The organism is Streptomyces sp. NPDC034086, from assembly GCF_055575515.1.
In genome coordinates this window covers 465,891-693,252 of record NZ_JBVISM010000001.1, presented here as the reverse complement: position 1 = coordinate 693,252, position 227,362 = coordinate 465,891, and the positions used below count along the sequence as shown (strand labels likewise).

The 227,362-nt window shown below is 73.3% G+C and carries 198 protein-coding genes and 6 pseudogenes (1 of these 204 running past the window's edge); 97 read left to right on the top strand and 107 right to left on the bottom strand.

The genetic code is table 11. The features are described from left to right. Window positions 1-229, bottom strand: partial view of an ATP-grasp domain-containing protein gene (locus tag ACZ514_RS03145; RefSeq protein WP_469123957.1) — the start only. The gene continues 1,046 nt to the left of window position 1, outside the view; only the first 229 of its 1,275 coding nucleotides appear in the window; the start codon lies at window positions 227-229; its stop codon lies off the left edge, out of view. A 122-nt stretch (window positions 230-351) separates the two neighbouring features. Between ACZ514_RS03145 and ACZ514_RS03140 the strand changes: the two genes are divergently transcribed. Further along, window positions 352-981: a GNAT family N-acetyltransferase gene (locus ACZ514_RS03140; protein ID WP_468694907.1), complete on the top strand. Its 630-nt coding sequence runs from the start codon at window positions 352-354 to the stop codon at window positions 979-981. On the opposite strand, the gene rpsR is transcribed toward ACZ514_RS03140, so the two are convergent. The 3 genes from rpsR to ACZ514_RS03125 form a co-directional block, all read right to left on the bottom strand. Beyond that, entirely contained in the window at window positions 966-1,202 is a 237-nt protein-coding gene (gene rpsR, locus ACZ514_RS03135) for a 30S ribosomal protein S18 (RefSeq protein WP_468162748.1), read from the bottom strand. The two genes, ACZ514_RS03140 and rpsR, sit on opposite strands and share 16 nt — an antisense overlap. Window positions 1,203-1,268: 66 nt before the next feature. Continuing rightward, window positions 1,269-2,420: a CobW family GTP-binding protein gene (locus ACZ514_RS03130; protein ID WP_468162750.1), complete on the bottom strand. Its 1,152-nt coding sequence runs from the start codon at window positions 2,418-2,420 to the stop codon at window positions 1,269-1,271. Beyond that, on the bottom strand, window positions 2,420-2,665 hold the full coding sequence (locus tag ACZ514_RS03125; RefSeq protein WP_384532069.1) for a type B 50S ribosomal protein L31: 246 nt from the start codon (window positions 2,663-2,665) through the stop codon (window positions 2,420-2,422). The genes ACZ514_RS03130 and ACZ514_RS03125 overlap by 1 nt, the downstream gene beginning before the upstream one ends. A 217-nt stretch (window positions 2,666-2,882) precedes the next feature. On the opposite strand from ACZ514_RS03125, the gene rpmB reads away from it, so the two are divergent. From rpmB to ACZ514_RS03105, 4 genes are all read left to right on the top strand, one after another. After that, window positions 2,883-3,119 (top strand): 50S ribosomal protein L28, encoded by a 237-nt coding sequence (gene rpmB / locus ACZ514_RS03120; protein WP_469123956.1) that lies wholly within the window; start codon window positions 2,883-2,885, stop codon window positions 3,117-3,119. Further along, window positions 3,119-3,424, top strand: a complete 306-nt coding sequence (gene rpsN, locus ACZ514_RS03115) for a 30S ribosomal protein S14 (RefSeq protein ID WP_469123955.1) — start codon at window positions 3,119-3,121, stop codon at window positions 3,422-3,424. Before rpmB ends, rpsN begins: the two co-directional genes overlap by 1 nt. A gap of 146 nt (window positions 3,425-3,570) precedes the next feature. Then, complete coding sequence (gene rpmF / locus ACZ514_RS03110; protein WP_468694916.1) at window positions 3,571-3,741, top strand: 50S ribosomal protein L32; 171 nt, start codon at window positions 3,571-3,573, stop codon at window positions 3,739-3,741. A 4-nt stretch (window positions 3,742-3,745) separates the two neighbouring features. Continuing rightward, window positions 3,746-4,927 (top strand): GTP-binding protein, encoded by a 1,182-nt coding sequence (locus ACZ514_RS03105; protein WP_469123954.1) that lies wholly within the window; start codon window positions 3,746-3,748, stop codon window positions 4,925-4,927. A gap of 70 nt (window positions 4,928-4,997) precedes the next feature. On the opposite strand, the gene araD is transcribed toward ACZ514_RS03105, so the two are convergent. Next, window positions 4,998-5,735 carry an L-ribulose-5-phosphate 4-epimerase AraD gene (gene araD, locus ACZ514_RS03100; RefSeq protein WP_469123953.1) on the bottom strand — a complete coding sequence of 246 codons (738 nt, stop codon included), beginning with the start codon at window positions 5,733-5,735 and terminating at the stop codon, window positions 4,998-5,000. A gap of 373 nt (window positions 5,736-6,108) precedes the next feature. On the opposite strand from araD, the gene ACZ514_RS03095 reads away from it, so the two are divergent. Beyond that, window positions 6,109-7,131 carry a LacI family DNA-binding transcriptional regulator gene (locus ACZ514_RS03095; protein WP_468163333.1) on the top strand — a complete coding sequence of 341 codons (1,023 nt, stop codon included), beginning with the start codon at window positions 6,109-6,111 and terminating at the stop codon, window positions 7,129-7,131. 85 nt (window positions 7,132-7,216) lie between these two features. Here ACZ514_RS03095 and ACZ514_RS03090 read toward each other — a convergent pair whose 3' ends face one another. The 5 genes from ACZ514_RS03090 to ACZ514_RS03070 all read right to left on the bottom strand — a co-directional run bounded on the left by ACZ514_RS03090 (window position 7,217) and on the right by ACZ514_RS03070 (window position 13,214). After that, window positions 7,217-8,341, bottom strand: coding sequence for an aldose epimerase family protein (locus ACZ514_RS03090; protein WP_469123952.1), 1,125 nt, complete (start codon window positions 8,339-8,341; stop codon window positions 7,217-7,219). A gap of 106 nt (window positions 8,342-8,447) precedes the next feature. Continuing rightward, on the bottom strand, window positions 8,448-9,470 hold the full coding sequence (yjfF, locus tag ACZ514_RS03085; protein ID WP_469123951.1) for a galactofuranose ABC transporter, permease protein YjfF: 1,023 nt from the start codon (window positions 9,468-9,470) through the stop codon (window positions 8,448-8,450). Continuing rightward, entirely contained in the window at window positions 9,467-10,567 is a 1,101-nt protein-coding gene (locus ACZ514_RS03080) for an ABC transporter permease (RefSeq protein WP_468694923.1), read from the bottom strand. Before ACZ514_RS03080 ends, yjfF begins: the two co-directional genes overlap by 4 nt. Beyond that, a complete protein-coding gene (locus ACZ514_RS03075; RefSeq protein WP_468162771.1) occupies window positions 10,564-12,123 on the bottom strand; it encodes a sugar ABC transporter ATP-binding protein in 1,560 nt (519 codons plus the stop codon). The genes ACZ514_RS03080 and ACZ514_RS03075 overlap by 4 nt, the downstream gene beginning before the upstream one ends. Window positions 12,124-12,215: 92 nt before the next feature. Further along, window positions 12,216-13,214 (bottom strand): ABC transporter substrate-binding protein, encoded by a 999-nt coding sequence (locus tag ACZ514_RS03070; protein WP_468694928.1) that lies wholly within the window; start codon window positions 13,212-13,214, stop codon window positions 12,216-12,218. 429 nt (window positions 13,215-13,643) lie between these two features. On the opposite strand from ACZ514_RS03070, the gene ACZ514_RS03065 reads away from it, so the two are divergent. Then, the gene (locus tag ACZ514_RS03065) at window positions 13,644-15,338 is read left to right on the top strand and encodes a ribulokinase (protein ID WP_469123950.1); all 1,695 of its coding nucleotides are present in this window, start codon (window positions 13,644-13,646) and stop codon (window positions 15,336-15,338) included. 81 nt (window positions 15,339-15,419) lie between these two features. Further along, entirely contained in the window at window positions 15,420-16,931 is a 1,512-nt protein-coding gene (gene araA / locus ACZ514_RS03060) for an L-arabinose isomerase (RefSeq protein ID WP_468694932.1), read from the top strand. A gap of 99 nt (window positions 16,932-17,030) precedes the next feature. Here the strand turns inward: araA and ACZ514_RS03055 are convergent, their stop codons facing one another. Then, complete coding sequence (locus tag ACZ514_RS03055; protein ID WP_468162779.1) at window positions 17,031-18,242, bottom strand: ROK family protein; 1,212 nt, start codon at window positions 18,240-18,242, stop codon at window positions 17,031-17,033. Window positions 18,243-18,257: 15 nt separating this feature from the next. Continuing rightward, on the bottom strand, window positions 18,258-19,688 hold the full coding sequence (gene xylB / locus ACZ514_RS03050; RefSeq protein ID WP_469123949.1) for a xylulokinase: 1,431 nt from the start codon (window positions 19,686-19,688) through the stop codon (window positions 18,258-18,260). A gap of 94 nt (window positions 19,689-19,782) precedes the next feature. Here xylB and xylA point away from each other — a divergent pair, with 94 nt between their 5' ends. Further along, a complete protein-coding gene (xylA, locus tag ACZ514_RS03045) occupies window positions 19,783-20,955 on the top strand; it encodes a xylose isomerase (RefSeq protein WP_468162783.1) in 1,173 nt (390 codons plus the stop codon). 439 nt (window positions 20,956-21,394) lie between these two features. Here xylA and ACZ514_RS03040 read toward each other — a convergent pair whose 3' ends face one another. Further along, window positions 21,395-22,384 (bottom strand): LacI family DNA-binding transcriptional regulator, encoded by a 990-nt coding sequence (locus tag ACZ514_RS03040; protein WP_469124186.1) that lies wholly within the window; start codon window positions 22,382-22,384, stop codon window positions 21,395-21,397. Window positions 22,385-22,748: 364 nt separating this feature from the next. On the opposite strand from ACZ514_RS03040, the gene chvE reads away from it, so the two are divergent. The 3 genes from chvE (at window position 22,749) to mmsB (ending at window position 26,738) form a co-directional block, all read left to right on the top strand. After that, window positions 22,749-23,843, top strand: coding sequence for a multiple monosaccharide ABC transporter substrate-binding protein (gene chvE, locus ACZ514_RS03035; RefSeq protein ID WP_469123948.1), 1,095 nt, complete (start codon window positions 22,749-22,751; stop codon window positions 23,841-23,843). Between the two features lie 108 nt (window positions 23,844-23,951). After that, window positions 23,952-25,499 carry a multiple monosaccharide ABC transporter ATP-binding protein gene (gene mmsA / locus ACZ514_RS03030; protein WP_469123947.1) on the top strand — a complete coding sequence of 516 codons (1,548 nt, stop codon included), beginning with the start codon at window positions 23,952-23,954 and terminating at the stop codon, window positions 25,497-25,499. Window positions 25,500-25,502: 3 nt separating this feature from the next. Further along, window positions 25,503-26,738, top strand: a complete 1,236-nt coding sequence (gene mmsB / locus ACZ514_RS03025; protein ID WP_468162789.1) for a multiple monosaccharide ABC transporter permease — start codon at window positions 25,503-25,505, stop codon at window positions 26,736-26,738. Window positions 26,739-26,786: 48 nt separating this feature from the next. Here mmsB and ACZ514_RS03020 read toward each other — a convergent pair whose 3' ends face one another. The 3 genes from ACZ514_RS03020 to ACZ514_RS03010 all read right to left on the bottom strand — a co-directional run bounded on the left by ACZ514_RS03020 (window position 26,787) and on the right by ACZ514_RS03010 (window position 31,844). Next, window positions 26,787-28,331 (bottom strand): FAD-dependent oxidoreductase, encoded by a 1,545-nt coding sequence (locus tag ACZ514_RS03020; protein ID WP_469123946.1) that lies wholly within the window; start codon window positions 28,329-28,331, stop codon window positions 26,787-26,789. A 109-nt stretch (window positions 28,332-28,440) separates the two neighbouring features. Further along, entirely contained in the window at window positions 28,441-29,514 is a 1,074-nt protein-coding gene (locus tag ACZ514_RS03015; RefSeq protein WP_468162793.1) for a glycosyltransferase family 4 protein, read from the bottom strand. Next, on the bottom strand, window positions 29,511-31,844 hold the full coding sequence (locus ACZ514_RS03010) for an amylo-alpha-1,6-glucosidase (protein WP_468162795.1): 2,334 nt from the start codon (window positions 31,842-31,844) through the stop codon (window positions 29,511-29,513). Before ACZ514_RS03010 ends, ACZ514_RS03015 begins: the two co-directional genes overlap by 4 nt. A gap of 303 nt (window positions 31,845-32,147) precedes the next feature. Here ACZ514_RS03010 and ACZ514_RS03005 point away from each other — a divergent pair, with 303 nt between their 5' ends. Beyond that, window positions 32,148-33,575 carry a lipase maturation factor family protein gene (locus ACZ514_RS03005; RefSeq protein WP_469123945.1) on the top strand — a complete coding sequence of 476 codons (1,428 nt, stop codon included), beginning with the start codon at window positions 32,148-32,150 and terminating at the stop codon, window positions 33,573-33,575. Window positions 33,576-33,621: 46 nt separating this feature from the next. Here the strand turns inward: ACZ514_RS03005 and ACZ514_RS03000 are convergent, their stop codons facing one another. The 4 genes from ACZ514_RS03000 to ACZ514_RS02985 all read right to left on the bottom strand — a co-directional run bounded on the left by ACZ514_RS03000 (window position 33,622) and on the right by ACZ514_RS02985 (window position 38,151). Then, complete coding sequence (locus tag ACZ514_RS03000) at window positions 33,622-34,968, bottom strand: nucleotide sugar dehydrogenase (protein WP_468694952.1); 1,347 nt, start codon at window positions 34,966-34,968, stop codon at window positions 33,622-33,624. A 67-nt stretch (window positions 34,969-35,035) separates the two neighbouring features. Continuing rightward, entirely contained in the window at window positions 35,036-35,239 is a 204-nt protein-coding gene (locus ACZ514_RS02995; RefSeq protein WP_388931989.1) for a hypothetical protein, read from the bottom strand. A gap of 213 nt (window positions 35,240-35,452) precedes the next feature. Beyond that, window positions 35,453-36,304, bottom strand: a complete 852-nt coding sequence (locus ACZ514_RS02990; RefSeq protein WP_469123944.1) for an MBL fold metallo-hydrolase — start codon at window positions 36,302-36,304, stop codon at window positions 35,453-35,455. A 275-nt stretch (window positions 36,305-36,579) separates the two neighbouring features. Then, window positions 36,580-38,151: an alpha/beta hydrolase gene (locus ACZ514_RS02985; protein WP_469123943.1), complete on the bottom strand. Its 1,572-nt coding sequence runs from the start codon at window positions 38,149-38,151 to the stop codon at window positions 36,580-36,582. Window positions 38,152-38,331: 180 nt separating this feature from the next. On the opposite strand from ACZ514_RS02985, the pseudogene ACZ514_RS02980 reads away from it, so the two are divergent. Beyond that, a pseudogene (locus tag ACZ514_RS02980) lies at window positions 38,332-39,109 on the top strand (IS5 family transposase). Here ACZ514_RS02980 and ACZ514_RS02975 read toward each other — a convergent pair. Beyond that, a complete protein-coding gene (locus tag ACZ514_RS02975) occupies window positions 39,106-39,840 on the bottom strand; it encodes a hypothetical protein (protein ID WP_468162805.1) in 735 nt (244 codons plus the stop codon). The pseudogene ACZ514_RS02980 and the gene ACZ514_RS02975 overlap by 4 nt on opposite strands. Before the next feature lie 92 nt (window positions 39,841-39,932). Then, window positions 39,933-40,682, bottom strand: a complete 750-nt coding sequence (locus ACZ514_RS02970) for a ZIP family metal transporter (RefSeq protein WP_468162807.1) — start codon at window positions 40,680-40,682, stop codon at window positions 39,933-39,935. A gap of 234 nt (window positions 40,683-40,916) precedes the next feature. Between ACZ514_RS02970 and ACZ514_RS02965 the strand changes: the two genes are divergently transcribed. Beyond that, window positions 40,917-42,041 (top strand): CinY protein, encoded by a 1,125-nt coding sequence (locus ACZ514_RS02965; RefSeq protein WP_469123942.1) that lies wholly within the window; start codon window positions 40,917-40,919, stop codon window positions 42,039-42,041. 94 nt (window positions 42,042-42,135) lie between these two features. Here the strand turns inward: ACZ514_RS02965 and ACZ514_RS02960 are convergent, their stop codons facing one another. Both ACZ514_RS02960 and ACZ514_RS02955 read right to left on the bottom strand, forming a co-directional pair. Beyond that, the gene (locus tag ACZ514_RS02960; protein ID WP_469123941.1) at window positions 42,136-43,029 is read right to left on the bottom strand and encodes an SDR family oxidoreductase; all 894 of its coding nucleotides are present in this window, start codon (window positions 43,027-43,029) and stop codon (window positions 42,136-42,138) included. A gap of 228 nt (window positions 43,030-43,257) precedes the next feature. Then, window positions 43,258-43,983 (bottom strand): restriction endonuclease, encoded by a 726-nt coding sequence (locus tag ACZ514_RS02955; RefSeq protein WP_469123940.1) that lies wholly within the window; start codon window positions 43,981-43,983, stop codon window positions 43,258-43,260. Between the two features lie 192 nt (window positions 43,984-44,175). On the opposite strand from ACZ514_RS02955, the gene ACZ514_RS02950 reads away from it, so the two are divergent. From ACZ514_RS02950 to ACZ514_RS02940, 3 genes are read left to right on the top strand one after another with little or no spacing between them, the layout of a single operon-like run. Further along, window positions 44,176-44,979 (top strand): alpha/beta fold hydrolase, encoded by an 804-nt coding sequence (locus ACZ514_RS02950; protein ID WP_468162813.1) that lies wholly within the window; start codon window positions 44,176-44,178, stop codon window positions 44,977-44,979. Then, a complete protein-coding gene (locus tag ACZ514_RS02945) occupies window positions 44,979-46,265 on the top strand; it encodes a PP2C family protein-serine/threonine phosphatase (RefSeq protein ID WP_468162815.1) in 1,287 nt (428 codons plus the stop codon). Before ACZ514_RS02950 ends, ACZ514_RS02945 begins: the two co-directional genes overlap by 1 nt. Further along, window positions 46,262-46,600, top strand: coding sequence for an STAS domain-containing protein (locus ACZ514_RS02940; protein WP_469123939.1), 339 nt, complete (start codon window positions 46,262-46,264; stop codon window positions 46,598-46,600). Before ACZ514_RS02945 ends, ACZ514_RS02940 begins: the two co-directional genes overlap by 4 nt. 61 nt (window positions 46,601-46,661) lie before the next feature. Here the strand turns inward: ACZ514_RS02940 and ACZ514_RS02935 are convergent, their stop codons facing one another. Further along, window positions 46,662-47,399 carry a VOC family protein gene (locus ACZ514_RS02935; RefSeq protein WP_468162820.1) on the bottom strand — a complete coding sequence of 246 codons (738 nt, stop codon included), beginning with the start codon at window positions 47,397-47,399 and terminating at the stop codon, window positions 46,662-46,664. A 126-nt stretch (window positions 47,400-47,525) separates the two neighbouring features. Further along, a complete protein-coding gene (locus ACZ514_RS02930; RefSeq protein WP_468162822.1) occupies window positions 47,526-48,257 on the bottom strand; it encodes a DUF4839 domain-containing protein in 732 nt (243 codons plus the stop codon). A 255-nt stretch (window positions 48,258-48,512) separates the two neighbouring features. On the opposite strand from ACZ514_RS02930, the gene ACZ514_RS02925 reads away from it, so the two are divergent. Next, window positions 48,513-48,899: a hypothetical protein gene (locus ACZ514_RS02925; RefSeq protein ID WP_469123938.1), complete on the top strand. Its 387-nt coding sequence runs from the start codon at window positions 48,513-48,515 to the stop codon at window positions 48,897-48,899. 490 nt (window positions 48,900-49,389) lie between these two features. Here ACZ514_RS02925 and ACZ514_RS02920 read toward each other — a convergent pair whose 3' ends face one another. Beyond that, a complete protein-coding gene (locus ACZ514_RS02920; protein ID WP_469123937.1) occupies window positions 49,390-49,896 on the bottom strand; it encodes a hypothetical protein in 507 nt (168 codons plus the stop codon). A gap of 253 nt (window positions 49,897-50,149) precedes the next feature. Here ACZ514_RS02920 and ACZ514_RS02915 point away from each other — a divergent pair, with 253 nt between their 5' ends. Then, the gene (locus ACZ514_RS02915; protein WP_469123936.1) at window positions 50,150-50,395 is read left to right on the top strand and encodes a tectonin domain-containing protein; all 246 of its coding nucleotides are present in this window, start codon (window positions 50,150-50,152) and stop codon (window positions 50,393-50,395) included. A 124-nt stretch (window positions 50,396-50,519) separates the two neighbouring features. Here the strand turns inward: ACZ514_RS02915 and ACZ514_RS02910 are convergent, their stop codons facing one another. Continuing rightward, a complete protein-coding gene (locus tag ACZ514_RS02910) occupies window positions 50,520-51,833 on the bottom strand; it encodes a preATP grasp domain-containing protein (RefSeq protein ID WP_469123935.1) in 1,314 nt (437 codons plus the stop codon). 269 nt (window positions 51,834-52,102) lie between these two features. Here ACZ514_RS02910 and ACZ514_RS02905 point away from each other — a divergent pair, with 269 nt between their 5' ends. The 8 genes from ACZ514_RS02905 (at window position 52,103) to ACZ514_RS02870 (ending at window position 61,354) form a co-directional block, all read left to right on the top strand. Next, complete coding sequence (locus ACZ514_RS02905) at window positions 52,103-52,216, top strand: pheganomycin family RiPP precursor (protein ID WP_388931947.1); 114 nt, start codon at window positions 52,103-52,105, stop codon at window positions 52,214-52,216. Window positions 52,217-52,310: 94 nt separating this feature from the next. Then, window positions 52,311-54,299: a RiPP maturation radical SAM C-methyltransferase gene (locus tag ACZ514_RS02900; RefSeq protein WP_469123934.1), complete on the top strand. Its 1,989-nt coding sequence runs from the start codon at window positions 52,311-52,313 to the stop codon at window positions 54,297-54,299. Beyond that, window positions 54,296-55,474, top strand: a complete 1,179-nt coding sequence (locus ACZ514_RS02895) for a glycine amidinotransferase (RefSeq protein ID WP_468162832.1) — start codon at window positions 54,296-54,298, stop codon at window positions 55,472-55,474. The genes ACZ514_RS02900 and ACZ514_RS02895 overlap by 4 nt, the downstream gene beginning before the upstream one ends. Then, window positions 55,471-56,559 (top strand): 3,5-dihydroxyphenylacetyl-CoA synthase DpgA, encoded by a 1,089-nt coding sequence (gene dpgA, locus ACZ514_RS02890; protein ID WP_468162834.1) that lies wholly within the window; start codon window positions 55,471-55,473, stop codon window positions 56,557-56,559. The genes ACZ514_RS02895 and dpgA overlap by 4 nt, the downstream gene beginning before the upstream one ends. 53 nt (window positions 56,560-56,612) lie before the next feature. Beyond that, entirely contained in the window at window positions 56,613-57,407 is a 795-nt protein-coding gene (gene dpgB, locus ACZ514_RS02885; RefSeq protein WP_468162836.1) for an enoyl-CoA-hydratase DpgB, read from the top strand. Next, a complete protein-coding gene (dpgC, locus tag ACZ514_RS02880) occupies window positions 57,400-58,824 on the top strand; it encodes a (3,5-dihydroxyphenyl)acetyl-CoA 1,2-dioxygenase DpgC (RefSeq protein WP_469123933.1) in 1,425 nt (474 codons plus the stop codon). Before dpgB ends, dpgC begins: the two co-directional genes overlap by 8 nt. Further along, window positions 58,821-60,152 carry an aminotransferase-like domain-containing protein gene (locus tag ACZ514_RS02875; RefSeq protein WP_468694988.1) on the top strand — a complete coding sequence of 444 codons (1,332 nt, stop codon included), beginning with the start codon at window positions 58,821-58,823 and terminating at the stop codon, window positions 60,150-60,152. Before dpgC ends, ACZ514_RS02875 begins: the two co-directional genes overlap by 4 nt. Continuing rightward, on the top strand, window positions 60,149-61,354 hold the full coding sequence (locus tag ACZ514_RS02870) for a cytochrome P450 (protein WP_468694991.1): 1,206 nt from the start codon (window positions 60,149-60,151) through the stop codon (window positions 61,352-61,354). Before ACZ514_RS02875 ends, ACZ514_RS02870 begins: the two co-directional genes overlap by 4 nt. A gap of 30 nt (window positions 61,355-61,384) precedes the next feature. Here the strand turns inward: ACZ514_RS02870 and ACZ514_RS02865 are convergent, their stop codons facing one another. The 8 genes from ACZ514_RS02865 to ACZ514_RS02830 form a co-directional block, all read right to left on the bottom strand. Next, complete coding sequence (locus tag ACZ514_RS02865) at window positions 61,385-63,217, bottom strand: ABC transporter ATP-binding protein (RefSeq protein ID WP_469123932.1); 1,833 nt, start codon at window positions 63,215-63,217, stop codon at window positions 61,385-61,387. After that, complete coding sequence (locus ACZ514_RS02860) at window positions 63,214-64,926, bottom strand: ABC transporter ATP-binding protein (RefSeq protein WP_469123931.1); 1,713 nt, start codon at window positions 64,924-64,926, stop codon at window positions 63,214-63,216. The genes ACZ514_RS02865 and ACZ514_RS02860 overlap by 4 nt, the downstream gene beginning before the upstream one ends. Next, complete coding sequence (locus tag ACZ514_RS02855) at window positions 64,923-66,023, bottom strand: methyltransferase (RefSeq protein WP_469123930.1); 1,101 nt, start codon at window positions 66,021-66,023, stop codon at window positions 64,923-64,925. Before ACZ514_RS02855 ends, ACZ514_RS02860 begins: the two co-directional genes overlap by 4 nt. Window positions 66,024-66,656: 633 nt before the next feature. Further along, the gene (locus ACZ514_RS02850; protein ID WP_469123929.1) at window positions 66,657-68,117 is read right to left on the bottom strand and encodes a serine/threonine-protein kinase; all 1,461 of its coding nucleotides are present in this window, start codon (window positions 68,115-68,117) and stop codon (window positions 66,657-66,659) included. Further along, window positions 68,114-68,920, bottom strand: coding sequence for a serine/threonine protein kinase (locus ACZ514_RS02845; RefSeq protein WP_469123928.1), 807 nt, complete (start codon window positions 68,918-68,920; stop codon window positions 68,114-68,116). Before ACZ514_RS02845 ends, ACZ514_RS02850 begins: the two co-directional genes overlap by 4 nt. Window positions 68,921-69,222: 302 nt before the next feature. After that, the gene (locus tag ACZ514_RS02840) at window positions 69,223-71,253 is read right to left on the bottom strand and encodes a DUF8189 domain-containing protein (RefSeq protein ID WP_469123927.1); all 2,031 of its coding nucleotides are present in this window, start codon (window positions 71,251-71,253) and stop codon (window positions 69,223-69,225) included. Between the two features lie 90 nt (window positions 71,254-71,343). Further along, window positions 71,344-72,855 carry a DUF8189 domain-containing protein gene (locus ACZ514_RS02835; protein ID WP_469123926.1) on the bottom strand — a complete coding sequence of 504 codons (1,512 nt, stop codon included), beginning with the start codon at window positions 72,853-72,855 and terminating at the stop codon, window positions 71,344-71,346. 307 nt (window positions 72,856-73,162) lie between these two features. Continuing rightward, window positions 73,163-74,824 (bottom strand): PLL family lectin, encoded by a 1,662-nt coding sequence (locus tag ACZ514_RS02830; protein WP_469123925.1) that lies wholly within the window; start codon window positions 74,822-74,824, stop codon window positions 73,163-73,165. A gap of 353 nt (window positions 74,825-75,177) precedes the next feature. Here ACZ514_RS02830 and ACZ514_RS02825 point away from each other — a divergent pair, with 353 nt between their 5' ends. Then, entirely contained in the window at window positions 75,178-75,831 is a 654-nt protein-coding gene (locus ACZ514_RS02825) for a cutinase family protein (RefSeq protein ID WP_468162862.1), read from the top strand. A 48-nt stretch (window positions 75,832-75,879) separates the two neighbouring features. Here ACZ514_RS02825 and ACZ514_RS02820 read toward each other — a convergent pair whose 3' ends face one another. After that, on the bottom strand, window positions 75,880-76,968 hold the full coding sequence (locus tag ACZ514_RS02820) for a BTAD domain-containing putative transcriptional regulator (RefSeq protein WP_469123924.1): 1,089 nt from the start codon (window positions 76,966-76,968) through the stop codon (window positions 75,880-75,882). A gap of 267 nt (window positions 76,969-77,235) precedes the next feature. Between ACZ514_RS02820 and ACZ514_RS02815 the strand changes: the two genes are divergently transcribed. Further along, window positions 77,236-78,306, top strand: a complete 1,071-nt coding sequence (locus tag ACZ514_RS02815) for a polyprenyl synthetase family protein (protein ID WP_469123923.1) — start codon at window positions 77,236-77,238, stop codon at window positions 78,304-78,306. Window positions 78,307-78,343: 37 nt separating this feature from the next. Here ACZ514_RS02815 and ACZ514_RS02810 read toward each other — a convergent pair whose 3' ends face one another. After that, window positions 78,344-79,072, bottom strand: coding sequence for a hypothetical protein (locus tag ACZ514_RS02810; RefSeq protein ID WP_469123922.1), 729 nt, complete (start codon window positions 79,070-79,072; stop codon window positions 78,344-78,346). A 504-nt stretch (window positions 79,073-79,576) separates the two neighbouring features. On the opposite strand from ACZ514_RS02810, the gene ACZ514_RS02805 reads away from it, so the two are divergent. After that, window positions 79,577-80,098 (top strand): cupin domain-containing protein, encoded by a 522-nt coding sequence (locus tag ACZ514_RS02805; protein WP_468162870.1) that lies wholly within the window; start codon window positions 79,577-79,579, stop codon window positions 80,096-80,098. Continuing rightward, window positions 80,095-80,493: a VOC family protein gene (locus tag ACZ514_RS02800; RefSeq protein WP_469123921.1), complete on the top strand. Its 399-nt coding sequence runs from the start codon at window positions 80,095-80,097 to the stop codon at window positions 80,491-80,493. The genes ACZ514_RS02805 and ACZ514_RS02800 overlap by 4 nt, the downstream gene beginning before the upstream one ends. 102 nt (window positions 80,494-80,595) lie before the next feature. Here the strand turns inward: ACZ514_RS02800 and ACZ514_RS02795 are convergent, their stop codons facing one another. Beyond that, window positions 80,596-81,930, bottom strand: a complete 1,335-nt coding sequence (locus tag ACZ514_RS02795; protein WP_469123920.1) for an alpha/beta hydrolase — start codon at window positions 81,928-81,930, stop codon at window positions 80,596-80,598. A gap of 92 nt (window positions 81,931-82,022) precedes the next feature. Between ACZ514_RS02795 and ACZ514_RS02790 the strand changes: the two genes are divergently transcribed. From ACZ514_RS02790 to ACZ514_RS02775, 4 genes are all read left to right on the top strand, one after another. Next, the gene (locus ACZ514_RS02790) at window positions 82,023-82,634 is read left to right on the top strand and encodes a TetR/AcrR family transcriptional regulator (protein WP_469123919.1); all 612 of its coding nucleotides are present in this window, start codon (window positions 82,023-82,025) and stop codon (window positions 82,632-82,634) included. Window positions 82,635-82,674: 40 nt separating this feature from the next. Then, entirely contained in the window at window positions 82,675-82,974 is a 300-nt protein-coding gene (locus ACZ514_RS02785) for an SIS domain-containing protein (protein WP_469123918.1), read from the top strand. Window positions 82,975-83,204: 230 nt separating this feature from the next. Next, a complete protein-coding gene (locus ACZ514_RS02780; protein ID WP_469123917.1) occupies window positions 83,205-83,657 on the top strand; it encodes an ATP-binding protein in 453 nt (150 codons plus the stop codon). Between the two features lie 422 nt (window positions 83,658-84,079). Continuing rightward, the gene (locus tag ACZ514_RS02775) at window positions 84,080-85,252 is read left to right on the top strand and encodes a PP2C family protein-serine/threonine phosphatase (RefSeq protein WP_469123916.1); all 1,173 of its coding nucleotides are present in this window, start codon (window positions 84,080-84,082) and stop codon (window positions 85,250-85,252) included. Window positions 85,253-85,304: 52 nt separating this feature from the next. Here the strand turns inward: ACZ514_RS02775 and ACZ514_RS02770 are convergent, their stop codons facing one another. The 3 genes from ACZ514_RS02770 to ACZ514_RS02760 all read right to left on the bottom strand — a co-directional run bounded on the left by ACZ514_RS02770 (window position 85,305) and on the right by ACZ514_RS02760 (window position 88,185). Next, window positions 85,305-85,808 carry a MarR family transcriptional regulator gene (locus tag ACZ514_RS02770; RefSeq protein ID WP_468162882.1) on the bottom strand — a complete coding sequence of 168 codons (504 nt, stop codon included), beginning with the start codon at window positions 85,806-85,808 and terminating at the stop codon, window positions 85,305-85,307. A gap of 98 nt (window positions 85,809-85,906) precedes the next feature. Next, complete coding sequence (locus ACZ514_RS02765) at window positions 85,907-87,178, bottom strand: PP2C family protein-serine/threonine phosphatase (protein ID WP_469123915.1); 1,272 nt, start codon at window positions 87,176-87,178, stop codon at window positions 85,907-85,909. Continuing rightward, window positions 87,175-88,185, bottom strand: coding sequence for a SpoIIE family protein phosphatase (locus tag ACZ514_RS02760; protein ID WP_469123914.1), 1,011 nt, complete (start codon window positions 88,183-88,185; stop codon window positions 87,175-87,177). The genes ACZ514_RS02765 and ACZ514_RS02760 overlap by 4 nt, the downstream gene beginning before the upstream one ends. Window positions 88,186-88,866: 681 nt before the next feature. Between ACZ514_RS02760 and ACZ514_RS02755 the strand changes: the two genes are divergently transcribed. Next, the gene (locus ACZ514_RS02755) at window positions 88,867-89,352 is read left to right on the top strand and encodes a MarR family winged helix-turn-helix transcriptional regulator (protein WP_469123913.1); all 486 of its coding nucleotides are present in this window, start codon (window positions 88,867-88,869) and stop codon (window positions 89,350-89,352) included. A 94-nt stretch (window positions 89,353-89,446) separates the two neighbouring features. On the opposite strand, the gene ACZ514_RS02750 is transcribed toward ACZ514_RS02755, so the two are convergent. The 6 genes from ACZ514_RS02750 to ACZ514_RS02725 all read right to left on the bottom strand — a co-directional run bounded on the left by ACZ514_RS02750 (window position 89,447) and on the right by ACZ514_RS02725 (window position 95,281). After that, a complete protein-coding gene (locus ACZ514_RS02750) occupies window positions 89,447-90,727 on the bottom strand; it encodes a PP2C family protein-serine/threonine phosphatase (RefSeq protein WP_469123912.1) in 1,281 nt (426 codons plus the stop codon). Window positions 90,728-90,920: 193 nt separating this feature from the next. Then, window positions 90,921-91,394, bottom strand: a complete 474-nt coding sequence (locus tag ACZ514_RS02745) for an anti-sigma regulatory factor (RefSeq protein ID WP_468162892.1) — start codon at window positions 91,392-91,394, stop codon at window positions 90,921-90,923. Further along, window positions 91,378-91,764, bottom strand: coding sequence for an STAS domain-containing protein (locus ACZ514_RS02740; protein ID WP_468162894.1), 387 nt, complete (start codon window positions 91,762-91,764; stop codon window positions 91,378-91,380). Before ACZ514_RS02740 ends, ACZ514_RS02745 begins: the two co-directional genes overlap by 17 nt. 17 nt (window positions 91,765-91,781) lie before the next feature. Beyond that, on the bottom strand, window positions 91,782-92,669 hold the full coding sequence (locus tag ACZ514_RS02735) for an STAS domain-containing protein (protein WP_468162896.1): 888 nt from the start codon (window positions 92,667-92,669) through the stop codon (window positions 91,782-91,784). Between the two features lie 209 nt (window positions 92,670-92,878). After that, window positions 92,879-93,106: a hypothetical protein gene (locus ACZ514_RS02730; protein WP_469123911.1), complete on the bottom strand. Its 228-nt coding sequence runs from the start codon at window positions 93,104-93,106 to the stop codon at window positions 92,879-92,881. Window positions 93,107-93,322: 216 nt separating this feature from the next. After that, on the bottom strand, window positions 93,323-95,281 hold the full coding sequence (locus ACZ514_RS02725) for an APC family permease (protein WP_468163339.1): 1,959 nt from the start codon (window positions 95,279-95,281) through the stop codon (window positions 93,323-93,325). A gap of 452 nt (window positions 95,282-95,733) precedes the next feature. Between ACZ514_RS02725 and ACZ514_RS02720 the strand changes: the two genes are divergently transcribed. The 4 genes from ACZ514_RS02720 (at window position 95,734) to ACZ514_RS02705 (ending at window position 98,821) form a co-directional block, all read left to right on the top strand. After that, window positions 95,734-96,366 carry a hypothetical protein gene (locus ACZ514_RS02720; RefSeq protein WP_469123910.1) on the top strand — a complete coding sequence of 211 codons (633 nt, stop codon included), beginning with the start codon at window positions 95,734-95,736 and terminating at the stop codon, window positions 96,364-96,366. A 318-nt stretch (window positions 96,367-96,684) separates the two neighbouring features. Next, entirely contained in the window at window positions 96,685-97,791 is a 1,107-nt protein-coding gene (locus tag ACZ514_RS02715) for a glutamate--cysteine ligase (RefSeq protein WP_469123909.1), read from the top strand. Between the two features lie 259 nt (window positions 97,792-98,050). Next, the gene (locus ACZ514_RS02710; RefSeq protein WP_469123908.1) at window positions 98,051-98,473 is read left to right on the top strand and encodes a hypothetical protein; all 423 of its coding nucleotides are present in this window, start codon (window positions 98,051-98,053) and stop codon (window positions 98,471-98,473) included. 30 nt (window positions 98,474-98,503) lie between these two features. Further along, window positions 98,504-98,821, top strand: coding sequence for a hypothetical protein (locus ACZ514_RS02705; protein ID WP_469123907.1), 318 nt, complete (start codon window positions 98,504-98,506; stop codon window positions 98,819-98,821). A 36-nt stretch (window positions 98,822-98,857) separates the two neighbouring features. On the opposite strand, the gene ACZ514_RS02700 is transcribed toward ACZ514_RS02705, so the two are convergent. Both ACZ514_RS02700 and ACZ514_RS02695 read right to left on the bottom strand, forming a co-directional pair. Further along, a complete protein-coding gene (locus tag ACZ514_RS02700) occupies window positions 98,858-99,742 on the bottom strand; it encodes a PaaX family transcriptional regulator C-terminal domain-containing protein (RefSeq protein WP_468162906.1) in 885 nt (294 codons plus the stop codon). Window positions 99,743-99,749: 7 nt separating this feature from the next. Further along, window positions 99,750-100,388, bottom strand: coding sequence for a GNAT family N-acetyltransferase (locus ACZ514_RS02695; protein WP_468162908.1), 639 nt, complete (start codon window positions 100,386-100,388; stop codon window positions 99,750-99,752). Window positions 100,389-100,522: 134 nt separating this feature from the next. On the opposite strand from ACZ514_RS02695, the gene ACZ514_RS02690 reads away from it, so the two are divergent. The 4 genes and pseudogenes from ACZ514_RS02690 to ACZ514_RS02675 all read left to right on the top strand — a co-directional run bounded on the left by ACZ514_RS02690 (window position 100,523) and on the right by ACZ514_RS02675 (window position 105,415). Continuing rightward, window positions 100,523-101,572: an alpha/beta hydrolase family protein gene (locus ACZ514_RS02690; RefSeq protein WP_469123906.1), complete on the top strand. Its 1,050-nt coding sequence runs from the start codon at window positions 100,523-100,525 to the stop codon at window positions 101,570-101,572. Window positions 101,573-101,770: 198 nt separating this feature from the next. Next, window positions 101,771-103,276: pseudogene (locus ACZ514_RS02685) on the top strand (alpha/beta hydrolase family protein). 70 nt (window positions 103,277-103,346) lie between these two features. Further along, a complete protein-coding gene (locus ACZ514_RS02680; RefSeq protein WP_468162914.1) occupies window positions 103,347-103,982 on the top strand; it encodes a VOC family protein in 636 nt (211 codons plus the stop codon). 98 nt (window positions 103,983-104,080) lie between these two features. After that, the gene (locus tag ACZ514_RS02675; protein WP_469123905.1) at window positions 104,081-105,415 is read left to right on the top strand and encodes a cytochrome P450; all 1,335 of its coding nucleotides are present in this window, start codon (window positions 104,081-104,083) and stop codon (window positions 105,413-105,415) included. A 250-nt stretch (window positions 105,416-105,665) separates the two neighbouring features. Here the strand turns inward: ACZ514_RS02675 and ACZ514_RS02670 are convergent, their stop codons facing one another. Next, window positions 105,666-107,210 (bottom strand): hypothetical protein, encoded by a 1,545-nt coding sequence (locus ACZ514_RS02670; protein ID WP_469123904.1) that lies wholly within the window; start codon window positions 107,208-107,210, stop codon window positions 105,666-105,668. Window positions 107,211-107,427: 217 nt separating this feature from the next. Beyond that, window positions 107,428-107,964 carry an SMI1/KNR4 family protein gene (locus ACZ514_RS02665; protein WP_469123903.1) on the bottom strand — a complete coding sequence of 179 codons (537 nt, stop codon included), beginning with the start codon at window positions 107,962-107,964 and terminating at the stop codon, window positions 107,428-107,430. A 496-nt stretch (window positions 107,965-108,460) separates the two neighbouring features. Here ACZ514_RS02665 and ACZ514_RS02660 point away from each other — a divergent pair, with 496 nt between their 5' ends. Both ACZ514_RS02660 and uppS read left to right on the top strand, forming a co-directional pair. After that, on the top strand, window positions 108,461-108,796 hold the full coding sequence (locus ACZ514_RS02660) for a hypothetical protein (RefSeq protein WP_469123902.1): 336 nt from the start codon (window positions 108,461-108,463) through the stop codon (window positions 108,794-108,796). A gap of 168 nt (window positions 108,797-108,964) precedes the next feature. After that, on the top strand, window positions 108,965-110,644 hold the full coding sequence (gene uppS, locus ACZ514_RS02655; protein ID WP_469123901.1) for a polyprenyl diphosphate synthase: 1,680 nt from the start codon (window positions 108,965-108,967) through the stop codon (window positions 110,642-110,644). Window positions 110,645-110,829: 185 nt separating this feature from the next. On the opposite strand, the gene ACZ514_RS02650 is transcribed toward uppS, so the two are convergent. The 7 genes from ACZ514_RS02650 to ACZ514_RS02620 form a co-directional block, all read right to left on the bottom strand. Further along, entirely contained in the window at window positions 110,830-110,976 is a 147-nt protein-coding gene (locus tag ACZ514_RS02650; protein ID WP_469123900.1) for a hypothetical protein, read from the bottom strand. A 111-nt stretch (window positions 110,977-111,087) separates the two neighbouring features. Beyond that, complete coding sequence (locus tag ACZ514_RS02645; RefSeq protein ID WP_469123899.1) at window positions 111,088-112,338, bottom strand: cation:proton antiporter; 1,251 nt, start codon at window positions 112,336-112,338, stop codon at window positions 111,088-111,090. Between the two features lie 5 nt (window positions 112,339-112,343). After that, window positions 112,344-112,829, bottom strand: a complete 486-nt coding sequence (locus ACZ514_RS02640) for a cation:proton antiporter regulatory subunit (protein ID WP_469124185.1) — start codon at window positions 112,827-112,829, stop codon at window positions 112,344-112,346. Window positions 112,830-113,040: 211 nt separating this feature from the next. Beyond that, on the bottom strand, window positions 113,041-115,185 hold the full coding sequence (locus tag ACZ514_RS02635; RefSeq protein ID WP_469123898.1) for a SpoIIE family protein phosphatase: 2,145 nt from the start codon (window positions 115,183-115,185) through the stop codon (window positions 113,041-113,043). A 4-nt stretch (window positions 115,186-115,189) separates the two neighbouring features. Next, the gene (locus ACZ514_RS02630) at window positions 115,190-116,107 is read right to left on the bottom strand and encodes a hypothetical protein (protein ID WP_469123897.1); all 918 of its coding nucleotides are present in this window, start codon (window positions 116,105-116,107) and stop codon (window positions 115,190-115,192) included. Between the two features lie 485 nt (window positions 116,108-116,592). Continuing rightward, entirely contained in the window at window positions 116,593-117,708 is a 1,116-nt protein-coding gene (gene tal / locus ACZ514_RS02625) for a transaldolase (protein WP_469123896.1), read from the bottom strand. A 196-nt stretch (window positions 117,709-117,904) separates the two neighbouring features. Then, window positions 117,905-118,342, bottom strand: coding sequence for a hypothetical protein (locus tag ACZ514_RS02620; protein ID WP_469123895.1), 438 nt, complete (start codon window positions 118,340-118,342; stop codon window positions 117,905-117,907). Window positions 118,343-118,426: 84 nt separating this feature from the next. Here ACZ514_RS02620 and ACZ514_RS02615 point away from each other — a divergent pair, with 84 nt between their 5' ends. Further along, entirely contained in the window at window positions 118,427-119,140 is a 714-nt protein-coding gene (locus ACZ514_RS02615) for a helix-turn-helix transcriptional regulator (RefSeq protein ID WP_469124184.1), read from the top strand. Window positions 119,141-119,270: 130 nt separating this feature from the next. Continuing rightward, window positions 119,271-119,609, top strand: a pseudogene (gene folE, locus ACZ514_RS02610) (GTP cyclohydrolase I); the annotation flags it as partial. A 146-nt stretch (window positions 119,610-119,755) separates the two neighbouring features. Here the strand turns inward: folE and ACZ514_RS02605 are convergent. The 4 genes from ACZ514_RS02605 to ACZ514_RS02590 form a co-directional block, all read right to left on the bottom strand. Further along, a complete protein-coding gene (locus ACZ514_RS02605; protein ID WP_468162922.1) occupies window positions 119,756-120,070 on the bottom strand; it encodes a nuclear transport factor 2 family protein in 315 nt (104 codons plus the stop codon). An 89-nt stretch (window positions 120,071-120,159) separates the two neighbouring features. Further along, on the bottom strand, window positions 120,160-120,924 hold the full coding sequence (locus ACZ514_RS02600) for an SDR family oxidoreductase (protein ID WP_468162924.1): 765 nt from the start codon (window positions 120,922-120,924) through the stop codon (window positions 120,160-120,162). A 156-nt stretch (window positions 120,925-121,080) separates the two neighbouring features. Next, on the bottom strand, window positions 121,081-121,956 hold the full coding sequence (locus ACZ514_RS02595) for a helix-turn-helix domain-containing protein (protein WP_469123894.1): 876 nt from the start codon (window positions 121,954-121,956) through the stop codon (window positions 121,081-121,083). Between the two features lie 420 nt (window positions 121,957-122,376). Beyond that, window positions 122,377-123,342, bottom strand: a complete 966-nt coding sequence (locus tag ACZ514_RS02590) for a pirin family protein (protein ID WP_469123893.1) — start codon at window positions 123,340-123,342, stop codon at window positions 122,377-122,379. A gap of 125 nt (window positions 123,343-123,467) precedes the next feature. On the opposite strand from ACZ514_RS02590, the gene ACZ514_RS02585 reads away from it, so the two are divergent. From ACZ514_RS02585 to ACZ514_RS02560, 6 genes are all read left to right on the top strand, one after another. Beyond that, window positions 123,468-124,661 carry a methyltransferase gene (locus ACZ514_RS02585; RefSeq protein WP_469124183.1) on the top strand — a complete coding sequence of 398 codons (1,194 nt, stop codon included), beginning with the start codon at window positions 123,468-123,470 and terminating at the stop codon, window positions 124,659-124,661. Window positions 124,662-124,701: 40 nt separating this feature from the next. Next, on the top strand, window positions 124,702-125,496 hold the full coding sequence (locus ACZ514_RS02580) for a MerR family transcriptional regulator (RefSeq protein WP_469123892.1): 795 nt from the start codon (window positions 124,702-124,704) through the stop codon (window positions 125,494-125,496). A 106-nt stretch (window positions 125,497-125,602) separates the two neighbouring features. Continuing rightward, window positions 125,603-126,277, top strand: coding sequence for a DUF6230 family protein (locus tag ACZ514_RS02575; protein ID WP_469123891.1), 675 nt, complete (start codon window positions 125,603-125,605; stop codon window positions 126,275-126,277). Continuing rightward, window positions 126,268-126,705: a DUF6114 domain-containing protein gene (locus ACZ514_RS02570; RefSeq protein WP_468162934.1), complete on the top strand. Its 438-nt coding sequence runs from the start codon at window positions 126,268-126,270 to the stop codon at window positions 126,703-126,705. The genes ACZ514_RS02575 and ACZ514_RS02570 overlap by 10 nt, the downstream gene beginning before the upstream one ends. After that, window positions 126,702-127,358, top strand: a complete 657-nt coding sequence (locus tag ACZ514_RS02565) for a hypothetical protein (protein ID WP_469123890.1) — start codon at window positions 126,702-126,704, stop codon at window positions 127,356-127,358. The genes ACZ514_RS02570 and ACZ514_RS02565 overlap by 4 nt, the downstream gene beginning before the upstream one ends. A 104-nt stretch (window positions 127,359-127,462) precedes the next feature. Then, entirely contained in the window at window positions 127,463-127,795 is a 333-nt protein-coding gene (locus tag ACZ514_RS02560) for a DUF2087 domain-containing protein (protein ID WP_468162938.1), read from the top strand. Here ACZ514_RS02560 and ACZ514_RS02555 read toward each other — a convergent pair. Then, window positions 127,768-128,532: a metallophosphoesterase gene (locus tag ACZ514_RS02555; RefSeq protein WP_469123889.1), complete on the bottom strand. Its 765-nt coding sequence runs from the start codon at window positions 128,530-128,532 to the stop codon at window positions 127,768-127,770. The genes ACZ514_RS02560 and ACZ514_RS02555 overlap by 28 nt on opposite strands. Before the next feature lie 209 nt (window positions 128,533-128,741). On the opposite strand from ACZ514_RS02555, the pseudogene ACZ514_RS02550 reads away from it, so the two are divergent. Next, window positions 128,742-129,374 (top strand): annotated as a pseudogene (locus ACZ514_RS02550) (phosphoribosyltransferase); the annotation flags it as partial. A gap of 625 nt (window positions 129,375-129,999) precedes the next feature. On the opposite strand, the gene ACZ514_RS02545 reads toward ACZ514_RS02550, so the two are convergent. The 5 genes from ACZ514_RS02545 to ACZ514_RS02525 form a co-directional block, all read right to left on the bottom strand. After that, complete coding sequence (locus ACZ514_RS02545; RefSeq protein ID WP_469123888.1) at window positions 130,000-131,436, bottom strand: dihydrolipoyl dehydrogenase family protein; 1,437 nt, start codon at window positions 131,434-131,436, stop codon at window positions 130,000-130,002. 72 nt (window positions 131,437-131,508) lie between these two features. Beyond that, window positions 131,509-131,889: a thioredoxin family protein gene (locus ACZ514_RS02540; protein ID WP_468162944.1), complete on the bottom strand. Its 381-nt coding sequence runs from the start codon at window positions 131,887-131,889 to the stop codon at window positions 131,509-131,511. 127 nt (window positions 131,890-132,016) lie between these two features. Next, window positions 132,017-133,456 (bottom strand): aldehyde dehydrogenase family protein, encoded by a 1,440-nt coding sequence (locus ACZ514_RS02535; RefSeq protein WP_469123887.1) that lies wholly within the window; start codon window positions 133,454-133,456, stop codon window positions 132,017-132,019. A 155-nt stretch (window positions 133,457-133,611) separates the two neighbouring features. Continuing rightward, complete coding sequence (locus ACZ514_RS02530; RefSeq protein WP_468162949.1) at window positions 133,612-134,811, bottom strand: thiolase family protein; 1,200 nt, start codon at window positions 134,809-134,811, stop codon at window positions 133,612-133,614. A 499-nt stretch (window positions 134,812-135,310) separates the two neighbouring features. Next, window positions 135,311-135,973: a GOLPH3/VPS74 family protein gene (locus ACZ514_RS02525; protein ID WP_469123886.1), complete on the bottom strand. Its 663-nt coding sequence runs from the start codon at window positions 135,971-135,973 to the stop codon at window positions 135,311-135,313. 236 nt (window positions 135,974-136,209) lie between these two features. On the opposite strand from ACZ514_RS02525, the gene ACZ514_RS02520 reads away from it, so the two are divergent. Then, window positions 136,210-136,674 (top strand): type II toxin-antitoxin system PemK/MazF family toxin, encoded by a 465-nt coding sequence (locus ACZ514_RS02520; RefSeq protein WP_469123885.1) that lies wholly within the window; start codon window positions 136,210-136,212, stop codon window positions 136,672-136,674. 149 nt (window positions 136,675-136,823) lie between these two features. On the opposite strand, the gene ACZ514_RS02515 is transcribed toward ACZ514_RS02520, so the two are convergent. Further along, on the bottom strand, window positions 136,824-137,639 hold the full coding sequence (locus tag ACZ514_RS02515; RefSeq protein WP_469123884.1) for a TIGR02452 family protein: 816 nt from the start codon (window positions 137,637-137,639) through the stop codon (window positions 136,824-136,826). A 107-nt stretch (window positions 137,640-137,746) separates the two neighbouring features. On the opposite strand from ACZ514_RS02515, the gene egtA reads away from it, so the two are divergent. The 4 genes from egtA to egtD are packed head-to-tail and all read left to right on the top strand — an operon-like array spanning window position 137,747 to window position 142,177. Continuing rightward, window positions 137,747-139,138, top strand: a complete 1,392-nt coding sequence (gene egtA, locus ACZ514_RS02510) for an ergothioneine biosynthesis glutamate--cysteine ligase EgtA (RefSeq protein WP_469123883.1) — start codon at window positions 137,747-137,749, stop codon at window positions 139,136-139,138. Continuing rightward, on the top strand, window positions 139,135-140,457 hold the full coding sequence (egtB, locus tag ACZ514_RS02505; RefSeq protein ID WP_469123882.1) for an ergothioneine biosynthesis protein EgtB: 1,323 nt from the start codon (window positions 139,135-139,137) through the stop codon (window positions 140,455-140,457). The genes egtA and egtB overlap by 4 nt, the downstream gene beginning before the upstream one ends. After that, window positions 140,457-141,215, top strand: coding sequence for an ergothioneine biosynthesis protein EgtC (gene egtC / locus ACZ514_RS02500; protein WP_468162962.1), 759 nt, complete (start codon window positions 140,457-140,459; stop codon window positions 141,213-141,215). Before egtB ends, egtC begins: the two co-directional genes overlap by 1 nt. Beyond that, entirely contained in the window at window positions 141,212-142,177 is a 966-nt protein-coding gene (gene egtD / locus ACZ514_RS02495; protein WP_468162964.1) for an L-histidine N(alpha)-methyltransferase, read from the top strand. Before egtC ends, egtD begins: the two co-directional genes overlap by 4 nt. Here egtD and ACZ514_RS02490 read toward each other — a convergent pair. From ACZ514_RS02490 to ACZ514_RS02480, 3 genes are all read right to left on the bottom strand, one after another. Further along, window positions 142,069-143,040, bottom strand: a complete 972-nt coding sequence (locus ACZ514_RS02490) for a lysophospholipid acyltransferase family protein (protein ID WP_469123881.1) — start codon at window positions 143,038-143,040, stop codon at window positions 142,069-142,071. The genes egtD and ACZ514_RS02490 overlap by 109 nt on opposite strands. After that, window positions 143,037-143,840 (bottom strand): GNAT family N-acetyltransferase, encoded by an 804-nt coding sequence (locus ACZ514_RS02485; RefSeq protein WP_469123880.1) that lies wholly within the window; start codon window positions 143,838-143,840, stop codon window positions 143,037-143,039. The genes ACZ514_RS02490 and ACZ514_RS02485 overlap by 4 nt, the downstream gene beginning before the upstream one ends. 220 nt (window positions 143,841-144,060) lie before the next feature. Then, on the bottom strand, window positions 144,061-145,323 hold the full coding sequence (locus ACZ514_RS02480; protein WP_468162970.1) for an extracellular solute-binding protein: 1,263 nt from the start codon (window positions 145,321-145,323) through the stop codon (window positions 144,061-144,063). A 162-nt stretch (window positions 145,324-145,485) separates the two neighbouring features. Here ACZ514_RS02480 and ACZ514_RS02475 point away from each other — a divergent pair, with 162 nt between their 5' ends. Then, on the top strand, window positions 145,486-145,701 hold the full coding sequence (locus ACZ514_RS02475) for a dodecin (RefSeq protein ID WP_468162972.1): 216 nt from the start codon (window positions 145,486-145,488) through the stop codon (window positions 145,699-145,701). Between the two features lie 32 nt (window positions 145,702-145,733). Here the strand turns inward: ACZ514_RS02475 and ACZ514_RS02470 are convergent, their stop codons facing one another. Continuing rightward, entirely contained in the window at window positions 145,734-146,228 is a 495-nt protein-coding gene (locus tag ACZ514_RS02470) for a phosphatase domain-containing protein (RefSeq protein WP_468162974.1), read from the bottom strand. Between the two features lie 109 nt (window positions 146,229-146,337). On the opposite strand from ACZ514_RS02470, the gene ACZ514_RS02465 reads away from it, so the two are divergent. The 3 genes and pseudogenes from ACZ514_RS02465 (at window position 146,338) to ACZ514_RS02455 (ending at window position 148,865) form a co-directional block, all read left to right on the top strand. Next, window positions 146,338-147,330, top strand: a complete 993-nt coding sequence (locus tag ACZ514_RS02465; RefSeq protein ID WP_469123879.1) for an LLM class flavin-dependent oxidoreductase — start codon at window positions 146,338-146,340, stop codon at window positions 147,328-147,330. Between the two features lie 32 nt (window positions 147,331-147,362). After that, window positions 147,363-147,718: pseudogene (locus ACZ514_RS02460) on the top strand (IS5/IS1182 family transposase); the annotation flags it as partial. Window positions 147,719-147,791: 73 nt separating this feature from the next. Continuing rightward, window positions 147,792-148,865: an AraC family transcriptional regulator gene (locus ACZ514_RS02455; RefSeq protein WP_469123878.1), complete on the top strand. Its 1,074-nt coding sequence runs from the start codon at window positions 147,792-147,794 to the stop codon at window positions 148,863-148,865. 187 nt (window positions 148,866-149,052) lie between these two features. Here ACZ514_RS02455 and ACZ514_RS02450 read toward each other — a convergent pair whose 3' ends face one another. Further along, window positions 149,053-150,699: a trypsin-like serine protease gene (locus tag ACZ514_RS02450; protein ID WP_469123877.1), complete on the bottom strand. Its 1,647-nt coding sequence runs from the start codon at window positions 150,697-150,699 to the stop codon at window positions 149,053-149,055. 115 nt (window positions 150,700-150,814) lie between these two features. Continuing rightward, window positions 150,815-151,339: a hypothetical protein gene (locus ACZ514_RS02445; RefSeq protein ID WP_468695126.1), complete on the bottom strand. Its 525-nt coding sequence runs from the start codon at window positions 151,337-151,339 to the stop codon at window positions 150,815-150,817. 840 nt (window positions 151,340-152,179) lie between these two features. Between ACZ514_RS02445 and ACZ514_RS02440 the strand changes: the two genes are divergently transcribed. After that, a complete protein-coding gene (locus tag ACZ514_RS02440) occupies window positions 152,180-155,548 on the top strand; it encodes an ALF repeat-containing protein (RefSeq protein ID WP_469123876.1) in 3,369 nt (1,122 codons plus the stop codon). 374 nt (window positions 155,549-155,922) lie between these two features. On the opposite strand, the gene ACZ514_RS02435 is transcribed toward ACZ514_RS02440, so the two are convergent. From ACZ514_RS02435 to ACZ514_RS02425, 3 genes are all read right to left on the bottom strand, one after another. Continuing rightward, window positions 155,923-156,138 (bottom strand): hypothetical protein, encoded by a 216-nt coding sequence (locus tag ACZ514_RS02435; RefSeq protein WP_469123875.1) that lies wholly within the window; start codon window positions 156,136-156,138, stop codon window positions 155,923-155,925. 344 nt (window positions 156,139-156,482) lie between these two features. Beyond that, window positions 156,483-156,686, bottom strand: coding sequence for a hypothetical protein (locus ACZ514_RS02430; RefSeq protein ID WP_468162988.1), 204 nt, complete (start codon window positions 156,684-156,686; stop codon window positions 156,483-156,485). 158 nt (window positions 156,687-156,844) lie between these two features. Beyond that, a complete protein-coding gene (locus tag ACZ514_RS02425; protein ID WP_468162990.1) occupies window positions 156,845-158,644 on the bottom strand; it encodes a cellulase family glycosylhydrolase in 1,800 nt (599 codons plus the stop codon). Window positions 158,645-159,069: 425 nt separating this feature from the next. Here ACZ514_RS02425 and ACZ514_RS02420 point away from each other — a divergent pair, with 425 nt between their 5' ends. Beyond that, window positions 159,070-161,484, top strand: coding sequence for an excinuclease ABC subunit UvrA (locus ACZ514_RS02420; RefSeq protein WP_469123874.1), 2,415 nt, complete (start codon window positions 159,070-159,072; stop codon window positions 161,482-161,484). Between the two features lie 13 nt (window positions 161,485-161,497). On the opposite strand, the gene ACZ514_RS02415 is transcribed toward ACZ514_RS02420, so the two are convergent. The 4 genes from ACZ514_RS02415 to ACZ514_RS02400 form a co-directional block, all read right to left on the bottom strand. Then, window positions 161,498-162,163 (bottom strand): hypothetical protein, encoded by a 666-nt coding sequence (locus ACZ514_RS02415; protein WP_468162994.1) that lies wholly within the window; start codon window positions 162,161-162,163, stop codon window positions 161,498-161,500. Between the two features lie 216 nt (window positions 162,164-162,379). Continuing rightward, window positions 162,380-163,120: a succinate dehydrogenase/fumarate reductase iron-sulfur subunit gene (locus ACZ514_RS02410; RefSeq protein ID WP_469123873.1), complete on the bottom strand. Its 741-nt coding sequence runs from the start codon at window positions 163,118-163,120 to the stop codon at window positions 162,380-162,382. Further along, window positions 163,117-165,078, bottom strand: a complete 1,962-nt coding sequence (locus tag ACZ514_RS02405; RefSeq protein WP_468162996.1) for a fumarate reductase/succinate dehydrogenase flavoprotein subunit — start codon at window positions 165,076-165,078, stop codon at window positions 163,117-163,119. Before ACZ514_RS02405 ends, ACZ514_RS02410 begins: the two co-directional genes overlap by 4 nt. 2 nt (window positions 165,079-165,080) lie before the next feature. Then, complete coding sequence (locus ACZ514_RS02400; protein ID WP_469123872.1) at window positions 165,081-165,785, bottom strand: succinate dehydrogenase; 705 nt, start codon at window positions 165,783-165,785, stop codon at window positions 165,081-165,083. A 94-nt stretch (window positions 165,786-165,879) separates the two neighbouring features. On the opposite strand from ACZ514_RS02400, the gene ACZ514_RS02395 reads away from it, so the two are divergent. Together ACZ514_RS02395 and ACZ514_RS02390 are read left to right on the top strand one after the other, a co-directional pair. Beyond that, entirely contained in the window at window positions 165,880-166,758 is an 879-nt protein-coding gene (locus ACZ514_RS02395) for a LysR family transcriptional regulator (protein ID WP_468163000.1), read from the top strand. 207 nt (window positions 166,759-166,965) lie between these two features. After that, on the top strand, window positions 166,966-167,508 hold the full coding sequence (locus ACZ514_RS02390; protein WP_468163002.1) for a GNAT family N-acetyltransferase: 543 nt from the start codon (window positions 166,966-166,968) through the stop codon (window positions 167,506-167,508). A 42-nt stretch (window positions 167,509-167,550) separates the two neighbouring features. Here the strand turns inward: ACZ514_RS02390 and ACZ514_RS02385 are convergent, their stop codons facing one another. Next, window positions 167,551-169,059: a class I adenylate-forming enzyme family protein gene (locus ACZ514_RS02385; RefSeq protein ID WP_469123871.1), complete on the bottom strand. Its 1,509-nt coding sequence runs from the start codon at window positions 169,057-169,059 to the stop codon at window positions 167,551-167,553. 50 nt (window positions 169,060-169,109) lie between these two features. Beyond that, window positions 169,110-169,769 (bottom strand): TetR/AcrR family transcriptional regulator, encoded by a 660-nt coding sequence (locus tag ACZ514_RS02380; protein WP_468695156.1) that lies wholly within the window; start codon window positions 169,767-169,769, stop codon window positions 169,110-169,112. A gap of 123 nt (window positions 169,770-169,892) precedes the next feature. Here ACZ514_RS02380 and ACZ514_RS02375 point away from each other — a divergent pair, with 123 nt between their 5' ends. Beyond that, window positions 169,893-170,960: an FAD-dependent monooxygenase gene (locus tag ACZ514_RS02375; RefSeq protein WP_469123870.1), complete on the top strand. Its 1,068-nt coding sequence runs from the start codon at window positions 169,893-169,895 to the stop codon at window positions 170,958-170,960. A gap of 420 nt (window positions 170,961-171,380) precedes the next feature. Here the strand turns inward: ACZ514_RS02375 and ACZ514_RS02370 are convergent, their stop codons facing one another. Beyond that, on the bottom strand, window positions 171,381-173,549 hold the full coding sequence (locus tag ACZ514_RS02370) for a putative bifunctional diguanylate cyclase/phosphodiesterase (protein ID WP_469124182.1): 2,169 nt from the start codon (window positions 173,547-173,549) through the stop codon (window positions 171,381-171,383). 209 nt (window positions 173,550-173,758) lie between these two features. Further along, entirely contained in the window at window positions 173,759-174,589 is an 831-nt protein-coding gene (locus tag ACZ514_RS02365) for an SAM-dependent methyltransferase (RefSeq protein ID WP_469123869.1), read from the bottom strand. A 956-nt stretch (window positions 174,590-175,545) separates the two neighbouring features. Between ACZ514_RS02365 and ACZ514_RS02360 the strand changes: the two genes are divergently transcribed. The 3 genes from ACZ514_RS02360 to ACZ514_RS02350 all read left to right on the top strand — a co-directional run bounded on the left by ACZ514_RS02360 (window position 175,546) and on the right by ACZ514_RS02350 (window position 177,407). Further along, window positions 175,546-175,671 (top strand): hypothetical protein, encoded by a 126-nt coding sequence (locus ACZ514_RS02360; protein ID WP_468163012.1) that lies wholly within the window; start codon window positions 175,546-175,548, stop codon window positions 175,669-175,671. Window positions 175,672-175,754: 83 nt separating this feature from the next. Then, window positions 175,755-176,525 carry a bestrophin-like domain gene (locus ACZ514_RS02355; protein ID WP_468695160.1) on the top strand — a complete coding sequence of 257 codons (771 nt, stop codon included), beginning with the start codon at window positions 175,755-175,757 and terminating at the stop codon, window positions 176,523-176,525. 189 nt (window positions 176,526-176,714) lie between these two features. Continuing rightward, window positions 176,715-177,407 carry a hypothetical protein gene (locus ACZ514_RS02350; RefSeq protein WP_468163016.1) on the top strand — a complete coding sequence of 231 codons (693 nt, stop codon included), beginning with the start codon at window positions 176,715-176,717 and terminating at the stop codon, window positions 177,405-177,407. Window positions 177,408-177,518: 111 nt separating this feature from the next. Here ACZ514_RS02350 and ACZ514_RS02345 read toward each other — a convergent pair whose 3' ends face one another. Continuing rightward, a complete protein-coding gene (locus tag ACZ514_RS02345; protein WP_468163018.1) occupies window positions 177,519-178,019 on the bottom strand; it encodes a hypothetical protein in 501 nt (166 codons plus the stop codon). A gap of 353 nt (window positions 178,020-178,372) precedes the next feature. Here ACZ514_RS02345 and ACZ514_RS02340 point away from each other — a divergent pair, with 353 nt between their 5' ends. Next, window positions 178,373-179,038 (top strand): class F sortase, encoded by a 666-nt coding sequence (locus ACZ514_RS02340; RefSeq protein WP_468163020.1) that lies wholly within the window; start codon window positions 178,373-178,375, stop codon window positions 179,036-179,038. Between the two features lie 97 nt (window positions 179,039-179,135). Here the strand turns inward: ACZ514_RS02340 and ACZ514_RS02335 are convergent, their stop codons facing one another. Both ACZ514_RS02335 and lysX read right to left on the bottom strand, forming a co-directional pair. After that, on the bottom strand, window positions 179,136-180,008 hold the full coding sequence (locus tag ACZ514_RS02335; RefSeq protein ID WP_469123868.1) for a polysaccharide deacetylase family protein: 873 nt from the start codon (window positions 180,006-180,008) through the stop codon (window positions 179,136-179,138). 91 nt (window positions 180,009-180,099) lie between these two features. Next, window positions 180,100-183,402 (bottom strand): bifunctional lysylphosphatidylglycerol synthetase/lysine--tRNA ligase LysX, encoded by a 3,303-nt coding sequence (gene lysX, locus ACZ514_RS02330; protein WP_469123867.1) that lies wholly within the window; start codon window positions 183,400-183,402, stop codon window positions 180,100-180,102. A gap of 60 nt (window positions 183,403-183,462) precedes the next feature. Here lysX and ACZ514_RS02325 point away from each other — a divergent pair, with 60 nt between their 5' ends. Further along, complete coding sequence (locus tag ACZ514_RS02325) at window positions 183,463-183,936, top strand: universal stress protein (protein WP_468163026.1); 474 nt, start codon at window positions 183,463-183,465, stop codon at window positions 183,934-183,936. Window positions 183,937-183,978: 42 nt separating this feature from the next. On the opposite strand, the gene ACZ514_RS02320 is transcribed toward ACZ514_RS02325, so the two are convergent. Next, window positions 183,979-185,157 carry a CapA family protein gene (locus ACZ514_RS02320; RefSeq protein WP_469123866.1) on the bottom strand — a complete coding sequence of 393 codons (1,179 nt, stop codon included), beginning with the start codon at window positions 185,155-185,157 and terminating at the stop codon, window positions 183,979-183,981. 381 nt (window positions 185,158-185,538) lie between these two features. On the opposite strand from ACZ514_RS02320, the gene ACZ514_RS02315 reads away from it, so the two are divergent. Together ACZ514_RS02315 and ACZ514_RS02310 are read left to right on the top strand one after the other, a co-directional pair. Further along, a complete protein-coding gene (locus ACZ514_RS02315; protein WP_469123865.1) occupies window positions 185,539-186,072 on the top strand; it encodes a sigma-70 family RNA polymerase sigma factor in 534 nt (177 codons plus the stop codon). A gap of 254 nt (window positions 186,073-186,326) precedes the next feature. Continuing rightward, window positions 186,327-186,788 carry a hypothetical protein gene (locus tag ACZ514_RS02310; protein ID WP_468163345.1) on the top strand — a complete coding sequence of 154 codons (462 nt, stop codon included), beginning with the start codon at window positions 186,327-186,329 and terminating at the stop codon, window positions 186,786-186,788. Window positions 186,789-186,893: 105 nt separating this feature from the next. Here ACZ514_RS02310 and ACZ514_RS02305 read toward each other — a convergent pair whose 3' ends face one another. The 4 genes from ACZ514_RS02305 to ACZ514_RS02290 are packed head-to-tail and all read right to left on the bottom strand — an operon-like array spanning window position 186,894 to window position 191,617. After that, entirely contained in the window at window positions 186,894-187,277 is a 384-nt protein-coding gene (locus ACZ514_RS02305) for a hypothetical protein (protein WP_469123864.1), read from the bottom strand. A gap of 27 nt (window positions 187,278-187,304) precedes the next feature. Further along, on the bottom strand, window positions 187,305-188,165 hold the full coding sequence (locus tag ACZ514_RS02300) for an Fpg/Nei family DNA glycosylase (protein ID WP_468695174.1): 861 nt from the start codon (window positions 188,163-188,165) through the stop codon (window positions 187,305-187,307). 52 nt (window positions 188,166-188,217) lie between these two features. Next, the gene (locus tag ACZ514_RS02295) at window positions 188,218-190,281 is read right to left on the bottom strand and encodes a SpoIIE family protein phosphatase (RefSeq protein ID WP_468163347.1); all 2,064 of its coding nucleotides are present in this window, start codon (window positions 190,279-190,281) and stop codon (window positions 188,218-188,220) included. A 7-nt stretch (window positions 190,282-190,288) separates the two neighbouring features. After that, complete coding sequence (locus tag ACZ514_RS02290; RefSeq protein WP_469123863.1) at window positions 190,289-191,617, bottom strand: DUF6777 domain-containing protein; 1,329 nt, start codon at window positions 191,615-191,617, stop codon at window positions 190,289-190,291. Between the two features lie 284 nt (window positions 191,618-191,901). On the opposite strand from ACZ514_RS02290, the gene ACZ514_RS02285 reads away from it, so the two are divergent. Further along, the gene (locus ACZ514_RS02285; protein WP_469123862.1) at window positions 191,902-193,341 is read left to right on the top strand and encodes a lipase maturation factor family protein; all 1,440 of its coding nucleotides are present in this window, start codon (window positions 191,902-191,904) and stop codon (window positions 193,339-193,341) included. Here the strand turns inward: ACZ514_RS02285 and ACZ514_RS02280 are convergent. From ACZ514_RS02280 to ACZ514_RS02270, 3 genes are all read right to left on the bottom strand, one after another. Next, window positions 193,327-194,310 (bottom strand): NAD-dependent epimerase/dehydratase family protein, encoded by a 984-nt coding sequence (locus ACZ514_RS02280; RefSeq protein WP_469123861.1) that lies wholly within the window; start codon window positions 194,308-194,310, stop codon window positions 193,327-193,329. The genes ACZ514_RS02285 and ACZ514_RS02280 overlap by 15 nt on opposite strands. 188 nt (window positions 194,311-194,498) lie before the next feature. Next, a complete protein-coding gene (locus ACZ514_RS02275) occupies window positions 194,499-194,675 on the bottom strand; it encodes a hypothetical protein (protein WP_467884491.1) in 177 nt (58 codons plus the stop codon). Between the two features lie 545 nt (window positions 194,676-195,220). Then, a complete protein-coding gene (locus tag ACZ514_RS02270; protein ID WP_468163043.1) occupies window positions 195,221-196,696 on the bottom strand; it encodes an SDR family NAD(P)-dependent oxidoreductase in 1,476 nt (491 codons plus the stop codon). Here ACZ514_RS02270 and ACZ514_RS02265 point away from each other — a divergent pair. Continuing rightward, window positions 196,578-197,711, top strand: a pseudogene (locus ACZ514_RS02265) (DMT family transporter); the annotation flags it as partial. The gene ACZ514_RS02270 and the pseudogene ACZ514_RS02265 sit on opposite strands and share 119 nt — an antisense overlap. A gap of 102 nt (window positions 197,712-197,813) precedes the next feature. On the opposite strand, the gene ACZ514_RS02260 reads toward ACZ514_RS02265, so the two are convergent. The 4 genes from ACZ514_RS02260 to panD form a co-directional block, all read right to left on the bottom strand. Next, on the bottom strand, window positions 197,814-199,145 hold the full coding sequence (locus ACZ514_RS02260) for a transglycosylase family protein (RefSeq protein ID WP_469123860.1): 1,332 nt from the start codon (window positions 199,143-199,145) through the stop codon (window positions 197,814-197,816). A 755-nt stretch (window positions 199,146-199,900) separates the two neighbouring features. Continuing rightward, the gene (locus ACZ514_RS02255; protein WP_469123859.1) at window positions 199,901-200,521 is read right to left on the bottom strand and encodes an arylsulfatase; all 621 of its coding nucleotides are present in this window, start codon (window positions 200,519-200,521) and stop codon (window positions 199,901-199,903) included. After that, the gene (locus ACZ514_RS02250) at window positions 200,515-200,856 is read right to left on the bottom strand and encodes a GNAT family N-acetyltransferase (RefSeq protein WP_468163049.1); all 342 of its coding nucleotides are present in this window, start codon (window positions 200,854-200,856) and stop codon (window positions 200,515-200,517) included. Before ACZ514_RS02250 ends, ACZ514_RS02255 begins: the two co-directional genes overlap by 7 nt. Window positions 200,857-200,873: 17 nt before the next feature. Next, entirely contained in the window at window positions 200,874-201,293 is a 420-nt protein-coding gene (panD, locus tag ACZ514_RS02245; RefSeq protein WP_469123858.1) for an aspartate 1-decarboxylase, read from the bottom strand. Window positions 201,294-202,029: 736 nt separating this feature from the next. Here panD and ACZ514_RS02240 point away from each other — a divergent pair. The 5 genes from ACZ514_RS02240 to ACZ514_RS02220 are packed head-to-tail and all read left to right on the top strand — an operon-like array spanning window position 202,030 to window position 206,236. Next, window positions 202,030-203,427 carry an ATP-binding protein gene (locus ACZ514_RS02240; protein ID WP_468163053.1) on the top strand — a complete coding sequence of 466 codons (1,398 nt, stop codon included), beginning with the start codon at window positions 202,030-202,032 and terminating at the stop codon, window positions 203,425-203,427. Between the two features lie 20 nt (window positions 203,428-203,447). Then, window positions 203,448-203,837 carry a roadblock/LC7 domain-containing protein gene (locus ACZ514_RS02235; RefSeq protein WP_468163349.1) on the top strand — a complete coding sequence of 130 codons (390 nt, stop codon included), beginning with the start codon at window positions 203,448-203,450 and terminating at the stop codon, window positions 203,835-203,837. Next, on the top strand, window positions 203,834-204,190 hold the full coding sequence (locus tag ACZ514_RS02230) for a DUF742 domain-containing protein (protein ID WP_468695233.1): 357 nt from the start codon (window positions 203,834-203,836) through the stop codon (window positions 204,188-204,190). Before ACZ514_RS02235 ends, ACZ514_RS02230 begins: the two co-directional genes overlap by 4 nt. Beyond that, window positions 204,171-204,794 carry a GTP-binding protein gene (locus ACZ514_RS02225; RefSeq protein WP_468163057.1) on the top strand — a complete coding sequence of 208 codons (624 nt, stop codon included), beginning with the start codon at window positions 204,171-204,173 and terminating at the stop codon, window positions 204,792-204,794. Before ACZ514_RS02230 ends, ACZ514_RS02225 begins: the two co-directional genes overlap by 20 nt. Next, a complete protein-coding gene (locus tag ACZ514_RS02220) occupies window positions 204,791-206,236 on the top strand; it encodes a cytochrome P450 (RefSeq protein ID WP_469123857.1) in 1,446 nt (481 codons plus the stop codon). The genes ACZ514_RS02225 and ACZ514_RS02220 overlap by 4 nt, the downstream gene beginning before the upstream one ends. Before the next feature lie 107 nt (window positions 206,237-206,343). Here ACZ514_RS02220 and ACZ514_RS02215 read toward each other — a convergent pair whose 3' ends face one another. After that, complete coding sequence (locus ACZ514_RS02215; RefSeq protein WP_469123856.1) at window positions 206,344-207,399, bottom strand: terpene synthase family protein; 1,056 nt, start codon at window positions 207,397-207,399, stop codon at window positions 206,344-206,346. A 396-nt stretch (window positions 207,400-207,795) separates the two neighbouring features. On the opposite strand from ACZ514_RS02215, the gene ACZ514_RS02210 reads away from it, so the two are divergent. The 9 genes from ACZ514_RS02210 (at window position 207,796) to ACZ514_RS02170 (ending at window position 218,855) form a co-directional block, all read left to right on the top strand. Beyond that, window positions 207,796-209,259 (top strand): NAD(P)/FAD-dependent oxidoreductase, encoded by a 1,464-nt coding sequence (locus ACZ514_RS02210; protein WP_469123855.1) that lies wholly within the window; start codon window positions 207,796-207,798, stop codon window positions 209,257-209,259. A gap of 173 nt (window positions 209,260-209,432) precedes the next feature. Continuing rightward, window positions 209,433-210,695 (top strand): ATP-grasp domain-containing protein, encoded by a 1,263-nt coding sequence (locus tag ACZ514_RS02205; protein WP_468163065.1) that lies wholly within the window; start codon window positions 209,433-209,435, stop codon window positions 210,693-210,695. Between the two features lie 16 nt (window positions 210,696-210,711). Then, window positions 210,712-211,941 (top strand): lysine N(6)-hydroxylase/L-ornithine N(5)-oxygenase family protein, encoded by a 1,230-nt coding sequence (locus ACZ514_RS02200; RefSeq protein ID WP_469123854.1) that lies wholly within the window; start codon window positions 210,712-210,714, stop codon window positions 211,939-211,941. Beyond that, a complete protein-coding gene (locus ACZ514_RS02195; protein WP_468163069.1) occupies window positions 211,938-212,315 on the top strand; it encodes a cupin domain-containing protein in 378 nt (125 codons plus the stop codon). Before ACZ514_RS02200 ends, ACZ514_RS02195 begins: the two co-directional genes overlap by 4 nt. After that, window positions 212,308-213,417 (top strand): FAD-dependent oxidoreductase, encoded by a 1,110-nt coding sequence (locus ACZ514_RS02190; protein ID WP_468163071.1) that lies wholly within the window; start codon window positions 212,308-212,310, stop codon window positions 213,415-213,417. Before ACZ514_RS02195 ends, ACZ514_RS02190 begins: the two co-directional genes overlap by 8 nt. Continuing rightward, window positions 213,414-215,045, top strand: coding sequence for a class I tRNA ligase family protein (locus tag ACZ514_RS02185; RefSeq protein ID WP_469123853.1), 1,632 nt, complete (start codon window positions 213,414-213,416; stop codon window positions 215,043-215,045). Before ACZ514_RS02190 ends, ACZ514_RS02185 begins: the two co-directional genes overlap by 4 nt. Then, window positions 215,042-216,289, top strand: coding sequence for an ATP-grasp domain-containing protein (locus ACZ514_RS02180; protein WP_468163075.1), 1,248 nt, complete (start codon window positions 215,042-215,044; stop codon window positions 216,287-216,289). The genes ACZ514_RS02185 and ACZ514_RS02180 overlap by 4 nt, the downstream gene beginning before the upstream one ends. Then, window positions 216,282-217,577, top strand: a complete 1,296-nt coding sequence (locus tag ACZ514_RS02175; RefSeq protein ID WP_468695251.1) for an MFS transporter — start codon at window positions 216,282-216,284, stop codon at window positions 217,575-217,577. The genes ACZ514_RS02180 and ACZ514_RS02175 overlap by 8 nt, the downstream gene beginning before the upstream one ends. Window positions 217,578-217,661: 84 nt before the next feature. Further along, entirely contained in the window at window positions 217,662-218,855 is a 1,194-nt protein-coding gene (locus tag ACZ514_RS02170; protein WP_468163079.1) for a threonine aldolase family protein, read from the top strand. 201 nt (window positions 218,856-219,056) lie between these two features. Here ACZ514_RS02170 and ACZ514_RS02165 read toward each other — a convergent pair whose 3' ends face one another. From ACZ514_RS02165 to ACZ514_RS02150, 4 genes are all read right to left on the bottom strand, one after another. Continuing rightward, the gene (locus tag ACZ514_RS02165; protein WP_468163081.1) at window positions 219,057-219,512 is read right to left on the bottom strand and encodes a MarR family winged helix-turn-helix transcriptional regulator; all 456 of its coding nucleotides are present in this window, start codon (window positions 219,510-219,512) and stop codon (window positions 219,057-219,059) included. 128 nt (window positions 219,513-219,640) lie between these two features. Beyond that, entirely contained in the window at window positions 219,641-220,216 is a 576-nt protein-coding gene (locus tag ACZ514_RS02160) for a DUF6098 family protein (protein WP_469123852.1), read from the bottom strand. A gap of 116 nt (window positions 220,217-220,332) precedes the next feature. Continuing rightward, entirely contained in the window at window positions 220,333-220,881 is a 549-nt protein-coding gene (locus tag ACZ514_RS02155) for a DM13 domain-containing protein (protein ID WP_468163085.1), read from the bottom strand. A gap of 167 nt (window positions 220,882-221,048) precedes the next feature. Continuing rightward, window positions 221,049-223,607 carry a DUF6185 family protein gene (locus tag ACZ514_RS02150; protein ID WP_469123851.1) on the bottom strand — a complete coding sequence of 853 codons (2,559 nt, stop codon included), beginning with the start codon at window positions 223,605-223,607 and terminating at the stop codon, window positions 221,049-221,051. 223 nt (window positions 223,608-223,830) lie between these two features. Here ACZ514_RS02150 and ACZ514_RS02145 point away from each other — a divergent pair, with 223 nt between their 5' ends. The 4 genes from ACZ514_RS02145 to ACZ514_RS02130 all read left to right on the top strand — a co-directional run bounded on the left by ACZ514_RS02145 (window position 223,831) and on the right by ACZ514_RS02130 (window position 227,239). Continuing rightward, window positions 223,831-224,214, top strand: a complete 384-nt coding sequence (locus ACZ514_RS02145) for a hypothetical protein (protein ID WP_469123850.1) — start codon at window positions 223,831-223,833, stop codon at window positions 224,212-224,214. 72 nt (window positions 224,215-224,286) lie between these two features. Then, complete coding sequence (locus tag ACZ514_RS02140; RefSeq protein ID WP_469123849.1) at window positions 224,287-224,913, top strand: HalD/BesD family halogenase; 627 nt, start codon at window positions 224,287-224,289, stop codon at window positions 224,911-224,913. A gap of 213 nt (window positions 224,914-225,126) precedes the next feature. Beyond that, a complete protein-coding gene (locus ACZ514_RS02135) occupies window positions 225,127-225,843 on the top strand; it encodes a DUF4142 domain-containing protein (RefSeq protein WP_468163093.1) in 717 nt (238 codons plus the stop codon). Between the two features lie 4 nt (window positions 225,844-225,847). Then, window positions 225,848-227,239 carry a DUF1996 domain-containing protein gene (locus ACZ514_RS02130; RefSeq protein ID WP_469123848.1) on the top strand — a complete coding sequence of 464 codons (1,392 nt, stop codon included), beginning with the start codon at window positions 225,848-225,850 and terminating at the stop codon, window positions 227,237-227,239. Window positions 227,240-227,362 lie beyond the last annotated feature (123 nt).

The following is a 227,362-nucleotide window of genomic DNA, read 5'->3' as shown; positions in this document are numbered from 1 at the left end:
GCAGCCCCGCCACCCGCTCCAGGAGCGCGGCCGTGCCGTTGGTGTCCGCCGTGATGACGTTGCGGGCCGTGAGCAGCGGATGCGGCCCGTCCCCGGCGGGGTGCGCGCGCAGGTAGTGGTGCAGGTCGCGGGTCACGAACGTGAACTCGTGCCCGTCCTCCCGGATGGCCCTGGGCAGCAGCCTGCTCATCGACCCCACCCAGCTTTCGATCACCAGCAGATGTCCCACAGGACGTCCTCCCTGACTGCGTCGGCTCTGAGGACGCCGACGTTATAAGAAATCGTTTTCATTTCCAATAGCTTGGTTTTCCGATAGCCTGCGACCCCCCGGAACACGAGAGGCGGAGTGCGATGAAGGTGCTGACGCGGGATCAGAGGGTCGGTCCGTACACGGTGCGGCAGGCGAGGGCCGAGGACCTGCCGGGCGCCCGGAGCGTCATGCTGGACACCTTCTACCGGGAGTTCGGCTACGGGTACGTGCCGGACTGGCACTCCGACGTCGTCGACCTGGACGGCACCTACCTGCGGCATCCCCGCCACACCCTCGTCGTGGCCGTGTGCGAGGACGGCGAGGTGGCCGGCACCACCGCGCTCCATTCACGGGGCCCCGCCCATCCGCCGCACCCGCGCGCCCTCGCCGAGCGCTACCCCTCGGGGCGGACCGCGCAGTTGCTGCGCGTGTACGTGCGTCCCGGCCACCGGCGGCACGGGCTCGCCCGCGCGATGGTGCGCACCGCCTGCGCGTTCGCCGCGGCCGTACCCGGCTACGAACGCGTCTACCTGCACACCAACGTCGACGTCCCCGGCGCGGAACACTTCTGGCGCGAGATGGCCACCGAGGTCTTCGACGCCCGCACCACCGGGGAACACGGAGGCTTCGGCACCGTCCACTTCGAGATCCCCCTCCCCGTGGCGGGGGCCGCGCCGTCGCCCGCCTTCGCCCCCTCCCCGGCGGGCGCGGCGGTTCAGCGGCCGGCGTAGGGCAGCAGCGCCATCTCCCGCGCGTTCTTGACGGCGACGGCGAGGGCCCGCTGCTGCTGGGCCGTGACCCGGGTGACGCGCCGGCTGCGGATCTTGCCCCGGTCGGAGATGAACGTGCGCAGCAGGTCGGTGTCCTTGTAGTCGACGAAGGTGATCCCGGCCGCGTCGAGCGGGTTGGGGCGGGACCTCACGGGCGTGCGGGGGCGGGGGGTTCGGGCCATGGCGGTGTCTCCTTGTTCTGGACGTATCGGCTGCGGCCCCGGGCGGCCGCGGTCAGGCCGCAGGGCTCAGGCGGCGTCGAGGAGGGCGTCGAAGGCGGCCGGCAGGCGCTTCCAGCCCTCTCGCCCGGCCCCGTACTCCGCGTCCGTCAGGAGGCAGGAGTCCAGGAGCCGTTCGAGGCCGTCGCGGTCGAGGCCGGGCGAGGTGAAGACGAGGTGCTGGCAGCGGTCGCCGTGGTCGGGGTGCCAGTCGAGCGCGGCCGCCGCCCGGCGCACGGGCGGGACCATCTCCCAGGCCGCGTCGGGCAGTGACGCCAGCCACGGACCGGCGCTCTCCACGCACAGCGCTCCGCCGGCCGCGTCCCACGCGAGCAGGGTGTCCGGGCGGTCGGCGAGCCAGAACCGGCCGCGGCTTCGGGCGGCGGCACAGCACAGGTCCTCCAGCGCCCGGTAGAGGCGTTCCGGATGGAAGGGCCTGCGGCGGTGCCAGACGAACGTGGTGACACCGGCCTCGTCGGCGTCCTGGGGCAGGAGCGCACAGGCGGGGTGCTGCGCGGCCGCCGCGGCCTCGACGTCGAAACCGGCGAACGCGGCCCGGGCGAGATCGGCCGACGCGGCCCCCACACGGCGGGCGGTGGGGTGCAGTTGCGCGAGCAGGGCGTGGTCCTCGTCATCGGCCTCGTCACTGTCGACGACGGCGAGGACGGACGCGTACTCCAGCTGGCGGGCCCAGGTGTCGCCGACGGTCCGCTGATCGGTGGGGGCCGCGGCGAGTCCGGCCTCGGCGAGGTCGTCGCCGTTGGTGAGGCAGGGCAGGACCAGCGCGGGGTCCACCGCGGTGATCACGCCCGTCACGGCCATCCGTTCGCCGCCGTGCCCGGCGATGACCTCCGCCATGGCCTTCGGCTCGACCGAGTCCCACAGTTCGACCACGGCGAGCCGGGTCAGGCCGTCGTCCGCGATGCGCTCAAGCTCGGGCACCAGGTCCTCGCGCAGCGCGCAGCAGGCGCAGTCGTTGACCAGGGGCGTCCGCGCCCGGGACAGGACGCCGGAGGCGTCCCGCACCAGGCGGAGCACGGTGCCGTCCGGTGCCGCGGCGAGGTCGTGGTGGAGCGCCACGCTGCCCGGGACGGCCCGCAGCAGGCGTCCGACGACTTCCGTGCGGGCCTCGGCGTGGAGACCCGCGACGAGTACGACGGGCAGCTGGTGACCGCGGGCCATCAGCGGGCCCCGTAACGGCGCTCGAACCGTTCGACGCGGCCGGCGGTGTCGAGCACACGCGCGGTGCCGGTGTAGAAGGGGTGGCTCGCGGAGGAGATCTCCACGTCCACGACGGGGTAGGTGTGGCCGTCCTCCCAGTCGACGGTCTTGTCGCTGGTCATCGTGGAGCGGGTGAGGAAAGCGGTGCCGGAGGCGGAGTCGCGGAAGACGACGGGCCCGTAGGCGGGGTGGATCCCGGGCTTCATGGCAGGAGGCCTTTCGGTGGTGGGGCGGGGGGCGCGGAGTCGGCGCCCTTCGCGGAAGGCGGCGCGGCGGCCGGGTCTCGCGGTGACGCGGGTGAACGCGCCGTCCGTGAAGGGGCGGAGCCCGGTGACCGGGCGGATCCCGCCGCGTTCGTGCCGCTAGTATATGACAATGGTTTCCATTATCAACAAGGGGACCACCCGGAGAAGGAGCAGAACCATGTCCGCGCACTGCCAGCTGACCGGCGCCGAGCCCGGTTTCGGCAACACCGTTTCCCACTCGCACCGGCGCTCCTCGCGCCGCTTCGACCCGAACGTCCAGCGCAAGCGGTACTGGCTCGCCGGCGAGGGGCGCCACGTCCGCCTGACCCTCAGCGCCAAGGCGATCAAGACCGTGGACGCGATCGGCATCGAGGCCGCCGTGGCCCGGATCCGCGCCCGGGGAGGCAAGGTCTGATGGCGAAGAAGAGCAAGATCGCACGGAACGAGCAGCGCAAGGAGACCGTCGAGCGGTACGCCGCCCGGCGCGCGGAGCTCAAGGAGGTCATCCGCCGCGCGTCCTCCACCCCGGCCGAACGCGAGGCCGCCCTCGCGGAGCTGCGCCGCCAGCCGCGCGACGCCAGCGCCACGCGCGTCCGCAACCGCGACAGCGTGGACGGCCGCCCCCGCGGCCACCTGCGCAGGTTCGGACTCTCCCGCATGCGGGTCCGGCAGCAGGCGCACGCCGGATTCCTGCCCGGAGTGACCAAGTCCTCCTGGTAGCGGCGTTCCACGCCCGTACGCGTGCGGCACACCGACGCGGGGCGCGCAGCCCCGGCGGCCGCCGCACGCGTACGGGTCGCCAGATTTGATAATGGGATCCGTTTTCATATAACTTTCCCGTCCCACCGAGAACGAGGAGCCCCACCATGGCCGTCCCCAAGCGGAAGACGTCCCGCAGCAACACCCGTCACCGTCGCGCCCAGTGGAAGGCGACCACGCCCCAGCTCGTGCCGGTCACCGTCGACGGCGTCGTCCACCAGGTCCCGCAGCGCCTGGTGAAGGCGTACGAGCGCGGCCTCATCCACCCCGGGGGCTGACCTCGTGGCCCCCTACGCGCGCCTGCCGGTGACGGTCCTGTCCGGCTTCCTCGGCGCCGGGAAGACCACCCTGCTCAATCACGTCCTCGGCAACCGCGAAGGCCTGCGGGTCGCGGTCATCGTCAACGACATGAGCGAGGTGAACATCGACGCCGCACTGGTGCGCGGCGGCGAGGCGGCGCTCTCGCGCACCGAGGAGCGGCTGGTCGAGATGACCAACGGGTGCATCTGCTGCACCCTGCGCGACGACCTGCTCGAGGAGGTCGACCGGCTGGCGCGCGAAGGCCGGTTCGACTACCTGCTCATCGAGTCCAGCGGCATCTCCGAACCCATGCCGGTGGCCGCCGCCTTCTCCTTCCCCCGGGACGACGGCGCCACCCTCGGCGACCTCGCCCGCCTCGACACCATGGTCACCGTCGTCGACGCCGCCGGCTTCCTGCGGGAACTCGCCGGCGGGGACGAACTGGCGGCGCGCGGCCTCGACCAGTACGAGGACGACGAGCGGACGGTCAGCGATCTGCTCATGGACCAGGTCGAGTTCGCGGACGTCATCGTCCTCAACAAGCTCGACCTGGTCGGACCGGACGACGCCGCCCGGCTGCGCGCCATCCTCGCCCGGCTCAATCCCGAGGCCCGCCTGGTGCCGGCCGTACGCGGCCGGGTGGCGCTCGAACAGATCCTGGGCACAGGGCTGTTCGACGTGGAACGGGCTCAGCAGGCCCCGGGGTGGGTCAAGGAGCTCAACGGGGACCACGTACCGGAGACCGAGGAGTACGGCATCTCCTCGCTGGTGTTCCGCGCCGGCACGGCCTTCCACCCCGGCAGGCTCTGGACGTTCGTCACCAAGGGCCTGGACAGCGGGACCTTCGGCCGGATCCTGCGCTCCAAGGGGTTCTTCCGGCTCGCCGGCCGCCCCCGGGTGACCGGACTGTGGTCCCAGGCCGGCGCGGTGGCCCGGTTCGAGCCCGCGGGAGCCCGCGGCCCGGACTGCGCCCAGGGCCAGGAGCTGGTCTTCATCGGCACCGGTCTGCGCGTCGACGCGCTGCGGGCGGCGCTCGAGGCCTGCCTGCTCGGCCCGGACGAACCGGTCCCGGCCGAGGACGAGTTCCCGGCGTGGGAGACGTACGGCATCGACGACGCCTGCGAGCACGAGCCCGCCGCCGCGTCCGTGGCGGCGGCCGTCTGAGACTCCGGGCCGGGTGGTGCCGCGGCCACGGCACCACCCGGCCCGGCCGGCCCGCCCCGGCCGGCACTCCTCAGGCGTCCGGCGCGGTACGGGGGTTGCCGTAGTAGGCGTCCGGTCCGTGCTTGCGGGTGAAGTGCCGCGCCAGCAGGTGCGCCGGCGGCTCGGAGGTGTGCCCGAGGCGGGACCCCAGGGCCAGGGTGTGCAGCGCCATCTCCGCCACCGCCTCGCAGACGATGGCGTTCTCCAGCGCGGCCTTGGCGCTGGCGCCCCAGGTGAAGGGGCCGTGCCGCGAGACGAGCGCTCCGGGGACCTCGTCGGCCCGGCGGGGGTCGCCGTCGAGCCGGGCGACGATCACCTGTCCGGTGTTGTACTCGTAGTCCTTCGCGCACTGCTCGGCGGTGAGGTCCGCCGTGACGGGAACGGGCCCGTTGAAGGTGTCGGCGTGCGTCGTGCCGAGCACGGGGATCGGGCGGCGCGCCTGGGCGAAGGCGACGGCGTGCGCCGAGTGCGTGTGGGTGACGCCGCCGATGGAGGGAAAGGCCCGGTAGAGGCACCGGTGGGTCTCGGTGTCGGTGGACGGCCTGAGGTGCCCGTCGACGACCCGGCCGTCCTCCAGCGCCACCACCACCAGGTCCTCCTCGGTGAGGTCGGCGTACGAGACCCCGGACGGCTTGATGACGAAGACGCCGGCGTCGCGGTCCACTCCGCTGACGTTCCCCCACGTGAGGGTGGCGAGTCCGGCTTCGGGGATGCGCAGGTTGGCCGCGAGGACCTCGCGACGGAGGTCCTTGAGGAGGGTCTCGCTCACTACGCTCTCACCGTCTCTCCGGCATGCGCGCCGGTTCCCGTGCCGGCGTCCGGCAGGTCGCGCGGGCCGCGCACGGATGGGCTGGACCGATCAGGGCGGCGCGCCAGGCGCGCCGCTGCGCGGGCGCAGCTGCCCCGATGGAATTGTGAGCGCTAACACGCCGAAATCTCAAGAGGAGGAGAGAAGATTCCTGCCCGGACGGCCCTTTTCTCGCTGCATAATGTGAGCGCCAACATCGCTGCCGTGCCGCTCCGCTCCCGATCGGTCCGGGACGTGTGCGGGCCGCGGCCGGTTCGGTACCGTGAGGGAAGGCCGCTCGACGAGGAAAGGAAGAGGGTTGACCCAGCTCCCAGACGTCCCGCGAGCGCCCACGATGACGGACGTCGCGCGCGTCGCCGGCGTGTCACACCAGACCGTTTCCCGGGTGCTCAGCGACCACCCGAACGTCAGCGCCAAGACCCGGGCCGCGGTGACGCGGGTCATCGAGCAGCTGGGGTACCGCCGCAACTCGGCGGCCCGGGCCCTGGCCACGCGCCGGACCCACACGCTGGGCGTCATCGCGGTGAACACCACGCTGCACGGGCCCGCCAGCACGGTGGCCGGAGTGCAGGAGGCGGCCCGGGAGCGGGGTTACCTGACCTCCGCCGTCACGCTCCGGACCGCCACGCGGACGGCCCTCGCCGAAGCCATGCAGCACCTCGCCGGGTGGGGGGTGGAGGGGATCGTCGCCGTCACTCCCCAGCGCGACGCGGTCCGGGCCCTGGCGGCACTGGAGGCACCGTGTCCGGTGGTCACCGTGGAAGGCGGCCACACCCTGGACCTGCCGGGCGTGTCGCTGGACCAGAACCTCGGCGCCCGCCTGATCACGGAGCACCTCCTCGCCTCGGGCCACGCCACCGTGTGGCACGTCGCGGGGCCGCCCGACTGGCTGGAGAGCGAGGCCCGCACTCAGGGGTGGGAGGACGCGCTGCGCGAGGCCGGCGCCGAGGTGCCGCCCCTGCTGCGCGGCGACTGGAGTCCGCTGTCGGGGTACCAGGCCGGCCAGCAGCTCGCGGGCCGGGTACGGGCGTCACGGGGACGGGGGCCGGCCCTCACCGCGGTGTTCGTCGCCAACGACCAGATGGCCCTCGGCGTCCTGCGGGCGTTGCGGGAAGCGGGCCTGCGCACGCCGGAGGACGTGGCGGTCGCCGGCTTCGACGACATCCCGGAGGCGGAGTTCTTCCCGCCCCCGCTGACGACGATCCGTCAGGACTTCGCCTCCCTCGGCCGCGACAGCATCGGACTGCTCCTGGACCACATCGAGGGCCGGACGGACGAGCCGGCGCACCTGGTCGTGGCGCCCGAGCTCATCGTGCGCGCCAGTACGGCGCGCAGGATCCCGCCCGCCGGGGAATGACCTTGGCCGCCACCGCGCGGGGACCGCTCCCCCGCGGGCGGTGGGGCGGGGCGCCCCCCGCGCCGCGACCGCGTACGGCGCCCCGTCAGGCGGCAACGGTGGTGAAGGCGTACACCGTGGTGGACCGGTACGGCCGGCCCGGGCGCAGCAGGACCGCCGGGTAATCGGGGCGGTTCGGGGAGTCGGGGAAGTGCTGGGTCTCCAGCGCGACGCCCGCGTAGGCGCGGTACGGCCTGCCCCCCTTGCCCGTGATGTCACCGGTCAGGCCCTGGGCGGTGTGGACCTGGAGGCCCGGTTCCGTGGTGCGCACTTCCATGCGGCGGCCGGACGCGGGCGCGTACAGCACGGCGGCCTTCCCGGGGCGGGCCCGCGGAGCGCCGTCGAGGACCCAGTTGTGGTCGAAGCCACCGCCGGTGAGGGCCAGTTGCGGGTCCGCACGGGTCAGGGCGTCGGAGAGCCGCCGGGGCCGGCGGAGGTCGAACGGGGTTCCGTTGACCGGGCGGTGGGGGCCGTCGGGGATCAGCTCGGCGTCCACGGGGGTGTAGAGGGGCGCCTCCACCTGGAGGTGGTGGGAGAGGACGTTGCCGCGCCCCTCTCCTTCGAGGTTCCAGTACGTGTGGTTGGTGAGGTTGACGATCGTCGGCGCGTCGGCGACCGCCCGGTAGGACACGGTCAGGTGGTCCCGCCGGTCCAGCGCGTAGGTCACGCGGACGTCCAGGGCGCCGGGGAACCCCTGGTCGCCGTCGGGGCTGCGCAGGAACAGCCGGACGCCGGTGCGGTGCGCGGAGTGGAGGGGTTCGCAGCGCCACACGCGCTGGTCGAACCCGTCGGGGCCGCCGTGCAGGGTGTGCCCGTTCTCCTGGGTGGCGAGCCGGTGGGTGACGCCGTCGACGACGAGCCGGCCGCCCGCGATGCGGTTGGCGTAACGGCCCACCGTCGCACCGAAGTAGCGTGCGGGACCCTCGAGGGCCGCGGGGTCGAGGGCGGCGAGCACCACGTCGGCCGGGTGGCCCCAGCGGTCCGGCACGGTGAGGGAGTGGAGGCGGGCGCCGCGCGTGTGGACCTCCGCGCGGGCCCGGCCCGGGAAGCCGAACCGCCATCTCTCCCCCCTCCTCCCGCCGTCCGTGCGCAGGGGGCGGCCCGTCTGCGGACCGGGGGCGGTCCGCGGGGACCCGGTGGTCCGGCCGGCGGGTTCGGATGCGTGGGTCACGGCGGTGTTCCCTGGAAGTCGGTCCCTCGCGGGGGGGGCGGGCTGTGGTCGCGGCGGCACCCGAGCGCGTCGGCACGGGAGGTACGGGCGGCAGGGGGTGGCCGGATCAGTCGGCGGCGGGGCGGCGTCCGCTCATCAGCCGTTGCAGCACGATGAACACGAGCAGCAGGGCGCCGATGACGATCCGGGTCCACCAGGAGCTGAGCGTCCCCTGGAAGTTGACGGTCGTCTGGATCATGCCGAGGACGAGCACGCCCAGGGCGGTGCCCAGGACGAAGCCGGAGCCGCCGGTCAGGAGCGTGCCGCCGATCACGGTGGCGGCGATCGCGTCGAGTTCCATGCCCATGGCGTGGAGGGCGTAGCCGGAGAGCATGTAGAAGGTCAGCAGCAGGCCGCCGAGCGCCGAGCACAGGCCGCTGACCGCGTACACGCCGATCTTGGTGGAGCCCACCGGAAGACCCATCAGGCGCGCCGAGGACTCGTTGCCGCCCAGCGCGTACACGTTGCGGCCGAAGCGGGTGTGGTGCAGTACGACGAAGGCGGTCACCAGCACGGCCAGGGCGATGACGACCGGGATGGAGACGAAGAGTCCTCCGGGGCCGTACAGCCGGGTCTGCGCGACGGCCGCCGTGGCGGGGTCGCTGATCGTGATCGATTCGGTGCTGATGGTGTAGCAGAGCCCGCGGGCGAGGAACATGCCGGCCAGGGTCACGATGAACGGCTGGATCTCGAAGGTGTGGATGATCCAGCCCATGAGCGTCCCGCTCGCGGCGCCGACCAGCAGGACCAGGGGAATGACGGCGGCGAGGGGCCAGCCGTGCGATTCGACCAGCCACGCGGTGAGCATGGTCGACAGGGCCACCATGGAGCCGACGGACAGGTCGATGCCGCCGGTGAGGATGACGAAGGTCGCCCCGACCGCGACGACCAGGAGGAATCCGTTGTCGATGAGCAGGTTCAGGACGACCTGCGCGGAGAGGAAGCCCTCGTAGCGGACCGATCCGACGCTGAACATGCCCGTCAGCAGGACGGCCGTGACGATCAGCGGGATACGGGTGCGGGTGCGCGGGGACACCGTCGCGAAGGGGCGGGTGAGCTGTGCGGCGGCGGCCGCGATGCCGGTACTCATGCGCGTACCTCCTGCTGCTGCGGGGCGGCGCCCGCCGTGGGGTGCGGTCGGGGGGTGCGTGTCCCGCGGCGGCGCAGGGCCTTGGCCCGGAAGACGGGGGACTGCACCAGACAGACGACGATGACGACGCAGGCCTTGAAGACGAGGGTGGTCTCGGGCGGGACGCCGAGGGTGTAGACGGTGGTGGACAGGGTCTGGATGATCAGGGCGCCCAGGACGGTGCCGCCGAGGGAGAAGCGTCCTCCGGTCAGGGCGGTGCCGCCGACGACGACGGCGAGGATGGCGTCGAGTTCGATCCACAGGCCGGCGTTGTTGCCGTCGGCGCTGGAGACGTTGGAACTGATCATCAGTCCGGCGACGGCGGCGCACAGCGCGCTGAAGACGTAGACCAGGGCGAGCAGACCGCCGGCCCGGATGCCGACCAGGCGGCTGGCGGCGGGGTTGCCCCCCACGGACTCGATCAGCATGCCGAGGGCGCTGCGCCGGGTGACGAGGGCGGTGAGCGCGACGAGGCCCGCGGCCAGGAGGACGGCGAAGGGCAGGGTCAGCCAGTAGCCGCCTCCGATCATCTTGTAGGGGCCGCTGCTCACCGTGATGATCTGGCCGTCGGTGATCAGCTGGGCGACGCCGCGGCCCGCGACCATGAGGATCAGGGTGGCCACGATGGGCTGCACCCCCAGCCCGGAGACCAGGAAGCCGTTGGCGAGGCCCAGCACGAGGGCGACGCCGAGGGCGAGGGCGACGGCCGTGAGCATGGTGGCGACGCTGCCGGGACGCGTGGCGGTGGAGAGGTGCGCGCAGGCCACGGCCGCGGCGATGGCGACGGTGGACCCCACCGAGAGGTCGATGCCGCGGGTGGCGATGACGAGGGTCATGCCGAGTGCCACCAGGGTGAGGGGCGCGCCGAACTGGAGGATGTCGATGAGGCTGCCGTAGAGGTGGCCGTCGCGTACGCGGACGGAGAAGAAGTCGTGGTGGAAGGCGAGGTTGCCGAGGAGCAGGGCGAGGAGGACGAGGGTCGGCCACAGCAGGCGGTGGCCGGCCAGTCGTCCCCGGATTCCGCCGGCCGCCCCGGACGTGGCGGGCTGGGGGGTCATGAGTCCGCTCCGGTGGCGATGGTCGTGAGGATGCGTTCGGGTGTGACGGTGTCGTCGTTCCTGAGGGTGGCCACCATGCGGTGGTCGCGGAGCACGGCGATGCGGTGGCTCAGGCGCAGCACTTCTTCCAGTTCCGCCGAGATGAACAGCACGGCGGTGCCCTCGCCCGCCAGGCGGGCCACGAGTCTCTGGATCTCCGCCTTGGCCCCGATGTCGATGCCGCGGGTGGGTTCGTCGAGGATCAGGAGCCGGGGTCCGGTCAGCAGCCACCGCGCGAGGAGGACCTTCTGCTGGTTGCCTCCGCTGAGGTGGCGCACCTGCGCCTCCGGGTCGGCGGGGCGGATGTCCAGGGCTTCGATCCAGTGCCGTGCCAGTTCGTCCTGCTTCGCGCGGGCCAGCGGTCTGGTCCAGCCGCGGGCGGCCTGCAGGGCGAGGACGATGTTCTCGCGGACCGTGAGCTCGCCGACCAGTCCCTCGGTCTTGCGGTTCTCGGAGCAGAAGGCGACGCCCCGGGCGATGGCGTGGCGGGGGCTGCGCAGGAGCACCTTCTCGCCCTCGATGGACACGTCTCCGCCGTCCGCGCCGTCCGCGCCGAACAGGAGGCGGGCCGCCTCGGTGCGGCCGGAGCCCAGGAGGCCGGCGAGGCCGATGACCTCACCGGCATGGATGTCGAGGTCGTACGGTTCGATCGAGCCGGTGCGGGTCAGCTGCCGCGCCCGGAGGAAGGGCTCGCCGGCCGCCCGTTCGGCTGCCGTCTCGTGGGCGCGGCCGGACAGCTGGTCCAGGGTGGCCAGTTCGCCGCCGATCATGCGCTGCACCAGCGTCACCGGGGTGAGCGCGCCGATGGGGTACTCGCCTTCCAGCCGGCCGTTGCGCAGGATGGTGACGCGGTCGCAGAGGTCGAAGACCTGGTCCAGGAAGTGCGTGACGAACAGGATGGCCACACCGCGGTCCCGCAGGCGCCGCACCAGGGTGAAGAGCTGGGCGACCTCCTCCCGGTCCAGGCTGGAGGTGGGTTCGTCCAGGACGAGCACCTTCGCCGAGACGTCCACGGCCCGGACGATGGCGACCAGTTGCTGCACCGCCAGGGAGTGCGAACCGAGCGGACCGGTGACGTCGAGGTCGAGGTCCAGTTCCGTCAGCAGCTCCGCCGCGCGCCGGCGCAGCGCGGACCAGTGGACGAGGCCGAACCGGCGGGGTTCGCGCCCGATGAGGATGTTCTCGGCGACCGAGAGGTTGGGGCAGAGGTTGACCTCCTGGTAGACGGTGCTGATGCCGGCCTGCTGCGCCTGGAGGGGGTCCCCGAACGCGTGGGGCCGGCCGTGGACGAGCACGGTGCCGCCGTCGGCGGGGTGGACCCCGGTGAGCACCTTGATCAAGGTGGATTTGCCGGCGCCGTTCTCGCCCATCAGGGCGTGCACCTCACCGGGGAAGAGCCGCAGGGCGACTCCGTCGAGGGCGAGCACTCCCGGGAACTGCTTGCGGATGCCCTGGGCTTCCAGGACCGGCTGCGGGCCGCCGGTGTCCGCGGGCCGCGGGGTGGACGGGGATGCCATCCGCCCTCCTCTCGTGGGTGGGGTGGTGGAGCGGGCTCCGGAGGGCGGAGGAGACACCTGGGCCGGTCTCCTCCGGCACCGGACGGGCCGCGTCAGTACTTCCGGGACGGCAGCGCGGCCGCGGCCTTGTCCTGCGGAAAGACGCCTTCCTCGGTCTCGACGCGGGGCGGCACGTCCTCACCGGCCGCGACCTTCTTGGCCAGCTCCATCAACTGGTCGCCGAGCAGCGGGTTGCACTCCACCACGACGTTGATCTTGCCCTCGGTCATCGCGACGAAGGCGTCCTTGATGCCGTCCACCGAGATCACCTTGATGTCCGTGCCGGGCTTCTTGCCGGACTCCTCGATCGCCTGGATGGCGCCGAGCGCCATGTCGTCGTTGTGGGCGTAGAGGACGTCGATGTCCTTCTCGGACTTCAGGAACGCCTGCATGACCTCCTTGCCCTTGGCGCGGGTGAAGTCGCCCGACTGCGAGGCGACGATCTTGAACTTGCCGTCGGCGCGGATGACGTCGGCGAAGCCGGCCTTGCGGTCGTTGGCGGGTGCGGAGCCCGTGGTGCCCTGGAGTTCGACGATGTTGACCGGACCCTGCTCGTTCGCGTACGCGCCGGTCAGCCACTCCCCCGCGGACTTGCCCTCCTTGACGAAGTCCGAGCCGAGGAAGGTCTTGTAGAGGGAGGTGTCCTTGGTGTCCACGGCGCGGTCGGTGAGGATGACCGGGATGCCCGCGTCCTTGGCCTCCTTCAGCACGGTGTCCCAGCCGGACTCCACGACCGGCGAGAAGGCGATGACGTCGACCTTCTGCTGGATGAAGTTGCGTATCGCCTTGATCTGGTTCTCCTGCTTCTGCTGGGCGTCGGAGAACTTGAGGTCGATCCCGGCCTTCTTCGCCGCCTCCTGGACCGACTTGGTGTTGGCGGTGCGCCAGCCGCTCTCGGCTCCGACCTGGGCGAAGCCGAGCGTGATGGTGCCGCCGGAGCCCTTCTTGGCCCCCGGGGCGGAGGCGGAGCCGGGGTTCTCGGTGGAGCAGGCGGTCAACGCGGAGGAGGCGAGGAGGGCGGCGGCGAGTACGAGGGCTGCTCTGCGAGCCATGTCGGGGGTCCTTTCGGGGTGCGCGGAGGAGGCGGCGGCGAGAACACGGCGGCCGGGGCGGCCGTGACCGGGGCCGGGTGGAGAGGTCACCGGGGGAAGGGGGCGCCGTCGCATTGTGAGCGCTAACAAGTCCTGTTCTCAAGCCCCTTGCGTGCGTTACCTGTCCGTGACCACGCCGGATGCGGCGCCTGCGGGCCGATCGACCCGCCCGTCCGGCGCGCCCGGCGGCCGCTGCGCCGCAGAAGCGCGCACACGACCGCCCGAACCCCTTGCCTCGCGGCATTGTTAGCGCTCACACTGCGGGGGTCACCGATCAAGCGGGCCGAACCGCCGGGACCGCGGGCCGGCCGCTCCGGCCCGCCGGACCGTCCGCCGTCCGCCGGACCGTCCGCCGCCCGCCGCCGTCCGATTCCACCGAAAGGCACTCCGTTGACGTCACCCCATCCCCTCGCGCCCACGCCCCCCTCCGAGGAACCGGAGCAGTACACGGTCGGCGTCGACTTCGGCACGCTGTCGGGCCGCGCCGTGGTGGTGCGGGTCCGCGACGGTCAGGAGCTGGCCGCGGCGGTCCACCCCTACCGGCACGGGGTCATCGACCGGCACCTGCCGCACGGCGGCGCGCGGCTTCCCCCGGACTGGGCCCTGCAGCACCCGCAGGACTGGCGGGACGTGCTGTGCCGGGCCGTCCCGGAGGCGGTGGCGGCGGCCGGGGTGGATCCCGCCGCGGTGATCGGCATCGCCACCGACTTCACCGCCTGCACCGTGCTGCCCGCGCTGGCCGACGGCACGCCCCTCGCCGAGACCGCACTCGCCGTACGGCCCCACGCCTGGCCCAAGCTGTGGAAGCACCACGCGGCCCAGCCGTACGCCGACCGCATCAACGAACTCGCCCACGCCCGAGGGGAGAAGTGGATCGGCCGCTACGGCGGGCGGATCTCCGCCGAATGGCAGTTCGCGAAGGCCCTTCAGGTCCTGGAGGAGGATCCGCTCGTCTACGACACCTGCGCGCGGTGGATCGAGGCCGCCGACTGGATCGTGTGGCAGCTCACCGGAACCGAGTCCCGCAACGCCTGCACGGCCGGGTACAAGGGCATCCACCAGGACGGCGCCTACCCGGACGAGGAGTACCTGGCCGCGCTGAACCCGCGGTTCGCCGACTTCGCGCGCACCCGCCTCGAGTTCCCCCTCTCCCCGCTGGGTTCCCGCGCGGGCTCGCTGAGCACGGAGGCGGCGGCGTGGACGGGACTGCGCCCCGGCATCGCCGTGGCCGCGGGCAACGTCGACGCCCATGTCACCGCGGCGGCGGCCCGGGCCGTCGAGGACGGGCAGCTGCTCGCCATCATGGGGACCTCCACCTGCCACGTCGTCAACGCCCCCGTCCTCGCCGAAGTCCCCGGCATCTGCGGTGTCGTCAACGGGGGGATCATCGAGGGGGCCTACGGCTACGAGGCCGGCCAGAGCGCGGTCGGCGACCTCTTCGCCTGGGTGCTGGACCAGGGCGTCCCCGCCGAGTACCTCGCCGAGGCCGCCGACCGCGGCGAGGACCTGCACGCCCTGCTGACCCGCAAGGCCGCCGGGCAACCGGTCGGTGCCCACGGACTGGTCGCCCTCGACTGGCTGAACGGCAACCGTTCGGTCCTCGTCGACCACCACCTCTCCGGGGTCGTCGTGGGCCTCACCCTCGCGACCCGCCCCGAGGACGTCTACCGGGCACTGCTCGAGGCGACCGCGTTCGGCACCCGCGTCATCGTGGAGGCGCTGGAGGCGGGCGGGGTACCGGTGCGCGAGTTCATCGTCGCCGGCGGACTGGCCAAGAACGAACTGCTGATGCAGATCTACTCCGACGTGCTGCGCCGCCCCGTGTCCCTCGCCGCGTCCGGCCAGGGCCCCGCCCTCGGGTCGGCCATCCACGCCGCCGTGGCCGCCGGCGCCCACCCCGACGTCCGCACGGCCACCGCCGCCATGGGCCGCCGGCGGCCGGCCGTCTACACGCCCGACGCCTCACGGGCCGACGCCTACGACGCCCTCTTCGCCGAATACCGGCTCCTGCACGACCACTTCGGCACCGGCGGCATGCTGCACCGGCTGAGGAGCATCCGCGACACGGCCCGCTCCGGGGACTGACCCCCAGCCCCCTGCCCGACACCACATCCCCGCCCCCAGCCGCCCTCACGCCGTGGCGTGACGTCATCTTCAGGAGTCCATGTGCCCAGCCGAACGTCTCCCGCCCGGGAAATCTGGTTCCTCACCGGCAGCCAGGGCCTGTACGGGGAGGAGACGCTGAAGCAGGTCGCCGAACAGTCGCGGCGGATCGCCGCCACCCTGGCCGGCGTCTCCGGCATTCCCGCCCGGGTCGTGTGGAAGCCGGTACTGACCGGCGCCGACGCCATCCGCCGGACGTGCCTCGACGCGAACGCCGACGACCGGTGCGTCGGCCTGATCGCCTGGATGCACACCTTCTCGCCGGCCAAGATGTGGATCGCCGGACTGGACGCGCTGCGCAAGCCGCTGCTGCACCTCCACACCCAGTCGAACGTGGCCCTGCCCTGGGACACCATCGACATGGACTTCATGAACCTCAACCAAGCCGCCCACGGGGACCGTGAGTTCGGGCACGTCCAGGCCCGCCTCGGCGTCCCCCGCAAGACCGTGGCCGGGCACGTCAGCGATCCGGTGACGACCGCACGCGTCGCGGTCTGGGCGCGGGCCGCCGCCGCGCGGGCCGAACTGGCCGCCCTGAAGGTCGCCCGGTTCGGCGACAACATGCGCGACGTCGCCGTCACCGAGGGCGACAAGGTCGAGGCCCAGCTGCGCTTCGGCGTCTCCGTCAACACCTACGGGGTCAACGACCTGGTGGAGGCCGTCGACGGCGCGGACGAGACCGACGTGACCTCCCTCGTCAAGGAGTACGCGGACCTGTACCGCCTGGCTCCGGAACTGCGGCCGGGAGGCGAACGGCACGACGCGCTGCGTTACGCGGCACGCATCGAAGCCGGTCTGCGCGCCTTCCTCGAAGCGGGCGGCTTCGGGGCCTTCACCACCAACTTCGAGGACCTGGGGGGCCTGCGCCAGCTGCCGGGCCTCGCGGTCCAGCGGCTCATGGCGCAGGGCTACGGCTTCGGCGGCGAAGGCGACTGGAAGACCGCCACCCTGCTGCGCGCCCTCAAGGCGGCCGCGGCCGGCCTTCCGGGCGGCACCTCCTTCATGGAGGACTACACCTACGACATGACGCCCGGCGACCAGCTCATCCTCGGGGCGCACATGCTGGAAGTCTGTCCCACCATCGCGGCCGACCGGCCCAGGTGTGAGATCCACCCCCTCGGCATCGGCGGGCGGGAGGACCCGGTGCGCCTGGTCTTCGACGCGGCCCCCGGGCCGGGCGTGGTCGTGGGCCTGGCCGACCTCGGCGACCGGTTCCGCCTGATCGCCAACGACATCGACGTGGTGGCACCGCCCCGGCCGCTGCCCTCCCTGCCCGTCGCCCGCGCGGTCTGGCGGCCCCGCCCCGACCTGCGGACCTCCACGGAATCCTGGCTGACGGCCGGAGGGCCGCACCACACCGTGCTCAGCACCGCCCTCACCTCCGACCACCTCGACGACCTGGCGGAGATGCTCCGCGTGGAACTCGTCCTCATCGACGGGACCACCACCGCGAAGCGGTTGCGGAGTGAACTCCGCTGGAGCCAGGCCTACTACCGGCTGGCACAGGGACTGTGATCCCCGCGGGGCCCAGCTCCGCTCCAGGGCGGTCGGGGTGACCGCCCGTCCCCCGTCCGGCCAGGGCCGTTCTCCCCGGCGCCGGGGGCCTGGACGCCCTCAGCCCAGGGGCAGGCGGGAGGGATCGGCGATGACGCGCCGTACGGTCGACCACGCCGCCCCCAGCACCGGCCCGCGCCGGCCCAGGGCCGAGGGGCGGACCGCGTCGGGGGCCCAGGGGCGGACGGTGATCCGGGCGGCCAGTTCGGCGCGGACCGGTGGGAGGAGCCATTCGGCGAGTTCGGCGTAGGCCCCGCCCAGGACGAGCGCGTCCGGGTCGATCAGGTTCACCGCCGAGGCGAGGGCGAGGCCGAGGGCCCGTCCCGCGCGGTCCAGGGCGCCCAGGGCGAGCGCGTCCCCGGCGGCCGCCCGCCCGGCCAGCAGGGCCACCGGGTCGCCGGCGGAACCGAGCCCGGCCTCGCGCAGCACGGCGGCCCGGCCCGCGTACTGCTCCAGGCAGCCGCGCGCCCCGCAGGCGCAGCGGGGACCCTCCGGGTGGACGGGCAGGTGACCGAGTTCCCCGGCGAAGCCGCGGGCGCCCCGGAACAGCTGCCCGCCGATGACCAGTGCGGCCCCGATCCCGGCCTCGGCGGAGACGTGGACGAAGGTCTCGGCGGGGTTCCCCTGGTGCCACTGCTCGGCGAGCGCTCCCAGGTTGGCCTCGTTCTCCGGCTCGGGAACGGCCGTCGGGTCGGGCCAGTGATCGGCGGGGCGGACCGCCTGCCAGCCGAGGTTGGGCGCGTTCTCGACCAGTCCGCCCGGCGCGTTGGGCACCACCCCCGGCACGGCCAGGACGCGGCCCTCGACGCGCAGGCCGAGAGCGGCGGCCTCCGCCTCCGCCTCGGCGCCCAGTGCGGCGGCCTCCGCCAGGACCCGCCCGGCCGGCCGGCCCGCGTTGGCCCGTTCGACCCTGCGCCACACCCGGGGTTCGCCGCGCAGGTCCACGACGCAGGCGGCGAGGTGGGTGACGCCGATCTCCAGGCCCAGGCCGGCGGGGCCCCGGTCGTTCAGGGCCAGTGCCCGGCCGGGGCGGCCGACGCGTCCGCTGGGCGCGGTCTCCGTCTCGGTCAGCGCTCCCCGGCCGATGAGCTCGTCAACGAGGGACGAGACGGCCGGCCTGGTCAGGCCCGTGTGCCCGGCGACGTCCGCACGGGAGAGCGGGCCGTGCGCGGCCACCGCGCCGATCACCACCGCCAGGTTCTGCCGGCGCATCCCCCGCTGCGAGGCGGGCACGGCCTCCGCGCCCCCGCCCGCCCTGCCCGTCGCCGCCATGAGCCGCCGCCCTCCCTATCGCCCTTCCGGCGGGACCTCCTGCAACGCCCGCGCCCGACGCAGCGTACTGGTGATCCGTTCGAGCGCGTCGTCGTCCCGGGGCACGGGGTCCAGGACCCGGCCCTCCGCGGTCCGCCAGCGCCGGGCGACCGCGTCGGCGGGCTCTCCGGTGAGCAGTGCGGCGGCCTGTGCGGCGGCCCCGAGCGCGACCGGTTCCCTGGCCCCGGGCACCTGGACGGCCCGGCCGGACAGCCTGAGGACGGTCCGCTGCCAGGCCCGGCCACGGGCGCCGCCGCCGATGAGCAGGAGGGGTTCGTCGGGGGCGGGCGTCTCGCCTCCGGCGCGCAGCACGTCGTCCAGGGCGGCGAGCAGGGCGTGGGCGGCGCCGTCGTAGGCGGCCTGGAGCAGCTGTCCCGGTGTGGTGTCGTGGCGCAGGCCGTGGACGAGGCCGGAGGCACCGGGGAGGTCCGGGGTGCGTTCGCCGTCCAGGTAGGGGAGCACCACCGCCGTGCCGCCCCGCTGGACGTCCTCGCGGTCGCGGCCGAGGAGTGCGGCGAAGCGGTCGACGGCGAGGGTGCAGTTGAGCGTGCAGGCGAGCGGCAGCCAGCCGCCGAGGGCGTCGGCGAAGCCGGCGACGGTTCCGCTCGGGTCGGCGGGCCGGGTCCGGCCGACGGCGTAGACGGTGCCGGACGTGCCGAGGCTGAGCACCGGCCGTCCGGGCGTCAGGCCGAGCCCGAGGGCGGCGGCCATGTTGTCGCCCGTTCCGGTGGCCACCAGCGCGCCCTCCCGCAGCGGCATCCCGGCCCGGACGACACCGGCCCGGGCGCCCGGGGGCAGGACCCGGGGAAGCAGCGCGGGGTCGAGGCCGATCCGGCCGAGGATGTCCCGGTCGTAGCCGTCCGGGCCCCACCAGCCCGTGCCCGAGGCGTCACCGCGGTCGGTCACCGCCTCGCCGGTCAGCCGCTCCGTGAGGTAGTCGTGGGGAAGCCGGACGGCGGCGACGCGGTCGGCGGCGGCGGGCTCGTGGGCGCGCAGCCAGGCCCATTTGGCGGCGGTGAAGGCGGCCGTCGGGACGCTGCCGGTGCGGTGGGCGAGTTCCGCCGTGCCGAACGCGGCCCCCAGCGCGGCGGCCTGCGGGGCGGAGCGTACGTCGTTCCACAGCAGTGCCGGGCGCACCGGCCGGCCGGCGGCGTCGAGGGTGACCAGGCCGTGCTGCTGGCCGGCGACCGAACAGGCGGCGGCGCGGTCGGCCCACCCCGTGGCCGCCACGGCCTCGCCGAGCGCCCGCCACCACCGTTCGGGGTCGCTCTCGCGTCCGGCGCCCGCGCTGACGGTGTGCGGGGCGCGGCCCTCGCCCAGGACGGCACCGGAGTCCAGGTCGACGGCGAGGGCCTTGGCGGACTGGGTGGAGCTGTCGACACCGATCACGACACGCTGAGCGGACATGCGTTCCTCCGGTGGGGGTTCCTTCTGGCGTCTCGGCATACTAATTTGTTTTTCGCCATTACAAATAGCCCTCGGTATGGATCCGGAGCGCCCCATGACCAGCGACCCGCTCGTCCCCACTCCCGCGCACAGGTTCACCTTCGGCCTGTGGACCGTCGGCTGGCAGGGCCGGGACCCCTTCGGCGACGCCACCCGGCCCGCCCTCGACCCGGTCGAGGCCGTGCGGCGGCTCGCCGAGCTCGGCGCCTACGGCGTCACCTTCCACGACGACGACCTGATCCCCTTCGGCGCCGGCGACTCCGCCCGCGAGCAGGCGGTCAAGCGCTTCCGCGCCGCACTGGACACGGCCGGGCTCAAGGTGCCGATGGCCACCACCAACCTGTTCACCCACCCGGTGTTCAAGGACGGCGCGTTCACCGCCAACGACCGGGACGTACGCCGCTACGCGCTCCGCAAGACGATCCGCAACATCGACCTGGCCGCGGAACTCGGCGCCTCGGTGTACGTCGCCTGGGGCGGCCGCGAGGGCGCGGAGTCGGGCGCCGCCAAGGACGTCCGCACGGCGCTGGACCGGCTCAAGGAGGCCTTCGACCTGCTCGGCGAGTACGTCGAGACCCAGGGCTACGATCTGCGCTTCGCCATCGAGCCGAAGCCCAACGAGCCGCGCGGCGACATCCTGCTGCCCACCATCGGCCACGCCCTGGCGTTCATCAACGAGCTGGAGCGGCCCGACCGGGTCGGCCTCAACCCGGAGGTCGGCCACGAGCAGATGGCCGGGCTGAACTTCCCGCACGGCATCGCCCAGGCCCTGTGGCACGGCAAGCTGTTCCACATCGACCTCAACGGCCAGTCCGGCATGAAGTACGACCAGGACCTGCGCTTCGGCGCGGGCGACCTGCGCCAGGCCTTCTGGCTGGTCGACCTGCTGGAGTCGGCCGGCTACGAGGGCCCCCGTCACTTCGACTTCAAGCCGCCGCGCACGGAGGACTCCGCCGGGGTGTGGGCCTCGGCGGCCGCCTGCATGCGCAACTACCTGCTGCTGGCGGAGCGTTCCCGCGCCTTCCGGGCCGACCCGGAGGTGCGGGCCGCCCTCGACGCCTCCCGGCTGCCCGAACTCGCCGTGCCCACCGCCGAGGACGGCCTGGCCGGCCTGCTGGCCGACCGCTCCGCCTTCGACGGGTTCGACGCCGGGGCCGCCGCCCGCCGGGGGATGGCCTTCGAGCGGTTGGACCAGCTCGCCCTCGAACACCTCCTCGGCGCCCGCTGAGGCGCGGTGCCCGGGAGCCGTGCCGCGCGTGCCCCGGCGTCCTCCCGGGCGGGGGTACGGAAGGCCGGCCTCCGGGGTCGGGCCCCGGCGACGAGGCACTCCGGCGACGGGTCCTCGACGCCGGACCGCACCTGCCCGGCCGGCTCGGAGCGGGCCTCGTGGCCGACCCCGCCGGGGTGGTGGACGACGACGCCGTACGCCGTCGGCGTGCCGGACGTCCACGCCGCGGCCGTTCCTGACGAACGGGGTGAACCGCTCCCCCAGCAGCCCGTACACCGGCTCCCCCGCCCCGCGGGAGAGCCGCCCGAGGACGGGTCGCCCGGCCCGCGGCGCCGGTGGCGGAGCCGGCGAAAGCCGTCGCACCACGCGGGCCACCGGCTCGTGCACGCGCCCCTACGCGCCGTTGAGCCGCCCCGCGGGGCCGGCCCCGCGGGGCGGCTCAACGGCGCGGGGCGGGCCCCGTGCTGCGGCGCAGCACCATCTCGGGCGGGATCCGCACGTGGGTGCGGGTGTGCGCGACGCCCTCCAGCTCCTCGACGAGCAGTTCCAGGGCCCGGCGGCCCAGTTCGGCGAAGTCCTGCCGCACGGTGGTCAGGGGCGGGGTGAAGTAGGCCGCCTCGGGAATGTCGTCGAAGCCGACGACCCCGATGTCGCCCGGGATCGAGCGGCCGGCCTCGTGCAGGGCGCGCAGCAGGCCCAGGGCCATGTGGTCATTGGCGCAGAAGACGGCGGTGACGTCACTCAGTCCGGCGATCCGCAGGCCCGCCCGGTAGCCGGAACGCGCGCTCCAGTCGCCGCGCTCGACGGGCGGCACGGGGGCGCCGGCGGCCTCCAGCGTGCCGCGCCAGCCCTCCTCGCGGTCCTGGCTCTCCAGCCAGCCGGCCGGGCCGGCGAGGTGGTGCACGGTCCGGTGGCCCAGCTGGAGCAGGTGCCGGGTCGCGGCTTCGGCACCGGACCGGTTGTCCACCGAGACCATCGGGACCCGGGACCGGCTGCCCGATCCGACCGCGACGACCGGCACGGAGCTGGAGAGTCCCGCCACCGCGCTGACGGCGGAGATCTGGGGCGCGATCACGACGACGCCTTCCACGCCCTGGTCGCGGAGCCGGTCGACGGCCTCCTGGACCGAGCGGCCGTCCAGGGAACGCAGGCTGGTGACGCTGACGGAGTACCCCGCGCCGCGCGCGGCCTGTTCAAGGCCGTCCAGCATCGAGGCGGGGCCGTAGAGGGTCGACCCGAAGCTGACCACCCCGAGGTTCTGCGAGCGGCGGGTGACCAGGGCCCGGGCGGCGGAGTTCGGCCGGTAGTCCAGCTCCCGGATGGCGGCGAGCACCCGGTCCCGGGTGCCGGGCCGTACGTGCGGGGCGCCGTTGAGCACCCGTGACACCGTCTGGTGGGACACGCCGGCCAGTTTGGCCACGTCCGCCATCACGGGGTGGCGCTGCCCGGTCCCGGCACCGTCGGCTCCCACTCGCACTCCCTCCTCGACTGCGGGTCACGGTACGCCACCGCTCCCCGCCGGAGGCCACGCGGGCGTCGGCGGACGCGGGGGCCGGTGCGCGGACCCCCCGCCGTGGGGGCCGGCCGCCCGCTCCGCCGTCGCCCGGCGATGATCCGGACACGACCCTTGACGACGCTCTTGTGAGCGTTAACACTCAGGTATCGCCAGGCCGGAGCCGCAGCACCCGACTTCGCCGAGGGCGAGGAGACCACTCCCGGCCGGTCCTGCCCGACCGCTCCCGGTCGCCCACCGGGTCGCACCGTGCCGGTCGCGCACCACCACTGGAGGAACTGTGCGGAAGCTTTCGGCGAGCCTTGCCACCGTGGGTCTGACACTGGCGCTGGCGGCCTGCGGCCAGAGCGCCAACGGAGCGGGCGACGGCGGGTCCGACGGGAACGCCAAAGGCGGCCTCATCGGCATCGCGATGCCGACCAAGTCGTCGGAGCGCTGGATCAACGACGGCACCAACATGGCCAAGGAGTTCCAGGCCAAGGGTTACAAGACGGACCTCCAGTACGGCGACAACGTCGTGGAGAACCAGGTGTCCCAGGTGGAGAACATGATCACCAAGGGGGCCAAACTGCTGGTGATCGCCCCCATCGACGGTTCCTCGCTGACCAACGTGCTGCAGAAGGCCGCCGACGCGCACGTCCCCGTCATCTCCTACGACCGGCTGATCCGGGGCACGCGGAACGTCGACTACTACGCGACGTTCGACAACCACAAGGTCGGCGTCCTCCAGGGCGGTTACATCGTCGACAAGCTCGGCCTCAAGGACGGCAAGGGCCCGTTCAACATCGAGCTGTTCGCCGGCTCACCGGACGACAACAACGCCACCTTCTTCTTCGACGGGGCCATGAGCGTCCTCAAGCCGTACGTCGACGACAAGAAGCTGGTCGTGCAGAGCGGCCAGACCTCGTTCAGCCAGATCGCCACCCTGCGCTGGGACGGCGGTCTCGCCCAGTCCCGGATGGACAACCTGCTGAGCAAGTCGTACACCTCCGCCCCCGTCGACGCCGTCCTCTCACCGTACGACGGCATCTCGATCGGCATCATCTCCTCGCTCAAGGGCGTCGGTTACGGCGCCGGCCGGCCCCTGCCCGTCATCACGGGCCAGGACGCCGAACTGGCCTCGGTGAAATCGATCATCGCGGGCGAGCAGACCCAGACCGTCTACAAGGACACCCGCCGACTGGCGAAGGCGGCGGTCCAGATGGGCGACGCCCTGCTGACCGGCGGCAAGCCGGAGGTCAACGACACCAGCCAGTACCACAACGGCGTCAAGACCGTCCCGGCCCAGCTGCTCCAGCCGGTCAGCGTCGACAAGGAGAACTACCGGAAGGTCCTGGTGGACAGCGGCCAGTACACCGCGGACCAGCTCAAGTAGCCCTCGGGTCCCCCGCCCCGGGGGCCCCGAGCCCGACCGGCGGCGCGACGCCCGGGCCACCGCCCGCCCCCGCGCCCGCACCGCCCCGAACGATACGGATGCACAGCCATGGCCGGACCCGTTCTCGAAATGCGTTCGATCAGCAAGTCGTTCCCCGGCGTCAAAGCGCTCTCCGAGGTCAACCTGACCGTGGCCGCGGGTGAGGTGCACGCCGTCTGCGGCGAGAACGGCGCCGGCAAGTCCACCCTGATGAAGGTGCTCAGCGGCGTCCATCCGCACGGCAGTTACCAGGGCGAGATCCGCTTCGAGGGCCGCCCCTGCCGGTTCCGGGACATCCGGGCCAGCGAGCGGCAGGGCATCGTGATCATCCACCAGGAACTCGCGCTCGTCCCCCACCTGTCCATCGCCGAGAACATCTTCCTGGGCAACGAGCACGCCACCCGGGGCTTCGTCAGCTGGCACCGGACGCTGACCCACGCCGCCGCACTGATCCGGCGGGTCGGGCTCGACGAGAGCCCGCACACCCGGGTCGCCGATCTCGGCGTCGGCAAACAGCAGTTGGTCGAGATCGCCAAGGCCCTCGCGAAGGACGTCAAGCTGCTCATCCTGGACGAGCCGACGGCCGCGCTGAACGACGAGGACAGCCGCAAGCTGCTCGACCTGATCCTCGGACTCAAGGAGCAGGGCGTCGCCTGCGTCCTCATCTCGCACAAGCTGAACGAGATCGCCCGGGTCGCGGACGCCGTCACCATCCTGCGCGACGGCCGGACCGTCGAGACCCTCACGATCGGCTCCGGGGGCGTCTGCGAGGAGCGGATCATCCGCGGCATGGTCGGCCGCGACCTGGAACACCGCTACCCCGAACGCACCCCGGACATCGGCGAGGTCGCCTTCGAGATCGAGGACTGGAGCGTGCTGCACCCGGTCGACCAGCGGCGCAGGGTGGTCGACCGGGCGTCGCTGCACGTCCGCCGGGGCGAGATCGTCGGCATCGCGGGCCTCATGGGCGCCGGCCGCACCGAACTGGCCATGAGCGTCTTCGGCCGCTCGTACGGGCGGTGGGCCGGCGGCCGCGTACGGCTGCACGGCCGGGAGATCCTCACCCGGACGGTGCCGGAGGCGATCGGGCACGGCATCGCGTACGTGACCGAGGACCGCAAGCGGCTCGGCCTCGACCTCAACGACGACATCAGCCGGAACATCTCGCTGAGCGCCCTCGGAAAGGTCGCCCGGCGGGGCTGGGTCGACCGGCACGAGGAGGCCCGGGTCGCCGAATCGTTCCGGCGGAGCATGAACATCAAGGCCCCCTCGGTGTTCGCGCAGACCGGCAAGCTCAGCGGCGGCAACCAGCAGAAGGTCGTCCTCAGCAAGTGGATCTTCGCCGGGCCGGAGGTGCTGATCCTCGACGAACCCACCCGGGGCATCGACATCGGCGCCAAGGCGGAGATCTACACCGTCATCGCCGGACTCGCCGACCAGGGCAGGCCCGTCCTCGTCATCTCCTCCGAACTCCCCGAACTCCTGGGCCTGTGCGACCGCGTCTACACCATGGCCGAAGGCCGGATCACCGGTGAGGTGCCCCGGGCGGAGGCCACCCAGGAATCCCTCATGCGGCTCATGACCATGAGCGCGGCATCCCCCGACAAGCAGGTGTGAGGCATGGCGCAGACCGAGACCACCCCAGACACCCGGCCCGGCGTCCCGCGGACCGGCCGACGGCCGTCGGCCGGTGCCGTACTGGCCCGAGCCCTGCGCGGCAACCTGCGCCAGTACGGAATGCTGCTCGCGCTGGCGCTGATCGTGCTGCTGTTCCAGATCTGGACGGGCGGCATCCTGCTCCAGCCGCTCAACATCACCAATCTGATCCAGCAGAACGGCTACATCCTCATCCTGGCGATCGGCATGATGATCGTCATCATCTCCGGGCACATCGACCTGTCGGTCGGCTCGCTCGCCGCGTTCGTCGGGGCGGCCGCGGCGGTGATGATGGTCGAGCACGGGGTGCCGTGGCCCGTGACGGTGGTGGTCGCGCTGCTGATCGGGGCCCTCGCCGGGGCCTGGCAGGGGTTCTGGATCGCCCATCTCGGGATCCCGTCGTTCATCGTGACGCTGGCCGGCATGCTGCTGTTCCGCGGGGGCACCCAGATCCTCCTGCACGGCCAGTCGGTGGCGCCGTTCCCCAAGGGCTTCCAGAACATCAGCAGCGGGTTCCTCCCCGAGGTCGGCCCGCACACCGACTACCACAACCTCACCCTGCTGCTGGGCCTGGCGGTGCTGGCCGTCACGCTCCTCCAGGAGGTGCGCGGACGGCGGCGGGCCGCGTCGTACGGGCTGGAACCGCTCCCGGCCGGACTGTTCCTGCTGAAGCTCGGCGCGATCACGGCGGCCGTGGTGGCCTTCACGCTGCTGCTGGCCAGCTACCACGGAGTGCCGGTGGTCCTGCTGGTCTTCGGCGTCCTGCTGGTCGGCTTCGGGTACGTGATGCGCAACTCGATCCTCGGCCGGCACACCTACGCCATCGGCGGCAACGAGGCGGCGGCGCGGCTGTCCGGGGTGAAGAGCAAGCGGGTCGTCTTCCTCGCCTTCGTGAACATGGGCGTCCTCGCGGCGCTGGCCGGGCTGGTCTTCGCGGCCCGGCTCAACGCCGGCACGCCGCAGGCCGGCATCAACTTCGAACTGGAGGCCATCGCCGCCGCCTTCATCGGCGGTGCCTCCGCGAGCGGCGGCGTCGGGACCGTCCTGGGCGCGCTCACCGGCGGCCTGGTGCTGGGCGTACTGAACAACGGGATGTCGCTGGTCGGCGTGGGTACCGACTACCAGCAGGTGATCAAGGGCCTGGTGCTGCTCGCGGCCGTGGGCTTCGACGTCTACAACAAGCGCAAGGCCGGAGCCTGACCGGGTCCCTCCTCCGCCGCGGACCCCCGCGGTCCGGAACCCGGCGGCTCAGAGGCTGTTCGGGTCCCGGCGTTCCAGGGGGTCGAGTGCGGGGCCCTGGAGGACCTCGCCGTCGATGCCGAAGCGGGAGCCGTGGCAGGGGCACTCCCACGTCCGTTCCGCGTTGTTGAAGGCGACGAGGCAGCCGAGATGGGTGCACACGGCGGACACGGCGTGCAACTCGCCCTGGTCGTCGCGGTGTACGGCGCACGGCCGGCCGTCGGCCCGGACGACCGTGGCCTCACCGGGCCGCAGCGCGCCGACCGGGCCGCCCGTACCGTCGCCCATCGCCTTCAGCCGGTCCATGACGAAGTGCTTCCCGACGTCCCACTGGGCCTTCAGGAACTCGGGGGCCGAGCGGAGGGCGGAGCCGAAGCGGCGGGGATCGTAGAGTCCGGCCCACGGGTCCTCGTCGCGGGTGGCGAGGGAGGCGATCAGCTGCCCGGCCAGCACCCCGCCGGTCATGCCCCAGCCGGCGAACCCGGTGGCGACGTAGACGTGTTCGCCGTCGCCTCCCCAGCGGCCGATGAGGGGCAGCGTGTCGGTGGAACTGTTGTCCTGTGCCGCCCACCGGTGCGTGATCGGCACACCGGGGAAGTACCGCTCGGTCCACGCCTGCAAGCGGGCGTACCCCTGCTCGGTGTCCTGTCCGCTGCCCGGGGTGAAGGCCTCCCCGCCGACGATCAGGAGCCGGCCGCCGTCCGCGAGGGGCGCGGTCCGTACGGACCGCGTGGCGTCCTCCCTGGTGATGTACATGCCCTCCGGGTCCTGGCTCGCGGGCAGGGGTCCCGCGATGACCAGGTCGCGTCGCTGGGTGAGCCGGGTGGCGAGCACGGCGTGGTCGAAGACCGGGTGGTGGGTGGCGATGACCACGTGCCGGGCGGTGACGGTGCTCCCGGAGGAGGTCGTGACGCGGCACGGATCGCCCCCGTCGAGGCCGGTGACACGGGTGTGCTCGTACAGCCGCCCACCGCGTGCGACGAGGTCCTCGACGAGGCCGCGCAGGTATCGGAGGGGGTGGAACTGCGCCTGGTCCCCGAGCGTGACGGCGCCCGCGACCGGATACGGCAGACCGGTCTCGGTGACGAAGGAGGCGTCGAGACCGGCCGCCCGGGCGGCTTCGGCCTCCGCCCGCAGCGCCTCGACGCCGTCGGGCTGCTCGCAGTAGGTGAGGGCGGGGCGGCGTTCCAGGTCACAGTCGATGCCGAGGTCCCGGGCCACCTCGATGACGTGGCGCAGCGCGGCGCTCTGGGAGGTGGCGTAGCGGCGGGCGGCGTCCTCCCCGTGCTCGCGGCGCAGCGTGTCGTAGACCCCGGGGTGCAGGGCGGTGAGCTTTCCGGTGGTGTGGCCCGTCACGCCTCCCGCGAGGCGGTCGGCCTCCAGCACGATGACGCTCAGCCCGGTGCGGGCGAGTTCCCAGGCCACGCTGAGGCCGGCGATGCCGCCGCCGATGACGGCGGCGTCCGCCTCCGTGGCGGTCGACAGGGGGGCGAAGGCGGGCATCTCGGCCGTCTGCATCCAGTACGACCGGCCCGGGGAGGGTCGTGGGTTCATGTCCGGCGCCTGCCCAGGGATCCCCGTCGCAATGCGTGCCCGGCGCCCGTGGCGCGGGATCCCGCGCCACGGGCCGAGGGGGAGCGCCGCTCCTGTGCGTGCACGGCCCCTACCCCTTGCTCCGGCCGTGGCCCCGGGGGGAGCGGTCCGTGCGGCCGGCGAGGTCCTCGTAGAGCGAGGCGTACGCCGCCGCCATGCGCGAGGTGTCGAACCGGTCGAGCACGCGGGCCCGGCAGTCGCGGGGGGAAAGGCGGCTGACGCCGCGGATCGCGTCCGGCAGCTCGGCCGGGTCGTCGCACACGAAGCCCGTCACACCGTGCTCGACGATCTCGGGCACGGATCCCCGCCGCAACGCCACGACGGGGGTGCCGCATGCCATGGCCTCGATCATCACCATGCCGAAGGGTTCTTCCCAGCAGATGGGGAAGAGCAGGCACTGGGCATCGGCGAGCAGCTCCCGCTTGGCCGTCTGGTCCAGCTCGCCCACCCATTCGGCGTCCTCGCCGAGGCGGGGCAGGACCTCGTTCCTGAAGTACGGCTCCTCGTCCGGGTCGTTGCACTTGCCGGCGATGGTGATCGCCTTCCCCGCCCGCCGGGCGGCGTCGATGGCGAGGTGGACGCCCTTCTCGGCGGCGATCCGGCCGAGGAAGGCCACGCGGTCGCCCTTGCGCTCACGGAAGGGGTGGTCGAGGGTGCGCACGGCGTTGTGGACCTGCCCGGCCCAGGGGAGGGCGGGGGCCTGCTCCTGCTGGGCACGGGAGATCGCCACCAGGCTCACCGAGCCGGCCAGCGCCTGGTAGTAGTCGCCGACGTCGCCGGAGACGGGTCCGTGCGCGGTCACCACGGTGGGGACCGGGCGCTGACCCGCCTGGAGCGGTCCGGCGGTGCTGTGGTCGTGGATGACGTCCGGCTGAAGGGTGCGGAGCACCTGTGCGGCGCGCGCCGCGTGCAGCACCTCCGGTACGGCCCTGCCGAGCCGGGTGTCCCCCCGGGGCATGGTGTCGGTGGCGATGAAATCGCCCTTGGTCCCGTTGAGGCCCACTCCGATGACGGTCACCTTGTGGCCGAGCTCCACCAGGCCGTCGACCAGGTCGGCGCACATCGACTCGATGCCCCCGTAGGCGGCGGGCGGAAGCTGGAACCAGGGCGTGGAAACCATGGCGATGTCCAGAGGACGGTTCATGAGCTGCTCCCCCCTGCGGACCCCGCGGGCCCGGAGTGGTCTGCGTGGCCTGTGTGGCTCGTACGGTCGGTGTGGCTTGTGCGATCGGTGTGGCTTGCGTGGTCCGCATGGTCTGCGTGGTCTGCGTGTCCCATGTGGCCCGCATGGTCCGCGGTGCCGGCGGCCGGGGGCGGGCCCGTCGGGGCCCTCCTGTGGCTCGGCGCCGCGGCGAGCGGCTTGCGCGGCTGCAGGATGACCTCCACGTCGTCGGCGAGGCCCTCCAGACGGGTCGACGGCCCGTCCACCCACAGCTCCGCACGGCCGCCGGCGAGCGGCAGGTTGTGGACGTGCAGGCGGCCGTAGCGCTGGGGCCAGGCCGGCGCCACCCACACCTGCCGGTGCGACATCCACGGGTCCAGCCGCAGCAGCGCCCGCATGAGCTGGACCGGGGCCGCGGCCGCCCAGGCCTGCGGGGAGCAGGAGGTCGGGTACGGCAGCGGTGTCTCGTACTCGCTGCGGTCGAAGCCGCAGAAGAGCTCGGGCAGCCGGCCGCCGAACGCCTCCGCGGCGTCCAGGATGCCGGTCGCCACGCGCTGGGCCTCCTCCACGAAGCCGTAGCGCATCAGGCCGGTCGCGACGATGGCGTTGTCGTGGGGCCAGACCGATCCGTTGTGGTAGCTCATCGGGTTGTAGGCGCCCATGGAGGAAGCGAGCGTACGGACCCCCCAGCCGGTGAACATCTCCGGCGACAGCAGCCGCTCCGCCACCCGGGCCGCCTTGTCCTCGTCGACGATCCCGGTCCACAGGCAGTGCCCCATGTTGGAGGCCAGCGAGTCGATCGGGCGTTTGTCCCGGTCGAGGCCGATGGCGAACCATCCCCGGTCGGGCAGCCAGAACTGTTCGTTGAAGGCCTCCTTGAGCGCGGCGGCCCGCCGCGCCCAGTGCTCGACCGCGGCCGTGTCCCCGGCCTCGTGCGCGAAGTGCGACCGCACGACGTACGCCGCGTACACGTACGCCTGCACCTCGCACAAGGCGATCGGTGACTCGGCGAGGCGGCCGTCGGCGAAGTTCACACCGTCGAAGGAGTCCTTCCAGCCCTGGTTGAGCAGGCCGTCGTCCGTCATCCGGTGGTACTCGACGAAGCCGTCGCCGTCCCGGTCGCCGTACCGCTCGATCCACTCCAGCGCCCGGTCGGCATGGGGAAGGAGCGCGTCCACCGCCGCCGGCGCGATGCCCCAGCGCCGCAGCTCCCCCAGCATCACCACGAACAGCGGCGTCGCGTCGGCGGTGCCGTAGTAGACGCTGCCGCCGCCGCGGGCCAGCGGGAAGTCCAGGCCGAACCGGGTCTCGTGCAGGATCCGCCCCGGCTGCTCCTCCGTCCGGGGATCGACGGTGCGGCCCTGCGCGCGGGCCAGGGTCTGCAAGGTCCCCAGGGCCAGGCTCGGGTCCAGCGGCAGCGCCATGTAGGAGGCCAGCAGGGAGTCGCGTCCGAAGAGCGCCATGAACCACGGCGCGCCGGCCGCGACGGCCACGTTCTCCGGATGCTGCGGATCGAAGATGCGCAGCGCCCCGAGGTCCTCCACGCTGCGCCGCAGCGTCCGCCGCAGCTCGGGGTCCTCGATCTCACCGACGCGCGGGGCCCCCTCGCGCCACGCCCGCATGCGCCGCGCCGGCGAGGAATCGCCCACCTCCGCTCCCGTCGGGAACGTGCCGGTGATCAGTTGCCCGTCGACGCTCGGCTGGACCAGGACGGTCGTGCGCCAGTCGCCGTGCGCGGGGAGGCTGACGCTGAAGTCCAGGCCGTCCGCACGGGCCCGGGCACCGGCGGCCTCCACGCGCACCCCGCGCCGCGCCTCTCCCGCCAGCAGCGTGAGGGTGAGGCCGGAGCCGTCCGGGGAGGCGGTGACCTCACCACGGGACTGCACCCGGTTCTCCTTCACGTCGAACAGGTCGGCGAAGTCGGCGCCCACGTGCAGGGAGAGCACCAGTGACACCGGGCGGTTGCCCAGGTTCCGCAGGTGGAGGTCTTCCCGCATGCCGTCACCGACGTAGCGCCGGCGTTCCAGCAGCACTTCGGTCTCCGAGCCCCGCGGGGGGACGCGGGCCACGAACGTCGTGCTGTACGGGTCCCCGGACAGCACCGTGAGTTCGTGCGGAAGGCGGTCGTCCAGGCGCAGCCGCCAGTCGGAGATGACGCGGGTGTCGCGGAAGAACAGCCCCTGCGGGGAGTCCGCCTCCATGTCCCCCGACGTTCCGGAGACACAGAACGTCGGCCCCTCGACCAGCGTCACCGTGGCTGTGGTGTGCACTGCGGGTTCGTGCTCGACGATCGTGTCGAATCCCGCGTTCATGCTTCCTCCTGATGGCTGAAGCCCATGGCCCCCGCCGTAGCGTCGGCCCGCGCCGCTCCGGGCGCGTGACGTCCGTCAGCCCCGTGGCAGACGTAGGGATCGATCAAGTCGTACCGCACGGAACCGGGCACCACCCAGGCAGCACGACCGGGCAGGGGAACTCGTCCACCGCCTGGGCCAACGCCCCGGCGACTTCGGCGGCGGCGCTCGGGAATGCCGCCCGGCCCCGGGCGTTCTCACTGGTGGGGAGCAGGGCGGCCGCTCGGGGGCCGCTCACCGCGGCAGCGTCTCCGGGAGGGTCCCGTGGAATGGTTCACGGACACCGACTACTGGCTGGGCCGTCTGGTGTTCCAGCGGGGTCTGGCCGTCCTGTACCTCGTGGCCTTCCTCGGCTCGGCGCACCAGTACCGGGCGCTCATCGGCGAACGCGGGCTGCTGCCGGTGCCGCGCTTCCTGGCGGCCACCACGTTCCGGCGGGCCCCGTCCGTCTTCCGCCTCCACTACTCGGACCGTTTCTTCGCGGTCGTGGCGTGGACGGGCGTGGCGCTCTCCGCCGCCCTGGCCGCGGGGGCGGGCGACCGGGTGCCGCTGTGGGCCGCCATGGCGATGTGGGCGGTCCTGTGGGTGCTGTACCTGTCCATCGTGAACGTCGGGCAGACCTGGTACGCGTTCATGTGGGAATCCCTGCTGCTGGAGGCGGGCTTCCTGGCCGTCTTCCTCGGCAACGAGCGCACGGCGCCGCCCGTCCTGGTCCTGTTCCTGCTGCGCTGGCTGCTCTTCCGGCTGGAGTTCGGAGCGGGACTGATCAAACTGCGCGGGGACTCCTGCTGGCGCGACCTGACCTGCCTGTACCACCACCACGAGACGCAGCCGATGCCCGGACCGCTCAGCCGGTCCTTCCACCACCTGCCCCGGCCGCTGCACCGGGCCGAGGCGGCGGGCAACCACGCGGCGCAGCTGCTGGCACCGGTGCTGCTGTTCGCGCCGCAGCCGGTCGCGAGCGCGGCCGCCGGCTTCATCGTCGTCACCCAGCTGTGGCTCGTGGCGTCCGGCAACTTCGCCTGGCTCAACTGGCTGGCCGTCCTCCTCGCGCTGACCGCCGTGGACGGGAGCCGGGCCGCCGCCGTACTCCCCCTGCCGGAGCCTCCCGTCCTCGCCGCCCCGCCGGGGTGGTACCAGGGCCTGGTCGTCGCCGTCACCGCGCTGGTGGCCGTGCTCAGCTACTGGCCGGTGCGCAACATGCTCTCGCGGCACCAGGTGATGAACTCCTCGTTCAACCCCTTCCACCTGGTCAACACCTACGGCGCCTTCGGCAGTGTCAGCAGGATCCGCCTCGAGGTGGTGATCGAGGGGACCGACGAGCCGGACATCACGGCGGACACGCGGTGGAGGGAGTACGGGTTCAAGGGCAAGCCCGGTGACGTCCGCCAGCGGCCCCCGCAGGTGGCCCCGTACCACCTGCGGCTCGACTGGCTCCTGTGGTTCGCCGCGCTCTCGCCGGCGTACGCCCGCACCTGGTTCGTACCGCTCCTCGGCAAGCTCCTCGACAACGATCCGGCGGTCCTCAAGCTGCTCGGGCACAACCCCTTCCCCACCGCTCCCCCCGCCTGCCTGCGCGCCCGGCTCTACCACTACCGCTTCACCGGCCGGCGCGAACGGCGTGAGACCGGCGCCTGGTGGCGGCGCCGGCTCGTGGCCGAGTACGTCCCGCCGGTGACCAGGGGCGACTGAGCGGCGCGGTGCCGCCGGACGTGACCGTTCCCGCGGTCCCCGGGGGTCAGCGGTCGCCCGGACCGGCCGAGGAGCCGCTCCGGCCGTCGCTGCGGCGGGGGCCCATGGAGAGGTAGCGGATACCGGTGTGGGCGAGGGCGGCGGGCGGCAGGCAGTTCTTGGTGTCGACGAGCAGCCGCGGCGCCGCCATGCGCAGCCCGTGGGCCGTCCACTCGGCGGCGGTGACCTGCGGCCAGTCGGTCAGGACGACGGCCGCGGCCGCCCCGGCGAGCGCCTCGGTCAGGTCGGCGGCAGGCTGGGTGCCGGGGAACAGGCCCGTGATGTCCGCCGCCGGGACGGAGGGCTCCCAGATCCGTACGGTGCCCGCCAGTGCCTGCAGTTCCGGGACGATCGTCATGGAGGGCGCGTCGCGCAGGTCGTCCGTCCACGCCTGGTAACGCAGGCCGAGGACGGCGACGACGGGGCCGTCCCCGGCGAGGGGGACCGGGCCGAGGTGCTCGCGCACCAGTCTGACCGGACGCAGCACCTGGGCCCGGTTGGCGGCGATGACGGCCTCGATCACCGGCAGCGGATGCCCGCCGAGGCGGGACCAGTACCGCAGCGCGAGGGTGTCCTTCGGCAGGCAGGACCCGGCGTAGCCGGCCTCGGCGCGCAGGAAGGCCGTGCCGATGCGCGGGTCGAGCCCGGCGCCGGTCAGCACGTCGTCGATGTCGGCGCCGGTTCCCTCGCACAGGGTGATCAGGTCGCCGACGAAGCTGACCTTGGTCGCGAGGAAGGCGTTGGCGGCGTACTTGACCGTCTCGGCGGTGGTGGGGTCGGTCACCACCCAGGGGGCGTCGATGCCCCGGTACAGCTCGCGGACCCGGTCGAGCAAGGCAGGCTCGGCGAGGCCCGCGACGATCCGGGCGGGATGGTTCCAGTCCTCGGCGGCGCGGCCCTGGCTGAGGAACTCGGGGCTGTACACGTAGCGGCCGCGCAGCGGTTCGGCGCCCGGGGCGGCCAGCCAGCCGGCGCTGGTCCCGGGCGGCACCGTGGACTTGACCACCACCAGGCCGGGCAGCGGGGTGAGCGCCAGCACGTCCGCGAGGGCGGCCCGTACCTGGGTCAGGTCCGGCCGGCCGGTGACCGTCGGCGGGGAGCCCACGGCGATCAGTACGGCGTCCAGCGGGTCGCGGAGTTCCGAGAGCGCCCCGGCGAAGGCCAGCGCACCGGCGTCGCGGGCCCCGGCCAGGAGCGCCTCGAAGCCCCGCTCCTCGAACGGCACCTTTCCTTCGGCCAGCAGCCGCAGCCGCCGGGGGTCGGCTTCCACACCGACCACCTGGTGCTCCTTCGCCGCCAGCCCGAGGGCCGCCGTCAGCCCGACGTACCCCTGGCCCACCACCGCCACCCGCACGGCCACTCCTCACTCGAACAGCTCCGCCGGCTCCGCCGGGTCCGCCCGCCGTGCCCGGGAAAGGGGCTCACCGGTCCCCGGAGGCGTCCTCCGCCGTCTGCAGCGCCTGGGCGGCGATGGTGATCGCCTCCTGGTCGTGGCCCGCGGCCTTCGCCGCCCGGGCCTGGTCGAGGGAGACCTGGAGCAGTTCGACGGTGTGCTCCGGCAGGGAGTCCGACGCCACGAGGTCCTCCAGTTTCCGGATGGTGTCGGTGGCCAGGTCCTCGGTCATGGGGGCGTCTCCCTCTGTCTGGATCAGGGACGTGTGACGCTGCCACGCCACGGGGGACGGGGACAAGGCGGCCCGCGGCCGGACCACCCTCACGCGTGACCGGGGCTGGCCTCCCCGGCCCAGCCTTCCCCGGAACGGGCCGGCGCCGCCGGCCGCCACGCCTACGGGCCGTCCCCGGCTCCCGCCCCGCCGTGCCGCGCGACGGCGCGCGGCTCAGGTCCCCGACGGGCGCGGCTGCTCCGGCGGAACCGAGCTCTCGGCGGCCGCCATCCACTGGTCCAGGTCGGCCTGGGTGAACTCCGTCCACGGCGGGATCCCGGGGAGCCGGCGCAGCAGGTCGTAGGCCTCGGGGATGTGCGGGCCGCGGAGGACGGGGCAGTGGCAGCCGGCGACGACCTCGGCGTCCAGGTCCTGGAAGGCGGTGACGACCGCCCCGAACTTCTCGTCGTCCAGGAGGGCGGACCAGGGCGAGACCAGGCGTCCGCCGAAGAACTGTCCGTCGCGGAATTCGTCCGGCGTCAGCCCCGATGTTTCGGGCATGGGGGCGGGAACGTTCGTGGCGAAGGTGTCCACGGACCACAGGACGCTGGTTTTCGTGTCGAAGAGGGCGCGGGTCGTGGGGTTGTCGTACAGGGGCGGCCGCTTGGCGACCAGGGTGCGGTCGCCCGCGTCGATGGTGTCGCCGTCGTTCATGAAGCGGCACCGGTTGACGGGGGTCTCCCATTCCTCGGCCATGCGGCCGATGGAGAACCAGGTCGTCAACAGGGTCGCGTTCGGGCATTCCGCGAGGACCGCCAGGAGGTTGCCCGCGTGGTCACGGTCGTCGTGGGTGAGGAAGATCCACCGTACGTCCAGGGGATCCACCACCGACCAGGCCGCCTCCAGCCACTGCGAGCGCACCGCGGGCGCCCCGGTGTCCACGAGGACCGGTTCCGCCCCCCGGATCACCATGGAGTTCATCGGGAAGTGGCCGACGGGCGGGGCTTGCAGGGCCCACGGGATGACGAACGTCTCCTCGGCGATCTCGTACGGCTGGAGAAGGGTGAAGTTTTCCGTGCTTGTCATCGCTGCTCTCCCTAGGACGGAGTCATCGCAGCGTCCATGAATCCAGTGCAGCCCCGCCGCGCGGCGGCCGCAAACGCTGGGCGGACACGCACCCGGCCGCCGCTCCCGCGCGGGTCCGCGGCCCGGTCCGGGCTCGGCGTCCGCGTCGGCGTCCGCGTCGGCGTCTGTATCGGCGTCCGCGTCGGCGTCCGCGTCGGCCTCCGCGTCCGCGTCGCCCACGGGACCGGGAACCCTCAGGTGCCGGCGGCCCCCCGGGCGGCCGCCGGCGCGCCGCCTCACCGCGCCGCGGTCTCCTGGGCGCAGGTCCGGTCCCGCTTCGGCAGGGTGCCGGTGGCCAGGTACGCGTTGACCTGGTCGTCCACGCAGGTGTTGCCGTAGAGGCCGAAGAGGGCGTGCCGGTTGGCGCCCTCCAGGGTGAGCAGCCGGGAGCTGGGGAGCTGGCCGCGCAGGGCGACGCTGCTGCGGTACGTGGTGCGCGGATCGCCGGTGGCCGCCACGATCAGTGCGGGGGTGTCCCGCTGGATCCGGGTGGGTTCCTCGCGGGGGCGGTCCCAGAAGGCGCACGGGCCTATGTTGTCGGTCAGGGGGCCGAAGAGGGGGTGCTCCGCCCGGTTGCGTTCGATGTCGCGCCAGTAGACCTCCGGGTCGCGCGGGGCGGCCACGTCCCCGCAGATGATCGCGGCCTGCGCGCCCGTGGGCTCGCCCTCGCCGCGCAGCGCGTACCGGAGCGCCGCGGCGAACTCCGGCGGCAGCGTGCTCGGCACGCCCTCCGCGGCCTTGGCCAGCGCGGACATCTGGTCCCCGAAGGCCGCCCGCGCCGGGTCGGTGTCGTCCGCGATGCCCGAGAAGAGCAGGAGCGGCACCTGGCTGTCGTCGATCCGGAAGGTGTCGGTGCCGGTGCCGATGGTCAAGGGGCCGCGGGCCGACGCGGCGACGACACGGCCGATGGTGGCGAGCACCTCGGCGCGGGTGCGGCCGAGCCCGTAGGTGTCGTGGCGTCGCGCCGCCCAGTCGGCCCAGTCGGAGAGCGCCCGCTCGTTCTCGCGCTCGGTTCCCTGGAGCAGCCGGGCACGGTAGTCGGCCGGGGCGATCGCCCCGTCGAAGACGACCCGGTCGTAGCGGGTGGGGAACATCTGGGTGTAGACGGTGCCCAGGTAGCTGCCGTACGAGTAGCCCAGGTAGGAGATCTTCCGCTCGCCGAGCACGCCGCGGATGACGTCCATGTCGCGGGCCGTGTTGCGGGTGCTGATGTGCGGCAGCACGGAGGCGTTGGTGGCGCGGCACTTGTCGGCGAGGCTCTTCTGGAGGGTGACCTGCCGGTCGAAGCCCGCCCGGCCGTCACCCGACGACAGCCAGCTCATGCCGACGGGCCAGCCGCAGTCCAGCGGGGTGCTGCGGCCGACGAAGCGCGGGTCGAAGCCGATGATGTCGTAGCGCGCGCCGACGCCCTTCATCGCCTTCCGCATGTCCGGCGGTGACGCGACCGCGCCTCCGCCCGGGCCGCCGTTGTTCAGCAGGATCGAACCGATGCGGTGGCGGGTGTCGGAGGCCTTGAGCCGGGATACGGCGACGGTGATCGTGCGGCCGCGGGGAGCGGAGTAGTCCAGCGGGACGGTCACGTCGGCGCAGCGTACGCCGGCCCGGTCGAGGTCGCGGCCCGCCGTGTCATCAGGTCCCTTGGCGCAGCTGCCCCAGTCGGGCCGCTGGCGGTAGTACCGGTCGAGCCCGGTTCCCCCCTCGCCGGCCGCGGCGAGGGCGGGAGACCCGGTGAGGCAGGCGGAGAGGGCGAGGCCCAGGGCGAGGGCGTTGCGCAGGGGCGGGCTGATGGCCGTTCGGGGTGATCGCATGCCCCGAGGCTAGGAACGGGCCCCCGTACGGCACATCGCCCCCCGGCAGGAGGACCCCGGTCCCGCCCGCCGCCCACCCGGGACCCTCGTCCCGGTACGGCCTCCGCCCCGGGGAGGACGGCCCGCGCGGCCCTCGGCGGCCAGGGCGTTCCCTTCGGATCATCTGATCGCTGGTCTGGGGTGTCGTTGGCTGACGCCCAGTGGGTGCGGACCGAGCCGTTGTTGCCGGACCGGGCACCTCGGCGGGGTGGGCGGTGGCGTTGGAAGGGGGCCCACAGCCGGCTGCGGAAGGGGGCGGCCGACGGGACCTGGGAGAAGGTCCTTACCGCCTGGCTCGCCCAGGCCGAGGCCGAAGGCGACCGCGACTGGGTCGTTTCGGTCGACCCCACGATTGTCCGGGCTCATCAGCACGCCGCCTGGGCTCGTCACAAGGGGCTCCGGTCGGCGGGCCGGACCACATGCCCTTGGACGGTCCCGCGGCGGGCTGACCACCAAGATCCGCCTGGCCGCCGATAGCCGCGCCGCCCGCTCGCGTTCGTCCTCGCGCCCGGCCAGGCCGGCGACGCACCGGCATTCCCCGAGGTCATGGCCCGCTTACGGGTGCCGCGGCCGATCGGCCGGCCCAGGACCACGCCGGAGGCGGTCCTGGCCGACAAGGCCTACTCGTCCCGCGCGATCCGGATCCCTCTCCGACGGCGCCGAGTCCGGGCGGTGATCCCGCAGCCCGCCGACCAGCCGCCCACCGCAAGCGACTTGGCAGGCTCGGTGGCCGTCGGCCGGCCTTCGACCGCGAGGCCTACAGGCAGCGCGACACGGTTGAGCGGTGCATCAGCAAGCTCGAGCAGGGACGCCGTCTGGCCACCCGATACGACAGACCGCCACCGTCTCCCTCGCCGGGCTCCACATCGCCTCCGTCTTCATCTGGTCGGCGAGGCGATCCGTCAGAAGCGGCCTTTAGCCGCAGTCCGACATGAACCGGCCTTCAAGGTGGTCGGAGCTGAGGAAGAGGAAGCCACTCCCGTAGCCGAAGTTGAGGAAGAACGGGTCCGACTCCGCCTCGCCCCGGTCCTCGAACTGGCAGAGGAACAGCCACGAGGAATCGATGCCGAAGACCCGGTGGTTCGGGTAAAGGGCCTCGCCCCCCAGGAAATCCTTGGGTCGCTCGTCGTCGGGGTATTCGACCTCTGGTCCCTCGCCTCGCAGCCACCGGGACCAGGCAGCGGCCTGGTTCGCCGCCTCGTCGATTTCCGGTGGCATCGGAGTCAGGTCCGTCAGCCATTCGACGGGAACCTCCGTATCGTCCGGACCCCAACGCCACAGGGTTCGCCCCTGAGTGCCGGGAGACCCGATCGACGCGAAGGGGGGTATCCGCCCGCCCGGCTGGACCAGAACGACGGCCTCGCCGTCCTCCGCTGCGCTGCCGCCCATGTCCATGCCTTCCTCGTGCAGGAACACATAGGCGAGGCGCACCTCGTTCCCTGGCACCCGGAACTGGCCGATGAACACGAGCGGCTCTCCCGTACCCGGATGCACCGGCCACGCTGGACCGTCCAACCAGACCGGCTGCCCGCCGAACTTCGACACCGGGTCCGTGACCGGCCCGGGTGCAGCCCGGAAGGACATGCGCAGCCGCGGCAGGAAGGCCGCATCGTAGGGGCCCTCGGCCTGGCTCGTCGGCTCGGAGATCATGCTGCCGACGCTACGGCACCCCACCGACAGGAACCCGGCTTGGGCCGTCGTCTTTGAATCCCGCCTGACCTACAAGGTCCGGAAGAGACGGCCTAAAGGTGGGACAGCGCGAACGCGGACAGGAAGCCCATCACGGTGACCAGTCCCGTCAGCAGGTGCACCTTGCCGTACGCCTCCGGGATCATCGTGTCGGCGATCATCGCCAGGATCGCCCCGCCGGCCACCGCGGTGATCACGGCCATCGTCGCCTCTGAGGCCCCTCCCAGCAGCGCGTACCCGGACAGGGCGGCCAGTCCGCTGATCACGGCGATGCTCCCCCACAAGGCGAACACGTAGGCCCGGCTGCGTCCGGCGCTCCTCATTCCGGCGGAACTGGCCAGCCCTTCCGGGATGTTGCTGATGAACACCGCCCCCACCGTGGCGACCCCGAGATGGCCGCCGCCCAGCAGGCTCGTTCCGATCACCACCGACTCCGGGATCCCGTCGAGCAGCGCCCCCAGGGCGATGGCGTTCCCGGACCCGGGGGCCTCGTCCTCGGAAGGCTGCTGTTCCCCCGAGCGCTTGCGGTGTTGCGCGCCGCGCCGTGCCAGCAGCGCGTTGGCGCCCGAGTACACGGCCGCGCCTCCGACCGCTCCCGCCACCACCGGCCAGATCCCCGACCGCTCGTAGGCTTCGGCGATCAGCTCGAAGGAGACCGCCGCCATCAGTACGCCGCTGCCGAACGCCATCACGAGCGCGATCAGCCGTGGCGGGACGCGCGTCAGCGAGCCGATGGCCGCCCCTGCCAGCAGGGCGGCCCCCGCGAACAGCCCCCACCCTCCCGCCGTCAACGCTCCGCTCACAGCCACCCGCCTTCCTCTCCGGCACCTGGGCCGCTCCTACCCGGCGAACGGGCACCGCAACGGCCCTGCCGCCACGGGACTTCCGGCCGGCGCTCCCGGAGGCGGCCCAGGGCACCGGTACCCGGCCGCTACTGGGCGGTAGCTATATTTTGACGGCTCGTACGCCCGAGGGAGGCGCACGGGCGTCAACAAGGGGAATGCAGCATGACGATGACACACCGTCGGAGCAGGCCAGTGCTCACGACGCTCTCGGCCGGGATCGCGGCCACCGCCCTGATCCTGGGGCTCGCGGCGTCCGCCGACGCCGCCCCGCTTCCGGACACGGTGAACGGCGGGGCCAAGGACGGGGCGGCCGCGGGGGCGGTCACGGGGCCGGCGCCCACGCCCACCGGCTCGGCCCCCAGGGCGAAGAAGCCCGGACCCGGCATACCGCCGATCCAGTACTTCGGCACCATCGACAGCTTCGGGCAGAACTCCGAGCACGAACGCATCACCCGTGCGGCCCTCGCGTGCCCGCCCGGCGTCTCCCCCGGCGCGGCCGGGGACTGCTTCCAGCCGGCGTCCATCCGCCAGCTGGCGGGGGCGAAGGGAACGATGGGGGCCATCGGCGCGCCGGACGTGGACCAGGTGTTCACCGAGGCCGCGCACTGCGACGGCGCGGACTACCTCGGCGCGGCCGACTACCCCCGGACCCGCGCGCAGGCCACCGCGGTGCTGCTGGCGTGCATCGGACACCTGAAGGGCCAGTTCGAACGGGGCGTGGAGAAGGCGGACGCGCTCGTGGACGCCGCGGGCGGCGTCAGCGCCTCCGCGACCGACCTGTCCTCCGACTGCACCTTCGTGCTGGGCGTCGCGGGCCGCGGCAAGTGCAACGCCATCGAGGGCTTCGGCCGGGCGCTCCACGGCACCGAGGACTTCTACTCGCACAGCAACTGGGCGGACAGGGCGGACGGCAGGTACGCCATCGGCGTCAGCAACCCGCCGGGCCTGGCCCGTACCGGACCGGCGCCCTTCCTCCGGCTGGCCGACCCGGCACCTTCGGCCTCCGACATTCCCGTCGACCTCACGACCGGCTGTTTCAGCCTCAGCCCGTGGGGCTGCGGCAACCGCGTCACGCACGGCGTGCTGAACAAGGACAACGGCATCATCGACCCCGTGACCGGGGAGGCCTCCTCCCCGACCACCGCCCGGGGGCAGGTCGCCGGCAACTTCAGCGCCGCCGTCCAGGCGGCCATCGCCGACACCCGCTCCCAGTGGGCGGGCTTCCGCGGCTCCCTCGTCGCCCGCTACGGCACCGTCCGCGGCCAGCGCATCGCCTGCGCGATGACCCAGGACGACCCGGTGCGCGACTGCCGGTAGGCCTCGGGCCGCGGCCCGGGCCCCGTACTCTCCGCTACGGGCGAGGGGGCCGGGGCCGGGGGAAGCGGTGCGCGCCCCCGGCCCCGGCCCGCTCCTAGGGGAGCGGGGTGCCGCCGGTGGCGTTGACGATCTCACCGGTGATGTAGCCGGCCTGGGCGGAGGCGAGGAAGACGTACGCGGGTGCCATCTCCGACGGCTGGGCCGGCCTGCCCAGGGGTGACTGCTCGCCGAACTTCGTCGCGTCCGGCATGGTCGCGGGGATCAGCGGCGTCCAGACCGGTCCGGGGGCGACGGCGTTGACCCGGATGCCGCGCTCGGCGAGCATCTGCGCCAGCCCGTGGGTGAAGGAGATGATCGCCGACTTCGTCATCGCGTAGTCGAGCAGGTGGGGGCTGGGCTGGTAGCCCTGCACGGAAGTGGTGTTGATCACGCAGCCGCCGCGCGGCATGTGGGCCAGGGCGGCGCGGGTGAGCCAGAACATCCCGTACAGGTTGGTCTTCATCACCCGGTCGAACTGCTCCGTGGTGATCGCCTCGATGCCGTCGGGCTGGGCCATCTGGTAGGCGGCGTTGTTGACCAGGAGGTCGACCGGTCCCACCTCGCGCACGGCCCGCTCGATCAGGGAGGTGCACTGTTCCTCGTACCGGATGTCGCAGGCGACGGGCAGTGCCGTGCGGCCCGCCTCGCGGATGAGGCGGGCCGTCTCCTCGGCCTCCGCGGCCTCCTCGGGCAGGTGGGTGAAGACGACGTCGGCTCCTTCCCGGGCGAAGGCGAGGCAGACCGCCCGGCCGATCCCGGAGTCCCCTCCGGTGACGAGCGCCCTGCGGTTCAGGAGCAGCTCGTGACCGCGGTAGGTGTCCTCACCGTGGTCGGGGCGCGGGTCCATGGCGCCGGTCGAGCCGGGATGGTCCTGGTCCTGCTCGGGGAACGGAGGGCGCGGATGGAGGTGCACCGGGTCGGGGAGGTGGGGTTCACCGCGGGAGGGCATCTGGATCACGTCCTGTTCGCTCTGCTCTGAAGGCCGTCGGGGACGGCGGGTGTACGGGGACGGCGGGTGCGGGACGGCGGTACGGGCGGCCGCGCGCCGGCGGGGCACCGCGCGGACCGGCGCGCCCGCGCAGGGCGGGGCGTTCCGGTGTCCATGCGACCCGGCTACCCGGGCGACGGGCTCGTATCCCATCCGTCGCCCGGACGGCCCCGCAGGCGCGCGGGCCCGTCAGCGGTCGGTCGGCACCACCTCGGCGGGGCCGGGACGGCTGGCCGCCGGCTCCCAGGGCGGCGGCGCGGCCAGCTCCGTCCAGGCCGCCAGCGCGTCGCCGTCGACGCAGACGATGCCGCAGGCGGCGGCGTACTCCAGGGCGGGCGTGGTGAAGGAGCTGGTGGTGACGAAGACGGCCACGTCGGCTTCGTGGACGGCGTAGCACGTCCCGCCGAAGCGCTGCAGCTCCGGGGAGCTGACCCGGTTGTCCGCGCCGTAGTGCTTGCACTGCAGCACGACGCGCAGGCCCTCCGGTGTGGTGGCGATCACATCGGCGCCGAGGTCGCCCGCTCCACCGCACACCTCCACCGGGGTGCAGCCGTCCCGCGCGCAGAGCGCGGCGACGGTGTGTTCGAAACCGTCGGCGTCGACCGCCTCGTGGTCCAGGGCCGGGGCCGTCACGTCCGGCAGGCCGGGTCCGGCCGTCGTGGAAGGAGCGTCCCCGCCGGGACCGCGAGACGGTGCGGGGCGTGCCCGGACGGGCTGGACGCTCCACGCCATGAGTGCCGCCGCGCCCGCCAGGACGACCAGCAGCACCACGGGCACCACCGGAATCCGGACTCCGTCGGCCCCGACGGCCTTCGCGAAGACGGCCAGGCCGCCGACCCCGGTGCCCACGAGTCCGACGGCGAGCACCACGTCACGCGCGAGCGGCCCGCGCGTCCGGACCCGTTGCGCTTCCATCCTCGATGTCCTCATGCGCGGCCTCCCCTCCCTTGCCCGCCTCGCGGCCGGTCACCGCCGTGTGCCCCGTCCCGTGCAGATCATGAGCGGTGCATGACCAGTCCGTGGCGGGGCCCCGGCCGGGACCGGTGGGACGCACGGGTGCGAGGGGCCCGTGCGGGAGCGCGGACCGCGCCTGCCAGACTGACGGGTATGGACATCGTTCGCAGGAACAACGTGACCGTCACCGGCAACCCGCGCGGCCGGACGGTACTGCTCGCCCACGGATTCGGCTGTGACCAGCACATGTGGCGGCTCACCGTTCCCGCACTGGCCCGGGAGTACCGGGTGGTCCTCTTCGACTACGTGGGCGCGGGCCGTTCGGACCTGTCGGCGTTCTCGGCGGAACGGTACGCCTCCCTCGACGGGTACGCCCGGGACGTGGTGGAGATCTGCGAGGAACTCGACCTGCGCGACGCGGTCTTCGTGGGGCATTCGGTCAGCGCGATGATCGGGGTGCTGGCGGCCGGTGCGGCCCCGGAACGGATCGGGGCGCTGGTGATGGTCGCGCCGTCGCCGAGGTACGTCGACGACGGGGACTACCGGGGCGGGTTCAGCGCACGGGACATCGACGAGCTGCTGGCTTCCCTGGAGTCCAACTACCTCGGCTGGTCGGCGGCCATGGCGCCGGTGATCATGGGGAACGGGGACCGGCCGGAGCTGTCCGAGGAGCTGAAGAACAGCTTCTGCGCCACCGACCCGGAGATGGCGCGCGTCTTCGCCCGCACCACCTTCCTCTCCGATTCGAGGGACGACCTGCCGGGGGTGCGGGTACCGACGCTGGTACTGGAGTGCACCCAGGACGCCATCGCTCCCCGCGAGGTGGGCGCCTTCGTCCACCGGACGGTCCCGGGCTCGAAGCTGGTCACGCTCGACGCGGTCGGGCACTGCCCGCACCTGTCCGCGCCCGAAGCCACCAACGAGGCCATCACCGGCTTCCTGTCGAGCCTGCGGTGATGTGCCGCGTCGGGCAGCAGCCGGACCCCCACGACGCCGGGGACGAGCAGGCGTCGAACGCGATGTTCGCCTCGCTGCTCGAGGGCAGCGCGGAGGAGCTGTACGAGAGCGCGCCGTGCGGGTACCTGTCCACGCTGATGGACGGCACCATCGCGAAGATCAACACCACCCTGCTGGGCTGGCTCGGCCTGGAGCGGGAGGCGGTGGTGGGCCGGCTCCGGTTCACCGACCTCCTGACGGTGGGCGGCAGGCTGTACCACGAGACGCACTTCGCGCCGCTGCTCCGGATGCAGGGTGAGATCGGCGGCATCGCCCTGGACATCGCCCAGGCCGACGGCGGGCGGATGCCGGTCCTGGTCTCCTCCGTCGTCAAGCGCGGCGAATCCGGCGAACCCCTGCTGATCCGCACCACCGTCTTCGACGCCCGGGACCGCCGCGCCTACGAGGAAGAGCTGCTGAGATCGCGGGAAGCGGCCGAGGAGGCACGCCGCCAGGCGGAGGCCGACCGCGCCCGGCTCCAGGACGCCCTCGCCGTGCTCCAGCGGTCGCTGCTCCCGGACACGCTGCCGCCGCTGCCCGGCATGGAGACGGCCGCCCATTACCGCACCGCCTCCCCCGACCGGCTCGGCGGCGACTTCTACGACGTCTTCCCCGTCGACGGCAAACGCTTCGGCTTCTTCCTCGGAGACGTCTGCGGCAAGGGCCCCGAGGCCGCCGCCGTCACCTCGCTGACCCGCTACACCCTGCGCGCCGCCGCCCTGCACGATCCCGACCCGGTGTCCGCCCTGGCCACCCTCAACCAGGTGCTCCACGAGCGCTACTCCGGCGGAGACCCGCGCTACTGCACCGCCGTCTTCGGGACCGTCGAGGCCGACCCCGCGACCGGGCAGGTCGACGTCCACCTGGCGTCGGGCGGCCACCCGCCCGCCCTGGTCCTGCGCGCCGACGGCACGGCCGACTTCCTGCCCACCCCCGGCGGCCTGCTCGTCGGCATCCTGCCCGCCGCCCGGTTCACCCCGGCCACCACCACCCTCGGCCCCGGCGACACCCTCCTGCTGTACACCGACGGCCTCACCGAAGCCCGTACCGGCGGCGACCGCACACAGCTGTACGGGGACGAGGCCCTGCGCGAGTTCGTCGCGGGGCACGCCGGCCGGCCCCCGCAGGCCGTCATCGAAGCCCTGACCGGCCTGCTGGACGGCTTCGGCGACGGCCTCGACGACGACACCGCCCTGCTCGCCCTCGGCGTCCCCGCCACCGGACCCACGACGAAGAACCCGAGATGAAACCGCTGAAGATCATCACCCGAGACGCCGGAACCGGTCCCGTCCTGGAGATCACCGGTGACCTCGACTACGCCACCGCCCCCGAGCTGCGCACCTGGGTCACGGCCCTCGCCCTGCGGCCGGACCAGCGCCTCGTCCTGGACCTGAGCGGCATGGAGTTCTGCGACTCCAGCGGCATCACCGCCCTGCTCGCCGCCCGCAACCACGCCCAGGCGGCGGGAGCGGGCATCGCCCTCGCCGCCGTCCCCGCCAACACCCTGCGCATCCTGCGGGTCGTCGGCCTCGACCAGGTCTTCCCCCTCCACCCCGACGCCGACTCCGCCACCCGGCCCTGACCGCCCCCGGGGCGGTCGGGGCCGGCGCACGCGGAAAACCGGCCGGCGCCGCCGCTCCCGGTCAGCGAGGGCTGAGGAGGCAGAACTCGTTGCCTTCCGGGTCGGCCAGGACCGTCCAGTGGATCGCGGACCGGTCGTGAACGGGGTCGGTGGCGCCCAGGGCGCGCAGCCGGGCCGCTTCCGCTTCCACGTCGTCACCGGGGTAGGGGCGGACGTCGAGGTGGACGCGGTTCCACACGCTCTTGGTGTCGGGGGTGCGGATGAACTCGAGGTAGGGGCCGACACCCTTGGCGGAGCGCATGGTCGCCTTGTCGTCCGTCAGCTCGTGCAGCGTCCAGTCCATCGCCTGCCCCCAGAACCGGGCCATCTCCCGCGGGTCGGCGCAGTCGACCACCACCGCGGCGACCGGCCCGGTGTCCTCGTACACCGGGCGGGGCTCCAGGACGCAGAACTCGTTGCCCTCCGGGTCGGCCATGACCGTCCAGGGAACGTCGCCCTGCCCCACGTCGGCGAGCGTCGCGCCGAGATCCCGCAAGCGGGCGACCAGAGCCGCCTGATGGGCGGCCGAGGTGGTGGCCAGGTCGAGGTGCACCCGGTTCTTGACGGTTTTGACTTCCGGGCGGGCGATGATGTCGACGCACACGGCCGCGGGGTCCGGGTAGGGGAAACCCGGGGGTTCGAGGTTGGTCACACCGGGTCCCTCGCTGTCGACAGCCCAGCCGAGCGCCTCCGCCCAGAACCGGCCCAGCGCGACGTCGTCGTGGGCCTTCATGTTGATCTGTACGAGTCTCGTTGTCATGCGCCGATCCTAGAAGCCGCCGTGATCAAGGAGCGGTGCCATGTCCCGACCCTCGTCGCCCTGACGTCGCGACCGCGCGCGCGAGCCGGGCACGCCGGACCGCGCTGACGCGGCCGCCCCGCTCGGCTACCGGATCTCCGTCGAGACCGGTTCGAGCAAGAAGAGGCACTGCTTCGCGTGGAACGCGCCCACCTCGGCGACGAAGCGGAACCTGTCGCCCGCGCGGACGGCGGCGGGGGTGTTCCGGCCGGTCAGCTTCAAGCCGAGGACGTTGACGTCCTGGTACGTGAAGGCCGGACCGGTTCCCGTCCTGGCCCCCTGGTCGCCCGGGCCCAGGAGGAAGTCGTAGCGGGTGGCGGTGTCACCGTGGGGTGCCATGTGCACGATCGAGCCGTCGAAGGCGACCGTCCTGCCCTCGTACCTGGTCGCGAAGTCGGCGTTCGTCTGGTCGCAGGAGTCCGGCGTCTTCAGCAGCGCCGCGAACTCCGGGTTGTTCTGAGCCGTGATCACCTCAGCGGCGGCCGGCCCGGCCGCGCTCGGAGCCGACGCGGTGGAGGGCCCCGCGCTCGCCGTGGCGGCCGCCGGCTTGTCCGCCCCGTCCTTCTTCTCGCCCCCGTCCTCGAGTGCCGCGGCCGTACCGATGACGACGGCCAGGACGACGAGACCGCCCACCGCGGCGCCGATCAAGGCCCGCGGCAGGGGCTTCTTCGGCCGCCGGAAATCGAGCGTGGAGCGCAGCCCGCCCTGCGCCTGCTCCACGAGTTCCCAGCCGTCCTTCCGCATCTTCGAGACCACCAAGCCGTCGGTGCCGCGAACCGTCCGCACGGTCTTGTACTCGTATCTGATCTCGTCGGCCATACGGCTCCGCGCCCCCTCAACGAACTGTGCGTACCCCCTGCCCGGCGAGCATAGGTGACCGCACGGGGAACGCGGCATGCCCTGCGTCCCCTTGGCCCGGCCGGGACGTACCGGAGCCCGTGAGCCTTCCCTTCGACGCCCTTCCGGGCGGCGGTTTCGTCCTCTCCGGCAACGCAGGGCCCAACGCCCGGTCCGGCCAGATCTTCGGCCCCCACGGCCGCTCTCGGCGCCGGCTCCCGCGAGCCCTACCACCACGTGGCGGAGATCAGCACCATCAACGTCTCCGACTCCGCGGTCCACGCCGTGTACCGGCCCCGTGCGGCGCTCGTCGGCACGGGCCCCGGCGGGACGCTCCGCATCCGCTCCCTGCCGGTCTCGGACCCGTTCGGCCTGGCGATCCGCGGTGACCGGCTGCTCCTGCTCGGAGGGGACCAGCGGGGCGACGACACCCCTGCCCGGGCGGATGCCGTCCACCACCTCCGGCTGACGGATGACGGAGCGGTCGTCACCGGCCGCGAAAGCCTCGTCTTCCCGAACGGTGACCCCGTCCGTCGCTACGCCCGTCCCGTCTGCCGGGGTCCGCACGTCTTCCTGCGGACCCTCCGCACGATGCGGCAGTGGTGGGTGCTGACCGTTGGGTGACTCCCGGCTCCGGATGCGGGCCCCAGCCCGGGCACTGCCGCGGCCCGGGCTGGGGGCAGATGCGCACACCACTCATATGAGTGACCCCGTTCAGGCCGTTCCCCCTCGCTCCCGCGGTGCCGCCGCCCCGGGGTCACGGGCCCGCCCGCGGGCAAACATCGGTTTCAGGTCCGCTTGCCGTCCGGTCCGGAGGTGACCCTCTGCCACAGCTGCGACGCTGGTCGTGTCATTCCCTGACGGAAGGCAACTTCCCAATCTCGACGTCAAGCCGAGCTGTGCCGGTGTCGTCAGCGTGGTGGAGCGCTACGACCAGGCCGCGCCCGCAGGAACGATCTGCGGGCGCGGCCTTGCCCTACCCGCCTGGGCGGGGATCCGTCAGGCTCTGTCGGACCCCTCCCGCGCTCGCGGGCCGACGGCGGTGGCGGTTACCAGCCCGGCGAGCCGGGAGTTGCCGCGACCGGTCCGGTGAGCATGCCCACCGTGGTCCGGCTTACGTCCCGACCTCCAGCTGTGCCCGACCGCTGGTTTCCTCGAGCCCGCCCAGCAGGCATTCGGTGGGCAGCTCACCGGGGAGTGCCGCAACGGTGCGCTTCGCCGCCAGCCCTTTGCCGTAGCCTTCGGTCACCTGGCCGGACAGTCTGGTCAGGAGGACGCCGGCGACGCGGCTGGTGGTGGCGCTGTTGTACACGATCGACGAGTGTTGTCCGTTCGCGAACCTGACTTCTTCCGTGAAGTCGTTCCCCCCCAGCCCGGTGCAGGATGCCGCCGGCGAGTCGCCTACGAGGTGGCCAGTGGCCGACACCGTCTTGCCGGGGCCAGTCCCGCACAGGTAAGCGGCATGTGTGTCGATGCGGGTCGGGCGCGGCAGCAGGGTCAGGGGCGGGTCGTATTTGCTGGTACTGGAGCCTGTGCACAGAAAGCTCTCCTGTGCCAACTCACTGGCCTGACCGGCTGGGGCCCAGACCACCGACGAGGCCACCAGGGTCAGGGAACTCATCACGACTGCTGTGCTGTGTCTGCCGAACATTCTCCCTCCACGGAATGGGTTGGTCCACAAGGATTGTGACTATCTGCAAGCCGTTTCGACCCGCCCGGGCTCATGAGTCACACCATTGGCGCACCAGAGGCGTTACGTGCGGACGGGGTCTGATTGGTCAGGCCCACGCTGCCGTCCCGTTCCCTCCGATCCACCAGGGGTAATCCCGCGTAGAGGCATCGGTAGGGGGCGGGGTGCCGATTGGCAACCAGGCATGCCTGAGTGGAAGCAGATCCGGGGAAACCTCACCACGATCTCGGCCGGGTCCCGGACGAACGTGTGGGGCGTCAACTCCGCCGGCGGCATCTACAAGTTCTCCGGCTTCGACGACCTCGGTACCAGCCCGTGGATCCAGATTCCCGGCAGCCTCACCGACATCGGGGCCGCCGCCGACGGCACCGTCTGGGGCGTCAACGCGGCCGGCACCATCTACCGCTACACCGGCGACCGCCAGGACTGACCCGATCCGGCGACGACACGAAGGCCCCCGGCTGCTCAGCAGGCCGGGGGCCTTCCGGCCTGGGGCCGTCGCAGGCCTTCCAACCACCCCGGGTGGCAGCCGGGTCCGTGCCGATGACGGCCGGTCAGCGGGCGGGGGTGAAGAGGGGGGCCACCTGTTCCTCACGGTGGAGGGCGGCCTCGACCGTGTCGTCCGCGAAGCAGAGCATGACGCCCTTGCGGCCCGGGTGGTAGGCGGCCAGGATGATCGCGCCGCGGCGGGTGGCGGGGTCGTAGGCGTGACCGGACTCGCGGAGCCGGGTGAGGGCGGCGGTGAACGAGGGCACCTCCCAGTGCCGGGGCCACACCCGTTCCAGCAGGATGCGGTCGGTGCCGAAGCCCGGGCCGACGACGCGCTTGCCGACGATCTCGTAGATGTGGGTGGAGCCGGTGGCGCGGCCGTTGTACTCGGTGAAGAGGACGTCGCCCTCCGGGGTGACGACGGCGTCGGCGCTGAGGATGCCGCGGTAGCCGACGGCGCGCAGCCCCTCCGAGATGCGGTGTCCGCCGTCGAGGAGGACGTCCAGCTGGTGCGCGGTCAGGTCCGGGGCGGGCATCACCTGGGCGTTGGGCAGGGGGCGGTACTGCATCTCGCCGTGCCCGCCGAGCCGGATGCCCGCGTCGGAGATCCAGTACTCGGCGAAGTAGGCGCGGCTGCCGGGGTGGTAGCGCTCGACGACGACCCGGTCGCGGCCGCCGACGGTCAGCCAGTCCCAGCGTTCGGCGAGGTACGCGGTGACCGCGGCCCGGTCGGGGAGGGCGCGTACGCCGCGTGCGCCGCGCAGGTCTACGTCTCCGGTGCGGCCGAGGATCTCGTTGCCGTCGCTGCCCGAGCCGAAGTCCTGCTTGAGGATGACGGGGCTGCCGCCGTCCAGCAGGCGGACGATGTGCTCCTCGGCGCGCCGCGGGTCGGCGCAGACCGCGCCGTCCGGGAGGGGGGCGCCGACGCCGGCGGCCAGCGCGCGGAAGACGGCCTTGCTGCTGCCGAGGAGTCCGCCGCTCTGCGTGAGGAAGGCGTGCCCCTCGAGGGCTCCGGAGCAGCCCAGGGCATCGGCGGCGGCCGCGACCGCGGCGTCGGGCCACAGGGCGAAGACCTCGTCGACGGGCCGGCCGGCGGTCCTGCCGCGCAGCTCGGCGATGAAGGAGGGGTCGGTGAGCCGGTCCGCGGTGAGGGCGCCGGTGCCGGTGCGGCCGGGCGGCGGGACGACGACCTCCAGTGAGTCGCGGCGGGTGCCGGTCAGGGAGGTGACGTAGGAGAGGAACTCCTCCTCGGGCGGGACGGGCAGGACGAGGACGTCCCCGTCGCGGGCGAACCACAGCAGGCGCTGTACGGCCCAGCCGGTTCCGGCCGGCTCCTCCAGCTCCTCGCTCCAGTCGTTTCCGATGAGCAGTCGCAGCATCCGGCGAACTCCCTGTGGTCGCAGTTCCCTTTCCGGCGGCGGGCGAAGGATTCCGGCCCGGCTGCACGGGCCAATTGTGAAAAGCGGCGCGAGACGGCGTCAAGAGCGCATCTTCCGCCTCCGAGGTCCCATGGGAATCGGGCCCTGGACGGTCGGCCGGGTGTTCCGGTGGCCGGATCGCCACCTTGTTAGCCGCCGGAGGGGTTCGTACGATCGTTGACCGTTCACCGACGGAATCTCATGTCCTGATATGAGGAAGGAGGTGAACCATGGAGCGTGAAATCCTCTGGACCGAGATCGAGGACGCGGATGTCGCGGAGATCGTCTCGGACAGCAACGTGAAGGACGTAGGCGTCGTTTCGGCCAGCAACGTCAAGGACTGAAGCTGAGCCGGCGAACCGACCAGTGCGCGACCCGGGTCCTTCCCCGCCTGCCGGGGAGGGGTCCGGCCTGCCGGAGCGGACGTACGGAGGAATCGTGTCAGGCGGCGGTGAGTTGAAACTGATCGGCCGGCCCCTGTTCCCGCCGGACTGCGTCCCGGTGAGACCGCTGCGGATCGGGCTGGTGAACATGCCCTGGGCGCGCACCGACACCCCGTCCATCCAGTGCGGGCTGCTCCAGGCCGGGCTGCGCTCCTTCGGCCACGACGCGCGGAGCGTCTATCCGAATCTGGAGCTGGCCGCCGAGCTGGGAAAGGACCTTTACGAGATCATCACCGAGGCCCCTTCCGAGCGGGTCCACCTCTTCGGGGAATGGCTCTTCGGGACGGCGGCGTTCGGGGTGACCGAGGACGTGGAGGATTACCGGCTGCAATTCCCCGAGGTGGCCGAAATGTGTGCCGCGGCGGGAGCGGACTGGGATGCCGTGGCCGACTTGCGCGGCCGCCGTCTCCCCGCGTGGATGGACGAACTCGCCGACCGTGACTTCTGGTCGGAACTCGACATCGTCGGATTCACCTCGACTTTCATCCAGAACGTCGCCGCGCTGGCGCTCGCGCGCCGCCTGAAGGAAGCCCGCCCCGATCTGATCATCGTATTCGGCGGTGCGAACTACGACGGCGACATGGGGCCCGAGTACCTGAGGAATTTCGGCTTCATCGACTACGTGGTCGTCGGCGAGGGCGATGTGACGCTCCCCCGGCTGGCGGCGGCCGTCGCGCGCGGCGCCGACCCGGCCGCCCTCCCGGGCGTCTGCGGCCGCACCCCCGACGGCCGGGTGACCACCCCCTCCCCCGGGGTCCGCACCCAGGAGATGGACCAGCTGCCGGTACCGGACTACGACGACTACTTCACCGCCCTGGAGTCCCTCGGCCGGGAGCGGGTGATCGGCCGGAACACGCAGCGGCTGCTGGTGGAGTTCTCCCGCGGCTGCTGGTGGGGCGCGAAGCACCACTGCACCTTCTGCGGGCTCAACGCGCTGGGCATGCAGTACCGGGCCAAGTCCCCGGCGCGGGCGCTGGCGGAGCTGGAGGAGCTGATGCGCCGGCACCGGGTCCTCGCGGTCGACGCCGTCGACAACATCCTCGACATGGCCTACCTCGACGCCTTCTGCTCCGGCCTGCGCGGGGCCCCGTGGGACACCGCCCTGTTCTTCGAGGTGAAGGCCAACCTGACGCGGGACCAGGTGCGCCTGCTGGCCGAGGCGGGTGTGTGGAAGATCCAGCCGGGCCTGGAGAGCCTCAGCACGCACGTCCTCGCGCTGATGCGGAAGGGCTCCTCGCGGCTCCTCAACGTCCGGCTGCTCAAGTGGGCGCACTACTACGGCGTCCGGGTCGACTGGAACCTGCTCGCCGGCTTCCCCGGCGAGACGGACGAGGACTACACCGGCCAGGCCGCCCTCGTCCCGCTGCTGACCCATCTGGAGCCGCCCGCCGGCGTCGGGCGGATCTGGCTGGAACGGTTCAGCCCGTACTTCACCGACCCCTCCTTCGGGATGGGCGAGATCACGCCGAAGGGCGCCTACCGGCTGGCGTTCCCGGTGCCCGGGCTGGACCACGGCCGCATCGCGTACTTCTTCGACTACCGGGCGCCGGACACCGCCTCCCCGGACGCCGTGGCCGAACTCGCCAAGGCCGTCGAGGCGTGGGGACGGGAATGGGCCTCGGCGGACCGCCCCACCCTCACGTACCGGCGCGGGCCGGACTGGCTGACCCTGTTCGACACGCGGGGCGGCCGGCGCCGCAAGACGACCCTCGCCGGGTGGCGGGCGCAGGCGTACGAGCTGTGCGGCGACGCCCCGCGCGGTGCCGCCCGCGTCCACCGGGACCTGGGCGGCGGCGGGGCCGTGGAGCGGGCGGAGGTCGAGGACTTCCTGGCCTCCTGCGTCGCGCACGGGATCTGCCTGGAGGAGGACGGCAAGTACCTCTCCCTGGCACTGCCGCTCCGGTCCGGGCTGCCCGCGCTGCCCGGGCGTACGGCGGGGACGGCGGGGAAGGGGACTTCAAGCGAGCAAGGGAGCTCGGGATGACGCTGAACAGCTTCGACGAATGGTCCCCGCTCAAGGAGGTGGTCCTCGGCTCGGCGGCGAACTACACCTCCCACGAGCGGGAGCTGTCCTTCGACCTCTTCTTCCACGACAACATCGCCGGGGACAACTCCACGCGCTCCGAGTGGTACTACCCGCGGCTCACGGTCGGCGGGGCGGACGCCGACGCGGACGCCGGACCGGACGGGGCCCGCCGGGGACGGGTGCCCATCAAGCAGCGCTACGTGGACGAGCTCGTCGAGGACCTGGAGGGGATGGCCGCCGCCCTGAGGGGCCTCGGGGTGACCGTGCTCCGGCCGATGGACCTCGACGCCGGCACCGGCGAGGTGCGCACCCCGGCCTGGTCCGCCTCCGTCGTCCCGCCGCTGAACATCCGCGACAACACGCTGATCCTCGGGGACGAGATCATCGAGACGCCGCCGATGATCCGCTCCCGGTACTTCGAGACCCAGTTCCTCACCCCGGTCTTCCAGCGGTACTTCGCGCGGGGAGCCCGCTGGACGGTGATGCCGCGCCCCCTGATGACGGACGCGTCGTTCGACCTGGACTACGCCCGCGAGAGCACGATCGGCGGCCCGACCGAGCCCATCGGCACCCCGAGCCCCTCTCCGTATGACGTCGGCATCGAGATGATGTTCGACGGGGCGCAGGTGCTGCGTCTCGGCCGCGACCTCGTCGTCAACGTCTCCACCGCGCACCACGCCCTGGCCTGCGACTGGCTGGAGCGGCACGTCGGCGGCCGGTTCCGGATCCACCGCGTGCACCGGCTCAGCGACAGCCACATCGACAGCATGGTCCTGGCGCTGCGGCCCGGCACCCTGCTCGTGCGCTCGGAGGCCGTCGCCGAGAAGCTGCCCGAGGCATTGCGGAAGTGGGACCGGATCGTCGCGCCCGCTCCGGAGAGCGACAACTTCCCCCGCTACGAGGACGAGGACCTGGTGCTGACCAGCCCGTTCATCGACCTCAACGTGCTGTCCGCCGGCCCGGACACCGTGCTGGTCAACGAGGCCTGCCCGGAGCTGGCGCGGACCCTGGAGAAGCGCGGTTTCACGGCGGTCCCGGTCCGGCACCGGCACCGGCGGCTGTTCGGCGGGGGCTTCCACTGCTTCACGCTGGACACGGTGCGCGAAGGCGGGCTGGAGGACTACCTCGGATGAGCCTGCCGGACACGGGGTCCGCCGCCCGGCTCGCCGGGGTCGGCACCGCCGTCCCCGACACCACCTACGGCCAGCGCGAGCTGCTCGACCTGCTGGGTGTCGCCGATCCCCGGGTCCGCTCACTCTTCCTCAACAGCGCCATCGAGCGGCGCGGCCTGACACTGCCCGCCGCCGGCCCGGACGGTTCGCGGGCGGTGGAGTCGCAGGGCGAACTCCTGCGCAAGCACACCGAGCAGGGGCTGCTGCTGGGGCGGCGGGCGATCGAGAACTGTCTCGCCGACACCGGGGCGCGGCCGTCCGACGTGCGCCACCTGTGCTGCGTGACGTCGACCGGCTTCCTGACGCCCGGGTTCTCCGCCCTGCTCATCAAGGAGCTGGGCCTCGACGTCGGCTGCTCGCGCCTCGACGTCGTCGGCATGGGCTGCAACGCCGGTCTCAACGCGCTGGGCTCGGTCACCGGCTGGGCCCGGGCGCACCCCGGTGAACTGGCGCTGCTGGTGTGCGTGGAGGTGTGCTCGGCGGCGTACGTCCTCGACGGCACGATGCGCTCCTCCGTGGTCAACAGCCTCTTCGGGGACGGCGCTGCGGCCGTCGCCGTCACCGCGCCCGGCGACGGCGGCGGTCCGGACGCGGACGGCGTGCTGTCGCCGGCCCTGCTGCGGTTCTCCAGCCGGATCATCCCCGACGCCGTCGACGCCATGCGCTACGACTGGGACGAGGGGCACGGCAGGTTCAGCTTCTGGCTGGACCCGCAGATCCCGTACGTCGTCGGCGCGCACGCGGAGGATGCGCTGGGGCGGCTGCTGCACGGCACGGGCCTGCTGGCCTCGGACATCGGCCACTGGGTGGTGCACTCCGGGGGAAAGAAGGTCGTGGACTCCGTCCGGGTCAACCTCGGGCTGACCCGGCACGACGTACGGCACACCACCGGTGTGCTGCGCGACCACGGAAACCTGTCGAGCGGCTCCTTCCTCTTCTCCTACCAGCGCTTGGCGTCCGAAGGCGCGGTCCGCCCCGGCGACCTGGGCGTGCTGATGACGATGGGGCCCGGCTCGACGATCGAGATGGCGCTGGCGCGGTGGTGACCCGCATCCCGGGCCGCACGGCGGGCGGCGGCGCGACGACGAAGGGAACTGCGATGCGGACGCACGACACGCTGCCGCCGCCCGCGGAGGGCGAACCGGCGGACGGCACGGGGAGGGCCGTGCCCGACGGTCCCGCGGACGGGCTGTGCACCACCGTGGAACTGGACGCCCGGCAGCCGCTGCCGGAGCTGACCGCCGCGGTCACCGGTGCCTGCGACCGGGCCGAGGCGCGGGCCGACGGCTCGGTGGTCCTCCTGCGGCTGCCGGACGCGCCCGCCGGGGCGCGGGCCTGGCCGGGGCAGGTGGACATCCAGCAGATCAACCGCTGGGAGCGGGCCGTGCGGAGGCTGGAGCGGCTGCCCGCGCTGAGCATCGCCGTCGCCTCCGGGGCCTGTGGCGGTCCGGCCCTCGACCTGCTGCTGGTCAGCGACTACCGGATCGGGTCGCCGGACCTGCGGCTCCTCGCGCCGGTCAACGACGGGCACTTCTGGCCCGGGATGGCCGTGCACCGGATATCCCGGCAGCTCGGGGCGGCCCGCGCGCGGCAGATCGTGCTGTGGGGCGACGACATCGACGCCGTGCGGGCCCGCGACCTGGGCCTGATCGACCAGCTCGCGGACGACACGGAGGAGGCCGCGCACACGGCGGCCGTGCTGATGGGCCGGATCTCCGACCGGGAGCTCGCGATCCGCCGGCAGCTGCTGCTGGAGGCGCAGAGCCTGGAGTTCGACGAGGCGCTGGGGCCCCATCTGGCCGCCTGCGACCGCGAACTGCGGCGTCTGGCCGCGGCGGCTGCCGCCGCGGCCGCCGCGGAGCCGGGCGACCCGGCGGGAGCGGCGGATGAGTGACGGAGCGGGGCGCCGCGGGACGGGCCTCCCGGCCGCCGGCCCCGCCGCCGGCTCCCCCGCCTCCGCCGTCGGTGCCGTCGTCCCGGGAGACCCCGCCGTCCCGGGCGGAGAGCACGGGTTCTGCGGCGACCTCGCCGGCGACGCCAAGCTGCTCGCCGGGTACGCCGCCGACACCGAGCGGAGGCTCGCCCTCCTGCCGGCGCGCCCCGACCGGACCGCCGCCGAGGCCGAGCGGGCCGAGGGCCTCCACGAGGACTGCCGTGCGGTCCGGCACGCCTTCCTCGCCCGCCACGCCGACGCCGTCTACGACGAGCTCACCGCCGGGCGGACGCGCCGGCCCCGGCTGCCCGACCTGGCCGCGGAGGCCGCCGTACGCTTCCCCGGGCTCGTACCGGACGCCGCGCAACTCGCCGAGGAGCGCGGCCGCCTCCAGGCGCACAAGGAAGGCCGCGAGATCGACCAGGGCGTCTTCTTCGGGGCCCTGCTGCGCTCCCCCACCGCCGGCACGCACCTGATCGAGAGCATGCTGCGGCCCGCGCCGGGCTCGGCGGCCCGCCTCGAGGAGTTCCGGCGCACGGACCGGCTGGAGCTGCCCGCGGTGCTGCTCGAACGCCGCGGCGAGGCGGCCCACGTCACCTTCCGCAACGGCCACTGCCTCAACGCCGAGGACAGCCGGCTCATCGCCGGCCTGGAGACCGCCGTCGACGTGGCCCTCCTCGACGACCGGATCCGCGTCGGCGTCCTGCGCGGCGGTCCCGTCACCCACCCGCGTCACGCCGGGAGGCGGATCTTCAGCGCCGGCATCAACCTCAAGGAGCTGCACGCGGGCCGGATCCCGTTCGTGGAGTTCCTCCTCGGCCGGGAGCTCGGCTACGTCAACAAGCTGGCCCGCGGCCTGCTCCGCGAGGACCCGTCCCCTTGGGGCGTCCCGGCCGGCAAGCCCTGGGTGGGTGTCGTCGACGCGTTCGCCATCGGCGGCGGCATGCAGCTGCTCCTCGTCCTGGACCGCGTCATCGCCGAGGAGGGCGCCTTCCTGAGCCTGCCCGCCGCCGACGAGGGCATCGTCCCGGGCCTCGGCAACCTGCGGCTCACCCGGCTCACCGGCGCCCGCACGGCCCGGCAGATCATCCTCTCGGGCCGCCGCGTCCACACCTCCGACCCGGCGGCCGCCCTGCTGGTCGACGAGGTGCTGCCCGCCGCCGCCCTCGACGCGGCCGCCGAGCGCGCCGTGCGCGAGCTGGCCGGTCCGGCCGTGGCCGCCAACCGGGCCATGCTGACGCTGGCCGAGGAGCCGCTCGAGCTGCTGCGCGGCTACCTGGCGGAGTTCGCGGTCGTCCAGGCCCGCCGCGTCCACAGCCCCGACGTGCTGGCCAAGACCGCGCGGCACGCGGCCCGTTCCGGACGGTCCCCGGCATGACCCTCCTCGCCCGTGAGGCGCTGCACGCCTCGCTCCAGGACCCGGTGCTGGAGTCGATCGGCTTCCTCAACGAGATCATGGGCCGCTACCCGGACGCCCTTTCCTTCGCCCCCGGTGCCCCGCACCCCGCCCCGTACGAGGGCCTGGACACCGCCCGTTACCTGGACCGCTTCACCGCCCACGCGGCCGCGACGGGCCTGGGGCCGGAGCGGGCGGCCCGGCTGCTGTACGAGTACGGGCCGGCCCGCGGCCTGATCAACGGGATCGTCGCCGACGCCCTCCGCCGCGACCAGGGCATCGACGCCGACCCGGACGCACTCGTGATCACCGTCGGGGCGCAGGAGGCGATGTTCCTCGTGCTGCGCGCCCTGATCGCCTCCCCGGAGGACCTGCTGGCCGTCTCCGACCCGTGCTTCGTGGGCATCACCAGCGCCGCCAGCCTGCTCGGCGCCGGGGTGGTCCCCGTGCGCGAGGACGCCGACGGCCTCGACCTCGACGCGCTGGCCGGGGCCTGCCGGGCGGCCCGCCGGTCCGGCCGGCGCGTCCGCGCCTGCTACGTCGCCCCCGACTACGCCAACCCGGGCGGCACCCGCATGGCGGCCGGGCGGCGGACGCGGCTGCTGGAGCTGGCCGCGCGGGAGGACTTCCTCGTCCTGGAGGACAACGCGTACGGGTTCACCGCTCCCCCGGGCCGCGAACTGCCCTCCCTGAAGGCCCTGGACGACGGGCGGCGGGTCGTGCACATCGGGACGTTCGCCAAGGTCTGTTTCCCGGGGGCGCGCGTCGGCTACGTCGTCGCCGACCAGTGCGTGTCCACCGGCGGCGGGGTCCCGGCCGTCCCGCTCGCCGCGGAACTGGCGCGGCTGAAGACCGCCGTCACGGTCAACACCGCGCCGGTGTGCCAGGCGTTGATCGCCGGGATGCTGCTGGAGCACGGCGGCTCGCTCGCCGAGCTGAGCCGGACCAGGTCCGTGCTGTACCGGCGCAACCTCGCCCACCTGCTGCGGGCGCTGGACCGCGAGGGCGCGGCCGGGCTGCCGGAGGGGGTGGAGTGGAACCGGCCCGACGGCGGGTTCTTCGTACGGATGCGGCTGCCCGTACCGGCGGACGCCGGGCTGCTGGAGGCGTCGGCGGCCGGGTACGGGGTGCTGTGGACGCCGATGGCCCCCTTCCATCCGGGCGGCGGGGGCACCCGTACGCTGCGGCTGTCGTGCAGCTACCTGGAGCCGGAGCAGATCGACGAGGGCGTGCGGCGGCTCGGGGCCTTCCTCCGCGAGCACGCCCGGCCGCGGGCCGGAGCGGGCGCGCGGCCGGGGGCCGGGACGTGAGCGGCGGCCCGGGGGTTCCCGTCCACCCCACCGCCCGCGACCGGGACCGCCCGTTCGACCCGCCGCCGGAGCTCGCGGCGCTGCGCGCCCGCGGCCCGGTCAGCCGTCTGCGCTACCCGGACGGCCACCTCGGATGGCTGGTCACCGGGCACGAGGCGGCGCGCCGGGTCCTCGCCGATCCCCGGTTCAGCGCGCGCTCGGAGCTCAAGCGGGTGCCGGTGGCCCGGCCGGGAACGGACCCGTTCTACGGCAGCCCCGCGCTGCCGGGCTGGCTCGTCGACATGGACGCACCCCACCACACGCGGCTGCGCGGGCAGCTCATGGGCTGGTTCACCGCCCGCCGTACGCGGGCCCTGGCGCCCCGCGTGGAGCGGATCGTCGGCGAGCGCCTGGAGGCGATGGCCGCCCTCGGCGGCCGGGCCGACCTCGTCGAAGCCTTCGCGCTGCCCGTCCCCTCCCTGGTGATCTGCGAGCTGCTGGGCGTGCCGTACGGTGAGCGCGCCTCCTTCCAGCGCAACAGCGCCACCCTGTTCCGGATCGACGCGACCGCCGCCGAGGCCGCGGCGGCCATGGCCGAACTCGACGCGTTCCTGACCGAGTTGGCCCGGCACCGGCGACGGGCGCCGGGCGAGGACCTGCTGAGCGCGCTCGCCGCCGGCGGGGAGCTGTCCACCGCGGAAGTCGCCGGCGTGGGCGCCCTCCTGCTGTCGGCGGGGCACGAGACGACCGCCGGTTCCCTCGGGCTCGGCACGTTCGCGCTGCTGTCCCACCCGGGCGAGGCGGCCCGGCTGGCGGACGATCCGTCGCTCGCCGGGAACGCGGTGGAGGAACTGCTGCGGTACCTGACCATCTTCCACTTCGGGGTGCCCCGCTGCCCGCTGGAGGACGTCGTCCTGGAGGGGCACGCGCTGCGCGCCGGGGAGTCCGTCACGGTCTCGCTGTCGGCCGCGAACCGCGATCCGGCGCGCTTCGCCGACCCCGACCGCCTCGATCTCGGCCGCCCGGCCTCGGGCCACCTCGCCTTCGGCCACGGGGCGCACCAGTGCATCGGCCAGCACCTGGCCCGTACGGAGATGCGGATCGCGTTCCCCGCGCTGTTCGCGCGCTTCCCGGGGCTGAAGCTGGCCGTGCCGCCGTCGGAGGTGCCGTTGGGGGAGGACATGGGCTTCTACGGGGTGCACCGGCTGCCCGTGGCGTGGTGAGGGGCCCGTGGCCGCCGGCGCCGTGCCGCCTCAGCCGTGCCAGGACTTCCACAGGCGGGCGTAGGCCCCGCCGCGGCCCACCAGTTCGTCGTGGGTGCCGCTCTCGGTGATCCGGCCGTCCTCCAGCACCACCACGCGGTCGGCGTCGTGGGCGGTGTGCAGCCGGTGGGCGATGGAGACGACCGTGCCGCCGAGCAGTCCGGCCAGGGCCCGTTCCACCGTGCGCGCGGTGTGCGGGTCGAGCAGGGCGGTCGCCTCGTCGAAGACGACGACCGGCGGGTCGAGCAGCAGCAGCCGGGCGAGGGCCAGCTGCTGGGCGCGGGCCGGGGGCAGTTCGGCCGCGCCGGAGCCGACCTCGTGGTCCAGGCCCAGTGCCGACGCCCATTCCCAGGCGGCGACGGCCCGCAGGGCGCGTTCCAGGTCCGCGGGGGTCGCGTCGGGGCGGGCGACGAGCAGGTTGTCGGCCAGGGTCCCGCGGAAGACGTGGTACTCCTGGGTGACCAGGATGACGCCGCGGCGCAGTTCTTCCGGCGGCAGCTCCGTCAGGGGCACGCCGCCCAGGCGGACGGTCCCCCGGCCGGGGCTGTCGATCCCGGCGAGGAGCCGGCCCAGGGTCGACTTGCCGGCGCCGGAGGGGCCCACGACGGCCAGGCGTTCACCGGGCCGGACGCGCAGGTCGACACCGCGCAGGCTCTCCTGCCGGTCCGGGTAGGCGAAGTGGACGTCCCGCACGTCGATCGCGCCGTCGCGGGGGGCCTCGGGCCGCGGTGCCGGGTCCGGGGCGGCCGGGTCCTGGGCGGCCGGGTCCTGGGCGGCCGGGTCCGGGGCGGCCGGGTCCTGGGCGGCGGCGCGGACGCCGAGGACGCGGGCCATGGACGCGCCGCCGACCTGGAGTTCGTCCATCCAGTACAGCATGGTGTCGACGGGCCCGATCACCTGCTGGACGTACAGGGTGGCTGCGGTGACGGCGGCCAGCCCCACCAGCCCGTCGATGTACATCAGCCCGCCGATGACCAGGGTGGCGGCCACCGGCAGGATGTAACCGGTGTCGGCGATCGGCAGGTAGGTGCTGCGCAGGTTCAGGGTGTGCCGTTCGGCCGCGTACGAGGCGGCGATGTCCGCGTCGGTGCGGCGCCGGCGCCGCCCCTGGAGCCGGAGCGCCTCCACCGTGGGCGCGCCCGCGACGGTCTCGCCGAGGGTGTCGGTGAGGCGGGCGTACGCGGAGTTGGAACGCAGGTAGCCGCCGCGGGCCCGCCGCAGGTACCAGCGGGTCGACAGCCACAGCACGGGGACGGCCACCAGGCAGGGCAGGACCAGCAGCGGGTCGGTGAGGCAGATGGCGCCGATGGTCAGGGCGATGGTGGTGCCGGCCACGAGGGTGTCGGGGACGGCCCGCTGCACGGTGAAGGCGAGGACGTCGACGTCCCGGGTGGTCCGGGTGACGAGTTCGCCGGTGCCGGCCCGCTCGACGACGGGCGTGGGCAGGGACAGCACCCGGTCGACGAACTCCTCGCGCAGCTCGGCCAGTACGGTCTCGCCGAGCCGCAGCGAGGCCAACCGCGCGAACCGGGTGAGGACCGCCTGGAGGACGACCGCGGCGCAGATCGCGAGGGCGACCGGGGTGACGGCGAGCCCGCCGTGCGCGGCGTCCTCGACGATCCGGCCGAGGAGCTGGGGTGCGGCCAGCGCGGCGACGCAGGCCAGCGCGTGCAGGGCGAGGGAGCCGGCCAGGGGGCGGCGGTGCCTGAGCGCGGTCCGCCGGGCGTGCGCGCGGACCTCCCGGGCGGAGGCGACAGGCAGCCGGTCGGCGGGCGGGGAGCCGGGGGCGGTGCCGGCGGCAGCGGTGTCGGCGGGGGCGGTCATGCCAGGACCTCACGGGTGACGACGGCACGGTAGTCGGGGTCGGCGAGGAGGGTCCGGTGGGGTCCTTCGGCGACGGCCTTGCCGTCCTTGACGAACACCACCGAGTCGGCGCGGTCCAGGACGATCGGGCTGGTGGTGAGGACGACGGTGGTGCGGCCGGCGCGGTAGGGGCCGAGGTCGCGGGCGACGCGGCCCTCGGTGTGGGCGTCGAGGGCGTTCGTCGGCTCGACGAGGACGAGCACCCGCGGATCGGCGAGCAGGGCGCGGGTCAGGCGCAGCCGCTGCTGCTGCCCGCCGGAGAACTCGCGTCCGCCGGTGCTCTCGTGGTCGAGGCCGTCGGGGAGGGCGTCGACGACGTCGCGGGCGGAGGCCGCGTCGAGGGCGCGGAGGAGACCGTCGGCGGGGCCGTCGGGGCGGTCCCGGGGGTCGAGTTCGGTGCCGAGCCGCCCGGCGAAGAGGGTGGCGTCGTTGTCGGCGAGGAGGACGTGGCGGCGTACGTCGTCGGTGCGGTGGGCGGCCAGGGGGGTGTCACCGAGCAGGACCGCGGAATCGGTGTGGCCGCAGAGCCGTTCCGCGAGCGTGCGGGCGTCCCCTTCCGTGCCGCACACCACGGCGAGGAAGCGGCCGGGCGGGACGGTCAGCCCGGAGTCCGGGTCGTGCAGCGGCAGGCCGACAGCGCCGTCGTCGAGCGGGCGGGTGCCGCCGGGCCTTTCCCGTTCCAGGCGCAGGAAGTCCAGGACGCGGCCGGCGGCGACGTTGGCGCGGGTGAGCTGGTCGAGCATGGCGGTGACCTGCCCGAGCTGGTCGGTGAGGAAGACGGCGTACCCGTAGAAGGCGACGAGCAGGCCCGGTTCGAGGCGGCCGGTGCTCACCTGGTGCGCGCCGAGCCAGACGATGGCGACGAGCAGCGCGCCGGGCAGCAGGACGCGCAGGAAGGCGATGTCCGCGACGGTGGCCGCGACCCGGGTGCCCTCGGCGCGCACGGCCTGGGAGCCCTCGCGGTAGCGGCGGCCGTAGGCCTTCTCGCCGCCGAAGCCGCGCAGGACGCGCAGCCCGTCGATGATGTCCACCGACAGGTCGGTGAGGGCTCCCTGCTGCTCGCGCAGCCGCTGCTGGCGGCCGTGCAGGACCCGCATCAGCCGGGTGACGGCGACCGCGATCAGCGGGACGCCGATGAGGACGACCAGTCCCAGCTGCCAGGAGGTGACCAGCATGAACGCGGCGGCGAAGAGGATCGAGACGACGGCCCCGCCGCCGCGCGCCGTGCCCTCCAGGGCGGTGCCGAGGTGGCCGACGTCCGAGGCGCTGACGCTGACGACGGAGCCGGTGGAGGCCCGCCGGGGCAGGTCGGCGCCGAGGCCGGCGGCGTGGCGGACGACGAGCTGGGTGGTCCCGTACACGGCGCCGAACCGGTTGGTGGTCGACGCCCGGTCGCGCAGCATGCCGATGACGGCCTGGAAGACGCCGAGGGCGAGGACCGCGCCGCCCCACAGCAGCAGCGCGTCCCGGTCGCGCTGGAGCAGCCCGCGGTCGATGCCGAGGGCGACGGCCGTCGGCACCAGTGCCTGCGCGAGGGTGCACAGCACCCCGAACACGGTGGCCAGGACGAGGCTGCCGCGGTGGCGGGTGGCCAGCCACACCAGGAAGCGGACCGGCGATCCGGTGGCGGGCGCCCCCGGGTCGGCGGCGGGGAACCTGTCGCGACTCACGGCTTGGTGCCGATGGTCAGACCGTGCTCGTAGGGGTAGCCGGTGAGCGTGCGTACGGCCTCGAAGCCCGCCCGGCGCATCCACTCCTCGTAGTCGCGGGCCGGGTAGGCCATGCCCTGGCCGCTGGCGAGTACGTTGAGGTAGAGGGAGAGGCGCGCGGAGTACCAGCCGCGGGTCTCGTCGTCGGAGGCGTTGTAGCCGTAGACGAACACCCGTCCCCCGGAGGGGAGCACGGCGTGCGCCTTCGCCAGCAGCTCGGTGATCTGCGCGCCGGAGAAGATCTCCAGGACGTGGCTGAAGAGGACGGCGTCCGCGCCGGGCGGGAAGGGGTCGGTGAAGAGGTCGCCGGCGTGCGGCCGGATGCGGTCCCCGGCCCCGGCTTCCGGCCCGGACTCCTGATCGGGCTTCGCTTCGGCCGCCAGCCGCGCGACGGACGGGATGTCGAAGACGGTCGAGCGCATGCCGGGATGGCGGGCGAGCAGCCGGGTGCTGGTGGTGCCGTCGCCGCCGCCGACGTCGAGCAGGTGCCGTACGGTGGCGAACTCCTCCGTCTCGACGAGCGCGTCGAGGCTCTTGAGGGTGAAGGCGCTCATGCTGCGGTGGAAGACCGCCTCGAGCTCCGGGTCGTGCGTGAGGCGCCGGTAGAGCGTCGGCTCGTCGCCGGGGTGCGCGTCGAGCGCGAGGTTGGTGCCGGCCGCGAGGGCTTCGCTCATGCGGGAGAAGGCGGGGTAGTAGATCTCCCGCCAGCCGGTGAGGATGTGGCGCCAGCTGTCGGGGCCGTCGGGGACGAGCAGCTCGGCGGCGGCGGGCGCGTTGCGGTAGCCGCCGCCGGGATCCCGCTCCAGCAGTCCGGTGGTGCACACGGCGTGGAGCAGGACCCGCAGGGAGTGCGCCGGCACCCCGACGGCCGCGCGCAGCTCCTCGAGGGAGGCGCCGGGGTGGGTCTGGAGATGGCCGAAGACGTCCCATTCGAGCGCGGTGACGACGGCGTTGAAGAGGGCCGGGGCGTTCACGAGGAAGTGGAACCGCTCGGCGACCGGATCGGCGGCGGTGACGTCCGGACCGGCACCGCCGGGGCGGCGGACCTGGCCGGGCACGGAGGCCGGCCCGGGACGTCGGGGCCGGTCGGAGGAGTTCGTTCCAGCGGATGGTGCCGTGTCGGCAGACGAATTCAACGTCGCACCTCTCGTCAGCGGATCGCCGCGGCCCGCTCACGGGGGCACCACAGCCGACTCCAAGATCACGATCACGTCCTGGCATGCTGGCACACCCCCCGGGGCCCCGCAAGAACACCCCGCGCAATCCGGCCGCCGTGCGCACTCGCCCTCCACGCGCGCCGTTCCGGCTCGGAGGAGGTCGGGCTTCCAGATGGTGCGGTCCGGGTAGACGTGGGCCGTCGGGGAGAGTTCGTACGCGCCGGCGTCGGCGTGCGCCCGGATCAGGGCCGCAGGTGAGGACGTGTGCCGGCGCTGCAAGGGCGACGGGAAGTGCACGACCTGCGGGGGCTCCGGTTTCCGGGGCTGGAGCGGGGCGAAGTGCGACAGCTGCAAGGGGAGCGGGGACTGCAAGGCGTGTGACGGCCGGGGCTGACCCTCCTGCGGCAACCGCCCCCGCCGGGTCCGTCCACCGGATCCACCCCGTCGAGCGGGCGTACCCGTAGAACGGTCCCGCACGACGCCGCCCGCCCGCCGGCCCTCCCGGCCGGCGGGCGGCAGGCGTGGCCCTCCGCCTCAGCGCACGGCCGTGGGCTGCGGGCACCCCGGCAGCGCCGGCCGTTCCTTGGTGCGTACGGCCGGGAGCCACGCCGTGGGGGGTGCGGAGCCGCGCGGGAGACGGACGCGGAACCAGTGGGTGGACCGCAGTCCCTCCTCGTCGATGATGGGCTGCCCGTCGGCCCACTGGCAGTCGGCGGCGAGGACGTCGCCGTGCCACACCCGGGTCGGCACGACGTTGTCCGCGGCGTACGGCTTCAGGGGGTCGATGGCCAGGCCCAGGCTGCACCGCGGGTCGCGGTCGGCCCGCGCCTGGCAGCCGCGCTCCGCGTTGAACACGCGGATCTCGCCGGCCGCGTCCGCACGGCCGGACCGTACCGGCGGGCCCGCCCGTTCCGCGTCCGAGTACAGGGCCGCGCCGGCGATCCCGCAGAGCGCGGTGGCGAGGACCGCGGCGCGGGCCCGCCCCCGCAGCCGTCCCGTCCCCGCACCCCGCGTCCCCTGGTGGGCGCGGATGCGGGCGAGCAGGCTCTCGGCGGTGTGCGCGGCGCGGGCCGCGTGGGTCGGGGCGAGGCAGTCGGCGGCCAGCGCACGCCAGAACGGCGGCAGGGCGTGGTCCATGCGCAGCGGGGCGCGTCCCGCCGCGTACTCCTGGACCGCGGCGCCCCGCGCCACGGGGGTGGCGCCGGAGAACGGTGAGCCGCCGGACGCGAACACCTCGTGGATAACGATGCCCAGGGCCCAGATGTCGGCACTCGGCCTGACCTGCACGCCCCGTTCCCCCAGGGGCGCCCGCCAGCGCTCGGGCGGGAGGTAGTCCAGGGTGCCCAGGGGAGGGACGTACCCGTGCGTGCCCGTCAGCTCGGTGGCGAGGCCGAAGTCCGACAGCTTCACGGAGCGGTCCGTGCCCAGGAGGACGTTCTCCGGCTTGAGATCGGCGTGGACCCATCCCGAGCGGTGGAGGTGGGAGAGGCCCTCGCAGATGCCCGCGATCAGCCGGCCGCGGTCGGCCTCGGGCACACCGGCGTCGACGAGTTCCCGCAGACTGCCCGCGGCCCTTTCCATGACCAGCACGATCGCGCCGTCCAGGGAGGGCCGGTCCGGTGCGGCGAGGACGAAGGTCTCCAGGAACCGGATCAGGCGGGGATGCCCCGCCCTGCGCCCGAGTTCGACCTCGCGGCGGGCGGATTCCACGGTCTGGCGTGCCTGGCGCGGCGCGAGTCCGGCGGTCGGCATGATCTTCAGCGCGACGTCGGAGGGGTCCGGACACCGGCCGACGGCGGCTGCGCCGGTCCGGTCCGCGGCGGCTCCGCCGGTCCGGTCGGGGCGTCCGCCGGCCGGCCGCGCCCCGTACACCGTGGACCAGCCCCCGGCCCCGATCAGCTCGGTGACCACCCAGTCCCCCACCCGGTAGCCGGGCGGGAGCAGGTCCGTGCGGTCGCACTCCGTGGTGCAGCCCGGACCGTGGGGCGGTGTCATCGCCCCGCCTGCCGCTCCCGCCCGCCGGCGCGTGACCGGGACGGCAGCAGCGCGAGGTGCTCTTCCCGTACCAGCCCGAAACGCAGCGCGAGGCCGACGATCTCTTCCCGCTTGCCGTTGCGGCGGTCGGCCCTGCCGCGTTCGGTGGTGTCCGGGGCGCCGATGCGCAGTTTCTCCTCGGCGAGGTAGTCGATGTGCGAACTGACCGCCCGCGCGGTGAGGGCGTCGTGAGCGCCGTGCCGGCCCAGCCGCTCGACGATCTGCGGAGTGGTGGGGACCGCCACGGGGGACTGGTCGCGCAGGCGCGGTTCGCACAGCGCGACGAGGACGAGGAAGTAGGTGGCCGTCTCGTCCAGGGAGTACGCGGTGACCGTGCGGTTCCCCCAGGGGACGCCCATGGCGTCCGGGTCCAGGTAGACGTGGTCGGGCGCGAACACCTGGAAGGAGACGGGGACGTCACCGCGGGTGGGCAGCACCACGCGCGCGAACTCGAACGGGATGGGCGCCCCGACCCGTCGTGGTGGCACCCTCAGGTATTCCCCCGCTCCCTCCGGGTTCTCCACGAGATAGCTGTGGGCGGTGCTGTGGTTCGTCAACTGCCAGTGGTCGTCGGTCACGCGGATCTCCCCGGCGAGCCGGGAGACCGCCGCGTCGGCGAGGCGCAGCTCGACGGGGACCGTCGTGGAGCCCCGTCCGAAGCGGGCGACCTCGCCGGGGCCGAGCCGTAACGTCACCGGGTCGCCGCACGGTTCGCCGTCGGCGCCACCACTTCCCTGCGGCAGATGGACGACTACGCCGCTCACCGTTCCCCCTGTTCCACGCGTCGCACTGGCCGGACGAGCGGAACGATACTCATCTCTCAGGGGAGTTCACCGGCGTACTTCGGCCACTTCGGCCGGCACCTCCGCCCGGCGGGGTACCGCCCGCACGCGCCGGGCCCGGCGGCCTCCTCCCGCACCCTGCGAGGTGGGGAAGGTCACCGCGTACCGAGGGGGGTCAGGACGGTTCGGGGGGTTCGCGGCGCGACCGGACCGGTGTTTCGCCCGTTCGGGTGGCGCGATCCGCACTCCGGTCCCCCTCCGGACTCCGGTCCCCCACCGCGGGCTCAGAGGGCCGGGGCACCCGACACGAGGGGTGCCACCGCGCGGTCGCCGAAGGCCGTCCACGGCCGCCACCCGCCGCTCGGCCGGTCCTGGACGCGCATGCGCACCCGGCCCTCGGTGGTGACCGCGAAGACGTGCATCCGGCCGGTGGGGTCGAGGGCGGCCGTGGGCGTCGCCGCGAGCCGGATCCCGGGCTCGCCGAACTCCCCGCCGGGAGCCCAGTCCCCGCCGGCAGACACCTGCCAGCGGTGGCTGAGCCGGGCGCCGCCGGGCGTCAGGAAGAACGCCTCCAGCCGGCCGTCGGCGTTGGCGGCGAGCGCGGGGGCGGCCGCGCTCCAGCCCGACATCGGGAGCCACTCGTCCCAGCGGCCGTCCGGCACGGACTGGCGCCGGGCGAAGGCTCCCAGGCCCGACGGTCCGATCGCGGCGACGGTGAGCCGGCCGCTGCCGTCCCCGGCCGCCCGGGGCGCGGCGCCGGCCGCGGTGCCGAAGCGGTGCCATGCGGGGGTCCAGGCGCCGCCCGGTGCCTCCTGCCACCGGTGCTGGATCGCGGCGCCGCCGGGTGCGAGGGTGAACACCTCCAGGCGGCCGTCGGCGTTCGCCGCGACGGCCGGTGGCGCGCCCGCGGCCCCGCCGAAACCGGGCTGCCACGGGTCCCAGGCCGCGGACCCGGGCGCACGCTGCCGCCGCCGCGCGACGGAGGCGCCGCCAGGACTCAGGGCGAAGACCTCCAGCCGGCCGCCGGCGTCGCGGGCCACGGCGGGGGCGGCGCCGGCCGGGCCGCCGAACTCCTCCCACTCGTACCAGCCGCCGTCCGGCCGCTGCGCCCGGTGGTGCAGGTTGACGCCGCCCGGGGCGAGCGAGAACACCTCCAGCGTGCCGTCGGTGGCGCGGCCGAGCGTGGGAGCCGCGCCGGCCGGCCCGCCGAAGGGTTCCCACCCCGTCCAGGTGTCGGTGTGCGGGTCGGTCTGGACGCGCCGCAGCATCGAGCGGTCGGAGGCGTCGAGGGCGAACACCGTGAGGCGGCCGCCGGCGTCGAGGCCGGCCACCGGGTGGTCGGGGCTCTGCCACGGCGGTGGCGTGTCCCGCCAGGACAGGGGCGCCACGTACAGCCCTTGCCGGAACCAGCCGGCCGAGGTGGCGTGCCACGTCTCCCCTTCGGCGACCACCTCGACGGCGTGGCCGGGGACGTGCCCCGCGTACGCGGCGAGGTCGAAGTGGAACGGGTCGCGCGACGCCAGGACGTCGGTGCCCTCGTAGCCGCCCCGCGGCCCGATGAACAGGTAGTACCAGCCGTCGCGTTCGACGACGTACGGGGACTCCGTCACCGAGGCGGTCGTGCCGGTGCTCGCGTCGGTGAACGCGACCCCCGGATCGCTCCAGCGCAGGAGGTCGGCGGAGCGCCGGTAGGAAACGACGTGCCGGCCGCCCGCGCCCGAGAGTTCGGTGTAGTACATGACCCACTCGCCGCCGATCCGCAGCACCATCGGGTCACGTGCCGCGAGTCCCCGGAACAGCGGGCCGGACGGCTCGCGGGTCCAGGTGAACAGGTCGGTCGACGTGGCGAGGTTGATCGCGGCACCGTTGCCGCCGCCGGCGGCGTAGAACATGCGGAACCCGCCGCCCGCCTCGATGACGTGCGGTGCCCACAGGTGCTCCTCGCCGAAGTAGGACGGGTCGACGGTGAGGGCGTCGGGGTGGGCGGTCCACGGCCCGTGCAGGCTCGGCGCGGAGGCGTGGGCGAAGGAGATCTCCGCCGCGCTGTCCGGGGATTCGCCGGGCGGCGCGCTGTCCCCGACGATGCCGAACAGGTGCCAGCGGCCCTGGGCCTTGATCAGCGTGTGGTCGTTGAGGTAGCGCGGGCCGGCCGGTGTGGACGGGTCGTGGACGTACACCATCGGGCCCGCTCCGGCCCACTCGTGGGGCGGGGCGTCCGCGGAGGCCGCGGCCGCGGTCCGGCCGGCGGGCAGGAACGGGAGGGTGCCCGCCCCGGCGGCGGCCCGTAACAGGTTCCGTCTGCTGATCGGGAGCATGGGGCCTCTCTGGAAGGGGGCCGTGCGGCCGGCGTGTGCCGTACGGACACGGCCGGCCGCGGGTCGTATGCGGGGAAGGTCGGAGAAGGGTCAGTCGAGGGGTGGTCCGGCGCTGTCGTTGAGCCAGATCCAGTCCGACCAGGTGGCGAAGCCGGTCTGCCACGTGTGGTAGGTCCCGGCGCGGCTGGTGCCGAAGACCTCGATCCGGCCGTCGGCGTTGGCGGCCGCGGTGACCTCGGTGCCCGCGGTCCCGAAGGCGGCCCAGCCGGCGTAGGGGCCGTTGACGGCCGTCTGCCAGGTGTGCATGGCGGTGGCACTGTTCACGGCGAAGACCTCGACGCGGCCGTCGGGGGTCCGTTCGCTGGTGAGCTGCGCATCGGCGGGGCCGCCCGTCGGCTCCCACTCCGACCAGCCGGCCGGTCCGGTCTGATAGCGGTGGAACACGCCCACCGGGCCGGACGCGAAGACCTCCAGGCGGCCGTCGGCGTTGTGGTCGGCGGTCAGGTCATGGCCGCCGCCACCGAAGGTGTCCCACGGGGACCACCCGCCGTTGGGAGCCGTCTGGTAGCGGTGCTGGAGGGTGTCGCCGTTGAGGGCGAACACCTCCAGGCGGCCGTCCGGTGCCTTCGCCATTTCGACGCGGCTGTCCGAGGGGCCGCCGCCGGTGGGCTGCCAGTCGGACCAGCCTCCGTTCGGCGCCAGTTGGTACCGGTGGAAGAGGCCGACCGGTCCGGAGGCGTAGACCTCGATGCGGCCGTCGGCGTTCACGCCGGCCGCGGTGTCCTTGCCGCCGCCGCCGAAGTCCTCCCAGCCGGACCAGCCCCCCGAGGGGGACAGCTGCCAGCGGTGCCGGAAGGTGTTCCCGTTGACGGCGAACACCTCCAGACGGCCGTCCGCGTTCGGTGCGATGGCCAGCTCGGCGTTGCCCGGTCCGCCGAGCGGCTCCCAGGCCGACCAGTTGCCGTTCACCTCCCGCTGCCAGGCGTGGTGCACGCCGTCGGCACCGGCGGCGAACACCTCGAGCCGCCCGTCCGCCGACCGCGCCGACACCACCCGCCCCGACTCCGCCGGATACACCAGCGGTGCGGGCCGCGGGCCGCTGCCCGGGGTGCAGGGCAGCACCACGCCGCGCTCCGCGAGGTAGGGCTCGGGGTCGATGCCGTAGGAGGCGGACCGGTCTCCCCAGATCCGTAGGTGCAGGTGCGGGCCGGTGGAGTTCCCCTCGGAGCCCATCAGGGCGATCTGCCGGCCGGCCTCGACGTGGTCGCCGGCGGAGACGTCCCGGCGGGACATGTGACCGTACTCGGAGATCGTGCCGTCGGGGTGCTGGATGCGGATCCACTGGCCGTAGTCGCCGCTGTATCCCGAGATGGTCACCTCGCCGTCGCCCACCGCGTAGATCGGCGTCCCGACGTCGTTGGCGATGTCGACGCCGTTGTGACGGCTGTGGAAGTGCTGGGTGACCATACCGGCGGCCGGGCACGCCGCGGCGAGGTCCGTGGTGCGGGCCGTGGCCGGCGTCGTGGCCGCCAGCGCCGGCAGGAGGGCGGCAGTCGCCGCGAGGAACCAGTTCAGTGCGCGTCGGGACGGTCCGGAAAGCACGAGACGCTCCTCCCCTGGAGAATCCGGGGTGAGTGGGACGGACGGGTGTTGAGGGGGGCCGGTCACGCGGTACGCGGCCGGCGGTCTGGAAGGTAGCGAGGGGGCGGGTGCCGCGGACCCCGGAACATGACGGAATGACAGGCGGCAGCGCGTCGGGCAGTGGCTGTCCGGCGGTTGGGCGCTCCGGCACCGCGGCGGGGTGCGGGTGCCGGAGCCCGCGCCGCGCGTCCGCCGGGGACGGCGGAGGCGGCGGGACCTGCCGGTCGCGGACCGGGACCCGCCCGGGGCGGGCCGTCCGCATCGGGCCTCAGCCGATCGCGGGGCCCGAATCGTTCAGCCAGCCCCACTCCGACCAGCTGGTGAAGCCGGTCTGCCACCTGTGGTGGACGCCGGCGCGGCTGGTGCCGAACACCTCGATGCGGCCGTCGGCGTTGTTGCCCGCCCCGATCCCGGTGCCACCGCCGCCGAAGGTCTCCCACGCGGAGTACGCCCCGTTCGGTCCGGTCTGCCAGGCGTGGCTCGCGGTGTCGGCGTTGATCGCGAACACCTCGACCCGGCCGTCGACCGACCGCGAGGTGGTCAGCTCGGCGCCGGGGACCCCGCCGGTGCCCGCCCACTCCGACCAGGAGGCCGGGCCGGTCTGCCAGCGGTGGAACACGCCCTGCGCGTTGGAGGCGAACACCTCGAGCCTGCCGTCCTGGTTGGAGCTGGCGCTCACGGCGTGTCCGCCGCCGCCGAAGTTCTCCCAGGAGGACCAGCCGCCGTTGACGCCGGTCTGGTAGAGGTGCTCGAACGTCGTGTCCGACAGCGCGAACACCTCGAGCCGCCCATCGGGTGCGCTCTCGAGGGCGAGTCGCGAACGGGCCGGGCCGCCGCCGGTGCCCTCCCAGGGTGCCCAGCCGCCGCTGGGCGCGGTCTGCCAGCGGTGGAACACACCGGTGGCGCCGGAGGCGAACACCTCGATACGGCCGTCGGCGTTGTTGCCCGCCGCCAGTCGGTACCCTCCGGTGCCGAAGTTCTCCCAGGCGGACCAGCCCCCGCTGGGAGCGGTCTGCCACATGTGATCGAACGTGCTGTCCGACAGCGCGAACACCTCCAGCCGGCCGTCCGCGTTGGACGCGACCGCCAGCTGCGCGTCGCGCGGGCCACCCGCGAACCGCCACGGCGACCAGTCACCGTTCACGGCGGTCTGCCACGCGTGGTACACCCCGTCGGCGCCGGCGGCGAAAGCCTCCAGCCGCCCGTCCGCGGACCGCCCGGACACCACGCGGCCCGAGGCGTACGGGTGGTCGGGGCCGCCGCCGGTACCGGACCACAGCGCGTTGGCGATGAGGGTCGCGTCGCCCGCCTCCACCGCGTACAGGCCGCGCAGGTCCTCCCTCGGCCGCTGGACGTTCCAGCACACGTCCCCGATCGCCTCGTTGTTCCACCTTCCGCCCGGGAACAGGCGCTCCATCTCGTCGAGGAAGGCGTTGGTGGCGTGGGCCGGGTTCAGGCGCTGTGCCCGGGTGCCCCACCAGTCCTGCTGCTGGAACAGCCCGAGGCTGGTGTAGTCGACGGCCTGGGAGTAGTTGTTCATGCTGCTCTCCACGATGATCGTGGCGATCGCTATCGCCGCGGCCCTCGGGTTGAGCCCCCGGTCCTTCACCGCCTGGGTGACCATCCGCGCGCAGGACACCTTGTAGGCGTCGAGGTAGCCGGCCATCTTCGCGTGCAGCTGCGGGTTGAGCTGGTCGGCCATGATGCCGTCGGTGGCCGACGGACCGGCCGGGTCACAGGGCTCGGTCGGAATGGCCAGCCCCTCGGGGCCGGCGAAGTACCGCGAGACGCCGTACCGTCCGGCGCCCGGGTCCGGCTCGGGCCCGGGTCGGGCGAGGGCGACCGAGGGGGTCATCCCGATGGCCAGCGCCCAGAGAGCGGCCACGACGGCCAGTCTGGTGAGCACGCGGTACAAGCCTTTTCCTGCCACGGTGTGCCTTTCCGTCGTGCAGTGAGGTGCGGCCAAGGCGGCCAAGGCGGCCAAGGCGGCCAAGTGCAGCCGAATACAGCGAGTACGCGTGATCCGGCGGGTCCCCGGCCCTGCCGGCCGCCCGTACGCCCGGGCGGGCCCTCGGGCCGTCGGCGGCCGACAGTAGGGACCGGCGATGAAATGCCGATGGAATCGGCCGGCACCGCCCGGAGCCGGAGCCGCCCCGCCCGTCCGTCCTCCCGCGCGTTTCATCGGGATGTCATCGCCCGCTGCCAGGCTCGTCGGGTGACCTCGGCCGACCGCGTACCGCATCGGGCGGCAGACGCGCGGGCCGACTACCTCGGGAGGATCGCATGCGAGCAAGGCGGATCGCGGCCGCGTCAGCCGGAATTCTGCTGACGGCCGGGCTTTCGGTGGCACAGGCGCCCACGGCTCAGGCGGCGGCTTCGTGCGAGGGCACGTACACGATCGTCGTCGGCGGCACGGGCAGCTCGTGGAACAACGACGGCTTCTACGGCAACATCCAGCAGCACGTCGGGTACCCCACCCAGATTCCCAACGGCGCGAGCGCCCGGGCAGGGGTCAACGAGCTGAACCGCCTGGTCCGCGACCAACGCGCCGCGTGCCCTGGCCAGCACGTCAAGATGGGCGGGTATTCCCTGGGCGCCGCGGTGGTGCACATCTGGGTCACGGAGAACTGGCAGACGTTCGACAACGTCAACGCCGTTCTCATCGCGGACCCCAAGCGCCAGGGCCCTCCCGGTGCCAACGGCGGAGCCGTGCCCTTCGGCGGCTTCGTCGGCGCTCCGCTCGCCGGAGCCGACAGGTTCTTCGGCAACGTGCCGGTCAAGACGATCTGCCACTGGGACTACGTCTGCGACGAGTCCGCCGGGATCTGGACCTACCCGGACAACCACGTCAAGAACTATCCCGCCGACTTCAACATGGATCACCACAACGACGGCGCCAACGAGCAGTGGTGGAACGGCGGCTGGTACCCCGCGTGATCGCGGGGGCGGCCCTCGGCCGGGAAGGAAGGACCTTCCCCCGGCCGCTCAGGACCTGCTCGCGTCCACCCGGCCGAGGGGGGTGAGGCCGAGGCCGGCCTCGTCACCGACGAGGATCATCTGGTGCGTCCGCCGCAGCATCCGGCTCGGCGGAACCCCCAGGTCGTCGGCCAGACGGCGGCGGGTGCGGTCGAACACGGTCAACGCGTCGGCCTGTCGGCCGTGCCGGTACAGCGCCCTCATCAGCAGCGCGGCCAGCGGCTCGTTGAGGGGGTGTGCCGTGGACACGGCGAAGAGTTCGGCGATGGCTTCCGCGTCCTGGCCCAGCCGGAGCTGCCACTCCGCCTTCCGCCGCACGATGGCGATCCTGCGCTCGGTGAGCCGCAGCCGCTCCAGTTCGGCGAGCGGCCCCGGTAAACCGGCGAGGAGTTCCCCGTGGAACAGCCCCAGGGCCCGGGCGCACAGGCCCACCGCCTCGGCCGGTTCGCCCGCCCGGTGGGCCGCCCCGCTGTCGGCGACCAGTTCCTCCATCCGGACCAGGTCGACGTCGACGGCGTCCGGCACGAGCCGGTATCCGCGTCGGGCGTGCTCGATGACCGCGTCCGGACCGTCTCCCGTGCACAGGGCCTTGCGCAGCCGGTAGACGTACACCGGCACCACGTTCGCGACCGGCGGTTCCGTGCCCCATACGTCGTCGAGCAGTTCCTGCCGGCTGAGGGTCCGCCCGGCGCACAGCGCCAGCGCCGCCAGGACGGCCTGCTGGCGCAGGTGCCCCAGGTTCAGGGGCCGCCCGTCATGCCATGCCCGCAGCGGCCCGAGTACGGAGATCCGTACCTTCGGTCCCGCCGCCCGGCCGGCGGCGGCGGACGGCACGGGGCTCACCGGCCGCGTGCGCGGACCGGACCCGGGGACGACCAGGCCGCAGTCGAAGGCGTGGACGATGGCGGCGGCGCGGTCGCGCAGACCGAGCTTCACGAGGATCCGCGCGAGGTGTTCGGCCACGCCGTCCTCGGAGAGGGAGAGGGCGGCGGCGATCTCGCCGTCCCCCAGGCCGCAGCCGACCGCGGCGAGCACCTCGCGCTCCCGCTGTCCGAGCGGGGCGCCGGTCGGGCGGTCGGTGGTGGCGGTCGTCGGCATCACTGCTCCCCGGGCTCCGGACTGGTCGGTCTGACGGACGCGGTCGACAAGGTAGTGGGGGGCCGCCGGCCGGGGCATCCGGAACGATCCGGAGTGACGGAACGCCGTCGCGCTCCCCACGGACATCAAGAACGTGCTCCGCGTCAACCGGCGTTCGAAGCCCCCCGGTACACTTCCTGACCCATCGCACGGCCCCGGGGCACGCGCCCCGGCCGTCGCACGCCCGCGGTGGTGCACCCCGGCGACCCCGAGCAGGAAGAACGCGTCATGACCCAGCAGATCCTCGAGCGCGTCGCCGGATACGAGCACCGGTTCAACGCGCTCTTCGAGGAGTACTTCGACGCGGTCGACGCGACGCTCGACGCGCCGTCGTTCAGCCGGTTCACCCCGGAGTGCCTGGGGCTGCTGCGGGAGTTGTCCCTGCGGGGCGGGAAGCGGATGCGGGTCGTCCTGTTGCACGAGGCGGCCCGCCTGGTGACGGACGAGCCGGTCGAGGGACTGGACGCCGCCGCACTGAGCATCGAGCTGTTGCAGACCCACGGCCTCGTGCACGACGACCTCATCGACGACAGCCCCGTCCGCCGCGGCGGCCCCTCCACGTACTACTCCTACCGGGAGCGGTTCCCCGAGCACCCGCGGACGGCCCTCGGTCTGACCGTGCTGGCGGGCGACCTGGCGCTCGCCCTGTCGTTGCGGGTGCTGCTGGAGGCGCAGGTGCCCGTCACGCTGCGGCAGGCCATGGTCGAGGTGCAGACCCGGGCGGCGGCCGACACGTTCATGGGCCAGATCATCGACCTGGAACGCGACTTCGCCGCCGCACCGGACGACGACGTACTGCACCGCGTGGCCGACTACAAGTCCGCCCGGTACTCGGTTCTCGCGCCGCTGCAGCTCGGCCTCCTGGCCGCGGGCGATCCGTCGGCCCCCGGGGACGCCGAACTGCGGGAGTACGCGCGGCTGGTGGGGATCTGCGGACAGATGCGCGACGACTACCTGGACCTGTTCGGAGATGCGGCCGTCATGGGCAAACCGACCGGGACCGATCTCCGCGACGGCAAGCACAGCTACACCGTCCGCGCCCTGCTGGCCACCGTCGACGACGCGGAGCGCCGCGTGGTGCAAGCGGCGCTCGGCGACCCGTCCTGCACGCCGGAGACCATGGCCGCCGTCCGCGAGATCGGGGAGCGCCGCGGGGTGACGGACAGGATGCGGGCGGACATGCGCCACCACGCGCGGCAGGCGTCCGCGGTGGCCGCGGGCTGGCGGTCGCGGTGGCGGGGGGAGGCGGTCACCTTCTTCGAGCAGCTGCCGCTGTGGAGCGCCGAACAGGTCGGGTGACGCGGCGGCGGGCGCCCGGCCCGTGCTCGTATCCGGCTCAGGAGGCCGCGGCCGCGTAGTGGTCGAGGTACTCCCGGAGGTGGGGGGCCAACCCGGCGTCCGCGTCGGTGGTGTTCAGGTGTATCCACAGCTCGTTCTCCACCACGAAACGGTAGGCGAACTCCTCGAAGGAGGAGGTGCACCGCACCAGCGACTGCGCCACCGCGGCACGGAACTCGGCCGCCCGCGCGGCGTCCTGCTGCTGCTCGCCGGACTCCGCGTCCAGGTCCGGTTCCAGGTCCAGGTGCGAGCAGATCACGAACGTCTCCCCCGAGGGCCGCAAGTACAAGTACCAGATGACGCAGTCCTGCTGGTCCCGGAGGAACCGTACGAGGCGTGCGCCCTCCTCGACCGGGCTCGGCAGCGCTCCGGACAGGTCGCTCCAGCAGCCGGTCACCGACACCTCGTCGAACGCGCGACGGAGGGCGCCGCTGCGGTAGAAGGTGAGGAAGTCGGCGGGAAGGCGCAGGCCGTGGGGGGCCAGGTCCGCCTCCACGGCCTCGAGGTGCTCCCCGTGACCCGGCTCCGTCCCGTCCGGCTCCGTCCCGTCCGGCGCCGCCGTCCCGCCGAGCCATCCGAAGCCGCCGTCGAGGAGGCCGGGATCCAGGGCGGGCAGGCTCTCCAGCGGGTAGACCTCGTAGGTGAACTCGCACGGCCGGTGGGGTCCGAGGTCGGTGGCGCACCATCCGGTGGGGAAGCGGAAAGGTGCGGGAGCGGATGCGGACATGAGGATTCCTTGGGAGTCGCCGGTTCAGCGGTACGGCCACATCCTCGTACCCGCCACTGACACGCCCGGCGACGGCCTCGCGCGAGGCCCGCGTACCGGACCGGTATCCGGTGTCGGTATCGGTATCGGCGGCAACGGTGCGAAACTTCGGTCGCGCCTCGCCCACCGTGTCCGTGCGGAGGCGTCCGACGAAGGATGGCTCTCCTTCCAGGCAGACCCCGTCGGCGCGACACCGCTCCAGCGCCGCGTGAACGAGCTCGCCCGGGCGCTGCGGCATTACCACTTCGACGGTGACGGCTGCCTGGACGAGGACCGGCCCGTGGTCCGCCTCGCCGGAGCCTCGGTGTTGAAGCCCGGGGCCATGCCGGCCGGCGGTTGGACGGTGCGGCGCGGCCCGTTGCCGGCCGCTCCCAAGTGGCCCGGGTGGCCCGGTGGTGCCCGACGAGCTGATGATCTCCCAGGTTCTGCCTGGTCAGGTGGTGTTCGAGGTCATAGGGTCTGGTCATGACTCAGGAAATCCCCTCCCCGTCCTTGCCTGCCGCACCGTTTCGGCCGGTGCTGACCCGTGGCGCCGACGCCGAGACGTGTGCAGACCCCAGCAGTGTGATGACGCTGTTCGCCGACTCCGGCAGCACGGCCGATGGCTTCACCAGTTACCGGTCCACCTTCGCCAAGGGCGCCGTGGGGGCTCCCGCGCACTTCCACAGCAAGGCGACCGAGATCTTCTTCGTGATCAGCGGGTCCCTGCGCGTGCTGGTGGGTGAGGAGGTCACCGTCTTGGAGGCGGGCGACTTCCTGGCCGTGCCGCCGCACACCCCGCACGCCTTCGCCGCGGCGCCCGGCTGCGAGGCGGACGTCCTGTTCGTGTTCACGCCGGGCATGGGCCGGTTCGACTACCTGCGCCTGCTCGGCCGGGTGATGCGCGGCGAGGCCGACGCGAAGGAGATCGCCGAGTCGGCGGAGCGGTTCGACAACCACTACGTCGACAGCCCCGTCTGGCGTGCCGCCCTGGAGATGCCGGCGTGATCGACTCCTCCGTTCACGTCCGGCTGGCCAGGCCGTCACGGAACCTCGAAGCCGCCGAACGCTTCTACGTGGACGGCCTCGGCCTCACCGTCCTGTGGCGCACGACCGAACGCGTCGCGGGCGAACACGACCTCGTGATGGTCGGCCCGCCCGACGGCGCCTGGCACTTCGAGCTGACGCACGACCCGGACCATCCGCTGGAGCCGACTCCCACGGTGGACGACCTGTTCGTGGCCTACCTCGGCGAACCGGCGGACGAGGAACTGATCGACCGTCTGGTGGCGGCCGGGGGCACCCGTGTCCAGGCGCACAACCCTTACTGGGACGAGCACGGAGTGACCATCGCCGACCCGGACGGCTACCGCCTGGTGTTGTGCTCCCGCACCTGGGCCTGAGCAGCCGCCGGCAGCTCACGAGCGCGACCAGGGCCGGACGGCCGCAACGGCGACCCCCGGTGGAACACGCGGGCCGTCGCCGGCGCGGCCGTCCACGTCCGCCTACTCGTGGTTCTGGAGGAAGGCCGGGACGTCGGCCCGGGTCGGGTAGTCGGGCAACGGTGCCGGCTCTTCCTGGAGGAACGCGGTGATGACGGCCGCTGCCCGTCGGTCGTTGTCCGCCAGGCCGTTCCACATGTGGTGGCCGACGCCGGGCATGTACTGGGTCCGCTGGACGGCGGGGTCGTTCGTGAGGACGGCCGTCGCCCACTGGCGGACCTGGGAGGAACACTCGGCGATCATCAGCATCGCCGGCGTCCCGGAGCGCCTCAGCTGTGGGGCGATGGAGGGAGAGTCCTTGACCGTTTGCCGGATGCGGAGGCTGGCGGCGGCACTGAAGGAGAAGTTGCCCGCCGTGTCCTCGGCCGGGATGCGGTGCGCGTCCCGCGCGCAGTAGGCGGACGCGGTGTCTCCGCCGAGGTCGGCGGCGGTGAAGGCGTTGTCGCCCTCCGCCTGTCCCACCAGTCCGTTGCCCGGGCTGAGCAGTCCGAGCCGCATGAGGCCGAACGCGACCGCGTACCGCGGGGTGCGGGTGGAGCGCGGGCCGGTCATGGCCGGTGCGATGCCGCGGGCCGACGGCCGGCCTTGGTGCCCCGCGATCCGGGCGGTGGGGCCGTCCATCGGGCCCGGCTCGGCGATCACCGCCCGGCGCAGGCGGGCGGCGGTGGCGGGGTCGGCCAGCGCGCGGGTGAGCACGACCGCGCCCGACGAGAATCCCAGTACGTCGACGGGACCTTGGCCCAGTTCGCCGACGAAGGCGCCGAGGTCGTGGACGGACCGGGTGATCGAGTACTGGTCCATGGGGAGCAGGTCACTGCGTCCGCCGCCGGCCTGCTCGTACGCGTACACGTCGTAACCCTGCCCGGCGAGCCGCCGCAGGAAGTGGTGGTCCAGCATCGAGATGCCGCGCACCGGGCCGCCGTTGAGGTAGACGAGCGGAACCCGACGGCGGGGGCTGTCGCCGGTGGGCGGGTAATGGTAGACCGCGACCCGGCTGCCGGTGGACAGGCGCCAGTGCTCGGTGGTCACGAACGGCAGGGCGGACGGGTGGCGGCGCGCCGTCGGGACGGTGGGGACGCACACCGACAGCGTCACGGCCGCTGCGACGAGCACCGGCAGGAACGGCACCAGCCGTCCCCGCCAGGGCCGGCGGCGCCCCCGCCACGCGGCAGCCGTGACCGCGCCCGCGGCCGTCGCGGACCATGCGGCGAACCCCGATCCCGCCCCGTCGGTGACGACGACCAGCGCCAGGAAGAGGGCGACCAGCCCCACCACCGCGGCGGCGGCCGCCAGCAGGAGGCCGACGAGGCGTAAGGGACGTGCGGCGGACGACGGCATGGTGATCTCCCCCAGTGCTGGCCGTGTGTGAGAACGGCGTTTTGAAACGGCGTTTTGAAACGATGTTAGCAGCACTCGGTACACTGCTCCCCGTGGGAAGGCCGAGAACGAACGACGCCGCCGTCAGAGAACGGCTCGTGGCATGCGCGACGGAGATGTTCGCCACCCTCCCCCGGGAGTCGGTCACGGTCCGCGCGTTGGCCGCCGCCGCCGGAACGTCGACGGCGGCGGTGTACACGCTGTTCCAGGGCAAGGACGGTCTGATCCGTGAGGTGCGCGACCAGGCGGTCGCCGGCCTCTTCCAGGACCTGACGGCCGTTCCCGCCTCGAAGGCCGCCCTGGAGGACCTGTCCGCGCTGGCCGCGGCGTACCGCCGTTGGGGACGCGAGCACCGCCACCTGTACACGGTGCTGTTCGGGGGCGCGCAGTCCTTCGTCCCCTCGGCCCGGGTCGGCGACCGCGACCCGGTGCGGCCGCTCGCCGCGGCGATCGACCGCGCCGTGGCGGACCGCGTTCTCGCGGGCGACACCACCCTGATCGCCGTCTCGCTGTGGGTCGCCCTGCACGGGCTCGTCACCCTCGAACTCGCCGGCGGCCTCGACGGCGCCGCGGCCGAGACCGCGTTCCGGTCCACGATCGATGCCGTACTTCGCGGCTGGGCGACCCCCGCGGCTTTCCCCGGCCTTCGACGTACGGACCCGTGACCGCGCGGCGGCGGGCCGGCCTCAGCAGCCGGTGACGGGCGTGCCGCCGTACACCCACCTGTTCGCCCAGCACCTGGGACCGCACCTCGTGCAGCCGCGCAACGACGTGCGGTTCCCGCCCGACCGCGGCGTCGAGCGCACCGCCGTGGTCGCGGCGCTCCACCGCCGTGACGTGCTCGTCCTCTTCGACTTCCGGCGTGACGAGCGGGACAAGGTGGCGATGGCCGAACTCGTACGGGCGCGGGGCGGGAAGGTCATCCTCTTCACCGACATGTGGCTCTCACCGTCGTCCGCCCACGCCGACGTGGTCCTGCCCAGCCGGGTCGCGGCCCCCAACTGACGGCGCCCCTCACGCTCCGGGGCGAAGGCCGGCCGGACGCCCGGGGGTTCCCGCGCGCCGACGCCCCAGGGCGGCCACCTCCACGGGGTGCGGCCATCCGGCACGGTGTGGGGGGCGGTGTTACACGCCTGTTATTCCGGGCAACTGCTTCGAGGTGGGAAGCCGTCGCGATCGGAAGGCCAGAAGCCGAGGTGAGCCGCGTGAATCGCTGGGAGAAGAACACAGCCGATGTGCCAGCACGGGAAGTCGTCTGCCTCTCGGCACGCCGGCCCGGAGCTGTCGCGGAGGCGCGCAGCCGGGCGCGGGGGTTCCTGCGGGGCCTGGACCCGGCCGTCGAGGACGGCGTGGGCGACGCGGTCGTACTGGTCGTCTCCGAGCTGGTCACCAACGCCCTGCGCCACACGGCCGGCACGTGCTCCTTCGAGCTGGCGGCCGCCGAAGGCCATGTCGACGTCTGTGTGCGCGACACCAGCTCCCGTCTCCCGCTCATCCGTCCCCCCGACGTGAGCGGTGAGGCGGGCGGGTTCGGACTGCCGCTGGTGCACCGCCTGGCGCACACGGTCACGGTGACCCGCGAAGGACGCGGCGGGAAGACCGTCCGCGCCCGCATGGCCCGCCATCCGGGCCCGTCCGCGCGCGGGCACAGGGCCGTGCCGGCCCCTTCAGGTGATGCCGCGGAGTAGGCGGGCGCGTTGCTTTCCCGATGTACGCAGAGGTGAGAATGGGTGAAGGAGTCCGGAACTCCCCCTCCGGCCGCTCCGCCGGAGCCCGGGGGCGGGGGACGGCCGTGCCGGCCGCACACCGAGTGCCGCCAGGGCCGGTGCCGGGTCCGGCGGGGTCCCCCGGCGGAGACGCCCGGGCGCACGCGGTGACGCGGCGCCGACCGCCCGCCGACGGCTCCCCGTCGGCGGGTCTTCATCACGGGGCCGGTTAGCATTCATGGTTGTCACATGACAACTATGAAGGTGGCTGACCGCTCCGGCGGCCGCGGGACCGGCTCGGCATGGTGGTCGTGCGGACGCCCCGGCCGCGTACGGCTCACCGTGCGCCCGCCGGCCCCAGGTCTCATCCCCCTTCGTAACGTCTCGACAGAATGGCCCTCACCATGACGAACTTCCTGGCCGTGGAGCGCGCTGTTCGCACGGCAGCCCCGGACGACCTCCTGCGTACGCTCCGCGCCGCGCTGGTCGAGCACTTCGAGGCGACCACGGTGGAGCTGCTCATGGCGGACTACAGCCTCACGTGCCTGCAGCCCGTGACCTTCCTGCCCCACACCGCGGAGCCGCTCCCCGTACGGAGCACCCCCGAAGGCAGGGCGTTCGCCAGCCAGGAGCCGTACCTTCAGGACGCGGCCGAGAACGACGCCGTCGATCTGCATCTGCCCGTCACGGTACGGGGTGACCGGTTGGGGATCTTGACGGTGCGCCTTCCCGAACGCAGATGCACGTCCGAGGCGGTCCACGAACTGAGGGAACTGGCAGAGCTGCTGGGGCACGAGATCATCGTCGCCGAACGCGACACCGACCTGTACCTCCAGGCCCGCCGGGCCTCCCGGCTCACCCTGGCCGCGGAGATGCAGTGGCAGATGCTGCCCGCCCGCTCCTGCGCCCGCCCGGAGTACGCGATCGGCGCCCAGCTGGAGCCCGCTTACGACATCCACGGCGACAACTTCGACTGGTCCACCACCGGAGAGACCCTCACCCTGACCGTCACCAACGGCATGGGCAAGGGGATCGAGGCGTCACTGCTGACGAACCTCGCCATCAACGCCCTCCGCAACGCCCGTCGGGCGGGCATCGGGATCGCCGATCAGGCCGCTCTGGCCGACCAGGCCATCTACGCCCGGTACCGGGGCACGGAGTACGTCTCCACGCTCCTGCTGTCCGTCGAACTGGCCACGGGGCGCGGCCACGTCGTGGACGCCGGATCGCCGCAGCTGTGGAGGCTGCGGGACAAGACGGTGGAGCGCGTCGAGTTCGAGGCGCAGCTGCCCCTGGGCATGTTCGAGGAGACCCCTTATGTGACGCAGGACTTCGCCGCGCTGCCGGGCGACCGGCTGGTCTTCGTCAGCGACGGTGTGTACGCGGCCGCTTCGGCGGGCGGGGAGGCGTACAGCGAGCGGGCGCTGGCCCGGGCGATCCAGGCCACCCGTCTGCTGCCCGCCGCCGCCGTGCCGGGCGGCATCCTCCAGGAGCTGGCCGCGCACCGCGGCGCGGACGCCGAGGACGATGCCCTGGTGCTGTGCATGGACTGGTTCGGCCCCGCCGCCGCGGGCTGAGGGGTCCCGGCCCCGCCGCCCGGCGGCATCGCCGATCAGGCGATGTCGCAGATCAGGCGATGTCGCAGATCTCGTCCGCGGCGGGAGCTTCTTCGGTGATGCCCATGTGTTCCAGGGCGGCGCTGTGGAACGCGGTCATGCCCTCGAAGAGGGCTCGCTGCCGCGCGGGCGACATGCGGGTGAGGACCGCCTGGAGTTCGCCCGCCCGGGCGGCGCGTACGGACGCGAGGACGGCGCGTCCCCCGCGGCTGAGCCGCACTTCCAGTTCCCGCCGGTTGGACGTGGCGCGGGAGCGGTGGATGAGGCCGGCGGCCTCCAGCCGGTCGCACAGCCGGCTGACGGACGGGGGCGTGGAGCCGAGCACTTCGCCGAGGTCGCGCAGGTTCATGCCCTCCCGCTCGTCGATCACGGTGAGCGCGCGCAGCTGGGACGGCGGCACGGCGGTCATGGCTTCCTGACCGCGGCCCCAAAGCAGGTCCAGCATCTCCAGGAGAGCGGACGCCTCGAGAGCCACCTGTTCAGGGTGGGGGGACGGCAACGGGAAGGCGTGCGGCATCGCACCAATCTAGTCACCCCTGCGGGCGTTCGCCAGCCCGCTCGCGTGTGCCCATCCGCGGCACGCGGGGCGGTGCCCGGCCGGGACGCCGGTCCGGCTCATCTGTTCGGTCCCGTCATTCTGAAGGCCAGGGCCAGGGTGTCGTCGGCGTGGTGCACGATGGTGTGCATGTCGGCTGCGACGGCGCCGGGAATCTCGGCCATCGGCAGGTGGGCGTGGTCGCGCAGTGCCCGGATCAGCCGGCGCTCGCCCTCGATCATGTCCCGGCGGCTCTCGGTGAGCCCGTCGGTGTACAGGAGCAGCAGGTCTCCCGGTGCGACGGGCACGGTGAGGACCGAGTCGCTGCCCGGTGAGGGGAAGCCGATGCCCCTGCCCCGCACCTCCAGGTAGTGCGCCGTGCCGTCGGCCCGCAGGAGGAGGGCCGGCGGATGGCTGCCGTTGGCGAGCTGCAGTTCCGCGGTGGCCGGGTCGAGCCGGCCCAGGAGAACGGTGGCCATCAGGTCCGCGTCGATGGGCTTCAGGAGGTCGTGCGTCCGGGCCAGGAGCGACTGCAGGGAGTGCCCCTCCAGCGCCAGCGCCCGTACGGCGTGGGTGACGGTGATGGCGCTGCGGGTGCTGGTGACGCCGTGGCCCAGGGCGTCGACGACGGTGACGTGGACCGTCCCGTCGGGCAGCACGAACCAGTCGTACAGGTCTCCGCCGGTGGGGGCGGCCGGGTCGGCGGGTGCGTAGTGGACGGCGAGTTCGAGGCCGTCGACTCGCGGGGGCGGGGGGCGCAGTGCGTCCTCGAGTTCGCGCAGCACCCTGCCGTGGGCGCTGCGCAGCTGCTCTTCCTGCTCCGCGAGCTGTACGTAGAGGGCCAGGACGCCCGCGTTGGTCTCGGCCAGTTCGTGCTTGAGGAGCCGGTGGTCGGCGGCGAGCGAGTCCGCGAGCGCGAGTGCGGCGCGCATCTCCTCCTCGGCGTCGGCCTGGGCGTCCGCATCGGTCCGCGCGTCGGCCCACCGCGCCGGGGACATCTGCTTCCGGGGCGGGGGGAGCCGGCCCGGGGCGTGCGTGAGGGCGGTCCGCCAGGTGGCGGAGTTCGCCGTGGTGGTGGGGGCGGGCAGCGCCAGGCCGTCGCAGGGCAGGGCCGCGGCTGCCTGCGGGGCGGTCAGGGTGACGACGAGCTGGGCGCCGTCGTGCCCGGCGCCCCTGTCGCAGGCGACGGCGAGCTCGACGTGGTGTCCGGCCGCGAACTGTCCCGTGGCCAGTTCCGTGACGGACAGCACCAGACGGCCCCGCACCTCGGCGGGCAACCGGTGGTGGTGGGCGAGCGCGCGTACGGCCCGGCGCAGGGCCGTCACGTCGCGGAAGGTCTCCCCGTGCGTCATCGTGCGCCGCGGGGCTGGGCCGCGACGACCGTGGCGTCGTCACGGGTGCGGTGGTAGCCGTGTACGAGGGCGGCGGCGAGCAGGGGGGCCGGCAGACGCAGCAGATGGGGCGGCGGGGTGTGGGCCCAGCGCAGGTCGATGCCGTCGCTGTGGAGCACGACGGTGGCGGCGCCGGCGAGGGGGAAGCCGTGCGTCCGGGGCGCCGGCATCCGCCAGCCGACCGTACCGGGCTGGCCGGTCAGCCGGTGGTGGACCTCGTCCGGGCCGATGGCCACCGCCCGGACGTTTCCGACGCCGCAGTACTCGGCCTCTGCGGCGGCGAGCCGCAGCAGGCCGACGGCGGCGCCGCGGGTGTGGCGCAGGGTCCGGTGCATGGCGGTCATGATCTCCGTGAGCGGCCGTTCGGCGTGGGTCCGGAAGGTGCGCACCGCCGCCTGTGCGGCTTCGGAAGCGTCGGGGCCGTGCCCGAGGCCGTCCACCACGGCGGCGGTGCGCAGACCGGCGACGTCGGTGACCGCCGCGGCGTCCCCGCACTCGTCCTCGTTCGCGGCGGGCAGGCTGAGGAGTCCGACCGCCTCCCGGGCCGCCTCGCGTGCGTCGGGAAGGGTGAGCCGGGCGCAGATCAGGGTTCCGGTGCCGGCCCGCGTGCTGATGGCGAGGTCCGTGGCGATGCGGCGGACGGCGCCGAGCCCCGCGCCGAGGGTGCCCTTGGTGGTGTAGCCGTCGGTGAGGCAGCGTTCGAGTTCGGCCATGCCCGGCCCGCGGTCCGCGGCCAGGATCTCCAGGCCGCCGCCCAGCGGCAGCGGCTGGAGGTAGAGGCTGCCGTCGACGGCGTGCTTGTCGAGGTTTCCGGCGAGTTCGGAGGCGAGGACCGCCGCCTGGTCCGGCATGGCGCCGGGCAGCCCGCATTCCCGTGCGAGGGACCGGGCGGTTTCGGCGGCGTCGTGCACCGCGCTGTGGTGGTCGATCCGCACCCGGCGGGTCGCCTGCGCGGGAGGGCCGGCCATCAGTGCGCCCACCTGTCGTGTTCCGCGGCCGGGTCGGTGGCCCCGGGTTCCGTCCGTAGGGCGGCGGGCCGCGTCGAGGGGCGGGCGGAGCGGTCGCCGGGGCCTCTGGGCGCCGCCGGTCGCGACCCGCGCTTCCACGTCGGGCCCGCTCGGATCGGCTCGTCGCGGCTGGGGCAGGCCCTGGTGGGCGGTGACGTCCGCTGCCGTCCCTCCCGCCGGCGCTCTGCGCGTGGGTGGGGACGGACCGCGCTGCTGATCACGAGGGTGCCTTTCGGGCAGGGGGCCGGGGCCGTCGGCAGGCCCGGAAGACATTTGCCGGACGGTAACTGTTGCCCTGGGGCAACTATAGACGGGATGGGCTGCGGATGGGAAGCGGAGCCGCACCCGCCGGTCACTCTCCGCGCACCGCCCGGCCGCGAAGTCCCGGCGGTGCGAGGCGAGAGGGGGCCGACTGCCCGCCCGGCGCACCGGCTGGCCCCTCACCTGTCCCGATTCGGGGACTCCAATCGCCGCCCGGGGCGGGAGTCGCGCGTGGTGTCCCGGGATACGGGCGGGGTGCGGCCGCCCCAGAGGGCATACTCTCGTCAGAGAGGGCAGACGCGGGAGACCCCGCGCGGAGGCGGTGGCGGATGCCGGCGGCTTCTGGGGGCACTGCACCTGCTCATGGAGGCGACCGCCACAATGGACCGCGCGGAACCGGCCGACGATCCTCTGTACGAGGCGTCCCGTGAGGTCGCGGACGCCGCCGAGGCGCTGGTGGACCGCTGGAACCGCGCGGGCCAGCACTCCTCGCCCCGCCTTTCGGCCCTTCAGGTCCGGGCCCTGGTCGCCGTACGGCGCGTTCCGGGAGCCAACCTGTCCCGGCTGGCGGAGATGGTCGGCGCATCGGTTCCGGCGGCGAGCAGACTGTGCGACCGGCTCGAGGCCGCGGGCTTCCTGCGCCGCGACCGCGCCGCCGCCGACCGCCGCGAGATCGGTCTCTCCCTCACCAAGGACGGCGCGGACGCCCTGCTGTCCCTGTCCGAACGGCGCGCGGAGGACCTGCGCGACGTCCTGCGGCACCTGCCCGACGGGGAACGGGCCGTCCTCCTGGCCGGCCTGCGCGCCTTCACCCGCGCCGCACACCCCCCGGACGGCGCTCCGCCCGACCGCGCCCCCGGGCCGTGAGGGCCGCGGCGGTGCCCCGGCCGCACGGGTCACCGCCATATTCCTCCGCACGCCCGTCCGGGCCGCCGCACCTCCACCGGGCGGCTCACCCCCGTCACGCGGGCGCAGGCGGCGCCGGCGGCGGTACCCGGGGCGTGATCCGGACGGCCAGGGCGAGGGTGTCGTCCGCCTGCGGGACGACGGAGTGCATGTCCGCGGCGATGGCGGCGGGGACTTCGCCCAGCGGGCGGCCGGCGTGCGTCCGGGCCGACGCGATGAGCCCGCGCTCGCCTTCCACCGCGTCCCCGCGGCTGTCCACGAGTCCGTCGGTGTACAGCAGGAGCAGGTCACCGGGGGCCAGGCGCTCCCTGCGCACTCCCTCACTGCCCGAGCCGGGGTGACCGATGCCCCTTCCCCGTGCTTCGAGGTACCGGGCGGTTCCGCTCGTCCGCACCAGAACCGGCGCGGGGTGGCCGCCGTTGGCGATCTGGAGTTCCCCCGTGACGACGTCGAGCCGGGCCAGGAGCACCGTCGCCATGAGATCGGCGTCGAAGGACATGAGGATGTGGTGGGTGCGGGCCAGGACGGAGTCCAGCGAGTGCCCCTCCAGGGCCAGGGTGCGCACCGCGTGGGTGACGGTGATCGCGGTCCGGATGCCGCGCACGCCGTGGCCCAGGGCGTCGACGACGGTGATGTGCACGGTGCCGTCCGGCAAGGTGAACCAGTCGTACAGGTCGCCGCCGGTCGGGGCGCCGGGATCGGCGGGGGCGAAGTGCACGGCGAACTCCACCCCCTCGACTTCCAGCGGCTCGGGGCGCAACGCGTCCTCCAGCTCCCGCAGCACCCGTCCGTGCGCCTGGCCGGCCTCCTCCTCCCGCTCCTCCAGGTGGACGTACAGGGCCAGGACCCCGGCGTTGGTCTCCGCCAGTTCGTGTTTGAGCCGCCGTCGTTCGGCCGCGAGCCCGTCCGCGAGGGCGAGGGCGGCCCGCAGTTCCTCGTCAGCCGCCCCCGTGTGGTCGGCCGGCTCGCCGGGGACGTGCTCGGGCCGGTCGGCGGGCCGTGTTCCGCCGGGGACCGTGGACTCGAGGGCCGGCAAGGTGATGTTCCAGGTCACCGAGGTGGCGGAGGCGGCCAGCGCCGTCAGGGCGAGCCCGCCGACCTGGAGGGGGCGCCCCGCCCGGGGAGCGGTCAGGGTGACGGCCAGGTGGGCGCCGGTGCCCGCCGCGTCGCGGACGGCGGTCAGCCGGACGGGATGCCCGGCCTCGAACTCGGGGGCGGCCATGTCGGTGACGGACAGGACGAGACGCCCCCGCAGGTCGGCGGGCAGCCGGTGGGCCGCGGCCAGGTCGCGCACCTCTTCGCGCAGCGGGGTCAGGGACCAGAACAGCCGGCTCATCGTCGCGGGGTCCGAGCCGTTACCGCCGCCGCTCCGCCCGCGTGCCGCGGGTGGCCCGGAAGCGCGGACAGCGTCTTCGGGGGGCTCCGCAGGGTGAGCCGGACGCCCGCGGAGAGCCGCCCCGCGGCCCGCGGGGCGTCCCTCACCGCTCCTCCCGCGCCCGGGGGCGGCACCGATGACGCTCCGCGGGACGTCAACGCCGCCACCGCGTGGTGATGATCGTCGTACCGGCGCCCGGCTCCGTGCGCACCTCGAACTCGTCCATCAGGCGGCGCGCGCCGCCCAGCCCGTGGCCCAGGCCCACCCCGGTGCTGTAGCCGTCGGTCAGCGCGGCCTCCAGATCGGGGATGCCCGGTCCGTTGTCACTGATCGTCAGGCGCAGTCCGGTGCGTCCTTCGTCCCGCGCGGAGTCGATGGTCAGGCTCCCGCCGCCGCCGTGGACGTAGGCGTTGCGCGCCAGTTCGCTGGCGGCGGTGATCACGCGGGTCTGGTCGATGATGGAGAAGCCGGCCTCGACGGAGGCCGAACGGACGGCGTGCCGGACCATGAGCAGGTCGTCCTCCGTGGTCAACGGGATCCGGAGGGGTCCGTCGTCGCGGACGGCCGGCTGCGGGGCATCCGGATGGCCACCGTCGCTGGTGTGCTTGCCGTCAGCCAGTGGCCTCATGGGGCGCCCCTTCCCGGGGCGGCGCCGTCCGGGTCCAGCCCAGCGCGGCCATGCCCTGTTCGGCGTGCAACGCCGTTTCCACGCCGGTCAGTTCGATCCCCAGCTCCACGAGGGTGATGGCCACCGAAGGGCGCATCCCCGCGATGATCACCCTGGCTCCCAGCAAGCGGGCCATGCTCGTGACCTCCATCAGGTTCCGTGCCACGAACGAGTCGATGATCTCCAGGCGGGAGATGTCGATGAGGACGCCCCGCGCCCGGTCGGCGGAGATCCGCTCGGTGAGTTCCCGCGCGAAGGCGACGGCCGACTTGTCGTCCAGCTCGTCGAGCAGCCCGGTGACCAGCACGTCGCCGAGACGCAGGATCGGCACGGCCGAGGACGGCGCCGTCACCGGATGACCGGGGCACGGGGCGCCGGCGCGGAACCGCCGGTGATCTTCATGGCTTCGGACAGGGCCTCGGCGAGCGTGGCCCGGGTGAGGATGTCGAAGAGGTCGATGCCCAACTGCGCGATCGTCTGGGCGATGGTGGGACGGATCCCGCTGATGACGCAGTCCGCGCCCATCAGGCGCACCGCCCGCACGGTCTGCATCAGGTGCTGGGCCACGGCCGTGTCGACGGTCGGGACCCCGGTGATGTCGATGATCGCGACCTGGGCGTCCTCGTCCTGGATGGCTTGGAGCAGGTTCTCCATCACCACCTGGGTGCGCGCGGTGTCCAGGGTGCCGATCAGGGGCACCGCGACCACCTGCCGCCACAGCCGGACGACCGGTGTCGAGACCTCCAGCAGCTGCCGACTCTGCCGCCGGATGATGTCCTCGCGGCCTTCCACGTACGTGGCGAAGGACAGCGCTCCGGCCGCGTCGAGGAGCCGGTTGATCAGCAGCGCCGCGGCGAGCAGTGCGCGGGTGTCGTCGATGCTCTCCTGGACGATCCCGAGCAGGACCTCCTTGAGGGCCAGTACGGACAGCGAGGTCGCCGTCGGCGCCGCCCCGGCCCGCGCCCGGCGCAGCGACAGGTCCCGGACCGCCTCGCGCAGTTCGGGGTGCTCGGCGGCCACCTGCTCCACGGGCAGCGCGCTGTCCAGACCGCCGAGGAGCGCGGAGGCCAGCACGTCCGCTTCGTACCGCAGGTCGCGCTCGCCGTGCGCGGGGTCCATGGGGGCCCGGTCCATCTGGAGCAGGACCCAGCGGTCAGCTATGTCGTCGGCCCGGCCCTTCAGCGATTCCACCACGAGACGTCGGACATCGGCCGTACCGGCCGCACTGCTGACCACGCGGGTCTCCCTTCACTGGCTGCCCGAGCGCCCCCGTCGGCACCAAGAGTTGATGTACGTCAATAGTTGCTCTACGGCAAATATACGCACAGCGGGCCCGGCGGGGAAAGGTCGAACAAGTCAATACGGGCGGAACCGGCCGAAGGCCTCCCGGGTGACGGGGGCTTGGCGGCCGGGTCGCGGCGCGGCGTGCCGGCGGGTGTCCGGGGTCAGGCGGCCCCCTGGCGTCCGGGCGTCTTCCGCGTCCTCACCCCGCCGGCGACGAGCGCCAGCCCGGCGACGACGACGCCGAGGTAGGCGGCGGGGGGAAGGTCGACGACCTTGTGCAGCCAGCCCCACTCCGTGCCGAAGAAGGTCTGCGACACGAAGCTGACGAGCCCTTGGGCGCCTACGACGTAGCCGATGCTCTCGATGGTGTATCCGATGGTTGTCCGCACGGATCAACCCTCTCGCGACGGTGTCGCGACAGCGTCCCCCGCAGGGCTGAAACCACGGTAGGCCGAAGGATGCAGTCGCCGGGTGCGGCGGACGGCGGAGGGCCGGCCGACGAACGGCCGGCGAACGGCCGAAAACCAGTCCGGCCGTTGGCCTGAACCTTCGCTTGCCGTGACCGTGGTCGGGCGCGGCGGGTGGTGCGGGTGGTGCGGCGCGGGTCAGCCGCCGACGTGGATGCCGGGGCGGCGGTCCGGGTCGGGTTCGTTGCTGCGGATGATCTCCCGGGTGACCGGGGCGGTGTCGCCGCGGCCGAGGAGGAAGTAGCGGACCATGTGGACCAGGGGGCTTCCCTCGGCCCAGGCGAAGTAGCAGTGCGGCTGGACCCCGGTGACGTCGCGCAGGGCCAGCAGGATGGCCGCGATGGCGTTCGGGGCGGCCGGGGCGTCGGCGCGCAGGATCCGGTGGCCGTCCACTTCTGCGCCGCGGACCGTGAGGGTGTCACTGAAGTCGGAGGGGTCGACGACGTCTATCTCGAGGAAGAGGACGTCCGCCTGCCCGGGTACCGGATTGACGCCGCGCTGTTCGCGCTCCTTGGCGCTGTACTCGGCGTGGTCGCCGCCCTGGCGGCGGTTGGCGATGATGTTGATGGCCCCGTCATGGGCGAGGGTGTCGTCGATGAACCGGCGTGCGTTCTCGTCGAACACGATGCGGTCGGCGCGCAGTTCGGTGGTGCGCGAGACGCGGGAGACCAGCGACACGACGATGATCCCGGCGATGAAGAAGGCGGAGATGGCGATGCCGTCGGGCTTGTCGACGATGTTGGCGGCCAGGGCGTAGAGCAGGACCGCGGTGAGCAGGCCGAAGCCGACGGTGGCGGCGCGCCGGCGCCGGCGGGCGACGGAGACGGTGACGGCGAACGCACCGGAGACCATCATCGCCAGGATGCCGGTGGCGTAGGCGCCGGCCTGCTTGTCGACGTCGGCGTCGAAGGCGATCGTGATGAGGACGCACAGGGCGGTGTAGACGATCACGACGGGGCGTACGGCGCGTCCCCATTCGGGGGCCATGCCGTAGTCGGGGAGGTAGCGCGGGACGATGTTGACCAGCCCGGCCATGGCGGAGGCCCCGGCGAACCAGAGGATGAGGATGGTGCTGATGTCGTAGACGGTGCCGAACGCCTCCCCGACGTGTTCGTGGGCGAGCCACGCCAGGGCCCGGCCGTTGGCGGCACCTCCGGGTTCGAACGCCTCGTGGGGTATGAGGAGGGTGGTGACGAAGCTGGCCGCGAGCAGGTAGACGCTCATCACGAGGGCGGCGGTGGTCAGCAGGCGGCGGGCGTTGCGGATCCGCGCGCGGAGCCGCTGTTCGGGGTCCTCGCCGTCGGCGGCGATGAGGGGCATCATGCTCACGCCGGTTTCGAAGCCCGACAGTCCCAGCACGAGAAGCGGGAAGGCCAGGAGCGCGGGCCCCATCAGCTGCCCGAAGCCCCCTCCGCCGTCGAGGAGGGCGTCCGTCCACTGCGACCAGGCGCCGGGGGTGGTGAGGACGTGGACCAGGCCGACGCCGATGACGACGGCGTTCAGCGCCAGGAAGACCGCGACCAGCGGGATGGCCACGCTGACGGCTTCGCTGAACCCGAGCAGGAACACCCCGCCCAGGACCAGCAGCAGCACCACCGTCAGGGCGACCTCGTGGCCGTGCAGCGCGGCGGGGAAGAAGGGGTTCTCCACCACGTGCACGGACGCGTCGGCCGTGGACAGGGTGATCGTGATGATCCACGAGGTCGCCACGAAGCCGAGCAGGACCAGCACGAACAGCTTGCCCCACCAGAACGGCAGCAGGTCCTCCAGCATCGCCACCGAACCGGCCCCGTTGGGGCTCTCCTTCGCCACCCGCCGGTACATCGGCAGCATCCCCAGCAGGGTCAGCGCCACGAGCAGCAGGGTCGCCAGGGGGGAGACCGCCCCGGCGGCGAGCGCGGCGATGGCGGGCACGTACGCCAGGCTGGAGAAGTAGTCCACACCCGTCAGGCACATCACCTTCCACCACGCCTGCGGCTCGGCATGGCCTTCACCGGCCGCCGGCCCCACCGGCTGGACCCGGTGGCGCAGCATCCACCGCGCCAGTCCACCGGACGGCTGCTGTGCGGCGGCGGGGCTGTCCACCACCTCCGGCATCACCAGCCGGCTCGTTTCCTTCATGTCCCCCATCAACCCTTCCTGGCCTGCGTGGCATGTGTGCGCGGGGCCGCTGGGCCCGGGGCCGCGCGACGATCACCGAGTATGGGGCCGCCCGGGCCCGGGCCTTCACCCCCCGCGCGGCCGCCCGAACCGCTTCCCGCTCCGTGTGCCCCGACCGTCACCGAGCAGTCCCGCCGAGCCGCCGGGCGGCAACAGCCCAGGCCCGGAGCGGGTCCGGCCGTGAGCCGGCCCTCCCGGCCCGTACCGTGCGCCCGGCGGCCGGGGGACGCCGCGGGGCGCGCGACCGGCCGCCGGGCCGGTCAACCCTTAACGCATCCCTAACGCGCGGGCGCCGTCGACGGGCCCGCAGAAAAACCCCGCCGCACCCGTAGGTCATGGAGCGGCCCTTCCTCCATCCTTGCGGTGGACAGGGAGAGGGGTGGCGACACATGAACAGATCAGCCTCCGGGGGTTCGTCCCGGGTGGGCCTCGTACTCGGTGCGGCCCTGGCGTCGGTCGTGCTCTGCACCACCGTGAGTGCGGCGGCGCCCGGGACCGCGGGCGGGGGCGCGGGCGGGGGCTCCGCCGCGCGCCCGGCCGACGGGCGCGGCTGCCCCGTCGTGTACTTCGACCTGGGCGAGACCCTCGTGCACACCGCCGAGGACGGCAGCATCGCCTACCGGTCCGGAGCGGCCTCCTACCTGCGCGCCCTGCGCGAGCGCCGCGTCGCGGTCGGTCTGATCACCAACGTGCCGTCCTCCTGGGGCACGACCGACGCCGAGCGGGCCGCCAGGCTGAAGAAGGAGGTCGACGCCAAGTGGAAGGGTTCCGTGCCCTTCGCCTGGGAGGACTTCGGCGGCCGGATCCTCACCCCCCGCACCGAGGCGGAACGCAAACCGGCTCCCGTGCTCTGGCAGCGCGCGCGGACCGGGTCGGGGCACTGCCGGCTCGTCTTCCAGGCGGAGACCGCCGAGGAGGTCGGGGTCGCGGCCTCCCTGGGTTTCGTGCCGTACCAGGTCGGACAGCCCCACCGGCCCGCGTTCCTCCCGGTCGGACTGGTCGAACTCCTCGGCCACCGCTGAACCGTCCGCCACCCGCCCCGGACCGACCCGACCGGGGCCGTCGTCTCGCCCTGGGACCGCGTACGGAGCGCGTCGACGGCGTGGGCGTGGCGGTACGGTGCGCGGCGCCGGGAGCGGCCCCGCCAGGTGGACGGTGTGTCGGCGCCGCCCTCGGCGGCGGATCACGAGAGGGTGATCCAGGGCCATGAGAGCGGTGCCTCCGGCATCCGCGCGCGGCTGCGCCGCCCGTCACGGCGGACCGGCGGGCCGGTGGTGGCATGGTCGCCGGAAGGCAGGGCAGGCGACGACCATCTGCAAGCGCAATCCCCGGGTGGCGGTATGAGAAGTGTGGGTGTGGAAGAGGAACTGCTCTTGGTGGACGAGCACAGCGGTGAACCGCTGGCCGTCTCCGGAGCGGTTCTGGCGGCGGCGGACCGCCTGGCCTGGCAGCGCCCGGGCGGGGAAGACCACGCGTTCGAAAAGGAACTGCACAAGGAACAACTGGAGTTCGCCACCAAACCGGTGACCCACATGGGAGAGCTGCACGACGAGATCGTCCGCATCCGCGGGGACGCCGCGCACCACGCGGCGAGCGCGGGCGCCGTGGTGGCGGCCGTCGCGACCTCGCCGCTGCCGGTACGGCCCTCACTGAGTACGGGACCGCGCTACCGGTGGGTGGGAGAGCAGTTCGGCCTGACGGCGCAGGAGCAGCTGACCTGCGGCTGCCACGTGCACGTCTCGGTCGAGTCGGACGAGGAAGGCGTGGCGGTCCTGGACCGCATCCGGCCGTGGCTGGCCGTCCTGACCGCCATCAGCGCGAACTCGCCCTTCTGGCAGGGCGAGGACAGCGGATACGGCAGCTACCGCAGCCGGGTCTGGAACCGCTGGCCGTCCGCCGGGCCGGTCGACGTCTTCGGCTCCGCCGACCGGTACCACGAGCAGGTCCAGGCGATGATCGACACCGGGGTGCTCCGGGACGTCGGCATGATCTACTTCGACGCCCGGCTGTCCGCCAACTATCCGACGGTGGAGATCAGGGTGGCCGACGTCTGCCTGGACGCCTCCACTCCGGTCCTGCTCGCCGCTCTCGCGCGCGGTCTGGTCGAGACCGCGGCCCGCGCGTGGCGCGACGGCGAGCCTCCCGCCAGGATCGGCACCAGCCTGCTGCGCCTGGCCAACTGGCGGGCGGGCCGCTCGGGTCTGGACGGGCCGCTGCTGCACCCCGAGACCATGAGGGAGACCTCGGCCGCGCACGCCGTCGAGGCCCTGTACCAGCACGTACGGGAGGCCCTCGTGGACCATGGCGACGACGAGCGGGTCCGGGAGGCCATCGCCCACCTGCACGAACGGGGCAACGGCGCCCGTGTCCAGCGCCGGCTGCACGAGAGCGGGGAGACGCTCGCGGCGGTCGTCACCCGGTGCGCGGAGCTGACGGTCAAACCCTGAGACGCGGCCCGGGACCGGAGGGACGTCTCGGGACCCGCGACCGCCGGGACGCGACGCGGACCACCGGTCGGCCGGATTCGGAAGGACCGGCCGGCCGGAGGCCTCACGGGCGGTGCGACCCGCGGCGGAAGCGGCGGAGGCCCGGACGGGGTCATCCCGGTGGGCGTGAGCGCGCAGGCTCCCCGCCCGGCCGGGTGATCTCCGCGCGGTCCGGGTATCAAGCCAGGGGTGACCGGCGAACGAGGGGGGCGGACCTCGCATGGGGACAGCGGACGAGCAGGACCCCGCGCACCAGGAGGGCTGGCTGACGAAGGCCGAGGTCCGGGAGATCTGGCCGCAGATCAAGCCGAGCAGCATCAGGGCCGTGGCACGGGCCAACGGCGTACGCACCTCGGGTACGCCTTCCCCGGACCTGACCCGCGAGCCGGCCTACCACGCGGCGGACGTACGCCGCGCGGCCGGGCGGATCGCCCGGGGCGAGGCCGATGTCGCGCCCTGGCAGCGCGCCGACTCCGACACCGCACGCGACGACGCCACACCCGGCCCGCCGATGCGCCAGCCCGTCAGCTGGGGGTCCGAGAACGTGCCGGGGCTGATCCTGCTGGCCATCATCGTGGGGCTGTTCCTCTGGGGCCTGACCTCTCCCGACAACCACGGCACGGTCACGCACTTCGTGCGCTGAGTGCGCTGTCCTCCAAGGCATCCTCGGAACATGACCGAGAACGAGATCAAGCTCAAGGCCATCGCCGCCCTGACGGCTCTGCGCGCCGACGTCGACGAGGGCCTCGTCTCGGAGCTGCTGGGCGAGGTCATCCCGGACCAGTTCACGGTTCCCGCGGCGGCGGGTCCCGAAGAGGTCGGCTTCGCCGTGCTGAGTCAGCTGTCCGAGCCGCTGAGCGCCCTGGTAAGCGGCTTCATCACCGCCTTCGAGGCGGTCGCGGACGCGTACGACGAGACCGGCTCCGAGCCGTCGACCGAGGGGATCCTCCAGGAACTGGCGCTCCGGCTGGCCGGCGAAGACCTGGGATGAGGAGCATGAGCCGGGAATCGGCCCGCCGGTCCGGTCTCACCCTTCTCCGTCCACGGTACGGTCCGCCGCTTCTCGGGTGATGTCGGCGTAGAGGCGGAAGAGGACCGGACGGGCCTCGCCGTGCTCTCGGTGGTGCAGGGCGGCCCAGCAGCGGGCGACGACCTCCCGGGCCCGGGTGCCGGGCCACGGCTGGGGCAGCAGCTCGGGCGGCAGGAGCGGGTCCGGTTCCATGGCGCGGGTGAGTTCGGCGGCCAGTTCGACCGCGATGGTGAGGAGTACGGAGGGGTCGAGCCGGCCGGGGCCGGTGAGCCGGGCCAGGCGGGGCTGGGCGAGGCGGTCGAGGCGGTGGTAGCGCTCGGCGATCTCCTGGAGGGGCCACAGCCGGCGGGCGAGTTCGGCGGGCTCCTGGGCGGCGCCCCTTCTCAGGTCCGTCGTGGTGAGGAGGGTCAGCGCGTCATGGGCGCCGAGGCGGCGGGCCGCGTCCTCCACGTACGGTTCCCAGGGGTTGGCGCAGACGTACAGTCCGCCCTGGAGCGGGGCGCCGCCGAGGTGGACGAGGGTCTCGCGCAGGGAGTCGCGGGCCGTGCGCGCCGATTCGGGCACCGCGAACGCGGCGAGGTGCCAGACGCCGTCCCAGGGCGCGAGCCCGGCGTCCTGCCGGAACGCGTGCCGCAGGAAATCCGCGTTCGGGGCGAGGGTGCGCAGGGTGTCCGCGCCGGCGTGCAGCCGTGCCTTGCGGCCCCGGCCCTCGTGGGTGAACCGGCCTTCGGCCACGAGGCGTTTGACGCACAGCCGCACCTGCTGGTCGCTCATGCCCAGGGTGTTGGCGACGGTGTAGAGCTCGTCCGCGCCGACGGTGCCGTCCTCGCGGATCAGTGCGTGGACGAGCATGCGGGTGGGGATCTCGATGTGTTCGGTCATGGTGTGTTCAGTCTCCCGGCCCGTTCCCGCCGACGGGGCGGTGCATGGTGGTGACCGCGCCGAAGCCCATCAGCCCGCGCAGCCAGGGCGTGCGCTCGGTCCGGACTGCCGTGAAGCCGCGCCGCTCGTACAGGGCCCTGGCACGCGGGTTGGTGTCGATCACGTCCAGCCGGATCTCCCGGCAGCCCTGCTCGGCGGCGAGCGCGGCCACTTCTTCGATGAGCAGGCTCCCCACGCCGCGGCCACGCACGCCCGGGTCCACGGCGATGCCGTCCATGACGAGCTGCCGGGGCGCCGGGTGGCGTGCGAACAGGGCGAGGAGCGGCAGCCGGTGCAGTCCCCGCAGGTGTCCGTACGCACGCAGCACGGCGGCGGCCGAGCCGCCGGTGAGGGCCCGGCCGCCGAGCTGGTAGCCGGCGAGGCCGACGAGGCGCCCGTCGAGGAACGCGCACACCGCGCGGTCGGCGTTCAGGTGGGCGGCGAGGAAGGGCACCGCCTTGTCCGGCGGGTTCAGGGCGGGGCCGAGTTTGCGGCCGAAGGCGTCCCAGTACAGCTCGGCCGCCCGCCGTTCGGCTCCGTCCGGTACGCCCCGCCGGACCGTCACCGGCCCGGTGCCGGTGTCCGTGCCCGTCGTGTCGGATCCCATGCCGTTGCCCCCCTGTTGTCGCTGCGTCCTGTGGTCGCCGCATCCTCCGGCAAAACTATCACTTGATGAACGGTCGTTCCATGAGTGATAGTTCCGATACTGCGTGAAGAACCGAACAGAGGCGGTCAGACGACATGTCCCCCAAGCTCCAGCCCCGACGGCGCGGGCTCCGCATCGCCGTGTGGTCGCTCGTCCCGGTCCTGCTCGTGGCCGCTGGCCTCATCGGCGTGGTGCTGTGGCAGAACACGTACGCCATGGAGGAGCGACGGGTCTCGATACGCCACGGCGGCCACGTCCTCAACGGAGTACTGGCCACTCCCAGGGACGGCCGCCGGCGGCACGGTCTGGTCGTGTACGTCCACGGCGACGGTCCCGTCAACGCCACCCACGACGACGGCTACAAGCCCCTGTGGGAAGCGAACGCCAAGGCCGGGTACGCCTCCTTGTCCTGGGACAAGCCCGGAGTGGCGGGCGCACCCGGAAACTGGCTCGACCAGTCCATGGACGACCGGGCCGACGAGGCCGCCGCCGCCATCGCCTGGGCGCGTGCCCGCCCGGACATCGACGGCGGCCGGATCGGGCTCTGGGGCGCCAGTCAGGCCGGCTGGGTCATGCCGAAGATCGCCGCCAGGACGCCCGTGCGTTTCGTCCTCGCCGTCTCGCCCGCGATCAACTGGCTCCGGCAGGGCCGCTACAACCTGCTGGCCGGGCTGCACGCCGACGGCGCGTCGGAGGTCCGCGTCCAGGCCGAGATCACCAGGAGCGAGACGACGCGCCGGCTGCTGGAACGCGGCGCGACCTTCGAGGAGTACGTCGGGGCGATGGGGGGTGACGCGAACGGCATGACCGCCGATCGCTGGGGCTTCATCTCCAGGAACCACACCGCGGACGCCACGCACGATCTCCGCGCCCTGCACGGCGTACCCGTCCTGCTGGTCCTCGCCGGCCACGACATCAACGTCGACACCGCCGACACGGAACGCGGCTACCGCCGTGCGCTGGACGGAGGCGGCGCGTTGACGGTCAGGCGGTACCCGGACGGAACCCATTCACTGCTCAAGCGTTCCATCGAGCGGTCGGACCTCACGACCACGCTCACCGCGCTCCTCTCCCCCCGTTCGCTCTTCGCGGACGGATTCCTGGACGACCAGCGGCGGTTCCTCGAGACGTCCGCAGGCCACTGAACGAAGGCCCCGGCCACGCCGGTGGTGAACACGGCGAGCGGCCGCGGGTCCGCGCCGCGCATCAGCCCGCCGTCGGAGCGCAAGGCGCCGGGGTACGACCACAGGAGGAGACCCGCCACCCCCCGCGGTCGCACGCCGGCCGCCGGTCCGGCCCGCCCGGTTGCGCCTCCGGTCGCAGCCGACGGCGACCCGGGGGCGATGCGGCGGCGCGGGCCCGGCGCCGAGCATGGCCGGGTGACCGAAACCATCCCGGGGCTGTTCCTGTCCCTTCCGGAAGTCCTCGTCCTGTTGGGCGCCGTCGCACTGCCAGTGGTGCGCTGGCTGCCCCCGGCCGCCCGTCGGCCCGTCACCGTCGTGGCGGGAGCGGTGCTCGTACCGTCGGCGATCGTGCTGGGCGTCGTGGGGATCCGCTGGCAGATGCTGCCGGTCCTGTCCGGCGCCGCCGTCGCCTCGGCGTTCGTCCTCCCGCCCCTGCTGCGGCGCGGTGCCGGCCGGCCGGCACGGCGGGCCCGCTGGTGGCTGGCCCTGCCGGGATAGCTGGCCTGCGCCGGCCTGGTCGCCGCCGGGCCGGTGGCCGCCTGGGCCTTCCCCGTGCCCGTCTTCCCCGAGCCGACCGGCGCCTTCGCGGTCGGCACCCGGGTGGTCCAGTGGACCGATCCGCTCCGCCCCGAGGGCTTCACCGCCGATCCGGACGACCGGCGCACCGTCGTGGTCCAGCTCTGGTACCCGGCGCGGAAGAGCCCCGCGGGCGTCCCCCGGGCCCAGTACCTGGGACGTACGGAGGGCGAGGCGCGGACCGTCTCCGCGGCCCTCGCCGACGGGGTCGGCCTGCCCGGTTTCCTGGTCGACGGCGTCCCCAGGGCCCGCAGCCGCGCGGTCGCCGATGCCCCGGTGGCCGGCGGGACCGAGCGGTTCCCGGTCGTCCTCTTCTCCCCGGGGTCGGGCGGGGTGCGGTCCCAGAACACCGCCTGGGCGGAGGAGCTGGCCAGCCACGGCTATCTGGTCGCCGCCCTCGACCACCCGTACGACTCCTCCGTCGTCGTACTCGCCGACGGCCGCACCATCCGTGCCACCACCGCCTTCTCCGGGGACCGCGACAGGGACGAGGAGCTGGCCGCCGGCTGGACGGCCGTCCGGGCCGCCGACCTCGGCTCCGTACTCTCCCGGCTGGAGCGACTGGACCACGGCGAGACCGGCGACCCGCTCGCCGGACGCCTCGACACCGGCCGCGCCGCGGTGGCCGGCCACTCCCTGGGCGGAGCCGCCGCCCTGCAGGCGGCCCGGCAGGACCGCCGGTTCGACGCCGTCGTCGACCTGGACGGCTACCCCCACGGCCCCACCGCACCCGCCCTCGAGCAGCCGGCGCTCGCGCTCACCCAGGAGATCACCGCCGGCACCGACCCGCGCTACCTGCCCCGGCTCACCGAGGCCCTCCAGCACAGCACCGCGACGAGCTACCGGCTCACCGTCCCCGGCGCCGGACACCTCACCTTCATGGACGGCCCGCTCTACCTGCCGCCGGTGCCCTCGATCGTCGGCACCCTGGGCCGCACCGAGAGCCCGCGCGTCGTCGCCGCGGCCACCCTCGCCTTCCTGGACGCCACGCTGCGGGGCCACCCCGGCGACCTGGCCGGCACCCTCAGGGCCTACGGCACGGTCTCGTCATCACCAGGGGCACGGGGAACCGCCACACCGGCCCCGTGACCGGCCTTCCGTGCGTACGTGACGCGCGTGGCGCGGGGATTCGCGCGGGCCGCCGGGTGATGATGGCGCAGTGCGACTTGATCACGTGTCCTACGCGGTGGCCCGCGACAGCTTCGTCTCGACCGTCCAGTGGATCGGATCGGCCCTCGGCGCCGGGTTCGTCGACGGAGGGGTGCACCCGCGGTTCGGTACCCGCAACTTCATCCTCCCGCTGAGCGGCGGCACCTACGTCGAGGTCGTCACCACGCTCGACCACCCCGCCGCCGACCGCGCACCCTTCGGCCGGGCGGTCGCGCGCCGCGCCGCCGAGGGCGGCGGCTGGCTCGGCTGGGTGGTCTCCGTCGACGACATCACCCCGGTCGAGGCCCGCCTCGGCCGCACCTCGGCCGAGGGCCACCGTGTCCGCCCCGACGGGTACGACCTGCGGTGGAAGCAGATCGGCCTGCTGGAACTCATGGACGACCCGCAGCTGCCCTACTTCCTCCAGTGGCTGGTCCCCGCCGAGGAGCGCCCGAGCGCCGACCCGCGCACCTCGACGACCATCCGCGGGGTCTCCATCGCCGGCGACGCCGCCTCCATCGCCGAGTTCCTCGGCGAACCGGCCGACCACCCCCTCGACCAGATCGACGTCACCTGGGCCGAGGACGAGGAACCGGGCCTGGTCTCGGTCGAGTTCGCCACCGCCCACGGCCCGGTCACGATCTGACCGGCCCCACAGCACTTTCGCGCGCATCCGTTCACGGCACTGCTCGTTGACGAGGAGTGCCCCCGGTCCCCTTCGTCCCCGTCGCCGGCCCACGCCGATTGCCGCTGCTCGGAAACCTCCCCGCGTTCGGCCGCGACCCGCTGGCCTTCCTGGAACGTCTGCGCGACGAGTTCGGGGACGTCGTGACCTGGTCGCTCGGCCCGATGAAGATCATGTCCCTCACCCATCCCGAGCACATCGCCGAGCTCCTGGGAAGCAACGAAGGGCACTTCGAGAATCTCGATGCCGGCTGGGCGTTCACACAACTGGTCGGCAAGAGCATCATGCGCAGCCAGGGTGCCGGATGGCGCCGCAAGCGGTCCCTGGTCCAGCCCGCCGTCCGCCCCTTCCAGGTACGCCGCTACGCCACGACGATGGTCGACTGCGCCGTGGCGCTTGCCGACCGCTGGCAGGAAGGAACCCAGATCGATGTACTGCGGGAGATGGATCAGCTCTCCCAGCGGATCGTGGTCCGCACCTTCTTCGGCAACGACATCGGCGACCGGGCCCACGCCCTACGGGACGCGATGTCCGTGGCCGGGCGAGAGATCGGCGCCGAGCTCCGGGGCATCGGACTCTTCCTGCCGCCCTGGGTGCGTACCCCCGCCCGCCGGCGCCTGCTCAACGCCGTCGTGACCGTCGACACCGAGATCGGTCAACTCGTCCACGCCCGAAAGGCATCAGGAGGGGCCGGCGCCGGCGGCGAGGACCTGCTGGGCAGGCTGCTCGCGGCCCGGGACGGGGAAGGACGGCCGCTCACCGCCACCGAGGTACGAGACGAAGCGGTGACGCTCTGGGCCGCTGGACACGAAACCACGGCGACCGCGCTGACGTGGACCTGGTACCTGCTCTCGGCCTCGCCGTCCGCCCGGAGGAAGCTCGCCGCGGAACTCGACCACGTGCTCGACGGGCGGCCCCCGACCTACGCCGACTACGAGCAGCTGACCTGGACGCAGCAGATCGTCAAGGAAGCCCTACGGCTCTACCCGCCCGCGTGGATCATTCCTCCCCGGGTGGCACGGGAAGGAGCCACCCTGGGAGCAGTCCGGATCCCGGCCGGGACGACGCTCTGGTGCAGCCCGTGGGTCACGCACAGAGACGCCCGCTGGTTTTCCCAGCCCACGGCCTTCCGCCCCGAACGCTGGGACACGCACGCCCAACGCGGGGCGCCCTCGCACGCCTGGTTCCCGCTCGGAGGCGGCCACCGCGCCTGCCTCGGTGCCCGGTTCGCCCTGGTCCAGATCACCCTGGTGATCGCAACACTGGCCCAGCGCTTCCACGTGGACATCGCCCCCGGGAAAGTGATCCCCACGGTCGGCCTGCAGCTCCATCCCTCCACAACGGTGCGCGCCACACTACGAGCCCGGTCCCCTGCCCGCGTCGCTGAAGAGTGAGTTCCGGCACGTGGGAGCCCCGCAGGGAATCCCGGCCACCGACGAATCCGGGGACACGGTGGAAGTCCTGCCCGTGGGGGCCGGTGAAGTGAGCCCCTGATCGAGGCTCCGAGGCCTCCAGATGGACCTGGTCCGCGGTGCTGATGCAGTTCCCTTCCCGGGGCGGCTCCCGGGTGCAGTCGTCGAGGACGCCGGCAGCGGGACTCTGCGTCGGTGGAAGGGGCACAAGCCGGCGCCGGCGAACGTGTGATCACCCCGCTAGCGTCCCCGCCACCGACGCCACGATGGCCAGTGCAGGCTGGGCAATATCGGCGCCGGTGGCGAGGATGTCGCGGAGCCGCTGAAGGCGAGTGCGGGCGGTGGCGGTATCCGGCTCCGGCTCGGCGGTGATGCGGGCCAGGTCGTGGACCGCGCCGGCCGCCTCCTCACGGTCCGCGTCGGGCAGGTCCCGGCTGGTCAAGACCAGGCTGAGGAGGCGGGTCAGGTCGTCCTGCGCGGGGGCTTGCGCGTAGGTGTGCTGAAAGTCGCGTACGACGGTGTCGACCGGCCGGTTGATGAAGGTGGTGTGGGCGCCCTGGAAGTAGAAGTTCTCCGTCACGGTGGCTCCTGGTGTTCCCGAGTGGATGACGACACGGCAGTCGGTGAAGTGGTGTTCTGGGCGCTCCACCGCGACGGAGGCCGGGACGAGGGCGTCCCGGACGGCCTGCTCGGCGGCGCGGACCCGGGCGAACGCCTCGCTGTCGGCGACCCGGTCGGCGGGCGGCGCCGCGTTGAGGCGCCGTACGGCGGTCTGCACGGAGACGGGCGTGTCGAAGAAGTACCGGATGCGTCGGAAGTATCGTTCGCTGCTGGATACCTCCGGGGGCCTGGCCGTGGGCCCGATCAGCCGGGCGAGGTGGCCGAAGAGCGTGCGGAACCAAGCCGGGGTGGCTTCGTGGACGGGGAAGACGATCCGGTCTGCCGGACCCGGTGCGCCGGCCGCGGTGTGCCCCGGGGCCAGCAGGACCAGGCAGGGCAGCAGGGCGGGGTCGACACCGAGGGCGGCGGCGACCTCATAAGCCCCCTGGGCGTCGTACGGCTGCCAGTCCAGCCAGCGCAGCGGCGCCAGGACCCGGTACAGCTCCGGTTCCAGATGCCGACGCCAGTACCGCTTCACCGCGTCCGGACCGCGCTGCTCCTCGATGACGAAGACGCATGTGGCCGGGCCCGACAGAGCGTTGAGATCGTCCAGGTGAGTGCGCACGTAGGTGGCCAGTTCCACGTCGGCGTCGGTGTACAGCAGGACGCCGAAGAGACGGGGGCTGGAATCGGCGTCCTGGGCGTTGGCGGTGAGCTGGAGGCGCTGGAAGAGGGCGGCGGCGTTGGGGGCCGGGCCCACGCTGTAGTCCGCTGTGGGGCTTTCCTCGATGTTCAGCACCAGCAGGGCACCGTCGTCGAGGTCCGCTTCGTCCAGCGGGAGGGCGTCCGGCAGTTCCCGGTCGGAAGCGGAATCCGTGATCCAGACCATCGGGGGTCGCGCACCCTTCGCCGGTCCGGCCAGACCAGCACGAAACGCCGCCTCCAGACAGCGCGTCTTCAGATCGCCGGCGGTGGCGCAGCCGTCCGTGTCCACCGTCACCGTGCGCTCGAGCAGCAGAGCGTCCAGCCTGCGCCAGTCCGCGTTGTCGTCGTCCGGTGCTCGCGCGGGGCCGGCGACCCGGAGCAGAGCCTCGACCTCGTCCAGGTACCCGGACCCGAACGAACGGTGGCGGGTGACGGTCCAGTCCCCTTGGCGTACCGCCGCGTGTACCAGCATCGCGTTCCCCCTGTCCCCGCTCGGCCTGTAGCCCAACCAGCATGTCATCGAGCGGAGTCGGAGTCCTGGGAAACGTGGTTGTGGTCGTCGCGTCGCGTCGGGATGACCGTCATCGCCGCAGCCGTCCTCACCCCTGGGACGTCAACGCTGGTGCGTTTCATCGCCGTTCCGGGGTGAGGACGCATTGGCCGTGGCCGTCGTCCAGTGGGGAGCCGGCTCACGACCAGACAAGTCGGCCTTCGGTAACGGAGCAGACCGGGTGGTCCCCCGCGCCGATCCTCGTCAGCATCTCCGCCACGGAGTCGAAGTAGTGAGCCAGTGACGCGTACTCGCCGGTGACCGTGGACGCACCCACGAACCATCTGCCGATACGTCCGTCCCTCGCGTCGACGAACTGTCCCATCCAGCCGTCCCGGTCCGACTGGAACGGGATCCACTCCTCGCGCCATTCGCTCCCACCGGACAAGGGGTGATTCGCGTAGAGCCTCTCCATCGCCCGGATGCCCAGAAAGAAGCTTCCCTCGTCGGGGAACCCGTCGAAGCCGCAGCACATCACGTCGTCGTCGACGTCTTCCTCCGGCAGATCCAGACTGTTCCGCGACAGCCACGTCCGCAGGTCCCCATGAAGGGAGATCCCCATCCGTTCCTCGGCCGCCGCGAGCATCTGCTCCGTAGCGGGCCCCGGCAGATCCGCGTGATCGGCCGGCGCGTGCTCTCGAAGAAGGCTCATCACACGTGACCACGTCTCAGCCACACTCACCGCGCTGTGCCCTCTGTCCTCTCCACTGGGATGTCTCCGTCCGACCACGCCACTGCGGAGGTGGGGAAGTACCGGCCGGAGAACCTTGCGGGGATGGTACTCCGCGCATGCGTTCCATCCCTCGCCACCATCACCTTCCGCCCCGGCATTTCACAGACGACCCACCGTGCCCGGCGGGCCCAGGCCTGCCCGCAGACGGCTGCCAGGGCCTCGCTCGCGCGGCGATTGCAGACCGGGCGTTGCGGGCCACAGCCGCCCTGCAGCTCCGGCCAGCCGCACCGCTGCGGGCCACCTTGCGAGCCCTTCCCGCCGGCGTACCAGGCGTGCTGCACGGGTGTGCGTAGGTGAGGCGCAGGAAAGAGCGCGGAGGCGGCCCCGGTCCGAGCCACGGATCGACAGGTGTCCTACCCGTGAGCGTCCAACGGAACAGGGGACGCATTCGTTGGTTCTGCCTGCGTAACCGCCGCTGTGGAGTGATCGTTGCAGGGAGGTGGCCGGACAAGAAGATCATGCTGCTGCCGCTGCGACGTCGACGACCTGCTCGTGGCTGTTTCGCGCTTTCGGCGTTGCAGGCATGGTCGTGTGGGGCGTGGTGGCGGTCGCCGCGGTGGTCGTCGTGGCCGTCGGCTTCGGAGATCTACGTGGTACAGGGTTGCCGGTGCCCAAGGACGGTGCCTCCCAGCGGGCTGCGCGGCTCATCGCGGACCGGAGGCCTCAACTGGGGGGCGAACAGGCTGTTCTTGCCTTCTCCTCACACCGGTTGCGCGGCGGGGACGCGGCCTCGCCGCGCACCCTGCACGCCACCGGAACGCTGACGTTCCAGTGAGGGCACCAGTCCTTCCCCCAGTCCCGCTTGTCCCAGCTGCGTGGAGGCCACGTGATCCATACCGTTCACTCCAGGGCAGGCCTTCTCGACGCACGTCTGCGGGAGGCATACAGGGTGTGCTGGCGCCTGGTCCGGCGGCGCTACCCGGGCGAGAGCGCTTGCCTGGGAGTGCTGCCCGCCGAGGTACGGCTCGGTATGTCTCCGGTGGTGGCAGCGATGATGGTGATCGACGACCTGTCGGACAACGGAGCGGCGTCGGCGGACGAGCGTCAGGGACAGGTGTCGGCGTGGATCAGCATGCTGGAAGAAGACCTCGAGCGCGGTGACAGCACGGATCCCGTGCGCCGGGCGATGGTGGACCTGACGCGGACGCTCGACCTGCCGGCCGACAGCTTTCGGCTGATGAATGAACGGATCACGCGGGACGCCGTCAAGGCCACCCCGCAGACATGGCAGGAATGGGCGGAGTACCAACGAGCGGTCATGGGCCCGATCCTCACGGTGATGGACTTCGTCCTTTCGCGGCTCGGAACGCCTCTGGTCATGTCCGCGGGGCACGAAGCAGTACTGGTGGACATCATGATCGGTCTTCAGCTGGCCGACGACCTGCGGGACTTCGCCGAAGACTTCGGGCGCGGCTATGTGAAGTTCCCCGTGGAAGCGCTGGATGCGTGCGGAGTGACCGCCGACGACCTCCTCGCCCGCCGGTGGACACCGGCCACCGGCCGCCTGGTGCGGGCCGCGACCGAACGGGCGCGCGCATGGCTGCGTCCCGACGATCCCACCGTCCACTGGTGCGTCACCTCGGCCCTGCTCACCCGGGCGTTCACGAGCGTGGCCCTGGCCGAGGTGCGCAAGGTCGAACAAGCCGGCGCCTCTCTCCTGTCCCAGACGGTCGCCCTCTCCTCCGCCGCCCGGCAGCGGATCCTGCTGCCCACCCGCGCGGCGGCAGCGATGGCCTGGAAACTCAGCCCCTACTCCCGCCGTACGGCCACGGCGCGCATCCCGCGGGAGCATCGTGTTGCAGCGGACCTTTCCGGCCGCCTGCCCGCCCCCCGCGCGCAGGTCCTGCCCCCGGCACCCCACCCGTCCGGAGCCCGGCCCCCCGCCCTCGACCCCGAGGCGCTGCCCCGGCACGTGGCCATCGTCATGGACGGCAACGGCCGCTGGGCCGCCGCCCGCGCCCTGCCCCGCGCCGAAGGGTACCGGGCGGGAGCCGACGCACTGCGGGACGTCGTGGACGGCGCTCTGGAGATCGGCCTGCCGTATCTGACCGTCTACGCCTTCTCCACCGAGAACTGGAACCGCTCCTCCACCGAGGTGGGAGCCATCCTGGACGTGGTACGCGACAACATCGCGGACCAGGAGTTGTTCGACCGTGATCTGCGGTTCTGTTGGGCAGGCGTGCCCGACGGACTTCCCGAGGACCTGGTCGAGGGGCTCCGGGAGCGCGAACGGACCACCCGGCACCGCACCGGGCTCACGTTCACCATGTGCGTCAACTACGGCGGTCGCAGCGAGCTGGCCCAAGCCGCCCAAAGCCTCGCCAGGGCGGCCGTGACCGGCGAAATCCAACCCGCGCACATCAGCCAGCGCACCCTGGCGGGCCATCTGCCCCACCCTGCCCTCCCCGACGTCGACCTGCTCTGGCGCACCGGCGGGGAACAACGCACATCCAACTTCCTGCCCTGGCAAAGCTCTTACGCCGAACTGCTCTTCACCTCCCCCTACTGGCCGGACACCGACCGCCGGGACCTATGGCAGTCCATCACCACCTACACCCAACGCCAGCGCCGCTACGGCACCGCACCCATCGAGAACACCGCCCCGATGCCGAGGGGACAGTAGAAGAAGCGGCTTCACCGGTCCGGCCCGTACGCCGCCTCCCGCGACGGGCTCGGGCGGCGAGGGAAGCGGCGTACCGGGACCGCATTCATGGCCCGGGGCGAGGCCTGGCCCCCTCCCGGCCCGGGCCTGGAGCCGACGCTCGGGGCAGTCGGCACCTGGCGTCTTGAGGTGGTGGCGACATCGGCTCAGGGAGTGGATCCGCGTCGCCTAGTCGCGATCCGCCACCACAGGTACACGAGGCTCGCGGGCCACAGGACGATCAGCAGGGTGAGGTCAGCGCTGGGGACGGGGTCCTTGCCGGTCTCCCGCATCCATTCCGCGTCTTTGAGCACGAACCGTGGCAGGTTTCTGGCGAAGCCGGCGGCCCCGCCGAGGTAGACGGCCAGGGCGGCCAGAAAGGATCACAGCGTCCCTGTGGGTGATGACCGCCCACGTGCCCTCGCTCATGCCCGGCCCGCGGTGCCGTCGTCCACCGGCTCCAAGGATTCCTCGGCTGGCGACTGGACCCGCGCAGGATCAAGGCGCGGAGTCCTTCGGCGCTGACCGGTGAGGTAAGTCGCGATCGGCTCGGTATAGCGGGCGGTGAGCGGTCCGAGGATGACCAGGACGAGGACGTACGCGGTGGCCAGCGGGCCCAAGGCGGGCTCGATGCCCGCGGTGACGGCGAGCCCGGCGATGACGATGGAGAACTCGCCGCGTGCGACGAGCGTGCCGCCGGCCCGCCAGCGGCCCTTGACGGAGATCCCGGCACGCCGCGCCGCCCAGTAGCCGGTGGCGATCTTCGTGCCGGCCGTGACCACGGCCAGCGCCAGCGCGGGAAGGATCACCGGCGGGATGCTGGCAGGGTCGGTGTGCAGGCCGAAGAAGACGAAGAACACCGCCGCGAACAGGTCCCGCAGCGGGCTGAGCAGGTTGTGCGCACCCTCGGCGACCTCCCCCGACAGGGCGATGCCCACGAGGAACGCGCCGACAGCGGCGGAGACCTGGAGCTGCTGGGCGATGCCGGCGACCAGCAGGGTCAGGCCCAGGACGACGAGGAGGAGCTTCTCGGGGTCGTCGCTGGAGACGAAGCGGGAAATGACCCGTCCGAAGCGGACGGCGAGGAAGAGGACGAGGCCCGCGACACCGAGCGCGATGGCGAGGGTCAGGCTTCCGGCGGCCAGGCTCACCCCGGCCAGCAGGGCCGTGATGATGGGGAGGTAGACGGCCATGGCGAGGTCTTCGAGGACCAGGATGCTCAGAATGACCGGGGTCTCGCGGTTGCCGAGCCGGCCCAGGTCGCCCATCACCTTGGCGATGACGCCGGACGACGAGATCCAGGTGACGCCGGCCAGTACGACGGCGGCGACCGGCCCCCACCCGAGCAGCAGGGCCATGCCGGCACCGGGCAGCGCGTTGAGGGCGAAGTCGACCAGTCCGGCCGGGTACTGGGTCTTGAGGTTGGAGACCAGGTCGCTGGCCGTGTACTCCAGGCCCAGCATCAGCAGGAGCAGGATGACGCCGATCTCGGCGCCGATCGCGACGAACTCCTCACTGGTGCCCAGCGGCAGCAGGCCGCCCTTGCCGAAGGCGAGGCCGGCGAGGAGGTAGAGGGGTATCGGGGAGAACTGGAAGCGTCCGGCGAACCGGCCCAGTAGCCCCAGGGCGAGGATGATCGCCCCGAACTCGATCAGGAAGACCGCGGAGGAGTGCATACCGCTCACTCCCGGCCGAGGATCGCTGCCGCGGCCTCGACACCCTCACGGGTACCGATCACGATGAGGGTGTCCCCGCCCGCCAGCCTGAAGTCCGGCGCCGGCGAAGGTATCGCCCCCGCCCGCCTGAGGACGGCGACGATCGACACCCCCGTCTCCGTACGCGTCCGCGTCTCGCCCAGCACCCGACCGTTCCAGTGCGAGTGCGCGGACAACTCGATCCGCTCGGCCACCAGCCCCAGATCGGTGGTCGAGAGCAGGTTCGGGCTGTGGTGGGCGGGCATCAACGCGTCGATCAGCGCTTCCGCCTCGCCCGCGGTCAGCCTCGCCGACAGCGCGCACTCGTCCGGATCGTCCCGGCGGTAGGCGTTCAACGTCCGCGTCCCGTCGCGGTGCGCGATCACCGACAGACGGCGATGCTCACGGGTGGTCAGGTCGTAACGGACCCCGATGCCCGGTAGCGGCGTACTGCTCAGACGTGGAACGGGCACGGCGAACCCCAGGTGGTGTGTGCTGGCGCGGGCAGAGAGGAGCGACGCGGATGCTGCTGCTCCCACCAACGATATCCACCAGCACTTCGCCACCCGCATGCGTGGGCTCGCCAGGGCGTGCCCGCGGCAGCCGGCTGTGTGAGCAGAAAGGCCGCTCGGCCGGGCGGCGCGAAAGGCGTTACGGCGTCGGCGTATCCCGTCGGACCTGCGGTCATGGTCCGGCCTGCGCGCGGATGAGGAGCAGGGCGATGTCGTCGTTGCGTGGTGCGGCGCGTTCGGCCTGGCGCAGGAGCGTGTCGGCAAGGACGTCCAGGCTCTCGTGTCCGGCTTCGGTGAGTTGCCTGGCGAGAGCGGTGGTGGAGTCGTCGATGTCGGTGCCGGGTGTTTCGACAAGTCCGTCGGTGTACAGGGCGAGGAGGGCTCCGGGCGGGAACGGGACGCTGATGGCGGGGTAATCCGCGTCCGGGTCGATGCCCAGGAGAAGTCCCGGGGGCACGTCGAGCACGTCGGTGTGGCCGTCGCGATGGCGTAGGAGGGGTGGGGGATGTCCGGCTGTGGCCAGGTCCGCGCGGTGGTGGGCGAGGTCGAGGCGGGCATAGAGGCAGCTGGTGAACAGGCCGGGGTCGAGGTCGGTCAAGAGGCGGTTGGTGCGGGCGAGGGCTTCACCGGGGGGTGTGCCGGCGGTGGCGTGGGCGTGGACGGCGGTGCGGACTTGTCCCATGAGGGCGGCGGCGTTCATGTTGTGGCCCTGGACGTCGCCGATGGTGGCGACCGCGGTGGCCGCATCGCAGCGGATGAGGTCGTAGAAGTCGCCGCCGATGTCGATGCGGCGGCCGGCTGCCTGGTAACGGGCGACGACGTCCATGCCGGGAATGACCGGGAGTGCGTGGGGCAGCAGGCCGGTTTGAAGGGTGTGGGCGAGCTGCTGGTTGGTGTCGAACAGGCGGGCGCGGTCGAGCGCTTGGGCCATCAGCCCGGCCACGGAGGTCAGCAGGGCGCGTTCTGCCGGCGGGAACGGGCGGGGGCGGTCGTAGGCGAGGACGAGGGAGCCGACGGTGCGGCCGGAGGCGATCAGGGGCAGAGAGGCCCAGGCGGCCATCTCGTCCTGGTGCACGGCCGGAGGGTAAGCGCGTTTGAGGTCGGCGAAGGTGGCGAAGAAGTCGGGCCTGCCGGTGGCAAGTACGCGCGCGGCCGGAGAGCCGGAGGTCAGGGGTTGGGCATCGAAGCGGTCCATGAGGTGGGCGGTGTATCCGCGGTAGCCGGCGATGCGCAGTCGGCCCTCTTCCGCGGTCATCAGGGCGAGGGCCTTGGGTCCGAAGGCGGGGACGATCTGGTCGGCGGCCAGGTTGACCACGTCGCCGACCCCGGCGGCCTCGGTGAGGGCGGTGGCCAGATGGGTGAGGTGGTACAGCGCCATCGCCCCCACCGGTTCCGCGGCTGACGGAGGGCGTTGCCGTTGAGCGGCGGGTGCGGCTCGTCCGGTAGTGGTGGGGGTGATGTGCACGCTGATGCCGCGATGATCCGGGTAGAGCTGGAAGGTCAGTTGCTTGTCCGGTGGGCGCAAGGCGGTGAAGGAGGTGGTTTGGCGAGTGACGACTGCGGCTCGGTATCGGTCTTCGAAGACCGGTTCACGCAGCCACAGCAGCACCTCCCAGGGGCGCCTGCCGATCAGGGAGGCGGCCCCCGCGCCGACCATGTCGGCGCCGGCGGGGTTGATGAAGGTGAGCCGGCCGTCGAGGTCGAGCGCGCAGCAGCCCACGGGCAGGCGCTCGGTGAATTCCAGAGCGGCCAGTGCCTCGGCCGGATCAGCTGCGCGGGAGGGCGGCGGTGGCAGCAGACGTGGTTCCTCCGGCGGTCGCAGCGGCTTGCCTGTCCCGGCGGCGTGCTGCTGCAGCATCAGCCCCGCTCGGTGGCAGCATGCGGTGATCGCATCGCGCTCGTGCCGGCTGAGCTGCGGGGGATGCCAGACGGGCCAGAGCAGGACGACACCGCCCCACACCGCGGTGGCGCTGGTGATGGGTGCTGCGGCCAGCATGAAGTCGTACGGCAGTACGAGCCCGAGCCGCGGGTAGCGGCGCGCGACCTCTTCCTGACTGCCCAGCCACACCAGGCACCGCTGACTCATCGCGTCCGCCACCGGGATCGGCGCATCGGCTGGGATCCGCGACCACGGTGCGGTGATCTGCCGTGAAGCACCAGAGGCCACGGCGAGGCGCAGCAGCTGCTCACCGGGCGGCCGGAGATAGAGAAGTCCCACCGAGGCGACAGTGTCGCGCATGACCTCCGCCAGGGCGGCATCAAGCTCCTCCAGGCACGCGGCGTCCTGGGCTGCGGCGGATTCGGCCGGATCGCGCATGCGCTCACCTTGCGTCGACGGAGGGGGATCCCCGTGTGCGCCCGGAGCGGCTGCGGACGGCCTCCACGGAGATACGCGAGCCAGCACCGGCCTGGGCCTGGGCCTGGGCCTGAAGCAGCAGACCGGGGCTGGCCTGTGCCATCATGGCGCGAACTCTCACCTCCCGCTGCCACTGTCGCCAGGCCGCCTTCCGGTACACGGGGCGGCAGTACCGGCGGCCACGAGCCATCGACTCGAGCAGGGCACCGCGCCACTCACACCGAACGTCACCCCTATTCGGACAGTACGCCCGCCGGTGGATGACGGCATCCAGGCCGGGTACTGGCCCGCGACCTGCGTCGCGGCCTGTCCGGCTGAGCGCCGGGATCAGGGCGTCAGGGTGAAGCCGCCGACGATCGCTCCGTAGCCGACGTGGGCAAGGACGGTGACCACTGGAGTGCCGGGCCCGTTGGATCTGCCCGTGGAGGAAGTGCATCAGGTAGCCGAGGGCCTTGGCGCGGGTGCGGTTGACGGTCACCGCCGTGCCGAGGAGAAACGGCAGGTCCATGCGGGTCAGCCTCAGCTCGCCGGCGGCGCGCAGCGCGGTGGTCAAGGCGAGTGTGCCGACGAAGGCGCCCGCAGCGGTTCCCCACGCGTTCGCGTTGACGGGGTCGGCGGCGTGGGCGGGTCCAGGTGCGGCCCGTCCGCGGAGTCGCCGCGGGTGACGGCCGCGGCCGAGCGCCCGACCGGGGCGTCGTACGGCAACTGCGCGTACCGGCTGTGCCCTGTCCGGGTCTGCCGCGGCGCGGCCAGGGGGCGGGAGGCGGGACTGACCCCTCTGACCGTCGAGGCCGGCGTCGGTGGCGAGCTGGGTGTTGGGGGTGATGCCGACCCCGACGATGATGGCGTCGGCGTCGAACCGGCTGCCGTCGGCGAGCGCCACCTCGTGTCCGGCCGGGTCGATCGCGGTGACGGTGGTGCCCAGCGCAGGTCGACGTCATGTTCGGCGTACCACTGGGACGGGTGGACGTAGACCGTCTCCCGCTCGTCCTCGCCCAGCAGGTAGCCCTTGGACAGCGGCGGCCGTTCGTAGGGACGCTCGCCCTCCTCTCCGAGCAGTGCGACCGGCAGAGCCGACGCGGCAAAGGAGAGGACATGGCCACGAACTCGGCATTCGTGATCGTCGGAGCCGGCCTGGCTGGCGCGAAGGCAGCTCAGACCCCCCGGGAAGAGGGCTTCGACGTGCCGGCAGACTGATGGCAGTCCGCTCGGCGAGCCGGCCCGTCAACACCGCGGCGTGCGCTCGCCCCCTCGCCGTCGGAGGTGCGCCGTGGAAGTGGACGACTGCGGTGCTTGCCGGCGTGTCTGCCGATCGGTCGTCGCACGGGAACACGGGCAAGGGGCCGTCAGGCCAGCGCCGCGACTCCATCAGGCTGCGGCGCGTTTGGTGTGCAGTCCGGTGTCCAGTTGCTGGAACAGCTCGTTGCCGGAGGCCGTGAACGTGGCTATGCCCTCATCCTCCAGGACATGCACCACGTCGTCATAGGACACGCCGAGGGCCTCCAGGTCGTTCAGTACCTGCTGGGCGTGCGCATATGTGCCGTGGATGGTGTCCCCCTGGATGCGGCCGTGGTCCGCGACCGCGCGCAGGGTGTGTTCGGGCATGGTGTTGACGACGCCGGGCGCCACCAGGTCGTCGACGTAGCGGGTGTCGGCGTAGGCGGGGTCCTTGACCCCGGTGGAGGCCCACAGGGGGCGTTGCGGACGCATCCCGGCCGCCTCCAGGGCCCTCCATCGCTCTGATGTACGGGCCCGCTCGAAGCGTTGGTAGGCCAGTCGGGCGTTGGCGACCGCGGCCTGCCCCCGCAGCTTCTGCGCCTCGGGGGTGCCGATCTTGTCGAGTCGGCTGTCGATCTCGGTATCCACTCGGCTGACGAAGAAGGAGGCCACCGACGCGATGGACGCCAGGTCACGTCCCGCCGCGTGTGCCCGGCCCATACCGTTCAGGAAGGCGCGAAGCACCTGGTCGTAGCGGTCCAGGGAGAAGATCAGTGTCACGTTGATGCTGATGCCCTCGGCGATTGCGGTGCTGATCGCCTCCAGGCCCTCCTGCGTCGCGGGGATCTTCACGAACAGGTTCGGCCGGTCCACCAGCCACCACAGGGCCCGTGCCTCGGCGACCGTTGCAGCTGTGTCATGGGCGACGCGCGGGTCCACCTCGAGCGACACCCGCCCATCGACCCCGTCACTGGCTTCGTACACCGGGCGCAGGATGTCGCAGGCCCAGCGCACGTCGAACGCGGTCAGCAGCCTGACGGCTTCCTCGACCCGCACTCCGCGCCGTGCCAGCTCACCGATCTGCTCGTCGTAGCGGGCACCCGAGCGGATCGCCTTGGCGAAGATCGTCGGGTTGCTGGTGATGCCCACCACCCGCTGTTCACCCACCAGGCCGGCCAGCCGGCCACCGGCGAGCCGCTCCCGGCTCAGATCATCCAGCCAGACCGCTACGCCCTCGGCGGCCAGCCGGTCCAGATGCTCACTCATGGCCTTCTCCTTTCGGGCGATGGCCTCCACGTGCTCTCCGGAGTGGCCCCTGCGGGCGGCACACGGCCCTGCCGGCGCGTCGATGCCGGGCAGGTTCGTGGCGGCTGCGACGTGTCGCGGCCGCCCCAGCGGGCCGTGCGGGTGGGCCGAGGGAGGGGCCCACCCGCCTCTCCGTCTTCGCGGCTGCGGCCTGCCGTCAGTGAGAGGGCCGCTTGCCGTGGTAGCGCTGGGCCAGCCGGGCCAGAGCCACCGCGCCGAGCAGGAGGCCGAAGTCGCGCAGCGCGATGTCGTAGTAGCCGGGGATGGTCAGCAGGCTGACGATGATGCCGGCCAGCCATCCGGCGACCAGCCAGCCCCCGAAGCGCGGGACCAGGGCGACGACGAGACCGGCCACGATCTCGACGACGCCCACGGCGTACATGGCCGCCTGGGCGCTGCCCGGGACGATGTCGTCGATCCACGGCGCGAGGTAGACCGGCCAGTCCACGAGCAGGTTGGCGAACTTGTCCAGCCCGAACAGGATCGGTGCCACGGTGAATCCCGTGCGCAGGATGACGAACGCCTGGTAGCCGGGGTCGGCGAGAGCGGCCCGCCGGGGTGAGCCGGACGTGGCGGTGGTGGTGGGGGACGACATGACGACCCTCCTTCTAACGAGAACTCTTACTAGCAATAGAAGTACGCGAACCTTATTTAGTCAATGGCTGTGTGTTTTACACTGGTGTTCGTGGACGACCCGAAAGAAGCACCCGGCACCGACGCCTCCGATGTCTCCGCCGTCGCCGCGCTCGGCGAGCCGACCCGCAGGAGGCTCTACGACCACGTCGTACGCCAGCCGGGACCGGTCAGCCGCGACGAAGCCGCCGAAGCCCTCGGCCTCGCCCGGCCGACCGCGGCCTTCCACTTGGACCGCCTGGCCGAGGAGTCACTTCTCGACGTCATCTACGAGCGGCGCAGTGGACGCAGCGGCCCGGGAGCCGGCCGGCCGGCCAAGCTGTACAAGCGCTCCGGCAAGCAGGTCACCGTCAGCCTGCCGGAGCGGCACTACGAACTCGCCGGACGGCTCCTCGCCCAGGCCCTGGAGGAATCCGAGGCCACCGGCGAACCCGTGCGGACGGTCCTGCACCGCAGGGCACACGAGTGGGGCGGGCAGCTCGCCGGACAGAAGCGGGCCGGTGTCTTCGACCTGCTGGAACGCCACGGGTTCGAACCCCGACACGACGGCGAAGCCATCGTCCTGGGCAACTGCCCCTTCCACGCGCTCGCCCGCGACCACACACAGACCGTGTGCGGCATGAACCTCCACCTGCTGCGCGGCGTGCTCCAAGGACTCGGCGAAGAAGGGCTCCAGGCGTGCCTGGAACCCAGCCCCGGCCACTGCTGCGTGCGCCTGCAGCCCGCTTCCTCACGGCCCACAGGGGCGCGACACCCCTGAGAACGGCCACCACCTGCCGCCCGCACGGCGCCTTCGCCTCCCCACGAGGAGCACGTCAGGGACTTCGCCACAGCGGCCCCGGACACGGCAGTGGATGAAGCCGGCCTCTCCCCCAGCTTCGCCGCCGTACCCGCGCCCCTTCGACCTGACGGCCTTCCCCAACGACGAGGGCTACGACGAGCTGGTCCTGGCGCGCGGCATCCCCGTGCGATCGGTCTGTGAGCACCACATGCTGCCCGTCGTCGGCACCGCCCACGTCGGCTACCTGCCCGGCCACCGCATCCTCGGCCTTTCCAAACGCGCCCGTGTCGTCGAGCACTTCGCCTGCCGCCCACAGGTTCAGGAACGCCTGACCATGCAGGTCGCCGACTGGCTCCAGACTCAGCTGGAGCCCAAGGGCATCGGCGTCGTGATCGAGGCCGAACACACCTGCATGACCCTGCGCGCCGTCCAGGCCACCGGCTCCAGCCGTGGAGGAGTGTGCCGAGGAGGGTGGAGGTGAGGGTGCCGGCGTTCGCAGCGGTGATCCCCGGGGACGGGGATGACGGGCTCCTGAGCGTGTGGTCTCTCTGCGGTCGGCGAAAGGGGCCTCCCATGCCGGTCCGGTGTCCTGGTTCAGGCTTGGCCGGTTTCGAAGCGGCTGACCTTGCCGCCGGTGACGGTGAAGGTCCACCGGGTGCGCATGCTTCCCCAGGCGGAGTTGGTGTAGGTCGCGGTGAGGGTGCGCCCGTCGGCGGAGGCGCTCTCCACGTCCATGCGGCCGTTCGAGGAGAAGATCTCCTTCTCGGCCCAGGAGGACAGGTCGCGGTCGGTGCCGTCGTCGGACATCGTGGCGTCCGGGGTGAGGGTGGCGAAGAAGGCGTCCTTGTCGCCGTTGTTGACGGCGGCGACGAACGCGGCCACGGCAGGGTCGGTGAGCTGGGCGGTCATGGGGTTGCCTCCGCATGGATGGATCTGCCCGGGGCGCCGGCAGCCCGGCGGATGGCTGATGACGCGGCGCGCCCGCCGGGGGGGCCTGGTCAGCGCGTGGTGTAGCCGCCGTTGAGGAAGAGGGTCTGGCCGTTGGCCCACCAGCCGTCGGTCAGCAGGTGCCGCACCCACGGAACGATGTCCTCGATCTTGGTGAGGTCGCCGTTCATCGCGGAGGACTTGTGGTAGGCGACGGAGTCGTCGTCCTCCGCGGGGTAGAAGAACGAGGTGTCCATCGGTCCGGGAGCGATGTTGTTGACCGCGATGTTCCGGCCGAACAGTTCCTTCGACAGCGCGCGGGTGAAGTGCTCGACCGGGGCCTTGCTGCCCGCGTAGGAGGAGTACAGGCCGGTGTAGGCGGCGAGGAGGGACGTGACGACGGTGACGATCTTCCCGCCGTCCTCGATCCGGCGCGCCGCCTCCCGCATCACGAAGAACGCGGCCTTGGAGTTGACCGCGAACATGCGGTCGTACTCCTCCTCCGTGATCTCGGTCAGCGGCTTCTTCAGCACCATGCCCGCGGTGTTGATGCTGTAGTCCAGCTTCCCGAACGTGTTCAGGACCTCGTCGAAGACCCGCTCCACCTCGGCGACCTTCGTCAGGTCACCCTGGATCGCGAACGCCTTGCCCGGGCCGTTGTTGATCTGCGCAACGACATCCTCGGCCTTGGCCCGGGAGGAGTCGCTGTTGTAGTGCACCGCGACCAGGGCGCCCTCCGCGCCGAGGGTGGTGCTGATGAGCCCGCCGAGGTTGCGGGACGCGCCGCCGACGAAGGCGACCTTGCCGTTGAGCGTCTTGTCCGGGGTCCTGACCATGACGGCCTCCTGCGGTGTGCCGAACGGGGAAGGCACGGCCCCGGGGACACCGAGGGCCATGCCACGTGCCACATAGGATCACCGCAGCGAGGCGTGTGCATCTTGAACGATCCGATCAGCGGTGGAACAAACCGCTCACGACATCCCGCAGACCCCTCAGCGCCCGCCGTCGCCGTCCCGCAGCGTCTGCGGCGTGACACCCTCGTGGCGCCGCATCAACCGCGTCAGATGGCTCTGGTCGGCGAACCCCGCCTCCGCCGCGATCTCCGCGATCGGCCTGCGGGTCTGCATGAGTTCGCGCCGGGCATGTTCGAGGCGCTTCTGCATCACGTACTGGTGCGGGGACTGCCCGGTCGAGACCTTGAAGACACGGGTGAAGTGGGACTCGCTCACCCCCGCCACGGTGGCCAGATCCGCCAGCGTGACCCGCTGGGACAGATTGGCGCGGATGAAGTCCACCACCTGGGTCAGCCGACGGGGCGGCAGCCCACCCTCACGGACCGGCGTCACGCCGCCTTCGCCCGCGAGGCGCAGTATGACCGCCGCAGCGGCCTGCACCAGCGACTGCGCATACAGGGCGTCCGCCGGGCCGGGACCCGCGTACTGCGCCACCAGCCGCTCCAGCAGCATCTCCAGCAGCGGATCCGTGAAATGGAACTGCGGGACGATCTCGACGTGGCCCGTGGGCCCGCCCTCTGCCGCCAGCTTCTCCAGCCACACCGGATCGATGCCGAGCAGCAACAGCTCCACCTCGTCCTGCCAGCGGGGCCGCGACGCCCAGCCGGCCGGGTTGATCAGCGCCTGTCCGGCATGGAAACGCTCCCGGCGTGCCGTCCCGTCTGCCGACCAGCGCAGATTTGCCGACCGGCCGGTGTGGACCACGAGCACGTGCACCGGCGGGCCGACCGGCAACGGCACCACGTCCGAGACCCCCGCAGCCCGCTCCACCGCCCGCTCCACCACCGCATGGCCGAGATCGGACCCGCTGGTGGACAGGCAGCGCAGGTGAGGCTTGATGTGCGAGACGTTCACCCCACCAGTATCCGTCTACCGAGCAGTCGTCCAGGTCCAGCGGGCCGGCACGGCGAAGTGCGGTACCGGTAGGGGTCGAGGGTGTGCAGCAGGGCCAGGGCGTGGGTCCGTCTGGACGACCTCGTGCGCGAAGCCCCAGCCACCCGGATTCGCGCCGCCCGCGCCAACCTGCTTGCCCGCTTTCGGAGGCGGCGGCGCAGTGGCGGTCACCCCGGCCCTTCGCGCGAAGCGGCCTCCGTCAACAAAGTCAGCAGAGGTCAGCAATCATCCGGCCGAACTCGGGCACGGCCTGCAACGGATGAGGGGCGGCCGTCGTCGCCGAACGCTCTCGCGTCGCGTCGGGGGCCCCCTTTGCGAGACCGAGAACGGAGGACCGGGCACGAGCACCGCGCCCGGCCCGCATTCGCGTGGACCTGCCGGTCAACGCACCCTTCCCCGGGGCTTCAGGTGGGTCGGGGGGAGTTCCGGGGCCGGAAGCGGAGGGCCGTCGTAGCCCTTGACCTCGCCGTAGCGGGTGCCGTTCATCCAGTCTTCGCGGGCCTGCGCGATGTCCTCGTGGGAGCGGCCGATCCAGTTCCAGAACATCACGATCTCCTCTTCGAACGGCTCGCCGCCCAGCAGCATCAGGCCCGCGTCCGATGCCGCGCGCAGCGGGAGGTCCGTGCGGCCGCAGCCCAGGTAGAGCATCGAGCCGGGCAGGACCGGGACGCCGTCGACGTGGGCCTCGCCCGACATGGAGAGGACCGCGTACTCGAAGTCCGGGTCCAGGGGGAGGCGGGTCTCGGTGCCGGCCGTCAGGGCGAGGTCCGCGCCGACGATCGGGGTGTACGCGGTGCCCGGGGAGGCCGCCGAGTCCAGGGTGCCCAGGATCACCGTCGCGTCCAGGCCGGGGGCCGTGACCCGCGGGAGTTCCGCATGGTGTTCGAAGCGCGGGGCGACGTCGCGGTGGGCGTCGGGCAGGGCCACCCAGAGCTGGGCCCCGTGCAGGAAGCGGGCGTGGGGGCGCGGGCTCTCCTCGGAATGGCTGATGCCGTGGCCGGAGGTCATCAGGCCCAGCTCGCGCGGGCGGATGGTGGCGAGGCTGCCCGTGCTGTCACGGTGCAGGACCTCGCCCTCGTGCAGCCAGCTCACCGTCTGCAGCCCGCTGTGGGGGTGGGGCGGGACCTGCATGCCGGGTTCGTCGGCGATGTCGTCCGGGCCGTAGTGGTCGACGAAGCACCAGGCGCCCACCATGCGGCGGCCCAGGTTCGGCAGGAGTCTGCGGACCTCGGAGGATTCCCCGAGCCTGACCGTGCGCGGGCTGAGGAGCTCGCGCACCGGCTCGGCCACGACGAAGCCGCGGCCGCCGCAGGCGGAGAGAGCGGGCTGGCGATCGAGATTGCTCATGCCGCCCAACTTAGTCCTCGGGGGTGCGGTCCGGCGCCGCGCCTTCGCGGGATATGTCAGGGCGCGGGGTGCGGCCGGACGCGGGCCGGGGCCGTCTCGGCTAGCCTGGGTGCCATATGAACCGCCTGACCACGCCTTTCGGCTCCTACGAACTCACCCGCTTCCCCGCCGACCCCCGCGACCGGCTCCGCGCCTGGGACGCCGCCGACGAGTACCTGCTGCACCACCTCGACTCCGGTACCGGCGAGCGCGGACCGGTGGACCTGGCCGGCGCCGGGCAGATCACGGTCGTCGGCGACCGCTGGGGGGCGCTGACGACGGCCCTGGCCGCGTACCGCCCCGCGCAGATCACCGACTCCGCGCTGGCCCGCGCCGCGACCGAGGCGAACCTGGACCGGGCCGGGATCGGCACCTCCAAGTCCACGGTGACCCTGCTGACCACGCGGGACGCGCCGCCCGCGCGGATCGACGTGCTCCTCGTACGGGTCCCCAAGAGCCTGGCGCTGCTGGAGGACCAGCTGTACCGGCTGGCCCCGCACGTGCACGAGGGCACCGTGGTCGTGGGCACCGGCATGGTCAAGGAGGTCCACACCTCCACGCTGAACCTCTTCGAGAAGATCCTCGGCCCGACGCGGACCTCCCTCGCGGAGAAGAAGGCCCGGCTGATCTTCTGCACCCCCGACCCGGCGGTGCTGGCCGCGGACGGCGCCTCGCCGTGGCCGGTGACGTACGAGGTCGACAAGGACGGGGGCTCCGGGGCCGGGCTGACGGTGGTCAACCACGCCGGGATCTTCTGCGCGGACCGCCTGGACGTCGGCACCCGCTTCTTCCTCCAGAACATCCCGACCAACACCGACGGGGCGCGGGTCGTCGACCTCGGCTGCGGCAACGGTGTGGTCGGCACGGCCGTGCAGGTCGCCGACCCGGACGCGGAGGTGGTCTTCACCGACGAGTCGTACCAGGCGCTCGCCTCGGCCCGGGCCACGTACGAGGCCAACGTGCGCCCTGGCCGGCGGACGGCGGAGTTCCTCGTCGGCGACGGGGTGGCCATGCTGCCTCCCTCCTCCGTGGACCTGATCCTCAACAATCCGCCGTTCCACTCCCACCAGGCGACGACGGACGCGACGGCGCTGCGCATGTTCGCGCAGTCCCGCAAGGCGCTGCGCCCGGGCGGGGAGCTGTGGGTGGTCGCCAACCGGCACATGGGCTACCACACGCACCTGCGCCGCCTCTTCGGCAACAGTGAAGTCGTGGCGAGCGAACCGAAGTTCGTGGTGCTGCGGGCGGTCAAGCGCGAGGCGCGGCCCCGCCCCATGTGACCTGCCGGTACACCCGTCGGTAGGTCCTACACTCGGCCGCGTGAGCACCGAGGCGCAGACGGACGGCAGGACGCACGGCAGGGCGGACGACGGGACGGACGACGCCGGCGGGCAGCGGCGCTACCGCCGGGAGGACGTGGCCCGCGCGGCCGGGGTCAAGGTGCGCAACCTGCGCTACTACCAGGAGCGCGGGCTGCTCCCGCCGCCGCGCCGCGAGGGCCGGATCGCCTGGTACTCCGACGACCACCTGACCCGGCTGCGGCTGATCAGCGACCTGCTGGGCCGCGGGTACACGGTCAACGGCATCGGCGAGCTGCTGGCCGCGTGGGAGCAGGGCGGCGGGCTGTCCCAACTCCTCGGGCTGGAGCGGGAGATGACGCGCGGCTGGGTGCAGGAGGAGCCGGTGACCATGACCCGGGCGGAGCTGCGCGAGCTGTTCGGCCCGGGGGCGACGGCCGAGCACACCCGGCGGGCGGCGGAGCTGGGCTACGTACGCCTGGAGGGCGAACGGGTCACGTACCCGAACCGGCACCTGCTGGAGGCGACGGTGGCGCTGGTGCGGCAGGGGGTGCCGCTCGGGGAGATCCTGGACGCGGGGGATTTCGTACAGGTCCAGGCGGCGGCGCTGGCGGACCGGTTCGTGGCACTGTTCCGGCGGCACGTGATCGGCGCGGAGGGCCTGGGGCCACTTTCGGCCAGCCAGCTGGATCATGTCCGGGAGGCGGTGGCGGCGCTGCGGCCGGTGGCCGGTGAGGTGGTGGCCACGGAGTTCGCCCGGGCGATGGGGCGCCGGGTGGAGGCGGAGGTGGCCGAACTCCTGCGTACGGAGCAGTAGGAGTCGGCCTAAAGGATGCGCTCGCACAACCTTGCCAACCACCATTGGCACTCTTACATTCAACTCGTCGGTAACAAAGGTGCACAGCCGAGATAAGGACCATCTCATGGCAGACTCACCGAACTTATCCGCGACCGGGCCAGGCTCCCCCACCGAGGCCGGACCGCCCGGCGACGAACTCGTCAGACACGGCGGCCGGGTGCGCTGGCGCCGGTTCGTGCTCCTCACCGCACCCGCCGTCGCGGTCACCGCGGGCCTCGGCATCGCCCTCGCCGAGGGCGCCCTCGCCGCCTCCTTCGCGGTGTCGGGCCAGCAGTTCAAGGTGTCGGCGAAGAGCCTGGAGGGCGAGGGCTTCGCCCAGTACGGCAGTGTCGACGTCAACGCCCGCCAGGAGCTGATCCCGGTGGCGGTCACCGCCATCAGGGAGGCGAAGCTGCACCACCTCTGCCAGTCGGTGGTCACCACCCTCCCGGTCGTCGGGGACATCTCGCTGAACCTGACCGCCGGTCAGAAGTCCCCTGTCGAGGCCTCCAACCTGTTCGTGGACGCCACCCAGCTCGCCGGCGACGCGGAGTTCACGAACATCGAGATCGGGCGCGACGCCTCCACCCTCGACAAGGGCCCGGCCGAAGCCCAGGGCATGCAGGACCTGTTCGCCCAGCAGGCCGACAAGGTCAGCATCAGCAATCTCCAGCAGACGGCGTGGGCGACCAACGCCGGCACCTTCAAGCTCTCCGGGCTGAGCATGAACATCAGCAAGGGCAAGAAGGAATGCTTCTGAGCCGCTGGCGGCGGTGGCGGCGCGGCAGGCCCTTCTGGGGCGGCCTCTTCGCCGTGCTGGCCGGGGTGTGGATCAGCGTGCTGCCGCTGGCCCCGCTGAAGATCATGCTCCAGCAGGGGGTGGCGGGCATCCCGTCCGTCCTGATGGGCCTCGTCATGATCGTCCTCGGTCTCACCGCCTGGTTCTCCCCCGCACAGCGCACCCTCGCCGGGATCCTCACCACGCTCGTGGCCACCGCCGCGCTGGTCATGTCGAACCTCGGCGGGTTCCTGATCGGCACCCTGCTCGGCATCCTCGGCGGCGGGCTGATGTTCGCCTGGCAGCCGTACGCCGCCCCGCGCGCCGGGGGCTCCGCCGCCCCCGCCCGGCCCTCCCCCGCCGGGAAGTCCCCCACTCCGCACCCCGATCCCCAAGGAGCACAGCCATGAGCCGAACGCGCACCGCGCTCGCCCTCGGAATGGCCGCCGCCGCCGCACTGACAGCGGCCTCCGCCACCGCCACCGCCACCGCCTCGCCGTTACCGGCGGCCGGGTCGACGACCGTCACCCCGGCCGGGCACGCCTTCAAGGCGACCCTCAGCGGGAAGGCCACCCTCAAGGCCGGTTCCGTAACGGTGACCTGCACGGTCTCCGTCGCCGCCGGCTCCGTGCCGGCGGCCCCCGGCAACCAGAACCCGGCGGGCCCGGTCTCCTCACCCATCTCGCCGCCGACCTACAGCTCCTGTACGTCCAGCATGCCGGGCGTGACCCCGACCGTGACGACCAGCGGGTCCTGGTCGGTGTCCATGCAGAACGGCTCCCCGATCACCGCGACCATGACGGTGCCGGCCGGCGGGCTGGTCGTGCAGACCACCGGCCTGGCCAACTGCACCGTCGTCACCGCGCCCGGCGGCCCGGCGAACGTCCCCGGCAGCTGGACGAACGGCGCCCCGTCGAGCCTGACGTTCGCCAACGCGGTGGTCCCCGTCACCGTCACCGGCGGCTTCGGCTGCCCGACCAGCGCGACCACGTCCACCTTCAACGCGGTCTACAAGGTCACCGACACCACCGACCCGGCCCAGCAGATCACCGTCACCCCCTGAGGCTAGGCACCCACGGCTCCGCGTCCCCGTTCCCCGGATCGGCAATCCCGGGGAACGGGGAAAACGCGTTGCGCGGCCCGGCAGCGGCGGGCAAAGCTCGGGGCATGTCACAGAACACCGCTCAGCACAGCACCCGACACGGCGACGGTGCAGGGGAGTCCGCCGACGGCCGGAGCCGGCGAGGGGTCGCCGACCTCTTCTCCGGCGGGCGCCTCGTCGCCATCCCGCGCAAGGCGGCCCGGCGCGAGCAGCTGCTGGAGCACCTGGCCGAGACCCTCTTCGCGGCCGGCCGGGACTACTCGGAGCCCGAGGTCAACGACGCGCTGCGGACCGTGCACGAGGACTGCTCCGCCCTGCGCCGCTACCTGATCACCTCGGGCCGGCTCACCCGGACCCGGGACGGCAGCAGCTACCGCCGGGTGACGACCACCCGGTAGTGGGTGGTCAGCCGTCCGTCGTCGCCCAGCACGTGGAAGGCGACGGCCGGCGGCTCGTCCAGGTGCACGTGGTGGTCGGGGGCCGTCCGCGTCTCCCACGGGAGCCGCAGGGTGGACACCACCCCGGGCGCCACGAGCAGCGGCCGGCCCGCGAAGGTGGTCGCCGCCGCCGTGTGCGCGTGCCCGCACAGGAAAGCGCGCAGGTGGGGATGGCGTACGGCCAGCGCCTCCAGACGCTCCTCGCCGAACTGCCGGATCCCGTCCACGTACGGGGTGTGCAGCGGGACCGGCGGGTGGTGGAAGGCGACGAGGACGGGCACCTCGTGCGGGGTCCGCGTCAGGATGCCGTCGAGCCAGTCGAGGGTGGAGTCCTCCAGCCGGCCGTGGTCCTCCCCCGGGACCGAGGAGTCGCACACCGCCAGGACGAAACCCTCCCCGCGCAGCACCTGGTCGACCGGGGCCGCGGAGGGCTCCTCCTCGTCCAGCAGCACCCGCCGGAAGGCGAGGCGCTCGTCGTGGTTGCCGGGGCAGATCACCAGCGGGTGCCGCGAGATGAGCAGCTTGCGGGCCTCCTCGTACTCGGCCGGGGCCCCGTGATCGGTGATGTCCCCGCTGACCAGGACCGCCGCCAGGTCGTACGGGAGGCCGTCCAGGTACTCCATCACGGCGCGGGTGCGTTCGGCGGCCCGGGGACCGCCGTCGAGGTGGACGTCGCTGAGCTGCGCTATCACGATCACGGGCGGTGGCTCCTTCGTCGCTGGTGCGGACCGGGAATCGGTGACGGTCAGTCACGATCAGCTGGTCCGGGGTGTGTTCAACCTATCCGACGTGATCTTCGGCGGCCGCGGCCGGTCCGTGGCCGGCAGGGCCCGCGGCGCCCCGGTTGCGGAAGGACGGGGGATGGGGTTCGTTCGAAGGGAGGCCCGGAACGGACGGGGTGAGCACTGTGATCTTCACCGACCGTGCGGACGCGGGACGGCGTCTCGCGGACGCGTTGCTCCACCTGCGGGGCGAGGACCCCGTCGTACTCGGCCTGCCGCGCGGCGGGGTGCCCGTGGCCTTCGAGGTGGCACGGGCCCTGGGCGCCGCCCTCGACGTGATCGTGGTCCGCAAGCTCGGCGTCCCCCACCACCCGGAGCTGGGCTTCGGCGCCATCGGCGAGGGCGGGGTACGGATCGTCAACGAGGACATCGCGCGCCGCAGCCGCGCGTCGGAACGGGAACTGGCCGGCGTCGAACGCGCCGAGGAGGCCGAGCTGGAGCGGCGCGCCCACCGGTTCCGCGAGGGCCGGGCGCGCGTGCCGCTCGGCGGCCGGACGGTGATCGTGGTCGACGACGGGATCGCGACGGGCGCGACGGCCGCCGCCGCCTGCGAGATCGCCCGCGCGTCGGGGGCGGCGCGGGTCGTGCTGGCCGTTCCCGTGGCGCCCGTGGACGCGGTCGCCCGGCTGCGTGGGGCGGCGGACGAGGTGGTGTGCCTGTCGTCGCCGCCCGCGTTCCGCGCGGTCGGCGAGTGGTACCGGGACTTCTCGCAGACCCCGGACGAGGAGGTGGTCGCCGTACTCGCCGAGGCGGCGGCCGCCCGGCGCGGGTCCGGCCGGGGAGGCGCGCGGGGGCCCGCGGCCCCGCCGGGATCGGGATGATCGCGGCGGCACTGCCGTGAGGCGGGCGGAGCCGCCGAGCTCGGCGGCTCCGGGGAGCGTCAGCCCCCCCTCGCCCCTCTCGCCCTCCGGGCGACGGCCGCATGAGCCCGGGACGGGGCGTACGGGCCAGGGGCGGGCGCGGGTATCGGGCGGGCCGTCGCCGCCTTCGCCCGCCGGGGACCGGGTCGCCGGGCACGCATCCGCCCGGCACTCCGGCGCCGAGGAGGTCCCGGGCCCTGCTCCACGGGAGGGGCCACACCCTCGTCGGCCGGGACCACGGCGAGCCGGCCCGCGCGGAGCCCCCTGGCCGCCGGGGGCGCTCGGCGGGGTGGCCGTCCCGGCCACCGTCCCGGCCAACGGCGCCGCGGCGACGGTCGGGCACCCGCTGCCCTCCCCCTCGTACGCGGACCGGCAGGAGGCCGGGCGGCGCACGGCCGCGGTGAACCCGTCCGGCGCCGCCGCCCTCTCCGGCCGGCCGGACGGCGCGGAGGGCGAGCGGGTCCGCGGGCAGAGGCCCTGCGGCCGGGTGGCGGACCGCGGGAACGCTCCGTACCCGCGCGGGTCACCCCCGGTAGGCCTCCAGGAGCCGCAGCCAGACCTCGCTGATGGTGGGGAAGGCGGGGACCGCGTGCCACAGCCGGTCGAGCGGGACCTCCCCCGCGACGGCGATCGTCGCCGCGTGCAGCAGTTCGGCGGCGCCGGGGCCCACGAAGGTGGCTCCCAGCAGCACCTGCCGGTCGAGGTCGACGACGATCCGGGCCCGGCCCCGGTAGCCGTCGGCGTACAGCCCGGCGCCGGAGACCTTTCCCAGGTCCTGGTCCACGGCGCGGACCCGGTGGCCGGCCCGCTCCGCCTCGGCGAGGGTGAGGCCGACCGCGGCCGCCTCGGGGTCGGTGAAGACGGCCTGCGGCAGGGCCGCCGTGTCGGCGGTGGCGGCGTGCGCGCCCCAGGGGCCGGTGTCGGGGGCGGGCGCGCCGGGCCCGGCCGCCCGGGCGGCGAGGGCGGCTCCCGCGATGCGGGCCTGGTACTTGCCCTGGTGGGTGAGCAGCGCGCGGTGGTTCACGTCGCCGACGGCGTACAGCCAGTCGTGGCCGGTGACGCGGCAGCTCTCGTCGACCCGGATCCAGTCGCCGGGCGTCAGCCCGACGGTGTCCAGCCCGATGTCCTCGGTCCGGGGCGCGCGGCCGGTCGCCATCAGCAGTTCGTCGCCCTCGAGCAGTTCGCCGCCCTCCAGGACCACCGTGACGGGGCCGGTCGGGCCGTCCCGTACGACCGCCTCCACCGACACCCCGGTACGGACCTCCGCGCCCGCCCCGGCCAGCGCCTCGGCGACCAGCTGGCCCGCGAAGGGCTCCATCCGGGGCAGCAGCCCGGAGCCCCGTACGAGGACGGTGACCCGGGAGCCGAGTGCCTGCCAGGCGGTGGCCATCTCGGCGGCCACGACGGAGCCACCGACGATCAGCAGCCGGCCGGGCACCTCCCGGGCGGAGGTCGCCTCGCGGCTGGTCCACGCCCCGGCTCCGGCGAGGCCGGGCACGTCGGGGAGCACGGCCCGGCTGCCGGTCGCGACGACCACCGCGTGCCGGGCCGCGAGCACGTGGTGCACCCCCTCGGGGCTGGTGACGGCGACCTTGCGGATGCCGTAGAGGCGGCCGTGGCCCCGGTAGAGGTGGGCCCCGATGGAGTCGAGCCAGTCGAGCTGGCCCTCGTCGTTCCAGTGGCCCGTCCAGTAGTCGCGGTGCGCGAAGACCGCTTCGGTGTCGAGCGGCCCCCGGACGGAGGGGGCGAGCCCCGGCACCCGGCGGGCGTCGGCGCGGGCGAGGGCGGGGCGCAGCAGGGCCTTGCTGGGGATGCACGCCCAGTACGAGCACTCCCCGCCGACGAGCTCGCTCTCCACCAGGGCCGTGCTCAGCCCGGCGGCGCGGGTCCGGTCGACGATGTTCTCGCCGGCCGGGCCCCCGCCGAGCACCACGACGTCGTACTCCACGGCTTCGGTCATGCGGTCCAGTGTCACCGCAGTGCCGGGGCGGCGTGCGGCAATCCCGGGCCTGCGGCGTGCCGGGGCCCCCGGTTACGCCGCGGGCCCCTCCTTCGGCCGGGAGGCGGCGATCTGGGCCCGGACCTCGTCCATGTCGAGGGCGCGGGCCTGGCCGATGAGATCGCTGAGGGCGGCCTCCGGGAGGGCTCCGGGCTGCGCGAAGACCGCCACCTGGTCCCGGACGATCATCAGCGTCGGGATCGAGGTGATCTGGAAGGCGGCGGCCAGCTCCTGCTGGGCCTCGGTGTCCACCTTGGCGAAGAGGAGGTCGGGGTTGGCCTCGGCGGCCTTCTCGTAGACAGGGGCGAACTGGAGGCAGGGGCGGCACCAGCCCGCCCAGAAGTCGATCAGCACGAACGGGTTCTCGCTGACCGTCTCGTCGAAGTTCTCCTTGGTGAGCTCGACAGTAGCCACGGTGTCCAGACCTCCTGTGTGCGGGATGTCCTCAAGGAACGAACGTGCGCCCTTCCGCATTCCTGGCGGGCGGGACGGGCAGGGCCGGGCAGGGCCGGCCAGCCGCCTGGCCCCCTGCCGGATCCCGTCAGAAGGGGTGGCCGGGCGGGGTGGGGCGGGCCGTGGTCCAGCGCAGTTCGGTGAAGGCGTCCAGGTTCGCCTCCCCGCCGAACCGGGCTCCCGTACCCGAGGCGCCGACCCCGCCGAAGGGGGCCACCGCCTCGTCGTTCACGGTCTGGTCGTTGATGTGCGCGATCCCGGTCGGTATGCGCCGCGCCAGGTCCAGGCCGTGCGCCGCGTCGGCCGTGACGATGCCCAGGGAGAGCCCGTACGGGCCCGCCGAGGCCAGCTCCACCGCCTCCTCCTCCGTCGAGAAGGAGCGTACGGGCGCCACGGGCCCGAAGACCTCCTCGGCGTAGGCGGGGGTGTCGTCGGCCACGCCCGCCAGCACGGTCGGCCGGTAGAAGAGGTCCTGGTGCGTGCCGCCGGCGAGCAGCTTGGCGCCCTGCCCGACGCTGGCCTCGACCAGGCCGTGGACCCGCTCCAGCTGGGTCCGGTCGATCAGCGGGCCCAGGTGGACGGGCTCGCGGAAGGGGTCACCGACGGCGAGGGCCTCGGCACGGGCCGCGAGCCGCTCCACGTACTCGTCGTACAGCGAGGTGTGGACGAGGTGGCGGCCGGCGGTCATGCATATCTGGCCCTGGTGGAAGAAGGAGCCCCAGGAGGCCTGTGCGACGGCGGCCTCGACGTCGGCGTCGGCCAGTACGACGAGGGCCGAGTTGCCGCCCAACTCGAGGTGTGCGCGCTTGAGGTGACGGCCCGCCAGCTCGCCGACGGCCCGGCCGGCGGCGGTGGACCCGGTGAAGGAGATCACGCGCACGAGCGGATCGGCGACCACCGCGGCACCCGTCCCGGCCCCGCCGGGCAGTACGTGCAGCAGCCCGGCCGGCAGTCCGGCCTCCGCGAGGACGGCGGCCAGGGCCAGGCCGCCGCTGACGGCGGTGCGGCGGTCCGGCTTGAGGAGGACCGCGTTGCCGAGCGCGAGGGCGGGGGCGACGGAGCGGATGGAGAGGATCAGCGGGGCGTTGAACGGGGCGATGACGCCGACCACCCCGGCCGGGACGCGGCGGGTGAAGGAGAGGCGCGGCGCCTCGCTCTGCAGCACCTGGCCGGCCGGGCGCGAGGCCAGCGCGGCGGCCTCGTAGCACTCCTGGGCGGCGACGTGCAGTTCGAAGTCCGCCTTGCCCGGCAGGGAGCCCGACTCCCGGACCAGCCACTCGCGCAGCTCGTCGGCGTGGGCCGCGAACAGGTCCCCGGCACGGCGCAGTACGGCCGCCCGCTCCAGGTGGGTCGCCCGCTCCCAGTCCCGCTGCGCGGCCCGGGCCCGCAGGGCTGCCTCGGCGACGTCGGCGGGGGCGGCGAGGCCGAGGGTGGCGAGGGTTCGGCCGGTCGCCGGTTCGACGACCGGGCCGGTACCGCCGGTGAGTGTGGGTCCGTCCTGCCAGAGGGTCGGGTCGAGCAGCGGCATGGCGCGGGGCCTCCGGGTGGGGATGGGCGGGCGGGGCGGTGGGCGGCAGCAGGCGCCATCGTGCCAGACCGGAGGCAGCATCTCTGTTCAGTTATTGGGCAGTTGAGGGCACCACCTGACCGGAAATGATCGACAGGCTCTCCCGGCCCGGGGGCTCAGCGCTCCAGGACGAGGGCGATGCCCTGGCCCACGCCGATGCACAGCGCCGCCATCCCGGTGCCCGAACCGGCCGCAGCCAGCTGGTGCGCCACCGAACCCGCCAGCCGGGCACCCGAAGCACCGAGGGGGTGGCCGATGGCGATGGCGCCGCCACGCGGGTTGACCACCGCCGGGTCCAGCTCCGGCCAGGCGGCGAGGCAGCCCAGCGCCTGGGCGGCGAAGGCCTCGTTGAGCTCGAACGCCGTCAGGTCCGGGAGGGAACGGCCCGCCTTGGCGAGGGCCCGCTCCACGGCGTCGACCGGGCCGAGGCCGAAGAGCTGCGGCTCGATGCCGGTGACGGCGGAGGCGCTGATCCGGGCCAGCGGCTCGCGGCCCGTGGCCGCCAGGCCGTCCTCGTCGGTGAGCAGCAGGGCCGCGGCGCCGTCGTTGAGGGGGGAGGCGTTGGCGGCGGTGACGGTGCCCGTACCGTCCGTCCGGAAGGCCGGCTTGAGGCGGGCGAGGGCCTCGGGGGTGGAGCCCTCGCGGATGCACTCGTCGCGGGGGAGGTCCGCGCCGGGGTAGGGGACGACCTCGTCGCCGTACAGCCCGCCGGCCCAGGCGGCCGCGGCCTTGCGGTGGCTTTCCAGGGCGAAGGCGTCCTGGGCCTCGCGGGTGATGCCGTGCTTCTCGGCGACGAGTTCGGCGCCCTCACCGAGGGAGGCGGTCCACTCGGCGGGCATCCGGGGATTGGTCATCCGCCAGCCGAGGGTGGTGGACCACATCTGCTGGTGTCCGGCGGGGAACGCGCGCTCGGGCTTCTCCACCACCCAGGGGGCGCGGGACATCGACTCGACACCGCCGGCGATGGCGATGGAGGCGTCACCGAGGGCGATGGCCCGGGCCGCCTGGATCACGGCTTCGAGGCCGGAGCCGCACAGGCGGTTGACGGTCACCCCGGGGACCGTCACCGGCAGGCCGGCCAGCAGCACCGCCATGCGGGCGACGTCACGGTTGTCCTCGCCGGCCCCGTTGGCGTCACCGAAGACGACGTCGTCGATGCGGGCGGGGTCGAGTTCGGGAGTACGGTCCACCAGCGCGCGCACGACGTGCGCCGCGAGGTCGTCGGGGCGGACCCCGGCCAGGGCTCCGCCGAACTTGCCGATCGGGGTGCGGACGGCGTCGACGACGTAGACGTCGCGGACGGTGCGGATGCTCATGGCGGCTCTCCTGGGCGGCTCCGTACGGTCGGCGGCGGGCCGGTGCCGGAGTGGGCACCGGGACACGCCCCCGGGCACGCCCGGTGGGGCGCGCCCGCAGTCTCCGCCGCGGCGTCGGTGCGTGTCAACGGTGGACGGGGTGGCCCTCGCCCTGGCCGGGCGGGGTGCGGGCGCCCTCGTGGGGCGGGGCAGGCGGGTCAGGCCGCGGCCGGCCTCGTCGGCGCCCGGGCCGGGGCCGGGGCCGCGGTGCGGGGCACGTCCGGGACGTGCGCCGCACCGGGCGGCGACGACGGACACGCGGACACGGGGACATGGACGACGCGGTGCGCGCGTACCGAGCTGCGCCGGTGACGGGTGCCCCGCCGTGACGGGAGGCACCGGCGCCCCGGGCAGGACCTCACGACCGCCGGCCCGGCGCCGGCCGGCGGCGTCCGCCCGGCAGCGGGCCGCGCTGCCGCGGGCGCACCGCCTCCGGCCGGCGGCGGGTGCCAGGGCGGCCTCAGAGGAGGATCGTGCTCGCCGTCACCACCGTGATCGCGGCCATGGCCGCCTGGGTGTCGCGAATGGCGGCGCGCACGCTCTCGGCCGCCCACTGGCCTTCGGCTATCTCCGCCGTCCGCGCGGCCACCGGCTTGCGCGGGGCGTCGGGGAAGGCCAGGCCGTGCAGCTTGGTGGAGTGGATCAGGGCGATGAGGCCGGCCGTGCGGGTGTCGGGCTCGGCGCCGTCCAGCACGACGGCGCGGAGCCGGTCGCGTACCTCGCGCTCGACCGTCCCGTCGGCCTCCGGGTAGCGGCGCACCGGGAACACCCCGAGCACCTTCCGCTTCTCCTCCGCGACCACCCCGCGCTCGCAGAGGCGCGCCACCGCCGCCGCGACGGCCTTGGGCTGGTCCTTCGTCAGCCATTCCGACACACGGTGCCTGGCGCGCTGCCGCAGCCAGGTCCCGATCAGTTCCGTACGGCTGTCCAGCAGCGGCTCCCCGGTCGGGGCGCCGTCCGTCAGCTCGAGGTGCTTGCCGGCGACCGAGACCTTTCCCGCCAGGACCAGTTCGAGCAGCAGCCCGCCCGCCACGGCCCAGCCGGCCGACTGCCGCTGCTGCGCCGAGCCGGACTCGTCGTCCAGGGACAGCAGAACGACTTCCTCCGCCAGCGTGATCGCCATTCCGCCGCTCCCGCACACCCAGTGATCGTCTTCTCATGGAAGGAGACGCCCCGCGGGCGGGAGGAGTTCCCCGGTTCCCGGCGCCCGCGCGGCAGTTGGCGGCGGCTCGCCCACCCCCGCGTACCGCACCGCCCGGGCCTGGAGGCTCCGCGGCCCCGGACCGGTGCGGCGGCCGCCACCCCTCCCCCGGACGCGGTGAGGGCCCGTGGTCTGCGGGAACCACTAACCTCGCCCGCATGACGGCACTTTCGCAGCACGGCAGCGGCCACCTCGAGCAGCCCGGCCGGGGCGGCCTCACCGCCACCGCCGAGGCCGACCCGCGCGCCATCGGCCCGGTCCGGACGGAGTACGCCCCCGACCCGGACGGGGACCCCGACCCGGGTGAGATCGTGTGGACCTGGGTGCCCTTCGAGGAGAACGACGGGCGGGGCAAGGACCGCCCGGTGCTGGTGGTCGCGCGGGAGGAGGGCGGGGCGACACTGCTCGCGGTCCAGCTCAGCAGCAAGCGGCACGACTTCGACCGCGAGTGGGTGCCGATCGGCTCCGGACCCTGGGACGGCGCCGGGCGGGAGTCCTGGGTGGACCTGGACCGGGTGCTGCGGGTGCACGAGTCGGGGATGCGGCGCGAGGCGTGCGCGCTGGACCTGCCGCGCTTCCGCCTGGTGGTGGACCGCCTGCGCGACCGGTACGGCTGGCAGTAGCGCCCGCCCGGCGGTGTGCGCCGGCCGGCGCCACCAGGCCGGCGAGGCCGGCGCGGCGGCGCGTACGGCTCCGCGTCGCCCGGACGGGTCAGCCCGCCCGCGCCTCGCCGAAGGACCGGACACCGGCGCCCCCGTCGGGCCGTCGCGGCTCAGCAGCCGGCGAAGGCCGCGGCGAAGGCCTCACGGGTGCGGGGGTCCCGGTCCAGGACGCCGAACACCACCCGCTCGAAGGCGCCCGCGAAGCGGCCGGTCAACGCCGCCCGGAAGACCTCCGCCACCTGCTCCGGATCGTTCCGGAACACCCCGCACCCCCACGCGCCCAGCACCAGCCGCCGGTACCCGTGCAGCGCTGCCACCTCCAGGACCAGTCCGGCCCGCCGGGCCAGGGCCGCCGGGATCTCATGGGCGCGCTCCGGCTCCTGGCGGCGGATGGTGCCCGCGTTCGGGGCCGGGGAGGTGAGGAATCCGGCGCGGAACGGGGTGTCGAGCAGTTCGCCCCGGTCGTCGCGGAAGACCGGCACCCCGGGGGAGTGAATCACCCGGTCGGTGTAGATGGTGCTCTTTCCCGCGCGGTGGACCTCGTAGTACTCCGGGGCCTCCAGCAGGGTCTCGTAGAGGGCCGAGGCGCGGCACAGGGCCTCCTCCTGGGCCTTGGCCCCCCTGACGTATCCACCCCCGGGATTGCGGGCCGAGGCGAAGTTCAGGACGGCCACGCGGCCCTCCGCCGCGAGGCGGCGCGCCGCGACCGTGCTGCTCTCCCCCGTGACCTCGAAGACCGTCGGGTGGCCGCCCCCAACGGACTCCTCGCCTGGGATGACCTGTTTCGGCCCATATATTCTGGTTCCGGCCTTGGCTTCCGCCAGGTCGGCGGCGAGGGAGACCGGCCGCCCCGACCGCGTCCGGTACTCCCCGGACGCCACGATCAACGCGTTCTCCCGCGCGATCTCACGCAATCTGCCGCTCACGCCCCCATCGTGGGGCGCAGGGCCCGGGGCGGCAAAGGAATTAGCGCTCCGATGACGGGTAGGCACGGGTGACATCACGGCCGACGACAGGAGACGAGGTTCCGGCCATGCCCGAGGACTCCCCCGCTCCATTCGCCCAGAACACCGAGCAGAACCCCCTGACCGAGGCGGCCGCCGAGGACCTCGTCCACGGCATCTGCTTCAAGACCGGCCCGCCCCGCCTCCTCGGCGCCGAGCTGGAATGGCTCGTCGTGGACACCGAGCGCCCCTGGCTGCCGCTGACTCCCGAGAGGCTGACCGCCGCCCACGCGGCCGCCGGCGCGCTGCCCCTCACCTCCCGGCTCACCGTCGAACCGGGCGGCCAGCTGGAGCTCAGCTCGGCCCCCGCCGGCTCCCTCACCGCCTGCCTGGACGGCCTGCGGGCCGACCTCACCGCCGTGCGCGGCGCCCTGCGCGGCCAGGGCCTCGCCCTCCGCGGCCTCGGCCAGGACCCCCGGGGGCCGCTCGAGCGCCTGCTGACCAGCCCGCGCTACGACGCGATGGAGACCTACTTCGACCGCACCGGCCCCGCCGGGCGCGCCATGATGCGCTCCTCCGCCTCCGTGCAGGTCTGCGTGGACGCCGGCCACGAGGAACCGGGTCCGCTCGGGTACGGCCGCCGCTGGCGGCTCGCCCACCTGCTGGGCGCCGTGCTGGTGGCCGTGTTCGCCAACTCCCCCGGCCGCGAGGGCCCGTACCGGGGCTGGCGGTGCGCCCGGCAGGGGATCTGGAGCGACATCGACCCGCGGCGGGCACTCGCCCCGCCCCTGGACGCCGAGCCCCGCGCCGGCTGGGTCCGGCACGCGCTGGACACCGAGGTGATGTGCGTGCGGTCGCCGGGCGACGGCCCCTGGACGGTGCCGAGCGGGCTGCGCTTCCGCGACTGGATCCGTACGGACGGCGGGCGGCGGCCCACCGCCGAGGACCTGGAGTACCACCTCAGCACCCTCTTCCCGCCGGTCCGGCCGCGCGGCCACCTGGAGCTGCGGATGATCGACGCCCAGCCGGGCGAGAACGGCTGGCTGGTCCCGGTGGCGCTGGTACACGCGCTCTTCGACGACCCGGAGGCCTCGGAGACCGCCTACCGGGCGGTGAAGGCGCTGGCCGACGCCTACGGGCCGCGGTGCGCGCCGCGCAATCCCCTGTGGCGGACCGCCGCCCGGTCGGGGCCGGCCGATCCGCAGCTGCGTACGGCCGCGCTCGTCTGCTTCCGGGCGGCGGTCGAGGCACTGCCGAGGCTCGGGGCGGACACGGAGGTCCGGGACGCGGTGGGGGAGTTCGCGGAGCGCTACGTACGGCGCGGCCGCTGCCCCGCCGACGACGCCGAAGCCGGCCCCGGAAGCGGGGCCGGAACCAGAACCGGAGCCGTAGCCGGGGCCGGATCCGGCCACGCCGATGTCACCGCCCGCGCCGGGGAACACCGGCGACGGCCGCCCGCCGCGAAGGGACCGCGCCCGTGACCACCGAGACCCGACCCGAGATCCACCCGGAACGGCTGCGCGAGCGCGCCGTGACCGCCCTGACCGCCGCCCGGGCCCGTACCGCCGCGCTGACCGACGTGGTGAGCGACCGGGACCTGACGGCGCAGCATTCCCCCCTGATGTCGCCCCTGGTCTGGGACCTGGCGCACATCGGGAACCAGGAGGAGCTGTGGCTGCTGCGCCACGTGGCCGGCCGCGAGTCCATGCACCCCGAGATCGACTCCCTGTACGACGCTTTCGAACACCCCCGCTCCGAGCGGCCGAAGCTGCCCCTGCTGGGCCCCGAGGCGGCCCGGCGGTACGCGGCCGAGGTGCGCGGCCGCGTCTTCGCCCTGCTGGAGCGCACTCCGCTGGAGGGTACGGCCCTGCTCGACGAGGGGTTCGTCTTCGGGATGATCGCCCAGCACGAACAGCAGCACGACGAGACGATGCTGATCACCCACCAGCTGCGGGCCGGTGCCCCGGTACTGACCGCGCCGGACCCGGAGCCGCCGCAAGGGCCGCCGCCGCCGGCGGCGGAAGTGCTCGTTCCCGGCGGCCCCTTCACCATGGGCACCTCCGCCGAGCCCTGGGCACTGGACAACGAACGGCCCGCGCACGTCCGGGAGGTGGCCTCCTTCTGGATCGACACGGTGCCCGTGACCAACGCCGCCTACCAGGCCTTCATCGCGGACGGCGGCTACCGGGAGCGCCGCTGGTGGGCCGCCGAGGGGTGGGAGCAGATCCGTGCGCACGACATCGGGGCGCCCCTGTTCTGGCACCGCGAGGGCGGCCAGTGGCTGCGCCGCCGCTTCGGGGTGACCGAGCCGGTACCCGATGAAGAACCGGTTCTGCACGTGAGCTGGTACGAGGCGGACGCGTACGCCCGCTGGGCCGGCCGCAGGCTGCCCAGCGAGGCGGAGTGGGAGAAGGCCGCCCGGCACGACCCGGCCACCGGCCGCTCCCGCCGCTACCCCTGGGGCGACGCCGACCCGACTCCCGCGCACGCCAACCTGGGCCAGCGCCACCTGCGCCCCGCCCCGGCGGGCGGCTACCCGGCCGGGGCCTCCCCGCTCGGGGTGCGGCAGCTGATCGGCGACGTGTGGGAGTGGACGGCCTCGGACTTCCTGCCCTACCCGGGATTCCGCGCCTTCCCCTACCGGGAGTACTCGGAGGTGTTCTTCGGTCCGGCGCACAAGGTGCTGCGCGGCGGCTCCTTCGCCGTGGACCCGGTGGCCTGCCGGGGCACCTTCCGCAACTGGGACCTGCCCGTGCGCCGGCAGATCTTCTCCGGCTTCCGCACCGCGAGGGACGTCTGATGTGCCGCCACCTCGCCTACCTCGGCCCCCCGGTGGCCCTGGAGCGACTGCTGAGCGAGCCGGAGCACTCCCTGGTCCGCCAGTCCTGGCAGCCGCGCCGCCAGCGGTCCGGCACGGTCAACGCGGACGGCTTCGGCGTCGGCTGGTACGCCGAGGGCGATCCGGTCCCGGCCCGCTACCGCCGGGCCGGGCCCGTCTGGAGCGACCTGACCTTCGCCGACCTCACCCGCGTCGTGCGCAGCGGTGCGTTCCTGGCCGCCGTACGCGACGCCACGCTCCCGGGGGCGGACGGGGAGGCCGCCGCGGCCCCCTTCGCGTCGGGGCCGTGGCTGTTCAGCCACAACGGTGCGGTGCGGGACTGGCCCGACGCGGCGGCCGCGCTCGCCGCCGGCCTGCCGCCGCGGGACCTGCTCCAGCTGGCGGCGCGCACCGATTCGGCGCTGGTCTGGGCGCTGGTGCTGCACCGGCTGCGGCAGGGCGACGACATGGGCACGGCCCTGGCGGAGCCGGTCCGCGAACTGTCCTCGGCGGCTCCCGGCTCGCGGCTGAACCTGCTGCTGACCGACGGCACGACCATCGCCGCGACGGCCTGGGGCGACTCCCTGTGGTACCTGGCCGACCCGGCCGCGGGGCGCGTGGTCGTGGCGTCCGAGCCCCATGACGACGACGCCCGCTGGAGCGAGGTGCCCGACCGCACCCTGCTGACCGCCACCCGCACGCGGGTCGCCCTGACCCCCCTCAAGGAGACCTCTCCGTGAACGATTTCCGGATCACCCGCACCCTCGACGAGCACGCCGCCGACAAGGCGCTGCGCGCCGACGTGCTGAACGGCCTGACCCGCTCCCCGAAGGAGCTGCCGCCGAAGTGGTTCTACGACGCCCGGGGCAGTGAACTCTTCGAGGAGATCACCCGGTTGCCCGAGTACTACCCGACCCGCGCCGAGCGGGAGATCCTGCTGGAGCGGGCGGTGGAGATCGCGGCGGTGAGCGGTGCGCGCACCCTGGTGGAGCTGGGCTCGGGCTCCTCGGAGAAGACCCGGCACCTGATCGAGGTGATGCCCGCGCTGCGGACGTACGTGCCGGTGGACGTGAGCGAGAGCGCGCTGACCGGCGCCGGCGAGCTGCTGCCGGCGCAGCATCCGGGGCTGGAGGTGCACGCGCTGCTGGCCGACTTCACGCAGCCCCTGCACCTGCCGGACTCCCCGGGGCCCCGGCTGGTGGTGTTCCTGGGCGGCACGATCGGCAATCTGCTGCCGCCGGAGCGGGCGGCGTTCCTGGAGTCCGTACGGGCGATGCTCTCGCCCGGTGACGCGCTGCTGCTGGGCACCGATCTGGTGAAGGACGAGGCCGTGCTCGTGGCCGCGTACGACGACGCGCGGGGCGTGACGGCGGAGTTCAACAAGAACGTCCTGGCGGTGATCGACCGGGAGCTGGGGGCGGACTTCCACACCGCCGATTTCGACCACGTGGCGGTGTGGAACCGGCAGCACGAGTGGATCGAGATGCGGCTGCGGGCCCGGCGGGCGGTCACGGTCAAGGTGCGGGCCCTGGACCTGCTGGTGCCGTTCGAGGCGGGCGAGGACATCCTGACGGAGATCTCCGCGAAGTTCCGTCAGGACGGCGTGCGCAAGGAACTGGCCGGCGCCGGGCTGGAGATGACGCACTGGTGGACGGACGCGGCGGGCCGCTTCGCGCTGTCCCTGTCGGTGGCCGGGGGCTGATCCGGCGCCCTGCCGGGCCGCCGCCGGACGGGTACGCCCGCCGGCGGCGGCACCTCCCGCGCGGCGTCGCCGAGGACGGCCCGCCGGGCCGCCTCCGCCAGGTCCCGCCGGCCGGCGTGGCGCCCCGGCGGGATGCGGGGCAGCAGCCGCACCTCGGCCCGTATCCCGCGCGCCCGGGCGATCCGCCACAGGGAGGCCGTCAGCGGGTCCTCCCCCACGAAGGCGGGCGCCCCGGCGGGCTCCCCGTCCGCCAGCCGGTACGCGATCCGCACCGGCTGTACGGGGACCCGCGCGTCCAGCGCCGACTGGAACGCGGCCCGCCTAAAGGGACCCTGGGCGCGGCCGCACCAGGTGGAGCCCTCGGGGAAGACGGTGACCCGGTCCCCCGCCCGCAGCGCCCCGGCCAGGGCCTCGACGGTACGGGGAAGCGCCCGGATCCGGTCGCGTTCGATGAACAGGGTGCCCGCCCGGGCGGCGAGCCGGCCCAGCACCGGCCAGCCGCCGATCTCGCTCTTGGCCAGCATCCGGCCGGGCAGGACGGCGGCGACGAGCGGGACGTCCAGCCAGGAGATGTGGTTGGCGACGATCAGGCGGCCCTCCGGCGCCCCTTCCGGACCCGCGGTGCCGCGTACGGTGAGCCGTACGCCCATCGACCGCACCAGCGCGGCGGCCCAGGTCCGGATCAGGGCGCGCCGGGGCCCGGCGGGCAGGAGCCGGACCGGCGGTGCGGCGGTGACGGCGAGCAGGACCAGGGCGAGGGCGGTGGCGATCCGGAACGCCGCGCGGGCCGCGCTCGCGGTCTTCCCCGGGTGCCCGGCGCATGCCTGCGGGGTGCAGGGCGAGGTGGGCAGCCAGCCGCTCATGCGCCCGGCGTGAGGGAGAGGAAGTGGTTCAGGTAGCGCGGGTTGGTCCGGCGCAGGGAGAGCAGCACGTACAGGTCGGCGCAGCCGAACCCGGCGTCCAGGGCGGGCTCCCCGCAGACCCAGGCGCCGAGGCGGAGGTAGCCGCGCAGCAGGGGCGGCAGTTCCGTGCGCCCGGGGACGGCGATGCCCTCGGGGCTCCACGGCAGGTGCGGGGTGACGCGGTACTCCTGCGGGGCGAGGTTGCGGGCGAGGACGGCCTCTCGGGTGGCGGCGGCCAGCACCCCGCCGTCGGCGAGCGGGATCGAGCAGCAGCCGGCGAGCCAGTTGTGGCCGGTGCGCTCCATGTAGCGGGCCAGTCCGGCCCAGATCAGGGCGATGACGGCGCCGTTGCGGTGATCGGGGTGCACGCAGGAGCGGCCGACCTCGACCAGGTCGGGGCGGATCGGGGCGAGGGCCGAGAGGTCGAACTCGCTCTCGGAATAGAGGCGTCCGGCGACGGCGGCGCGCTCCGGGGGCAGCAGCCGGTAGGTTCCGACGACCTGTCCGGTCTCCTCGTCGAGGACCAGGAGGTGGTCGCAGTACGCGTCGAAGGCGTCGGCGTCCAGGCCGGGCTCCGGGCCGTCGAGGCGGGCGCCGAACTCTCCGGCGAAGACCTGGTGGCGCAGCCGCTGGACGGCCCGGACCTCGTCCTCGTTGCGGGCGAGGCGGACGGTGTAGCCGGGGGCGGCGGGGACGGCGGGGGCGGCTTCGGCCGGGGCCCGGTGTGCGTGGGGGGACGGGGACAGGGGGGCGATGGTCATGGCTGCTCCTGGTCCGGGCACGGGGAGCCGGGCCGCGGGTGGCGGGCCCGGCTCCTCTACTTCTTCCGTGACCGGCTGGATTCGGCGTGACCACACAGCGGCACCCGGATGTGCGGGGGCTGAACTCGGCGGGTGAGCCGGAGGACGACTCGGCGGCCGGGTCCCCGGCCCGGAGCCACGGCCGGATCCCGCGCCGGCTGCCCCGGACGGCTCAGACGGCTCAGCGGTCGGAACTGAGGACCCGGCCGAGGGTGTCCGAGGCCGTCTTCGCCGCCTGCCGGGGGTCCTGGCCGGTGAGCACGGCCGTCATGTACGGCTTGATCGGGTTCTTGGCCTCGACCTCGGCCCAGCGCGCGGACTTCGGCGTGGCCCGGCCCTGGGCGGCGCCGGGCGCCATGGCGGCCGCGCCGTCGTTGCCCTCCACCACGCGCGCGAGGGTGGTCTTGTTGGGGACGTAGCTCATGGTGCGGGCGAGTTCGGTCTGCCACTTCTCGCTGACCAGGGCGGTGATCACGTCCACGGCACGGGCCCGGTTGCGGGTCTTCTCCGGGATGATCAGGTCGGAGCCGCCGGTCAGGACGGCGCCCGCCTTCTCGGAGGTCTTGCCGGGGATGGGGAAGAACCCCAGCTTGCCCCTGAGCGCGGGGTTGGCGGCCTCGATCTGGGCCGCCTGCCCGGGCGTGGCGATGATCTGGGCGACCTGGCCGCGGGCGAAGACCTCGTACTGCGGCGGCGTCTCCTCGTCGGCGGACTTGGGGCCGTCACCGAGGGCCTGGAGCTGCTTGTAGAAGTCCATCGCGGCCAGGGCCTTGTCGTCGTCGAGGCCGCCGACCCACTGGCCGCCGGTCTCGACGGCGAGTTCGCCGCCCTCGTCCCAGACGAACCCGGCGAGCACGTACCAGTTCTGGCCGGGCAGGTAGATGCCCTGCTGCTCGCCCTTGTCGAGCTTCTGGGTGGCGGCGATCCACTCCTGGCGGTTCCTGGGCGGGGTCTTGATCCCGGCACCCGCGAACAGGTCCTTGTGGTAGATCACCACCCGGTTGGCGGCGTACCAGGGCACTCCGTACTGGGCCCCGTTGACGCTTCCCGGATCCGAGAGGCCCTTGAGCCAGTCCTTGCTGCCCCACGCGCGCAGGCCTTCGAGGGTCACCTCCGAGACGCCGCCGGTCTCGACGTACTGGGCGACCTGGGTGTTGCCGACCTCGATGACGTCGGCGCCGTCCGCGGCCTTTCCGCCGAGGACGGCGTTGACCTTGTCGCCGATCCCCTTCCACTCCTGGATCCGCACGTCGAGGTCGGTTCCGGGGTGCCGCTTCTCGAAGTCGGCGGTGAACCTGGCGATGAAGTCCTCGGAGGCGCTGCCCCGCATCAGCCACAGCGTCACCCGGTCGGCGCCTCCGTCGGATCCCGCCGACCGGCCGCAGCCGGTGAGGGCGGTGGCGGCCACGAGGGCCGTGCACACGGCGAGGAAGCGCATCTTCACGGGGCCACCTTCTGGGGACGGATCTCAGATGGCTTGAAATTGGCATAGACCAATGGCCGGGTCAACCCTCTTTCACCCGGGATTGTTCCCGCAAAGTTCGCGGACCCGGCCTTACTGGGGCACCTTGGAACAAGGCAACAGCGACGACTGGCGGGAGACCCCATGTCCAACCACACCTACCGGGTGACCGAGATCGTCGGCACCTCCCACGAGGGCATCGATCAGGCCATCCGGAACGGGATCGCCCGTGCGGGGCAGACCCTGCACAATCTGGACTGGTTCGAGGTCACGCAGATGCGCGGGCACATCGAGAACGGTGAGATCGCGCACTACCAGGTCGGGCTGAAGGTGGGCTTCCGCCTCGACGGCGAGGGCTGAGGCCGGGGCTGGGGCCGCGGACGAGGAGGCGGTCAGGTGCGGCCCTCGCCCTCCTGCGCCTGCTTGAGTTCCGGCGCGTCCGCGGCCCAGTCCGCCAGCAGTACCCGGAATCCGGCCGCCCGGGCGGCGTCGCAGACGAGTTCGTCGTCGTCGACGAGCACCCGCACCTCCCGGTCGCGGGCGATGCGCCTGAGCACGTCCAGCTTGGTCAGCCGGGCCGGACGCCGGTCCCGGTCGCCGCGCATCCACACCCGGCCCTCGGGCAGCCCGTGCCGGGACAGCCAGTCGGCGGTGTCGGCCCGGTAGCGCTCGGGCCTGCCGGTCAGGTACACCACCTCGCAGTCGGCCGCGCTCTCCACCGCCAGCGCCACGCCACGGGCGAGCGGCGGATCGGCGGGGGCCGCGCCGAAGAAGCCCGCCCAGTCGCGGGGTCGGCCCTCCAGGAAGTGCTGGCGGTGACTCGTGTCCGCGAGGGTGTTGTCGATGTCGAAGACGGCCAGCGGCCGACGGGATGCGGTCTTGGTCATGTACGCAGCCTAGGTCCCGCCTCCGACAGCGCACCGGCCAGCGCACCGGCGGGCTCACCGGTGGGCCCACCGGCGGGAATGCCCTCCGCCGCCGGGCGTTGAGACCTCTGTGATCCGAAAAGTCTCGATACTCGACCGGTCCCGCACCCGCGAGGGGCACACCGCCCCGGAGGCCCTGCGGGACACCGTGGAGCTGGCCCGCGCGGCGGACGAGCTGGGCTACCACCGCTTCTGGGTGTCGGAGCACCACAGCGTGCCCGGGGTCGCGGGCTCAGCGCCCACCGTGCTGGCCGCCGCCGTGGCCGCCGCCACCCGGCGGATCCGGGTCGGAACCGGCGGGGTGATGCTGCCCAACCACCAGCCGCTGGTGGTCGCCGAGCAGTTCGGGGTCCTGGAAGCCCTGTTCCCCGGCCGGATCGACATGGGGCTCGGCCGCTCCGTCGGCTTCACCGGCGGGATCCGGCGGGCCCTGGGCCGCGACACCGCCGATGCCGACCGCTTCGAGGAGCAGCTGGCCGAGCTGCTGGGGTGGATCGACGGCAGCCAGCGGGTCCACCCCGAGGTGCACGCCCGCCCGGCGGAGGGGCTGCGGATCCCGCCCTTCGTGCTGGCCACGGGGAACGGCGCGGGCATCGCCGCCCGGGCCGGACTCCCGGTGGTGGTCGGAGACCTCCGGGGCCGCGCCGGGCTCACCGAGGCGGTGCGCCGGTACCGGCAGGAGTTCCGGCCGTCCGCGTGGGCGGCGGAGCCGTACGTGGTGGTCTCGGGGACGGTCGCGGTCGCCGCCACCGAGGAGGAGGCCCGGCGGATGCTGCTGCCGGAGGCCTGGGCCCTCGCGCTCTCGCGGACCCGGGGCAGTTTCCCGCCGCTGCGCCCGGCCGAGGAGGTCGCGGCGCTGGAGATGACCCCGAGGGAACGGGAGCTGTTCGAGGGCGGCCTCGCCGGGCACATCGCCGGTACCGCCGAGCAGGTCGCCGCCGCGCTGGCCGAGGTCGCGCGGACCACGGGAGCGGACGAGCTGCTGGTCACCACGTCCACGTACGACCGGACGGCCCTGCTGGACTCCTTCACCCGGCTGGCCCGCATCAGCGGGCTGGGCTGAAGGGTGTTGCGGAAGGCTCAGCGTGGGCCGTTTTGCTCGTGGGGACGGAGACGTTCACGGGCTTGCGGACCGAGTGGTTCGCGAAGCTGGTGAGGGTGGTGCGGGAGCGCGGTGGGAACGGGCCCGGCGGTGGCCGGCCATGGTGCCTGCCGCTGCCCGACCGGGCGCCGCTGGTGGCGGTGTACGGAACCCTCATCCCCGGGCGCGACCGCACGGGTGGCGCTTCGTCGAGGAACTGCCGGTCCTCAGCGAACGTGCGGGTCGTCATCGACGCGTACAGCCGTCTGGTGATCGCCTCCGCGCGGCCCGTCGCCCGGCAACAGGGCCCGACGTCCACCTCCGCGGGAGTCGAACCAGACGAGCCGGACGTCCTCTCCTGCGCGGCCAGGTCGCCCTGGCAGGGTAGGCGACGGTCTCCGGTCGATGATCTGATAATGCCTGCTGCTCTATGCTCAGCCCCCGTGGTCTCGCATACGCACCAGGGGACAACCTCCTCGGCCCTCACCCGTCTGAACGTCAACGCCGCACGACGGCTCGGCATACCCCCCCACCAGTACGCGCACCTGCTCGGCCTGGCACCCGAGCACCTCAACGACGACCTCTGCCGAACCCCTGCGGCCACGAGCATCCGCATCACGGAACTCACGACCCTCCAGACCCCTTGGACCGAGCTCTCCCTGCTCCTCGCACGGCAGTCGGCCATCGGCACCCTCGGAGTCTGGGACTACCTGATCACCTCCGCGCCCACCCCGCACGAAGGGATCCAGGACGCCGCCGCCTACATCGCCACCGTCGCCGACTCGGGCACAGACACCCTCCGCATCGCCGAAGACGGCCGGCAGATCACCCTCAGCCACATCAACCAGGCCGATCTGACCCACGACGCCGCTTGCGCCGTCCGTGCCTACGCGCTCGGCCTCTACCAGCGGCGTCTCAGCGAAGCGGCGCAACGCCACCTCGTCCCCGTCCGCGTCACCCTCGCCGCCGCCGCCCCGCACCACCACCACGCCCTGACCGAGCTCTACGGCACCCGCACCATCGACTTCGAAGCCCCCGTCAGCTCGATCACCTTCCTCGCCACCGACCTCAACGCCCCCGCACCACGCACTCAACCCGGCCTGTCCACCGTGCTTCGAAGACACGCCCAACAGACCCTCGCCGCAGCAACCCCCCTCCGCAACTGGCTCGACCTGTTCCGCACCGCCCTCGCCTCCATGCACGACGAGACCACACCCACTCTGGCCACGGTCGCCCGGCGCCTGGCCATCAGCACACGAACCCTCCAACGCACCCTCGCCGAACACGGCACCACGTGGAGCAAAGAGCTCGAGACCATGCGCCAAGACCACATCACGCGCCTGCTCCACACCACCGACCTCAGCCTCGACGCGATAGCCGCCCGAAGCGGCTACGCCGACGCCCGCGCCCTGCGCCGCGCAGTGCAACGCTGGTACGGCACCACACCCGCCACCCTCCGCCGCACCGGCCACCCGTCGAAAACCCCCGCCAGCCCCTCCCGGACCGACAACGGATGAGCCCCCGCCCCAGAGGCCACGGCGGGCAGCAGGCCGGGTCCCAGGGCCCGGGCCCGCGTTCCGCCGGCCGGATGGGTGTCACTGTTGGCGGTGAGGTGGAGCGGGGTTTGCCCAGCCGCGACTGGGGCCGCCCGCCCGCCCGAAGGGGAGGGGGCGGGCGGGCGGGTGTGGAGGGCCGGCTCGGGGGTCAGGTCGTGCCGGCGAGGGCGATGGAGCCCAGCGGGGTGGCCGCGATGCCCTGGATCGTGGGCACGGTGACCGGGTTGGTGAACGTGGCACCGGCGGTGTTGCGGGTGGTCTGCACGACTCGGTTGTCGCTGGTGGTGAAGGCGAATTCGACGTTGCGGTCGACACCGGCCGCGCCCACCGACGTGACGGTGATGTTGCCGAGGTGGGCCGTCAGCTCCTTTGTGGTGCTCCAGCTGCCGGTGCCGAGGCGCGCGGTGTGGTACTGGCGGGTGCCGTTGTCCGTGGCGAGGACGACGTGGACGGTGCTGCTCGAGCCGGTCATGGCCACGGAGGAGACCGGCCCGGTGGCGCCGGCGGCCTGGGCCACGTCGCCCCAGGCGGTCCAGTTGCCGGTGGTGTCGCGCAGGGAGTGGTAGGCCTTGCCGCCGGTGACGGCGATGACCTGGAGCGCCCCCTCGGTGTGGGCGGTGGCGATCGAGGTCACACCGCTGATCGGGCCGCTCACGGCGGCGACGTCGCCGAAGGGGGCCCAGGTGCCGTCCGCGCGGCGCACGGAGTGGAAGACCCTGCCGTTGGAGACCGCGACCAGCTGCATCTCGGTGCCGGTGGCGACGGCGGACACCTGGGTGACGTTGAGAAGGACGCCGGCTTCGCCGCCGACGTCACCGAACTGCAGCCATGTGCCGTCCGCCTTGCGGATGGTGTGGTAGATGCGGCCGTTGGTGCCGAGCGCCACCACGTGGGTCTCGCCGTCGATGCCGGCGGCGGTGGCCGTGCGGATGCCGCCGACGTTCGCGGCCTTGGACTGGACGTCGGTGAAGCCGGTCCAGGAGTTGTCAGCCAGTTTGATGCCCTGGTAGACGGACGTGCCCGCCTGGACGAGGGCCTCGGTCTTCCAGCCGGGTGTCAGCGAGCGGACCTCCGCGGCCCAGACCCGCAGGTTGTCGGCCCGCGCGGAAATGGCGCCGGTCCGGGTTTCGGTGGCCGGAGTGGCCAGGCAACCACCTTGCCAGGAACGGCTGTTGATACCGACGAGCCAGCCGGCCGCGTCGAAGAGCGGACCGCCGGTGTCACCCTTGCAGAGGACGTCGGTGCCCTTGCCGGTGAGGGTGAGGGTGCCGTCGGCGGACGCGTTGGTGATGAAGGTGCCCGTGTGGAGCTTGTCGGGTACCCACTCCGTCTTCGTACGTCCGAACCCCATCGCGGTGAGTTCGGCGCCGACTGCGGGACCGTTCTGGCCGATCCTGGCCCACGGGAGACCGGCGGCGGGGCTGGCCAGCCGGCCCAGGACCAGGTCGCGGTCGGTACGGGGTACGAGGTCGACGACCTCGACGGCCCTGCCGTCGCCCAGGGTGACGAGGGACTTCATCGCCGGCTTGCCGGCCGGGACCGGGGAGCCGGGGGTGCTTGCGAAACAGCTGGCGGCCGTGATGATCCAGTTGTCGTCGAGCAGGGCCCCCGTGCAGCCACGGGAGTTGGTCTCGTCGCCGATGACCAGCCTCACTACGGCCTTGTTCGTGAACTGGTCCGGAGCCTCGGGGCCGGCTACCGCGAGGGCGGGGACGGCCGAGATCAGTCCTGCGGTGATCGCCGTGGCGGAGAGCAACGCGGTGATCCGCGCCGGGCGCAAAAGAGGTGCGAGCATGGTCTTCCTTCGGTGAGCGGGTGCATGGGGATGCGATCGAGTGCCGGCCGGACGCGGAGCCGGACGCCATGCCTGGCGGTGGTCCCGGCTCACCCCTGCCAACGGGGTACGAGCACTACTTGGAGGTCCGGATCTCCATGAGCATGAACTCGCGGCCCTGCTCGTCGGCGCTCTCACCGACGGCGGTCCAGGAGTTCTTGTTCACGTCCCACGTCTTGTCCTCCTCACCGACCTTCATGTCGACCTGGGCGGAGTAGTCGTTGCCCTTGACGGCGAAGACGGAGGGGATCTGCAAGGTCAGGTAGCCGGTCGTGCCGGTGACCTTGAAGCAGATCTTGTCCTTGGCGCGGGACCAGACCTCGAGGAGGTCAGTCGCGCTCGCGCAGTCCGCGAGGAGGATGTGGCCGTCACCCCGCTTGAGGGTGATGTTCTGCTCGGCGAGGATCTTGTCGGCGTTCGGGTAACCGAAGTCCTCAATGCCGTAGCCAGGGCCTTCCTCGGCGATGCCCTTCATCGCGGTGGAGTCCGTGGCATCGCTTCCCGCGGCGGCACCGTTGGCGCCCGTGATCGCCAGCCATGCCAGCACTCCGCCGACCGTGGCCGCGGCCACCGTGCGGACGAGCTTTTTGCCTGCCTTCATCCCTACCCCAGTCTTCGGTTCCAGTTACTGCCCCGGAAAATTCCATACGGATGCGAAGGCTCATGCCCAACCAACAAGGGAAACGCCGAAAGACTGGCGATCCCTCCTGGGAAGCCCCCCACTTCCGACGGGATCTTAACCGCAGACCCGGAGTGAAAATCAAGGCCGGAAACGGAGTTGAAAGCCCGGGGACCCATTTCGCGCCCATCACCTTCGGCCATTCGCAGCAGGATGGCGTCTCACGTTTTGCCGTGGCGCGGTCGGTCCCTTTTCTGGCATGCATTGTCCTTCGCCATGGACGTGCGGGGTCATACTGTGGCGTCGTTCTGAGGCGATACCCGTAGGCCCAAGTGCTCCGCGGCAACGCCTGCAAAAAGCATCTTTCATTGGGGGTGAAGGGGCCGACTGCGCGTCTCGGCCCGGATGTCACCGAAAGCGGCGCGGTGCCGCCCTCTTCGCTCGCAACGCTGATTCCGAGGGGTGGATCGCCGCCGCGCCGTTTCAGGTGTCTACGGCGACAGCAGTTACCAGTCGCTTGAACAGCCTTGCAGATGAACCACCTCGCAGTTGACCGCCCACCTCGTGCTGGGATTGTCCACCCGACGACCGGCCGGACCAGCCCCACCGATGAGCGGAGGGCCTGTAGTGCCGATAAACGGGTGTTGATGACGCATCATCTTGCGACTGGTCATACCCGTCCGCACGACTCGGGGTCGGAATGCGCGCCACTCCGCCTGGTCATGCGCCCCCGTTCCGATGAGTGAATCGCGACCCTCGTCTTGCCGCCCTGGCCCAAGCCGCATCGCGCCGTGCGCCAAGGGCTCACAGTAAAGGACCGTTATGGACATAACCTACTGGAGCAGGCGGCGCATTCTCGGCGCCATCGCGGCCACCACCGCCGCCGTCACCGCTTCCAGCCTCGTTCTCAATCCCACGGCGGCATGGGCCGACACCGTGCCTCCCCAGGACGACCCCTTCCTGCTGCCCGACACCGACCGAGCCAAGGTCGTCAAGGCATGGGTGCTGGGCGGTCCGGCCGTCCGTGCTGCCGCCGCTGCCGCGCTGACCGGGTCCGAGGCCGATGTGCAGCACTTTCTCGCCGTCAAACTGGCGTCCGAGACCGCTGCGGACAAGCGCGCCGCGCTCCTGAACAGTCTCGCGGTGGCCGGCAAGGGGACCCGTCGTGAGGCGAGCGCCGCGCTCAACGGTGGAGACTCCGCCATCACCGCGTTCCTCGCGGGCGGTTTCACGTCCGCCCACGTGGAGGACCTCCGGGTGGCCACCGCCACGGTCATGGCCACCAGCGGAAAGGCGGTGACCAAGGCGGGTGACGCCGCCCTCACCGACGGGTCCCCCGCCGTGATGGAGAAGTTCCTCACCGAGGGCCAGTTCACCGCCCGCCTGGAGGACTTGCGTGTCGAGACCTCCAAGCTCTTGATGCTGGCGGGCCCCGAGGTGCAGAAGTACGCCAACAGGGCGCTGTCGGGTACGGAGCACGAGATCGAGTGGTTCCTCGACACCGGCCAGCACATCGCCCGCGCCCGGGACCAGGAGCGCTCCAAGATCGAGGAGCTCCTCGCCGTAGCCCAGCGTGAGGGCAAGACGGCCGAAGCGAAGACGAAGCAGGCAGAAGAGGCCTCCGCCCGGGCCGTGGAAGCCGCGGCCAAGGCCAAGGAAGCCGCAGAGGCCGCGGAGGCCGAGGCCCGCCTGGCGGAGAACGACGTGGTGAAGGCCGCTCAGGCGGCACGCAAGGCGGCCGTAGCCGCGAGAGGAGCGTCCGACGCGGCGCGGATGGCCACCAACGCCGCCCATGCGGCCATCCAGGCTTCGCATCGCGCCGCGAACGCCGCGATGGCCGCGAGCCAGGCGGCAGCCGCTGCGGGCACCGCCGCGTCAATGGCGTACAGGGCGGCCATCGACGCCTCCAAGGACGCCGCGCTCTCCGGCAAGGCCAAGGACGCCGCCGTCTTCGCCCGGAACGTCGCCGCCAAGGCCCGGGCCACGGCGGATCAGGCCGAGCAGGCCGCCAACGTCGCCCAGCAGTGCGCCGACATCGGTGCCAACGCCGCCGGCGCGGCACGCCAGGCCGCCGCAACGGCGGAGGCGGCTCGGAGGTCCGCGGAGCAGTCGTCCGGTGTGGCTCAGTCGGAGGCCGCGGAAGCCACGCGTCAGGCACAGATCGCCACCACAAACGCCGCGATCGCCACCAACGCCGCCGGGACGGCGCAAGCTCTCGCGAGCGCGGCCTCGGCCGCCGCGCGCAACGCCCGGAACGCCGCCTACAGCGCGGCCGCCCACGCGATCAAGGCCGCTGAGGCCTGCGACTGGGCCGTCACCTACGCCGGCCAGGCGGTGGACTACGCGAACAAGTCCACCGAGTTCGCCAACGAGGCGACCAAGGCCGCCGACAAAGCCACGGCAGCGGTCGTCGAGGCGATCGCTGTGGAGAAGAGCGCGCGCGAGGCCGAACTGCAGCGGCTGGACCACGAAACGCAGCGGGCGATCGAGGAAATGCGCCTGTTCGCACAGTCCGACCTCCGCTGGAAGGCGGAGACCGAGGCGAAACGCAGCCAGGTGGAACAGGCGTCCCAGGCGACGAAGGACCTCATCACGCAGGCGGAATCCGCGCTGCGGGCCGGAAACCTCACAGCGGCCGCCGCCGTGGGCCGCAAGGCGGCCCTCGCCGTCATGGACTCCCACGGCGTGTGGTCCCGGGAGGCGGCGCAGTTCGCCCTGGCCGGTACGGACGCGGACGTTCACGCCTGGGTCGACAGCGACCGGCAGATCGCCCAACGGCAGGACGACCGGGAGAGCACCGTCCACCTTGCCCGGATCTCTTCCTCGAAGGTCGCCTTCGCCGCGGCCGAGGCGCTCAAGAGCACGGAGCCCGGCGCTGCCACGACGTTCCTCCGCACCGGTGCCATCCAGGCGGCGGGGGCAGACAACCGCGTCATTGTCGCGCGTTTGCTGGCGCAGAAGCCCGGCCGCGCGGTGACCGAGGCCGCCAACGCCGCGATGGACACGGGAACACCCGAGGCGCTGCACAAGTTCCTTGCCGTCACGTTCGAGAAGGCGCAGCAGGAGGACGACGCGGTAGCCATTGCGACCCTCCTTCAGACCGCGGGCCCCTACACCAAGGCCCATGCCCAGGCGGCTCTCGAGGGCCCCGCTTGGATGCGCCGGAAATTCATGGCCTCCGTCCAGTACGAGACCGCTCAGCTGGACCACGACTTCGCCACTCATGTCGCGGCGATGCAGGGTGCCATCGCCGCCGCCGCGAGGATCGCCGACAAGGCTCAGGAGGATGCCGCCCGCGCTCAGGAAGCCGCGGCCACGGCGCGCAACGCCGCCACGGAAGCGGTGGAGTGGGCGGGGAAGGCGCAGCAGGCGGCCACTCGGGCCGTCGCCTCCGCCGAGCAGGCGAACGCCTTCGCGAACCAGGCCGAGGCGTCCGCTCGCAACGCTCAGGCCTCGGCCGACCAGGCGAAGCAGGCAGCAGTCGCCGCCCGCGTCGCCGCCCGCTCGGCGAACTTCTCCGCCAACCAGGCCATCAAGTCCGCTCGCACCGCGATCTCCTTCGCCGCCAGCGCGAAAGCGTCGGCGACCGAGGCCCGTGCCTCCGCGATCCTGGCCGGCAGGAACTCGGCAGAGGCGGCTGGCGCGGCCGGTGAAGCTCGCCTGGAAGCGGTGCTCAAGCGAGAAGCGCAAGACAGAGCAGAGGCCGAGCTGGCCGCGGAGACCATGGCCATGGCGGAGGCGGCCAAGACGAACCCGGCGGACGCGCCCGAGCACGACGAGGTCGTGTGGGGTGTATCCAGGTCGGAGTGGAAGGACGCTGCCCACAGCGCCCATGAAGTGGCCTTCTTCGCCGGCATCGGCAGTATCGTGGCCGGTGCCGGCGGTGTGGCCATCGGCTTCACCGGATACGGCCTTCCCGTCACCCTGGCTCTGGAGCAGGTGGCGCTCGTCCTGAGCGCGACCGCCGTCGTCTTCGACTTCGCGGCCGCGTTCTACACCGGGATGGGCTACGGATTCGGCACCGAAGAGTTCCGGAGATCCGTCGGCATCGCGGGGATCAGCCTCATCACCTTCGGTAAGGGCAGAGTGATCGCCAACCTGGCGAGGGAGGTCCCCCACGTCGCCAGGGAGCTCACGAGCGCCGCATATGACGGCTTCAGCGCGATCGTCAACCGGCTGACCTCACACTGAGCGGAAGACCCTTCGAGGGGGCGGCGGGCATGCCGAAGTCCCCTCGAAGGGCCGGCAGCGGAGCGTTCTCGTCCTCGCCTCGTGCGCTCGCCGGCGCGGACCGGCGCCGGCCGTCCCGTGCGGACAATCCACGGACCGGCGCCGGTCCCATGCCGGTCTCTGCGGCCGCGTCGGGTCGGTGGCCGCAGCCGCGACAGGCGGTCACCGCGGCCGGCACCTCGGTCAACGCACCCATAACCTCCGCCGGGCGTCCCCAAGTGCGGGTACGCGAGGAAGGGGCGGCCGAGCGGTACGCCTGCACCGCGTCGCCCGCTCCAGCCCGCGGCGGGGGTGGGGAACGCAGACATGGCGGCGCTGTGCCGCGCCGTCCGGACTCAGCGCTTGATGATGACGTAGATCTTTTCCGGCTCGCGCAGCGCCATCAGGCCCCCCGAGACCAAGCAGGCGATGAAGGAAACCAGCATCCCCTGCGGCGTCCACGTGGCGATCGAGATGATCAGTCCGAGGAAGCTGAGCCCCAGCATGTACGGGGACAGCCACACGAGCAAGCCCAGGATGACGAATCCGATGACGATGTCGAACCAGAGCATGCCGGTCATCTGAGTCCCCCACAATTTCTCACGTACTTCACCTCATCGTATTACCCGGTGTGACCGGACCTCCCCGTCCCCCGAACTCAGCCGACGGCCAGACGGCACCTGCACAGCAAGCCTGAACGCCAACGGCCGGAGATCGGCGACCGCCAGGTGCGCATGGGAAGGACTACCGCGCTTCGCGCGGCGACCTGGGTGGCGGGTAGGCCCTCAGCAGCGCGCTCCGCCACCGAGCTGTTGGTTGAGCCGGCGCTCTCGTTCGCCGCTGCGTTCACGGGACACGCTACCTTATTATCGTCGTCCCGACGATAATGCCTCCGTGGCGACCGCCTTCGAGTTCTTCAGCGGACCGCTTCCGGATCCACGTCCCGGACGAGGGATCCGAAGGTGATTTCAGCGGCGTGCGGACCGAACAGACCGTCGCGGACGGACTCGGCGTCATGGAAGATGTCCTGGCCATCGGCACCGCCGTCAACGACACCGTGGCGGGCAGTGTCCATGTCCTCGCAGATCAGCCGCACGACGACAGCGACGACTTCGACCACATCGTCGAGGCGACGTGCTGGATTTCGGCACCCTCCAGGGCCGCCGGCCCGGCGGTTGTGGCTGGGCCGGCGGGTGTTCCCCGTCCGATACCGCCGGGGCTGGGTTTCCGGGGTTGCGGTGGGGCGACTGCGGGGGCGTACGTTGGCCGCGGCTGTGGTCAGGCTGTGGTGCAGGTCCTGCCGCTGAGGGTGAAGGTGGTCGGGGCGGTGTTCGTGGCGCCCCTGCCGGCGATGAAACCGAGCGTGACGGACCCGCCGGCGGTGATGGTGTCGGTGTAGGAGGCGGGGATCACGCTCACGGAGCTGCCTGTCTGGGTGGGGGTACCGCCCCACATGTTGTCGATGGTCTGGCCGTCGGTGAAGGTGAAGCCGAGCTTCCAGTCGCTGACGGCGGCGGCACCGGTGTTGCGGATGGTGATCTCGCTCTGGAATCCGCTCCCCCAGTCCCCCACCAAGCGGTAGCCGACGGAGCAGGTGCCCGCCGGGGTACCGGTGGTGGTAACGGTAACGGTGGCCGAGCGGGTGGAGCGGTTGCCGGCCGCGTCCTTGGCGTAAACGGCGAAGGTGTAGGCCGTGTTGCCGGACAGCCCTGTGACCGCGGCCCGGTTGGACACCGAGCCGGCCACCTGCGTCTCGGTGCCGCCGGTGACACGGACGACGTCGTAGCCGGTGACACCCACGTCGTCCGTGGAGGCCGCCCAGCTCAGGGTCGCGGAGGTGGCCGTCACCTCGGAGGCGGCGGGAGTCCCCGGAGCGGTGGGCGCGGCGGTGTCACCGCCGGGATCACCGGGCGTCTGGCTGAGCAGGTGCGCCTTGAACCCCTCGCCGTAGGTGCTGGTCGGTGTGCCGTTCCAGTCCTCGATGAGCACGTTGCCACCGCCGCAACCCCAGGGGTTCCAGGTCCAGGCCGTGTACCCGACCTCGTTGGCGTCCGCCCAGGCCATCACCTGGTCGATGTAGTCATGGGCGCAGGCGTTCTGACCGATCTCGCCGGTCTGCACCGGCACCTGGGCGGCGACCGCTCCGATGTCGCTGTCCCAGCACGAGGGGGTCACGCAGCCGTTGAAGTTGTAGGAGTGCCATGAGGCCATCAGATTGCCGGTGGGGTCGGCCGGCTTGAATTCCAGCCACCGGCTCAGGTCGTTCGTCCATTCCAGACCGCCCGACATGATCACGTTGGTAGCACCGGTGGCGCGTACCGCGTTGACGAGGGTCTGCATGCCGGCGACCGGGTAGGTGATCCCGGCGCAGGTGCCGCCGTCGCGCAGACAGGTCCAGGCGGCCGTGGCGTCGGACCAGTTGTCGGCCGCGTCCGGGTACGGCTCGTTGAACAGGTCGAAGATGACTGCTCCGTTCCCCTTGAACATCGTGGCCACCTCGGACCAGAACGTGGGGGTGTAGCGCGCGTCCGGCATCGGCTTCTGACACGTGGCCGCGACGTCCGGGCAGCCTCCGCCGGGACCGGTGTACTCGCCCCAGGTCCAGTGCAAGTCCAGGATCACGTTGATGCCGTTGGCCACCAGGAGGTCCGCGTAGGTCTTGACCGCCTGCTGGTACGCCGCCGCGCTGGGCGCTGTCGGAGGTAAGTTCCCGGTGCCCAGCCAGCACTCCTCGTTCAGCGGCAGCCGGACCGAGTTGATCTTCCATGCCTTCATCGCGTCGACAGCCGCCTGGTCCGTCGGCCCGTCAAATATCTCCTTGCCCTGGACACATCCGAACTCCCCGCCGGACCGGTTGACGCCCAGGGGGCGGAACGTGGCATGGGACTTGGTGACCAGGCGGTTGCCCGACACGTGCAGTGCCGGCGCCGCGGCGACCGCCGATGCCCTGCCGTCTGCGGCGGACTGACCGGCGGCCGGCGAGGCGACCGCGGAGGCCGGGCCGCCGAATCCGGCCACCGAACCCGCCAGAAGCACTCCGACAACGCCGAAAGCCCGAAGGGCTCTTCGCATGCTCATCGCACTCTCCCTCAACGCACGTATCTGACCGATGACGCCATAGGGGCGCAGCCCGGCGAGAGACCGGGCTTACCCGGCTGGATGACCTCCGGTACGGCACATGACGCTGTTCCGAGAGGTGTGGGAGCGCTCCCATAGGCAGTGAGCCTAGAGGCGCCGGGCAACCGGACGGAAGCTCTCTGCAGGACTTGTTTCTGGCGTTCACGAGGGCGTCACCGCCTCGGCGCACCTGCGGATGACCGGGTGGGTCCAGGCCGATCGGCCGCCCCAGGGTCACACCGGACAGTGGCGCGGCCCGGCCGCTCGCTTCGACAAGCACGCCACCACCTGCCTCGCCGGACGCCACCTCACCGCCGGCTTCATCTGGCCGGCGCGATGGTCCGGTCGTGTGCTGCCGATCCGCAGGGAGCCGTAAACTGGGGCGAATGCACCACTCCCCCGATGTGCCCGCCGGGCCCGAACGGCCGGACGCCGCCGCCCCAGACCCCTGCGTACGGGTACGCGGTGCCCGGGAGCACAACCTGCGCGGGGTCGACGTGGACATCCCGCGCGACACCCTGACCGTCTTCACCGGCGTGTCCGGCTCCGGGAAGAGTTCCCTGGCCTTCGGCACCCTCTACGCCGAGGCCCAGCGGCGGAACTTCGAGTCGGTCGCCCCGTACGCCCGGCGGCTGATCCACCAGATCGGCGCCCCGAAGGTCGACTCGGTGACCGGGCTGCCTCCCGCCGTCTCCCTGGAGCAGCGCCGTTCCGCTCCGGGGTCGCGGTCCTCCGTGGGGACGGTGACCCTGCTCTCCAACTCCCTGCGGATGCTGTACTCGCGGGCCGGAACCTACCCCCCGGGCGCCGAGCGGCTCGACTCCGACGCCTTCTCCCCCAACACGGCGGCCGGCGCCTGCCCCTCCTGCCACGGGCTGGGCCGGATCCACCGCACCAGCGAGGAACTCCTCGTACCGGACCCGGGCCTGTCGATCCGGCAAGGGGCCATCGCCGCCTGGCCGGGCGCCTGGCAGGGCAAGAACCTGCGCGACATCCTCGAGGTGCTCGGCCACGACGTGGACCGGCCCTGGCGGGAACTGCCAGCGCGGGACCGGGAGTGGATCCTGTTCACGGACGAGCAGCCGGTGGTCACCGTGCACCCGGTGCGCGACGCCGACCGGATCCAGCGGCCGTACCAGGGCACGTACACGAGCGCCCACCGCTACGTGATGCGGACGTTCGCCGAGACCAAGAGCGCCACCCTGCGGGCGCGCGCGGAGAAGTTCCTCACCGATGCCCCGTGTCCGGCGTGCGCCGGGCGCAGGCTGCGGCCGGAGGCGCTGGCGGTGACGTTCGCGGGCCGGACGATCGCGCAGACGGCGGCGCTGGCCCTGAGCGACCTGGACCGCCTGCTGGCCACGGCCCCGCTGGAGGGCGAGGCGGCGCGGGTGCTGGCCGGGGACCTCCGGGCGCGGATCGCGCCCGTGGCGGAGCTGGGGCTGGGCTACCTGAGCCTGGACCGGACGGCGCCCAGCCTGTCGGCGGGCGAGCTCCAGCGGCTGCGGCTGGCGACCCAGCTGCGGTCGGGGCTGTTCGGGGTGGTGTACGTGCTGGACGAGCCGTCGGCGGGGCTGCACCCGGCGGACACCGAGGCGCTGCTCGGCGTTCTGGAGAGGCTGAAGCGGGCGGGGAACACCGTCTTCGTCGTGGAGCACCAGCTGGACGTGGTGCGCCGCGCGGACTGGGTGGTGGACGTGGGGCCGCTGGCCGGGGAGCACGGCGGGCGGGTGCTGTACAGCGGGCCGCCCGGGGAGCTGGCCGGCGTCGCGGAGTCGGCGACGGCCCGGCACCTGTTCTCTCCCGCCTCGCCCCGCCGGGAGCGGGTCCCTCGTGAGGCCTCCGGTGCCGTCCGGCTGACCGGCGTCGACCGGCACAACCTGCGCGGCGTGGACGTGGAGTTCCCGCTGGGGGTGTTCACGGCCGTGACGGGGGTGTCCGGTTCGGGGAAGTCCACGCTGGTGGGTCAGGTGCTGGCGGGTGAGGTCGCCGGGCGGCTCGGGGAGGCGGACTTCCCGGTGCGGCGGCTGGTGGAGGTGGACCAGAAGCCGATCGGGCGGACGCCCCGCTCCAACCTGGCCACGTACACGGGCTTGTTCGACGTCGTCCGCAGGCTCTTCACGGCCGCCCCGGAGTCCAGGGCGCGCGGCTGGAAGGCGGGCCGGTTCTCCTTCAACGTGCCGGGCGGGCGCTGCGAGACCTGCCAGGGCGAGGGCTTCGTCTCGGTGGAGCTGCTCTTCCTGCCCAGTACCTACGCCCCCTGTCCGGACTGCGCGGGCGCCCGCTACAACCCGCGGACGCTGGAGGTGCGTTACGCGGGCCTGAACATCGCGGAGGTGCTGGGTCTGACCGTGGAGGCGGCGGCGGGCTTCTTCGCGGAGGTCCCGGCCGCGGCGCGCAGCCTGCGGGCGCTGGAGGACATCGGCCTGGGGTACCTGCGGCTGGGGCAGCCCGCGACGGAGCTGTCGGGCGGGGAGGCGCAGCGCATCAAGCTGGCGACGGAGCTCCAGCGGCTGCGCCGCGACCACACCCTGTACCTGCTGGACGAGCCGACGACGGGGCTGCATCCGGCGGATGTGCGGGTGCTGCTGCGGCAGTTGCACGGGCTGGTGGACGCGGGGCATTCGGTGGTGGTCGTGGAGCACGACATGGAGGTGGTGGCGGGGGCGGACTGGGTCATCGACCTGGGGCCGGGCGGCGGCACGGAGGGCGGCCGGATCACGGCCGCCGGTCCGCCGTCGGCGGTGGCCGCCTCGCCGGACGCCCGTACGGGCCCCTACCTGGCACGGGCGCTGGGCCGGTAGGGCCCCGGGCGGGTCAGGCGTCTCCGGGGAGGAGGTCCTGCGGCAGTTCGCGGAAGGCCCATGCGCCGCGGGTGCGGGTCAGGGTCCAGACGAGGTCGTAGCGGTCGGGCCAGGCGGCGGGTACGCCGAGGACCCGGTGGGCGCCGAGCGCGCGGACCAGGCGCGGGATGCCGGCGGGCTCCCAGCACACGAGTACGGGTGTCCGGGCCCGCAACGCGGCCCGGGCCAGGTCCGTTTCGGCTCCGAGGGCGTACCGCGCGTTCACGGGGACCCGCAGGGCGGCGGCGAGGGGCGCCAGGGTCTGCCTGCACCGGGCGGGGGCGGATTCCGGTCCGCCGGTCGCGAACAGCGCGGCCGGCCGGGGCAGCCGGGCACTGTGGGCGGGGCCGAAGAGCCGGGGCAGCTCGTCGGCGCGGCGGCGGCCCCGTCCGGCGAGGAAGCCGGGGTCCTCGTTGCCCTCGTCGTCCTCGCCGGTGGCTCCGGCGTAGGGCTTCTCCGCGTGCCGGATCACCATCACGAGGGCGTCCTTGGCGGGGGCCTGCCCGCCCGGGCCGGGGCGGGGCGTCCTGTGGCGGGTGGCGGTGTCGTGCGCGGTGCAGCCGGCCGGCGCCAGGCAGGCGAGGGCGGCGGCCAGCGCGGTGCGGCGGCGCGGTCCGGACCCGGCGGGGGCGTGGGGCATGGGGCCCACTGAACCCCACCGGGCGGACCGGGCCCGTGCGCGGCGCGGCGTACGGCCCGTACGAGCGCCCGGTCGGCGGATCGGGTCAGCCGATCGGCCCAGGCCGGGGTTGGGACCGGGCGGAGGGCCGGGGACGGGACGGAGGGGACGCGCCGCTGCCGGGCCGGGGCGCGGGGCCGGGGCCGGGGCCGGGGCGCGGGGCGGGGGCCGGGCGCGTCAGGCCTTGCGCAGCGCCCGCAGCCACTCCTTGTTCATCGCGGCGATCGACGGCAGCGGGATGCCCTTGGGACAGGCCGTCGCGCATTCCCCGGTCAGGGTGCAGCCTCCGAACCCCTCGCCGTCCATCTGCGCCACCATGTCCAGCACCCGCGTCTCCCGCTCGGGCGAGCCCTGCGGGAGCACGTTCAGGTGGTTGATCTTGGCGGAGGTGAACAGCATCGCGGAGCCGTTGGGGCAGGCCGCCACGCACGCGCCGCAGCCGATGCACTCGGCGTGCTCGAAGGCGTGGTCGGCGGCGGGCTTGGGCACGGCCGTGGCGTGCGCCTCGGGGGCGGAACCGGTCGGCGCGGTGATGTAGCCGCCGGCCTGGATGATGCGGTCGAAGGCGCTGCGGTCCACCACGAGGTCCTTGACCACGGGGAACGCCGAGGCGCGCCACGGTTCGACGTCGATGGTGTCGCCGTCGTCGAAGGACCGCATGTGGAGCTGGCAGGTGGTGGTCCGTTCGGGGCCGTGGGCATCGCCGTTGATGACGAGGCTGCACGCGCCGCAGATGCCCTCGCGGCAGTCGTGGTCGAAGGCGACCGGCTCCTCGCCGCGCAGGATGAGGTCCTCGTTGAGGGTGTCGAGCATCTCGAGGAAGGACATGTCCTTCGAAATGCCGTCGACCTCGTAGGAGGCCATGGCGCCGGGGGCGTCGGCGTTCTGCTGGCGCCAGACGCGCAGGGTGAGCTTCATGCGTAGCTCCGCTGGGTGGGGTGGACGTACTCGAAGACGAGGTCTTCCTTGTGCAGGACGGGCGCGACGCCGGTACCGGCGTACTCCCAGGCGGCGACGTAGCCGAATTCCTCGTCGCGGCGGGCGGCTTCGCCGTCCGGGGTCTGGGACTCCTCGCGGAAGTGGCCGCCGCAGGACTCGGCGCGGTGGAGGGCGTCGAGGCACATCAGCTCGGCGAGTTCGAGGTAGTCGACGATGCGGTTGGCCTTCTCCAGCGACTGGTTGAACTCCTCACCGCTGCCGGGGACCTTGATCCGCCGCCAGAACTCCTCGCGGATCTCGGGGATGCGGGCGAGGGCCTTGCGCAGGCCTTCCCCGGTGCGGGCCATCCCGCAGTACTCCCACATGAGTTCGCCGATCTCCCGGTGGAAGGAGTCGGGCGTGCGGTCGCCGTCGACGGCCAGCAGCCGTTCGAGCCGCTCGCGGGTCTCCCGTACGGCTTCCCGCGCCTCGGGGTGGGTGTCGTCGACCGCGCCGGTGCCTTCCCCGGCGGGGCGGCGGGCGAGGTAGTCGCTGATGGTGGAGGGCAGGACGAAGTAGCCGTCGCCGAGGCCCTGCATCAGGGCGGAGGCGCCGAGGCGGTTCGCGCCGTGGTCGGAGAAGTTGGCCTCGCCGATCGCGAACAGGCCGGGAACGGTGGTCTGGAGGTCGTAGTCGACCCACAGTCCGCCCATCGTGTAGTGGACGGCCGGGTAGATCCGCATCGGGACCTCGTACGGGTCCTCCGCGGTGATCCGCTCGTACATCTCGAAGAGGTTGCCGTACTTCTCGGCGACCTTGTCCCGGCCCATGCGGCGGATGGCGTCGGCGAAGTCGAGGTAGACGCCCTGGCCGCCGGGGCCGACGCCGCGGCCCTCGTCGCAGACGTTCTTCGCGGCGCGGGAGGCGATGTCGCGCGGGACGAGGTTGCCGAAGGAGGGGTAGATCCGCTCCAGGTAGTAGTCGCGTTCGGCCTCGGGGATCTCGGCGGCGGGGCGGGTGTCGCCCTTGGCCTTGGGGACCCAGATACGGCCGTCGTTGCGCAGGGACTCGCTCATCAGGGTGAGCTTGGACTGGTGGTCGCCGGTGCGCGGGATGCAGGTGGGGTGGATCTGGGTGAAGCAGGGGTTGGCGAAGTGCGCGCCGCGCCGGTGCGCCCGCCAGACGGCGGTCGCGTTGGAGTTCATGGCGTTGGTGGAGAGGTAGAAGACGTTGCCGTAGCCCCCGCTGGCCAGGACCACCGCGTCCGCGTAGTACGTGTCGATCCTGCCGGTGATCAGGTCGCGGGCGACGATGCCGCGCGCCACCCCGTCGACGGTGATCAGGTCGAGCATCTCGGTACGGGCGTGCATCTCCACGTTGCCGGCGGCGATCTGCCGGGACAGTGCCTGGTAGGCGCCGAGCAGCAGCTGCTGGCCGGTCTGGCCGCGGGCGTAGAAGGTGCGGGAGACCTGGACGCCGCCGAAGGAGCGGGTGTCGAGGAGGCCGCCGTACTCGCGGGCGAAGGGGACGCCCTGGGCCACGCACTGGTCGATGATCTCGACGGAGATCTGGGCGAGGCGGTGGACGTTGGACTCGCGGGCGCGGAAGTCGCCGCCCTTGACGGTGTCGTAGAAGAGGCGGTGTACGGAGTCCCCGTCGTTGCGGTAGTTCTTGGCGGCGTTGATGCCGCCCTGGGCGGCGATGGAGTGGGCGCGGCGCGGGGAATCGCTGAAGCAGAACTGAACCACGTGGTAGCCCTGCTCGGCGAGGGTCGCGCCGGCGGCACCGCCCGCCAGGCCGGTGCCGACGACGATCACGGTGTGCTTGCGGCGGTTGGCCGGGTTGACCAGCTTCGCCTCGAAGCGGCGGCGGTCCCAGCGTTCGGCGATCGGGCCTTCGGGGGCTTTGGTGTCGCGGACGGGGGCGCCGGTGGTGTAGGCGGCGTACTCGGTGCTCATGGTCAGCTCACCACTCCGGTCATGACGGCGACGGGCACGGACACGAAGCCCGCGAAGAGGACGAGGGCCAGGGCGTTGGCCAGGGACTTCAGCGCCCGGTCGCGCCGGGCGTTGCCCGCGCCGAGGGTCTGGGCGGCGCTCCAGAAGCCGTGGCGCACGTGCAGGCCGAGTGCGGCCATCGCCACGATGTAGAGGGTGTTGCCGTACCAGGTGGAGAAGGTCGAGAGGACGTTCTCGTACGGGTGGCCGGCCCAGGCGCGTTCGTTGACGGTGAGCGTGGTCAGGTCGAGGAGGTGCCAGCCGATGAAGAGGCCGAGGATGACGCCGCCCCAGCGCATGGTGCGGGTGGCGTAGCCGGCCCGGCGGCGCTTGCGGGCGTACTTGACGGGGCGCGCCCTGATGTCGCGGCGGCTGAGCTGGTAGGCGCAGACGGCATGGGCGACGACGGCCGCGACCAGGATCACGCGGACGATCCACAGGGCCCACTCGTGGTGCAGGAAGGGGGAGCCGAGGGTGCGCAGCCAGTGGGCGTAGCCGTTGAACTCGTCCGCCCCGAAGAAGATCTTGAGGTTGCCGAGCATGTGCACGACGAGGTAGCCGAGCATGACCAGGCCTGATGCGGCCATCACGGACTTCTTGCCGACGGTGGAGTCCCAGAGCGTGCGCGTGGTGGACGGCCGTCGTGCCGTCCGCGTTGCCAGAGCCATGGCATGACCGTAAGGACGTGGGACCCGAGAGGTCCAAGACATGGTGGAGCTGATCTCGATAGTCACAGCCTATGCGGCGCGATAGCCTGGGAGGATGCAGTTCCAGCAGCTCGTCTACTTCGTCGCCGTCGCCGAGACCCGCCACTTCACGCGCGCCGCCGAACGGGAGCACGTGGCCCAGCCGTCGCTGTCCCAGCAGATCAAGGCGCTGGAGCGGGAGCTGGGCGCCGAGCTGTTCAGCCGGGCCCGCGGCAACATCGCGCTCACCGACGCGGGCGAGGCCCTGCTGCCGCTGGCGCGGCGGATCCTGGCGGACGCGGACACGGCCCGGCTGGAGGTGCAGGAGCTGGCGCAGCTGCGGCGGGGCCGGGTACGGCTCGGGGCGACCCCGAGCGTGTGCACGGGCCTGCTGCCGGCCGTGCTGCGCGCCTTCCACACGGCCCACCCGGGCATCGAGCTGCTGATCGAGGAGAGCGGCTCGCTGGACCTCGTACGCGCACTCGCGCGCGGGGTCCTGGACCTGGCCCTGATCGCGCTGCCGCTGCCGCCGTCGGCGCCCGCCCTGACCACGGTGGAGCTGCTGACCGAGGACCTGGTGGTGGTGTCGTCCGCGGATCTGCCGCCCCCGGCGGGCGGCGGGAAGCTGACCATCGCCGACCTGCGCGAGGAGCCGATGGTGATGTTCCGCCACGGCTACGACCTGCGGGACCTGACGGTGGGGGCGTGCCGGGCGGCGGGTTTCGAGCCGGTGTTCACCGTGGAGGGCGGGGAGATGGACGCGGTGCTGGGCTTCGTACGCGCCGGGCTGGGCATCGCGGTGGTCCCGGCCATGGTCGTGGACCACGCCGGCCCGGGCCTGCGCGCCACCCCTCTGGCCGGCTCCCCGCTGCGCCGCACCATCGCCCTGGCCCACCGTACGGACGTCGCGCCGCCGCGGGCGGCCCGGGAACTGAAGCGGATCCTGCTGGGCTGAGTCGGCCTCCCGGCGGACGTCGGATGGCGGACGGCGGACGGCCCGCGCGGCGGACGGCCCGCGCGGCGGACGGCCCGCGCGGCGGACGGTGGCGGGTGGCCGACGGCATGCGCGCGGCGGCCGGTGGCTACGCGGCTGCCCCGGAACATCGGTTCGGCGGCGGTTAATGGTTTGCCGCCTGCCGGTCCGGCCGGATAGGAAGCTCGCATGCTCAGAGGCGGCAAGGTCGGGCTGAGGGCCCGGCACGAGGATGACATCCCGGTCCTGCGGGCCGAGCTCTACGACGACGTGGTCAACTCCTCGCGGGCCGAGAGCGGGCCGTGGCGGCCGATCACGCCCGGCTCGAAGGATCCGCGGCTCGTGGTGGACGACACGAGGGAGGGAAGCGTCCAGTTCTCCGTGGTGGAGCTGGAAGGCGGCACCCTGGCCGGCACCGCGACGCTGTGGGGCATCGACGACCACAGCCGGTCCGCGCACATCGGGCTCGGGCTGCTTCCGTCCTGCCGGGGCAAGGGCTACGGGACCGACGTGGTCGCGGTGCTGTGCCACTACGGCTTCGTCGTGCGCGGCCTGCACCGGCTGCAGATCGAGACGCTGTCGGACAATGCCGCGATGCTGCGGTCCGCCGAGCGCAACGGTTTCGTACGCGAGGGCGTGCTGCGCTCCTCGGCCTGGGTGCTGGGCGAGTTCCTGGACGAGGTGTTGCTCGGGCTCCTCGTCCACGAATGGAAGCAGCACGCGCGGGGCTAGGCCGGCGGGGCGCGGCGGGACCCTTCCCCGTGTCCCCTCGGGTCATGCGGGTGGCGGGGACGACGCGGTCGCGGCGCGCTGTCGCAGGCGCTGTTTGTCGGGCTTGCCCCGGTCGGTCAGCGGGATCTCCCGTTCCCAGAACACGGCGGTCGGCCGGTGCGCCGGGGCGAACTCCCGCTCGACCAGATCACAGGCCTCGGCCGCGGACGTCCCGCTCGGCTCATGGCCGGGGACCGGGACCAGGAAGGCGCACAGCTCCTCGCCGGTGACCGGGCTGGGCCGTCCGACCACCACCGCCTGCGCCACGGCGGGGTGCCGTACGAGGGAGGCTTCGACGGGCAGGCAGTAGATGTTGGCCCCGTTGACGATGACGATGTCCTTGACCCGGTCGTCCAGGTAGAGGTACCCGCCCTCGCCGACGTGCCCGACGTCCCCGGTGCGCAGCCACCCGTCGCGCAGGACTTCGGCCGTCAGGTCAGGCTGGTTCCAGTAGCCGGCCATCACCGTTTCCGAGCGGACCCATACCTCTCCCTCGTGTCCGGCGGGCAGTACCTCGCCCCGCTCGTGCCGCACCTGGATCTCCACCCCGGACGCGGGCCGGCCCACCGACGCCAGCAGCTCCGGGCGACCGGCCACCGCCGCGTCGTGGTCGGCGGGCGTGAGCCGGCAGATCACGCCCGCCTCGTTCATCCCGTAGCCCTGCCGCCACTTCACGCCCCATCGGGTCACCGCCTCGCCCAGACGCGCGGGGAGGACGGGTGACGCTCCGTACGAGACCGCCTCGAGTCCCGGAATCCCCTGGGCGGTCGCCGGGTCGTCCAGCAGCCGGTAGAGCATGGGCGGCGTCAGGTACGTGGACACGCGTCCCAGGCGCCGGCAGGCGGCCGCGAACTCCCGCGGCCCGAAGGGATCGAGGATCTCCACCCGGCCGCCGGTCCGGAGCTGCTCCAGGCACCGCCCGCCGGAGCGCTGGGCGAGGGTGGTGACCGAGAGGTACACCGACTCGGTCCACCGGGCCCCGCGGCCGCCGTCCCGCGCGGCCAGCGCGCCGAAGGTCGAGGCCACACCCTTCGGTCGGCCCGTGGTCCCGCCGGTGTACATCACCCGGGCGAGGTCCTCCTCCCTCGCGCGTACCGGCACTTCGGCGGCCTGCCGTTCGGCCGCCACAGCGAGCAGCCGGTCCAGGCGGAGCCGCGACGCGCCGGTCTCCGGCACCGGCACGTCGTGCACCACCAGGGCCGGCCGGCAGTCCCGGAGGATGAAGTCCACGCCGTGCACGGCCGGACCGCCCACGACCTGGGTGAGCCGCGCGCCCAGGACGTGCGCCGCGAGCCGCACCAGGAGGGCCTCCGGCCGGTTGCCGCCCGTCACGCAGGCCAGCCCCGCGCCCCGCCGGACGCCGGCCTCGTCCAACGCCCCGGCCAGCCGGTACACCGCGTCCAGCACTTCGGAGAACCGCAGGACGGCCGACCCCGCCCCGGCCCCGATCGCGGGCCGGTCCCCGTACCGCTCCAACGCCCCGATCAGCTCGGTGACATACCTGGCGCCCATGCGCACTCCCGCCTCGCGATTCGCGTCACCGGCGATCCCGTGCGCCGGCGTCAGGAGGGTATGAGGGGCCCGAGGGTCCGGTCGAGTCCGTCGGCCAGCATGGCGAAGGCACGGTCGGCTTCGGCGACGGCGGCCGGGTAGGCCTCGTCCGCGCTCTGGCCCGCCGAGAGCCGCTGCCAGTTCTCCCGGCCCAGCTCCTGTCGGACGGTCACCAGGTGCCGGGCGGCCAGCCGCGCGCTGAACGGGGCGATCGATTCGGCTTCCAGGACCGCCGCGAGCAGTTCCACCTCGCGCGCCGTGTAGTGGGCGAGCCGGGTCTCGAGGCTGGCGGTCGAGTACAGCAGTTCCTGGAACGCGAGGACGTTCGGGTGGTCGCAGAGGCCGGTGATCGGGTCCCGTTCGGCGAGGGCGCTCAGGAAGTGCTCGCGGACCGCCCGGACCGGGCTCAGGCCGGCCGGACGGTCGCGCACGATGCGCGCCGCCTCGTCCTGATGGTCGGCGAACCGGTCGAGCACCAGGTCCTCCTTGCTCGGAAAGTACCGGAACAGGGTGGGTTTGGAGACCTCTGCCGCGGCGGCGACGTCGGCCACGGACACGGCGTCGAAGCCGCGCTCGAGGAAGAGCTCGAGCGCGGTGGCCGCCAGCTGGTTCTTCGTCCGCAGTTTCTTGCTCTCGCGCAGCCCCGTGGGCGCACCGGTCGTCTTTTCCATGCCTCCAGCGTGGCACGAAAAAACAACCAGGTCAATTTCGTAACCGGGTTGCATTTCTGCCCCGGTCGCGCTTTCCTTGAGTCATCGGCCCCTGCGGGCACCGAAGGACGAGAGGACATCGCGATGACCGCCGTACTGATCGTGGGCTCCGGCCCCACCGGGCTCACCCTTGCCTGCGATCTGACCCGTCGGGGCATCCCGGTCCGCGTGCTCGACCAGCGGCCCGGCCCGCACCGCGAATCCCGCGGCAAGGTCCTCAGCCCGGAAAGCCTCGAGGTCTTCGCCGGACTCGGCCTCGGCGAGCGGATGTCCGCGGCGGGCGTCCGGGGGCTGGTGCTGCGCAAGTACTTCGACGGCGCGTACGTGAACGACAGCCCCTCCGGAGGCGGACTCTTCATCGGCCAGTGGCAGATCGAGGGGATCCTGCGCGAGCACCTCTCGGCCCTCGGCGTCCGCGTCGAGTACGACGCCCGGGTCACCGGGATCGACCAGGACGCGGAGGGGCTCACCGCACGACTGGCGGACGGCCGCTCGGTCCGCGCCGGGTACCTCGCCGGATGCGACGGCGGGCACAGCACGACCCGCAAGCTCCTCGGCATCCCCTTCGAAGGGACCACGGACGAGGTCCAGCTGATGGTGATCGGAGACGTGGAGGCCCCGGGCCTGAGCCGCGACCGCTGGCACCAGTGGTTCACCTCGGACGGCGGGGCCATGATGCTCTGTCCGATAGCGGGGACCCCGTCGTTCCAGCTCCAGGCCTCCCCGGAGTTCGACGAGGACGGCACGCCGGCGCCGCCGTCACTGGAGGGCTTCCAGCGGCTCTTCGACCGGCACGCCCGGATGGAGGGCATACGGCTGGCCCGGGCGACCTGGCTCTCCACCTGGCGGGTCAACGTGCGCATGGCCACCCGGCTGCGCGAGGGCCGGGCCTTCCTCGCCGGAGACGCCGCCCATGTCCACTCGGTGGCCGGCGGGCTCGGAATGAACACCGGCATCCAGGACGCGGTGGCTCTCGGCCGGACCCTGGGCGCGGCCCTCACCGGGGAAGCCGGGACACAGGTGCTCGACGTGTACGAAGCCGAGCGGCTGCCCGCGGCCGCGCGGCTGCTGGCGGACGCCTCCGAGCGACACCGGCGGGTCGTGGCCGCGGTCCGCGAGCCCGGCCGGGGAACGGAGGCCGGCATGGGCTGATCCGGGCGGGCCCTCCCCACCCGGCCGCCCCGGCGCGGCGCCGGCTCCCGCCCGGCAAGGCCATCCCGGCACGCGGCCCCGGCTCATGGCCCGCCTGGCCGTCCCGGCCTATGGCACCGGCTCGGGGCCGGCTGGTCCCGCCGGACCGGGCGCGGGACCCGGGGTCGGGCACCGGATCCACCGTCCCGGGGCCCTGCCGTTCGGGCGGCGGACCATGGCGGACGCAGCTCCGGACGACTGCAACCCCGGCCGGGTGCAACCCCGGCCGGGTGCACCGGGTGCGGGGTCCGCCGGGCGCAGCCCCGGCCGCGCCCGGCGGACCCGGCTGGACCGGAGGGCCCGGCGGGCCCGGCGACATCCCCCGGCCGGGAGGTCCGGGACGGGCCCGGCCTGGAGGTCCGGGACGGGCGGGGGCCCGGATCAGGGGGTGGGGACGGCGTCCGAGAGGGTGAGGGCGTGGATCCGGTCCGGGGCTCCGGGGCGGGCGTAGTACCAGCCCTGGGCGGTGTCGCAGCCGAGGGCACGGAGCTGGGCCGCCTGGACGCCGGTCTCCACGCCCTCCACCGTGACCGCCAGTTCGAGGCTGTGGGCCAGGGCGACGATGCCCTCCACGATCTTGACGTCGACGGGGTTGGCCGGCTGCTGCTGCATCCCCTGCGTGAAGGAGCGGTCCAGTTTCAGGACGCTGACCGGGAGGCGGCGCAGATTGGCCAGGTTCGAGTAGCCGGTGCCGAAGTCGTCGAGGGCGATGTCAACGCCGAGCGCGGCGAGCCGGCGCAGCGGCTCGAGGAGTTCGTCGTCGGCGCCGATCAGCGCCGATTCGGTGACCTCCAGGCACAGGGCGCCCGGAGCCAGCCCGAAGGTCTCCAGCACGCGGACGGTGTCGGCGACCAGACCGGGATGGTGGAGCTGGGTGGGCGAGAGGTTGACGTTGACGCGCAGGGCGGCCCCGCCGTGCTGGCGCTGCCAGTTGCGGGCCTGGCGGACGGACTCCTCCAGCACCCAGCGGCCGAGCGGCACGATCAGCCCGGTCCGTTCGGCGAGCGGGATGAAACGGTCCGGGCCGAGTACCCCGTACTGGGGGTGTGACCAGCGCACCAGCGCCTCCGCGCCGTGGACGCTGCCGTCGTGCATGTGCACCAGGGGCTGGTACTCGATGAAGAACTCGCCGCGTTCCAGCGCCGCCGGCAGGGCGTTGGTCAGGCCGTGCCGGGTGATGGCCCGGGCGTCCGCCTCCGCATCGGCGAACTCGAAGCGGTTGCCGCCGGCCGCCTTGGCCCGGTACATGGTGATGTCCGCGCTGCGCAGCACCTCCGCCGGGGTGCGCTCCCCCGCGCGGCCCTCGACGATGCCGATGCTGCCGCGCACCGACAGTTCCCGGCCCTCCAGCCGGATGGGGGTGGACAGCGCCGACAGGATGCGCACCGCCAGGTCGGTCACCTTGTCGCCGGGTTCCTCGTCCGTGCCGGCGGCGGGGCCCGTGGTGAGGGCGACGAACTCGTCGCCGCCGAGGCGGGCCACGACCTCGCCGGGGCCGGTGGCGCAGCTCTGCAGCCGGTCGGCGACCTCCACCAGCAGCCGGTCCCCCGCCGAGTGGCCGAGGCTGTCGTTGACCGCCTTGAAGCCGTCGAGGTCCAGGTAGCACAGACCGAAGCGGCTGCCGGGCGGCCCTCCGAGCGCCTTCTCCAGCCGCTCGAAGAAGAGCGTCCGGTTGGGCAGCCCGGTGAGGGCGTCGTGGGTGGCCTCGTAGCGCAGCCGGAGGTTGAGGAGCCGGCGTTCGGTGGTGTCCTCCATCAGGGCCAGCTGGTACTGGGGCACGCCGTCGGCGTCGCGCAGCAGGGACACCGTCAGGTTGGTCCACAGCACGGTGCCGTCGTGCCGGTAGTAGGGCTTCTCGACGCGGTAGTGCTCGCGTTCCCCGCGTACGAGTTCCCCGTACATCCGCCAGACGTGCGGGGTGTCGTCCGGGTGGCCCCATTCGCTGACGTTCCGGCTGCGAACGTGGCCCTCCAGGCCGCCGAACATCTTCAGCAGGGCGTCGTTGACCTCGAGGACGTTGCCCTCCAGGTCGGCGATGCCGATGCCGACGGCCGCTCCCTCGAAGACCGCCCGGAAGCGTTCCTCGCTGGCGTGCAGGGCCTGCTGGGCGTCGCTGCGGGCCGTCAGCGCGGAACGGGCGATGGCTTCCTGCTCGCGCAGGGTGCGCTCGCGCAGGGCGCGGGCGAAGCCGGCGGCGATGCCGTGCTGGAGCCGGGCGCAGCGGGACCGGTACTCCTCGGTGCTGTCGGCGCCGGCGCCGTCGGGGCCGCAGTAGAGCACCAGGTAGGACTCGACCACCCCGAGGGTGCCGGCGAGCGCCTCCGGGTCGGTGCAGTGCACGGCGACGAGCTCGGCGCCCACGCGCTGGGCGACGGAGGCGTCGAAGGGACGGGCGTGCAGGGCCTCGGTCAGGGTCCGGGCGAGCGGCACGAGGTGCTGTTCGAACTCGGGGCGGGTCAGGGACGTGGCGGTGACGGGGAAGATGGCCCGGCCCCAGATGGTGGCGAAGCGGGCGATGCGGTCCTCCAGCCCGCTGTGCGGCTCGCGCAGCGGCGCCCGGCCCTCCTGCGGGCCGGCCGGCCGGGCGGCGTCCGCGGGACGGCCCTGCGCGGACCCCTGCCGCCCTGCGGACGCCGCTCCGCCGGGCCCGGGGCCGGCCGGACCGGGGGCGAGCGGGCCGGGGCCGGCCGGGCCGGGGCTGACGGGTGCACGGCCGGCGGGGCGGGGGCCGGCGGGCGGCGGCGTCGGAGCGGGGAGTCTCACGCCTTGCGTCCCACGCCGCCGTAGCCCGAGAACGCGTACGGGTCCTCGGGCTCCTCGCCGTCCTCGAGCGGCCCGATGCGTTCGGGGCGCCAGTCGGGCATGGACACCAGGCCGGGATCCAGCAGCTCGAACCCGTCGAAGAAGCCGCTGATCTGCTCGTGGCTGCGCATGACCAGCGGGTTGCGGATGTCCCGGTAGACGCCGACGGCTCCGCCCGCGACCTCCTCGGTGAGCGGGATGCCCTCGTAGGAGGCGTGGGTCAGGATCAGCAGGCTGCCCGGGGCGAGCGCGTCGCGCAGTTCGGCGACGGAGTCGTACGGCTGGTCGGTGTCCTCCAGGAAGTGCAGGACGGCGACGAGCAGCAGGGCGACGGGCCGTTCGAGGTCCAGCAGTCGGCCCACCTCGGGCGAGCCGAGGATGTCCTGCGGCTTGCGCAGGTCGGCGGGGACGACGCCGGTGCGGTCGTCCCCGGCCAGGACGGCGCGGCTGTGGGCGACGGCCACCGGGTCGTGGTCCACGTAGACCACGCGGGCCTCGGGGCTGGCGGCGCGGGCGATCTCGTGGACGTTGCCGAAGGTCGGGATGCCGGAGCCGATGTCGAGGAACTGGGTGATGCCCTCGGCCACGGCGTGGCGGACGGCGCGGCGCATGAACGCCCGGTTGGCCTGCATGATCTTGGGCAGGCCCGGCATGAACTCCATGGCGCGGCGGGCGGCCCGCCGGTCGACCTCGAAATTGTGGGAGCCGCCCAGGTAGTAATCGTAGATGCGGGACACACTGGGCACCGATATGTCGATGCCCGGCGGGGCCCAGGCGGGGCGTTCCATCAGGGTCTCCAAGCCTCGTCGTGCCATGGTCGGGCGGGTCCGTCCGGGGGTGGGACGGTGGTCGGACTGCTGTCCGAGCCGAATGTACTGATCATTTCCCAACAGGGCGAGCAAAAGCGGAAATTGGCGGTCCGTTCTTGGTCACACACCAAAGGCACGTGCGGCCCCCGCCACCGGCGAAGAAGAAACCGACAAATACCATTTGAGATTTCGACTGCGAACGATCAGAAGCGATCGGAATCTGGCTCAAACCTCTACGCTCCATGCTCCACTCGATCAGGCGAACCGCCTCCGCCCCTCGCGTGCGCGGGCGCGCGCGGGCCCATGCTCCCCCAGTGAACAGAGCCTGTGCCAGACGCCTGCTGACGGTCCCGGTCCTGCTGTGGGCGGCGCTCTCCGCCACGCCGGCCGTGGCCGATAGCTGTGCCTACGCGACGATCGGCGCCGCGGACGGCGGCCCCGCCGTCGAGCTGTACGCCTTCGCGGGCAGCGGCGGTGCCGGGGCCGGCCGGGGTGGCGGACATCACGGCGGTCACGGCCACGGCCACGCCTGCGGCCACCGCGGCGAGGGCCATGCGGGCACGCACCACTGCCCGCCCCCGCCCCCGCCCTGCCCGCCCAAGCCGACCCCCACGCCGCCGCCCCCGCCGCCGCCCACTCCGCCCCCGAAGCCGCCACCGCCAAAGCCCACCCCTCCGCCACCGCCGCCCGAGCCGGCCCCCACGCCGCCACCGCCGCCCGAGCCGGCCCCCACGCCGCCCGCGCCGCCCGCGCCGGCCCCCACGCCGCCCGCGCCGCCCGCGCCCGCTCCGAAGCCGCCGCCGGCACCCAAGCCGCCGCCACCACCGCCACCGCCGCCGCCGGTGCGCGCCCTACCCGCCCCGCCACCGCCGAAGCCCGCGCCCGAGCCGCCGGCACCGCCGCCGGCGACGACTCCGGCCCCCACACCCCGGCCGGTGGCCCGTCCCGCGTACCACACCCGCGCCCGCAAGCCGGTGGAGCACCACATCTCACCGGTCACCTTCACCCTCATGACCGCCGCCCCGGCCGTGCTCGCGATCGTCGCGCTGCGCCCGCGTTAGACCGCGCACCGCCCAGCCGCTCACTGGCCCGCTCGCCCACCGCTCACCGCTCACCGCCCACCGCCCACCGATTGGGAGTCGTCTTGTCGGAATGGCTCGTCCTGTCCCTCGCGATGGCCGCGGCCTGCGCCGTGGTGCTGTCCATCGCCTTCTTCAACCACCGCAGGATCGGCGAGGACGACGATCCGAACGAAACCCCGGACGTCATCGAGTACATGACGATGATGATCGGGGTGATCTACGCGATCGTCCTGGGCCTGGCCATCGCGGGCGTCTGGGAGGCCCGCGGAGCCGCCCAGGAGTACGTGCGCCAGGAATCCCAGGCCCTCCACGAGATCAGCGCCCGCTCCCAGGTCTACCCGGCCGAGGTGCGCGCGAAGATCCGCTCCGACGTCGACGCGTACGTGACCTACGTCGTCGAGACGGAATGGCGGAAGATGGCCGACAGCGGCGTCATCACCGAGCGCAGCGGGGAGCTGCTGGAGACGATCCGCAGGGACGTCACCGACTACGAGCCGCGCACCGACCACGAGGGGCAGGCGTACCAGCCGCTGGTCGACCAGGTCGCGCTCGTGGACGACGCCCGCAACTCGCGCGGCCAGAGCGCCGGCGCCACCATGCCCGGCGTGGTCTGGTTCGGGCTGATCGCCGGTGCCCTGGTGACGGTGGGTCTCATCTTCACCCTGCAGATCCGCCGTTCCTTCCGCGAGCTGCTGCTGGCCGGCCTGTTCAGCGCGCTGATCGCCTTCCTGCTCTTCCTCATCTGGGACTTCGACGCGCCCTTCGGGCGCGGGATCTCCGCCACCGCCGAGCCCTTCCTCGCCCAGTTCCCGCACCTGGGACTCGAACACTGACGCGCCCCCCGCTCCCGCGAAACCGGGAGCGGGCTCCCGTCGCCGGTTCGGCCCAGGGCCGTGCCCCATTCGCCCGTTCCTGATCGCGGGCCACCGGACCGGCGCCTAGCGTGGCGGACATCGAGGTGCACGACCCCCCACGTGCGGAAACGCTGCGCGACTGCTCCTCGGGGATCCGGAGGACCCACCATGGGTGCGATACGCGGCTCCGCCACCGTCCTGCTCAGCGCCGGCGCCTTCCTCGCGCTCGGCGCGTTCGGCATGCCCGCCGCGGTGGCGGCCGAGGCCGCGCCGGTCACCTCCTTCGGCTTCGCCGTCGCTCCCTCCACGGTCGCCCCCGGCGGCCAGGTGGTGCTCTCCGTCACCGGCTGCGAGGCCGCGTACGCCACCGCCTCGTCCGGCGTCTTCGACACCGTGAGCATCGCGCGCGGGCAGACCGCCCGGGTCACCGTGGACCGCGACGCCCGGCGCGGAGCCCTGTACTCCGTCACCTTCACCTGCAACGGGGAGAACGGCTCCGCCGACCTCACCATCGCCGGCGGTACCACGACGCCCACCACCAGCTCCACCACCGGCGTCCGGCCCACCCCCACCGCGGGCACCACCACCGGTGTCCGCCCGCGCACCACCACCCCCACCCCGGTGCGCACCACCCGCACCCCCGTCCGCACCGCCCCGGCCGCACGGATTGCGCCCACCGCGCGCGGCTCCGCCGAGACCTCCCGCAGCGCCGCGGCCACCCTCGGGGTGCGGGGCGGTCTCGGCGGCAGCGTGGCCGGGACGGACGTCGTGGAACTGGGGGCGGGGGCCGCGCTGTTCCTGGCCGCCGCGGGCGGAACGGCGTACGTCCTGCGCCGGCGCCGGCCGGCCCGCGGCCACTGAGCCCGCACCGCGCCCCTCCCCGCAAGCGCCACCGCCCCGCCGCCCGCGGAACCGCCGGTCGCCCCGGGTCGCTGACCCGGGGCGGCCCGTTGGCCGCGGCTCGCGGGCGCGTCAGCCCCGGGAGCCGACCGGACGGCGGCGGCGGATCACGTGCGCGCCCGCGCCGATCGCCGCGATGCCGACGAGCCCGGCGCCGATGGCCGTCTCGGCGGTGGACGGGCCGATGGACCCGCCGAGGCCGCCCTGCGCCCCGTTGCCCGGCAGGATCGTGAACCGGTGCGTGGCGACCAGGCTGTTGTCGTGGCACTTGACCGACAGCGTGTGGTTGCCGGGCGAGGCGTGGTTGAAGATGCGGACGGTCGCGAAGCCGATGGAGCCGGCCGACAGGTTGGTCTGCGGAAAGTTGCCGTTCGACCAGACCGTGCCGCCGTGGCCGCAGCCCGCGGCGCTGACCTGCATCGAGGAGCCCTGGTGCACGGAGTACGGGTTGACGGTGACGTTGCTGGGCCCGTTGCCGCCGCCCTGCGGCGGGTTCGCGCCGGCGAACGGGGCACTGAGACCGATCGCGGCGCAGGCGCCGGCGGTCACGGTGAGAGCGCGCAGAACACGCATGGTGGAACCTCCAGCGGGAAGCGCCCCGGAGCGGTGGCCCGGGCAGATCGACGAGAACGCCTCCCATCACGAACCCTCGGGGCACGGCGCAACCAGCGCATTTCCGTCTTTGGGCCGCCCGGTTGAGCGACACGCCGGAGCGCATGAAGATCATCTGACGGATCCGCAGGTCATGAGCCGTCAGTCATTTATGTGACGAATACCTGGATGGACGCACCCCGACCGGACGCACCACCCGTTCGTCCCTTCCCCGATCGCCGTCCCGGGCGTGCACCCTTAGCGTGCGTGAAGAAGGGCGTACCGGGGAGGGACTGGAACGCGGGTCGGGACCCCCGCGTCGGGAAGGGAGAGCCATGACCGAGGACGAGTACGAGCAGCGGCCGAGGAGACGCTCCCCCTGGGGAGTGCTCGCGCTGGTCATGCTCAGCGGCCTCGCCATGATCAGGAACGGGGCGAACGCCGAGGGCGGGCCGCCGCAGCCCGCCGCCGCGGCGGCGGTCGCCGCGCGCGCGGACCACCTGCCGGCCGCGGCGCCCACTCCGCCGGCGGACGTGGAGGTGCTGGAGCACTCGTCGGTCCAGCGCGTCCGCATTCCCACGATCAACGTGGACGCGCCGGTGATGACGGTCGGGCTGGACGCGCAGGGCTACATCGACGCCCCGCCGCCCCAGGACCGCAACCTGGCGGGCTGGTACCTCAACGGCATCTCGCCGGGCCAGCAGGGCTCCGCGGTGATCGTGGGCCACGTGGACAACGCGCAGGGCCCGGCGGTCTTCTACGGGCTCGGTTCGCTCAGGCACGGCAGCCGCATCGAGGTGGAGCGCTACGACGGGCGGACCGCCGTCTTCGAGGTGTACGGGGTGGAGGTGTTCTCCAAGGAGGCCTTCCCCGGCTCGCGGGTGTACGGGGACACCGGCCATCCGGAGCTGCGCGTGATCACCTGCGGGGGCAGCTACTCCAAGGCCAAGGGCTACGACGGCAACGTGGTCGTCTTCGCCCGGATGGTGGCGGCCCGCTGACGGAACGATTCACCAGCACCAACACCGGCGCCCCGCGGCCCCGCGCTCCGCGGGGCCGCGGGGCCGCGGACCGCCGGGGCCGCGGCGCGTCCGGCCCTCAGCGGGTCGGCAGCGTCATCCGGTAGCCGCGTCCGAGCAGTTGCGGCAGGTACGCCTCCAGCGCCCGGACGGTCTGCGATCGGTCGCCGCCGGCGTCGTGGTTCAGGACGATCACCCCCGGCGCCGCGCCCGAGAGCACCCTGGAGATGATGGTGGCGCTCCCCGGCTCCTTCCAGTCGAGGGTGTCCAGGGTCCAGGCGAAGGGCTCCATGCCGAGCTCGGCGCCGATCTCGAAGGCGGCCCGGTTCCACGCCCCGTACGGCGCCCGGAACCACAGCGGGGCCTGCCCCACGGCCTGCTGGACGACCTCGCTGGTGCGCCCGATCTCGGCTTCGAGGGCGGACCGGCCGAGCGTGGGGATGAGCGGGTGCGTCCAGGTGTGGTTGCCGATGACGTGCCCCTCGGCGGCCATCCTGCGCAGCAGGTCACGGTTCTCGGCGGCCATCTCCCCGCAGACGAAGAACATCGCGCGGACCCCGTACCGGGCGAGGGTGTCGAGGACGGCCGGGGTGTAGCGGGGGTCGGGGCCGTCGTCGAAGGTGAGCACCATGGCGGTGCCCCCGCTCGCGTCGGCCGGCAGCTCCAGGATGGGCCGGGTCCGCACGGCGGGCCTGGCGACGGAGGGCCGGGCGGGGGCCTCGGCGGTCATGGGCCGCAGCCGGTACGACTTGTCCGGGGGCCCTTCGGGGCGCAGCCCGGGTGCTCCGGGCGCGGGTGCGCCGGGGGCCGGCCCGCCCGGGGCGCCGGCCGTGGCCCCGCCCCCGGGGCCGTCCTCGCCGGCACTGAGCAGTCCGGAGGCGGCGGCGATTCCGAGGAAGACGGCGGTGCGCAGGAGCACGCGTCGTCCCACTGTCGGCTCGTCATTTTTCATTATTACTACGTATCAACGACGTCGCGGAAGATGTCGAGAGGCGCGGACGCGCCCCGCTGCCGTCACCCCCTCGGACCAGCAGCCCCGCTGGTCAGCCCTGCCGGACCAGGGGGAACGGCAGCGTCTCGCGGATCGTCAGCCCCGTGAGGAACATGACGAGCCGGTCGACGCCGATGCCCAGCCCGCCGGTGGGCGGCATCGCGTACTCCAGGGCGTCGAGGAAGTCGTTGTCGAGTTCCATCGCCTCCGGGTCGCCGCCCGCCGCCAGCAGCGACTGGGCGGTCAGCCGGCGGCGCTGTTCGACGGGGTCGGTCAGCTCCGAGTAGGCGGTGCCCAGTTCGGTGCCGAAGGCCACCAGGTCCCAGCGCTCGGCCAGCCGGGGGTCCTTGCGGTGCTGCCGGGTCAGCGGGGACACCTCGGTCGGGAAGTCCTTGTAGAAGGTGGGCAGTTGGGTCCGCTCCTCCACCAGCCGCTCGTACATCTCCAGCACCACGGCGCCCCGGGTGTCCCCGGGTGCGTGCGGTACGCGCGCCCGGTCGCACAGGGCGCGCAGCACGTGTTCCTCCGTGTCGGCGTCGACCTCCTCGCCGAGCGCCTCGCTGATGGCCCCGTACATCGTCTTGACCGGCCAGGGCCCGGAGATGTCGTGGACGGCGAGCGCGCCGTCCGGGCCGGCCCTGTGGGCGACCGGCGAGCCGAAGGCGGCCGTCGCCGCGCCCTGGATCAGCTCCCGGGTGAGGTCGAGCATCACGTCGTAGTCGGCGAAGGCCTGGTAGGCCTCGAGCATCGTGAACTCGGGGTTGTGCTTGTGGGAGACGCCCTCGTTGCGGAAGGTGCGGCCCATCTCGAAGACCTTCTCCATGCCGCCCACGCACAGCCGTTTGAGGTACAGCTCGGGCGCGATGCGCAGGTAGAGGCCGAGGTCGTAGGCGTTGATGTGGGTGCGGAACGGCCGGGCGTTGGCCCCGCCGTGGATCTGCTGGAGCATCGGCGTCTCGACCTCCAGGTAGCCGCGCTCCAGCAGCCCCTGGCGCAGGGCCTGCACCGCGCTGGAGCGGGCCCGTACGACGTCCCGCGCGGCGGGGCTGGCGACCAGGTCGAGGTAGCGGCGCCGCACCCGGGCCTCCGGGTCGGCCAGGCCCTTGCGCTTGTCGGGGAGGGGGCGCAGGCACTTGCCGGTGAGCTGCCAGGCGCCGACCACCACGGAGGGCTCCCCGCTGCGGCTCGCGCCGACCTCGCCGGTGGCCACCACGTGGTCGCCGAAGTCGACCTGGGAGGTGAAGGCGTCCAGCACGTCGGGGCCGGACTCGTCACGGGTGAACATCAGCTGGGCGTCGCCGGTCCAGTCGCGCAGCACGGCGAAGACGACGCCTCCGAGGTCCCGTACGACCATCACCCGCCCGGCGAGGGTGACCCGCTCGCCGGTGCGGCCGCCGGGGGTCCGGCCCGGGTGCGCGGCCCTCAGCGCGGCGGCCGTGTGGGTGCGCTGCGGGATCCCGACCGGGTAGGGGTCGGTTCCGGCGGCCCGGATCCGGTCCAGCTTGGCGTGGCGCACCCGGACCTGCTCGGGCAGCCGTTCCGCCGGGGCCCGTTCGCCGTCCTGCCCCACGGGGCCGAGGCCCAGGGAGTCGATGGAGGGCAGTCCGGCGGTGTTGGCGGGGGCGGTGAGCCCCTTGGCGTGGCCGTTGCCCCACAGTTTGCGCATGCTCGGTACGGAGACGAAGCCCTCGGCGATGCCCGAGGCGAGGCTGACCCGGGCGAGCGAGCCGGCGTCCTGGTAGCAGAGGAACCTCGGGTACCACTCGGGGCCGTACTTGACGTTGGAGCGGTACAGGGCCTCCAGCTGCCACCAGCGGGAGAAGAACAGCAGCAGCCGGCGCCACAGCTTCAGCACCGGTCCCGCACCGATCCGCCCGCCCTCCTCGAAGGCGGCGCGGAACACGGCGAAGTTGAGGGAGATCCGGCGCACGCCGAGGCCGGGGGCGGCCGCGCACAGCTCGGCCACCATGAACTCCATGACCCCGTTGGGGGCGGAGCGGTCGCGGCGCATCAGATCGAGGGAGATGCCGTCCCCGCCCCAGGGGACGAAGGACAGCAGGGCGATCAGCTCGCCGTCGGCGTCGAGGGCCTCGACCAGCAGGCAGTCTCCGTCCGCGGGGTCGCCGAGCCGGTCCAGGGCCATGGAGAAGCCGCGCTCGGTCTCGGTGTCCCGCCAGTGGTCGGCCCGGTCGACGATGGTCCGCATCTCCTCCTCGGTGAGGGCCGAGTGGCGGCGGATCACGGTGGTGGCACCGGTCCGCCGGACGCGGTTGACGGCCTGCCGGGTGACCCGCATGTCACGGCCGTCGAGGTCGAAGCGGGCCACGTGCAGGATCGCCTCGTCGCCGAGCTGGAGGGCGCTCAGTCCGGAGCGGGCGTACGCGGTCGCCCCGTCCTCGGAAGCGCCCATCACGGCCGGCTGCCAGCCGTAGCGGCGGGCCACGGCCAGCCAGGCGTCGATGGCGGGGGTCCAGGCGCCGGGGTCGCCGACCGGGTCCCCGCTGGCCAGGCAGACGCCGGCCTCGACGCGGTAGGTGACGGCGGCCTTGCCGTTCGGGGCGAACACGACGGCCTTGTCGCGCCGGGTGGCGAAGTAGCCGAGCGAGTCGGCCCGTCCGTACGCGCCCAGGAGGGCCCGGATCCGGAGCTCCTCGTCCCCGTGCAGGGCGGCGGTGAGCCGCTGGGAGCGGAACAGGGTCGAGGCCGCGTTCAGCAGGGCGAGGGCGCCGAAGAGGCCGAGCAGGAAGGACAGCGGGCGGGCCGGGCGGCCGTCGAACTGCCGGTCGGAGAAGAGTCCGCCGAAGACCTGCTTGGCGGCCCAGTCCAGCCACTGGCCCTTCGGCAGGGTCCCGGGGAACAGTGCGACGAGGGCCCAGCCGAGGAGAACGGCACCGAGCAGCCCGAGACCGAGCACGAGCATGGCCCGCCAGACGGCGCCGGGGCGCGAGGCCGCGGAGAACTCACCGCGGGCGGCCACCAGGACGCCGAGCGCGGCCACCGCCAGCACCATCGAGGGACCGCCGACCCAGAAGTCCCCGTCGGCGATGATCAGCAGGTCGACCAGGACCAGCAGCGCCAGGTAGGTGACGACGATCCACCAGGCGATCTTCTTGCGGGTGCCGAGGGCGGCGGCGAGGAGGAAGAGGAAGACGGCGTACGCGAGGTTCGCGCTGACCGGAACCACGAAGTCGTCGAGGAAGCGGACCACGGGCCGCAGGAGCCTGCGCAGCGTCGGGGACAGCGCCAGCAGCGCGCACACCAGCCCGAGCGACCCGAAGAACGCCCCGAAGGCGTCCGGGACCCGGTGCGGGAAGCGGTCGCGGGTCCCGCGGGTCTCCTCCGGCGTGGCACTCATGCTTGGCACTGTAGGGAGGGCCGCGCCCGTCCGCGCGCCGAGACCGATAGCCTCGGGAGGGTGACGGACCACGTGGAGACGGGATTCGAGCGCGGCACGGACGGGCCGAAGGTGATCCTCGCCGGGATCGACGGTTCGGAGTCCTCGCTCCGGGCGGCGGCCTACGCAGCGGGGCTGGCCCGGCGGCAGAACGCGCTGCTGGCCCTGGTGTACGTCCAGCCGCTGAGGGCGGCCGGGGCCTCCCTCGGCGCTCCGGTGGCGGGCACGGCGGGGGAGATCGCCGGAGAGATCGCCGAGGGCATCGTCGCCGAGGTCCGCGCCGCGGCGGAGCGGCTGAAGGGCGTCTTCGAGGTGCGCTGGCAGTTCCACACCTTCCGCGGCGACCCGTACGCCGGCCTGGTGAGCGCCGCGGAGGAACTGCGGGCGGACGCGGTGGTGGTCGGCGCGTCCGAACGGGCCGGTCACCGCCTCGTGGGCTCGGTCGCGGTCCGTCTGGTCAAGGCGGGCCGCTGGCCGGTGACGGTGGTCCCGTGAGGCCCTCCGACGGCGGGTGCCGTAGCCCTGCCCGTGGCGGGGCTACCGGGCCCGTCGCAGGCCGTCCTCGGCGGCGCCGCGGCTGAGTACGGCCTCCGTGACGGCCTCGTCGGCGCTCTCGTACTCCTCGTCGCCGGGGTCGGCGGCGAGGGCGGCGGGCAGGTTGACGACCCTGCCCCGGGACAGGTCCATCATCTGCGGGACGAACTCGGCCCTCACCACCCGCCAGCGCTGCCCCGGGGCGGCGGGCGGGGCGAAGGTGAAGCGGGCGAGGGAGCCGTAGTTGCCGCGCATGTCGCGCGCGCCGGAGTGGTTGAACATCTCGCCGGCGACCTGGTCGCCCATGCCGTAGACGATCCAGGTCCCGTTGACCTTCTCGTAGGCCTGCGGGACGTGCGCGTGCGTGCCCAGGATCATGTCGATGTCCGGGCGGCCGCCGCTGTGCGAGGCGGTGAGCGCCTTCCCCAGGGAGAGCTGGGTGCCGTCGGGTTCCGTCTGCCATTCGGTGCCCCAGTGGAGGCTGACCAGCACCACGTCCGCGCCGGCTTTCCGGGCGGCGCGCGCGTCCGCGATGACCTCGTCCTGGCGCATCAGGCCGACCGCCCAGGGCCGGCCGTCCGGCAGGGGGTAGCCGTTGGTGCCGTAGGTGTACGCGAGGTGCGCGACCTTCGCCGAGCCCGCCCGGTAGAGCGTGGTCCGCGCCGCCTCGGCGGCGGTGCGGGCGGAGCCGGCGTGGCCGAGGCCGACCTGGTCGAAACGGTCGAGGGTCCGTGCGATCCCCTCGGCGCCGTCGTCGAGGGTGTGGTTGGAGGCCGTGGAGCAGCCGTCGTACCCGGCGTCCTTGAGGGCGTCGGCGACGGTGGGCGGGGAGACGAAGGCCGGGTAGCCGCTGAAGGGGCCGCCGTCCTCGCCGTAGATGGTCTCCATGTGGCACAGGGCGAGGTCGGCGGCCGAGACCACCGGCTTGACCCCGGAGAACATGGGGCGGAAGTCGTGGCCGTCACCGCCCGCGTCGGCCGCCGCCCGGTCGATGACCGAGGTGTGCGGCAGTACGTCACCGCTGGCGACCAGGGTGAACCCCTTCGCGGCGGGGGCCGTGGCGGCGGCACTCGGCCCGAGGCGGGCCGGGGCCCGGTCCCCCGCGGCGGAGCAGCCGGCCGCCGACGCCGGGAGCAGGAGGGCCGACAGCAGGGCGAGGGCCTGCGGGGTGCGCTTGGTCATCTGTCCCAGCTCCCTTTTATAGGACTGTCGGATCAACCGAAATCCATAGGAGAAGGGGTCGCAAGTCAAGGAACGGCGCCGTCCGCGGACTTCCTGACCCCCCGACGGCCCATCGCCGTTCGCCGCGCCGTTCGACCGTTCGTCGCCCGGCGCGGCCGCCCACCGGACGACCCGGGGCCTTGGGCGCAACGCTCCCGCCGGACGGTTCCCGGGCGGCTCCGTGCAGGTGAGGGTGAGTGGGACGCCACAGCCCGGCACGCGGCCCGGCCCACGGCCGGTCCACCCCCGCGGCCCGCAGCCCCGGGCCCACGGCCCGGCGGACGGCCCGGCCCGCCCGCGCGCCCGGCACCCCAGCGGACCCCGGACCCGGAAGGAGCACTCGTGTCGCCCTCCCCCACCCTCCAGCGCACGGAACCCGAGGCGCTCGCCGCACTCCAGCGCGACCACGGGCGGGCCCTGTTCGGCTTCCTGCTCGGCCTGACCGCCGGGGACGCACAGCGCGCCGAGGACCTCGTCCAGGAGACCCTGGTACGCGTCTGGCAGCACCCGGAGGTGCTGGCGACCGGGCACAACTCCATGCGACCCTGGCTGTTCACGGTGGCCCGGCGGCTCGCCATCGACGCCCGCCGGGCGCGGCTGTCGCGGCCGCAGGAGGTCGACCCCGACGGACTGGAGCAGGCCCCCGCCCCCGAGGACGCGGTGGCCGGCTCGGTCACCGCGATCGACGTGCGGCGGGCGGTGGGCAGCCTGGGGCCCGAGCACCGGGCCGTGCTGATGCAGGTCTACTTCCGGGACCGCTCGGTGGCCGAGGCGGCGGCGGAGCTCGGCATCCCCGCCGGAACGGTCAAGTCGCGTACCCACTACGCCCTGCGCGCCCTGAGGAAGGGGCTCCCGGGATACGGACTCGGGGCCTGACCGGTCCCCCGCGCCGGCGTCCCGTCGCAGGACCCTGGAGAAACACTCAGGGAACGCCCTCGACGGGCACGATCCGGACATGGAGCGCACCGATATGGGCACCAGTCCGTGCAAGTTGAGTAAACATCCCCCGTCGCGCGAGCCGTCCGGTGAAGGCTCGGGGATGACGGCGGCAGGCTCGACACGCGGGAGAGGGTGGAACGGTGCAGCCCGAGGGTACGAACGGCACCAGTGACGGCGGACTGGCTGTGCCCATGGCGTGGCTCTACGCGGAGTACATCGCCGACGAACTGCTGCGCACCGGCCGGCTGATCCCGGCGAGCACGCTGGAGTTCCGGGCCGGACGCGACACGCTCGCGCTGACGATCTACCTCTCGGACGCGGCCGGCGAGCTCTCCGGCATCCGGGTGGTCTCGCAGCTCGACGAGTGGCTCTCCCTGACCGCGTACGGGCACCCCTGGCGCGACTGGGTCCACACCCGGTTCCTCGCCCTGGGCGAGGAGGCCCGCGAACGCGGCCGCGGCGAGGACCCGGACCTCGAACTGGCCCGGGCGGCATGGCGCTGGCTGGACCGCACGGAGCTCTTCGCCACCAACCTCGACCCGGCCCGGCCCGGCCCGGACACCCCCTCGGCCCTGGACGAGAACGCCCGCGTGTGGACCCCCGCCTGGCAGCTCGGCCTGCCGCTGGGACACCTCGCCATGCACCTGTTCTAGGCCGCCTCTTCCGGATCCTGCCGGCCAGGCAGGATCCGGAAGAGACGGCCGGGGCGTCGGAGTCCCGCCCCGGCCCGCGAGGGCCGGCCGCGCCGCGGCGGCCGCTCAGGCGGACTCGGCCGGGTCCGTCACCAGGCCCGTGAAGTCGGCCTCGTTGCGCTCGGCCCGGCCCACGTACCAGCGGGCGATCAGCCACATCACCGGGTACGCCACCAGCCCGAGGACCACCCAGACCAGCGGGCCCCCGACCGCCCGGGGCAGCAGGAAGCCCAGCGGCAGCAGCCCGAGCACCAGGGCGAGCACGGCCAGGGCGCCCAGTCCGGCGCGCAGCTGGCTGCGCATCAGGGCCCGTACGTAGGTCGCGCCGAGGCTGGTCTGCTCGGAGATCTCCGAGCGGGCGGGGGTGTGCGCGGCCGGGCGGCGGCGGGCGCCGCGCGGAACGCCGGTCACGATCTCCCGCCGCGGCGGCTGCTGCTGCTGCTCGGCCATGGTGCCGGAGTCTACGCAGCGCGCCGGCTACTTGAGGAGGCGGGAGAGCCTGCGGTCCGCGAGCGGCTTGCCCCCGGTCTGGCAGGTCGGGCAGTACTGGAGCGAGGAGTCCGCGAAGGACACCGAGCGGACGGTGTCCCCGCACACCGGGCACGGTTCGCCGTCCCGGCCGTGGACCCGCAGCCCGCTCTTCTTCTCGGCCTTCAGCTCCCCGGCGGCCAGTCCGTGCGCCCGCTCGACGGCGGCCCGCAGGGTGTCCCGCACGGCCCCGTGGAGGTGGGTGACCTGCTCCTCGTCGAAGGAGGCCGCCAGCTTGAACGGCGAGACCCGGGCGGCGTGCAGGATCTCGTCGCTGTACGCGTTGCCGATGCCGGCGATCACGCTCTGGTCGCGGAGCACGCCCTTGATCTGCCGCCGCTCCCCGGCCAGCAGGGCCGCGAAGGCCTCGCGGTCGAAGTCCTCGGCGAGCGGGTCGGGGCCGAGCCGGGCGATGCCCGGAACCTCCTGGGGGTCGCGCACGACGTGGACGGCCAGGCGTTTCTGGGTGCCGGCCTCGGTGAGGTCGAAGCCGCCGCCGCCCTCCAGCGCCAGGCGCAGCGCGAGCGGTCCCTTGCCGGGCCGGGGCGGCCGGTCGGGGAGGGTCTCCCGCCAGTGCAGCCAGCCGGCCCGGGCCAGGTGGGTGACCAGGTGCAGGTCGCCGATCCGCAGGTCGAGGAACTTGCCGTACCGGGCCACCGGCCCGGCGGGCTGTCCCTCGAGGGCGGTCGGGGGAGGGTCGTACGTCTTGAGCACGCTGACCGCGAGCGGGAGGACGCGTTCGACCACCCGCCCGGCGAGGTGTTCGTCGAGGAACTCCCTCAGGGCCTCGACCTCCGGCAGTTCGGGCACCTTCCCAGCCTCCCGCCCCGGCCCGCGCCCCGCGACCGGAGCCGCCGCGCGGCTACGCCATCACGAACTCGCACCACACGCACTTGCCGCTGCCCCGGGACTCCACGCCCCAGACGTCCGCCAGCCGGTCCACCAGCATCAGGCCCCGCCCCGACACCCCGGCGTCCCCCGCCTCGCGGCGGCGCGGGAGCGCGCTGGAGCGGTCCTCGACCTCCACCCGCAGCCGCCGCTGCGGGCCGGCCAGCACGCGCAGGGTCACGATGGCGGGGCCGTCCGTGTGCATCAGGGCGTTCACGATCAGCTCGTCGGCGACGAGTTCGATCTCGTCGGCCCGGTCCCGCGCGCCCCAGGAACGGACCGCCGCGCCGATCATGTGCCGGGCGGCGACGAGCGCCTCCGGGTCCCCGGGAGCCACGTGCTGCTGGAGCCGGCCGCCGCCGGGCCGGGGGTCCTCACCGTGGCGGCGCAGGAGGAGCAGGGCCATGTCGTCGTCGCCGCCCCGGTCGTCGACCACCTCGCACAGCCGGTCGGCGAGCCGCTGGAGGTCGGCGGGACCGCCCCGGACCAGGGAGGTCAGCAGGCGGACGCCGTCGTCCAGGTCGGCGCCGGGCTGTTCCACCAGCCCGTCGGTGCACAGCAGGAGCGTTTCCCCGGGGTCCAGCTCCACGGTCGTCACGGGGTACTCCAGCCGGCCGAACTCCGCCGAGAGGCCGAGCGGCATCCCGCCCTCCACCGGCAGTCGGCGGCACTCCCCCTCGCGGGTGCGCAGCAGCGGGTCGAGGTGGCCGGCGCGCACCAGCTGGAGCACGCCGGTGGAGAGGTCGGCCTCCACGTAGGTGCAGGTGGCGAAGCGGTCGGTGTCCAGTTCGTGCAGGAAGACCGAGGCCCGGGCCATCACGGTGCCCGGGGAGTGGCCCTCGGCGGCGTAGGCGCGCAGCACGATGCGCAGCTGGCCCATCACGGCCGCCGCGTGGGTGTCGTGTCCCTGGACGTCGCCGATGACGGCGCCGACCCGGCCTCCGGGCAGCGGGATGACGTCGTACCAGTCCCCGCCGATGTCCTGGCCCATCCGGGCGGACCGGTAGCGCACGGCGATCTCCGCGCCGGGGACGGACGGGATCCGGCGGGGCAGCATGGCCTGCTGGAGGCCCTCGGCCAGGTCGTGTTCCTGTTCCAGCAGCATGGCGCGCTGGAGGCTCTGCGCGATGCTGCTGCCCAGGGCGACCAGCAGGTTCCGTTCGTCCTGGCTGAAGCCGTCCTTGTCCTGGTAGAGCAGCCCGATGGCGCCGATCGGCCGGGCCTGCGCGATCAGGGGCAGGTAGGCGGCGGCCGATATGTTCATGTCCGAGATCTTCGACCAGAGGTCCGGGTATCCCTCGGCGAACTCCTCGGCCGAGTCGAGGAAGCGGGGCTGGAGCGAGCGGACGACCTCGCTCATCGGGTACTGCTCGTCCACGCGGGTGTAGCGGGTGCCGGGCACGAAGCTGTCGGCGGGGCCCTCGGCCACCAGGTGGATCCGGCCCGCCTCGACCAGCCCCATGACCATGCCCATGGAGCCGAGCCGTTCCAGGCCGTGGGCGTCGCCGATGACGTCGATGACGTCGCGTACGGTCCGGGCGTGGGCGAGTGCGGCGGTGGTGCTCTCCACGACGGAGGTCTGGCGCCGGCGCTCCTCGTCGAGCCCGAGGCGCTCGGCGGAGTGGCTCAGTTCCTCGGTCGCGTCGCGGACGATGCCGATGATCCGGTACGGGCGGCCGTCGCCGCCGCGCATGACCCGGCCCTGGGTGTGGGTCCAGCGCAGGTTCCCGTCGCGGCAGCGGATGCGGAAGTACGCGCCGTACGTGTCGACGCCGCTCTTGAGGGCGCTGGAGACGAGGGCGTCGAGCCGGGTGGACTCGGCGGGCGGGACGCGCGGGGAGAGCGACTCCGGGCGTCCGTCGTACTCGTCCGGGGTCGTGTCGAAGACGTCGAGGGCCGCCGCGTCCATGTGCATGAGTCCGGTGACCAGGTCCCAGTCGAAACTGCCCATCCGGTTCAGTGACAGGGACCGGTCCGCGTGTGCGGGCCAGTCCTCCGGCAGCGATACGGTGCTCGGCACCGGTCCACCATGACACAGCGGCTCGTCAGGCGCTCTCCAGGTAGGCGGGCTGGCCGGTCTCCCGCCGTCCGTCGGGCGGGCCGTCGGGCGGGCCGTCGGGGGCGACGGGATCGGCGGGGTCGGCCGGGTCCGGGGGCAGGGCCGGCTCGTCGCCGGTGCCCGGGCCGTCGTCCGGGGTCAGGGACAGCCCCGGGTCGGGCGCGCCGGTGCCGGGGAGGTCGCGCGGGAGGTCACCGTCCGCTTCGGGCGGGGTGGCGGCGGGGCCGTCGGACGGGGGCAGGCCGCCGCTCGGCGGGTCCTGCGGCGAGGCGGGCGCGCGCGGCACGGTACCCGCCCCGGGCGGGCAGGGGGAGGCCGGCGGGGCGGGCGGGTCGGCGGGCACCGCGAAGGGGGCGCCGGAGGGCGGGGCCGACGGCGGGTTCGGAGGGGTGGTGCGGGAGGGGCCGTTGGGGTCCGCGGGGGCGCAGGGGTCGGCGGGCGGGTCCTCGGGCGGGGTGGCGGGGGCGTCGGGGATGCCGCCGGCGGGGTCGTAGGGGGGCGGCACCCTCGGGGGCTTGTCCTGGGCCCCGTCGTCGCCGGCCTTCCGTTCGATCCAGGTGTTGTCGGCGATGTTCACGATGACCAGCCGGTTGATCGTCTGGATGGTCGGCTCGATGACGATGACCTGGGTGGGCTGGTAGCCGTTCCACCGGTCGCCCTTGAGGACGGGACTCCCCTTGGGGGCGCGCGGCGGACCGAGGGGGTTGCCGCAGGCGCAGCGGACCCGGGGCATCCCGTGGTCGTCGACGAGGACGGCCGTGCCGGCCTGGAGCACGGCCTGGTAGCCGTCGGCCCGGCCGTCGTGGAAGCCGTGGTTGGTGACGCGGGTGTCGGCGCGCAGGACGACCGGGGTGAGGGCGCGCAGGAAATCGGGGACCTTCTCCTGTTCGATGCCGGTGGCCTGGGCGAAGGAGCGGGCCTTGGCGTCGTCGGAGGTGAGGAAGGCGACCTGGCGTTCCACGTCGCAGCTGCCGAGCCGGCTGGTTCCGCCGTAGAGGCCGGGGGTGGCGGCGCCGACCGTGCGGATGCCCCGGCCGCCCGGGTTGGGCAGCGGGGGCTGGACGGGGGCCGACTCGGCGGTGGCGGAGGAGGGGGTGAAGGGGTCCGGTCCGGCGGCTCCGACGGGCTGGAGGGTGAGCGCCTGGCTTTCGGGGGCCGGCCCCTTGGTCTGTTCGGGGCCTGCCCCGCCGCAGCCGGCGGCGATCAGGGAGAGGAGGGCCAGGAAGACCGTACGGGCCGGTACGTGACGGCGCGGTGCCTGACGGCGCGGTGCCTGACGGGATGTCGGTACGGGCACGTCGTTCAGGTCGTTCACGCTGCTCTCCCTTTTCGCCCCGGTTGCTGCCTCCTGTCTGCCGCATGTCCCCGGGCGCCGCAACCGGAGCGCCGGGCCGCCGGCCCCGGGCCCGGCCGGTCCGGCCGCCGGCCCCGGGCCCGGCCGGTCCGGCCGCCGGCCCCGGGCCCGGCCGGTCCGGCCGCGGGGCCGGGGCCGGGGCTGGCCGGTGGACGCGCTCGAAGCCCGGACGGCCCGCCCCCCCGGCCCGCCGGGGGGGCGGCGCGGCCGCGCGGGACGGACGGGCCGGGCCGATACTGGAGGCGATGGACTGGTTCACCGCACCCGGCTACTGGCTGAGCCGGCTGGTCTTCCAGCGGGCCCTGGCCGGTGTCTACGTCTTCGCCTTCCTCGGGGCCGCCCTGCAGTTCCGGGCCCTGATCGGGGAGCACGGCATGCTGCCCGTCCCGCGCTACGTGCGGTACGTGCCCTTCCGGCACGCCCCGAGCCTGTTCCAACTGCGCTACTCGGACCGGCTCTTCGCCTGCTGCGCCTGGGGCGGGGCGGCCCTGGCCGCCGCCCTCGCCGCCGGGGCCGGGGACCTGGTGCCGCTGGGCGCCGCCATGGGGATGTGGGCGGTGCTGTGGCTGCTGTACCTGTCGATCGTCAACGTGGGCCAGACCTGGTACTCGTTCGGCTGGGAATCCCTGCTGCTGGAGGTCGGCTTCCTCGCCGTCTTCCTCGGCAACGCCCGGACCGGGCCGCCCGTGCTGGTGCTGTGGCTGCTGCGGTGGGTGCTGTTCCGGGTGGAATTCGGCGCGGGGCTGATCAAGATGCGCGGCGACGCCTGCTGGCGCCGGCTGACCTGCCTCTACTACCACCACGAGACGCAGCCGATGCCGGGCCCGCTGAGCTGGTTCTTCCACCGTCTGCCGAAGCCGCTGCACCGGGTGGAGTGCGCGGCGAACCACTTCACGCAACTGGTGCTCCCGGTCCTGCTGTTCACTCCGCAGCCGGTGGCCTCGTACGCGGCCGGGATCATCGTGGCGACCCAGCTGTGGCTGGTGCTGTCCGGCAACTTCGCCTGGCTGAACTGGCTGACGATCACCCTCGCCCTGTCGGCGGTGGACTTCACCGGGCTCGCCGGTCCCCCGCCCGCCGCCGCCTCGCGGGGCGCGCCCGTCTGGTACGCGGTCCTGGTGTGCGCCGTGACCGTGCTGGTGCTGGTGCTGAGCCGCGGACCCGTGGCCAACCTGGTCTCGCGCCGCCAGGTGATGAACCGCTCCTTCGACTCCCTGCACCTGGTCAACACGTACGGGGCCTTCGGCACCGTCGGCCGCACCCGCGACGAGGTGGTGGTCGAGGGCACCGCCGACCGCGTCCCCCACGAGGACGGCGACTGGCGCGAGTACGGCTTCCGGGGCAAGCCGGGCGAACCGCGCCGGATGCCGCGCCAGTTCGCCCCGTACCACCTGCGGCTCGACTGGCTGATGTGGTTCGCGGCCCTCTCGCCCGCCTATGCGCGGGACTGGTTCGGGCCGTTCGTGGAGCGGCTGCTGGCGGGCGACCGGGACACACTGCGGCTGATCCGCCACAATCCCTTCCCGGACGCCCCGCCCCGTTTCGTACGGGCCAGGCTGTACCGCTACCGGTTCACCACCTGGCGGGAGCTGCGCGAGACGGGCGCCTGGTGGCACCGCCGGCCGGTACGCGAGTACCTGCCGCCGACGCGTCTCGCGGAAGCCTCCTCCTCAGAGCCCGAGTAGCGCCGCCTCGCGTTCCGGGGAGATCCCCTTCTCCGGACGGTCGGGGCGCTGCGGGGCGACTCCGCCGATCGACCGGAGCCAGGCCCAGGTGTCGGCGACGGTCTCCTCGACCGGCCGGCAGACGAGGCCCGCCTCGAGGGCCCTGGTGACGTCGGCGCCGAACATGTAGTCGTGCAGCTCGCCTTCCGGGAGCCAGATGGGCAGTTCGGTCCAGGGCTCGATCCCCGCCTCCAGGATCACGGCCGGGTCGGTCCAGCGCGGGTCGAGCGCGGTGCCGGTGGCGGCGGCACAGGCGTCCAGGAGGCCGCCCATGGTGGCGTGGCCGGCCGGCGAGACCAGGTTGTGGGCCCCGCCGCGGCCGGCCTCGGACGCGTCCAGGGTCCAGCGCGCGAGGTCGCGTACGTCGATGTACTGGAGCGGCAGCTCGCGGGGGCCCGGAGCGAGGAGGGGGCCGCCCCGGGCGACCCGGTTCAGCCACCAGGGCAGCCGGCCGACGTTCTCGTACGGGCCGAGGATCAGCCCGGCGCGCACGAGCAGCGCGCGGTCGCCGAAGGCGTCCAGGGCGGCGAGTTCCGCGCCCCGCTTGTCCTCGGCGTAGGCGGTGGAGCCGGCGTCGGGCGAGCCCTCGACCAGCGGGCCGTCCTCCGCGAGGCCGGCCGGGGCGGGGAAGGCGTGCACCGAGCGGCTGGAGATGTACGTGTACCGGCCGACGCGGTCCGCCAGCAGGCGGGCACTGTCGCGGACGGCCGTGGGGGCGCCGCCCCAGGTGTCCACGACGAGGTCCCACTCCCCCTCGGCGAGGGCGGCGGGCCCTCCGGGGGCGGTGCGGTCGCCGTGGAGCACGGAGGCTCCGGGCGGGGGCGCGTGGTGTCCCCGGTGGAAGACGGTGACGTCCCAGCCACGTTCCAGGGCGTCTTCGGTGATCGCGCGGCCGACGAATTCGGTGCCGCCCAGCATCAGGAGTCTCATGCGTCCGACCCTGCCCGGTGCGGCGGGACGGGAGAAGGCGTGATCGCCGACAGCGATGACGCTGACGGCGTAGGGCCGGCGGGAACCGGCGGGCGGGGGCCTGCGGGCGTGCCGCGCCCCCGTCGCCGTGGGGCGCGGGGGCGGGACGGGGACGGGGATCCGGCCCGGGGGCCGGATCCCGTGCGTCGTCAGTCGATGCCGGGCAGGATGTGCGGCTCCGCCAGGTCGTCCTCGTAGCCCGCCAGCCGGATGGGTGCGGACCGGGCCCAGACCTCGAGGCTGCCGAGTTCGTCGGACCGCGTGCTCGTGCCCGGCCCCCGTCCCGTGCGTTCCAGAGTCGGTTCGGGCTTCTTCGTCTCAGTCACCGCGCACTCCCTGTGTGTCGCGTAACCCGGCGGGCGGGGCCGCGCGCCGGGTAGGAGGGAAATCAGATGGTCGTCCGGACGCGGTGGCGCCGTGGTGGAGCGGCGCCCGGGTGGGGCACCTTGCGCCTTAGGGTACACATATGAGCGGGGGTCCGCTCGATGGAACGGTAAAATCCGCGCCGGACCGGTCGTTTTTCGCCCCGGTTCCCGGACGTCATACGCCGGCACGCGCACCGGGCCGATCTGCTCGGCGGCGGTGGCGCGTGCGCGCGGACGGCGCGGTGAGCCGGTGCGGCTATGTCGGGGTTGCCCACGGTCGACAGTGTCGGCGAGCCGGGGGAACCCGCGCACGCCCACCGGGGCGGCCAGGCGCCCGGAACGGCGTCCCGGCCGCCCCGCCGGGCGGCCGGGAGGGCCGGTGACCACTGCGGGAACCGGCCGCCGCCGGGCCGGTGGAAGCCCGTACGGGGTTCGCCCGTACGAGTGAGGGGCCGGCCGTCTCGTCGAGACGGCCGGCCCCTCAGGGGTGTTCGGGAGGCGGGTGCCTACCAGTTGGCGGGGGCGTAGTCCTTCAGGAAGACCCCGTACAGGTCGTCACCGGCCTCGCCCCGGACGATCGGGTCGTAGACGCGCGCGGCGCCGTCGACCAGGTCGAGGGGCGCGTGGAAGCCCTCCTCGGCGAGGCGCAGCTTGTCGAAGTGCGGGCGCTCGTCGGTGATCCAGCCCGTGTCGACCGAGGTCATCAGGATCCGGTCGGTCTGGAACATCTCCTGGCCGCTGGTCCGCGTGACCATGTTCATCGCGGCCTTGGCGGCATTGGTGTTCGGGTGCCCGGCGCCCTTGTAGCCGCGGCTGAACACGCCCTCCATCGCGGAGACGTTGACGACGTACGCACGCCCGCTGGACGCCTTGCGGGCGGCCTCCGCCATGGCCGGGCGCAGGGCGCTGATCAGGATGAACGGCGACGTGTAGTTGCACAGCTGGGTCTCGAGCAGCTCGACCGGGGAGATCTGGTCGATGGTCTGCACCCAGGTGTTGCTCTCGACGACGTCGGGCAGCAGGCCGCCCGCGTCGATGGCGGTGCCGGCGAGGTGCCGCTCCAGGCTGGCGTTGCCCGCGACCAGGGCGAGGTCGGCGACCTTCTGCGCCTCGAGCCCACTCACGCCGACGGGCAGCGCCGCCAGGCCGTCGACCGCGCCGGAGTTGAAGGCGCCGATGACGTGGTGGGCGGGGAGCTCGCCGGCGGGGAGCGGGGCGCTCTCCCCCTCGACCAGCGCGGCGTACGCGGTGGGCAGGCGGCGGACCGTCTGCGTCGCGTTGTTGATCAGGATGTCGAGCGGACCCGCCTCGGCCACCTGCTCGGCGAGCGCCACGGACTGGCCCGGGTCGCGCAGGTCGATGCCGACGACCTCGAGGCGGTGCAGCCAGTCCGCCGAGTCCTCCATCGCCTTGAAGCGGCGGATGGCGTCCTTGGGGAAACGGGTGGTGATCGTGGTGTGCGCGCCGTCGCGCAGCAGGCGCAGCGCGATGTACATGCCGATCTTGGCCCGGCCGCCGGTGAGCAGCGCGCGCTTGCCCGTGAGGTCGGCGCGGGCCTCCCGCTTGGTGCGGTTCTCGACGGCGCAGGCCGGGCAGAGCTGGTGGTAGAAGTAGTCGACCTCGACGTACCGCGTCTTGCAGACGTAGCAGGAGCGCGGGCGCTGGAGTATCCCGGCGATCCGGCCGGCCTCGGTCACGGAGGAGGGCAGGATGCCCTCCGTCTCGTCGTCGATGCGCTCGGCGGAGCCGGTCGCGGTCGCCTCGGTGACGGCCCGGTCGTTGGCGGTCTTGGCCGCGCGGCGCTCCTGGCGGCGGCGCTGCTTCACCGTCCGGTAGATGCCGGCGGTGGCACGGCGTACGGTGATGGCGTCGGGGTGGTCGACGTCGATCTTGTCGAGCTCGTCGAGCACGCTGAGGCAGACGGCGAGGCGCTCGGGGTCGATGCCCGGCCCGTGTGCGTGGTTGTCTTCGGTCACCGTCATGGCCGCTGCCGTTCCTTGCTCGCTCGTCCGCGTCCGCCTGCTGCGGAAGTCCTCAAAACCGCAACTGTACGGATCCGACACGCCCGGGACCAAACCCGTGCCCGCCGGCTTCACCGACCGCGAGCCGCCTGTCACGGTATGGAGGGGATCAAGCGGCTTCGTCCCCGTCGTGCGGCTTGCGCGTACTCCCGCTGGTGTATGTCAGGAGGATGACTCGGCCCGCGATCAAGAGTCCTCCGGGCGGATGAAGAGCGCCTTCCGTTGGGGCATGGTGGATCTCATGAGTGCCCTGGCCCTGTCGGTTCTGCTCTGCCTGGTCTCCGCCGTCGCCTACGCGGCGGGCGCGATCGTCCAGGAACAGGTCGCGGCGAGTTCGCCGGACCGTCCCAGCGCCCCGCTGCGCCGTGCGGGCTGGTGGGCGGCGGTCGCGCTGAACGGTCTCGGCGCACTGCTGCACGTGGTGGCGCTGGCGTACGGGCCGCTGAGCCTGGTGCAGCCGCTCGGCGCGCTGACCATCGTGTTCGCGCTTCCCATGGCGGCCGTCCTGGTACGGCGCCGGGCGGGCGCGGCGGCGTGGCGCGGGGCGCTGCTGGCGACGGCGGGCCTGGCCGGGCTGCTCGCCCTGACGGGCGGGGACGGCCGCGGGGACCAGGCCCTCTCGGACGGTGAGCGGAGCCTGCTGCTGACGGTGACGGCGGCCGGGGCGGCGGCGCTCGTCCTGGCGTCGGGGCGGATGCGGCGGGCGGTGCTGCGCAGCGTGCTGCTGGCCGCGGCGGCCGGTACCGCCTTCGGGATGGGCTCCGTGTTCACGAAGTCGGTGGCCGAGGGCGTCTCCCCCGGGGCGCCGGGCTCGCTGTGGCCGGACCTCGCGATGATCGCCGTGCTGGCGGCGGGCGGGCTGCTGCTCTCCCAGGCCGCCTACCGGGGGGCGGGGCTGACCGCCCCCCTGGCCACGGTGACCGTCGTCAACCCGGTGGTCGCCGCCGCGGTCGGGATCTCGTTGTTCGACGAGGGCTTCCGGTACGGGACCGCCGGGGCGGTCGCGGCGCTGGCGAGCGGCGCCGTGGCGGCGGCCGGCCTGGTCCTGCTCACGGCCGTGCCGCCGCACCTGCGGGGGTCAGATCCCGACGCCCTTGCCCCGGAGGTACTTCAGCGGGTCGATGTCGGAGCCGTAGCCGGGTCCAGTGCGCATCTCGAAGTGCAGGTGCGGCCCGCTGGAGTTGCCGGTCGAGCCGGAGCGGCCGATCCGCTGGCCCCCGGAGACCTGCTGGCCGGCCTTGACGCCGAGCGCGGACAGGTGGGCGTACTGCGAGTAGCGGCCGTCGGCGTGCTTGATGACGACCTGGTAGCCGTACGCCCCGGCCCAGCCGGCCGACTGGACCGTGCCGGGTCCGACGGCCTTGACGCTGGTGCCGGTGGGCACCGGGAAGTCGACGCCCGTGTGGTAGCCGCTGGACCAGGAGGACCCCGCGACGCGGTAGGCGGTGCCGATGCCGGAGTCGACGGGCGAGGTGAAGGCGCCGCCTACCGCGGCGGGCTTCTGCTCCGCTGAGACGGGCTTGCCGGCGGGCTTCGCGGCCGGCTCGGTCCTGGGCTTGGACGTCTCGGCGGGCTTCGGCTTCTCGGCCGGTTTGGCCTGCTCGGGCTTCTGCTGTCCGGGCTTGGCCTGTTCGGGCTTGGGCGCGGCCGGTTCCACGGGCTTGACCGGCTCGGCGGTGCGCGGCGGCTTCTCGGGGTTCTGGGCGGGCGGGGCGGTGGTGATCCGGAGGGTGAGCCGCTGGCCCGGGAAGATCAGGTTCGGGTTGCCGCCGACGGTCGACCGGTTCGTCTCGTACAGGGCCTGCCAGCCGCCCTCCACGTGCCGCTCGGAGGCGATGGTCGACAGGGAGTCCCCGGGGGCGACGACGTAGGGGTTCGGCAGGACGGAGGTCCCGGTCGGGCTGGGCGTGCTGACGGGGGCGCCGGTGGTGGCCTTGGTCGGCTGGATCCGGTCCTTGGGCGCCTGCCCGCGCGGCGGCTTCGCCTGCGCGGGGAGTGTGGCGGGCACGGCGCCGGTCTGCGGGGCGGCCGCGCTGCGGCTGAGTCCGGCCTGGGGCCCGCAGGCGGGCCACGCCTTGGGCCCCTGCCCCTTGAGCACCTTCTCGGCGACCGCGATCTGCTGGTCCCTGGTGGCCAGGTCGGCCCGGGGGGCGAATGCGGTACCGCCGAACTCGCGCCAGGTGCTCTGGCTGAACTGGAGGCCGCCGTAGTAGCCGTTCCCGGTGTTGGTCTTCCAGTTGTTGGTGGACTCGCAGGCGGCGACCTTGTTCCAGGTGTCCACGGAGGCGGCCTGCGCGTCCACCGCTCCCACGAGGGGGAGCGCGATGCCGGCGCCGCCGGCGGTGACGGCGAGCGAGGCCCGGTTGATGCTGCTCGGCTGGTACCGGCGGTGCCGGCCCCGTACACCCATGGGAGCCCCCCTGGAAGACATCAGGAACCGCACAACCTAACGGCGGCCCCATGGTCTGACAAGGGCGACAACCAGCCGTCACGCGACGCGAGTTGACGCTCCCGCGAAGGGGCGGCCCCGGCCGTCGCGCACCGGGGCGGGGGGCTGCGGGGGGCGATGGCCCCTACCGGGTCCGGCGGCTCGCCACCGCCACCGACCTGGCCAGGGCGGTCGGGGAACGCGGATGCGGGGCGTTCCGTCGGCGCGGAGGGCACCCGCGCCTTGCTCCTCCGGGAGTACGCGGGCGGGGGCCGCGAGACGGGAGCCGACCGGCCGCGTCTTTCGGACACCACCGGCCCGCCGGGCCGCGGCCGGCGCCGTCACGGCGCGGATCCCGGCATGGGCGTGGCGCCGCGCGGAGGGCCCTGCCCCGGCCCGGTCGGCCCGCGGGCACGGACGCGCCGGCTCCCGGCCGGACAGGGCCAGGCCCGCGGGCGCGCGGCTGGGCCGCGTACGGGCCCGGCGGGGTCACCGTACGGGGCCTCCCGCGCGCCCGGCCCTCAGCTCATCGGTCCCGGCTGCGGGATCGGCGCGGGCCCCGGGGGCGGGGGCACGGGGTCGGGCTCGGGAACCGGCCCGGGTACCGGCGGCACGGGGCGCGGCACCGGCTCCGGGTCGGGCAGCGGCGGGAACGGGTTCGGGCCCGGCCCGGGGTCCGGTACGGGCGGCTGCGTCTGCTCAAGTTTGCGCACCATACCGCCCACCTTCCCCCGATCTCAGCCGGTACGCCCCCCGGCGAGGGCGGCGGCCAGTCCCGCCGCCGGGCTGGACAGCACCGGGACGCGGGTCCGTACGAGGGCGGCGGCCCCGGCCATGGACACCTGGGCCAGCACGATGACGTCGGCGTCCGTGACGGCGTCCACGGCCTCGGCGACCGCGGCGAGGTATCCGTCCTCGTCCCCGGCCGCGAACCGCTCCCAGGCGCCCGGCACCACCCGGCTGCGCACGGCCCGCGCCCCCTCCTCGGCCAGCAGGGCCGCGGTCGGTGCCAGGGTCGACTCCACCGAGGCCAGCACGACGATCCGCGGCCCCTTCCGTACGGCCTCGGCGGCCATCGGCCGGTCCACCCGGAGCACCGGGAACCCGAGCCCGGGGGCCAGCGCCTCCGCGACGCCCCCGATGCTCGAGCAGGTGACCAGCACGGGCCCGCCGCACTCCGCCAGCACGGCCCGCACCTCGGCCTCCACCGCCTCCGGCCCCCGCTCCCGGGCCATGTCCAGCAGCTCGGGAACCACCAGGTGCCGCAGGACGGCCCCGGGGTGCTCGCGTTCGCGCAGCGCCTCGAAGACCGGGACGTGCACCGGGGAGGTGTGCAGCAGCGTCAGCCCGCTCACCACAGGCCGGCGTCCCGCTCCAGCTGCGCCCGGGCCGCCTCGACGACGGCCGCCGGTGCCCCGGGCGCCTGCTCGGGATGCCGGCCGGCCCAGCTCGCCGCGTACGGGCAGAGCGGCACGACGGGCACCCCCTGCGCCGCGGCGAGCCCGTAGAACCCCTGCACGAGCTCCCCGCCGATGCCCCGGCCCTCCTGCCCCGGCTCCACGACGGTGTGCACCGCCACCAGGGCGTGGGGCTCCGCCGCGAGTACGAAGTACGCGACGAAACCGACCACCCTCCGGTCCTCGACGGCCAGCAGCCGCCCGGCCTTCCGCTCGTCCACCAGCTCGATCGCCACGGCCCCGCTCCTCCGGCTCAGACGGCCACGGAGTGCGGGCTGCGCTCCTGGTCGGTACCGGGCACCGGGGCGGACGGGTCCGACCCCAGCTCGACGATCCTGTTGTCGCCGTCCACGTGCACGACGCGCGGCTCGAGCGCCCGCGCCTCGGCGTCGTCGACCTGGGCGTAGCTGATGAGGATCACCAGGTCCCCGGGGTACACGAGATGCGCGGCGGCCCCGTTGATCCCGATGACCCCGGATCCCCGCTCCCCCTCGATGACGTACGTCTCGAGCCGCGCCCCGTTGGTGATGTCCACGATGTGGACGAGCTCACCGGGCAGCAGGTCGGCGGCGTCGAGCAGGTCGGCGTCGATGGTCACGGAGCCCACGTAGTGCAGGTCGGCCTGCGTCACGGTGGCACGGTGGATCTTGGACTTGAACATGGTGCGCAGCATGCGGCTACTCCTGGTGTGTCTGCTCCCTGCCTGCTCATTGCAGGTCAAGGGCGGTCCCCGCAGGTTACAACCATTCGCGTGTCCGGTCAGCTGTCCCCCAGGTCTTTCCGGACCCGCGCCGACCGGCCGCCGGAGGCGGGCCCCGACCGCTCCGCCCCGCCGACCGCTCCGCCCCGCCGCCCGGGCCGGCGAGCTCCTTCACGTTCCTCGTCGGCGCCCAGCGGGCGATCGTGCCCGGAGACGCCGGAGGCCCGAGCCGGGTGCGGGGAGCCGTGAGCAGCAAGCTGCTGAATGCGGTCGAATCCACGCACGTGCGGGGTGCGTCATGGCGCCGATCGATCAACTCTGGGCCCAGATCGATCAACGGAGACTTCCGTTCCAGTCAAGGCCACCTGGCGTACCCGAACTGACTATGCTCGCCTCGCGTGTTGCACCGCACTCACCGTGAGTGGACCGTCGCACTGCGCGCAGACGGAGCCCGGCCGCGGGAGGCGTGACCACCGATGCGATCTCGAACCGCCCCGTCGGGCGCACCCATTGCACCGTCTTTGCCCGGTCGAGCGAAGTCCCGACCTTTCTTGTCGGCATACCGCATCACGCCCAGTCCACTGTTTCCAGACTGTTTAGGGACCCTTCGATGGTTCGTGCAGGTTCGACCCCGAGAGCACTGCCACGTGCAGTGGCTCCCGCATGGCTCATCCCCCCTGGTGTACTGGCCGGGGCCTGCGTCCTGGCGGTGATCTCCGTCTCCGCGCAGATACGCACGCCGGTTGCCTGGTGCGGTGTCGTCGCGGTCCTCCTGACGGCCGTCACCTCGGCCGAGACGGCGCGCCGGACGCGCTCGGCGGAGGCGGACCGCTCCGCACGGGCAAACGCCGAGGTGCAGCGGCACTACGCGCAACGCGAGACCGTGCTGCTCGCGCGCCTGTCCGACCAGCGGGCCACCACGGTGTGGCTCGCCGAGGAGCTCCTTCCCGCGGCCGTCGCCCGCCTGCAGAAGGGGGAGCCCCCTTCGGAGATCCTGCGGTCCGTCCCGTTCGGGGAACATCTCGACAGCGAGTTCGCCGAAGCGCTCCGGGCGGCTCTGCGTACGCTCCTGGAAGCCGTGGACGCCGAGGAACGCACACGGGACTCGTCGCAGCGGGCCCTGGTGGCCATCGCCCGGCGGGTCCAGGCGATCGTGCACCAACTCGCCAAGGACCTGCGGGACATGCAGATCCTGCACGGTACGGACGTGGTGGTCTCCCACGGCCTCCAGGACATCGACCACCGCAACGCCCTGATCGGGCGCCTCGCGGCCAGCATCGCGGTACTCGGTGACGCCCGGCCCGGGCGCCAGTGGTCGAAGGCGATCCCCCTCTACGACATCGTGCGAGGGGCCATGTCACGCATCGTGGACTATCCCCGCGTGAAGCTGCAGTCGGTGACCGAGGTGGCCGTGATCGGCCAGGGAGCCGAGCCGCTGATCCACCTGCTCGCCGAACTGCTCGACAACGCCACGACCTTCTCACCGCCGCACGCCCCGGTCGAGGTGACCGCGAGCGAGGTGCCCTCCGGTGTCGCGATCGAGATCGAGGACCGCGGCGTCGGGCTCACCGAAGAGGCCCGCGAGCGCATCGACCGCGTCATGGCCCAGGCGTCATCCGGCATGGACCTGGCCGACCTGGGCGAGGCGACGCAGCTCGGCCTGCCCGTCGTCAGCAGGCTGGCCCGCGAGCACGGCCTCGACGTCGACCTGCGCACCTCCGCGTACGGAGGCGTGCGGGCCGTCGTACTCGTTCCGCGGCGCCTGATCACCACGGTCCAGCAGCCCGCCCCGAGAGTCCACCAGTTCACGCCGAGGCCCACGGGCGCACCGGCCATGCCGAGGCCGACGATGACGCGCGATGCCGCAGCGGATTCCGCCGAGACCGCGAAGACGGTGAACGGACTGCCCCAGCGGCGGCGCGAGTCACCCGTCCCCACGCCGGTCGTGCGCACGGCCCCCCATCCGCCGGCCGCTCCGGCCGCCACCCCGGGAACCGCCGACGCGCCCCGCCGGCCGGGCCTGATGTGGGAGGCGTTCAGCGGCGAGAAGAGGCCGGGTACGCGCCCTTCCATCCGAACCACCGAGCCATCAGACGAGGGTGAGTAACCGTGCCGCCACTGCCCAACATGGACTGGATGCTCAAGGAGCTGGCAACCAGCGTCCCGTACGTGCGACACGTGGTCGTGCTCTCGTCGGACGGCCTGTGCATCGGTCAAGCGAACACGGAGCCCGACACCGCCGACGCGATCGCCGCCGCCTGCTCGGGAATCCACAGCCTGGCGAAGGCCATCGCACAGAAGTTCCCGCACGGGGACGGCTCGACCCACATGGTGGGAATCGAAGTCGACGGCGGGTACTTCTCCCTCATGGCGGCCGGTCCCGGGGCCTCCCTCGCGGTGCTGGCCGACGCGGAGGTGGACGCGGGCCTGCTGGGTGACCGCATGCGCACGCTGGTGGTACGGATCGGCCAACACATGACCAGCCCGCCCCGTGAGGACGTCGGGCAGGCGATGTGACGCCACAGAACCAGCAGGCGTGGGACGAAGGCAGTCCCGTGCCGCTCTACGTCATCTCCGGTGGCCCGGGCTCCTCTGCCAAAGCCTTCAACCTGGTCACCCTCATCTCGTCGAGGTCCGCACCCGAACCCGGTATGCAGCCCGAGCAGGCGGCCATCCTCGCCATGTGCCAGTACCCGCTGTCGGTGGCCGAGATCTCCGCGTACCTCAGCCTGCCGTTCAGCGTCATCACGGTGCTGCTCTCCAAGCTCGTGGACAGCGAGCGGGTGCAGGCCACCGCTCCCGTACCCGTCGCGGCGGTGCCCGAACTCGGCCTTCTGGAGGCGGTGATCCATGGACTACGCAGGCTCTGACGCTTCCGCCGCCGGCCCCCGCCGCTCGGACGTGCTGCTGCCGCACGGCGCCAGGGGGGTCAAGGTGGTGATCGTCGGCGGCTTCGGGGTGGGCAAGACGACGATGGTCGGGGCGGTGAGCGAGATCCCGCCCCTGACCACCGAGGAAACCATGACCCAGGCCGGCGTCGGGATCGACCACAACCCCGGTGCCGCACACAAGAACACCACGACCGTCGCCCTGGACTTCGGCCGCATCAGCATCAACGAGGAGCTGATCCTCTACCTCTTCGGAACGCCGGGACAGGAACGCTTCTGGTTCCTGTGGAACGGCATCTTCGAAGGCGCGCTCGGCGCCGTGGTCCTCGTCGACACCCGGAGGATCGAAGTCTGTTTCGAGATCATCACCCGTCTGGAAGACCGCCGCGTTCCCTTCGTCGTGGCCGTCAACACCTTCCCCGAGGCGCCGCAGCACCCGGTACCCGCCCTGCGTACCGCTCTGGCGCTCAACGAATCGGTGCCCATCATCACGTGCGACGCGCGGGACCGGTCGTCCAGCCGCGACGCCCTGCTCTCGCTGATGGGCTACCTGTGCACCCTCGCCGCCGCTCAGGAGTCCGTATGACCGTCCCGCCCGCCGACCACACCACCACGGAACCGGCGCTGACCCCGCCCCCGGGCTGCCCGGCGCACACCGCCACGGGGCCCTACGCGGCGACCCCGCTCTGGGGCGCCGCGGCCGAGACCGACCCCATGGGCCTGTACGAGAAGCTGCGTGCCGCCCACGGTCCGGTGGCGCCCGTCCTGCTCGACGGGGACGTACGCGCCTGGCTCGTCCTGGGATACGTCGAGAACCGTGACGTGGCCAGCCGCTCCACCCAGTTCTCCCGCGACCCGCGCACCTGGCACGGCTGGACGAGCGGCGAGATCGACGCCGCCACCTCGCCACTGGTGCCGATGATCGGCTGGCGGCCCGACTGCGTGTGCGCGGACGGCGAGGAGCACCAGCGCCTGCGGGGCGCGGTCACGGCCGGCCTCAACCAGTTCGACCAACGCGGGATCCGCCGCCACATCACCCGCTTCGCGCACCAGCTGGTCGATGACTTCTGCGGAGCGGGCAGGGCGGAGCTGGTCGGTCAGTTCACCGAGCACCTGCCCATGCTCGTGCTCACCCACCTGCTCGGGATGCCGGACGAGTACGGTCCCAAGCTGGTGCACGCCGCCCGGGACCTCTTCAAGGGCACCGAGACGTCGCTCGCGAGCAACGCCTACGTGCTGGAGACCCTCGAGCAGCTCGTCGTCACCAAGCGCGCCCTGCCCGGGCCGGACATCGCGTCCGTGCTGATGGCCCACCCGGCCGGCCTCACGGACGAGGAGGTGCAGCACCACCTGCGCCTCATCCTGCTCGCGGGCTATGAGACGACCGCCAATCTCATGTCCAACGTCCTGCGCATGGTGGTCACCGACCCGCGGTTCCGCGGGTCGCTGGCCGGCGGCCAGATGACCTTGCCGGAGGCAGTGGAGCAGGTGCTCTGGGACGAGCCACCGCTGATGGTGTGCCCCGGCCGCTGGGCCACCGGTGACACCTCCCTCGGAGGACAGGAGATCAAGGCGGGGGACATGCTCCTGCTGGGCCTGGCCGCCGGGAACGTCGATCCCGTGGTCCGCCCCGACCCCTCGACCCGCGTGCACCACAACCGCGCGCACCTGTCCTTCAGCGCCGGCGCGCACGAGTGCCCCGGCCAGGACATCGGCCGTGTCATCGCCGACACCGGCATCGACATCCTGCTCACCCGGCTCCCCGACATCAGCCTGGCCGTATCCGAGGAGGAGCTCACCTGGCGTTCCTCCACCTGGTCCCGGCACCTGACGGCGCTGCCCGTGAAGTTCGCGTCCCGCAGTCCGGAGGCCCATGACGTCCTGACACCGCTGCCGGCCGCGCCCCCGCCGAGCACCGGAGTTCCGGCGGCGCCCCCATCGCCGGCCCCCGAGGGCGAGTCGTCGCGCCCGGCCGAACCGCGCACCTCGTGGTGGGCCCGGCTGAGGTGGTTCCTGCGGGGGCTGTAGGACGTGGCTGCCGTACCGGGGCCGTGCACCGCGGCCGCGGGACTGCCGGACGCGCGGGCCGGCAGTCCCCTCCGGACCGGGCGTGCGCCGGCCGCGTGCTCGTACCGTCAGGCGGGGCTGCCGAGTCGGGGGCGGCCGGGCAGGAGACCGTCCGCCGGAGCGTAGCGGGGCGCCCCGCTGTACCACGCGTGGAGGCCGGACAGGAAGCTGCGGGCTCCCCGGAGCCACACCTCGAACTCGGTCCGTTCGGCCTGGTTCAGCCCGGCCCGCTGGACGACCGGGGGCAGTTCGCACCGTGTGAGGTGCTCGAAGTGGCGCAGCCGGGCGGTCACCAGATCGGCGGCCGCGTGCATCGCCTCCTGGACCGTGAGGCTCAGGGACGTCTGGAGGACTATGACGAGGTTGTTGACGTCGTGTTCGTCATCGACCTCCCGCTGGTAGGAGGCTATGTCGTTCGCCATTCCCATGTAGTCCATGAAGGCGTCGAGCAGTGCGCGGACGGCGCGGCTGTGCCGGATCCGCTCGGGGATCCGTGCGCCGGTGGCGAGTTCGACGGAGTAGGGGGCGGTATAGGCGGCGAAGCTCTCACGGCGGAACTGGGCGTACTCGATGAGGTCCGGGACGCGGCCGGCGCGGCTGTTGGCCAGTTCCTGGACTCCCGCGTCGATGTAGCGTGCCAGGGCGCGGTTGAGCCCCTGCCGCCAGTGCGCCATTCTCGGCGGGAACAGGCGTTGCTGGAGGTAGGCCATGCCCCTTTCGACGGCATTGGCCGGCTCCGGCAGCCGGGCGCCCGGCTCCGGCGGCACGAAGGCGTGGAGGCGGGCGGTGAAGGCCTGTGCGCCGGTGAGGTCACCGGTCCGTTTGAAGGCGGAGGCGAAGTAGTCGTCCCAGGCCAGCGCCCAGAGGTTGAGCCGGTGATTGAGCCGGAGGTCGGTGAGCGAGGCGTCGGGGAGGGCCCAGGCGGTCAGCTGGTCGACGGCCATGGCGTGGAACTGGGACGGGGTCCAGACGGCCCGGCGGGCCGACGGTGCTTCGCCGCCGTCCAGCATGCCCATCTCCCGCGCCCACGTCTCGGTCTCGGCGCGCAGGGCCGGCAGGTGCGGATTCGACCGCACCGGGTACGGCATCCGCAGTATGGGCAGCTTGACGGCCTGCACGGTCATGAGTTCCCTGCCTCCCTTTCGGCGCGTCTCGGCGGTGCGGGGACCGGACGAGGACCACGCACGTCCGTCCCCGGGACTCGGTTCCTCCCTCCGGGACGGCCCCTGGGCTGACGGTCCACTGCTGCCACGGGGACGGGCGCCGAGCGTTCCCGCCCTCAGGTGCTCCAAAACGTGCGCCGACCCCGGCCCATCCGCAACCCCGTCGTGCTCTCCTCGGTCCACGATTTGAGCCGGTTTACGGGGAATGAAACGATCTTTCTGGGTCAACTTGGCTCAAATTCGATCCAGAAGTGAGCCATGATCCACCAGTGACCGTCGTACGGACCGGACCTCACGGACGTGTGGCCCGGCATGCCCGGGGAAGCCTCTGAGCCGGTGGATACGGGAGGGGGCCCTGTGGCGGACGTCGACGTGGTGGTCGTGGGCGCGGGAGTGCTGGGCAGGTCGGTCGCGTACGCGCTGGCGTGCGCGGAGCCCGGGCTGCGGATCGTGGTGTCGGGGCAGCGCGGCCCGGGCGCCTCGCAGGCGGCCGGGGCGATGCTCGGGGTGCTGGGCGAGGTGACGGCGGCCGCACTGCGGACCCGGCACGGCGAACAGCGCCTGGGGATGGCCGTGGAGGCCGCCGCGCGCTGGCCGGCCTGGCGCGGGGCCGTGCGCACGCGCGCCGGGGACGCGGCGCCCTCCGACGGCTACGGGGCGGGAACCCACATCCTGCTCAACGCGGCCTCCGGGCCGCTCGACGAGGACGCGTTCGAGGCGATCCGTACGGCCGGGAGCCGCTACGGACTGCCCGTCGAGGACCACGCCGTCACCGACGTACCCGGGTACCGCCCGCTGCCCAACGACCGGGCGCTGCGGGCCCTCTTCCTGCCGCAGGAGCGGTTCCTGGACGCGCGCCGCTGGCTGCTGACCCTGGACGCGGCGCTCCAGGCGCTGCCGCACGTGCGCCGCGTCGGGGCCGGACGACTGCGCGCCCACGGCTCCGCGTACGAACTCCGCACCTCCGAGGGCACGTTCGGTGCCGGCCGGGCCGTGGTGGCGGCCGGCGCGTGGACCAGCGCCCTCCTGGACCGCGTCGACCCCGACCTGCCCGTCCTGCCCGTGGTCTCGGCCGAAGGCACCGCCGTCACCCTCCGCCCCGACAGCCGGGTGCCCCCCGTCGTCCTGCGCACGCCCAACCGCGCGTACGCGTGCGGCCTCCACGCCGTCCCGCAGGCCGACGGCACCTGGTACCTCGGTGCTTCCGCCGCTCCGTCCCTCCAGCCCGGCGCCGCCCCGACCGCCGGCGCCCTGCGCTTCCTCCTCGACGCGGGCCTCGGCCAACTGCACCACGGCCTCGCGGGCGCCAGGGTCGAGCGGGTCCACCACGGGAACCGCCCGGTGGGGCTCGACGGCCACCCCCTCCTCGGGAACGCCGGACGTCCCGGCCTGTGGGTGGCCACCGGCACGCACCGCGACGGCCTGCACGCCTCGCCCCTGATCGCCCAGGAACTCGCCGCCGAGATCCTGCACGGCACTCCGAGCCCCTGGCTGGCGCCGTGGAAACCGGACCGCGAGCCGATCACCGACTGGACGGCCGCCGACGCCGTCGAGGAAGCGGCCGCCCATCACGCGGCGCTCGCCTCCGAGTCCCGCATGCGCCCGCCCCTGACCGGCGACTGGCCCGGTCTGCTGACCGACGCCTACCGCCGGCTCATGGAACAGACGTACGCGCGGATGCCCGACGGCTACGTGCTGCCCCCGGAGCTCGCGCCACTCGGCTACGAACACGGCCCCGCGCTCGCGAAGCTCGTCCAGTGCCACCTCGACCGGCTGGCGGGCCGGCCTTCCCGGACCGCACGGCCCTCCTCCCGGACCTGACCGAACGCGCGCCGATGCGGGGCCCGTTCAGGAAAATGTGCGGTTTCGGTGCGGTCTCGCGGATATTTTTGCGGTGATCCATTGACCGGGGCTGAGGAGCCCGGCTAGAAAGATCACGATCAGGACCGCGACCACCCGTCCGGTCCGTCCAGCGCTGCCCGGGGGATTTCGCTTTGCCGCACACAGATGCACTCCGTCCTGCCCGCGTCCTCGTGGTCGAACCGGCCTCCTCCGGGGGCGCCACCCTGATCGGCGTCGCGGCCGAGATGGGGCTGCGGGTCGTCGTCGCCACCGCCGATTCCGGCGACCGCCGGCTCTCGGACGCCGTCCGCGCGGCGGCCGACTCGGTGCTGACGGTGGAGACCAACGACCAGGCCGCACTCGAAGAGGCGGTGCTCGCACGGCACCGGGCCGAGCCGTTCGAGGCGGTGCTGCCGGGCTCCGACATCTACGTGACGGCAACCGCGCGCGTCGCCGCGGCACTGGGCCTGCCCGGCCTGCCCGTCGCGACCGTCGACCGGGTCCGGGACAAGAGCGTCATGCGGGCCGCCGTGGCGGAGGCCGGGCTGCGCACTCCGCGCTTCGCCCAGGCCACCGACGACGCCGAACTGCGCGCCGCGGCCGAACGGGTCGGCTTCCCCTGCGTGCTGAAGCCGGTCGCCTGCTCCGGCAGCATCCACGTCAGCCGCGCCGACGACCTCGACCAGCTCACCGCCGCGTTCCAGCGGCTCGTGACCGACCCGGAGCCCGACATGGGCAAGCTGCACGAGCACCGGGTGCTCGTCGAGGAGTACGTGCGGGGGCCCGAGTTCAGCGCCGACGGTTACGTCCTGGAGACCGGCGAGGTCACCGTCGTCGCCCTCAGCCGCACGCTGCTCGGCCCCGAGCCCGACTTCGTGGAGCTGGGCCACCTCACCCCGGCACTGGTCGACGACGCCACCCTGAAGAGCGTCGAGGCGTACGTCGCCGACGTCGTCCGCGCCGTCGGCATCACCAGCGGCCCGTTCCACTGCGAACTGCGCCTGGCCGCCGACGGTCCGGTGCTCATCGAGATCGGCGCCCGGCTGCCGGGCGACCGGATCGTGGAGCTGCTGCGGCTCGTGACCGGCGTCAGCCTGCCCAGGGTGGCCGTCGCGCTCGCGCTCGGCGTCGGCCTGGAGGAGGCCGGTGCCTTCGCGCGGCCGCAGGCCGAGAGCGCCGGCATCCGCTTCTTCTCCGCCGCGGGCCGCTCCTCGTACCGGGAACTCACCGGCTGGCCGGAGCTGGAGGCGCTGCCCGAAGTCACCGAGACCGCCGTGTACTTCGCGCCGGGCGAGACCATCCCGGGCGTCGAGGACTGCCGCTCGCGCCTGGGACACGCCCTGTTCACCGCCGACTCGCCGCAGGGCGCCCTCGACCGCTGGCAGGCGCTCGGCGACCTCGTCGTCCCGGCCTGACCCGGCGGATCCCCCCATGAACGAGCACATACTCGATTACGCGGCCGTCGGCATCGGCCCCGCGAACATGAGCCTCGCCGCACTCGCGCATCCGGTCGAAGGGCTGCGCGGCGCCCACCTGGAACGCCGCGAGAGCTTCTCCTGGCACCCGGGACTGCTGCTCCCCGAGGCCACCCTCCAGGTCTCGCTGCTCAAGGACCTGGTGACGCTGGTCGATCCGACCAGTCCCTTCTCGTTCCTGTCGTTCCTCGCGAGTGAGGGCCGGCTCTACCGGTTCCTGGCCGCGGACTTCCCGGCCGTCCTGCGCGCCGAGTTCAACCAGTACCTCCAGTGGGTCGCCGGACGGCTGCCCGGCCTCACCTTCGGGGCGGACGTACGCGGCGTCGACTTCCGCGACGGTGCCTTCCGTCTCCGCACGGACGAGGCAGAAGTGACGGCGCGCCACCTGGTGCTCGGCACCGGGCTCACCCCGTCCGTCCCCGAACCGTTCCGGCCCTTCCTCGGCCCCACCGTCTTCCACTCCGGGGAGTTCCTGCTGCGGGCCCCCGAGGTGACCGGACGGCGGGTCGTCGTGGTCGGCGGCGGCCAGAGCGGCGCGGAGATCGTGCGCCACCTGGCGGCGGGCGCGTCCCCGGAGAGCATCACCTGGGTCAGCCGGCGGTCGTCGTTCCTGCCCATGGACGACTCGCCGTTCGCCAACGACCTCTACACGCCCGACTACGTACGCCGCTTCCACGCGCTGCCGGCCGGCCACAAGGCCCGGCTGCTGGAACGGCAGAAGTACACCAGCGACGGCATCGACCTCCAAGTGCTCCAGGACATCTACCGGTTGAGCTACCGCGACGAGTTCCTCGAGAACAAGCCCGGCCGGCTGCGCTTCCTGTCGGACTGCGCGGTCACCGCGATCGAGGGCGGGCCCGACGAATGGAAGCTCGTCGTCGAGTCCTCGGGACCGGAGGCACCCGCCGTGCTCGCCGCCGATGTCGTGGTCCTGAGCACCGGATACGCCTACCGGCTGCCGGACTTCATGGTTCCGCTGGAGGCGCGGCTGCGGCGGGAGGACGGGATGCTCGTCGTCGGCGGCGACTTCTCGGTGGCGTGGGACGGGCCGGCGGAGAACCGGATCTACCTCCAGAACGGCGCCCGGCACTCCTGGGGCGTCGCCGATCCCAATCTCAGCCTGCTCGCCTGGCGCAGCGCGGTCATCCTCAACAGCATGCTGGGTGAGACGAGGTACCCCGTATGACCGCTCGTCAGGTCACGCAGTTCCAGCCCGGGGCGGCCGGCGCCCTGGTCCCCTTCGGTCCGACCGAGGTGGAACCCGACGGAGTGACCGTCGCCGAGGCCGACTTCGCCCGTTCGGTCTTTCCCGGCGTGCCGTTCAAGGCGGCCCGCTTCACCGTGCCCCCGGGCGGCACCAGCTCGCCCGACCAGCACGCGGTCCAGGAGATCTGGGTGGTCCACGCCGGATCCGGCACCCTGGTGGTGGACGGCGAACGCTCGCTCGTCGGGCCCGGCTCCGTGGTCGGCTTCGCCTCGCGGGCCGTCCACGAGGTCTTCGCCGACCAGGGCGAGGAACTGGTCGTCTACTCCTTCTGGTGGTCGGCGCCCGATGAGTGAGCGCACCACCGGGAGCGGTGAGGTGCCGCACTACGACCTCGCCGTGGTCGGCGCGGGCGTGGTCGGCGCCCTCGCCGCGTACTACGCCGTGCGCCGGGACCCGGGCCGCCGGGTCGCCGTGATCACGCACAGCGGACGGGGGACGGGCGCGACCCGTCTCTCGGCCGGGTTCGACACGCCCACCGGGCACAACCCGGCCCAGCGCGCCCTGGCCGCCCGCAGCACCGCGCTCTTCGACGAGCTCGCCGCCCGGTTCGGGGGCGCGGGACGCGCGCCGGTCGACGTCCGCTGGCTGGTCGCGCGCGAGAACGCGGCCGCACTCGAGGCGACCCTCGCCGCTGGCGGCCCCACCCGCCCGGTCACCGGGGAGCAGCGGGCGGTGCTCGACCGGACGTTCCCCGGGCTCGCCCACGGCGGCGACGAAGTCCTGCTGTCGACGGCGCCCATGACGATCGGCCGGGCGCAGTGGCTGGCCGACCGGCTTCTCGACGAGGTCCTCGGCCACCCGGGCAACGCCCTCCTGGAGGGCTTCCGGGTGACCGGAGTACGCCGTACGGGCGGGCGCGTCGAACTGGCGGCCGCCGACGGCAGCCTCGTCACCGCCGCCCGGGCGGTCCTGGCACCCGGCCCCTGGGTCCTCGACGGCCCGGCGGCGGTGGCGGCGGCCGCCCGCGCGCGCGGGGCCCGGGTCAAGAAGGTGGTGGCGTTCCACGTCATGACGCCTCCCCCGCCGGGCGCCCCGGCGCTGGTCCTGGAGGACGCCGACGCCTTCCTGCTGCCCCACCACCCCGGCGGCCACTGGATCCTCAGCATCACCTCGCCCGACTGGGACCGGGGCCCGGACGAGGCGCTCGCCATCGGCGCCCGTGACCGGGAGCTCGCCCGCGCCCTGCTGGCCCGGTACGTCCCCGGGTTCCTGCCGCACCTGCTGGGCGGCCGGGTCTTCAGCGACTGCTTCACCCCCGGCCACCTGCCGGTCGTGGACACCGTCGGCGGTGACGACGTGGTCATGGCCATCGGAGGCTCCGGCTCCGGCTACCGACTCGCCCCGGCCATGGCCGAGGACGCACTGAACCTGCTCGACGGGAGAACGCGAACATGAGCCTGCTGACCGGGGACACGCACACCCCTCGGCACTACCTCCTGGTGCCGCCCGAGGCCACCCCCAACGGGCCCCTGCACCTCGGACACATCGGCGGCCCCTTCCTGTGGTCCGACATGATCGCGCGGCATCTGCGGGTCCGGGGCGACCTGCCGTTGGTGATCACCGGCAGTGATGTGTACGAGTCGTACGTGACGCTCAGGGCCCACGCCGAGGACTCCACGCCCGCCGAGGTCGCCGCCCGCTACGGACAGCGCATCCAGGACGACCTGGCCGCGCTGCGCATCGGCGTCGACGCGTTCATCGTCCCCGACCAGCAGCCGTGGCGGGAGCAGTTCGAGCAGGAGGTCACCGCCTCGATCGAGCGGCTGACGGCCCGCGGCGCGGTGCTGACCCGCACCGAGCGCGTGCCGCACTGCGCGGCGTCGGACCGCTGGGTGGTGGGCGGCTGGCTCCAGGGCCGCTGCCCCGAGTGCGGTGCGGGCATCGCCAGCTACTTCTGCGAGGAGTGCAGCGCGCACTTCCTGCCCGAGTCGGTCCTCGAGCCGCGCCCCCTCCTCGACGAGGGGCCGCTGACCTGGCGGGAGATCTCCAGCCTCTTCCTGCGGCTGCCGGACCGCGACCTGCTGGACGGCACGCTCGCGGACCTGGGCGTCGCCGACCGCTACCGGGCGACGGTGGCGCGCTTCCTCGAGCGCGACGGCCTGACCGTACGGCTGAGCGCCCCGCAGACGTGGGGACTCCCGCTGCCCGCGCCCGAGCCGGACGTGCCGCGCGCCCTCTTCCCGTACGCCGGGATCTTCATGTTCGCCCGCCTCGCCGGCGCCGTCCACGGCCGGCTGTCCGGCACGGGCGTGAACGCCTTCGACCCGGACTCCGGGGTCACCACCATCACCACCCTGGGGATCGACAACGTGATCCCCACCCTGGTCTCGATCGTCGGCACCAGCCTGCTGCACGGTGACATGAAGCCGTACGACCGGTGCCTGATCAACCACTTCTACCAGCTGGCCGGCCGGAAGTTCTCCACCAGCGCCCGGCACGCCATCTGGGCGGCGGACATCGCCGCGTCGCCCGCCATCGGCGTGGACACCGTCCGCTACCACCTCGCCGGGGCCGATCTGGAGTCGGGGGCGGCGAGCTTCGAGACGGCGGACTTCCTCCGGACCGCGAACGCCACGCTCGCCGACGGCCTCGGCAAGCGGATCGACGCCGCCTGGAGCCGGCTGCCCGGGGAGCCGCCGCAGGCGCCCGCCCCGGCCGTCACCGGCCTCCTGGAGTCCCTGCTCGCCGAACAGTCCGCGGCGCTCGACGCCACCCGCGTCTCGACCCGGCGCGCGGTCGCGGCGCTCGACCGCTGGTGCGCCGACGAAGCGGTCGCCCACGCGGCCGAGGACGGCGCGTACTGGTGGCTCAAGGGTCTGTCCCTGCTGGCGTTCCCGGTCATGCCGGACCTCGCCGAGCTGCTCTGGCAGGGCCTCGGCGGAGCCGGAGAGCCCCGGGCGGCGTCCTTCCTCGCCCGGACGGCGGCCCGCCGGGACCTGCCCGCGCCCGGCTTCGCCCGGGTCAGCGCCGCCGATCTCGACGCCTGCCTGCCCGACACCCTGCGACCGGGAGCGGACGCGTGACCGACCGGACCACACCGCTGTACGTCGTCCTCAACCGCTCCGGCGACGAGTTCGGCGAGTACCACCGGTTCCTCGACGGCCACCCCTGCCGGATGGTGTACGTCACCACGCCCGGCGGGCTGCCCGCGCTCGACCGGGACGGGGCGACCGAGGTCCATGTGCGCGACAGCCTCGCCCACGACGACCTGCTGCCCCTCCTGCGGGAGATCGCGGACCGGCACGGCACGCCCGAGGCCGTCTTCGGGCAGTCCGAGTACGACGTCCTGACCGCCGCCCGGCTCTCGGCCGCGCTCGGCGTGTCCGGCGGCTACGGTCTCGCCCTCGTCGAGCGGTTCAAGGACAAGCCGGCCATGAAGAGCGCGGTGGGCGCGGCCGGTCTTCGGGTCCCCCGGTTCCGGCGCCTCGACGACGCGCCCTCGGCGGAGGCCGTCGTCGACGCCCTCGGCGGTCCGCCCCTGGTCGTGAAGCCGCGCGCAGCGGCGGGCTCCCAGGGAGTCACGGTCGTCCACGGCGTCGACGAGCTGCGTGAGGTGCTCGAGGGCGTCGATCTCGCGGCGTACGAGTGCGAGGAGTACGTCGACGGGGACATCTTCCACGTCGACGGCGTCCGCCGCGGGGGCCGTCTCCACTTCGTCACCGCTTCCCAGTACGTCCACACCTGCCTGGACTACGCGCACGGCCTCCCGCTCGGCTCGGTCCTGCTCGACCCGGGCCCCGAGCGCGACGAGGTCACCACGTTCGCCGACCGCTGTCTGCGGGCGCTCGGGCTGCGCGACGGCGCGTTCCACCTGGAGGTGATCCGGCGCCCGGGGGGCGAGCTGGTGTTCCTGGAGGTCGGGCTGCGGCCGGGCGGCGCGCAGGTGCCGTTCCTGCACGTCGACCTCTACGGCATCGACCTGTTCGCCGAGGCGTTCCGGGCGGCCCTGGGCCTGCCCCCGCTGTGGGAGCCGTCCGGAGCGGCCGGGCCCCGGGCCGGCGGCTGGCTGATCTACCCCGCCCCGCGCGAGCTGCCGGCACGGGTCGTCGCCCGTACCTCGCCCGGGCCGGCCGTCCCCGAGGTCTACCACGAGGAACTGCCCGCCGTCGGCCAGGTCATCACCGGGCCGGGCAGCTATGACGAGGGCTGCGGAATCTTCCGGTTCCGGGGCGGGAACGCCGCCGCGGTGCGCGCCGCCGTGCACAGCGCGATGGAGGTGTACGGACTGCGGACCGAGCGGGCCGGGGAAGCCGCGCCGCATGGCTGAGGCACGCCGGTACGGCGCCGTGCCGCGCGCCTGGTTGCGGGAGGTCCTGCCGGCCGCCGGGAACGCGCGCAGACTCGGCGTCCTCACCCTCATCCAGTCCCTGGGGCTCGGGGTGTTCCTCACCTCCAGCGCCGTATTCTTCACCCGGACCATCGGCATCCCCGCCCAGCGCGTGGGCCTCGCCCTGTCGGTCGCCGGGCTCTGCGGTCTGCTCTGCACCGTGCCCATCGGCCGGCTCGCGGACCGGCTCGGCGCGGGCCGGGTGCTCACCGTCAACTTCCTGCTGGCGGCCGTCGGCTTCAGCGCGTACTGCCTGGTGGACGGCTTCGCCGCGTTCCTGGCGGTTGCCTGCGCCCTCGCGGTCCTGGAGACCTCGGCGGGCGCGCTCCAGGCGTCGCTCACCGACGCGCTGGTGGGCGAGGCGGAGCGGGTGAGGGTGAGCGCGCAGATGCGCAGCCTGTTCAACCTGGGTTTCCTCGGCGGCGCCGCGCTGGCGGGAGCCGCCATCGCGGCCGGCACACCGACCGCGCTGTACGCCACGGTCCTCGCCAACGCCGCCCTCCAGCTGGTGTCCGTCGTCGTGCTGCTCGGGATGCGGCTGCCGGCGGGTGCCGGGCCCCGGGCGGCGGGGGCCGGGGCGGCCGGGGCCGGGGCGCCGGGCGGGGTGCTGCGCAACGCCGCGCTGCGGGACGTGCGCTATGTGGCGGTCGCGCTGGTGTGCGGGGCCCTGGAGCTGTACCACCCGCTGCTGACGGTCGGTCTGCCGCTGTGGATCGTCACCGGCACGGACGCGCCCGCGCTGCTGGTGTCGGGTCTGCTGATCCTGGACACGGTGCTGGTGCTGTTGTTCCAGGTCGCGGTCTCCGGGGGCGCGCGCACGCCGGCCGGGGCGGCTCGTATGCTGCGCTGGGCGGGGTGGGCGCTGGCGGCGTCCTGCCTGGTCTTCGCGGTGAGCGGGGGGCACGGCGCGCTCCTGGACAGCGCGGTGCTGCTGGGCGGGGCGCTGGTGCTCGTCCTCGGCGAGCTGTACCAGGCTTCGGCGAGCTGGGGCCTGTCCTTCGGGCTCGCCCCTGCGGGCCGGCAGGGGGAGTACCAGGCGGTGTTCTCCCTGGGGCGCGGACTCCAGCAGTTCGCCGGGCCGTGGCTGATGACCTCCCTGGTCGTCGGCGCGGCGGCGACCGGCTGGCTGGTCCTCGCGGTCCTCTTCGCCCTGCTCGGGCTGGCCGCGCCGCCGTTGGTGCGCGGCCTGGAGAAGGCCCGCGCGCGGACGGAGCCGGCGCCGGCCTGAGCAGACCGGCCCGAGCGGACCGGCCCGCGCCCGTCCGCACCACATGTGTCACACCCGTACAACCGAAACAGGTAAGCGAGCACCATGACCGTACAGCGACGGCACGACCCGGACGAGCGCGGCTTCGCCAGCGACAACTACGCGGGGGCCCACCCGGAGGTCCTTGCGGCGATCGCCCTGGCCAACGGCGGCCACCAAGTCAGCTACGGCGCCGACGTCTACACCGAGCGCCTCCAGGAGGTGGTGCGCGGCCACTTCGGCCCCACCGCGCAGACGTACCCGGTCTTCAACGGCACCGGCGCGAACGTGGTCGCGCTCCAGACCATGCTCGACCGCTGGGAGGCCGTGGTCTGCGCCGAGTCGGCCCACATCAACGTCGACGAGGGCGGGGCGCCCGAGAAGGTCGCCGGGATCAAGCTGCTGACGGTGCCCACCTGGGACGGCAAGCTCACGCCCGAGCTGATCGACCGGCAGGCGTGGGGCTTCGACGACGAGCACCGGGCCCGGCCCAAGGTCGTCTCGATCGCCCAGTCCACGGAGCTCGGCACCTGCTACACGCCGGACGAGATCCGGGCGATCTGCGACCACGCGCACGACCTCGGCATGCTCGTCTACCTGGACGGGGCCCGGCTCGCCAACGCCGCCGCCACCCTCGGCGTGTCCCTGCGCGAGATGACCACCGACGCCGGCGTGGACGTCCTTTCGCTCGGCGGCACCAAGAACGGGCTGCTCTTCGGCGAGGCGGTGATCGTGCTCAACGAGGACGCGGTGCGCGGCATGGCTCACCTGCGCAAGACGAGCATGCAGCTGGGCTCCAAGATGCGGTTCATGTCGGTGCAGTTCGAGGCGCTGCTCGGCGGTGACCTCTGGCTGCGCTCGGCGGCCCGCTCCAACGCGATGACCCGGCGGCTGTACGAGGCGGTGCGGGACCTGCCGGGCCTGGAGATCGCCCGGCCGGTGCAGGCCAACCAGATCTTCGCCGTCCTGCCGCCGGCCGTCACCGAGCGGCTGCAGAAGCGTTTCCGCTTCTACACCTGGGACGAGCAGGCCGGTGAGGTCCGCTGGATGACCTCTTTCGACACCACCGAGGACGACGTGGACGCGTTCGCGGCGGCGATCGCGGAGGAACTGGCGGTGGAGCGGGGCGACGGGCCGGCGGGCGCGCTGACCACGGCCGAGCGCGAGGAACTGGTGCGGCTGCGCCGCAAGGTCCTCGAGATGGAGCAGACGATCGAGGCGCTGGGGAAAGCGCCCGCCTCCGCCGCGAGCCGCCCGTAGCCGGCGGCGGGGCCCCGGAGGCCGGGTGAGCGCCCCGGCCTCCGGGCGGGAGGAGCGCGGACGGGCCGTCCGGTGCCGGCTCCCACGGCTCGCCGCCTGGCTCGCTGATCGCGTGAGGAGGCTGCTGCGCCGCCGGTGACGCGGCCGTACGCGCGCGGGCGCCGTCCCCGGCGGCCGGCTGCGGCCGGCGGCGGTCGGCCGTCAGGCCGGGGACACCGTTCCTCCCGCGTTGCGCGTCATGCGCTGCAGTACCTTCAGCGTGATCAGGTATTCCGCGTCCGAGACCCCGGCGTGCACGTGCCGGCGGCCGGCCCGCTGGGTCTCGGCGGCGCGGGCGTGCAGGGCCCGGCCCTCGTCCGTGATGCGGAGCCGGCCGCCCGGGTCCGCGACGACCAGCCCCCGTTCGAGCAGGAGGTCGATGTCCGGGGCCAGGCCGGCGCCGACGTCCAGGTTGGCCCGCTGGGCGGTGACGACCTCGTCCCGGGTGGCACCGTTCTCGCCGTGCAGCACCTGGTGCAGCACCCACCACTGGGGCTGTGTGATCCCGATCGCCGCGAGGCGCCCCCTGACGTACGCCATGAGCGTCTTGTTCGCTGCCCAGGTCCAGTAGCCGACGGGCTGGTCCACCAGTTCCTCGTCGGGGTGCGAGTACTCCATCACGCCGCCTTCCTTCCGGGCCGCCGCCGCGCCTTGGTGATCACCATCGTCGCGGCCCCGCTGCCGGAAGTCCAAGAACCAGTCGTTCTGGGGTCCAGCACCTCGGCGCATGCGCCGGCCGGCCGTGCTCACGGGTGGTCGGGGCGTTGTTCCGGACGGGTGGCGGCGCCCTTTCCGCTGCGCCGCGCTTCGGGTTGCTGAGCGTCACCCGTGGTCGGGCTCCTCATCGCCGTGCCGTGCGCGCCGGGGCTCCCCAGGCGGTCGATGGGCCCCCACGCACCGTCCTGCCGTTCGACCTCCCGTTCGGCTTCGGTGATCACGCTCTCGTCGATCCAGCCGATCGGTTCCACGTCCCGGACCAGGGGTTCGTTGTCGGGTCCGCGGCCGGCCTCGGTGCCGTGCAGCAGCCAGGGCTTGACGCGGCCGTCGCGGACCCGCGGGAGGTGGGAGTAGTCGTACAGGCGCCGGGCGGCCCACGTGCGCAGCGACCGGTCCCGCCACCATTCCTCGACGTCGAGGGGGTTGGCGGAGAGTCCGGGCAGTTCCACGCCGGTGAGCTCGTCGCGGCTGGCGGGAGAGGCGAGGTCCTTGTGCGGGCCCAGGGACCAGCGGACGTAGAGACCCCGCCGTCGAGACAGCAGACCGGCCAGTTCGTCCAGCGACCCGACAGTCATGAGGCGCGTCCGGTAGTCGGTCTCGTTCATGCCAGGCGGCTACCCGGCTCCGCGCCCGGCACTCTTCTTCTCCCGGCACCGGCCCTCGCGCCCCCAGGCACCCCTCGGGGCCGGGTCCGGCAGGGTCGGGCGGCCCGGGAACGGCATCAGACGGCGGTCAGGGCGGCGGCGCCGAAGGAGACGTCGAAGCGGTCGCACCAGATGGCGACGCTGGTGTACTCCGAGAGCGTCACGTCGGCCGGGATCGGGTAGTTCTGGTCGCCCTTGTTGCCCTTGAGCCCGCCGAGGCTGACGTGCTTGCCGTCGTCGAAGACGCGCCAGCCCGCGGTGCCCTCCTTCACCGGGGCGTCGGTCAGCCACACCTGCAGGTCCGGCCCGCTGCTCGTGTCCAGGCCTTCCAGCCGCAGGGTGCGCGAGCCGTCCGCGAGACGGACGATCCTCACCGTTCCGGTGGTGGTGTGTTCGTGGCTGATCAGGGTCCCCCGGGCGAGCGTGCGCGGGCCGCCGGGGGCGGCGGAGGCGTCAGGGGAAGGGGCGGGGGCCGTGGGCGCGGCGCTGGGCAGGGCTTCGTGGACCGTCCGGTCCTCCCAGAGTTTCCACGGCTGGAACCAGTAGAGCCCGGCGGCGATCACCACCGCCGCCAGCACCGCCGCGCCCGCCACCAGCGGTCCGCGCCGCCTGTTCCCACGTCCCATGACCCGCTCCTTCGTCGTCGTCCGGAATGCATTCAACGGCATGCGGAGCGCGCGGGCCACGGGTGCGCCGGTGACGGACGCCTTCGGGGGCCCGCGGGGCGCGGCCGTGCGCGGTGCGGCCTCCCCTCCGGCCGGTGCGGAGCGGCGGCCGGAGGGGGCCGGCCGTCCTATTTGGGCCGGAAGTCGCTGCCGGCCAGACTGCGCCAGACGCTCACGACGATCGCCAGCTGGGCGGCGAGGTAGGCCACCTGCGTGGACAGCCCGCGCAGCTGGTAGACCGAGAGGAGCAGGCCGAGGCGGCTGGGCCAGAACCTCCGCTCCTCGCTGAAGGTCTCCATGTCCATCCAGATGCTGGTGAGCGTCAGGACCAGCAGCATGAGCGCGACGTGCAGGAAGACGTACCCGAGTTCCGTGTCGGTGATCTGGGTGAGCAGCGCGCCCACGCAGACGGGGAGGGCGTAGGCGGCGGTCAGGCTCAGCGCGCGCACGGGACTGCGCCGCCCGGGCAGCACCCGCCACAGCGCGCCCAGCGCCAGGCCCGCCCCGGCCCACGCCACCTGCCAGGCCAGGCACTTCGCCGCGATCTCCGGCACCCCGGAGAGGCTCTGGAACGTGGCCATCTGGGTACGGTCGTCCTTGAGGTAGCTGAGCCAGACGAGGGCGATGCTGGCCGGGAACCCGAAGCAGAAGGCCAGGCGCGCGGCGCTCCGCGCGTTCTCCCACCAGTCGCCGCCGGGCCCCCAGCTCAGGGCGGCGTCCAGTACGGAGACCTGGTGCGGTGGGCGGTCCCCGGACCACCCGTCGAACAGCCAGTGGTGCAGTGCGTCCAGCCTCTGCTCCAGCTCCTCGCGCGAGAGGTCCCCCTCTCCGCGGCCGCGGTCCAGCGCGTACAGCTTGTGGTGCAGGTTGCGGAACTCGTGGGCCTTGTTCAGCAGGACGTGCCGGCGCCGCTTCGATCCCAGCCTCCGGATGCGGAACTCCTTCCTCGTGCGGCCCAGTACGGAGAAGCGCCGGCCGATCAGGACCACGGCGTACAGGGACGCGATCATCAGCAGGAGCCAGGCCCCGAACAGCACGTTGGAGCCCGCGAACTCCACTTGCCGGAATCCCACGCAGAGGGCGAAGACCGCGACGGTCAGCAGGAGATCGGCTCCGGCCGGCCCCAGCGGGGGCCCTTCGCCGTCGCTGCTGGCCCGGGCCAGCCGCGCGGTGACGCGGGCCCGCAGCAGTGCGACGAGCGCGATGCCGGTCACCAGCCACGCGTAGGCGTAGACCCAGGTGAGCCCGGCGTACGGGAACTGCTTCAGGAATTCCACCCACTCGCGGTCCCGGGCGGTCCGGGACTGGTCGATGAGCCAGTACGCCCGCCTCCACCAGCGTTCGTGGGTCCACCAGAAGGAGGCGAGCAGGACGGACCCGGCCGCGGCCAGTACCGCCGACGCCCCCACCGTGCAGCGGACCGGCGCCCCGTCCCACGCCCGGTTCCAGGAGTGCCGGACCAGTTCCCCCTCGCGTGCGAGGCGCCACGCCCAGGCCGTCATCGCGGCGAGCCACAGCCACAGCGTGGCCAGCGCCACCAGGGTGAGCCCGGTGGCCCCGGCGGGGGCCACGACGGCCGGCACGGCTCCGATGACCGCCACGGCCGAGGCCGTCAGGACCGCCGCCCGCCTTTGACGCCGGACGCGTCCGGCGCCGGAGGCCCCGCGCTCGGTGGGGGCCGCCGGTGCGGAAGCCGCAGGGCGCCACGGGCGGGCGGCGAGCACCAGCGCGAGGCCCAGTGCGATGGCGACGAGGGACCGCGCGGGCGGGGGGAGCGACTCGGGATGGTCCACGATCAGCACGCGCAGCACGGCGGCCACCGCGACGCTGACCGATGCCCACGTCAGGATCACCCGGGCCAGGCCGTCGTGTGCCGGCGGTCCGGGCGGGGCGCCGGAATCCGCCGGGCCGGACGGCCTCGCCCGCACCGCGTAGCCCACGGCCAGCGCGCTCACCGCCGAGGTGAACACCCACCACGAGGCGACCCCCACCCAGCCCAGGGACCACCACTGCTCGCCCACGTTGAAGGAGCGCTGCCAGGGCGGGTCGACGTCCACCCGCACGTCGAAGGGCTGCGGACCGGACCACACCAGACGGTCCCGGTCGGCGGAGGACGGCGAGGGGAAGACGTTGGTGGCCTCCAGCCCGTCCAGCCGGATCTCGACCGGCCCCCACGTGGCGTCGCCCAGTGTCCTCGGCGGCCGCAGGAAGACGTGCCAGCTGTCGCCCCTGGCGTTGACGGCGATCCTCCACGGCCCGAGCCGGAACGGCCTGCTCTGCTCGATCCACGCGGTCGCCTCGTAGTCCACGGTGACCACGTCGCCCCGCACCCTCACCCGCGGGTCCTGGAACCGCCACTCCCGTGCGCGCGGGGTTTCCTCGTCGCCGCGCAGGAGGCAGCGCATGGCGGTCCGGTAGGGCGCCGTCTTCTCGCTGAGTGCCAGATCCGTCGCGCGGGGCCATTCCTTCGTCGAGACGCTGACGGTCAGCTTGGAGATCACCTGGGCGTAGCTGCGGTCGTGGTAGTCGAAGTCGAGCCCCGCGGTCACCCTGTGGGCCTTTGGCCTCCCGAGGTCACAGGGGTCCGCCCCGTGCGCCCGGGCCGCCCCCGCCGACGCCATCACGGCGACGAGCGGCAGGATGAGCAGGCACCACCAGCGGGTCTTCACGTCGCGCCCCGTCCGCATCGCCGTCCAGCACCCCGTCCGTGCAGCCTTACCACCGGGCCGCGCCCCCTCGCACGCGGCCACGCGGCCGCCGGACCTGGGCCCACCCGCCCGGCCGCCGCCGACCGGAGCACACCGACGGCATCACGGCCGCGCCGATGGGCCGCCCACCCGTTTGCGGCCGCGCCGGGGGCGGCGAATGATGGGTTCAGGGGCATCTGACGACCTCGCCCCGGGACGTGCCATGACCCACCCGAAGGAAACCGCCGCCCGCCAGCCGCTCCCCCGCTTCGAGGAGGCCGAAGGGCTGGGCCCCTCGGACGCGGCCTTCGTCCGCGATCTGGTCGAGGTGCTCGAGAAGCACGGCAACCTGGACCGCTTCGGTCTGTGCCTCCTGCACGACCACTTCCCGCTCGCCCCGGACGAGGTGATGGTCGAGACCAACGACTCCGCGGCGCGCACCCTGCACGCCCGCGTGGAGAAGAGGGGCCGGACACGGCACGTCAAGCCCTCCCAGTGGAGGTTCGCGCCGCACGGCGCGGAGCCCGGCGGGGGCGGCCCGTACCAGGTCGTCATGCTGTGCGACCCGCTCGACCTGTGCCCCGGCGACGGGGACGGCCGCCGGTGAGCGGTGCCGCCGACCGGATGGCCTTGCCCGCCGGGCCGTCTGGGGCGGCGCGGCGCGGGGTAGTACGGGTACGTGCTGTCCTTGCCTGCCGACCACCGCGGCCTGCGTGAGCGCTTCGCCGCCGAGGGCTACGTGCCGCTCCCCGGCCTCGTGCCGCTCGACCGGCTTCCCCTGCTCCGGCGCGAGATCCGCCGCCTCGAATCGATGGCGGCGCACCAGGACGCGGCGGGCCCGCCCCGGCCGATGACGACGCTCGGCGGGCGGATCATCGCCGAGGAGTCCGAGCTGATCCCGCGCGTCTACCACGACCCGGCACTGATCGGGCTGGTGCGCGCGATCTCCGAGCTGGAGGCCGTGACCGTCGCCGATCCGCTGGAGCGGCACGTGATCGACATCCTGCATCCGCACGGAGACGCCGACGGCGCGCACCACCACGCCCATCCGCTGGCCCTGGTCGTCTTCACCGAGGCGCCCGGGTCGGCCCGGGACGGCGGGCTGCTCCAGTACGGGCCCGCCGCCGGTGCTCCGCCGGCGCCCGACGAGCTCGCGCGCCGGGCCCATCACCGGCCCGGCGACGGCTACCTGCTGCGCAGCGACGCCATCGCCCACCGGGTGACCGGGCTGCGCCGGCCGGGGCTGCGGCGGGTCGCGCTGAACTTCGCGTACACCACGCCCGACCGGCGGACGGCGGCACGATAGCAGCCCTCCGCGGGCTCGCCCGGATGTTTGTCCGATGGTGATGGTCCTTCCGCGGCGCCCCCGGACGGGGCGCTAGCGTCCCGTGGCACCCCAGGAGTTCGGGTGCGCACCGCAGGGCGCCCGCCGCCGCTGCCGCCCCGCTCCTCCTGCCGGCCCACGGAGCGAGGAGGCACTGTGCTGTCACTGCGACGGCGATCCGTCAGCGGCTTGTCGGTGGCCACGAGGTACACGATCGGGAGCGCTCTGGTCATCACCGCCCTGGCCGTGACGCTCATCGCGCTGCTGATCCCCGTCTCGAAGTTCGGCGACCGGCCGCCGGTCCCCGCGGCGGCGGCCGCCGGTCCGGGGACCGACGACGACGGCGCCGGGACCATGAGCACCGCGTACGGGCCCCTGACGGCCGCGGACCGGGACTTCGTCCGCAAGGTGCGGCTCGCCGGACTGTGGGAGGGCCCCGCCGGGCGGCAGGCCCAGCAGCGCGGGACCCGCCCCTCGGTGCGCACGGCCGGGACGCACCTGGTGGAAGGCCACGCCGACCTGGACCGCCAGGTGATCCAGGTCGGCCAGGCCCTCGGCGTGGACCTCCCGGACCGGCCCAGCGCCCAGCAGCAGGGCTGGCTGGACCAGCTGACGAACGCCCCCGGCGGCGAGTACGAACGGCTCTTCGTGCAGTTGCTGCGCCGCGCGCACGGCAAGGTGTTCGCCCTGCTGGCGCAGGTCCGTGCGCAGACCCGCAACTCGATGGTGCGCGCCCTCGCCACCTCGGCCAACGCCACCGTGCTGGACCACATCACGGTCCTGGAGGAGAGCGGGCTGGTCGACTTCGACTCCCTCTCCGACGCGGGCCCGGCGCCCGCCTCCCCCTCTCCGGTCCACCACCAGGGGGCCGTGCCCCCTCAGATGTCCGACCGACGATACGAAGTGAAGTGATCGCATGAGTCACAAGGGCCACAGGCGCCCCCGGTTCACACTCCTCGCGGTGGTCTCCGCCCTGGTGCTGGGCGGTGGCGGCGCGGCCGTCGTCGCCGGCAACGCGAACGCCGGGCAGGACGGCCGCGCGGGGCAGGTGACGGCCACCATCGACTGCCCTGACGTGGGCGACCGCCTCACCTCCGTCCCCGACCAGGCCCGGGGCGAGGTCGACGAGAACCTCGCCCGGCTGGACGTCCAGGTGGCCGACGCCTACCGTCAGCTCGCCTCCGGGCAGGTACGGGACGAGAAGCAGAAGGACGCCCTCCTCGGACGGCTGCGGGACCAGCGCGCCACGACCATCAGCCGGGTGTCCGACGCGATAGGCCGCTCCTCCGGACGCCCGGAGGGGCTCGAGGAGCTCAGCGGTTGCGCGATGAAGGAGGCACCGGCCGCCCCGGACGAGGAGGCGCCCGCCGCGGCGGCCGCCGCGGCGGGGGCTCCGGACGCCGCCGCCCGGAGCTTCGGGCAGAAGGGCGGCCCGGCGCGGAGCGACTTCGTGGACATCACCAAGGTGAAGCCGAACGTACGCACCCCCGCGCCCCGGCGGGGAGCCTCCAGGGGCTCCTTCACCTCCGAGTGCGGCCGCAACGAGAACGGCCACTTCAACCCCGACAACGTCATCGTCGCCCCCGGCGTCTCCAACGGCGCGCACCACATGCACGACTACGTGGGCAACAAGACCACCGACGCCTTCTCCACCAACGACAGCCTCGCGGCCTCCGGCACCACCTGCGGCAACGGTGACCAGTCGACCTACTACTGGCCGGTGCTGCGGCTTCGCGACGGCCGCGCGGAGAAGGACGCCAAGGCCCCGGGCGGCGGGCAGGACGCCAACGTGGGCACGATCCTGCGGCCCAAGCAGGTCACGATCAGCTTCAAGGGGAGCCCCGTCGGCCAGGTCAGGGCGATGCCCCGGTTCCTGCGGATCATCACCGGTGACGCCAAGGCGTTCAGCAACGGCACGGCCAACGCCAACGCCTCCTGGAGCTGCACCGGCTTCGAGGACCGCCAGCTGAAGGACAAGTACCCGCTCTGCCCCAAGGGCAGTGACGTGGTGCGCACGTTCACCTTCCAGAGCTGCTGGGACGGCCGCAACACCGACAGCGCGAACCACCGCACGCACGTGGACTTCGCGGACGGCGACGGCCGCTGCAAGAAGGGCTTCACGGCCGTGCCGCAGCTGGTGCAGCGCATCACCTACGGTGTGGCACCGGGGGCGCGCTTCGCCGTGGACAGCTTCCCCGAGCAGCTGCACAAGCCGGTGACCGACCACGGCGACTTCATCAACGTCATGTCGGACGGTCTGATGGCCAGGGCCGTGGGGTGCATCAACGGCGGGCGCGGCTGCCGCTGAACCGGCGCGGTCCGTCCCCGTACGGGCGGGGGGGTATGGGCGGCCTGGTCTCGGCTCCCGCCCACGCGAGTTGTCTTTTCCCAAGAAGGGGCGCACCCGCCCCCCACCCCCCGCCCACTCCCA

Bases quoted from the DNA above. Each gene is read 5' to 3' on its own strand.
- ACZ514_RS03140 (WP_468694907.1), top strand. From the start codon at position 352: ATGAAGGTGCTGACGCGGGATCAGAGGGTCGGTCCGTACACGGTGCGG.
- rpsR (WP_468162748.1), bottom strand. From the start codon at position 1,202: ATGGCCCGAACCCCCCGCCCCCGCACGCCCGTGAGGTCCCGCCCCAAC.
- ACZ514_RS03130 (WP_468162750.1), bottom strand. From the start codon at position 2,420: ATGGCCCGCGGTCACCAGCTGCCCGTCGTACTCGTCGCGGGTCTCCAC.
- ACZ514_RS03125 (WP_384532069.1), bottom strand. From the start codon at position 2,665: ATGAAGCCCGGGATCCACCCCGCCTACGGGCCCGTCGTCTTCCGCGAC.
- rpmB (WP_469123956.1), top strand. From the start codon at position 2,883: ATGTCCGCGCACTGCCAGCTGACCGGCGCCGAGCCCGGTTTCGGCAAC.
- rpsN (WP_469123955.1), top strand. From the start codon at position 3,119: ATGGCGAAGAAGAGCAAGATCGCACGGAACGAGCAGCGCAAGGAGACC.
- rpmF (WP_468694916.1), top strand. From the start codon at position 3,571: ATGGCCGTCCCCAAGCGGAAGACGTCCCGCAGCAACACCCGTCACCGT.
- ACZ514_RS03095 (WP_468163333.1), top strand. From the start codon at position 6,109: ATGACGGACGTCGCGCGCGTCGCCGGCGTGTCACACCAGACCGTTTCC.
- yjfF (WP_469123951.1), bottom strand. From the start codon at position 9,470: ATGAGTACCGGCATCGCGGCCGCCGCCGCACAGCTCACCCGCCCCTTC.
- ACZ514_RS03080 (WP_468694923.1), bottom strand. From the start codon at position 10,567: ATGACCCCCCAGCCCGCCACGTCCGGGGCGGCCGGCGGAATCCGGGGA.
- ACZ514_RS03075 (WP_468162771.1), bottom strand. From the start codon at position 12,123: ATGGCATCCCCGTCCACCCCGCGGCCCGCGGACACCGGCGGCCCGCAG.
- ACZ514_RS03070 (WP_468694928.1), bottom strand. From the start codon at position 13,214: ATGGCTCGCAGAGCAGCCCTCGTACTCGCCGCCGCCCTCCTCGCCTCC.
- ACZ514_RS03055 (WP_468162779.1), bottom strand. From the start codon at position 18,242: ATGGCGGCGACGGGCAGGGCGGGCGGGGGCGCGGAGGCCGTGCCCGCC.
- xylB (WP_469123949.1), bottom strand. From the start codon at position 19,688: ATGTCCGCTCAGCGTGTCGTGATCGGTGTCGACAGCTCCACCCAGTCC.
- xylA (WP_468162783.1), top strand. From the start codon at position 19,783: ATGACCAGCGACCCGCTCGTCCCCACTCCCGCGCACAGGTTCACCTTC.
- ACZ514_RS03040 (WP_469124186.1), bottom strand. From the start codon at position 22,384: ATGGCGGACGTGGCCAAACTGGCCGGCGTGTCCCACCAGACGGTGTCA.
- mmsA (WP_469123947.1), top strand. From the start codon at position 23,952: ATGGCCGGACCCGTTCTCGAAATGCGTTCGATCAGCAAGTCGTTCCCC.
- mmsB (WP_468162789.1), top strand. From the start codon at position 25,503: ATGGCGCAGACCGAGACCACCCCAGACACCCGGCCCGGCGTCCCGCGG.
- ACZ514_RS03020 (WP_469123946.1), bottom strand. From the start codon at position 28,331: ATGAACCCACGACCCTCCCCGGGCCGGTCGTACTGGATGCAGACGGCC.
- ACZ514_RS03015 (WP_468162793.1), bottom strand. From the start codon at position 29,514: ATGAACCGTCCTCTGGACATCGCCATGGTTTCCACGCCCTGGTTCCAG.
- ACZ514_RS03010 (WP_468162795.1), bottom strand. From the start codon at position 31,844: ATGAACGCGGGATTCGACACGATCGTCGAGCACGAACCCGCAGTGCAC.
- ACZ514_RS02995 (WP_388931989.1), bottom strand. From the start codon at position 35,239: ATGACCGAGGACCTGGCCACCGACACCATCCGGAAACTGGAGGACCTC.
- ACZ514_RS02990 (WP_469123944.1), bottom strand. From the start codon at position 36,304: ATGACAAGCACGGAAAACTTCACCCTTCTCCAGCCGTACGAGATCGCC.
- ACZ514_RS02985 (WP_469123943.1), bottom strand. From the start codon at position 38,151: ATGCGATCACCCCGAACGGCCATCAGCCCGCCCCTGCGCAACGCCCTC.
- ACZ514_RS02975 (WP_468162805.1), bottom strand. From the start codon at position 39,840: ATGATCTCCGAGCCGACGAGCCAGGCCGAGGGCCCCTACGATGCGGCC.
- ACZ514_RS02960 (WP_469123941.1), bottom strand. From the start codon at position 43,029: ATGCCCTCCCGCGGTGAACCCCACCTCCCCGACCCGGTGCACCTCCAT.
- ACZ514_RS02955 (WP_469123940.1), bottom strand. From the start codon at position 43,983: ATGGAAGCGCAACGGGTCCGGACGCGCGGGCCGCTCGCGCGTGACGTG.
- ACZ514_RS02950 (WP_468162813.1), top strand. From the start codon at position 44,176: ATGGACATCGTTCGCAGGAACAACGTGACCGTCACCGGCAACCCGCGC.
- ACZ514_RS02945 (WP_468162815.1), top strand. From the start codon at position 44,979: ATGTGCCGCGTCGGGCAGCAGCCGGACCCCCACGACGCCGGGGACGAG.
- ACZ514_RS02940 (WP_469123939.1), top strand. From the start codon at position 46,262: ATGAAACCGCTGAAGATCATCACCCGAGACGCCGGAACCGGTCCCGTC.
- ACZ514_RS02935 (WP_468162820.1), bottom strand. From the start codon at position 47,399: ATGACAACGAGACTCGTACAGATCAACATGAAGGCCCACGACGACGTC.
- ACZ514_RS02930 (WP_468162822.1), bottom strand. From the start codon at position 48,257: ATGGCCGACGAGATCAGATACGAGTACAAGACCGTGCGGACGGTTCGC.
- ACZ514_RS02920 (WP_469123937.1), bottom strand. From the start codon at position 49,896: ATGAGTTCCCTGACCCTGGTGGCCTCGTCGGTGGTCTGGGCCCCAGCC.
- ACZ514_RS02915 (WP_469123936.1), top strand. From the start codon at position 50,150: ATGCCTGAGTGGAAGCAGATCCGGGGAAACCTCACCACGATCTCGGCC.
- ACZ514_RS02910 (WP_469123935.1), bottom strand. From the start codon at position 51,833: ATGCTGCGACTGCTCATCGGAAACGACTGGAGCGAGGAGCTGGAGGAG.
- ACZ514_RS02905 (WP_388931947.1), top strand. From the start codon at position 52,103: ATGGAGCGTGAAATCCTCTGGACCGAGATCGAGGACGCGGATGTCGCG.
- ACZ514_RS02895 (WP_468162832.1), top strand. From the start codon at position 54,296: ATGACGCTGAACAGCTTCGACGAATGGTCCCCGCTCAAGGAGGTGGTC.
- dpgA (WP_468162834.1), top strand. From the start codon at position 55,471: ATGAGCCTGCCGGACACGGGGTCCGCCGCCCGGCTCGCCGGGGTCGGC.
- dpgB (WP_468162836.1), top strand. From the start codon at position 56,613: ATGCGGACGCACGACACGCTGCCGCCGCCCGCGGAGGGCGAACCGGCG.
- dpgC (WP_469123933.1), top strand. From the start codon at position 57,400: ATGAGTGACGGAGCGGGGCGCCGCGGGACGGGCCTCCCGGCCGCCGGC.
- ACZ514_RS02875 (WP_468694988.1), top strand. From the start codon at position 58,821: ATGACCCTCCTCGCCCGTGAGGCGCTGCACGCCTCGCTCCAGGACCCG.
- ACZ514_RS02865 (WP_469123932.1), bottom strand. From the start codon at position 63,217: ATGACCGCCCCCGCCGACACCGCTGCCGCCGGCACCGCCCCCGGCTCC.
- ACZ514_RS02850 (WP_469123929.1), bottom strand. From the start codon at position 68,117: ATGACACCGCCCCACGGTCCGGGCTGCACCACGGAGTGCGACCGCACG.
- ACZ514_RS02840 (WP_469123927.1), bottom strand. From the start codon at position 71,253: ATGCTCCCGATCAGCAGACGGAACCTGTTACGGGCCGCCGCCGGGGCG.
- ACZ514_RS02825 (WP_468162862.1), top strand. From the start codon at position 75,178: ATGCGAGCAAGGCGGATCGCGGCCGCGTCAGCCGGAATTCTGCTGACG.
- ACZ514_RS02820 (WP_469123924.1), bottom strand. From the start codon at position 76,968: ATGCCGACGACCGCCACCACCGACCGCCCGACCGGCGCCCCGCTCGGA.
- ACZ514_RS02815 (WP_469123923.1), top strand. From the start codon at position 77,236: ATGACCCAGCAGATCCTCGAGCGCGTCGCCGGATACGAGCACCGGTTC.
- ACZ514_RS02810 (WP_469123922.1), bottom strand. From the start codon at position 79,072: ATGTCCGCATCCGCTCCCGCACCTTTCCGCTTCCCCACCGGATGGTGC.
- ACZ514_RS02805 (WP_468162870.1), top strand. From the start codon at position 79,577: ATGACTCAGGAAATCCCCTCCCCGTCCTTGCCTGCCGCACCGTTTCGG.
- ACZ514_RS02795 (WP_469123920.1), bottom strand. From the start codon at position 81,930: ATGCCGTCGTCCGCCGCACGTCCCTTACGCCTCGTCGGCCTCCTGCTG.
- ACZ514_RS02775 (WP_469123916.1), top strand. From the start codon at position 84,080: ATGACGAACTTCCTGGCCGTGGAGCGCGCTGTTCGCACGGCAGCCCCG.
- ACZ514_RS02770 (WP_468162882.1), bottom strand. From the start codon at position 85,808: ATGCCGCACGCCTTCCCGTTGCCGTCCCCCCACCCTGAACAGGTGGCT.
- ACZ514_RS02765 (WP_469123915.1), bottom strand. From the start codon at position 87,178: ATGACGCACGGGGAGACCTTCCGCGACGTGACGGCCCTGCGCCGGGCC.
- ACZ514_RS02760 (WP_469123914.1), bottom strand. From the start codon at position 88,185: ATGGCCGGCCCTCCCGCGCAGGCGACCCGCCGGGTGCGGATCGACCAC.
- ACZ514_RS02755 (WP_469123913.1), top strand. From the start codon at position 88,867: ATGGACCGCGCGGAACCGGCCGACGATCCTCTGTACGAGGCGTCCCGT.
- ACZ514_RS02750 (WP_469123912.1), bottom strand. From the start codon at position 90,727: ATGAGCCGGCTGTTCTGGTCCCTGACCCCGCTGCGCGAAGAGGTGCGC.
- ACZ514_RS02745 (WP_468162892.1), bottom strand. From the start codon at position 91,394: ATGAGGCCACTGGCTGACGGCAAGCACACCAGCGACGGTGGCCATCCG.
- ACZ514_RS02725 (WP_468163339.1), bottom strand. From the start codon at position 95,281: ATGCCGGAGGTGGTGGACAGCCCCGCCGCCGCACAGCAGCCGTCCGGT.
- ACZ514_RS02720 (WP_469123910.1), top strand. From the start codon at position 95,734: ATGAACAGATCAGCCTCCGGGGGTTCGTCCCGGGTGGGCCTCGTACTC.
- ACZ514_RS02715 (WP_469123909.1), top strand. From the start codon at position 96,685: ATGAGAAGTGTGGGTGTGGAAGAGGAACTGCTCTTGGTGGACGAGCAC.
- ACZ514_RS02710 (WP_469123908.1), top strand. From the start codon at position 98,051: ATGGGGACAGCGGACGAGCAGGACCCCGCGCACCAGGAGGGCTGGCTG.
- ACZ514_RS02705 (WP_469123907.1), top strand. From the start codon at position 98,504: ATGACCGAGAACGAGATCAAGCTCAAGGCCATCGCCGCCCTGACGGCT.
- ACZ514_RS02700 (WP_468162906.1), bottom strand. From the start codon at position 99,742: ATGACCGAACACATCGAGATCCCCACCCGCATGCTCGTCCACGCACTG.
- ACZ514_RS02695 (WP_468162908.1), bottom strand. From the start codon at position 100,388: ATGGGATCCGACACGACGGGCACGGACACCGGCACCGGGCCGGTGACG.
- ACZ514_RS02690 (WP_469123906.1), top strand. From the start codon at position 100,523: ATGTCCCCCAAGCTCCAGCCCCGACGGCGCGGGCTCCGCATCGCCGTG.
- ACZ514_RS02670 (WP_469123904.1), bottom strand. From the start codon at position 107,210: ATGCTGGTACACGCGGCGGTACGCCAAGGGGACTGGACCGTCACCCGC.
- ACZ514_RS02645 (WP_469123899.1), bottom strand. From the start codon at position 112,338: ATGCACTCCTCCGCGGTCTTCCTGATCGAGTTCGGGGCGATCATCCTC.
- ACZ514_RS02635 (WP_469123898.1), bottom strand. From the start codon at position 115,185: ATGCGCGATCCGGCCGAATCCGCCGCAGCCCAGGACGCCGCGTGCCTG.
- tal (WP_469123896.1), bottom strand. From the start codon at position 117,708: ATGAGTGAGCATCTGGACCGGCTGGCCGCCGAGGGCGTAGCGGTCTGG.
- ACZ514_RS02620 (WP_469123895.1), bottom strand. From the start codon at position 118,342: ATGTCGTCCCCCACCACCACCGCCACGTCCGGCTCACCCCGGCGGGCC.
- ACZ514_RS02605 (WP_468162922.1), bottom strand. From the start codon at position 120,070: ATGACCGCCCAGCTCACCGACCCTGCCGTGGCCGCGTTCGTCGCCGCC.
- ACZ514_RS02600 (WP_468162924.1), bottom strand. From the start codon at position 120,924: ATGGTCAGGACCCCGGACAAGACGCTCAACGGCAAGGTCGCCTTCGTC.
- ACZ514_RS02590 (WP_469123893.1), bottom strand. From the start codon at position 123,342: ATGAGCAATCTCGATCGCCAGCCCGCTCTCTCCGCCTGCGGCGGCCGC.
- ACZ514_RS02575 (WP_469123891.1), top strand. From the start codon at position 125,603: ATGGCAGACTCACCGAACTTATCCGCGACCGGGCCAGGCTCCCCCACC.
- ACZ514_RS02570 (WP_468162934.1), top strand. From the start codon at position 126,268: ATGCTTCTGAGCCGCTGGCGGCGGTGGCGGCGCGGCAGGCCCTTCTGG.
- ACZ514_RS02565 (WP_469123890.1), top strand. From the start codon at position 126,702: ATGAGCCGAACGCGCACCGCGCTCGCCCTCGGAATGGCCGCCGCCGCC.
- ACZ514_RS02560 (WP_468162938.1), top strand. From the start codon at position 127,463: ATGTCACAGAACACCGCTCAGCACAGCACCCGACACGGCGACGGTGCA.
- ACZ514_RS02545 (WP_469123888.1), bottom strand. From the start codon at position 131,436: ATGACCGAAGCCGTGGAGTACGACGTCGTGGTGCTCGGCGGGGGCCCG.
- ACZ514_RS02535 (WP_469123887.1), bottom strand. From the start codon at position 133,456: ATGCCGCTGCTCGACCCGACCCTCTGGCAGGACGGACCCACACTCACC.
- ACZ514_RS02530 (WP_468162949.1), bottom strand. From the start codon at position 134,811: ATGAGCATCCGCACCGTCCGCGACGTCTACGTCGTCGACGCCGTCCGC.
- ACZ514_RS02525 (WP_469123886.1), bottom strand. From the start codon at position 135,973: ATGGCGATCACGCTGGCGGAGGAAGTCGTTCTGCTGTCCCTGGACGAC.
- ACZ514_RS02520 (WP_469123885.1), top strand. From the start codon at position 136,210: ATGACGGCACTTTCGCAGCACGGCAGCGGCCACCTCGAGCAGCCCGGC.
- egtA (WP_469123883.1), top strand. From the start codon at position 137,747: ATGCCCGAGGACTCCCCCGCTCCATTCGCCCAGAACACCGAGCAGAAC.
- egtC (WP_468162962.1), top strand. From the start codon at position 140,457: ATGTGCCGCCACCTCGCCTACCTCGGCCCCCCGGTGGCCCTGGAGCGA.
- ACZ514_RS02490 (WP_469123881.1), bottom strand. From the start codon at position 143,040: ATGAGCGGCTGGCTGCCCACCTCGCCCTGCACCCCGCAGGCATGCGCC.
- ACZ514_RS02485 (WP_469123880.1), bottom strand. From the start codon at position 143,840: ATGACCATCGCCCCCCTGTCCCCGTCCCCCCACGCACACCGGGCCCCG.
- ACZ514_RS02475 (WP_468162972.1), top strand. From the start codon at position 145,486: ATGTCCAACCACACCTACCGGGTGACCGAGATCGTCGGCACCTCCCAC.
- ACZ514_RS02470 (WP_468162974.1), bottom strand. From the start codon at position 146,228: ATGACCAAGACCGCATCCCGTCGGCCGCTGGCCGTCTTCGACATCGAC.
- ACZ514_RS02450 (WP_469123877.1), bottom strand. From the start codon at position 150,699: ATGCTCGCACCTCTTTTGCGCCCGGCGCGGATCACCGCGTTGCTCTCC.
- ACZ514_RS02445 (WP_468695126.1), bottom strand. From the start codon at position 151,339: ATGAAGGCAGGCAAAAAGCTCGTCCGCACGGTGGCCGCGGCCACGGTC.
- ACZ514_RS02440 (WP_469123876.1), top strand. From the start codon at position 152,180: ATGGACATAACCTACTGGAGCAGGCGGCGCATTCTCGGCGCCATCGCG.
- ACZ514_RS02435 (WP_469123875.1), bottom strand. From the start codon at position 156,138: ATGCTCTGGTTCGACATCGTCATCGGATTCGTCATCCTGGGCTTGCTC.
- ACZ514_RS02425 (WP_468162990.1), bottom strand. From the start codon at position 158,644: ATGAGCATGCGAAGAGCCCTTCGGGCTTTCGGCGTTGTCGGAGTGCTT.
- ACZ514_RS02420 (WP_469123874.1), top strand. From the start codon at position 159,070: ATGCACCACTCCCCCGATGTGCCCGCCGGGCCCGAACGGCCGGACGCC.
- ACZ514_RS02415 (WP_468162994.1), bottom strand. From the start codon at position 162,163: ATGCCCCACGCCCCCGCCGGGTCCGGACCGCGCCGCCGCACCGCGCTG.
- ACZ514_RS02410 (WP_469123873.1), bottom strand. From the start codon at position 163,120: ATGAAGCTCACCCTGCGCGTCTGGCGCCAGCAGAACGCCGACGCCCCC.
- ACZ514_RS02405 (WP_468162996.1), bottom strand. From the start codon at position 165,078: ATGAGCACCGAGTACGCCGCCTACACCACCGGCGCCCCCGTCCGCGAC.
- ACZ514_RS02400 (WP_469123872.1), bottom strand. From the start codon at position 165,785: ATGGCTCTGGCAACGCGGACGGCACGACGGCCGTCCACCACGCGCACG.
- ACZ514_RS02395 (WP_468163000.1), top strand. From the start codon at position 165,880: ATGCAGTTCCAGCAGCTCGTCTACTTCGTCGCCGTCGCCGAGACCCGC.
- ACZ514_RS02390 (WP_468163002.1), top strand. From the start codon at position 166,966: ATGCTCAGAGGCGGCAAGGTCGGGCTGAGGGCCCGGCACGAGGATGAC.
- ACZ514_RS02385 (WP_469123871.1), bottom strand. From the start codon at position 169,059: ATGGGCGCCAGGTATGTCACCGAGCTGATCGGGGCGTTGGAGCGGTAC.
- ACZ514_RS02380 (WP_468695156.1), bottom strand. From the start codon at position 169,769: ATGGAAAAGACGACCGGTGCGCCCACGGGGCTGCGCGAGAGCAAGAAA.
- ACZ514_RS02375 (WP_469123870.1), top strand. From the start codon at position 169,893: ATGACCGCCGTACTGATCGTGGGCTCCGGCCCCACCGGGCTCACCCTT.
- ACZ514_RS02365 (WP_469123869.1), bottom strand. From the start codon at position 174,589: ATGGAACGCCCCGCCTGGGCCCCGCCGGGCATCGACATATCGGTGCCC.
- ACZ514_RS02350 (WP_468163016.1), top strand. From the start codon at position 176,715: ATGGGTGCGATACGCGGCTCCGCCACCGTCCTGCTCAGCGCCGGCGCC.
- ACZ514_RS02345 (WP_468163018.1), bottom strand. From the start codon at position 178,019: ATGCGTGTTCTGCGCGCTCTCACCGTGACCGCCGGCGCCTGCGCCGCG.
- ACZ514_RS02340 (WP_468163020.1), top strand. From the start codon at position 178,373: ATGACCGAGGACGAGTACGAGCAGCGGCCGAGGAGACGCTCCCCCTGG.
- ACZ514_RS02335 (WP_469123868.1), bottom strand. From the start codon at position 180,008: ATGAAAAATGACGAGCCGACAGTGGGACGACGCGTGCTCCTGCGCACC.
- lysX (WP_469123867.1), bottom strand. From the start codon at position 183,402: ATGAGTGCCACGCCGGAGGAGACCCGCGGGACCCGCGACCGCTTCCCG.
- ACZ514_RS02320 (WP_469123866.1), bottom strand. From the start codon at position 185,157: ATGACCAAGCGCACCCCGCAGGCCCTCGCCCTGCTGTCGGCCCTCCTG.
- ACZ514_RS02310 (WP_468163345.1), top strand. From the start codon at position 186,327: ATGGCGTGGCTCTACGCGGAGTACATCGCCGACGAACTGCTGCGCACC.
- ACZ514_RS02305 (WP_469123864.1), bottom strand. From the start codon at position 187,277: ATGGCCGAGCAGCAGCAGCAGCCGCCGCGGCGGGAGATCGTGACCGGC.
- ACZ514_RS02285 (WP_469123862.1), top strand. From the start codon at position 191,902: ATGGACTGGTTCACCGCACCCGGCTACTGGCTGAGCCGGCTGGTCTTC.
- ACZ514_RS02280 (WP_469123861.1), bottom strand. From the start codon at position 194,310: ATGAGACTCCTGATGCTGGGCGGCACCGAATTCGTCGGCCGCGCGATC.
- ACZ514_RS02270 (WP_468163043.1), bottom strand. From the start codon at position 196,696: ATGACGGTGACCGAAGACAACCACGCACACGGGCCGGGCATCGACCCC.
- ACZ514_RS02260 (WP_469123860.1), bottom strand. From the start codon at position 199,145: ATGGGTGTACGGGGCCGGCACCGCCGGTACCAGCCGAGCAGCATCAAC.
- panD (WP_469123858.1), bottom strand. From the start codon at position 201,293: ATGCTGCGCACCATGTTCAAGTCCAAGATCCACCGTGCCACCGTGACG.
- ACZ514_RS02235 (WP_468163349.1), top strand. From the start codon at position 203,448: ATGGACTGGATGCTCAAGGAGCTGGCAACCAGCGTCCCGTACGTGCGA.
- ACZ514_RS02225 (WP_468163057.1), top strand. From the start codon at position 204,171: ATGGACTACGCAGGCTCTGACGCTTCCGCCGCCGGCCCCCGCCGCTCG.
- ACZ514_RS02220 (WP_469123857.1), top strand. From the start codon at position 204,791: ATGACCGTCCCGCCCGCCGACCACACCACCACGGAACCGGCGCTGACC.
- ACZ514_RS02215 (WP_469123856.1), bottom strand. From the start codon at position 207,399: ATGACCGTGCAGGCCGTCAAGCTGCCCATACTGCGGATGCCGTACCCG.
- ACZ514_RS02200 (WP_469123854.1), top strand. From the start codon at position 210,712: ATGAACGAGCACATACTCGATTACGCGGCCGTCGGCATCGGCCCCGCG.
- ACZ514_RS02195 (WP_468163069.1), top strand. From the start codon at position 211,938: ATGACCGCTCGTCAGGTCACGCAGTTCCAGCCCGGGGCGGCCGGCGCC.
- ACZ514_RS02190 (WP_468163071.1), top strand. From the start codon at position 212,308: ATGAGTGAGCGCACCACCGGGAGCGGTGAGGTGCCGCACTACGACCTC.
- ACZ514_RS02185 (WP_469123853.1), top strand. From the start codon at position 213,414: ATGAGCCTGCTGACCGGGGACACGCACACCCCTCGGCACTACCTCCTG.
- ACZ514_RS02175 (WP_468695251.1), top strand. From the start codon at position 216,282: ATGGCTGAGGCACGCCGGTACGGCGCCGTGCCGCGCGCCTGGTTGCGG.
- ACZ514_RS02170 (WP_468163079.1), top strand. From the start codon at position 217,662: ATGACCGTACAGCGACGGCACGACCCGGACGAGCGCGGCTTCGCCAGC.
- ACZ514_RS02165 (WP_468163081.1), bottom strand. From the start codon at position 219,512: ATGGAGTACTCGCACCCCGACGAGGAACTGGTGGACCAGCCCGTCGGC.
- ACZ514_RS02160 (WP_469123852.1), bottom strand. From the start codon at position 220,216: ATGAACGAGACCGACTACCGGACGCGCCTCATGACTGTCGGGTCGCTG.
- ACZ514_RS02155 (WP_468163085.1), bottom strand. From the start codon at position 220,881: ATGGGACGTGGGAACAGGCGGCGCGGACCGCTGGTGGCGGGCGCGGCG.
- ACZ514_RS02150 (WP_469123851.1), bottom strand. From the start codon at position 223,607: ATGCGGACGGGGCGCGACGTGAAGACCCGCTGGTGGTGCCTGCTCATC.
- ACZ514_RS02145 (WP_469123850.1), top strand. From the start codon at position 223,831: ATGACCCACCCGAAGGAAACCGCCGCCCGCCAGCCGCTCCCCCGCTTC.
- ACZ514_RS02130 (WP_469123848.1), top strand. From the start codon at position 225,848: ATGAGTCACAAGGGCCACAGGCGCCCCCGGTTCACACTCCTCGCGGTG.